Origin of the sequence: Pseudomonas spelaei, from assembly GCF_009724245.1 — a bacterium.
Lineage (GTDB): Bacteria > Pseudomonadota > Gammaproteobacteria > Pseudomonadales > Pseudomonadaceae > Aquipseudomonas > Aquipseudomonas spelaei.
In genome coordinates this window covers 57672-228763 of the sequence record NZ_WNNK01000009.1, presented here as the reverse complement: position 1 = coordinate 228763, position 171092 = coordinate 57672, and the positions used below count along the sequence as shown (strand labels likewise).

Annotated in this window: 166 protein-coding genes, 2 tRNA genes, 1 other RNA gene, 1 pseudogene and 1 riboswitch (1 of these 171 only partly in view); of the genes and pseudogenes, 94 read left to right on the top strand and 76 right to left on the bottom strand. The window is 59.1% G+C overall.

Features of this window, described 5'->3' with window-relative positions:
- The 14 genes from GNF76_RS13275 to GNF76_RS13210 form a co-directional block, all read right to left on the bottom strand.
- The coding region (locus GNF76_RS13275) for a hypothetical protein (protein ID WP_218585290.1) at positions 1–383 on the bottom strand (383 nt) is incomplete at its 3' end.
- Complete coding sequence (locus GNF76_RS13270; RefSeq protein WP_155583593.1) at positions 380–1684, bottom strand: STY4528 family pathogenicity island replication protein; 1305 nt, start codon at positions 1682–1684, stop codon at positions 380–382. The genes GNF76_RS13275 and GNF76_RS13270, both read right to left, overlap by 4 nt.
- The gene (locus GNF76_RS13265) at positions 1681–2376 is read right to left on the bottom strand and encodes a DUF2857 domain-containing protein (RefSeq protein ID WP_155583592.1); all 696 of its coding nucleotides are present in this window, start codon (positions 2374–2376) and stop codon (positions 1681–1683) included. Before GNF76_RS13265 ends, GNF76_RS13270 begins: the two co-directional genes overlap by 4 nt.
- Positions 2354–4135 carry a ParB family protein gene (locus GNF76_RS13260; protein ID WP_155583591.1) on the bottom strand — a complete coding sequence of 594 codons (1782 nt, stop codon included), beginning with the start codon at positions 4133–4135 and terminating at the stop codon, positions 2354–2356. Before GNF76_RS13260 ends, GNF76_RS13265 begins: the two co-directional genes overlap by 23 nt.
- A complete protein-coding gene (locus tag GNF76_RS13255) occupies positions 4132–4371 on the bottom strand; it encodes an Arc family DNA-binding protein (RefSeq protein WP_155583590.1) in 240 nt (79 codons plus the stop codon). The genes GNF76_RS13260 and GNF76_RS13255 overlap by 4 nt, the downstream gene beginning before the upstream one ends.
- A 227-nt stretch (positions 4372–4598) precedes the next feature.
- Positions 4599–5177 carry a hypothetical protein gene (locus GNF76_RS13250; protein ID WP_155583589.1) on the bottom strand — a complete coding sequence of 193 codons (579 nt, stop codon included), beginning with the start codon at positions 5175–5177 and terminating at the stop codon, positions 4599–4601.
- On the bottom strand, positions 5174–5536 hold the full coding sequence (locus tag GNF76_RS13245) for a hypothetical protein (protein ID WP_155583588.1): 363 nt from the start codon (positions 5534–5536) through the stop codon (positions 5174–5176). Before GNF76_RS13245 ends, GNF76_RS13250 begins: the two co-directional genes overlap by 4 nt.
- On the bottom strand, positions 5533–5985 hold the full coding sequence (locus GNF76_RS13240) for a hypothetical protein (protein WP_155583587.1): 453 nt from the start codon (positions 5983–5985) through the stop codon (positions 5533–5535). Before GNF76_RS13240 ends, GNF76_RS13245 begins: the two co-directional genes overlap by 4 nt.
- Entirely contained in the window at positions 5982–7331 is a 1350-nt protein-coding gene (gene dnaB / locus GNF76_RS13235; protein WP_155583586.1) for a replicative DNA helicase, read from the bottom strand. The genes GNF76_RS13240 and dnaB overlap by 4 nt, the downstream gene beginning before the upstream one ends.
- Positions 7328–7546, bottom strand: a complete 219-nt coding sequence (locus GNF76_RS13230) for a hypothetical protein (RefSeq protein ID WP_155583585.1) — start codon at positions 7544–7546, stop codon at positions 7328–7330. The genes dnaB and GNF76_RS13230 overlap by 4 nt, the downstream gene beginning before the upstream one ends.
- The gene (locus GNF76_RS13225) at positions 7530–8249 is read right to left on the bottom strand and encodes an HNH endonuclease signature motif containing protein (RefSeq protein WP_155583584.1); all 720 of its coding nucleotides are present in this window, start codon (positions 8247–8249) and stop codon (positions 7530–7532) included. Before GNF76_RS13225 ends, GNF76_RS13230 begins: the two co-directional genes overlap by 17 nt.
- 3 nt (positions 8250–8252) lie before the next feature.
- Positions 8253–8945: a DUF2786 domain-containing protein gene (locus GNF76_RS13220; RefSeq protein ID WP_155583583.1), complete on the bottom strand. Its 693-nt coding sequence runs from the start codon at positions 8943–8945 to the stop codon at positions 8253–8255.
- Positions 8945–9688 (bottom strand): hypothetical protein, encoded by a 744-nt coding sequence (locus GNF76_RS13215; RefSeq protein WP_155583582.1) that lies wholly within the window; start codon positions 9686–9688, stop codon positions 8945–8947. Before GNF76_RS13215 ends, GNF76_RS13220 begins: the two co-directional genes overlap by 1 nt.
- A gap of 1 nt (position 9689) precedes the next feature.
- A complete protein-coding gene (locus tag GNF76_RS13210) occupies positions 9690–10550 on the bottom strand; it encodes a ParA family protein (protein ID WP_155583581.1) in 861 nt (286 codons plus the stop codon).
- A 239-nt stretch (positions 10551–10789) separates the two neighbouring features.
- Between GNF76_RS13210 and GNF76_RS13205 the strand changes: the two genes are divergently transcribed.
- Positions 10790–10866, top strand: a tRNA-Pro gene (locus GNF76_RS13205).
- Between the two features lie 114 nt (positions 10867–10980).
- Here the strand turns inward: GNF76_RS13205 and GNF76_RS13200 are convergent.
- The 3 genes from GNF76_RS13200 to GNF76_RS13190 all read right to left on the bottom strand — a co-directional run bounded on the left by GNF76_RS13200 (position 10981) and on the right by GNF76_RS13190 (position 13322).
- A complete protein-coding gene (locus GNF76_RS13200; RefSeq protein ID WP_155583580.1) occupies positions 10981–12279 on the bottom strand; it encodes an NAD(P)/FAD-dependent oxidoreductase in 1299 nt (432 codons plus the stop codon).
- 60 nt (positions 12280–12339) lie between these two features.
- Positions 12340–12513, bottom strand: coding sequence for a DUF3094 family protein (locus tag GNF76_RS13195; protein ID WP_155583579.1), 174 nt, complete (start codon positions 12511–12513; stop codon positions 12340–12342).
- A 179-nt stretch (positions 12514–12692) separates the two neighbouring features.
- Positions 12693–13322, bottom strand: a complete 630-nt coding sequence (locus GNF76_RS13190; protein ID WP_154744567.1) for a DUF1780 domain-containing protein — start codon at positions 13320–13322, stop codon at positions 12693–12695.
- Between the two features lie 125 nt (positions 13323–13447).
- Between GNF76_RS13190 and GNF76_RS13185 the strand changes: the two genes are divergently transcribed.
- The 3 genes from GNF76_RS13185 to GNF76_RS13175 all read left to right on the top strand — a co-directional run bounded on the left by GNF76_RS13185 (position 13448) and on the right by GNF76_RS13175 (position 14881).
- Positions 13448–13915 carry an FAD/FMN-containing dehydrogenase gene (locus GNF76_RS13185; protein ID WP_178123316.1) on the top strand — a complete coding sequence of 156 codons (468 nt, stop codon included), beginning with the start codon at positions 13448–13450 and terminating at the stop codon, positions 13913–13915.
- A complete protein-coding gene (locus tag GNF76_RS13180; RefSeq protein WP_178123315.1) occupies positions 13912–14601 on the top strand; it encodes an energy-coupling factor ABC transporter permease in 690 nt (229 codons plus the stop codon). Before GNF76_RS13185 ends, GNF76_RS13180 begins: the two co-directional genes overlap by 4 nt.
- Before the next feature lie 64 nt (positions 14602–14665).
- The gene (locus tag GNF76_RS13175) at positions 14666–14881 is read left to right on the top strand and encodes a hypothetical protein (RefSeq protein WP_155583578.1); all 216 of its coding nucleotides are present in this window, start codon (positions 14666–14668) and stop codon (positions 14879–14881) included.
- Here GNF76_RS13175 and yacG read toward each other — a convergent pair.
- From yacG to GNF76_RS13155, 4 genes are read right to left on the bottom strand one after another with little or no spacing between them, the layout of a single operon-like run.
- Positions 14878–15078 carry a DNA gyrase inhibitor YacG gene (yacG, locus tag GNF76_RS13170; protein WP_155583577.1) on the bottom strand — a complete coding sequence of 67 codons (201 nt, stop codon included), beginning with the start codon at positions 15076–15078 and terminating at the stop codon, positions 14878–14880. The two genes, GNF76_RS13175 and yacG, sit on opposite strands and share 4 nt — an antisense overlap.
- On the bottom strand, positions 15075–15698 hold the full coding sequence (gene coaE / locus GNF76_RS13165; protein WP_155583576.1) for a dephospho-CoA kinase: 624 nt from the start codon (positions 15696–15698) through the stop codon (positions 15075–15077). Before coaE ends, yacG begins: the two co-directional genes overlap by 4 nt.
- Positions 15695–16573, bottom strand: a complete 879-nt coding sequence (locus tag GNF76_RS13160) for a prepilin peptidase (protein WP_155583575.1) — start codon at positions 16571–16573, stop codon at positions 15695–15697. The genes coaE and GNF76_RS13160 overlap by 4 nt, the downstream gene beginning before the upstream one ends.
- Positions 16570–17778 carry a type II secretion system F family protein gene (locus GNF76_RS13155; protein ID WP_155583574.1) on the bottom strand — a complete coding sequence of 403 codons (1209 nt, stop codon included), beginning with the start codon at positions 17776–17778 and terminating at the stop codon, positions 16570–16572. The genes GNF76_RS13160 and GNF76_RS13155 overlap by 4 nt, the downstream gene beginning before the upstream one ends.
- 262 nt (positions 17779–18040) lie before the next feature.
- Here GNF76_RS13155 and GNF76_RS13150 point away from each other — a divergent pair, with 262 nt between their 5' ends.
- The 4 genes from GNF76_RS13150 to GNF76_RS13135 all read left to right on the top strand — a co-directional run bounded on the left by GNF76_RS13150 (position 18041) and on the right by GNF76_RS13135 (position 20526).
- Entirely contained in the window at positions 18041–18454 is a 414-nt protein-coding gene (locus tag GNF76_RS13150) for a pilin (RefSeq protein ID WP_178123324.1), read from the top strand.
- A 99-nt stretch (positions 18455–18553) separates the two neighbouring features.
- Positions 18554–19972 carry an O-antigen ligase family protein gene (locus tag GNF76_RS13145; protein ID WP_155583572.1) on the top strand — a complete coding sequence of 473 codons (1419 nt, stop codon included), beginning with the start codon at positions 18554–18556 and terminating at the stop codon, positions 19970–19972.
- A gap of 39 nt (positions 19973–20011) precedes the next feature.
- Positions 20012–20084: transfer RNA gene (locus GNF76_RS13140), tRNA-Thr, on the top strand.
- A gap of 136 nt (positions 20085–20220) precedes the next feature.
- Complete coding sequence (locus tag GNF76_RS13135; RefSeq protein WP_155583571.1) at positions 20221–20526, top strand: DUF6388 family protein; 306 nt, start codon at positions 20221–20223, stop codon at positions 20524–20526.
- A 44-nt stretch (positions 20527–20570) separates the two neighbouring features.
- On the opposite strand, the gene nadC is transcribed toward GNF76_RS13135, so the two are convergent.
- The gene (gene nadC, locus GNF76_RS13130; protein WP_155583570.1) at positions 20571–21419 is read right to left on the bottom strand and encodes a carboxylating nicotinate-nucleotide diphosphorylase; all 849 of its coding nucleotides are present in this window, start codon (positions 21417–21419) and stop codon (positions 20571–20573) included.
- 282 nt (positions 21420–21701) lie between these two features.
- Here nadC and GNF76_RS13125 point away from each other — a divergent pair, with 282 nt between their 5' ends.
- From GNF76_RS13125 to GNF76_RS13105, 6 genes and pseudogenes are all read left to right on the top strand, one after another.
- Positions 21702–23882, top strand: coding sequence for a DUF1631 domain-containing protein (locus GNF76_RS13125; protein WP_155583569.1), 2181 nt, complete (start codon positions 21702–21704; stop codon positions 23880–23882).
- A gap of 61 nt (positions 23883–23943) precedes the next feature.
- On the top strand, positions 23944–24507 hold the full coding sequence (gene ampD, locus GNF76_RS13120; protein ID WP_155583568.1) for a 1,6-anhydro-N-acetylmuramyl-L-alanine amidase AmpD: 564 nt from the start codon (positions 23944–23946) through the stop codon (positions 24505–24507).
- The gene (gene ampE / locus GNF76_RS13115; RefSeq protein WP_155583567.1) at positions 24504–25340 is read left to right on the top strand and encodes a regulatory signaling modulator protein AmpE; all 837 of its coding nucleotides are present in this window, start codon (positions 24504–24506) and stop codon (positions 25338–25340) included. The genes ampD and ampE overlap by 4 nt, the downstream gene beginning before the upstream one ends.
- Positions 25246–26661, top strand: a pseudogene (locus GNF76_RS29945) (HAMP domain-containing protein); the annotation flags it as partial. The gene ampE and the pseudogene GNF76_RS29945, both read left to right, overlap by 95 nt.
- Before the next feature lie 144 nt (positions 26662–26805).
- On the top strand, positions 26806–27519 hold the full coding sequence (locus GNF76_RS29940) for a methyl-accepting chemotaxis protein (protein WP_379652630.1): 714 nt from the start codon (positions 26806–26808) through the stop codon (positions 27517–27519).
- A 127-nt stretch (positions 27520–27646) separates the two neighbouring features.
- Complete coding sequence (locus GNF76_RS13105; protein WP_155583566.1) at positions 27647–28087, top strand: hypothetical protein; 441 nt, start codon at positions 27647–27649, stop codon at positions 28085–28087.
- Here GNF76_RS13105 and GNF76_RS13100 read toward each other — a convergent pair.
- Positions 28034–28810 (bottom strand): TatD family hydrolase, encoded by a 777-nt coding sequence (locus tag GNF76_RS13100; protein ID WP_178123313.1) that lies wholly within the window; start codon positions 28808–28810, stop codon positions 28034–28036. The two genes, GNF76_RS13105 and GNF76_RS13100, sit on opposite strands and share 54 nt — an antisense overlap.
- 2 nt (positions 28811–28812) lie before the next feature.
- Positions 28813–29808 (bottom strand): catabolite repressor/activator, encoded by a 996-nt coding sequence (cra, locus tag GNF76_RS13095; RefSeq protein WP_155583564.1) that lies wholly within the window; start codon positions 29806–29808, stop codon positions 28813–28815.
- A 293-nt stretch (positions 29809–30101) separates the two neighbouring features.
- On the opposite strand from cra, the gene ptsP reads away from it, so the two are divergent.
- From ptsP to GNF76_RS13060, 7 genes are all read left to right on the top strand, one after another.
- Positions 30102–32960 (top strand): phosphoenolpyruvate--protein phosphotransferase, encoded by a 2859-nt coding sequence (gene ptsP, locus GNF76_RS13090; protein ID WP_155583563.1) that lies wholly within the window; start codon positions 30102–30104, stop codon positions 32958–32960.
- A complete protein-coding gene (gene pfkB / locus GNF76_RS13085) occupies positions 32961–33902 on the top strand; it encodes a 1-phosphofructokinase (protein ID WP_155583562.1) in 942 nt (313 codons plus the stop codon). It abuts the gene before it with no gap.
- 11 nt (positions 33903–33913) lie between these two features.
- The gene (locus GNF76_RS13080; protein WP_155583561.1) at positions 33914–35632 is read left to right on the top strand and encodes a PTS fructose-like transporter subunit IIB; all 1719 of its coding nucleotides are present in this window, start codon (positions 33914–33916) and stop codon (positions 35630–35632) included.
- A gap of 188 nt (positions 35633–35820) precedes the next feature.
- On the top strand, positions 35821–37362 hold the full coding sequence (locus GNF76_RS13075) for an alkaline phosphatase D family protein (RefSeq protein WP_155583560.1): 1542 nt from the start codon (positions 35821–35823) through the stop codon (positions 37360–37362).
- A 339-nt stretch (positions 37363–37701) separates the two neighbouring features.
- Positions 37702–38220: a sigma-70 family RNA polymerase sigma factor gene (locus tag GNF76_RS13070; RefSeq protein ID WP_155583606.1), complete on the top strand. Its 519-nt coding sequence runs from the start codon at positions 37702–37704 to the stop codon at positions 38218–38220.
- Positions 38217–39179, top strand: a complete 963-nt coding sequence (locus GNF76_RS13065) for a FecR domain-containing protein (protein WP_178123312.1) — start codon at positions 38217–38219, stop codon at positions 39177–39179. The genes GNF76_RS13070 and GNF76_RS13065 overlap by 4 nt, the downstream gene beginning before the upstream one ends.
- 81 nt (positions 39180–39260) lie before the next feature.
- A complete protein-coding gene (locus tag GNF76_RS13060) occupies positions 39261–41675 on the top strand; it encodes a TonB-dependent siderophore receptor (protein ID WP_155583558.1) in 2415 nt (804 codons plus the stop codon).
- Between the two features lie 142 nt (positions 41676–41817).
- Here the strand turns inward: GNF76_RS13060 and GNF76_RS13055 are convergent, their stop codons facing one another.
- Both GNF76_RS13055 and GNF76_RS13050 read right to left on the bottom strand, forming a co-directional pair.
- Positions 41818–44343 (bottom strand): PepSY domain-containing protein, encoded by a 2526-nt coding sequence (locus GNF76_RS13055; protein WP_178123311.1) that lies wholly within the window; start codon positions 44341–44343, stop codon positions 41818–41820.
- Positions 44344–44590: 247 nt separating this feature from the next.
- Entirely contained in the window at positions 44591–46876 is a 2286-nt protein-coding gene (locus GNF76_RS13050) for a TonB-dependent receptor (RefSeq protein WP_155583557.1), read from the bottom strand.
- A 217-nt stretch (positions 46877–47093) separates the two neighbouring features.
- Between GNF76_RS13050 and GNF76_RS13045 the strand changes: the two genes are divergently transcribed.
- From GNF76_RS13045 to GNF76_RS13035, 3 genes are all read left to right on the top strand, one after another.
- Entirely contained in the window at positions 47094–47774 is a 681-nt protein-coding gene (locus tag GNF76_RS13045; protein ID WP_155583556.1) for a Fe2+-dependent dioxygenase, read from the top strand.
- A gap of 2 nt (positions 47775–47776) precedes the next feature.
- Positions 47777–48553, top strand: a complete 777-nt coding sequence (locus GNF76_RS13040) for a tetratricopeptide repeat protein (protein WP_155583555.1) — start codon at positions 47777–47779, stop codon at positions 48551–48553.
- 174 nt (positions 48554–48727) lie between these two features.
- The gene (locus GNF76_RS13035) at positions 48728–50179 is read left to right on the top strand and encodes a M10 family metallopeptidase C-terminal domain-containing protein (protein WP_155583554.1); all 1452 of its coding nucleotides are present in this window, start codon (positions 48728–48730) and stop codon (positions 50177–50179) included.
- 59 nt (positions 50180–50238) lie between these two features.
- On the opposite strand, the gene GNF76_RS13030 is transcribed toward GNF76_RS13035, so the two are convergent.
- From GNF76_RS13030 to GNF76_RS13010, 5 genes are all read right to left on the bottom strand, one after another.
- Positions 50239–51402 carry a type III PLP-dependent enzyme gene (locus GNF76_RS13030; protein ID WP_155583553.1) on the bottom strand — a complete coding sequence of 388 codons (1164 nt, stop codon included), beginning with the start codon at positions 51400–51402 and terminating at the stop codon, positions 50239–50241.
- A gap of 447 nt (positions 51403–51849) precedes the next feature.
- Entirely contained in the window at positions 51850–53007 is a 1158-nt protein-coding gene (locus GNF76_RS13025) for an osmoprotectant ABC transporter ATP-binding protein OsmV (protein ID WP_155583552.1), read from the bottom strand.
- Positions 53004–53657, bottom strand: a complete 654-nt coding sequence (locus tag GNF76_RS13020; RefSeq protein ID WP_155583551.1) for an ABC transporter permease — start codon at positions 53655–53657, stop codon at positions 53004–53006. Before GNF76_RS13020 ends, GNF76_RS13025 begins: the two co-directional genes overlap by 4 nt.
- 9 nt (positions 53658–53666) lie before the next feature.
- Positions 53667–54560 carry a glycine betaine ABC transporter substrate-binding protein gene (locus GNF76_RS13015; RefSeq protein ID WP_155583550.1) on the bottom strand — a complete coding sequence of 298 codons (894 nt, stop codon included), beginning with the start codon at positions 54558–54560 and terminating at the stop codon, positions 53667–53669.
- 20 nt (positions 54561–54580) lie between these two features.
- Positions 54581–55297, bottom strand: coding sequence for an ABC transporter permease (locus GNF76_RS13010; protein ID WP_003215977.1), 717 nt, complete (start codon positions 55295–55297; stop codon positions 54581–54583).
- A gap of 329 nt (positions 55298–55626) precedes the next feature.
- Here GNF76_RS13010 and GNF76_RS13005 point away from each other — a divergent pair, with 329 nt between their 5' ends.
- Complete coding sequence (locus GNF76_RS13005) at positions 55627–57210, top strand: peptide chain release factor 3 (RefSeq protein ID WP_155583549.1); 1584 nt, start codon at positions 55627–55629, stop codon at positions 57208–57210.
- Positions 57211–57279: 69 nt separating this feature from the next.
- On the opposite strand, the gene GNF76_RS13000 is transcribed toward GNF76_RS13005, so the two are convergent.
- Entirely contained in the window at positions 57280–57621 is a 342-nt protein-coding gene (locus tag GNF76_RS13000; RefSeq protein ID WP_155583548.1) for a hypothetical protein, read from the bottom strand.
- Positions 57622–57997: 376 nt separating this feature from the next.
- Here GNF76_RS13000 and GNF76_RS12995 point away from each other — a divergent pair, with 376 nt between their 5' ends.
- Entirely contained in the window at positions 57998–58270 is a 273-nt protein-coding gene (locus GNF76_RS12995) for a hypothetical protein (protein ID WP_155583547.1), read from the top strand.
- Positions 58271–58380: 110 nt separating this feature from the next.
- Here GNF76_RS12995 and GNF76_RS12990 read toward each other — a convergent pair whose 3' ends face one another.
- From GNF76_RS12990 to GNF76_RS12945, 10 genes are all read right to left on the bottom strand, one after another.
- Positions 58381–59352: a peptide ABC transporter ATP-binding protein gene (locus tag GNF76_RS12990; protein ID WP_155583546.1), complete on the bottom strand. Its 972-nt coding sequence runs from the start codon at positions 59350–59352 to the stop codon at positions 58381–58383.
- Positions 59352–60320, bottom strand: a complete 969-nt coding sequence (locus tag GNF76_RS12985; RefSeq protein ID WP_155583545.1) for an ABC transporter ATP-binding protein — start codon at positions 60318–60320, stop codon at positions 59352–59354. The genes GNF76_RS12990 and GNF76_RS12985 overlap by 1 nt, the downstream gene beginning before the upstream one ends.
- Positions 60321–60330: 10 nt before the next feature.
- Positions 60331–61242 carry an ABC transporter permease subunit gene (locus tag GNF76_RS12980; protein ID WP_155583544.1) on the bottom strand — a complete coding sequence of 304 codons (912 nt, stop codon included), beginning with the start codon at positions 61240–61242 and terminating at the stop codon, positions 60331–60333.
- Between the two features lie 10 nt (positions 61243–61252).
- Positions 61253–62263 (bottom strand): ABC transporter permease subunit, encoded by a 1011-nt coding sequence (locus GNF76_RS12975; protein WP_155583543.1) that lies wholly within the window; start codon positions 62261–62263, stop codon positions 61253–61255.
- A gap of 74 nt (positions 62264–62337) precedes the next feature.
- Positions 62338–63933, bottom strand: a complete 1596-nt coding sequence (locus GNF76_RS12970) for an ABC transporter substrate-binding protein (protein ID WP_155583542.1) — start codon at positions 63931–63933, stop codon at positions 62338–62340.
- 79 nt (positions 63934–64012) lie between these two features.
- Positions 64013–65407, bottom strand: coding sequence for an OprD family porin (locus GNF76_RS12965; RefSeq protein WP_155583541.1), 1395 nt, complete (start codon positions 65405–65407; stop codon positions 64013–64015).
- Between the two features lie 170 nt (positions 65408–65577).
- Positions 65578–67182 (bottom strand): ABC transporter substrate-binding protein, encoded by a 1605-nt coding sequence (locus GNF76_RS12960; RefSeq protein ID WP_155583540.1) that lies wholly within the window; start codon positions 67180–67182, stop codon positions 65578–65580.
- 305 nt (positions 67183–67487) lie between these two features.
- Positions 67488–69116 carry an ABC transporter substrate-binding protein gene (locus GNF76_RS12955; RefSeq protein WP_155583539.1) on the bottom strand — a complete coding sequence of 543 codons (1629 nt, stop codon included), beginning with the start codon at positions 69114–69116 and terminating at the stop codon, positions 67488–67490.
- Between the two features lie 257 nt (positions 69117–69373).
- Positions 69374–70975: an ABC transporter substrate-binding protein gene (locus tag GNF76_RS12950; protein WP_155583538.1), complete on the bottom strand. Its 1602-nt coding sequence runs from the start codon at positions 70973–70975 to the stop codon at positions 69374–69376.
- Between the two features lie 87 nt (positions 70976–71062).
- Positions 71063–71776 carry an SIMPL domain-containing protein gene (locus GNF76_RS12945; RefSeq protein WP_155583537.1) on the bottom strand — a complete coding sequence of 238 codons (714 nt, stop codon included), beginning with the start codon at positions 71774–71776 and terminating at the stop codon, positions 71063–71065.
- A 204-nt stretch (positions 71777–71980) separates the two neighbouring features.
- Between GNF76_RS12945 and GNF76_RS12940 the strand changes: the two genes are divergently transcribed.
- From GNF76_RS12940 to GNF76_RS12930, 3 genes are all read left to right on the top strand, one after another.
- Positions 71981–73243, top strand: a complete 1263-nt coding sequence (locus GNF76_RS12940) for an ATP-binding protein (protein WP_155583536.1) — start codon at positions 71981–71983, stop codon at positions 73241–73243.
- Positions 73236–73796 (top strand): response regulator transcription factor, encoded by a 561-nt coding sequence (locus tag GNF76_RS12935; RefSeq protein ID WP_029291924.1) that lies wholly within the window; start codon positions 73236–73238, stop codon positions 73794–73796. The genes GNF76_RS12940 and GNF76_RS12935 overlap by 8 nt, the downstream gene beginning before the upstream one ends.
- A gap of 96 nt (positions 73797–73892) precedes the next feature.
- Complete coding sequence (locus GNF76_RS12930) at positions 73893–75617, top strand: ABC transporter ATP-binding protein/permease (RefSeq protein ID WP_155583535.1); 1725 nt, start codon at positions 73893–73895, stop codon at positions 75615–75617.
- A 195-nt stretch (positions 75618–75812) separates the two neighbouring features.
- Here the strand turns inward: GNF76_RS12930 and GNF76_RS12925 are convergent, their stop codons facing one another.
- On the bottom strand, positions 75813–76250 hold the full coding sequence (locus GNF76_RS12925; protein ID WP_178123310.1) for a Z-ring associated ZapG family protein: 438 nt from the start codon (positions 76248–76250) through the stop codon (positions 75813–75815).
- 147 nt (positions 76251–76397) lie between these two features.
- On the opposite strand from GNF76_RS12925, the gene GNF76_RS12920 reads away from it, so the two are divergent.
- The 3 genes from GNF76_RS12920 (at position 76398) to zapE (ending at position 79580) form a co-directional block, all read left to right on the top strand.
- On the top strand, positions 76398–77027 hold the full coding sequence (locus GNF76_RS12920; RefSeq protein ID WP_155583602.1) for an alpha/beta hydrolase: 630 nt from the start codon (positions 76398–76400) through the stop codon (positions 77025–77027).
- Positions 77028–77051: 24 nt separating this feature from the next.
- On the top strand, positions 77052–78407 hold the full coding sequence (locus tag GNF76_RS12915; protein WP_155583534.1) for a tryptophan--tRNA ligase: 1356 nt from the start codon (positions 77052–77054) through the stop codon (positions 78405–78407).
- A gap of 78 nt (positions 78408–78485) precedes the next feature.
- Positions 78486–79580 (top strand): cell division protein ZapE, encoded by a 1095-nt coding sequence (gene zapE, locus GNF76_RS12910; RefSeq protein ID WP_155583533.1) that lies wholly within the window; start codon positions 78486–78488, stop codon positions 79578–79580.
- A gap of 181 nt (positions 79581–79761) precedes the next feature.
- On the opposite strand, the gene GNF76_RS12905 is transcribed toward zapE, so the two are convergent.
- Positions 79762–80682: a GlxA family transcriptional regulator gene (locus GNF76_RS12905; RefSeq protein ID WP_178123323.1), complete on the bottom strand. Its 921-nt coding sequence runs from the start codon at positions 80680–80682 to the stop codon at positions 79762–79764.
- Positions 80683–80902: 220 nt separating this feature from the next.
- On the opposite strand from GNF76_RS12905, the gene GNF76_RS12900 reads away from it, so the two are divergent.
- On the top strand, positions 80903–82039 hold the full coding sequence (locus GNF76_RS12900; RefSeq protein ID WP_155583531.1) for an acyl-CoA dehydrogenase family protein: 1137 nt from the start codon (positions 80903–80905) through the stop codon (positions 82037–82039).
- Between the two features lie 114 nt (positions 82040–82153).
- Here the strand turns inward: GNF76_RS12900 and GNF76_RS12895 are convergent, their stop codons facing one another.
- Entirely contained in the window at positions 82154–83194 is a 1041-nt protein-coding gene (locus GNF76_RS12895) for an NADP(H)-dependent aldo-keto reductase (protein ID WP_155583530.1), read from the bottom strand.
- 248 nt (positions 83195–83442) lie between these two features.
- Between GNF76_RS12895 and rplM the strand changes: the two genes are divergently transcribed.
- From rplM to GNF76_RS12855, 8 genes are all read left to right on the top strand, one after another.
- The gene (gene rplM / locus GNF76_RS12890; RefSeq protein ID WP_155583529.1) at positions 83443–83871 is read left to right on the top strand and encodes a 50S ribosomal protein L13; all 429 of its coding nucleotides are present in this window, start codon (positions 83443–83445) and stop codon (positions 83869–83871) included.
- Between the two features lie 14 nt (positions 83872–83885).
- Positions 83886–84278 (top strand): 30S ribosomal protein S9, encoded by a 393-nt coding sequence (rpsI, locus tag GNF76_RS12885; protein WP_003216038.1) that lies wholly within the window; start codon positions 83886–83888, stop codon positions 84276–84278.
- A gap of 268 nt (positions 84279–84546) precedes the next feature.
- The gene (gene petA / locus GNF76_RS12880) at positions 84547–85143 is read left to right on the top strand and encodes a ubiquinol-cytochrome c reductase iron-sulfur subunit (protein ID WP_155583528.1); all 597 of its coding nucleotides are present in this window, start codon (positions 84547–84549) and stop codon (positions 85141–85143) included.
- The gene (locus GNF76_RS12875) at positions 85143–86354 is read left to right on the top strand and encodes a cytochrome b (protein ID WP_155583527.1); all 1212 of its coding nucleotides are present in this window, start codon (positions 85143–85145) and stop codon (positions 86352–86354) included. Before petA ends, GNF76_RS12875 begins: the two co-directional genes overlap by 1 nt.
- Complete coding sequence (locus tag GNF76_RS12870; RefSeq protein WP_155583526.1) at positions 86354–87133, top strand: cytochrome c1; 780 nt, start codon at positions 86354–86356, stop codon at positions 87131–87133. Before GNF76_RS12875 ends, GNF76_RS12870 begins: the two co-directional genes overlap by 1 nt.
- A gap of 150 nt (positions 87134–87283) precedes the next feature.
- On the top strand, positions 87284–87901 hold the full coding sequence (locus GNF76_RS12865) for a glutathione S-transferase N-terminal domain-containing protein (RefSeq protein WP_155583525.1): 618 nt from the start codon (positions 87284–87286) through the stop codon (positions 87899–87901).
- A gap of 17 nt (positions 87902–87918) precedes the next feature.
- Positions 87919–88338 (top strand): ClpXP protease specificity-enhancing factor, encoded by a 420-nt coding sequence (locus GNF76_RS12860; RefSeq protein WP_155583524.1) that lies wholly within the window; start codon positions 87919–87921, stop codon positions 88336–88338.
- 171 nt (positions 88339–88509) lie between these two features.
- Positions 88510–89259 carry a FadR/GntR family transcriptional regulator gene (locus GNF76_RS12855; protein ID WP_155583523.1) on the top strand — a complete coding sequence of 250 codons (750 nt, stop codon included), beginning with the start codon at positions 88510–88512 and terminating at the stop codon, positions 89257–89259.
- 110 nt (positions 89260–89369) lie between these two features.
- On the opposite strand, the gene GNF76_RS12850 is transcribed toward GNF76_RS12855, so the two are convergent.
- Complete coding sequence (locus tag GNF76_RS12850) at positions 89370–90521, bottom strand: phospholipase (RefSeq protein ID WP_155583522.1); 1152 nt, start codon at positions 90519–90521, stop codon at positions 89370–89372.
- 247 nt (positions 90522–90768) lie between these two features.
- On the opposite strand from GNF76_RS12850, the gene kdgD reads away from it, so the two are divergent.
- The 5 genes from kdgD to GNF76_RS12825 all read left to right on the top strand — a co-directional run bounded on the left by kdgD (position 90769) and on the right by GNF76_RS12825 (position 97436).
- On the top strand, positions 90769–91680 hold the full coding sequence (gene kdgD, locus GNF76_RS12845) for a 5-dehydro-4-deoxyglucarate dehydratase (RefSeq protein ID WP_155583521.1): 912 nt from the start codon (positions 90769–90771) through the stop codon (positions 91678–91680).
- Positions 91681–91734: 54 nt separating this feature from the next.
- Positions 91735–93180 (top strand): aldehyde dehydrogenase family protein, encoded by a 1446-nt coding sequence (locus tag GNF76_RS12840; protein WP_178123309.1) that lies wholly within the window; start codon positions 91735–91737, stop codon positions 93178–93180.
- A 195-nt stretch (positions 93181–93375) separates the two neighbouring features.
- Positions 93376–94740, top strand: coding sequence for an MFS transporter (locus GNF76_RS12835; RefSeq protein WP_155583520.1), 1365 nt, complete (start codon positions 93376–93378; stop codon positions 94738–94740).
- Positions 94741–94753: 13 nt separating this feature from the next.
- Positions 94754–96307, top strand: a complete 1554-nt coding sequence (gene garD, locus GNF76_RS12830; RefSeq protein WP_155583519.1) for a galactarate dehydratase — start codon at positions 94754–94756, stop codon at positions 96305–96307.
- A gap of 187 nt (positions 96308–96494) precedes the next feature.
- The gene (locus tag GNF76_RS12825; RefSeq protein WP_155583518.1) at positions 96495–97436 is read left to right on the top strand and encodes an AEC family transporter; all 942 of its coding nucleotides are present in this window, start codon (positions 96495–96497) and stop codon (positions 97434–97436) included.
- On the opposite strand, the gene GNF76_RS12820 is transcribed toward GNF76_RS12825, so the two are convergent.
- The 6 genes from GNF76_RS12820 to gatC all read right to left on the bottom strand — a co-directional run bounded on the left by GNF76_RS12820 (position 97433) and on the right by gatC (position 102656).
- Positions 97433–97813, bottom strand: a complete 381-nt coding sequence (locus GNF76_RS12820; RefSeq protein WP_155583517.1) for a carboxymuconolactone decarboxylase family protein — start codon at positions 97811–97813, stop codon at positions 97433–97435. The two genes, GNF76_RS12825 and GNF76_RS12820, sit on opposite strands and share 4 nt — an antisense overlap.
- Positions 97810–98856, bottom strand: coding sequence for a calcium/sodium antiporter (locus tag GNF76_RS12815; RefSeq protein WP_178123322.1), 1047 nt, complete (start codon positions 98854–98856; stop codon positions 97810–97812). The genes GNF76_RS12820 and GNF76_RS12815 overlap by 4 nt, the downstream gene beginning before the upstream one ends.
- Before the next feature lie 60 nt (positions 98857–98916).
- Positions 98917–99288: a septal ring lytic transglycosylase RlpA family protein gene (locus GNF76_RS12810; RefSeq protein WP_155583515.1), complete on the bottom strand. Its 372-nt coding sequence runs from the start codon at positions 99286–99288 to the stop codon at positions 98917–98919.
- A 156-nt stretch (positions 99289–99444) separates the two neighbouring features.
- A complete protein-coding gene (gene gatB / locus GNF76_RS12805; protein WP_155583514.1) occupies positions 99445–100890 on the bottom strand; it encodes an Asp-tRNA(Asn)/Glu-tRNA(Gln) amidotransferase subunit GatB in 1446 nt (481 codons plus the stop codon).
- Between the two features lie 10 nt (positions 100891–100900).
- Positions 100901–102352 carry an Asp-tRNA(Asn)/Glu-tRNA(Gln) amidotransferase subunit GatA gene (gatA, locus tag GNF76_RS12800; protein WP_155583513.1) on the bottom strand — a complete coding sequence of 484 codons (1452 nt, stop codon included), beginning with the start codon at positions 102350–102352 and terminating at the stop codon, positions 100901–100903.
- A 16-nt stretch (positions 102353–102368) separates the two neighbouring features.
- Positions 102369–102656, bottom strand: a complete 288-nt coding sequence (gatC, locus tag GNF76_RS12795; protein ID WP_032860102.1) for an Asp-tRNA(Asn)/Glu-tRNA(Gln) amidotransferase subunit GatC — start codon at positions 102654–102656, stop codon at positions 102369–102371.
- A 210-nt stretch (positions 102657–102866) separates the two neighbouring features.
- On the opposite strand from gatC, the gene mreB reads away from it, so the two are divergent.
- The 8 genes from mreB (at position 102867) to tldD (ending at position 114127) form a co-directional block, all read left to right on the top strand.
- A complete protein-coding gene (mreB, locus tag GNF76_RS12790) occupies positions 102867–103904 on the top strand; it encodes a rod shape-determining protein MreB (RefSeq protein ID WP_002555108.1) in 1038 nt (345 codons plus the stop codon).
- Between the two features lie 140 nt (positions 103905–104044).
- Complete coding sequence (gene mreC, locus GNF76_RS12785) at positions 104045–105166, top strand: rod shape-determining protein MreC (protein WP_178123321.1); 1122 nt, start codon at positions 104045–104047, stop codon at positions 105164–105166.
- Positions 105166–105654: a rod shape-determining protein MreD gene (gene mreD / locus GNF76_RS12780; protein ID WP_155583511.1), complete on the top strand. Its 489-nt coding sequence runs from the start codon at positions 105166–105168 to the stop codon at positions 105652–105654. Before mreC ends, mreD begins: the two co-directional genes overlap by 1 nt.
- Before the next feature lie 51 nt (positions 105655–105705).
- Positions 105706–106302 carry a Maf family protein gene (locus GNF76_RS12775; protein WP_155583510.1) on the top strand — a complete coding sequence of 199 codons (597 nt, stop codon included), beginning with the start codon at positions 105706–105708 and terminating at the stop codon, positions 106300–106302.
- A gap of 70 nt (positions 106303–106372) precedes the next feature.
- Positions 106373–107830 carry a ribonuclease G gene (gene rng, locus GNF76_RS12770; RefSeq protein WP_155583509.1) on the top strand — a complete coding sequence of 486 codons (1458 nt, stop codon included), beginning with the start codon at positions 106373–106375 and terminating at the stop codon, positions 107828–107830.
- A 75-nt stretch (positions 107831–107905) separates the two neighbouring features.
- Entirely contained in the window at positions 107906–111721 is a 3816-nt protein-coding gene (locus GNF76_RS12765; RefSeq protein ID WP_155583508.1) for a YhdP family protein, read from the top strand.
- A gap of 98 nt (positions 111722–111819) precedes the next feature.
- Positions 111820–112668: a carbon-nitrogen hydrolase family protein gene (locus GNF76_RS12760; protein WP_155583507.1), complete on the top strand. Its 849-nt coding sequence runs from the start codon at positions 111820–111822 to the stop codon at positions 112666–112668.
- A gap of 16 nt (positions 112669–112684) precedes the next feature.
- On the top strand, positions 112685–114127 hold the full coding sequence (gene tldD, locus GNF76_RS12755; protein WP_155583506.1) for a metalloprotease TldD: 1443 nt from the start codon (positions 112685–112687) through the stop codon (positions 114125–114127).
- A 45-nt stretch (positions 114128–114172) separates the two neighbouring features.
- Here tldD and yjgA read toward each other — a convergent pair whose 3' ends face one another.
- Positions 114173–114694: a ribosome biogenesis factor YjgA gene (gene yjgA / locus GNF76_RS12750; RefSeq protein ID WP_155583505.1), complete on the bottom strand. Its 522-nt coding sequence runs from the start codon at positions 114692–114694 to the stop codon at positions 114173–114175.
- Between the two features lie 108 nt (positions 114695–114802).
- Here yjgA and pmbA point away from each other — a divergent pair, with 108 nt between their 5' ends.
- The 6 genes from pmbA (at position 114803) to GNF76_RS12720 (ending at position 120079) form a co-directional block, all read left to right on the top strand.
- A complete protein-coding gene (gene pmbA, locus GNF76_RS12745; protein ID WP_155583504.1) occupies positions 114803–116149 on the top strand; it encodes a metalloprotease PmbA in 1347 nt (448 codons plus the stop codon).
- Between the two features lie 155 nt (positions 116150–116304).
- Positions 116305–116700, top strand: a complete 396-nt coding sequence (locus tag GNF76_RS12740; RefSeq protein WP_155583503.1) for a FagA protein — start codon at positions 116305–116307, stop codon at positions 116698–116700.
- A complete protein-coding gene (locus GNF76_RS12735) occupies positions 116693–118069 on the top strand; it encodes a class II fumarate hydratase (RefSeq protein ID WP_155583502.1) in 1377 nt (458 codons plus the stop codon). Before GNF76_RS12740 ends, GNF76_RS12735 begins: the two co-directional genes overlap by 8 nt.
- A 27-nt stretch (positions 118070–118096) precedes the next feature.
- Positions 118097–118540, top strand: a complete 444-nt coding sequence (locus GNF76_RS12730; protein WP_155583501.1) for a hypothetical protein — start codon at positions 118097–118099, stop codon at positions 118538–118540.
- Position 118541: 1 nt separating this feature from the next.
- Entirely contained in the window at positions 118542–119153 is a 612-nt protein-coding gene (locus GNF76_RS12725; RefSeq protein ID WP_155583500.1) for a superoxide dismutase, read from the top strand.
- Between the two features lie 32 nt (positions 119154–119185).
- On the top strand, positions 119186–120079 hold the full coding sequence (locus tag GNF76_RS12720; protein WP_155583499.1) for a ZIP family metal transporter: 894 nt from the start codon (positions 119186–119188) through the stop codon (positions 120077–120079).
- A 55-nt stretch (positions 120080–120134) separates the two neighbouring features.
- On the opposite strand, the gene GNF76_RS12715 is transcribed toward GNF76_RS12720, so the two are convergent.
- From GNF76_RS12715 to GNF76_RS12670, 10 genes are all read right to left on the bottom strand, one after another.
- Positions 120135–120407 carry an HPr family phosphocarrier protein gene (locus GNF76_RS12715; protein ID WP_155583498.1) on the bottom strand — a complete coding sequence of 91 codons (273 nt, stop codon included), beginning with the start codon at positions 120405–120407 and terminating at the stop codon, positions 120135–120137.
- A gap of 16 nt (positions 120408–120423) precedes the next feature.
- Positions 120424–121281 carry an RNase adapter RapZ gene (gene rapZ / locus GNF76_RS12710; RefSeq protein WP_155583497.1) on the bottom strand — a complete coding sequence of 286 codons (858 nt, stop codon included), beginning with the start codon at positions 121279–121281 and terminating at the stop codon, positions 120424–120426.
- Positions 121282–121283: 2 nt separating this feature from the next.
- Positions 121284–121748 (bottom strand): PTS IIA-like nitrogen regulatory protein PtsN, encoded by a 465-nt coding sequence (gene ptsN / locus GNF76_RS12705; protein ID WP_155583496.1) that lies wholly within the window; start codon positions 121746–121748, stop codon positions 121284–121286.
- A gap of 10 nt (positions 121749–121758) precedes the next feature.
- Positions 121759–122064 (bottom strand): ribosome hibernation-promoting factor, HPF/YfiA family, encoded by a 306-nt coding sequence (hpf, locus tag GNF76_RS12700; protein WP_078740744.1) that lies wholly within the window; start codon positions 122062–122064, stop codon positions 121759–121761.
- A 73-nt stretch (positions 122065–122137) separates the two neighbouring features.
- Positions 122138–123631 (bottom strand): RNA polymerase factor sigma-54, encoded by a 1494-nt coding sequence (locus tag GNF76_RS12695; RefSeq protein ID WP_155583495.1) that lies wholly within the window; start codon positions 123629–123631, stop codon positions 122138–122140.
- 198 nt (positions 123632–123829) lie between these two features.
- Positions 123830–124555, bottom strand: coding sequence for an LPS export ABC transporter ATP-binding protein (lptB, locus tag GNF76_RS12690; protein WP_154744722.1), 726 nt, complete (start codon positions 124553–124555; stop codon positions 123830–123832).
- The gene (lptA, locus tag GNF76_RS12685) at positions 124555–125088 is read right to left on the bottom strand and encodes a lipopolysaccharide transport periplasmic protein LptA (RefSeq protein WP_155583494.1); all 534 of its coding nucleotides are present in this window, start codon (positions 125086–125088) and stop codon (positions 124555–124557) included. Before lptA ends, lptB begins: the two co-directional genes overlap by 1 nt.
- Positions 125075–125647 (bottom strand): LPS export ABC transporter periplasmic protein LptC, encoded by a 573-nt coding sequence (gene lptC / locus GNF76_RS12680; RefSeq protein WP_155583493.1) that lies wholly within the window; start codon positions 125645–125647, stop codon positions 125075–125077. The genes lptA and lptC overlap by 14 nt, the downstream gene beginning before the upstream one ends.
- A gap of 8 nt (positions 125648–125655) precedes the next feature.
- A complete protein-coding gene (locus tag GNF76_RS12675; protein ID WP_155583492.1) occupies positions 125656–126180 on the bottom strand; it encodes a KdsC family phosphatase in 525 nt (174 codons plus the stop codon).
- Positions 126181–127155 carry a KpsF/GutQ family sugar-phosphate isomerase gene (locus GNF76_RS12670; protein WP_155583491.1) on the bottom strand — a complete coding sequence of 325 codons (975 nt, stop codon included), beginning with the start codon at positions 127153–127155 and terminating at the stop codon, positions 126181–126183.
- Positions 127156–127444: 289 nt separating this feature from the next.
- On the opposite strand from GNF76_RS12670, the gene GNF76_RS12665 reads away from it, so the two are divergent.
- From GNF76_RS12665 to hisC, 10 genes are all read left to right on the top strand, one after another.
- The gene (locus GNF76_RS12665; RefSeq protein ID WP_003216128.1) at positions 127445–128254 is read left to right on the top strand and encodes an ATP-binding cassette domain-containing protein; all 810 of its coding nucleotides are present in this window, start codon (positions 127445–127447) and stop codon (positions 128252–128254) included.
- Positions 128254–129051: a lipid asymmetry maintenance ABC transporter permease subunit MlaE gene (mlaE, locus tag GNF76_RS12660; RefSeq protein WP_155583490.1), complete on the top strand. Its 798-nt coding sequence runs from the start codon at positions 128254–128256 to the stop codon at positions 129049–129051. Before GNF76_RS12665 ends, mlaE begins: the two co-directional genes overlap by 1 nt.
- The gene (gene mlaD / locus GNF76_RS12655) at positions 129051–129518 is read left to right on the top strand and encodes an outer membrane lipid asymmetry maintenance protein MlaD (protein ID WP_003216133.1); all 468 of its coding nucleotides are present in this window, start codon (positions 129051–129053) and stop codon (positions 129516–129518) included. The genes mlaE and mlaD overlap by 1 nt, the downstream gene beginning before the upstream one ends.
- A gap of 11 nt (positions 129519–129529) precedes the next feature.
- Positions 129530–130183 carry an MlaC/ttg2D family ABC transporter substrate-binding protein gene (locus GNF76_RS12650; protein WP_155583489.1) on the top strand — a complete coding sequence of 218 codons (654 nt, stop codon included), beginning with the start codon at positions 129530–129532 and terminating at the stop codon, positions 130181–130183.
- Positions 130180–130485: an STAS domain-containing protein gene (locus GNF76_RS12645; RefSeq protein WP_155583488.1), complete on the top strand. Its 306-nt coding sequence runs from the start codon at positions 130180–130182 to the stop codon at positions 130483–130485. Before GNF76_RS12650 ends, GNF76_RS12645 begins: the two co-directional genes overlap by 4 nt.
- A gap of 114 nt (positions 130486–130599) precedes the next feature.
- Positions 130600–130839, top strand: coding sequence for a BolA family protein (locus tag GNF76_RS12640; protein ID WP_008434291.1), 240 nt, complete (start codon positions 130600–130602; stop codon positions 130837–130839).
- Positions 130840–130862: 23 nt separating this feature from the next.
- Positions 130863–132128: a UDP-N-acetylglucosamine 1-carboxyvinyltransferase gene (murA, locus tag GNF76_RS12635; RefSeq protein ID WP_155583487.1), complete on the top strand. Its 1266-nt coding sequence runs from the start codon at positions 130863–130865 to the stop codon at positions 132126–132128.
- A 128-nt stretch (positions 132129–132256) separates the two neighbouring features.
- The gene (gene hisG, locus GNF76_RS12630) at positions 132257–132892 is read left to right on the top strand and encodes an ATP phosphoribosyltransferase (RefSeq protein WP_003188599.1); all 636 of its coding nucleotides are present in this window, start codon (positions 132257–132259) and stop codon (positions 132890–132892) included.
- A gap of 126 nt (positions 132893–133018) precedes the next feature.
- Positions 133019–134344: a histidinol dehydrogenase gene (gene hisD / locus GNF76_RS12625; protein ID WP_155583486.1), complete on the top strand. Its 1326-nt coding sequence runs from the start codon at positions 133019–133021 to the stop codon at positions 134342–134344.
- Between the two features lie 3 nt (positions 134345–134347).
- Positions 134348–135400 carry a histidinol-phosphate transaminase gene (hisC, locus tag GNF76_RS12620; protein WP_155583485.1) on the top strand — a complete coding sequence of 351 codons (1053 nt, stop codon included), beginning with the start codon at positions 134348–134350 and terminating at the stop codon, positions 135398–135400.
- Positions 135401–135528: 128 nt separating this feature from the next.
- Here hisC and GNF76_RS12615 read toward each other — a convergent pair whose 3' ends face one another.
- Positions 135529–136803, bottom strand: coding sequence for a uracil-xanthine permease family protein (locus GNF76_RS12615; protein ID WP_155583484.1), 1275 nt, complete (start codon positions 136801–136803; stop codon positions 135529–135531).
- Between the two features lie 2 nt (positions 136804–136805).
- Positions 136806–137444 (bottom strand): uracil phosphoribosyltransferase, encoded by a 639-nt coding sequence (gene upp / locus GNF76_RS12610; protein ID WP_155583483.1) that lies wholly within the window; start codon positions 137442–137444, stop codon positions 136806–136808.
- 164 nt (positions 137445–137608) lie between these two features.
- Here upp and GNF76_RS12605 point away from each other — a divergent pair, with 164 nt between their 5' ends.
- The 4 genes from GNF76_RS12605 to GNF76_RS12590 are packed head-to-tail and all read left to right on the top strand — an operon-like array spanning position 137609 to position 139499.
- Positions 137609–138166: a hypoxanthine-guanine phosphoribosyltransferase gene (locus GNF76_RS12605; protein WP_155583482.1), complete on the top strand. Its 558-nt coding sequence runs from the start codon at positions 137609–137611 to the stop codon at positions 138164–138166.
- A gap of 3 nt (positions 138167–138169) precedes the next feature.
- Positions 138170–138637: a WbuC family cupin fold metalloprotein gene (locus GNF76_RS12600; RefSeq protein WP_155583481.1), complete on the top strand. Its 468-nt coding sequence runs from the start codon at positions 138170–138172 to the stop codon at positions 138635–138637.
- Positions 138638–138672: 35 nt separating this feature from the next.
- Entirely contained in the window at positions 138673–139158 is a 486-nt protein-coding gene (locus GNF76_RS12595; protein ID WP_155583480.1) for a hypothetical protein, read from the top strand.
- A gap of 53 nt (positions 139159–139211) precedes the next feature.
- Positions 139212–139499: a PA4642 family protein gene (locus GNF76_RS12590; protein WP_155583479.1), complete on the top strand. Its 288-nt coding sequence runs from the start codon at positions 139212–139214 to the stop codon at positions 139497–139499.
- Between the two features lie 67 nt (positions 139500–139566).
- On the opposite strand, the gene mqo is transcribed toward GNF76_RS12590, so the two are convergent.
- Both mqo and GNF76_RS12580 read right to left on the bottom strand, forming a co-directional pair.
- Complete coding sequence (gene mqo, locus GNF76_RS12585) at positions 139567–141075, bottom strand: malate dehydrogenase (quinone) (RefSeq protein ID WP_155583478.1); 1509 nt, start codon at positions 141073–141075, stop codon at positions 139567–139569.
- A 731-nt stretch (positions 141076–141806) separates the two neighbouring features.
- Entirely contained in the window at positions 141807–142040 is a 234-nt protein-coding gene (locus GNF76_RS12580) for a hypothetical protein (protein ID WP_155583477.1), read from the bottom strand.
- Between the two features lie 182 nt (positions 142041–142222).
- On the opposite strand from GNF76_RS12580, the gene GNF76_RS12575 reads away from it, so the two are divergent.
- On the top strand, positions 142223–142810 hold the full coding sequence (locus tag GNF76_RS12575; RefSeq protein ID WP_155583476.1) for a YajG family lipoprotein: 588 nt from the start codon (positions 142223–142225) through the stop codon (positions 142808–142810).
- Between the two features lie 57 nt (positions 142811–142867).
- On the opposite strand, the gene GNF76_RS12570 is transcribed toward GNF76_RS12575, so the two are convergent.
- Positions 142868–143077 (bottom strand): hypothetical protein, encoded by a 210-nt coding sequence (locus GNF76_RS12570; RefSeq protein ID WP_155583475.1) that lies wholly within the window; start codon positions 143075–143077, stop codon positions 142868–142870.
- A gap of 184 nt (positions 143078–143261) precedes the next feature.
- On the opposite strand from GNF76_RS12570, the gene GNF76_RS12565 reads away from it, so the two are divergent.
- On the top strand, positions 143262–143546 hold the full coding sequence (locus tag GNF76_RS12565; RefSeq protein WP_155583474.1) for a hypothetical protein: 285 nt from the start codon (positions 143262–143264) through the stop codon (positions 143544–143546).
- A 99-nt stretch (positions 143547–143645) separates the two neighbouring features.
- Here GNF76_RS12565 and GNF76_RS12560 read toward each other — a convergent pair whose 3' ends face one another.
- Entirely contained in the window at positions 143646–144812 is a 1167-nt protein-coding gene (locus GNF76_RS12560) for a 1-acyl-sn-glycerol-3-phosphate acyltransferase (RefSeq protein WP_155583473.1), read from the bottom strand.
- Positions 144813–144953: 141 nt separating this feature from the next.
- Here GNF76_RS12560 and GNF76_RS12555 point away from each other — a divergent pair, with 141 nt between their 5' ends.
- From GNF76_RS12555 to GNF76_RS12540, 4 genes are all read left to right on the top strand, one after another.
- Entirely contained in the window at positions 144954–145133 is a 180-nt protein-coding gene (locus GNF76_RS12555) for a CPXCG motif-containing cysteine-rich protein (protein ID WP_155583472.1), read from the top strand.
- Between the two features lie 11 nt (positions 145134–145144).
- Positions 145145–145405, top strand: a complete 261-nt coding sequence (locus GNF76_RS12550; RefSeq protein WP_155583471.1) for a putative signal transducing protein — start codon at positions 145145–145147, stop codon at positions 145403–145405.
- A gap of 36 nt (positions 145406–145441) precedes the next feature.
- Positions 145442–146062, top strand: a complete 621-nt coding sequence (locus GNF76_RS12545) for an SOS response-associated peptidase (RefSeq protein ID WP_155583470.1) — start codon at positions 145442–145444, stop codon at positions 146060–146062.
- 114 nt (positions 146063–146176) lie between these two features.
- Positions 146177–146995, top strand: coding sequence for a M48 family metallopeptidase (locus GNF76_RS12540; RefSeq protein WP_155583469.1), 819 nt, complete (start codon positions 146177–146179; stop codon positions 146993–146995).
- A gap of 131 nt (positions 146996–147126) precedes the next feature.
- Here the strand turns inward: GNF76_RS12540 and GNF76_RS12535 are convergent, their stop codons facing one another.
- The 3 genes from GNF76_RS12535 to GNF76_RS12525 form a co-directional block, all read right to left on the bottom strand.
- Positions 147127–147711, bottom strand: coding sequence for a TMEM165/GDT1 family protein (locus GNF76_RS12535; protein ID WP_155583468.1), 585 nt, complete (start codon positions 147709–147711; stop codon positions 147127–147129).
- An 87-nt stretch (positions 147712–147798) separates the two neighbouring features.
- A riboswitch (yybP-ykoY riboswitch) is annotated at positions 147799–147920 on the bottom strand.
- Between the two features lie 50 nt (positions 147921–147970).
- A complete protein-coding gene (locus tag GNF76_RS12530; protein WP_155583467.1) occupies positions 147971–148969 on the bottom strand; it encodes a methyltransferase in 999 nt (332 codons plus the stop codon).
- Positions 148970–148999: 30 nt separating this feature from the next.
- The gene (locus GNF76_RS12525; RefSeq protein WP_155583466.1) at positions 149000–149965 is read right to left on the bottom strand and encodes a 2-hydroxyacid dehydrogenase; all 966 of its coding nucleotides are present in this window, start codon (positions 149963–149965) and stop codon (positions 149000–149002) included.
- Positions 149966–150206: 241 nt separating this feature from the next.
- Here GNF76_RS12525 and GNF76_RS12520 point away from each other — a divergent pair, with 241 nt between their 5' ends.
- From GNF76_RS12520 to GNF76_RS12495, 6 genes are all read left to right on the top strand, one after another.
- Positions 150207–151889, top strand: coding sequence for a fatty acid--CoA ligase (locus tag GNF76_RS12520; protein ID WP_155583465.1), 1683 nt, complete (start codon positions 150207–150209; stop codon positions 151887–151889).
- Between the two features lie 332 nt (positions 151890–152221).
- Positions 152222–154081, top strand: coding sequence for a DUF1302 domain-containing protein (locus tag GNF76_RS12515; protein ID WP_155583464.1), 1860 nt, complete (start codon positions 152222–152224; stop codon positions 154079–154081).
- A gap of 27 nt (positions 154082–154108) precedes the next feature.
- On the top strand, positions 154109–155476 hold the full coding sequence (locus GNF76_RS12510) for a DUF1329 domain-containing protein (protein ID WP_155583463.1): 1368 nt from the start codon (positions 154109–154111) through the stop codon (positions 155474–155476).
- A 305-nt stretch (positions 155477–155781) separates the two neighbouring features.
- Positions 155782–158508, top strand: a complete 2727-nt coding sequence (locus GNF76_RS12505) for a winged helix-turn-helix domain-containing protein (RefSeq protein ID WP_155583462.1) — start codon at positions 155782–155784, stop codon at positions 158506–158508.
- A 45-nt stretch (positions 158509–158553) separates the two neighbouring features.
- The gene (locus GNF76_RS12500) at positions 158554–159195 is read left to right on the top strand and encodes an MBL fold metallo-hydrolase (RefSeq protein WP_155583461.1); all 642 of its coding nucleotides are present in this window, start codon (positions 158554–158556) and stop codon (positions 159193–159195) included.
- 250 nt (positions 159196–159445) lie between these two features.
- Positions 159446–160213, top strand: coding sequence for a YiaD family glycine zipper/OmpA-like lipoprotein (locus GNF76_RS12495; RefSeq protein WP_155583460.1), 768 nt, complete (start codon positions 159446–159448; stop codon positions 160211–160213).
- Between the two features lie 67 nt (positions 160214–160280).
- Here GNF76_RS12495 and GNF76_RS12490 read toward each other — a convergent pair whose 3' ends face one another.
- The 4 genes from GNF76_RS12490 to GNF76_RS12475 all read right to left on the bottom strand — a co-directional run bounded on the left by GNF76_RS12490 (position 160281) and on the right by GNF76_RS12475 (position 163727).
- Complete coding sequence (locus tag GNF76_RS12490) at positions 160281–160862, bottom strand: BON domain-containing protein (RefSeq protein ID WP_155583459.1); 582 nt, start codon at positions 160860–160862, stop codon at positions 160281–160283.
- Entirely contained in the window at positions 160859–161452 is a 594-nt protein-coding gene (locus GNF76_RS12485) for a phosphoheptose isomerase (RefSeq protein ID WP_007904374.1), read from the bottom strand. Before GNF76_RS12485 ends, GNF76_RS12490 begins: the two co-directional genes overlap by 4 nt.
- A 92-nt stretch (positions 161453–161544) precedes the next feature.
- Positions 161545–161916: a YraN family protein gene (locus tag GNF76_RS12480; RefSeq protein ID WP_155583458.1), complete on the bottom strand. Its 372-nt coding sequence runs from the start codon at positions 161914–161916 to the stop codon at positions 161545–161547.
- Positions 161916–163727 carry a penicillin-binding protein activator gene (locus GNF76_RS12475; RefSeq protein WP_155583457.1) on the bottom strand — a complete coding sequence of 604 codons (1812 nt, stop codon included), beginning with the start codon at positions 163725–163727 and terminating at the stop codon, positions 161916–161918. The genes GNF76_RS12480 and GNF76_RS12475 overlap by 1 nt, the downstream gene beginning before the upstream one ends.
- A gap of 177 nt (positions 163728–163904) precedes the next feature.
- Here GNF76_RS12475 and rsmI point away from each other — a divergent pair, with 177 nt between their 5' ends.
- From rsmI to GNF76_RS12435, 8 genes are all read left to right on the top strand, one after another.
- Positions 163905–164810: a 16S rRNA (cytidine(1402)-2'-O)-methyltransferase gene (gene rsmI / locus GNF76_RS12470; RefSeq protein ID WP_178123308.1), complete on the top strand. Its 906-nt coding sequence runs from the start codon at positions 163905–163907 to the stop codon at positions 164808–164810.
- 95 nt (positions 164811–164905) lie between these two features.
- Positions 164906–165259, top strand: an RNA gene (gene rnpB, locus GNF76_RS12465) — RNase P RNA component class A.
- Between the two features lie 354 nt (positions 165260–165613).
- Positions 165614–166069, top strand: a complete 456-nt coding sequence (mraZ, locus tag GNF76_RS12460) for a division/cell wall cluster transcriptional repressor MraZ (RefSeq protein ID WP_003171868.1) — start codon at positions 165614–165616, stop codon at positions 166067–166069.
- Positions 166066–167013 (top strand): 16S rRNA (cytosine(1402)-N(4))-methyltransferase RsmH, encoded by a 948-nt coding sequence (gene rsmH, locus GNF76_RS12455; protein WP_379652628.1) that lies wholly within the window; start codon positions 166066–166068, stop codon positions 167011–167013. The genes mraZ and rsmH overlap by 4 nt, the downstream gene beginning before the upstream one ends.
- On the top strand, positions 167010–167303 hold the full coding sequence (ftsL, locus tag GNF76_RS12450; RefSeq protein WP_178123307.1) for a cell division protein FtsL: 294 nt from the start codon (positions 167010–167012) through the stop codon (positions 167301–167303). Before rsmH ends, ftsL begins: the two co-directional genes overlap by 4 nt.
- Positions 167303–169045 (top strand): peptidoglycan D,D-transpeptidase FtsI family protein, encoded by a 1743-nt coding sequence (locus GNF76_RS12445; protein ID WP_178123319.1) that lies wholly within the window; start codon positions 167303–167305, stop codon positions 169043–169045. Before ftsL ends, GNF76_RS12445 begins: the two co-directional genes overlap by 1 nt.
- Entirely contained in the window at positions 169045–170508 is a 1464-nt protein-coding gene (locus GNF76_RS12440; protein ID WP_155583454.1) for a UDP-N-acetylmuramoyl-L-alanyl-D-glutamate--2,6-diaminopimelate ligase, read from the top strand. The genes GNF76_RS12445 and GNF76_RS12440 overlap by 1 nt, the downstream gene beginning before the upstream one ends.
- Positions 170501–171092, top strand: partial view of a UDP-N-acetylmuramoyl-tripeptide--D-alanyl-D-alanine ligase gene (locus GNF76_RS12435; protein WP_155583453.1) — the 5' portion only. It continues 779 nt past the right edge of the window; only the first 592 of its 1371 coding nucleotides appear in the window; the start codon lies at positions 170501–170503; the stop codon falls past the right edge of the window. Before GNF76_RS12440 ends, GNF76_RS12435 begins: the two co-directional genes overlap by 8 nt.

Here is a 171092-nt window from a genome sequence, read left to right as displayed (position 1 = left end):
CCACTTGGCTGACGGCCAATACCGATATCAGCCCCTGCCGGGGTGATGTGGGCCACATCACTTGCGATGTTGCTGGCAATACCGATTTCGGACCCTGCCGGGGTGGTGTGGGCCACACCACTTGGCTGACGGCCAATACCGATATCAGCCCCTGCCGGGGTGTTGCGGGCCGCAACACTTGCACCGTTGCTGGCAATACCGATATCGGACCCTGCCGGGGTGTTGCGGGCCGCAACACTTGCACCGTTGCTGCCAATACCGATATCGGATCCTGTCAGGGTGGTGTGGGCCGCACCACTTGGCTGACGGCCAGCACCGATATCGGCCCCTGCCTGGGTGATTCGGGCCGAATCACTTGCACCGTTGTTGCCGGAAGGCATCATGGTTGTGCACCTCTGCTGGGGTTCAACAGGTGCAACATTCCACTGAGTGTTTGCTTGGCGGTTTGTATCGACTCAGGGCTACGTACGACAGACGCCGCCTGCGTCGGTGGACCTGTATTGGCTGGCGGATCAACAGCGCCTTGGGGCCCCGGGCTCGATTTGACCTTGCCGTCAGGGTTCCACTCGCTGTTGAAATCACCACGCACCGCCATGTTGACCAGTGTCATCAGATAACCCAGTGGGTTTCGGATTCCTCCCGAGTCACAGCGATGCATCCATTGTGTGATGAGTGCTGGTTTCAGCTCCACCGGCACTTTTTGCAAGGCCACGACCGCGTTCTGTTTTTGTTCAGCGGGAAGGCGATGCAGGGCATCGAGTAGTCCGGCGGTGATATCGGTTGAAGGGGCGGGCGGTACCTGTACAGAGCTTTTACAAACATCGTTGTGTGTATTTGTATACGTACTATATGAGTTCGGATGCCGAACTAAGGCCGTACTCAGTGTATTCCGGCTGAGTTCGGTATCCGAACTCAGCTCAAAAGTGATTCGCTCGCCTTCATTTTCACGGAGTTCGGCATCCGAACTCAGTGACGACGGCGCTATATTTTGCTGAGTTCGGATGCCGAACTCAGGCACTGTTAGAGCGATAGGTGCCTGTGATTGCGTCCAAGACTGGCTATTCAGACGGCTTTCGATGATGTCCAAACGGCTGGGTAAGCGCTGGCCAACATCGGGATCTGCTGCGAATTCTTTCCAGGCAATTTCCGCGACCTCGCGGATCACCTTCGTCTGATGCTCCATAGACTGAGCAAGTAGCTGCAAATAATCCTTGTCAAACTCCATGGCCTCGGCCGGTGTCACCGGTTCATCATGGAGTAGGTAGACGTTGCCTTGAACTTGACCGCTGAGGTCATTGCGCACCCGTCGGCCCAAGCTAAGCCATCGGGTCAAGCGAAGGGTGACTAAGGCTTTTGATACGGTTTCGCGCGAAGCTAGCCTGCCGGGTTGCATACCCAAATATGGCCGCAGTTGGTCATAGGTGGGGAACGCCGTAAGGCCGTCGTCATTGATCAACAGACGAAATACCTGCCAGGTGTTTCTCTCAAGCGGGGTCAACCTGTCATCCAGCAGCAAACGGCGAGGAACTGTTTCGTGCGGGTTGCCGCTAAAAATGATGCCGGAGTAGGACGATGATCCTGCGGTTTCAATCGGTGCTGACTCTTTTTTCAGGCGTAAGTAATCCTCAAGGTGGCCCGAAGCCGAGTCCAGAAGCGTCGACAATGGCAGCCGAGACAACTTCATAGGCTGGGTTCACCTTTCGCCGGTATCACCGCAGGTGGAATCACTCGCTGTGGCGTTGCAGACACCAACTGCAGCCTTTTGGGCAGTCCGGTAGCTGGGTAGAGCCCTTCTTTGATCCACGACTGCACTCGGTGCCAGATGATTGCCAAACTGAGGTTTTCGCAGTTTTCATCCAGTTTGGTATCTTGTGGGGCATTGAGTTCTTCGGCCACCAACATGGCGATGTCCAGCAACGCTAAACTGTCTTCAAGCTCAACTTGATGCTCCTGCATCAAATGAGTCCAGCGATACCAAAGGTGAGCGTCCATCTCTTCACTGAACTCTCTCCACCGGCCGCGGCGTGCCGTAACTCCCATCATCAGGCGTTGGGTGGCTACGTCCTGGGGAGACAACCCGAAGAACTGTTGCAGCATCTGAGTGGTTGCGCCCAGTCGCAGGGCGCGTTCGATCATGCGCACCTCTTCGTCGGAACGTTGCGCACCGATTAACAGTTTTTTCACCATGTCCCCATCGATGGTGACCCTGCACCAGGACACAGGGGTATTGAGCAACAAGCTCAACACAGAGGGCTGTTGGAGCTGAGCGAGTATCTCTGGCTCCAGACCCATCTCAATGCAGCGCCGTAGCTGGCCGTTGCGTATGTGATGCAAAACTTGAGCCAAAATGGCTTCATTGATAGGTGTCTTGGACATCGCTACTCCCCCTTGCGATTGACTTGATTTCCAAGTCAATCAAGCGTCTCGCGAGACGAATAACTCGAAACAGTTTCACCAGAGCCCCGTCGCTGAGGCGGCTCTCATTCTCCGCCACCTGATCTTGTGTGTGAGGCTGACCCAGCAGGATCGGGCCTAGCCCAGCTGCAAACTCGAAGTCGGCTAAGGCGTCAACTCGAAGCTCCGGCTTCTGTTGAATCATCTTCACCGCGATGGCCATTGAGCCGCTCAGTGATTGGAGCAACGTCAAGGTGTGTTGGGCTGTGGCAGTGACGTCCACTTCAACGTCTGGATGCCGGTAGCTAAAACCCACGCCACCGTCGATATCGAGGAATTCGCCGGGGGCTTTCACGGAGCTGGCTATTTCGCGTGCCAACTGAGCAATGTGCTGACGCAAGGTGACGGCGTTATCGATCTCACGCTCGATGTACCAAAGGTCCGAAATGGGGTTGAGACCACCGGCTTGAATGGGGATGGCCACCAACGCATTCGCTGCAAAGTCGGGCAAGACTTCACCCTCCAGCGCTGCGAGCTCCCGTTTCATCTTGTCGACTCTGGGGGAGGTTTTAACCGGGCTCGCAATATGCGCATCGATACGCGCTTGTCGCTCCTGCGGGCTCATTTGATCGTGCGGGGGAGGGGCCAACTGTTGCTGGGCCGCAGACTGGGAAGGAGGCGCAGTAGAGGCTGGTTCTACTACTGGATGCGTGCCACCTATACCAGACGCAGTAGGTTGTGGCGGAGGGCTCTGATTGGCCTGAATACCACCGTCTGCCGTATGAGGTTGGGGCAGTCTTTCAAATTGCACACCCGGGTACTGAGGCATCTCAAGTACCGGTGTTGAGCGGCGCAGTTGATCTTGGTTCTGGGTAATCTCCAGCAGTATCTTCTCGTAACCGAGATTCAACGGCTTTTTGAGTTGGTCAATCAGTTCGTCCTGGAAGCGCGGGAACAGAAACTCTTCCGCGTCCCCCTCAAACTGGGACAGCACATCCTGAAAAACAGTGTCGAAGTCTAGGGGCTGCTCCTGCTCTTGGTAATTACGCTCCCAGCATTGAAGCGCACTTTTTCTTAGCCCCAACAGTTTTACGACTCGATCAAATCCAAGTCCAGAATACAGCAAGGCGGGAATCGCCGGCAGAAGGTAACGGATGGTGTCTTGCATCCGGCTGATATGTGGCTGAGAAACTGGATATCCGTCAGAGGCCAGCCGTCTCGCAAGCTCACGTTGAGAGATTGGTTCTCCAGCCTCTGTTTCATACAGCGCCCTAGCCTTGTCGACGCCCATAGCGCGTTCGATGAACAGGAGCTGGCCCTGCAAGTCGTTTTCGGCCAAGTGCCCGGTGAGCGAGATGATTTCGCCCCGCACCGTGTCCCACGGGCGGAACAGGCAATGAAACCTGAAGAATTTTTCGTCCCCGGTTTCACGGTACAACTCGTTGAGAATGGCCAGGCGCGTATTACCGCCATTGCGGATTCGGTACTTCTCCTCACTTGGTTTACGTGTGACGGGAGGAGGCGTATCAAGTCCTCGATGCCGTATCGAATCTTTGATGTCGTCATACTTTGGGTTGCGGGTTGTTCGTGGGTTTTCGTCATATGGCAGCGTTTCATCCAACGTCAACAACATGGGGGTGTCGACGATGGGATCACTCATGCGTGCTGCTGCCGGCAAATTCGAATCAAATGCCGGCACCACCAACTTGTCTTTCATGGTCTGGACCAAAGACTGCTTCATGCGCGGGCTCCCTGATTTTCATAGGGCGGGGCGGGGACCAGAAGCAACTGGTCGATGATTTTCAATGCGCGCTCGAGCGCAGTTTCAAGTTCGGCGGTGTTCTCCAAGCGATGGATGATTTCCGAATTCATTGAGCGTGCGTTTTCGCGCGCCTGCATAGCGATACGCCCGCGCATCCCATCGGGAAGACGCAGGACAAATTTTTCTTCGATTTGGTGTTTTGGTTGATTGCTCATCACGCGTTTCCTATGAGGGCTGTTTGTTGAGTAGGCTGGCTCGGCGCAAGCGGGCAATAGCGTTGCGTTCAGCGCGGTAATCACTGGCCGTGCAGGATGTAAATATGGGTGCGTAACCCTGTTTGCTGAACTTGATGTGCCCGCCGGCCGTTCGCGTTACAGTCCAACCTTCGGACTGAGCAAATGCAGATAGCTGCTGAAGCCTGTCTTGGGCTCCTCGTAGGAACTTACTCATCGCTGTCCACCTTCTGAAACAGCCAGGCTTCGAGTTCAGTAAGGTCTGTGGGCAGCGAGCCGGTTTTCACCGCGTGTATGACTTTTCGAACAAGCTCCACAAGTTGTTGATCCAGCGCGACGCGCCTGCAGAGCTCGTGGTCATGAGAGGCACGCAGCATGTGCAGCTCTTCTCGCATCAGATCTTGAAGTTTGTCTGTGCGGTTTTCTTCAGTGAGGGGGCTTGGGGTAATACCCACCGGCTCACCAGGCATTAGTGAAAGACGGTCAATTCGTTCAATTTCAGCCAACGCCAGGGCTGCACCGATAACCAATTGCCGGCGACGGGGATGCTCGGCTTTATGTACTGCCCAGCTGTTTTTGGCGGCTAGGATTTGTGCAGGAGTCAGGAAGTCAGCGGCGGCCTGTGCAATCTCGCCGTGGATGTGTTGGTCTTCGAGCGGGACAGCGTAGCCTTTAGGACCAATTTGCTGATTGCGCTCTTGCAGAACCGCTGATAGGGCTCGGGTCATGCGCAGGGAAAGAAAATCCTGGCCCGCGCCGCAGTTGAAGCAGTCATGATCAATGCTCACTTATCACCTCCCAGGGCATTACCTATTGCGAGGGCAATAATTTCGGGGTTGGAGCCTGGATACTTTTCACCGATGTCAGTCAAAAACTGCCGGGCCGTATCGCGACCGACCGGTAGGCGAAACACCACGGTGCAGTGTTGGGTTTTGGAGGACGCGTTAAGCAATGGTCGTACGGACGCTTTCAACGAGCGATCCAGCAAATAGCGCGGTATCCATACTGACCAGAAGTAACTTAGTAAAAGTGCGCTGGGGCACAGCAGCGTGACCGTGATCTGTGATGCCTTGATGATCATTGGAGTCGTATTAGCTGGAGATGAACGCGCCAAAGCGCTTTTGAGCCAATCATATGAAACGATCATGGCACTTGCTCCTCAGCGTCTTGGGTCGTTAGATCAGATGCCTGCTCTGGCACTGGAGGGCTACCAGGGGCCTCTGCGGTATTTGATGAGGGCGCTGCATGCCCGAGAGCCGGGAAGGGGACCGTTAAGCACTCATTGAGCCAAGCCCCGAGTGCCGCTCGATTGGCGTGCTCATGACTGAAACCCTGCGCAATCTGCTGCTCATAGCATTGTTTTCTAGCTGCTTCAGCAATGGGTAGGTGAGCGTCTGTCGCTTTACCGTAGGCGATGACAAAGTCGATCACCGCACGCGAATACAGCGTTTTTGAAACACCAGGACTCAAGAGCCGCTGCAACAAAGCAGAGTGGTCTGTGGAGCAAATTAGGTCGCGTATCCTGATTTGTTCGGCGCTCAACGGTGTTCCGGTGTCGGTACTCAAGGCAGCAGAGAGTGCAGGATGCTTTTTCATAGGTGAACCCCTTGCCAGCCGGTGTTGGCACTGAGGTTTGCAAAGCGGGTTTGGTGCGGGATGAACGCCGTGCGAACGGTTCCGGTCGGACCGTTACGGGCCTTGCCGATGATGATTTCGGCGATGCCCTTGTACTCGGTCTGCGGGTGATACACCTCGTCCCGGTAGACGAACATGATGAGGTCTGCGTCCTGCTCAATGGCGCCGCTATCACGCAAGTCGGCGTTGATCGGGCGTTTATTTGGACGACGCTCCAGCTCTCGATTGAGCTGGGAAAGCGCTACCACAGGGCAGTTCATTTCCTTGGCCAGGGCTTTGAGGGCCTGAGAAATAGCGCCGATTTCATTGGCCTTATTTTCATGACCCGGGCAGCGCATAAGCTGTAGGTAATCAATCAGGATTAGGCATGGGTGGCCGAAGCGGCGAGCTGCGCGGCGGGATTTGGCCCTGATTGCAGCAGGCGTAAGATTGGACGAGTCGTCGATGACCAACCGCTCGCCGTAGCTGTTGATACGCGAAACAGCGGCGGTCAGTTTCGGCCAGTCATCGTCATCGAGCTTGCCCTTCAATAGCTTCCCAAGATCGATATGGCCAAGGATGGCCATCAATCGATAGATCAGCGCTTTAGCTGGCATCTCCATGCTGAAGACCTGAACCGTTCGATCAAGCTTTGTCTGCAGGGCTTTATCCACAAAGTTCAAGGCTAGGGAGGTCTTGCCCATAGACGGACGTGCGCCGAGGATGATCAGATCTGCCTCTTGAAAACCCGAGGTCAGATCGTCCAGATCATCAAGGCCTGATGGCACGCCCGTCACGGTTATGTTGCCGTTAAAATGCTCGTCGATTTGTTCGACGACCATCGTCAGGCACTGGTTGATGTCGACGAATTCAGATGCACTCTTGCCTTCGCCAAGCGCGAACAGTTGTTGTTCAATCGACTCCTGAACATCGGTTGCATTCGCCAGTGGATCCGTGGCTTCGCGAGAGCATTGGTAACCCAGGGACATAAGCTGCCGGAGCTGAGAGCGATTACGCACGATGGACGCGTAATGCTCTATGTTGGCTACAGACGGCGTATTCTTGGCCAGCTCGCCCAGATAGCCCAGTCCACCTGCTTCGTCTGGATCCTCCAGCGCGTTGAAGACGATGACGATATCGAATGGAATGGACTTTTCAGCAAGCCCGGCAATTGCCCGAAACAGCAAGCGGTGGTCATGCCGAAAAAAGTCGGATGCATCCAGTTTGTCCGCAATGAGATCCCAGGTGTTGTTGTCGAGCAGTAGTCCACCTAAAACACCTTGTTCAGCCTCGACGGAGTAGGGCGGTGAGAGGTCCAGGTGATTCATTTCACGGTCTCCTGGCCTATCTGCAGAAAGCCACTGCCGTTACGTGCGTCTAGTGCTTTGACCATATCCACTTCGACCTTGGCCGAATTGATCATCACCTGCGCAACATCAGCGACGGCTTTAGCGCGCTCGATGTCCATCGGCCTTTCTGGGTCGAGCAACCCCTCAATCACGACGAACAAGTGATTGCGCAGATCTTCAATTTTGTTTCTCATGTTCAGCCTCCCGAATGGTGCGCTTAAGCCTGCTAACCGTACGAATGGCGCTTTTCAGCTCTTCTGGATACCGGTGAATGGTGTTGCGACGCATGCGTTCCGCCCGTGTAATCAACTCCAGGTTGTCCAGGGAAATGTGGGCTTTGTTACCGTCCTTGAAACACACGCACATGTTGATAGGGACCGGCCCGTGGTGCTGTTCCCAAAGCAGGACATGCACGGCTTTCCAGTCCACCGGTGGATACCCGGTGTCGGTCATCTTTTGTTGCTGATAACCATCAGGGGTTGTGCGCAGGCTGCCGATGGGGAGCCAATTTCCCGGCTTATTGCCTGCCTTGAACTGTGTGTGTGCCATACGACCAGAGGAAGGAAGCCCCTTGAGGCCCTTGTTCCATGGGGTCAAGCCCTTGGAAAAGCGGTATTCAGCACCCAGCTTGCCGTCGAGCCGGCCACCGAGAGTGCTGCAAAGAAACTCAGCGCTTTTGCTCACGCCCATTCGTTTGGCTTTGGCATAGACCTGATAGACGCTCAGCCCCATTTCATCGGCCAGTAGCTGGGTCGGTTCGTCGGGATAGCGGGCAATGAGCATGCACTCTTCTGCCTCACTCCAAATGTGGTGTTTGTGAGCCGAGCCAAGCCCAAGTTGGGCACGCGCATGTTCCAACGCTGCTTTGGCCAAGGGGGATAGAGAATGAGTTCTCATTGACTACCCCCCTTGGCCTAAGGCTTCTTGTGGCTGTTGAGCAACACCTCGATGCAGTTTGGCGTTTTGGCCCTGTTGCCAGCCTGCGTGCAGGGAGCGGGTGTCATGACCTTTGGCTTCTATGGGCTCGATAGTGGCTTGCTTGAGTTTTGGGTGATGCCATTCAAGGTAAGCCTGGATTTCCTGTTCGGTGGTTTGGTCGACGCCCCCTGCAAATTGGGTCACTTTTTCAGCGACCGCACTGAGCCAGCCCTCGGCAAACAATTGGCCGCGATGGCGTTTTGTTTTCAGCTGGCAGCGCTTTTGCTGAGCAACATGAACGCGACGAGCCGCGACCAATTGGTGATGCAGGGTTGAATAGGTATGAGCCGCCAACGCGGGAGCAATTCCTTTCCCAAGGAACTTGAAAGACCAGCCTAATAGCGGATTGAAGTAGGCCAAGTGGCTGCAATCGAAGGCCTGTGAGCAAATCCAAGCCAAGGTGTGCAACCAACCCTGCGGCGCACGCCGGGTATTGGTACCGACGCTGGTTTCTTCAATGGCGTGAGCTGCCACTTCGATGTGTTCAAGGTTGTACTGCTTCATCAAGTGGCGAGCCTGGCGAAGCGCAGTTTCCACTTCGTTTGGTGTCGCACCTTGCGATTTGGCCAGCGCCATGAGTTTGGCGACTTTGCTGAGAACTTTTTGTTTATCCATCACCGGCCACTCCCCAGTTCCGAGGGGGCGAGGGCTTGCGACCAGAGGCGCAGTGTTTCTTCCTCGTCAGCGCAGAGGTAAACCGAGGACTGGCAGTTGGCTACTTTTTGCTCCACTGCATAGAGTCTCTCAAGAATGCTTGAGCCATCGTCGTAGCTGATCTCATGTTCCATGGTCAGCAAAAATTCATTGCGCAATGAATAGGCTGTGCTTTTCCAGAACGCTTGTGGACTGGGCCATCCAATGAGTTTTCGGATGTACGAGGGGGAGAGGTATTCCCGAAGCCTGACGTTGAACCCTTGAGGGGAGTAACCGTTATTGAGGACGCCTGCACGATTGAACGTCAGTAGTGTTTTGAGGACGTCCAGTAGCTGAGCCAGTGTCTCGCACGGCAGAGGGTATGTTTCAGCGACGACACGCTTAGCTTCGGCGTATCGAGCCTGCTGACGGCGTTTAGCGTGCTCCTCAGTACGGCTGCGCTTTTCCTTTGCATGTTTGATATTGGTGTTGACTGACTCAATGAGCTTGGCGGCATCTTGCAAAAGCTGGCGCTGCTCCAGGTTCAATTGGGCACCGATTCGGCCAGGCAATGTGTTACCGCCGGTCAAATACCGGATTTCCCGTACGGCGCCGCTTAGCTTGGCCTGCACAGTGCGCAACTGTTGAGCGCTGTAATATTTGCCAACATCCAGAATGACATTGGCGGTGATGCTGCTGGCATCGGTAATGGAGGGATGCGCCATGTCAACGACCCTCCTTCACAAGCGACGCGACAACGCTTTCGGTCAAACCTTCGAAACGATCTCTCCATTCAGGGAAGAGCTCAATGGCCAATTGGCGGATAATGGCGAGCGCTGCGGGGGATTTTCGGTTGGATGGTTGCCGGTATTCCAGGCGATGGGCGGGTACGCCGAGGGACGCGGCGTTACGAAACACCACCGCTGCCGGTATGGTGCAGTTCAGAACGCTAATTTCGCGGTTGTCCTGAAAGATTTCCCGCACTGACTGCTCGATCATTTGGGCGTCGACGGTGAGATCGAGGTTGTTGATAACGATCTGTACGGGGGGGATTTTCATGCCCAGGCGCCCGTAGGCGCGCAGGCCATCCAACATCTGCATGGTCCCACGGCTAAATTCGCGTGCGGCGAGCATGTTGGGGAGCAAAGGGGATATGACCAGGTCAGAGGCGAGGACGACCATTTCCAACATGGCCGAGCGGGCACCTTGAGTGTCGATCAGTATCAGGTCGAAGTGATCTTCGAACGCCGGCATCAGGTTGGCCAGACGCAGCCGTCCGTCGGGTGCTTGCAGGAGCAGACTGTTCAGTTGGTTATTGATGTCGTTGGAGATAACCAGCGACAGGTTAGGAATGGTGGTGCTGGATATGATTCTGACGGATTCGGTGATGTTGAATGCGAGCAGGTCGTAGATGCCGCCTTGAGCTTCATCGACCAATTGGTAATACGAGGAGAGGGACGGTTGGGCGGGATCCAGGTCGATCAGGAGGGTTCGCAGGCCGGCATCAGCGCAGAACGCGCCAAGATTGGCCTCTACAGTGGTTTTACCTACGCCGCCTTTGGTCGATACGACCGCAGTAATTTTCATGGTTTTGAGCCTCTAATGTAAATTCATTAGAGGCTGCATAGAAAATGGAGTAGATTTTGAGGCGTTCGGCCCTTGGTTCAGAAACCTTAAAATCAGTTGGCTTTTAACCAATTGGTCGTAGGTTCGAATCCCACACGACCCACCATTTTTGAGACCAGTTAACGCTGGAATCGAATCTTAAGATCAGAGGCCAAAAGTCCTGATCGAAGAAGGCGACTGAAAGGTCGCCTTTTTTTTACCGGGGTATAGCGCAGTCCGGTAGCGCGCCTGCTTTGGGAGCAGGATGTCAGGAGTTCGAATCCCCTTACCCCGACCATATTGAAAATCCTCGTATCGTAAGATACGAGGATTTTTTTTGCCTGCAAAAATCTTGAGCCGTCCACAAAACAACTGTGGGAGCTGGCAAGCCAGCTCCCACATGAATCAGTTGTCAGTGCAATTTGAGTCTAGGCTCTGTCCCGCGCCCGATCTTGCTTCCGAGCATCAACATCATTGTGCGGAAGAAACCATACAGCGCCATCTGGTGCATGCGATACAGCGACACATAGAACATTCGCGCGAGCCAACCTTCCAGCATCACGCTGCCTGTCAGGTTGCCCATCAAGTTACCTACCGCCGAAAAGCGTGACAGCGAAATCAATGAGCCGTAATCGGTGTACTTGTAGGTCGGCAGTTCCTTGCCTTCGATCCGCAGCTTCAACGACTTGGCCAGTAGCGACGCTTGCTGGTGAGCCGCCTGGGCCCGTGGCGGTACGTTGCGGTCAGTGCCCGCTTGCGGGCAGGCCGCGCAGTCACCAAAGGCGAAGATGTTTTCGTCGCGGGTGGTTTGCAGTGTTGGCAGTACCTGCAACTGGTTGATGCGGTTGGTTTCCAGGCCGTCGATGTCCTTGAGAAAGCCTGGCGCGCGAATCCCGGCCGCCCATACCTTCAGGCTGGCTGGAATGACCTGGCCGCTGCGGGTGATCAGCGCGTCAGCTGTCACTTGGCTGACCGCCGAGTTGGTCAGCACGGTCACCCCGAGTATTTCCAGGGTTTTATGCACAGGTCCACCAATACGCTCCGGCAGGGCGGGCAGCACACGTGGGCCGGCTTCGATCAAGGTGATGTGCATGTTTTCCGGTTTGATCCGGTCCAGGCCATAGGCCGCCAGTTCATGAGCGGCGTTATGCAGCTCGGCGGCGAGTTCGACGCCAGTGGCACCAGCGCCAACGATGGCGACGCTGATCTGTTCCACCGCATCCGTCTGCCCGGCATGGGCGCGCAGATAGTGGTTGAGCAGTTGCTGATGGAAGCGTTCGGCTTGTTTACGGGTGTCGAGGAACAGGCAGTGTTGCGCCGCACCCTCGGTGCCAAAGTCATTGGTGGTGCTGCCGACAGCGATGACCAGACTGTCATAGCCCAGCACGCGTGCGGGAACCAGCTCTCGGCCCTCCTCATCGAGGGTCGCGGCCAACTGGATCTTCTTCTGTTCACGGTCGAGCCCGCTCATGCGCCCCAGTTGGAACTCGAAGTGGTTCCATTTCGCCTGGGCGACATAATTGAGTTCGTCCTCTGAAGAGTTCAGCGAACCGGCGGCGACTTCGTGAAGCAACGGTTTCCAGATATGGGTCAGGTTGGCGTCCACCAGCGTGATGCTGGCGGTGCCGCGCTTGCCCAGAGTCTTACCCAGGCGGGTAGCCAACTCCAGGCCGCCGGCGCCGCCGCCGACGATAATAATACGATGGGTCATGGGGATATCTCGCAAGGCTAAAAGAAATCAGTGCAGTTACCCGAGCGAGCGCAAGGCAGCTCATAGCGTCAGGTAACTCAAAAGTCGGCTCAGCAGGCCCATCCCGATCACGGCCACCAGTACCACACCAAGGAGCAACCACGGCCGGAAAGGCCTGCGCTCAACTCGATTCTGGGACAGTTGCAGGTACTCTTCGACATGTTTTTGGTCGTCGGGGTTCAGGCGGCTGGTCATAAAGGCCTCGTCAGGTAGACGTTGCGAAAGGAGTGAACGTTACAGTTGCGCGTTCTGCGGCATTGCCAGAAGCATAGTCGCTGAACCGCACAGCCTTCAGTCACAGGCCGTCGACAGGCAAATATTGATTGCTCTTTGTATCACCCGATCCGGGATTTCGCCATGCCGGCGGTCGACCTTTAGAGGCTGATGCCGACATCAAAGACAATGCTGCGCCCCAGGTTGTTGCGCAGAAAGTCTGGAGCGTCAGGGTGGGCGAACAGCACCCTGGCAAAGGTCGGGCCCACCAGCGACAGCGAGCGCCATCCCTGGCGCAGGTATTCGGTGGGCGGTGGGAAGTGACTATTGAGGTCCAGTACTTCACGCTTGAGGCTGGCGAAAGCAATGATGTCCAACTCGCCAAGGTCCATCCCGCGTTCTTTGTAGTTGTGGGCTTTCTTGCGCAGGGTCGGCGCCAGACGCAGAAGGAACTCATGGGCGGGAATGCGCTTGGGCTTGGCTTCGCGTCGCACTAATTGGCTCAGGGAAAAGGCGCTACGGCGGCGCAGCAGCTCGTCGCGCCATTCGTCATTCAAGCGTCGGCCTTCATCCAGCACGAAAAAAACCTCGAAGCTGGCGTCGCGAAACAACACGTCCGGAGGCTCTTGCCCGGCGGCGTGAAATTCTTCGGCGCGATAGGGCACATTCAAGCCTTGCAGCAGGCGCTGGCAGACCCAACGCTCACGCTCCCATTTGCGGGCATTGGACAGGAACGCGTTGGCTTGTTCGGCCGCTATGGTGAGCAGGCGCAAATAATCAGAGTCATCCATGGTTCCAGCTTAGCGCCCAAATGATGACCGCAGGAAGTCCTGGTGTGGTTGTGGGTCACTGGAGTCGCCGGGAGGTCGGTGTAGACTGGCCATTCGACAAGTACCCCTGGCACGAGGAGTGTGTGGTGAAGTTCTTTGCAGTGCTGTTTTTGAGCCTTTTACCCCTGTGGGCCCAGGCGATCGAGGTGGGTGAGCCGGTGGCTCCCTGGACCTTGCTGGATCAATTCGATCAGGCCTACACCCTGGACGGTCAGGCGAAAATCTTGCTGGTTGCACGCAGCATGGATGCCGCCAAGCGGGTGGACGTTGCGCTACAAGGCCAGCCCAAAGGCTATCTGGAAGCGCGGCATGCGGTATTTGTCGCCGATATCCAGCGCATGCCCCGGCTGGTCGCCAAGCTATTCGCCGTACCGGCCATGCAGGCTTACAACTACCGAGTGATGCTCGACCGTGATGCCCGGATCGCCCCGCGTTATTCAGCACCTGTGGATAACGTTCTATGGCTGCAACTGGACAACGGTAAGCTGGTAGCTCGTCATGAATATGACTCTGTGACGCAACTGCGCCAAGCCCTGGAGCAGGTGCAGCCGTGATCAGCGCGGCGGTGCTGGCGCCGGAAACCCTCAGCATCGGCTGGCTGCTCTACGCCCCGGTGGCGATGTGGGCAATCTTGCGTTCGCCCTGGGTTGAGCTGTTTGCTGACCGACGGCGTCAGCATTTGCTGTTTGGTACGGTGTTCGCGCTGTTCATGTTGTGGTTGGTGCGCCGGGATTTCGATACGGGTGTGTCCTATCACTTTATCGGCATGACCGCCGTGACCCTCCTGCTCGACTGGCCTCTGGCAATTGTCGGGGGGCTGGTTGCTCAACTTGGTCTGGTGTTGCTAGGTCGTCAGGACTTGGCGGCGGTGGGTGTCAACGGCATGCTTCTGGTCCTGCTGCCGGTGCTGATCACTGAAGTCTGCGCACTGCTGGTGGAGCGGGCACAACCGCGTAACCCCTTCGTGTATATCTTCTGCTCAGGTTTTTTTGCGGCGGCACTGTCGGCATTCCTGTGCCTGCTGGCGGGACTGGGGTTGCTGTGGTTCGACGGCCGTTTCGTGATGCCGGAGTGGCTGGAGGATTTCGTTGGATACTTGTGGCTGATCATCTTTCCCGAAGCCTTCATCAACGGCATGGTCATCAGTGCGCTGGTGGTGTTTTGCCCGGAGTGGCTGGAAACGTTCAACCGCACCCGCTACCTTTCGGCGCCCTGGAAGGACGACGATTCGCGGCCTTGATTCAGGTCAAGTCCCGCACGGCCAAGGGGGCCCATGCTCTGGGAAATCTCCAGGAGCACAGGTCATGAGTGTGTACGAATGGGCAAGGCAGGAAATGCGCAGAAGTCAGGAGGCGGCGCAGGAAATCGGCTTTGATCCGGGCCTGAGCCTGCGCGCCCTGCTCAGTGCGGTGGTGCAGCAGAGCAAGGGCGTGCGCAGTGTTGAAGACTTGGCCGACGAGTTGCAATTTCTCGCGGAGAACCTCGACGACCAGCAGGACTACGGTTTTATGCGCCCTTAATGCTTTGGTTGAAACTCTTCGGAGAACAGCTCGTCCTCGGCGTCCGGACTGACCGGGATCTTGTGTTCTTCCGACGCCCAGGCGCCCAGATCGATCAATTTGCAACGGTCCGAACAGAATGGCCGGTTGGGATTGGTTGCGCTCCATTCCACGGGTGCGCCGCAGGTTGGGCATTCAACGGTCAAAGGTTGGCTCATGATCGGCCTCCACACAAAGTAAGGTAAAAGTGGTGCAGTCGCTCGACCTCGCCGTGCAACCAGGTGAGGTCTTGGTCATTGACCAGCACATCGTCGGCCTGGCGCAAGCGATCTTCTCGGGTGGCCTGGGCCTTGAGGATTGCCTGCACCTGCTCTTCACTGATGCCGTCGCGCTGCAGGGTACGCTGAATCTGCAGCGACTGAGGCACGTCGATCACCAGGATGCGCTGGGTCATGGTGTATTGGCCGGACTCGATCAGCAACGGTGACACGAGGATCGCGTAGGGCGATTGAGCCCGGGCCAGGTGACTGCGGATTTCCTCGGCGATCAACGGGTGCAGCAGAGCCTCGAGCCAGCGGCGCTCCTCGGGGACTTCGAAGATCAGTTTGCGCAACGCGGCGCGGTCCAGCTGGCCATCGGGCAACAGCACTCCGGCACCGAAATGCTCGGCAATACTTGCCAATGCCGGGCGGCCCGGTTCAACCACCCAGCGAGCCGCGTGGTCGGCGTCCACCAGGTCGACGCCAAGGTCGATAAAGTGTTGGGCCGCTGCACTTTTGCCACTGCCGATGCCGCCGGTGAGGCCAAGAATCCAGGGTGTTGAGACACAAGTCATCATTTGAAACCGACAGACTGCAAATAGAAGTCGGTTATTTGACCACCCCAGAGCAATGCAATCCAGCCGGCAATCGCCAGATAGGGTCCAAAAGGCATGGGCATCGACGTCTGGGCGTTACGCACACGCAAAAGCACCAGCCCCGATATCGCTCCCACCAATGAGGACAGCAACAGGGTCATTGGCAGAATTTGCCAGCCGCCCCAGGCGCCGAGCATCGCCAGCAGCTTGAAGTCGCCGTATCCCATGCCGTCCTTGCCGGTAATCAGCTTGAACAGCCAGAACACCGACCACAAGCTCAAATAGCCCGCGACCGCGCCCCAGAACGCATCCGCCGGTGTGACGAACAGGCCAAACTGATTGAGGATCAGCCCCAGCCAGAGCAAGGGCAGAACCAGTACATCCGGCAACAACTGGTGATCGACATCGATCAGGCTCATCGCCAACAGGCCCCAACTCAATAACATGACCCAGCCGGCCTGCCAGCCAAAGCCGAAATGCCAGGCGACGTATGCGCTGAGCAGTCCGCACGCCAGCTCGGTAAGTGGGTAGCGCAGGCTGATGGGCTCATGGCAATGGGAGCAGCGTCCCTTGAGCAGCAGGTAACTGAGCAGTGGGATGTTTTCCCATGGTCGAATCGGCTGCGCGCAGTGAGGGCAGCAAGAGTGAGGCAGCAGCAGGTTGTAGGTCGGGCCTTTCGGCTCCGCAGGGAGTCCGAGGATGTCATGGGCCTGGGCGCGCCATTCCCTCGCCAGTATTTTTGGCAGGCGCCATATCAGGACATTGAGAAAACTGCCGACAATCAGGCCAAGCAGTAGCGCCCCCCATACGAACAGCCATGGCTGATTGAGCAACACTTCGCTCAATGACAGGCTCAAAACGCTGCACCGAGCTGGAAGATCGGCAGGTACATGGCGACCACCAGTGCCCCGACAATGCCCCCAAGTATCACCATGATCAGTGGCTCCATCAGGCTGGTGAGGTTATCGACCTGATTGTCGACGTCCGCTTCATAGTGGCTGGCGACCTTTTCCAGCATGCTGTCCAGGGTGCCCGACTCTTCGCCAATTGCGGTCATCTGAATGGCCATGCCCGGAAAGAGGCCGCTGAAGGCCATGGTTTGATTCAGTTGCATGCCTGTTGATATGTCCTGACGCATACGATTGATCGCCTGTTTGAAAAGCCCATTGCCGGCAGCACCGGCCACCGAATCCAGCGCCTGAACCAACGGCACCCCAGCTGCGAAAGTGGTCGAGAGCGTGCGGGCATAGCGGGCGACAGCCGACTTTTTCAGGAGTGTGCCTGCCAGCGGGATTTTCAACAAACCCGTATCGATCTGATGACGAAAACCCGGTGAGCGTCGGTAAGCCTCGCGCAGCCCTAGAGCAAAGGCGCCCAGACCTATGACCAACGCCCACCACGCTTGCTGTATGAAGGCCGACAGGGCGATGACCATCAAGGTAAATCCTGGAAGTTCTGCATCGACCCCGGCAAATAATCCCTGGAACTGCGGCACAACGTGAATCAGCAGGATTGCGCTGACGATGGCGGCAACCATCAGCACCGCCAGTGGATAGGTCATGGCTTTCTTGATCCTGGTTTTGAGCCGTTCACTCTTTTCAAGGTGAATGGCCACGCGCTCCAACAGCGTTTCGAGTGCGCCGGCCTGTTCGCCTGCTGCGATCAGGTGGCAGTACAAGTCGTCGAAGTAGTGCGGTTGTTTCTGTAGGGCTGCGGCCAGGCTGCTGCCTGCCGCGATCTCCTGCTTCAAGCTCTGTACCAGTGCTTGCATGTGTCGGTTGTCAAAGCCCTCAGTGATGATGTCGAACGCTTGCAGCAAGGGGATTCCAGCCTTCAGGAGGGTCGCCAGCTGGCGGGTGAACAAGGCGATATCGCCCGGCTTGACTGGTCGGCGCAAGCTCGACAAGGTGCGGGACTTTTTCCATACCCGACCAGGGGTTATCCCCTGCTGGCGCAACTGGACCTTGATCAGCGCCGGTGTGTGCCCGCGTGTTTCTCCGGACACCTTGCGACCTTTGCGGTTGGTGCCTTCCCAGGCATAGATCACTGAAGCGGCGGTCATCCCATGGCCTCATCGTGGGCTGCAACACTCAAGAGCATATTGTTCATTTCGCAGTACCGTACACGGCCAGTTGAAGATTTAGAGCTTAGTCAGGGGAAGGCGTCGGAAAGGACAGAGACGAACGAAAAAATGTCAGATTGTGCGACTTGTACAGGATTGAGCCAGTCGGGGTGAGTACACTGGCGCGGTTGCTGAGGACAGGGCGCAGGACGCGCCTTGCTGTGGGGGGCTGAGCCCCGTCTTATTCTGGAGAGTGAGCGTGATACGTCAGAAAGGCTTTACCTTGATTGAATTGTTGATCGTCGTGGCGATCATCGGCATTTTGGCCACTATCGGCCTGCCCATCTATACCAAGCACCAGGCCAAAGCCAAGTTTACGGCAGGGCTGGCAGAAGTTTCCGCGTTGAAGGCCGGGTTTGAAGACACGCTCAACCAGGGCACTGTGCCAACCGTCGCCTTGATCGGCGGGACCAGCCCGACCGCCAACTGCAAGATCGATGCGACCGGCGATGTCGCTACAGGCGCGGGTACGATTACCTGTGAAATCCTCGACGCCCCTGCGCCGGTGTTGGGCAAGACCATTACTCTGACCCGCAGTGCTACCAGCGGCTGGAGCTGCGCGACCAACGCTGAAGAACAGTACGTCGCGAAAGGTTGTGCTGCTGGCGGGGCATGAGCAGGTTCTTCCGGGGGCGGGTTCGCCCCAGGTTTGCTTAACTGAGCTGCATCCGGTCAAGCTCTATACCTATGACCCACACGGAAGTTGAAGTCACCTATGGCGTTATCTGTACAGCAGCGAGGACGCATATTCCTGGTGGTGGCAGTCTGTCTGTTGGCATTGGGGATTTGTGCACCTTTCAGCAACCACGACTGGCAGCGTACGGTCCAGATTGCCGTGGGTGTGTGTGCGGTGATCTATGGGCTATCGGTTTCATCGGGTGTGTGCACCACGCCGCTTGTCGACAGGCCAACCACCATAGGGTTGGCAGTGATTATCCTGTGGGGCCTGCTCTCTTCGTCGCTGGCCCATCAGCCCGTATGGGCGTTGACCGAGCTGGCGCTGTTCATCACCTGTGGTGCCATTGCGTTTGCCTTTGCCTTGCTCAGGCGTAACGGCGGCGAGTCCGTGGATCAGGCCTTGATCCTGTGCGTGATACTGCTGTGCCTGATCAAAAGTATTCAGTATCTGCACGCCGGCGTGCTTGCCTTTACCAGCGGTGAGTCGGTATTGAACACTGACCTGCTGCTGTCAGGCTTCTCCAACAAGCGCTTCTACGGTCAGTTCCAGACATTCACTTTGCCCCTGTTGGCGCTTCCACTCCTGCTTCCCACGAGCAAGCGCACAGTGCGTGGGTTGGTATTCGCCTTGCTGTGTGTCTGGTGGCTGATTGCAATCGCTGGTGGGACGCGCGGCACATGGCTCGGCATGGGCGTCGCCGGTTTGTTTCTGGTTTTCCTGGGACCATCAGGTCGTCGCTGGCTGGGCTGGCAACTGGCGGCACTGCTCTGCGGCCTGGTGTTGTATTGGCTGTTGTTCATGGTGTTGGCAGGGTACCTGGGGCTTGAGTTGGCCCAGGCAGCCAGTGATCGCTTGACCACCTCTCTTTCAGGGCGTGGGCTGATCTGGTGGCAGGCCTGGGACATGATTCGTGAGCGGCCTTGGCTGGGCTTTGGGCCAATGCATTTTGCTGATATCGCCAACGATATCGCAGCCCATCCACACCAGGCGATTTTGCAATGGGCCTGTGAATGGGGCGTCCCGTCGGCCTTGTGTGTAGTGGTACTGGCGACGCGGGCGGGTTGGGCAACCTTGGGCGTGCTGCGTGAACGTGTCCTGTCCATGGCGGCTGTCGACTTGCTGCGCCTGTGCCTGTTCGCCGCACTGGTGGGGGCAATGACCCAGGCCATGGTGGATGGTGTAATCGTGATGCCTAACTCGCAATTATGGTTGGCGCTGGTGGTGGGTTGGCTGATGGCCCTGCATGTGTGGAAGGCCCCCTCAAGCGCCTCGCGACCATTGCTGCGTTGGGCGTGGACGGCGACGAGCATCCTGGCGGTCGGTGTGTTGATATTTGTGGCTATTCGCGACGTACCTCACCTCGGCGAGCGTCAGCGTCACTATGTCGGTAGCAGCAAAGTATTCCTGCAGCCACGCTTCTGGACCCAGGGGGTCATTGCCCTTGAAAAGCAGTGAGTTGCCGGACGCCCAAGGCAGTGCTAGCTTTAGCCCACCGCCCGTGTAGCTCAGCCGGTAGAGCAGCGCACTCGTAACGCGAAGGTCGCAGGTTCGATTCCTGTCTCGGGCACAAAGGCAACACAGTTTTCAGATGATCCCAGAATGGTTCTGAAGGCCAGACGAACCGGTATTCATGCCTGTTCTTTTGTATCTGCGCGACCTTGATGACCCAGATGCATCCCCATTCCCAGATCAAAGAGAACGACATGACCAAACAAGAAATGACCCAGGAAGCTCGGCACGAAGCGGCCCTCAAAAAGTATGTCTCGGAGTCGCCGGAACTCCTGGACGAGATCAAGGACCTCAGCGCCGACGATCAAAGGGACCAGATCCAGTGGGCATTTGAGGATGAGGCTGACTCTCAGGGGCTCCAGCCGTGGGAACTGACCCTCAAGTACACATCCACCCCAGAGGAGTACGAGGTAGCACGCCTGGCCTTGCACAAAGAGGCCGCCGAGGTGCTTGGCGTCGACTGGAACGAGTACTGCGGGATGAATAACCTCGCGATTTGACCGGGCAACTGCAGGAGCGAGCGTACTCGCTCCTGCACCCTCCCTCAGATACTGAGGCGCATCGACAAATCCACCGCTTTCACATCCTTGGTCATCGCCCCGATGGAGATGTAGTCCACCCCGGTTTCGGCGATAGGCAGCAGGGTACTTTCGTTAATTCCACCGCTGGCTTCCAGCTTGGCTTTGCCGCCATTCAGGCGCACGGCTTCGCGCATGTCATCCAGGCTCAACTCATCGAGCATGATGATATCGGCCCCTGCCGCGAGTGCTTCGCGCAACTCCTCCAGACTTTCCACTTCGATCTCCACCGGCTTTCCCGGGGCGATCTTGTGGGCGGCGGTAATGGCTTGGGCAATGCCGCCGCAGGCCGCGATATGGTTTTCCTTGATCAGGAAGGCGTCATACAAACCGATGCGATGGTTATGGCAACCGCCGCAGGTCACTGCGTACTTTTGTGCGAGCCGCAGGCCCGGCAGGGTCTTGCGGGTATCCAGCAGCTTGGCTTGGGTGCTGGCGACAAAGTCCGCCAGGTATTGGGCCCGGGTCGCAACGCCTGACAGCAACTGCAGAAAGTTCAACGCGCAGCGTTCGCCACTCAACAGTGAGCGCGCTGGGCCTTCGAGATGAAACAGCACCTGATTGGGGCTCACGCGCTCACCGTCGCGCACCTGCCAGTGCACGGCGACCCGAGGGTCCAGTTGACGAAACACCGCATCTACCCAAGCCGTACCACTGATCACAGCGGCATCGCGGGTAATGATGGTGGCTTTGGCCAGCCGTTCGGCAGGGATCAGTTGTGCAGTGATGTCGCCGCTGCCGATGTCTTCCAGCAACGCGCGACGTACGTTGGCTTCGATTTCGGCGGTCAGGTCGGCGAGACGTAGATTCGGCATATCGGGCTCCACTAACAAAGTGCCTCGATTATAGGGGCAGGGCGCGCCGCAACCCAAGGCGCGAAGCGCTGCCAATGCAGGATCGAGTGTCCTTTTACAAAGCCGCTACAGAGTTTGCTGGCGCAATTGCCCCTATTTGCAAGATAATCTCGCGCCTTGCAATTGGCGTCATAGCTTTGACGTCTCGGTGATGCCCCGATAATCGTCGCTCCCATGAATGTTTCGCCCAGGGCTGCTCCGATTTTTCACAAAACCGAACATCGCTGTTTCAGGAGAGCCAGGATGCACAATGACGGGAAGGTGGTGCCGATCAATAAGGCACAGGCGATGCCGTCGCCGCTCGCCCGCCTGCCAGTGATTCTGCTTCAGGTCCGGGACAAGGCGGCCCAACAGCTCAAGCAGGGGTTGCAGGAGCTGTTCGACAATGCCGACGACACCTTGTTTGAAATGGCCGACAAAGCCCGTAACAGTGTCGACCACAACATCTTCTTCGAAGCCATGCGTGACTTGCGCCTCAAGCGCAAGAACTTCGAGCGTGGCTTTATAGAGCAGTTATTTGAGGCCTTCGCCAACGTCGGCCAGATGGGATGTGGTGAGCAGCAGTTGCTACCGGTGGTTTCCTACGAGGCATTGCCTGGCGCGTCCAGTGACGAGCTGGAAAAAGGCGTGGCCCTGGAAGCCATGCTTGGCAAGGTGCAGCATCGAGATGGTTTGGCCCTGGGGCAACTGACTGCACGCTTGGGCGAGTTGCTCGGCAAGCGCCTGGATGACCGGGAAAACCCTCTCGGCCCGGCGATGCTCTGTGAGTTCTTCCTGCAGGCCGGCCGCAGCCTGGGGATGGAGATCCGGGTCAAGCTGATCATCCTCAAACTGTTTGAGAAGTACGTCCTCAGTGACGCCGACCAGTTGTATGGCGAAGCCAATCAACTGCTGATTGCCACCGGCGTCTTGCCCGAGCTCAAGGCTGTTCCGTCCCGGCGTCCTGATGCGCGAGACGTTCGGGCCCGCCCGCCAGCAGACACCGGGCACCCTGCTGATTATCAAGCTGACGAAGGCTCACTGGTTGCCTTTGCCGCCTTGCAAAAGCTGCTGTTCGCCGTGCGTGGCAGTGTTTGTCCCACCCTTGAAGCCAGCGCCCAGACCCAACCGATTTCTACCCGTGACTTGTTGCGCCTGCTCTCCCACTTGCAGCAATACGTTCCAGAGCCCGAGGTCGAGGACGATTTCGACCTGCGCAACCAACTTGAACAACTGCTGACCCGAGTCAGCGTCAAGAGTGGCAGGTCGCGGGTGGTCGACGACGCCGACGAGGACGTGATCAACCTGATCGCCATGTTATTTGAGTTCATCCTTGACGATCGTTCCTTGCCGGATTCCCTCAAGGCGTTGATCGCCCGCTTGCAGATCCCCATGCTGAAAGTGGCGGTGCTGGACAAGAGTTTCTTCAGCCGTGGTAGTCATCCAGCGCGACGCCTGCTCAATGAAATTGCTTCGGCCGCCATGGGCTGGGGCAAGTGTGATGATTACCAGCGCGATAGCCTGTACCTGCGCATTGAACAGGTCGTGCAGCGCCTACTGAACGACTTTGTCGACGATCCGGCGATTTTCTCCCAACTGCTGGCGGAGTTCAGCGTTTTTACCAACGACGAGCGGCGCCGCTGCGAGTTGCTTGAGCAGCGCACCCGCGACGCGGAAGAAGGGCGAGCGCGGACCGAAATTGCCCGTCAGCGCGTGGCTGACACGCTCAATCTGAGGTTATTGGGCAAAGTCCTGCCCGAAGTGGTCGTGCAGTTTCTGCAGCAAGCCTGGAGCCAGGTGCTGTTGCTGGCCTGTCTCAAGCACGGCGAGCAATCAGCGCAATGGCAGAGCCGTTTGCAGACCATGGACGATTTGATCTGGAGCGTCGGCCTGAGCGAGGGCACCGAAGCCGGGAGGCATTTGCTGGAACAGTTGCCTGGCTTGCTCAAGGCTTTGCGCGAGGGGTTGAGCGATGCTGCCTTTGATCCATTTATCACCCGTGAGTTTTTCATCCAGCTGCAAGCCCTGCATGTTCAGCCGTTCCAGGGTAATGCAGGTGGCCGGCCGTCGCTGTCGAAGGTCGGTGCCTTGATCGAGGTGCGTGAGGCGTTCGTACTCAGTCCTGCTGCCCCCACCGAGAGTGTGAGCTTGCCAGACGATGATCCGGACGTGCTCAAGGTCCTTCAACTGCGGGTCGGTTGCTGGGTTGAGTTCCAGGAAGATGAAGAAAATACCCTGCGTTGCAAGCTGACGGCGATCATCCCGCCGGCCAATAGTTATATTTTCGTCAACCGTACGGGCCTCAAGGTGCTGGAGAAAACTGGCAGCGAGCTGGCGCTGGAGTTCAAGCGCGGCGGGGTTCGGACCCTGGATGATGCACTGCTGTTCGACCGGGCGCTGGCGTCTGTGATTGGTAACCTGCGCCAACTCAATCACGCCAAGTGATCGCAACCAACGGGCTGAACGCGGCATACTGGGGCATCTCAGCCTCGCTCAAGGAACCGGTATGCAGTTGGACCCCGCCAGTGGTTGGTGCCAGGGCATTCGTCATTGCCCATCGCCTAACTTCAATGAGCGCCCCGGCGGCGAGATTTCTCTGTTGGTGGTGCATAACATCAGTCTGCCCCCAGCGCAGTTCGCCACCGGCAAGGTGCAGGAGTTCTTCCAGAATCGCCTGGACGTCACGGAACATCCCTACTTTGAAGGTATTGCCAACCTACGGGTCTCTGCGCATTTCCTGATTGAGCGTGATGGCGTTGTGACGCAATTTGTTTCCTGCCTGGATCGGGCCTGGCACGCAGGGGTATCGAGTTTCGAAGGGCGTGAGGTCTGCAATGATTTTTCCTTGGGAATCGAACTGGAAGGCACGGATGACTTGCCCTTTACTGATGCCCAGTATCAGTCCTTGACCGAGCTGACCCGTCAGTTGTTGGCCGCTTATAAGGACATTACTCGCCAGCGCATTTGTGGCCACAGTGACATCGCCCCGGGACGCAAGACGGATCCCGGACCGGCTTTTGATTGGGTGCGCTTTCGCGACGCCTTGCAGGATGGAGGACAGGCACAATGAGTTTTCTGGTGTTGGTGTTGGCGGTATGGGTCGAGAAGTTTTCGGCCTTGCGCCATCGAGTGCAGCGTGACGGCGCCTGGTTGCGTGAGCTGGCCAAGCTCGAGTCCAGTGAACGAATGGGCAAGCAGCCCTGGTTGATCCTGGTGTTGTTGGTGCTGTTGCCCGTCGCGCTGTTGGGGCTGTTGTTACTCGTACTGGAACCTGTGGCCTATGGCTTGCTGGCGTTGCCGGTGCATCTGCTGGTGGTGATTTATGCCCTGGGGCGTGGCGATCTATTGGCCGGACTCGGCCCGTTTCGTGATGCCTGGCGTCGTGGCGACCTGCAAGCCGCCGAGCATGTGGCCGAACGCGACCTGAACATCGGTGCCGACAGCGGCGAACAACTGCTGGAGCGGGTCCAGGGCCACTTGTTGTGGCAGGCCTATCAAAGCTTCTTCGCGGTGATTTTCTGGTATTTCCTGCTGGGCCCCGTGGCCGCGCTGGCTTACCGCCTGCTGGCGCTGGCCAGTGAGCATGGCAAGAACCCGTTGGTGGTGGAGCGTGCGACGCAACTGCGCCATGCCTTCGATTGGTTGCCGGTGCGCTTGCTGGCAGCGAGTTTTGCCTTGGTGGGCAACTTTGTCGGGGTCAGCCGCGTGATGCTCCACGAACTGCTCAGTTGGGACATCAGCGCTGCACAACTGGTGGAAAAGGTTGGCCTGGTGGCCGGTGAAATCCCGCCGCCGGTGGTGGGGGCCGATGGCATCAACAGCCTGGATCGTATCTGGGAACTGCTGCTGCGGGCTGCCGTGCTGTGGTACGCCGGGTTTGCCATCTGGACCGTCCTGCCTTGATGAAATAACGGTAGGAGCCCGGCTTCTACCGTTAACCTTAAGTTACAAAACTCCTTTTCGAATTGAGCTATACAGACAGAGCGCCAAATACTGGCTATCTGCCTTACCTCCTGCGCTCAATAAAAATAAAAGAAAAGGGAGTCCACCTGTGAAGAGCTTGCTCTATCCCGCTATTGCGTTGATGAATCGTCTGAGTTTCGGCATGAAGTTCAGCTTGATCAGCGTGCTGTTTCTCCTGCCGATGCTAGTGACCAACTACTACCTGGTGCGCGATTCCTGGCGTGAATTCCAGGGCACGCAAACCGAGCTGCAAAGCCTGGATCTGTTGGACAGCAGCTTGATCCTGCGGCGTGATCTGGAAACCCTGAACAACCAGGTACAGATCAATGCGACCTTGGGGCAATCGGGTAAGGCCGGTGATCTTGAAGGCAAGATCAGCGCCCTGGAGCAGAGTTTGCTGGAGCGTCTGCAAGGTTTTCAGGCAATGGTCACCGACCCGGAACAGGTCGAGGTGTTTGAAGGTAAGCGCGACGAAATGATCGCCGCCTTCAAGGCGCAACAAAACGAATCCTCGCTGCTCAGCAAAAGTGCGCTGATCGGTAAGCTGCTCAATAAGGCTCAAATACTCAGCCAGATCATCGCCAGCCAATCGGGTTTGAGCCGCGACCCGCAAAGTGATCTGCGTCAGTTGAGCGAGTTGATCACCAGCAGCACCCCGCAAGTCACCCAGGCCTTGGGCGAAGGCCGGGCGATGGGCGCTTATTCCCTTGGCCAGGGTTTTCTCAATTCCGCTTCCAGCACTCGGTTTGATGAATTGCTACAGCAGTTGGAAAAACTACAGGCTGAATATGGCCTGAAATTGCAGGACGCGTTGGGCTCCAGCAAGGCCGCCCATGCCGCGCTGGATACCCTGACTGATGCCAGCAAGGCCAGCCTCAAGCAGGGCAGCGAGTTGTTCGAAGAACACGTGGTGATGGCCGAAACCCTGGACGCGCCGTGGCAGGGTTTTTACGACGAGGTCAGTGGCCTGATGGCCAAGACCTATCAGTTGGATGAGGCAACGTTGACCTTCCTTGAGCAGCAGTTGCAGCAGCGTCTGTCGCAGAATCGCACGCACATGGTGGTACTGGTCACGGCCCTGGCCACCGTATTTTTGCTGATCTTCTATTTGTATGGAGGTTTCTACGCCTCCACCCGTACCACTCTGCGGCGCCTGGGCGCGATGATGGACAAGGTCGCGGCCGGTGATATGACTGTCAGTATCAAGGCCCACAGCCGTGACGAATTGGGCGACCTGGGCCAGGTCTTCAACGGCACGGTGGCGAAAATTCATGACCTGATCGAGCGAGTAGGGCGCACCGTCAGTGAGGTAGAGCGCCAGGCTGGCCAAGTGGAGTCGGTCTCGGCCCGCAGCCATCAGGCGGTATCGGACCAACGCGGCCAGATCGAACAGGTGGCCACGGCCATGAACCAGATGTCAGCCACCGCCCAGGAAGTGGCGCGCAGCGCAGCCGCTGCCGTCAGCAGCGCCCACAGCGTTAATGATGAAACCGTCAGCGGCCGTGGCCTGGTGCAATCCCAACAGGGCAGCATTGCGTTGCTGGCGTCGGAAATTGATCAGTCGGTACGGGTGATTAACCAATTGGCCCTCGACAGCCAGTCCATCAGCCGCGTCTTGGAAGTGATCAAGAGCATCGCTGAACAAACCAACCTACTGGCGCTCAATGCGGCCATCGAGGCGGCCCGGGCGGGCGAGCAGGGCCGCGGATTTGCCGTAGTCGCCGACGAAGTGCGCACCCTGGCCCGACGCACGCAGCATTCCACCGAAGAAATCGAGCAGATGATCGCCAAGCTGCACAGCGGTGTTGGCGCGGCGGTGAAAGCCATGGGTAGCAGCCATCAAATGGCGAATGGCACGGTCGGGCAGTCGGAAAAGGTCCAGCAGGCCTTGGAAAATATCCTCGGAGCTGTGGGCATGATCGTCGATCAGAACCAGCAAATTGCGGCAGCCGTGGAGCAGCAGACTGCCGTGGCCCATGACATCGACCAGAACATTGTGGCGATCAATCGTGCAGGAGAGCATGCCGCGCAGGGTGCGCATCAGACTGAAGAGGCCAGTCGGCAATTGTCACAGCAGGTTGTTGAGTTGAAGCAACTGATCGGCGCGTTTCGGGTGTAGGGAAAAGCTGTAGGGTTGATTCCCAAGGTGTGTGGCGTATGTCCTGTTTCGTCCGTTGACCTTTTTTCTCCGGCAGAATGGGTGAGAATTTGTTTCACCATATTCACTGCGTCTCGGAGGCTCAACCATGACGGCGGTAATCGTCGGTGTCAGAGGGCATTGCGCCCACTGCGACATTACTTTTGAACTCAAGCCCTGGCAGCTTAACGCCATTGCCATCAATGAGCCTTTTGATTGCCAGTATTGCCACAAGGTCTTGCAACTGTGTTGCCCCAAACAGCTCAAGCAGTTCAAGTCTCTGGATAACCTGGCGCTGTTGCGGCCGAGCATGATTGTGTTGACCTGCGCGGCCCTGCTGGTGGCGTTGGTGGCGGAATGGATAGGCCTGATCAGTGTGATCGGGCAACTCAATGTGTCGCTGGTGGCGGTGCTGATTTACTTCCTGACGTTGCGTTATGCCCGCCACCGTCAACACATGACATTGACGCTGCAGGCGATCAATCCGGTCAGGGATTTACCAGTTGAACAGCTCACACCCGTTGCGCGTGCTCGCCTCGGCCAGGGCTGATGGGCTGATGCCCATTCGTTCGGCCAGCGCGATGCAAATCTGCGGTAGATGTTCGGGGCTGTTGCGCTGACCGGGGTACATGACGGGCGCCATGTCCGGTGAGTCGGTTTCCAGCACCACCGAGTCCAGTGGCAGTTGGGCTATCACCTTGTGCATGCGCAGGGCCTGAGGCCAGGTGGCTGCGCCCCCCAAACCCAGTTTGAAACCAAGCTTGATGTATTCACGGGCTTCTTCCTGGCTGCCGGCAAAGGCGTGGATGATGCCGCCTCGTGGCAGGCGAATACGCTTGAGGGTTGCGATGACGGCGGCATGGCTGCGTCGAACGTGCAGCAGCGCCGGTAACTGGAAGTCCACCGCCAGTTTCAGTTGGGCTTCAAACAAGGCTTGTTGACGTTCACGGTCCAGATGTTCGAGGAAGTAATCCAGGCCAATCTCACCCACCGCACACAGCTGTCGATGCCCTTTTAAGCGGGTCAGCCAGTCCCCCAGTTCAGTGAGGTCGGCCGGTCGATGGTCATCGAGATACACCGGATGCAGCCCGAAGGCCGCGTACAAATCCGCGTCTTGCTGCACCAGATCCCACAGGCGCTGCCAGTTCTGCTGATAAACCCCCAGCACCACCATTCGCCGTACGCCCAACTGGCGACTGTGGTTCAGGACTTCATTGCGATCGGCATCGAAGTCCGCAAAGTCCAGGTGAGTGTGGCTGTCGATCAGCTCCACGCTCAGGCCTCGTGAATCCGCTGCTTGAACGTGCGGCTGATAGCATGCACGCCCGGCTGGTACTGCTCTTCTTCAATGGCCGCCAATGCCAGGCGCAGCGCCGTCTCGGCGATCAACGAGTGCTGCTGGGCCATGGCGTTGACCGGCAACGGCAGGAAGTCCAGCAACTGGGTATCGCCGAAGGTCCCCAGGCGCAGCGGCCGGGACTTGAGCGGGAAGTCGTGCAGCGCGTCGAAGACGCCTTGCAGCAGTACGTAGGAGGTGGTCACCAGCGCGTCAGGTAAATGCCCAAGGCGTTGCAGCAATTCTTCCATCAACTGTCGGCCACAGTCGCGACTGAAGGCCTCGCCGTGTTCGATCAGCACCTCACCGGTGAAACCGTTCAGGGCTTCCTTGAAGCCTGCAGCACGCTCCTGGCTGATGCTCAGTTCTGGCCGGGCGCCGATCAGCACAATCTGCCGGGGCACGGGTTGCAGCAAGCTGCTGGTCAATTGTTGGCATGCCTGGTGGTCGTCGCTGACCACCGAGCAGAACTGGGTAGGCGCCATCACCCGGTCGATGGCAATCACCGGCAGGCCCTTGGCTTGCAGCTCGCGGTAGCTGTCGTCGCTGGCCGGCAGGCAACTAGCGACGAACAACGCATCGCAGCGCCGGGCGCGGAACAGCTTCAGCAACTGGCGCTCGCTGTCGGCGTCGTCGTCGGAGCTGGCGATCAGCAATTGATAGCCACGCGCCCGTGCGCCTTGTTCCAAAAGCTTGGCGATCCGTGCGTAACTGGGGTTTTCCAGATCCGGAAGAATAAAGCCCAGGGTACGGGTGTGCCGGCTGCGCAGCCCGGCGGCCTGGGGGTTTGGCGTAAAGCCATGTTCTTCAACCACCGCACGCACCCGTTCGACGGTTGCGCTGCTGATGCGTTGCTGTTCGGCCTTGCCATTGATGACATAGCTGGCGGTGGTGACTGACACACCGGCTATGCGCGCGATATCACTGAGTTTCAAACCGGGATTTCCTTGTTTTTTGGAGCTTGCCCCGACATTTTGTCCAATCGTAACCGATTCCAGCAGACGACCATTGTCTCAGCTCAAGCGCCGAGTGGCGCTTCAAGCATGCTTAATTAACGCGTAACCTGCCATAAATTCTAGATTAAACGTTTCAGCAAGCGTATTTTTACGATTATCGCGACGGGGTTGATCCTGCCAACTGACCACCCAGTCAATTTTTTCGAACGCATTTGCACTGATTTATTCAAAATAATACCTAGTGCGCCCGGCGCACTCACTAGGAGAACGGCATGCTTGAGCTCACCATAGAGCAGATATCCATGGGCCAGACGGCTGTGGATAAGTCTGCTGCCTTGCACCTGCTCGCAGACAAACTGGTGGCCGACGGCCTGGTCGCCGATGGCTACCTCAGTGGTTTGCAAGCCCGTGAAGCCCAAGGCTCGACCTTTCTTGGCCAAGGCATCGCCATCCCCCACGGTACCCCCGAAACCCGCGACCAGGTGTTCGCCACCGGCGTGCGGCTGCTGCAATTCCCTGGCGGCGTGGATTGGGGTGATGGCCAGATCGTTTACCTGGCGATCGGCATTGCCGCCAAATCCGACGAACACCTGCGTCTGCTGCAACTGCTGACCCGTGCCCTTGGTGAAACCGACCTGGGCCAGGCGTTGTGTCGTGCCAGTTCCGCCGAAGCCCTGTTGAAGTTGCTGCAAGGCGCGCCGCAAGAACTGGCGCTGGATGCACAGATGATTGGCTTGGGTGTGTCCGCCGATGATTTTGAAGAGCTGGTGTGGCGCGGCGCCCGGCTGTTGCGCCAGGCCGATTGCGTGAGCAATGGCTTTGCCGCCGTGCTGCAACAGGTTGATGCACTGCCGCTGGGCGATGGCCTGTGGTGGCTGCACAGCGAGCAAACGGTCAAGCGTCCTGGCTTGGCCTTCGTCACCCCGGACAAGCCCATGCGTTACCTGGGCCAGCCCCTGAGCGGCCTGTTCTGCCTGGCCAGCCTCGGCGAAGCTCATCAAGCCTTGCTCGAACGCCTGTGTGCCTTGCTGATAGAGGGCCGTGGCCAGGAACTGGGCCGTGCCACCAGCAGCCGTGCAGTGCTGGAAGTGCTTGGCGGTGAACTGCCGGCCGACTGGCCAAGCGTACGCATCGCCCTGGCCAACGCTCACGGTCTGCACGCACGGCCAGCGAAGGTCCTCGCGCAACTGGCGAAGCGTTTTGACGGTGAAATCCGCGTTCGCATCGTTGATGGCGACGTCAGCGCAGTGTCGGTGAAAAGCCTGAGCAAGCTGCTGAGCCTCGGCGCACGCCGTGGCCAGGTGCTGGAGTTTGTCGCTGAACCGGGCATTGCCGGTGATGCGTTGCCGGCCCTGTTGACTGCAGTGGAAGAAGGGCTCGGAGAAGAAGTCGAGCCGCTGCCTGTAGGTAACGCCGTACACCCAACCGTCGACATCGAACCGCAGATCAGCGCGCCGTTATCCGGCAGCCTGATCCAGGCCATCGCCGCTGCGCCTGGTATTGCTATTGGTCCGGCGCATATTCAGGTGCTGCAACCCTTCGAGTACCCGCTGCGTGGTGAAACGACCGCTATTGAACGCCAGCGCCTGCATGCTGCGCTGACGGATGTGCGCCAGGATATCCAGGGCCTGATCGAGCGCAGTAAATCCAAGGCCATTCGCGAAATCTTCATCACCCATCAGGAAATGCTCGACGACCCGGAGCTCACCGACGAAGTCGACACCCGACTCAAGCAGGGCGAAAGTGCCGAAGCCGCCTGGATGAGCGTGATCGAAGCTGCCGCCAAACAGCAGGAATCACTGCAGGACGCCTTGCTCGCCGAGCGCGCCGCCGATCTGCGTGACATTGGCCGCCGAGTCCTGGCGCAATTGTGCGGTGTCGAAACCGCGCAAGAACCGGACGAACCCTACATCCTGGTGATGGACGAAGTCGGCCCATCGGACGTCGCGCGCCTGGACCCTGTACGAGTCGCCGGCATCCTCACCGCCCGTGGCGGCGCCACAGCTCACAGCGCCATCGTCGCCCGTGCCTTGGGCATTCCCGCATTGGTGGGCGCAGGCCCTGCGGTTTTGCTGCTGGCCTCGGGCACACCGCTGCTGCTGGATGGCCAGCGCGGTCGCCTGCATGTGGACGCCGACGCGGCCACCTTGCAACGCGCCACTCAGGAGCGCGATACCCGCGAACAACGCCTGCAAGCTGCTGCCGCCCAGCGCCACGAGCCAGCCTTGACGCGCGACGGCCATGCCGTGGAAGTGTTCGCCAATATCGGTGAAAGCGCCGGTGTTGCCAGCGCGGTGGAGCAGGGCGCCGAAGGCATTGGTTTGCTGCGCACCGAACTGATTTTCATGGCCCATAAACAGGCGCCGGACGAAGCCACCCAGGAAGCCGAATACCGCCGTGTGCTCGACGGCCTCGGCGGGCGTCCGCTGGTGGTGCGGACCCTGGATGTCGGTGGCGACAAACCGCTGCCATATTGGCCGATTGCCAAGGAAGAAAATCCCTTCCTCGGCGTGCGCGGTATTCGCCTGACCCTGCAACGTCCACAGATCATGGAAGCGCAACTGCGCGCACTGCTGCGCTCGGCGGATAACCGGCCGCTGCGGATCATGTTCCCCATGGTCGGCAGCGTCGATGAGTGGCGTCAGGCCCGGGACATGACCGAGCGCCTGCGCCTGGAAATCCCGGTGGCTGACTTACAGTTGGGCATCATGATCGAAGTCCCGTCGGCTGCCTTGCTGGCGCCAGTGCTGGCCAAGGAAGTGGACTTTTTCAGCGTCGGTACCAACGACCTGACCCAGTACACCCTGGCCATCGACCGTGGCCATCCGACGCTCTCGGCCCAGGCCGATGGCCTGCACCCGGCGGTGCTGCAACTGATCGATATCACCGTGCGTGCGGCCCATGCCCATGGCAAATGGGTCGGTGTGTGTGGAGAGTTGGCGGCAGACCCGTTGGCCGTTCCGGTGCTGGTTGGCCTGGGTGTGGATGAGCTGAGCGTCTCGGCCCGCAGCATCCCCGAGGTCAAGGCGCGGGTGCGTGAATTTACCTTGAACCAGGCCCAAGGCCTGGCGCAGCAAGCGCTGGCGATGGGCACTCCCGCGCAAGTGCGTGCCCTTGTGGAGGCCGTGTAAATGGCAAGGATTTTAAGCCTGACGCTGAACCCGGCGTTAGACCTGACAGTGCCATTGACGCGCCTGGAACCAGGCGCAGTCAATCGCAGTGGAGCCATGCTCACCCACGCGGCCGGCAAGGGCGTCAATGTCGCCCAAGTGCTGGCGGACCTGGGCCATCAGGTGACCGTGAGCGGCTTTCTCGGCGAAGACAATCCACAAGCGTTCGACGCGTTGATCGCTCGCCGTGGTTTTGTCGATGCCTTCATCCGCGTCCCCGGAGAAACCCGCAGCAATATCAAGATCGCCGAGCAGGACGGTCGTGTCACTGACATCAACGGACCCGGCCCGGTGGTCAGTGAGCAGGCGCAACAGGCATTGCTCGATCAGTTGACGCGGATTGCTCCTGGGCATGACGCGGTGGTGGTCGCCGGTAGTCTGCCCCGTGGCGTCAGCCCGCAGTGGTTACAAGGCCTGCTGGAGCAACTGAAAAGCCTGGGCTTGAAAGTCGCGCTGGATACCAGTGGCGAGGCCTTGCGTGCCGGGCTCAGGGCAGGCCCTTGGTTGATCAAACCCAATACTGAAGAACTGGCTGAAGCTCTGGATTGCCCGGCGGACTCGGTCGCGCAACAGGCCCTGGCCGCCGTACGGTTGCATGCCCAAGGTGTCGAACACGTGGTGATTTCCCACGGTGCCGACGGCGTTAACTGGTTCAGTCCGGGTACGGCGCTGCACGCTACGCCGCCCAAGGTCACGGTTGCCAGCACCGTAGGGGCAGGGGACTCACTGCTGGCGGGAATGCTCCACGGTTTGCTCAGTTTCGATGTGCCAGAAACCACCTTGCGCCGGGCCACGGCCATTGCCGCAATGGCCGTGACGCAGATCGGTTTTGGTATCAGCGATGACGCGCAGTTGGCGCGTCTCGAAAGCGGCGTCCACGTGCGCACGCTGACAGAACAATAAGAGGGTTTGTCATGAAGTTAGCCATTGTTACTGCCTGCCCCAACGGCATGGTCACCAGTGTGCTGTGCGCCCGCTTATTGGACGCCGCTGCCCAGCGCCAGGGGTGGAGCACCAGTGTCGAAGTGGTCGACACGCAGCACCCGGAGCGTCAATTGTCGGCGGCGACGATTGAGGCGGCTGAGTGGGTGTTGCTGGTCAGCAGCACACCCGTGGATAAGCAGCGGTTTGTCGGTAAGCGCGTGTTCCAGAGTACGCCGGCGCAAGCGTTGCAAGATGTCGAGGCCGTGTTGCGCAGGGGGGCCGAAGAGGCCCAGGTGTATGTCGCGAGCGAGGCTGTGGTCGCACCCAAAAGCGCGCCGCGTATTGTCGCGATCACCGCATGCCCAACCGGCGTTGCCCACACCTTCATGGCTGCCGAAGCCTTGCAACAAACGGCCAAGCGCTTGGGTTATGACTTGCAGGTGGAAACCCAGGGCTCGGTGGGCGCTCGTACCCCGCTGAGTCCGGAAGCGATTCGTGACGCCGACGTGGTACTGCTGGCAGCGGATATCGAAGTCGCCACCGAGCGTTTCGCCGGTAAGAAAATCTACCGCTGCGGCACTGGCATTGCCCTCAAACAATCGGAAGCCACCCTCAATAAAGCACTGGCCGAAGGTAAGCAGGAAAGCGCCGCCAGCGGTGCAGCAGCCAAGACCGAGAAGACCGGGGTCTACAAACATCTGCTGACCGGTGTGTCATTCATGCTGCCGATGGTGGTGGCTGGCGGTTTGTTGATCGCGTTGTCCTTCGTCTTTGGTATCCATGCGTTTGAAGAAAAAGGCACGTTGGCCGCAGCCCTGAAAACCGTCGGTGACCAGGCGTTCATGCTGATGGTGCCGCTGCTGGCGGGTTACATTGCCTACTCCATCGCTGACCGTCCCGGCCTTGCGCCGGGGATGATCGGCGGCCTGCTGGCGAGTACTCTGGGTGCAGGGTTTATCGGCGGGATCCTGGCGGGTTTCCTCGCCGGTTACTGCGTAAAGTTGATCAGCCGCGCGGTACGTTTGCCGCAAAGCCTTGAAGCCCTCAAACCGATCCTGATCATCCCGTTGCTGGCGAGCCTGTTCACCGGCCTGGTGATGATCTACCTGGTAGGTCCGCCGGTGGCGCATATGCTCACCGGGCTGACGGACTTCCTCAGCAATATGGGCACAGCTAACGCGGTGCTGCTGGGTATCCTGCTGGGCGGGATGATGTGCGTCGACCTGGGTGGGCCGATCAACAAGGCGGCCTATGCGTTTTCCGTCGGGTTGCTGGCGGCGCAGAGCGGCGCACCGATGGCAGCGACCATGGCCGCCGGCATGGTGCCGCCGATTGGCATGGGCATCGCCACGCTCCTGGCGCGACGCAAGTTTGCCCAGACCGAGCGCGAAGCGGGCAAGGCGGCGTTGATCCTCGGTATGTGCTTTATCTCCGAAGGGGCGATCCCGTTTGCGGCCAAGGACCCATTGCGGGTGATTCCGGCGAGCATCGCCGGTGGTGCATTGACGGGTGCGCTGTCGATGTATTTCGGCTGCAAGCTGATGGCGCCCCATGGCGGGTTGTTTGTGATGCTGATCCCGAATGCGATCAACCATGCGCTGTTGTATTTGCTGGCGATTATCGCCGGGAGTGTGTTGACGGCGGTGGTGTATGCGTTGATCAAGCGTCCCGAGGTGGTCGAGCTGACAGTCGCCCCCGCTAAGACCTGACACGGTCAATGTAGGAGCTGTCGAGCCCCTGCGAGGCTGCGATGGGATCACCTCGGTATACCAGACAGACCGAGGTGCTCGCCTCGCTGCCTCGCTAAAGCTCGAGAGCTCCCACCGTCGATCTGTCACATCCCTTTCATCCTGGCGTGCTTAAGTTTCTCTTTTGATCCAGCAAAGGGGAACCCTCCATGAGCCACTTTGACCTCGGCCGTCGCCGTGTGATGCAAGTCGTCGGGGCCGGTCTGTTGTTGCCTGGCCTTGCGCCGGCGGTGATTGCGTCGGTCAAGGACCGGCCGCAACTCACCGATGGTGTGCAGTCCGGCGACTTGCTGGGCGACCGGGCGATGATCTGGAGCCGCAGTGACCGTCCCGCGCGGATGGTGGTGGAGTGGGACACCCGCAGCGTGTTCAGCAACCCGCGCCGATTCGTCTCGCCCCTGGCTGACGGGCGTACCGATTTTACCGCCCGCGTCGAGCTGACCGGGCTGCCCGCCGACCAGGCGATTTTCTACCGCGTGCAGTTTGAAGACGCCCAGACCGGCGTCGCCAGCGAGCCGTGGTTCGGCCACTTGCGCAGCGTGCCGCAACAGCGCCGGGACATCCGTTTTGTGTGGAGCGGCGACACCGTCGGGCAAGGCTTTGGCATCAACCCGGACATCGGCGGCATGCGCATCTACGAAGCCATGCGCCTGCGCCTGCCGGACTTCTTTATCCACAGTGGCGACACCATCTACGCTGACGGCCCGGTACCGGCGCAGTTGCCCACCGAAGGCGGGCGTATCTGGCGCAACATCACCACTGAAGCCAAAAGCAAAGTCGCTGAAACCCTGGATGAATATCGCGGCAACTATCGCTACAACCTGATGGACGAAAACATCCGCCGCTTCAACGCCGAAGTGCCGCAGATCTGGCAGTGGGACGACCACGAGGTGATCAACAACTGGTCGCCGAGCAAGCAACTGGATGACCGTTACCAGACCAAAGACATCAACACCCTGGTCGGTCGCGCGCGCCAAGCCTGGCTCGAATATGCACCAATGCGCCTGCAGAGTGCCGATCAGGGTGGGCGCATCTATCGCAAGCTCAGCTACGGGCCGCTGCTGGATGTGTTCGTGCTCGACATGCGCAGCTATCGCGGGCCCAACGATGACAACCTGGGCGCAGAAAAACCCTTTCTAGGGCGTGAGCAGTTGGACTGGCTCAAGCGCGAACTCAAGGCCTCCAAGGCCCAGTGGAAAGTCATTGCTGCCGACATGCCCATCGGCCTCGGCGTGCCCGACGGTGAAGTCAGCCCAGGCGTGCCGCGCTGGGAAGCCATCGCCAACGGCGACCCGGGGCCGGCCCAGGGCCGTGAGTTGGAAATCGCTGAACTGCTGGCGTTCCTGCGGGCGCAAAACGTGCGCAACCATGTGTGGCTGACCGCCGATGTGCACTACTGTGCGGCCCATCACTATCACCCTGATCGGGCGGCGTTTCAGGATTTTGAGCCGTTCTGGGAGTTTGTTGCGGGGCCGCTGAATGCGGGGAGTTTTGGGCCCAATGTGCTGGACAAGACCTTCGGGCCGCAGGTGGTGTTCGAGAAGGCACCGCCGGCGCAGAACACGTCGCCGTTTGCCGGGTTTCAATTTTTTGGGGAAGTGCAGATTGATGGGCAGACGGCGGAGCTGACGGTCATTTTGCGGGACCTGGATGGGGTGTCGGTGTTTGAGCAGAAACTGCAACCGGTGTGAGGGACATGCCTTTCAAGGCCTTTGAAAAACAGTCTTACGGCTAACACCGAACCTGTGGCTGCTTTCTGTAGCCGCTGCCGAGGTACGAGGCTGCGATGGGCTGAGTAGCGGCCCCAAGGCGGCGGTCCTGCGGCCCGCATCGCAGCCTCGTACCTCGGCAGCGGCTACAGGGACAGTACTTGCTCTTGATGGACCTGTTTTTTCAAAGACCTTGAAGGGGCTGGCCCTAAAGCCCACCTCCTGCCACGCGTAGTGACACCCGTTACCAAATGAAATATATTCGCATTCATGCAGGTTCACCCCCTTCAGGATGCCGCAGTGCCAGCCCATCACCCCCTCATGCAGCCCGATTCGCCGCGCAATCGCCTGGTCGGTCTGCTCTATAGTGACCACCACGGCTGGCTGCACAACTGGCTACGCAAAAAACTCGGATGCTCCCAACGTGCGGCGGATCTCGCGCAGGACACCTTCATTCGCCTGCTGACCCTGGCCGAACCCGAGCGCCTGCAAGAGCCGCGCGCCTTCCTCACCACCACGGCGATTCGCCTGCTGATCGATGGCGAACGCCGACGCAAGCTGGAACGCGCCTACCTCGCGGTGCTGGCCCATGAAAGCGCCGACGCGGCGGCTATCAGCCCTGAAGAACTGCATCAAATGCTTGAACTGCTGGAGTCGGTCGCCCGCCTGCTGGACGGCCTGGCGGAAAAACCCCGGCAAGCCTTTCTGCTCAACCGCCTGGACGGTTGGACCCACGCGGAAATCGCCGAGTACCTCGGCGTTTCGAAAAGCATGATCAAACAGTACATCGCCCAGGTCATGGTGCATTGCTACACGCTGCTGTACGTACCAACGCCGTGAACCGATCCGAACCCACGCCCGAGCAAGTCGCCGCCGCCGCCCAATGGTTGTCGGTGCTGCATTCCGGTGAGGCCGATGAAAGCCAGCGTCAGGCCTGTGCGGTTTGGCGTGATGCCGATCCGGGGCACGCGCTCGCGTTGTCGCGGCTGGAGATTCTCTGGGGACGTTTCGACGGCTTGCCCGCTTCCCATTCGCGCAAAATCCTGGAACGTGCCTTCGCCGCCCAGCGCAAGCCGGCTCTGCGGCGAGCCGGTACGGCGTTGGTCTTGCTGGTTGCGGCAACCGTGGCCTGGCAGGGCGTACGCCAGGCGCCTGTGTGGCTGGCGGACCAGCGTACTGGCGTGGGCGAACGTCGCTCAATGATGTTGGAAGACCACAGCCAATTGCAGCTCAACAGCGATTCAGCGGTGGATATTGAGTTTGACGGCCAGCGCCGGCTGATCGACCTGCGGCGCGGAGAGCTGTGGGTCGAAGTGGCCAAAGACCCGAAACGTCCTTTTGTCGTGCGTACCGAACAAGGCACAGTCACAGCGCTGGGGACGCGCTTTTTGGTACGGCGCGAAGACGGCCAGACCCGCGTGACTGTGCTTGAATCAGCCATCGCTGCCCAGCCATCCAAAAAGTCGAGCCCGCCAGCGCGGGTGGCCGCCGGACAGCAAGCGCTGCTGTACGCCGATCACGTTGATGGCCTTACCACCATAGGCATCGCTGACCCTGCCAGTTGGACCCGTGGCGTGCTCAAAGTCGATGACCGCCCGCTGCTGGAAGTGCTCGATGAGCTGGCACGCTATCGCCGTGGTGTTCTGCATTACGACCGCCAGGCATTGGCCGGGTTGCGGGTGTCGGGCTCGTTCCCGCTGGACAACAGCGACGCCGCCCTTGCTGCGTTGCAGACCAGCCTGCCGATTCGCCTGCAACGCTTTACCGACTGGCTCGTAGTGATCAAGTCCGACAAATAAATTCAGCGCGCACTGTCCCTTTGCCCATCTCGCCCGTCATGGCCTGAGAAACCTAAATAAAACTTCCAGGAATCGCCCCCCATGACCCGCCCTGTTGTCCGGCTGCATCCCCTTGCGGCTGCACTGTTTCCGATTTTCCTTGCTGGCAGCGTGTTGCCGGCGGCTGCCGATCAATCGGCGTCGCAGCAAAGTCGCGTGCAAAGTTTCCGCATCCCAGCCGGTGAATTGGGCGTCGCCCTCAGCACCCTGGCCGAGCAGGCCGGTGTGGCCCAGGCGTTCGACCCGGCGCTGACTCGTGGCAAGCAGACGACAGGCCTGAGCGGTAGCTACAGCCTGGAGATCGCCCTCGCACGTTTGTTGGCCGGCAGCGGTCTGGAAGCCGTGCAGGTCGGCGCCACCTATCGTTTACAGGCGGTGCCGCAAGGGGATGGCAAGCTGCAGCTGGACAGCCTGTCGATCACGGCGCCCGAGGTTGATCAAACGCTGCTGGGCGAAGTCGACGGCTATGTCGCCCAGCGCAGCATCAGCGCCACCAAGACCGGCACACCGATCCACGAAACCCCGCAATCGATCTCGGTGATCACCCGCGAGCGCATGGATGCCCAGGGCGTGCAATCGGTGAACGAGGCGCTGCGCTACACGCCGGGGGTTTCCAGCTACGGCGCCAACAATCGCTCCGACTGGTACACGGTGATTCGCGGGTTCACCCCGACCACTTACCTGGACAGCCTGCAACTGCCAACCACCACCAACCTCGCCAGTTGGATGGTGGACCCGTACATGTTGGAGCGGGTCGAAGTGCTGCGCGGCCCGGCCGGTGTGCTGTATGGCCAGGGCGACCCTGGTGGTGTGATCAATCAGGTGTCCAAGCGCCCGAGCGCGATTGCCGCCAACGAAGTGCAGGTGCAATACGGCACCGATGCGCGCAAGCAGGTCAGCTTCGACAGCACCGGACCGCTGGATGAGCAGGGTGTGTGGTCGTACCGCATGATCGGTGTGCTGCGTGACCAGAACATCAAGGACACGCCGTGGCAGGACAAGCGTCAGTCCCTGGCACCGTCCCTGACGTTCCAGCCGGACGAGGACACGCGCCTGACCGTGTTGGCGTCCTGGCTTTACGATGACAGTAATGGCGGCGATGGTTTTTACCCCGCTGCGGGGACCATCAACTTCAACCCCAACGGCCACATCCGCCGCGATGTATTCCCTGCCGACAAGGCGTTCCAGAAGTACGAGAAAAAGCAGTTTTCGCTGGGCTATGAATTCTCCAAACGCCTGAACGATACCTGGCAAGTCCGTCAGAACCTGCGTTACTCACGGCTGGATCTGGACGACAACATGATCTACGGCACCGGCTTTGAACCGGGCTCGCTGACCACCATTTCCCGGACGGCCGAGATCGATGACTTCACCTACAAACGCTGGACTGTCGACAACCAGGCCCAGGCTGATTTCACCGCCGGCGGTATCGATCAAACGCTCTTGATCGGCCTGGATTACCAGCACCAGAACAGCAGCGAACGGGATGTTTATACGGCGGCGCCGTCACTGAATCTCTACAACCCGGTGTTTGTGCCGTTCGATCCATCAGTGTTCAACGACCCGCAGAAAAGCTCGCGCTACCGGCCTGATTCGACCCTGAACCAGACGGGCTTGTACCTGCAGGACCAACTCAAGCTGGATGATCACTGGCGCCTGACCTTGAGCGGTCGCTATGACTGGGCCCGTTCTGAAACCAACGAGCAGGTGGCCGGCACCCACGTCGAGCAAAAGGACGAGGCCCTCAGCGGTCGGGTGGGCGTGGTGTACCTGGCGGATAACGGTCTGGCGCCTTACGCCAGTTATTCGACGGGGTTCACACCGAACTCAGGCATCGATGCCAACGGCAAACCCTTCGATCCCACCGAAGCCGAGCAGTACGAAGTCGGGATCAAGTTCAGTCCCAAGGACAGCAATGCCTCGGTGACGGCAGCGGTGTTTCAGATCACCCAAAGCAATGTGACGACACCGAGTCCACTGAACCCCAATTTCAGTGTGCAAACCGGCGAGATCCGTTCCCGTGGCTTTGAGCTCGAAGGTACTGCCAGCCTGAGCCGTGAACTGGACCTGATCGCCAGCTACACCTATCAGGATGTGAAGATCACCAAGGCCAACGATGTCAGCCAGGGCAAGACCCCGACCTTCATTCCGATCCCGCGCAACATGGCTTCGCTGTGGGCGGACTACACCTTGCGGGACGGCTTGTTGAAGGACTTCGGCGTGGGAGCGGGTGTGCGCTATGTCGGCGCCAATCCGGGTGGTGCGGACAACTCGCTGGAGGTACCGTCGTACACCGTGTTCGATGCCTCGGCGCACTACCAGACAGGGCCGTGGAAGTTGGCGCTCAATGTCACCAACCTGACTAACGATCAGTACATCTCCGGCTGCTATGACGCCACGCGCTGCCTGTTTGGCAACCCGCGTACGGCAGTGGCCTCCGCCACCTATCGCTGGTAATCCCGGTCAGTGTGGGAGCTGCCGAGCTTTAGCGAGGCTGCGATAGCGGTGGGTCAGGCAACATCTGTGTTGGCTGGTCTGACGCCATCGCAGCCTCGCTAAAGCTCGACAGCTCCCACATTTGATCCACGGTGGTATGGGATCAGTAAACATCCCGGCGATAACGGCCTTGCTCGATCAGGCGTTCAACGGCCTCACTGCCCAAGACCTCCACCAACACCTGATCCACGCCTGCCGCCATGCCCTGCAAACTGCCACAGACATAAATCGCCGCACCGTTGGCCAGCCATTTACGCAGCACATCGGCGGATTCGCGCAGGCGATCCTGAACGTAGATCTTTTCCTCTTGATCCCGGCTGAATGCCAGGTCCAGCAGGGCCAGATCACCGCTGGCCAGCCAGCCTTGCAACTCGTCCTGGCAGTGGTAGTCGTGGGCGATATTGCGTTCACCGAACAGCAGCCAGTTACGTTGCTGGCCGTCGACAATCCGCGCCTTGAGCAGGCTGCGCAGCCCGGCGAGGCCGGTGCCGTTGCCCAGCAGAATCAGCGGCACCGGCTCGCTCGGCAAATGGAAACCGCTGTTGCGCCGCAGGCGCAGGCTGATGCCTGAGCCGATGCTCGCGTGTTCGGTCAACCAGCCGGAGGCCAGGCCGAGGCTGCCGTCGGGGTGGCGTTCCTGGCGCACGATCAGTTCCAGCACGCCGTCACTGGCAATCGAGGCGATGGAGTATTCGCGCATGGCCAACGGCACCAGCGCATCCACCAACGCCTGGGCGTGCAGGCCCACCAGATGGGTGCGATTGTCTGGAAGTTGGCGGCCGGCCAACGCTTGATCAAGGGTTTGGGCCAGGCCGTCGACGTGTACGCCGTCGCTGCCGGCTATGCCGAGGCCAGCAAGGAAGTGTTCGATGGCCCAAGGGCCATTGCGCGGCAGTACTTCGACCAGATCGCCGGCCAGCCAGGTCCGTGGACCCGGTGGCGTCAGCCCCAGCAAGTAGACGCCAGAACCGCTGCTGTCCGGGTTGAGCAGGGCGCGCTGGCTCAAGGTCCAGTTTTCGTAGCTGGGGCTGGCCCATGCGGCGGTCGGTGCGTGGCCGGTGAGTTGGCCCAGTTGTTGTTGCCAGTGCAGCAAGGCGTCGCTGTCGCCGCTGTCGACTTCAACCGGGGCGAACAACGGGTTGCCACCCTGGTTGGTCAGCCAGAAATGCAGGCGTCGGGCAAAGCCGCAGAAGTGCTGATATTGCCGATCGCCCAGGGCCAGCACCGAGTAGTTCAAGCCGTTGAGGGACAAGTCTCGACCCAATACGCTGCGCTCGAAACCGCGAGCGCTGTCCGGTGCCTCGCCGTCGCCGAAGGTACTGACTACGAACAGTGCATTTTCTGACTGGCGCAAGTCGTCTTCGCTGACGGTGCCCAGGGATTGCACCTTTACCGGCAAGCCGGCGGCCTGCAATTGTCCTGCGGTCTGCCAGGCCAGTTGTTCGGCAAAACCGCTCTGGCTGGCAAAGCCGATCAGCCAGGCTGGCGCATCGCTGGGGTTTTCACTCAGGCCTTTACGGGCGTCTCGGACCTGGCGTTTTTTGCGGCGACGGTCCAGGTACAGCAGCCAGCCGGTGATAAAGAACAGCGGCATGCACAGGGCGGTGATGGTCAGGATAATGCGTCCCACCAGGCCGAAATAACTGCCGACGTGCAGCGCGTAAATGCTGGTCAGCAACTGTGCCTTGAGGCTTTTGCTCGCGTATTGATCATGGCGTTTGACCTCGCCCGTGGCCGGATCCAGGCTGATCTGGTTCAGTGCCCGGTCATGGGGAGAATCCTGCAACAGATAGAACACGGTGGCCGGTTGGCCTGCGACCGCTGGCATGCGGATGTTGTAGGCGCTTAACTTCGGTCCGGCATTGCTGTAGATGCTGCTCCACATCGCCTCGTAATTGGCAATTGGCGCCGGGCCTTCAGGGGGCGGACCGCGCTTGCGCATCCGCTCGTTTTGCGGAGCGTCCGAGAGCAATTTATTGAGGCCCTGGCTGTACCACTCGTAGGACCAGGACAGGCCGGTCAACGCCGCCAACAGGTAGAACAGCAGGCACCAGGTGCCGAATACCGAGTGCAGGTCCCAGTTGAAACTGCGGCCCTTTTTGCGCCAGTCCAGGGTCAGCCAGGCACGCCAGCTCGCCACTTGGCGCGGCCAACGCAGGTACAGGCCGGACAGGCAGAAGAACACCAGGATCAGCGTACAGGCCCCGGTGATTTGCCGGCCGGTGTCACCCATGGCCAGGAAGCGGTGCAGTTGCAGCATGAGGCCGAAGAAATCCTGGCCGACGGCGTCGCCCATATAGTCGCCGGTGTACGGGTCGAAGTAGCGCATCTGGCCGCGACGCTCACCGGGTGGCGGGGTGAAGAACACCCGGGCGGCGTTGCCGCTTTCGCTCTCTACCCAAAGCATCGAGACGACCTTGCCTTCAGTGGCTTCCAGTTTGCGCACCAACTCGGCGGGCGGCAGCACCCCGGCCGGGCGCTTTTCGACGGTGAGCACTGTTGGGTTGAGTGCCCGAAGGATTTCATCCTGGAACGAGACCGTGGCGCCGGTGATCCCCATCAAGGCCAACACCAGCCCGGCCGTAATGCCGAAGAACCAATGCAACTGGAACAGGGTTTTCTTCAACACGTCGGACTGCCTCGTTCATCTGAATATATTCGTCACGGCGCGCATTATGCCGTGGGTTGTCGAGAAACATTCTGTTTTACACACAAAAACCCCACGCATCCGATGCGTGGGGTTTTACCGGCTATCGCCGCCGTTGTAGCCGCTGCCGAGGCACGAGGCTGCGATGCGTGTCCGCAGGACCGCCTTTCGGGGTCTGCTACGCAGCCCATCGCAGCCTCGTGCCTCGGCAGCGGCTACAGCGGTTACATCAGAAGTGGAAGCTGGTGGTCAACAGCGCCGTACGACCGGCCGCCTGGTTGGCGAAGTGCGCCGCGTAGGCTTTGTCGTAGTAGGTCTTGTCGGTCAGGTTCTGCACGTTCAATTGCAGGTCGACGTTCTTGGTCAGCTTGTAGCTGGCCATGGCGTCGTAGCGGGTGTAGGACGGTACGTAAACGGTATTGCCCGCGTCGCCGTAGACTTCGTCGACATAGAACGCGCCGCCGCCGATGGTCAGCTTCGGGGTCACGTCGTAGGTGGTCCAGAGGCTGAAGGTGTTCTTCGGCGTGTTGGGCATTTCGTTGCCTTTGTTGGAGCCGGCACTGACCACACCGTTACGACCGTTGAGGCCTGCGTCTACCAGTTCGCTTTTCAGGTAGCTGTAGCCGGCGAACATCTGCCATTTGTCGGTGATCTTGCCGCTGGCCGACAGTTCCAGACCATCAACGCGGGACTCACCGGCGTTTTGGTAGGTCATGGAATCCACCAGGATTCGGGTGTTTTTCTTCTCGGTACGGAATACGGCAGCCGTCAGGGACAGGCGATCGTGGAACACGTCCCACTTGGTACCCAGCTCGTAGTTGACGGTTTCTTCTGGTTTCAGGTCGCTGGTGGAGGCGCCAGCAGACAGGGGATTACCATCGGCGCCTTCGCCTACAAGGCCACCGGCTGGAGAGGCCGAGGTGGCGTAAGACGCGTACACGCTACCGTTTTCCATCGGCTTCCAGACCAGGCCGGCCTGCCAGTTGAAGAACTGGCTGTCGTCCTTGATCTTGCTTCTTCCGGCCGCCGCGTTGGTGTTGGCCACGGTGTCGAAGGTGTCGTAGCGCAGGCCAACGTTCAGCAGCCATTTCGGATCGAGTTCGATGGTGTCGAACACGTACGCGGCGCGGCTGGTGGCCTTGGTGTTGGTGCCGTAGTAGTTGCGTACGGCACTGCCGGTCCAGTTGTCGTCCGGAGTCGGGTTGCTCAGTGAGGTACAGCTGCCGCCCAGGCTACCCTTGCTCGGATTACAGGTCGGGTTGGCGTTGGGTGTGACGGTATAACCGCTGGCGCGGGTTTCTTCGCCAGTGAATTCCAGGCCAGTGGAGTAGGAGTTCTTGAAGCCCAGCGCCTGGAACGTACCAAACAGGTCAGTCTGGTTGGTCGTGGTTTCAGTTGTGGTCACGCGGGTGTTGGCGCGACGCCAAACGGTACCGAACTGGTTGACGTTGTGCTGGCTGTCGTCCGGCTGGGTGAGGATGTAGTCCTGACCTGTGTTGCCATGACGCAGGGTGTTTTTCAGCGTCATGTTGTCGTTCAGGTCGTGCTCGATGGCGAACGTGGCGATATCGGCGCGGGTCTTGCGGAAATCGCGGTCTTTCAGGCCGTAGAAGTTGTTGCTGTTGCCGCCATCGGTAGGCTTGTCATGCACGTGGACAGCCTTTGGACCGCTGTTGCTGTAACCATACGGAATCCCCGAATCCGGCAGATCGTTACTTTCCATATGGTAGTAGCTGAAGTTGACGCGGGTCGGTGTGCCCAGGCCAAAGGTCAGCGACGGGGCGACGCCCCAGCGGTCGTAGTTGATGGTGTCGCGACCGGCCACGTTCTGTTCGTGGCTCATCAGGTTCAGGCGGAACGCGGCGTTGTCGAGGAACTGACGGTTGACGTCGAGCACATAGCGACGGGTCTGGTCGGAGCCGTAGGTGAAGCCGCCATTGGTGAAGTCTCGCGCCTGTGGCGTCTTGCTCACCAGGTTGAGGCTGCCACCGGCCGAGCCGCGGCCGCCGAAGGAAGAGTTCGGGCCTTTGCTGACCTCGATGGACTCAATGTCGAAAATTTCCCGGCTCTGGCCGCCGGTGTCGCGCACGCCGTCGAGGTAGGTATCGCCCTGGGCATCAAAGCCGCGAATGAACGGACGGTCGCCCTGCGGGTTGCCACCTTCACCGGCGCCAAAGGTAATCCCCGGTACAGTGCGCAAGGCATCCTGCAACGAGGTGGCGGCGGTGTCCTTGAGGACTTGCTGTGGCACCACGGTGACCGAACGCGGGGTATCCACCAGCGGCGCCGTGTACTTTTGCGAAGAGGCTTTTTCTACCTGATAGGACGTCGCGTCCTGTTCTTGCCCGGTGATACTGGTCGCACCCAGGGAAATGCTGTTGCGCTCGCTTTTTTGTTCGGTGTCTTCGGCCGCTTGAGCCAGGTGGGCTGCTGAGCTGGCGCTGATGGCAACGCCGATGGCCGAGGCCAGCAAGCGAGGTGAATTGACCGGTGTTTTTATAGAAGTGCGCGACATGACGTGTCCTTTCCCCAAGGATGTGAAGCCGCGGAATATAGTGTTAACAAGTATTTCTATCAATTGCGATACATTACTATTCGCATTGAATTTACATTCTTTACACTTTTTGCTTACGGTTTTTACGATCTCGCTCGTCTATGGGGTCGTGGTGGGGTTGTGCATGGCCAATAAGAATCACTACCATTGGCATCCCTCTGCCCCCAGGTATTGCCCCATGTTGCTGCACATTCCCGGCCTGTTCTCTCGCGAGGAAGTGCTGCGCATCCGCGAAGCCCTGGAGCAAGCCGATTGGGCCGACGGAAAAATCACCGCTGGGCATCAGTCGGCCAAGGCCAAGCACAATCTGCAATTGCCGGAAGGCCACCCGCTGGCGCAGGAAATCGGTGCGGCGATGCTCGACCGCCTGTGGAAAAATCTGTTGTTTATGTCCGCGGCGTTACCGCACAAAGTCTTTCCGCCTCTGCTCAATTGCTACACCGCGGGCGGCAGTTTCGACTTTCATATCGACAACGCCGTGCGTCAGCCCAAGGGCAGCCACGAACGAGTGCGCACCGACCTTTCATCCACGCTGTTTTTCAGCGACCCGGATGACTATGACGGCGGCGAACTGGAAATCCAGGACACTTTCGGCCTGCAGCGGGTCAAGTTGCCGGCCGGGGACATGGTGTTGTACCCAGGTTCCAGCTTGCACAAGGTCAACGCCGTGACCCGTGGTACCCGCTACGCCTCGTTTTTCTGGACCCAGAGCCTGGTGCGCGAAGACAGCCAGCGCACCCTGCTGTTTGAAATGGATGGCGCGATCCAGCAACTGACCACGGATGTGCCGGACCACCCGGCGCTGATCCAGCTCACCGGCACCTACCACAACTTGTTGCGCCGCTGGGTCGAGGTCTGACCATGGGCTTTCATCTGCGCCGTGAAGAAGTGCTGGACGGTGAGCAACTGCGCGCGATGCTCGACGAATCCCCGGTGCGCGCCGCCCAGGCAATCCTGATCGCCGCGAAAGAGGGCGTGACCGATGCCCAGGCGCTGCTCGGGCAGATCCTGCTGGAAGGTCGCGGGATTGAGCGCGACGAGGCACTGGCATTGCGCTGGTTTCAGATTGCGGCCCAAGGCGGGCACCTGATGGCGCGCAATATGGCGGGTCGGTGTTTTGAGCATGGCTGGGGTTGCGACGCCAACGCGGGTGCGGCTGCTCGGGAATATCGTCTGGCAGCAGACGCCGGGTTGGACTGGGGTTTGTACAACTACGCGAACCTGCTGGCGACCGGTCGGGGTGTGGCCTGCGATCAGCCCCAAGCGCTGAGGTGCTACCGAGAGGCGGCAGAGTTGGGGCACGCCAAGTCGATGAACCTGCTGGGGCGTTATCTGGAAGAGGGCCAATTCTGCCCACAGGATTTAAACGCAGCGGTTGAGTGGTATCGGCGGTCAGCCGTCGGCGGGGATTTTCGCGGGCAGTTCAGCTATGCGGCGGTATTGGCGGGCCAAGGCCAGACCGAGGCTGCCCTGGAATGGCTGCGCAAGGCGCTGGTGGGCGGGAATCTGAAGTTTTTGCGGGTGGCCCACATAGCGCTGTTGCGATCTGAGCAGCAGCAGGTTCGCGATTTGGCCGAAGACTACCGGTTACGTGCCGCACAGTTGGCTGAAGAGTCGACTCCAGTCGGTTTTTCTTAGACGAACCGCAATCAGTTGCCTACCTATGGCGTTGCCTATTCTCTTCGGTGTTTAGGAGTGCTTGACCTTTTTCTCTGAAGTATTTGTGGCAAATATCTGGGGCTTGTCGCAAAGCCGCAGAGGGATGCTTTGCGCCAAGTATCCAACGTCCATGTGTGCAAGGAGCAAATTGTCATGAATGTCAGAAGCCCAGGTTGTGGTTTGAGTTCAGCCAACCAACAGATTCAAGAGGCGCTAAGCAGCAATCGTCGAGGAGGTGATCCGAAACCGGGTGAGCCTCCTTCTTTGACCAGCAACCAGGTTGCAGATCGGATCAACAGCGCCGGCCATTACTGGCGTGACAGCAATGCTAACGGTGTCACTGAGCTTACCTTCGAGTTCCCCAGGACGGCCCCAAGCGACTTTGAGCAAATGAAGGCAACGGAGGGCGTTCCCAGGATCAACACGTTCTTTGAATTCAGTTCGGCCAGCAAGGCCCAGGCCAGGATCAGTCAGCAAGCCTGGGCGGACGTGGCCAATCTGAAGTTTACCGAGAAGCCTGCCGGCGGTGAGGGGCATCTGACCTACGCCAGCTACGATACCGGTGCAGAAGAGGAGCCGGTATTGGGTTTTGCGTTCAAGCCTGACCCGCAGGACCCCGAGTTCCAGGGATCAATCTGGTTGAGGAAAATGGAGGTGGCTGACGAGAAAACCAATCCATCCGGGCTTAACACGCAAACACGCACGACACTGGTGCATGAACTGGGTCATGCACTGGGACTGGATCATCCCACGGACTTTTCTGAAGAGCAGGAGTATCAGGAGCACTGGGTGAGTCATAGCCTCATGACTTACAACTATCCGCTTTTCTCCGAGAATGAGAGCGAGTATGTGCATCCCGGCGCGCCGATGATTGACGATATCCAGGCTGTACAAAAACGCTATGGTGCCAACTATGAGACACGCAAGGACGATACTACCTACGGCTTCAACTCGAATACCAACCGCGACCACTACAGCCTGGCGTCGGCGACAGACAAACCCTTGTTCTCTGTCTGGGACGGCGGAGGCCGGGACACCCTGGACTTCTCTGGTTTCAACCAGGCGCAGACCATCAACCTCAACGCGGGCTCGTTTTCCTCGGTGGGCGGATTGAAGGGCAATGTGAGCATCGCCCATGGCGTGACGATTGAGGAAGCCAATGGCGGCTCCGGCCCGGACCTGCTGATCGGCAACGCGGCCTCCAATATATTGCGAGGCGGTTCGGGCAAGGACATCCTTTACGGTGGCGCTGGCGGCGATGATCTATGGGGGGGCGCCGATGCTGACACCTTCGTCTTTGATATAAATGCCAGCGGCCAGCCGAACTGGGTGATGGATTTTGTCAGTGGCCAGGACAAACTCGATCTTTCGGCGCTGCGCCAACAAATCGGTCGACTCAACTTTGTACGCGAACTCAGGCTCGACAAAAGCAAACCTCAGGATCCACAGTATCCGACCTACATCACCAGGGCTGGAGATGCGCGCGTGAGTTTTGACCCGCAGTTTCAGCGTACGCTCATTGACGTTGACACCCGCGGAGATGGCAAGCTGGACTTGCAGATCAATATCTTTGGGAAAGTCCGTCGCAGCGATGTCATTTGTTGAAAGCTCGTCGACAAAAAAGCCCATGACGCGTCATGGGCTTTTGCTTGTTGCGGCCTGCGTTACAGGTAGAACGACTTCAACGGTGGGAAGCCGTTGAATTCAACAGCACTGTAGCTGGTGGTGTAGGCACCGGTGGACAACCAGTACAAGCGATCACCAATCGCCAGGTTCAGCGGCAGCCCGTACTTGTAGTTCTCATACATGATATCGGCGCTGTCGCAGGTTGGGCCGGCGATGACCACTTCTTCCATCTCGCCTTTTTTCTCGGTCCAGATCGGGAACTTGATGGCTTCGTCCATGGTTTCGATCAGGCCGGAGAATTTGCCCACATCCGTGTACACCCAACGCTCGACGGCGGTCCGCGATTTACGTGCGACCAATACCACTTCACTGACCAGGATCCCGGCGTTGGCGATCAACGAACGGCCCGGCTCCAGGATGATCTCCGGCAGGTCATCACCGAAGTCTTCCTTGAGGAAACGGATGATTTCCTCGGCGTAGGTTTCCAGGCTGTTGGTGCGGGTGATGTAGTTGGCCGGGAAGCCGCCGCCCATGTTGATCAGCTTCAGATGGATGCCGTCTTCTTCCTTAAGGCGCTCGAAGATCACTTTGACCTTGGCAATCGCCGCGTCCCACACGCTGATATCACGCTGTTGCGAGCCCACGTGGAACGAGATGCCGTACGGCACCAGGCCGAGGTCGCGGGCGAGGATCAGCAGGTCCATGGCCATGTCGGTCTGGCAGCCGAATTTACGCGACAGAGGCCAGTCAGCTGTGGTCGAGCCTTCGGTGAGGATCCGCACATAGACTTTCGAGCCCGGCGCAGCCTTGGCGATGTTGCGCAGGTCGGCTTCGGAGTCGGTGGAGAACAGGCGCACGCCCTTCTCGTAGAAGTAGCGGATGTCCTTGGATTTCTTGATGGTGTTGCCGTAGCTGATACGGTCGGCGCTGACGCCACGGTCCATCACCTTGTCCAGCTCGTAGATCGAGGCGATGTCGAAGCTCGAGCCTTTGTCTTTCAGCAGGTCGATGATTTCGACGGCCGGGTTGGCCTTGACCGCGTAATACACCTTGGCGAATTCGAAACCGGCGCGCAGGTCATCGTAGGCCTGGCTGATCATCGCGGTGTCGATCACCACGAACGGGGTTTCTTGCGTGTCGGCGAACGCCTTCATTTTCTGGAAGGTTTCGCGCGCGTAATAGTCTTCGACCTGGATCGACATGCTGGGAACTCCTACTGGCAAACTAGATTGATCAATGGGTGCAAATGAACGTCCTCCGTATCCCCACTTTGGTTCGCCTACTTCCCAAGGCATGTCGCCGAAAGCAAAAAGGCCATGGGATCAACCGCTTCCCTTGGCCTTGCTGTCTCGTCGTCAGTACTTGAGCCGGATGGATCGTTTCCAGCATGGACGTTCGGCGCGAACTTTAGGACGTGAGGGGCTATAGATCAACTAAAAATGTCGCGTTTTTGCACGCGTTCGTCGTGTGGTGCCGTGCAGCTACTTATGTAACCGACGGGGATGACGGATTGATGTTCCCCGAGTGGGGCAATTCAGGAGGATTTGCGGTGCCTTCATCGCGGGCAAGCCCGGCTCCCACAGGAGAATGCATTTCAATAGATGAATGCAATTCAATGTGGGAGCTGGCTTGCCTGCGATAGCGTTCTATCAGGCCAACGCAGTCTCGGCGGGTGACACAATACTGGTCTTGCCACCACGCGACTTGCCGGAACTCAGGTACTCGGCAATCGACTCCTGCGTCACTTCCCCCAGGAACACCCGCTCCGCATCCATCACCGGCAGCCACGAGCGGTTGAATTCGTACATCCGCGACAACAGGATGCGCAAATGTTCGTCATACGCCGCCGTGGCGTTGAATTCCCGCAGGTATTGCCCGCAGGTCCCGGTCTGACGGTGCAGGTCGCGACGTCGCACATAACCCAGCGCCTTGTTCTCGGCGCAGGTGACCACCACGTAGCGACGGTCATGTTCGTCCATCAGTTCCAGGGCATCTGCCACGGGGGTTTCCGGGCTGACGGACGGTGCGTTGTCCGCCGCATCTTCGGCCTTCACCAATAGCAGGCGCTTGAGGGTGCTGTCCTGGCCAACAAAGTTGCTGACGAACTCGTCGGCAGGGTGCGCCAGCAAGGTGTCCGGGTGGTCGATCTGCAACAGTTTGCCGGCGCGGAAGATAGCGATCTTGTCACCCAGCTTGATGGCTTCGTCGATGTCGTGGCTGACCATGATCACGGTCTTGTTCAGCGCACGCTGCATCTCGAAGAACTCGTTCTGGATCATCTCGCGGTTGATCGGGTCGACCGCGCCGAATGGCTCATCCATCAACAGCAATGGTGCATCCGCCGCCAGGGCGCGGATCACGCCGATTCGCTGTTGTTGGCCACCCGACAACTCACGTGGATAACGGTGCAGATACTGCTTGGGTTCGAGCTTGATCATGCTCATCAATTCGCGGGCGCGGTCGTGGCATCGCTGTTTGTCCCAGCCCAGCAGCTTGGGCACGACCACGATGTTTTCCTCGATGGTCATGTTGGGGAACAGGCCGATCTGCTGGATCACGTAGCCGATGTTGCGGCGCAGGGTCACTTCGTCGAGGTCGGTGGTGTCTTCGCCGTTGATCAGGATCTTGCCCGAGGTGGGTTTGATCAGGCGGTTGATCATCTTCAGCGTGGTGCTTTTACCGCAGCCCGATGGGCCGAGGAATACACAAATTTCGCCTTCGTTGACGGTCAGGCTCACGGAATCAACGGCGGTGATGGTCTTGCCGTTGCTTTGAAAGGTCTTGGTCAGGTTTTGAAGTTCGATCATTTGAGCAGTCCTTTTGGAGTCAGCGTGCGTTGCAGCCATTGCAGAAGCAGGTCGGCGAAGATGGCCAGGAGACTGACCAGCACGGCGCCGACGATCAGCATCGACATGTCGCTGCGGCTGATGGAAGCCAGAATAAGTACACCCAGGCCACCGGCGCCGATGGTGGCGGCGATGGTCATGACGCCAATGTTCATCACCACGGCGGTGCGCACACCGGCGAGGATCACCGGCACGGCGATGGGCAGCTCGACCATGCGCAGGCGCTGGCCGAAGGTCATGCCGATACCTCGGGCGGCTTCGCGAATACCCGGTTCTACGCCGGTCAGGGCCAGGTAGGTGTTACGCATGATGGGCAACAGGGAGTAGAGGAACACCGCGGTGATCGCCGGCATCGGTCCCAGGCCCTGGCCGAACTTGGAATAGAACGGCAGCAGCAGGCCGAACAGAGCGATGGACGGTACGGTGAGCAGCACCGTGGCGCTGGCTTGCAGTGGGCCGGCGAGTGTCGGGAAGCGGGTCATCAACACGCCCAGCGGCACGCCAACAACGATGGCCAGGATGACTGCGATACCGACCAGGGTGATGTGCTGCCAGGTCAGGTGCAGGACTTGTGCCCAATCAAGATGGGAAAAGGCGTTCAGGAATTCCATGTCTTCTCCTTAGTTGAGTGGGTGTTGGCGCAGGAAGTCTGCGGCAACGGCGGATGGGCTTTCATGGTCGACATCGACCCGCGCGTTGAGTTGGCGCATGGTTTCGTCGTCGAACAACGCGGCCAGCGGCGCAAGCTCTGCGGCCAGTTGCGGATGGGCGTCGAGATAAACCTGGCGCACCACCGGTGCTGCGGTGTAGTCCGGGAAGTAGTGCTTGTCGTCTTCCAGCAGTTTCAACTTGAAGGCGTTGAGGCGACCGTCGGTGGTGTAGACCAAGCCGGCAAATACCTGGCCATTACGCAGAGCGGTGTAGACCAGGCCTGCGTCCATCTGCCGGGTGTTTTTGCGGGTCAGGTTCATGCCGTACAGCTTGACCATGCCCGCCATACCGTCGGAACGGTTGGCGAACTCGGTGTCCAGGGCCACCAGGCGGTTTTCCTTAGTGTCCTCGGCCAGGGCCTTGGTCAGGTCGCTGATGGTGTTGATCTGTGGGTATTCCTTGGCCACGTTCTCCGGCAGGGACAGGGCGTAGGTGTTGCTGAACTTCGACGGCGACAGCCAGACCAGGCCTTTCTTCGCGTCGAGTTCCTTGACCCGTGCGTAGGACTGTTCGCTGTCGAGCTTCTCGTCGACATGGTTGTAGGCCACCAGCGATACGCCGGTGTATTCCCAGATCAGGTCCAGTTGCCCGCTCTCCTGGGCACTGCGCGCCAGGTTGCTGCCCAGGCCGCCGGTCACTCGGGTGTCGTAGCCCTTGGTGCGTAGGTACTGGGAGGTGATTTCGGCGAGCAGGGTTTGTTCGGTGAACACCCGGGCGCCGATGCGGATGACCGGTTTTTCAGCGGCTTGCGCAATGCCTGCGAACAGCAGGATGCAACTCAATATCACAGTCAGTTTTTTCATGTTGGTTCCTTTGCCAAGCCTTAAGACGGACGCAACCCGCGTTCCAGCCAGAGGCGGCTGGCCATGGTCACCAGACCGTCGAGCAGCAAGGCCAGCAGCGCGGTACACGCGGCGCCGAGCAGCAGTTGCGGCTGATTGTTCAGGGCGATGCCAGGGAAGATCAGGCTGCCCAGGCTGTTGGCGCCGATCAGGAACGCCAGGGGCGCGGTACCGACGTTGATCGCCAGGGCCACGCGCACACCACCGATGATGATCGGCACGGCGTTGGGCAATTCCACGCGAAACAACACCTGGCGCGGGGTCATGCCGATGCCGACGGCGGCTTCTTTCAGGGAACCCTGGACGTTTTTCAGGCCTTCATAGGTGTTGCGTACGATGGGCAGCAAGGAGGCGAGGAACAGCGCGAAGATCGCAGGGCCGCTGCCGATGCCGAGGACGCCGAGGGCGATGGCCAGGACGGCCAGGGGAGGGACGGTGTTGCCGATGTTGAAGATCTGCATGAAGCGTTCTGCGCGCCCGACCATGTTGGGTCGGCTGAGCAGGATACCGGCGGGAATGCCCACAATCAGGGCGGCAAGCATGGAGACAAGAACAAGAATCAGGTGAGCTTGCAGGTAAAACAACAAATCGTCGCGGTACAGTTCGATCGTGTTGATGCCAATCCAGTGGACCAGCAGGGCCAGGAGCGCGACGACAACCGCACCTCCTATCAGCCCTTTGCCATAGCGAATAGCCACAGGCGGACTCCTTTATTTCAGTCGGCGAGCACATTCCCGAGCGGCAATGCCATTCCTGGCTGTCGGCAAATGTGGTCGCGAAAAGCAGCTCGCCAATGCCGGCAAAACGGCATGAGGTCGAGCCATGAGCGCAGCCTCGTCAGGCTAACTTGCTGATTTTTCAGCCCCTGGTACGAATGCTGTAACAGGGGAGTGGACGTCTCTACCTTTTAAAAGGTTCCACACTTGGGAGCATTTAGCCACCCCCAACCGGGTGAACGGTGGTCCGCCACCCCGGGTTTACGCTATACTCGCCGCCCTTTTTTGACTCACCTGCCAGGCGATTTCCCATGACCCACCAGGCCGCCGAAGTCGCGAAACGCCGCACTTTCGCCATTATTTCCCACCCCGATGCCGGTAAAACCACCATCACCGAAAAGCTGTTGCTGATGGGCAAGGCGATCGCAGTGGCCGGCACGGTGAAATCCCGTAAATCCGACCGTCATGCCACCTCCGACTGGATGGAGATGGAGAAGCAACGGGGTATTTCCATTACCACGTCGGTCATGCAGTTCCCGTATCGCGAACACATGATCAACCTGCTCGACACCCCGGGCCACGAAGACTTCTCCGAAGATACCTACCGCACCCTGACTGCGGTCGACTCGGCACTGATGGTGCTCGACGGCGGCAAGGGTGTTGAGCCACGGACCATCGCGCTGATGGACGTCTGCCGTTTGCGGGACACGCCGATTGTCAGCTTCATCAACAAGCTCGACCGCGACATCCGTGACCCGATCGAATTGCTCGACGAGATCGAAGCCGTCCTGAAGATCAAGGCCGCGCCGATCACCTGGCCGATTGGTTGCTACCGCGACTTCAAGGGCGTGTACCACCTGGCCGACGACTACATCATTGTCTACACCGCCGGCCATGGTCACGAACGCACCGATGTGAAAATCATCGAGAAGCTCGATTCCGACGAAGCCCGCGCCCACCTGGGTGACGAGTACGACCGTTTTGTCGACCAGCTGGAACTGGTGCAGGGCGCCTGCCACGAGTTCAACCAGCAGGAATTCCTCGACGGCCAACTGACGCCGGTGTTCTTCGGCACCGCCTTGGGCAACTTCGGTGTCGACCACGTGCTTGACGCGGTCGTGAACTGGGCGCCGAAACCACTGGCCCGTGTCGCCAACGAACGCACCGTAGAGCCGGTAGAGGAGAAATTCGCAGGCTTCGTGTTCAAGATCCAGGCGAACATGGACCCCAAACACCGCGACCGTATCGCCTTCATGCGTATCTGCTCCGGCAAATACGAAAAAGGCATGAAGATGCGCCACGTGCGTACCGGCAAGGACGTGCGTATCGGCGATGCCCTGACGTTCTTCTCCTCCGAGCGTGAGCAACTGGAAGAGGCGTTTGCCGGTGACATCATCGGTTTGCACAACCACGGCACCATCCAGATCGGTGACACCTTCACCGAAGGCGAAGTGCTGGGCTTCACCGGTATCCCGCACTTCGCACCGGAACTGTTCCGCCGCGTACGCCTGCGTGACCCGCTCAAGTCCAAGCAACTGCGCCAAGGCTTGCAGCAACTGGCGGAAGAGGGCGCGACCCAGGTGTTCTTCCCTGAGCGCAGCAACGACATCATCCTCGGCGCTGTCGGTGTACTGCAGTTCGATGTGGTCGCCAGCCGCTTGAAAGAGGAATACAAGGTCGAGTGCTCCTACGAGCCGATCACCGTGTATTCGGCCCGCTGGATCGATTGCAGTGATAAGAAGAAGTTGGAAGAGTTCTCCAACAAGGCCGTGGAAAACCTTGCGATCGATGGCGGCGGTCACCTGACCTACCTGGCCCCGACCCGGGTCAACCTGGCGCTGATGGAAGAGCGCTGGCCGGATGTGAAGTTCCGCGCGACCCGTGAGCATCACTAAGGTCTGGCGGTAATAGAAAGGGCGAAGCTGTAATGGCTTCGCCCTTTTTTGTGGCTGATAACTATTGTATTAAAGGCTGTTCGGCCCTACCCGAAGTTGCTTTAACGAAAGTTCTGCTCCCACGCGCACGGCTTCAACTTGCGCAACAATGGCATCTTTGACGATGGCTTCGCCCAAGTCAGTCAGCTCCTGGTTCTTGATATGAATCACGCTCAAGTGCAACAAGTGCAGGGCTACGTCCATGGCGCTTTGAAATGTCAGCAACGTGTTGTTTGGCCCCAGCTCGCGGACCACGGCTTCCCAGCGGCGATCTGACTCGGCCTGCAGGGATTTAAACTCTTCCATCGACACGTCGCCATCTTCATAAATGTCCGACAGTAACGTTTCCAGGGATTTGGAAATGGCTCTCATAGATAACACTAACCTGTAAGTACTAGTTGAAGAGGGCGGACTTTAGTCTTCAAACTTTGAATTGTGCAATTGCCGAAACACGCTTGTTACAAGTTCCAGATAATGTCTACATGGGGTGAACGTTAATGTGGTTTTCTGTGTAAGAGCGCTCGGTTTTTATAGCAGGTGTCATGAGGGACAGCAGCAGGGCGAGTTTTGATATTGGAATAATAGTTATTCCAAACAGCTCTATAAGCGAAGTGCTAATTCCTCCGGCAACGGTGATCGAGATGGCGAAAACCCCATAACGCTACTAGCTTGAGAAAGGGCGACAGTCGGCGTAAGCCGAAGACACAGGTCGTGCGGGATTCACCAACTGACTGGACGGAAATCGACCATGAGTATCTTTCAACGTTTGGTGCTGTTGATCAAAGTGCTGGTGATGTTATCGCTGGGCATGTCGGCAGCGTGGGCTAATACGGCCGTGCAACGTCATGACTCGGGGTTTGTGGCGGCGCAGGGGGGGCAGGGCAGTGTTCTGCAACTGGCCAAGAGCGAGTCTGAAGGCGGTGATGAAGGCCAGGGCGGCTCCAAGGACGATGATGACGGCACCACCGGCGGACCCGATAACAACGATGACCCGGATGATGGCGGTGACAGCGATACATAAGTAGTACAGGTAAAAAAGCCCCTCCCGCCAGGCTGATGCGCAACCTGATGGGAGGGGCTGTAGAACTCAAGCAATGCTCCGGGCTTATCCCCGGAGTATTTTTTTGCGTGTCAGCCGACAAACTGCTCCGCAAAGTGGCAAGCCACCTGACGGTTATCGAGTGGCCGCAAGGCCGGCTCTTCGGTGCTGCACAGTTCGGTGGCGTACGGGCAGCGCTTGTGGAACGCGCAGCCAGGCGGCGGGTTCAGCGGGTTGGGCAACTCGCCGACGATCTTGATCTTCGGCTTGTTCGGGTCCGGGTGAATGGTCGGGGTAGCCGACAGCAACGCCTGGGTGTACGGGTGCAGGGGGCGCGCGTAGATGTCCTCTTTCGGGCCGACTTCCACTGGGCGACCGAGGTACATCACCATCACGTCATCGGCAACGTGTTGCACCACCGCCAGGTTGTGGGAGATGAACACGTAGGCGGTGTTGAATTCCTGCTGCAGGTCCATGAACAGGTTGAGCACCTGGGCCTGGATCGACACGTCCAGTGCCGAGGTCGGTTCATCCGCCACCAGCACTTTGGGTTGCAGCATCATCGCCCGGGCCAAGGCGATCCGCTGGCGCTGGCCACCGGAGAACATGTGGGGGTAGCGTTGATAATGCTCAGGGCGCAGGCCCACTTGCTTCATCATCGCCTGCACTTTCTCGCGGCGTTCGGCGGCGGACAGGTTGGTATTGATCAACAGCGGCTCGCCCAGTTGATCACCGACCTTTTGCCGTGGGTTCAACGAGGCATAAGGGCTTTGGAACACCATCTGCACGTCTTTACGCAGTTGCTTGCGCTGGGCCTTGTCGGCACCGGTGACTTCCTGGCCGGCGATTTTCAGCGAGCCGGAGGACGGTTCTTCAATCAGCGTCAGGGCACGGGCCAGGGTGGACTTGCCGCAACCCGACTCGCCTACCACGGCGAGGGTCTTGCCGGCTTCCAGCTCGAACGACACACCATTAAGTGCGCGCACGGTGGCATGGCCCTTGAACAGGCCACGGGACACTTCGTAGTGACGGGTCAGGTCGCGGGCGGTAAGAACGACGGCCATTACGCCACCTCCTGGTTCAAGGGGTAGAAGCAGCGCGCAAGGCTGTGGGCTTTAGGGTCCAGGCCCGGGCGGGTCTGGCGGCAGCTGTCCTGGACATACGGGCAGCGTGGCGACAGCAGGCAACCCTGTGGACGGTCATAACGACCGGGGACGATGCCCGGCAAGGTCGACAGACGGGCCGCGCCCATGCTGTGTTCCGGAATCGCCGCCAGCAATGCTTCGCTGTACGGATGCCCCGGAACGTCGAACAGGCCAGGCACCTGGCCAACTTCCACGGCTTGGCCGGCGTACATCACACACACACGCTGGGCCGTTTCCGCCACGACCGCCAGGTCGTGGGTGATCAGCACCAGGCCCATGTTCTGTTCTTTCTGCAGGGCCAGCAGCAACTCCATGATCTGCGCCTGAATCGTCACGTCCAACGCAGTGGTCGGTTCATCGGCGATCAGCAGTTTCGGCTCGCCGGCAATCGCCATGGCAATTGCCACACGCTGGCTCATACCACCGGACAACTGGTGGGGGTAGGCGTCCATCCGGCTGGCAGCGCCTGGGATTTCTACTTTTTCCAGCAGTTCGATCGCACGCTTGCGCGCTTGCTTGCTGGACATCTTCAGGTGCAGACGCAGCACTTCTTCGATCTGGAAACCCACGGTGTAGCTGGGGTTCAGCGCGGTCATCGGGTCCTGGAACACCATCGCCAGGTCTTTACCGACGATCTGCCGACGCTGGCGGTTGCTCAGCTTGAGCATGTCCTTGCCGTCGAAGTTCAGGGCGTCGGCGGTGACGATGCCGGGGTGTTCGATCAGGCCCATCAGCGCCATCATGGTCACGGATTTACCCGAGCCAGACTCGCCAACGATTGCCAGTACTTCGCCTTTGTCGACGGAAATGTCGAGGCCATCGACCACCGGCACGGCGGTCTTGTCGCCGAAGCGGACATTGAGATTCTTGATTTCTAGCAGTGACATGGGAATCTCCTCAGGCGGCGTTCTTGAGTTTCGGGTCCAGCGCATCGCGCAGACCGTCGCCCATCAGGTTGATTGCCAGCACGCTGAGCAAAATGGTCAAGCCAGGCAGACTCACCACCCACCAGGCGCGTTCGATGTAGTCGCGAGCCGAAGCCAGCATGGTGCCCCACTCAGGGGTTGGCGGTTGTACGCCAAGACCGAGGAAGCCCAGGGCTGCGGCATCGAGAATCGCCGAGGAGAAGCTCAAGGTTGCCTGCACGATCAACGGTGCCATGCAGTTAGGCAGCACGGTGACGAACATCAGGCGGGGCAGGCCGGCGCCGGCGAGGCGGGCGGCAGTCACGTAGTCGCGGTTCAGTTCGCCCATCACCGCAGCGCGGGTCAAGCGGACATAGGACGGCAGGGACACGATGGCGATGGCGATCACGGTGTTGATCAGGCCAGGGCCGAGGATGGCGACAATCGCCACCGCCAGCAGCAGCGATGGCAGGGCCAGCATGATATCCATCAAACGCATGATGGTCGGGCCGAGCAGGCGCGGGAAGAAACCGGCGAACAGGCCCAGCAGAATCCCCGGGATCAGCGACATGACGACCGAAGACAAGCCGATCAGCAACGACAGGCGCGAACCCTGAATCAGGCGCGACAGCAAGTCACGGCCCAGTTCGTCGGTGCCCAGCAGGAATTGCATCTGCCCACCTTCCAGCCAGGCTGGCGGGGTCAGCAGGAAGTCACGGTACTGTTCGCTCGGGTTATGCGGTGCTACCCACGGGGCAAACAGTGCGCAAAATATCACCAGCAACATGAACAACAGGCCGGCAACCGCGCCCTTGTTCTTGGAAAAGGCTTGCCAGAATTCTTTGTACGGGGACGGATAAAGCAGGCTTTGATCGACTGCTACCGAAGTAGTTGGAGTGGTCATGGTCATGATCTCAGCGCTGGTGACGGATGCGTGGGTTGGCGAAGCCGTAGAGGATATCCACCACGAAGTTCACCAGAATCACCAGGCAGGCGATTAACAGGATGCCGTTTTGCACCACGGGATAGTCCCGTGCGCCAATGGCTTCGATCAGCCATTTGCCGATGCCGGGCCAGGAGAAGATGGTTTCAGTCAGGACCGCACCGGCCAGCAGGGTGCCGACTTGCAGGCCGACCACCGTCAGTACCGGGATCAGCGCGTTGCGCAGGCCGTGGACGAACACCACGCGTGCCGGCGACAGGCCTTTGGCCTTGGCGGTACGAATGTAGTCTTCACGCAGCACTTCGAGCATCGAGGAGCGGGTCATCCGCGCGATCACCGCCAGCGGAATGGTGCCGAGTACGATGGCCGGCAGGATCAGGTGGTGCAGGGCGTCGAAGAACGCGTCGGGTTCATTGGCCAGCAGGGTGTCGATCAGCATGAAGCCGGTACGCGGCTCGATGTCGTAGAGCAGGTCGATACGTCCGGACACCGGGGTCCAGCCCAGGCTCACGGAGAAGAACATGATCAGGATCAGGCCCCACCAGAAGATCGGCATCGAATATCCCGCGAGGGAGATGCCCATCACCCCATGGTCGAACAGGGATCCTCGCTTCAAGGCGGCGATCACCCCGGCCAACAGGCCCAGGACGCCAGCGAACAACAGGGCGGCCATGGACAGTTCCAGGGTCGCAGGGAAAAGGGCGGTGAATTCAGTCCACACGCTGGTACGGGTACGCAGGGATTCGCCAAGGTCGCCGTGGGCAAGCTTGCCGACGTAGTCAAAGTATTGTGCATACAAGGGTTTATTCAGACCAAGGCGTTCCATTGCCTGAGCGTGCATTTCGGGGTCGACTCGTCGTTCGCCCATCATGACTTCCACGGGATCGCCAGGGATCATGCGAATCAACGCGAACGTCAGCAAGGTGATGCCGAAAAACGTGGGGATCAATAACCCCAATCGGCGGGCAATAAAACTAAACATCTTGTTGTGTACCTCAATCAGCCGGTTAGGCAGGTCCGGCACCGTCCAGGTCGACGGTGCCGGGCGTCTCTTATCTACTTCACCTGGGTGGTGGCGAAGTTATTTGTCGTCAGAGGGCTTTGGGTATAACCCTCGACGTTCTTGCGCATGGCCGTGAACATTTTCGGGTAAGCCATGGGAATCCATGGTTGGTCTTTTTCGAAAACGTCCTGGGCTTGTTCATAGAGCACAGCCCGTGCCGCTGGTTCAGTGCCAGCGCGGGCCTTGTCGATCAAGTCTTGAAACTCTTTGTTACACCAGCGGGCGTAGTTTTCGCCGTTTTTCGCTGCGTCGCAACTCAGGTTTGGTGTGAGGAAGTTATCCGGGTCCCCGTTATCCCCCGCCCAGCCGGCAGAAACCATGTCATGTTCGCCATTCTTGGCGCGCTTGAGCATTTCGCCCCATTCCATGACCTTGATGTTCACTTTGAGGCCGATCTGGGCCAGGTCCGACTGCATGCGCTGTGCGCCGAGCATCGGGTTGGGGTTGGTCGGGCCGCCGCCGTTGCGGGTGAACAGGGTGAACTCGGTGCCTTCGGGCACGCCGGCTTCCTTGAGCAGCGCGCGGGCTTTGTCCAGGTCGCGGGGTGGGTTCTTCAGCTTGTCGTTGAAGCCCAGCAGTGTCGGCGGATACGGTCCGGTGCCGACCATGGCGTTACCTTTGCCATACAGGGCGTCGGTGTAGCCTGCCTTGTCGAACGCAATGTTGATGGCGTGACGCACACGGGCGTCGCTCATGTACTTGCGAGTGGTGTTCAAGGCCGTGTAACTGGTGGTCATGGCCGCCAGCTCATCGACTTTCAGGTTTGGATCTTTCTTGATGCTCGGGATGTCATCCGGTTTTGGATACAGCGCGATCTGGCACTCGTTGGCCTTGAGTTTTTGCAGGCGCACGTTGTTGTCGACGGTGATCGCCAGGATCAGCGGATCCGCCGGAGGCTTGCCACGGAAATAGTCCGGGTTGGCCTTGAAACGTACCTGGGCGTCCTTGGCATAGCGGGTGAAGATGAACGGACCGGTGCCGATGGGTTTGCTGTTCAGATCGCCGGTCTTGTCGGCTTTGAGCAACTGATCTGCGTATTCAGCGGAGAAGATCGAAGAGAACGCCATGGCAATATCGGCCAGGAACGGTGCTTCACGACGGGTCAGGGTGAAGACCACGGTCTTGTCGTCGGTTTTCTCGACGCTCTGGAGCAGTTCCTTGAAGCCCATACTTTCAAAGTACGGGAAGCCCACGCTGGACTTGTTGTGCCACGGGTGTTTCGGGTCCAACTGACGCTGGAAACTCCAGAGCACGTCGTCGGCATTCATGTTGCGCGTGGGTTTGAAGTAGTCGGTGGTGTGGAACTTGATGTCTTGGCGCAGGTGGAAGGTGTACTTCAGTCCGTCTTCGCTGATATCCCAGGATTCTGCGAGTGCCGGGACCACTTCGGTGGTTCCAGGCTTGAAGTCCACCAGGCGGTTGAAAATGGTTTCTGCCACGGCGTCAGCGGTGACTGCGGTCGTGTATTGGACCATGTCGAAACCTTCCGGGCTCGCCTCGGTGCAGACCACCAGCGGTTTGGCCGAAACGCCAATCGCCACGCTCAACAGCGCAGCGGCAATGGCAGCTTGTAACGGGAGCATTTTCATTGAGAGCCCTCTGCAATCGATTGAACCAGACAAGCGTGTACGGGGGCTCGTCCTGAGCCCGCCGTACACCTGGCGCTAATTAAAGGATGTTGAACGGGATGGTGGTGACCAGACGGAACTCACGGATGTTGCCGTCAGCCTGGTTGGCAGTGGCACGGTGAGTGACGTAGGTCGCACGAATGGCAGTGGCCTTGAGCGGGCCGCTCTGCACGGCGTAGGAGGTACCGATACCGTATTCCTGGTGCTTCTCGCCGTCCTGGGCCTGAATGCCGTTGTAGGCGAAGCCTGCTCTGCCGCCGTCGCCGGTGTAGTGAGTGCCGTCGATGCCCCAGCCGCGAGCCGAGTAGATGTTGAACTTCAGGCCTGGCACGCCGTATTCAGCCATGTTGAGGCCGTAGGCGATCTGGAAGGACTTCTCGTTCGGACCGTTAAAGTCGGACGTCAGGGAGTTGGCCAGGTAGATACCGTTGGTTTCGTGCAGGTAGTCGAAGTACTCGTTACCGTTCACAGCCTGGTAGGAGAAGGTCAGGCTGTGAGCCTGGTGGGTCAGGCCCAGCGACAACGAGTAGGTATCGTTGTCGATCGTGCCCATCAACTTTTTGCCGGTATCGACGGTTTTGTAGTAGTTCAGGCCAGTGGTCAGTGCCAGTGTCTGGCTGTCACCCAACTCGTGGGTTGCACCGAAGTAGTACTGGTTCCAGAAGTCTTCCACGTTAGCGGCGAACAGGCTGGTTTTCAGGCTTTTGAACGGCTGGTAGTTCACACCGAGGGTGTTGACCTTGTCGGTTTCAGCGCCATTGCCGTATTCGGTACGGAATTTCGACAGGCTTTGCTCGGTCCGTGGGGAGACGCGGTCAAACACGCCGCCCTGGAATGACAGGTTGCTGAACTCTTCGCTGTTGAAGCTCACACCTTCAAAGCTCGAAGGCAGCGCACGGTTGCCGATGGTGTCGACGATGCCGCTGCTGAAGTTCTGGCGACCGGCGGTCAAGGTGGTGTTCGATACACGGAACTTGACGTTGGCCAGGCCCAATTTGCTCCACTGGTCCACGGCGTCGCCGTTGGAGTCAGCCAGGGTACGGTTGGAACCGCCCTTGATATCGCGCTTGCTGCGGTCCAGGACCACGGCGTTGTAGGCCGCGACTTCGGTAGCGACCCCTACGGTGCCTTGGGTAAAGCCCGAGCTGTAGTTGAGGATCGTGCCTTGTACCCAGTTGGTACGGTACGCATCGGTACGGGCTTCGCCGTGTTTTTGGTAGGTGAATTTGCCACCCCGGAACTTCTGCTCGTTGGAGAACCAGTTACGGGTGGTACCGCCCAGGCTTTGTCCATCGATAAAGCCTTTGGCCTCGCTTTGGGCGCTGGAGCCGGCCAGAGTGGTAGGAACGAAGTCCTGACTTGCAGGGTCAGCATAGGCGTTAGCCGTGATGCTGCTGATGGCCAAGGCCAGTAGCGCGGTGCTGCTCAGTTTCATGGGTGAAGCTCCTTTGGTTCTCTTTTTTAATGCCGGTCTTTTTAGGTGAACCGGCTATTGGGTGTGTAACTCGCTCAAGCCTTTGCAAACGGTGCCGTAGGAAGATTCCTGAATTGAGGCTGCACGTTTGCCACAGAGCGAACTTCGCCCTGTGCAATCCGGTTATTTTCTTATGGGTTGATGCTGACGCCCGAGAACACGTTGCGGCCGAAGGGGCTCACTTTGAAACCTTCGACTTTGGCGCTTAACGGCTGGTTGACCGTCGAGTGGGCGACTGGTGTGATCGGCACCTGTGCTTTAAGCAGTTGCTGTGCCTGTTTGTACAGAACCGTCCTTTGTTCGCGGTCGGTGACGACCTTGGCTTGCTTGATCAGCTTGTCGTACGCCGGGTCACACCACATGGAGTAGTTGTTCCCGCCGATGGCGTCGCAGCTGTACAGGGTGCCCAGCCAGTTGTCCGGGTCACCGTTGTCGCCGGTCCAGCCGATCAGGCTGATGTCGTGCTCGCCATTTTTGGTGCGCTTGATGTACTCGCCCCATTCGTAGCTGACGATCTTGACCTTGAGGCCGATCTTGGCCCAATCGCTTTGCAGCATTTCAGCCATCAGCTTGGCATTGGGGTTGTACGGCCGTTGCACCGGCATCGCCCACAGGGTGATTTCGGTGCCTTCCTTGACGCCGGCGGCCTTGAGCAATTGCTTGGCCTTTTCCGGGTTGTAGGCGGCGTCCTTGATGGTGTCGTCGTAGGACCACTGGGTCGGCGGCATAGCGTTGACCGCCAGTTGCCCCGCGCCCTGGTAAACCGCATTGAGAATGCTCTGCTTGTTCACCGCCATGTCCAGGGCCTGGCGCACTTCGAGCTGGTCGAACGGCTTGTGCCGCACGTTATAAGCGATGTAGCCAAGGTTGAAGCCCGGCTTGGTCAGCAGTTGCAATTTCGGGTCGGCCTTGAGGGCTTCGACGTCGGCAGGCCGCGGATGCAAGGTGATCTGGCATTCGTTGGCCTTGAGCTTCTGCACCCGCACCGAGGCGTCGGTGTTGATGGCAAAGATCAGTTGATCAAGCTTGACCCGGTCCGGTGCCCAGTAGTGTTTGTTGGCGGTGTAGCGAATCTGCGAGTCTTTCTGGTAACGCTGGAACACGAACGGCCCAGTGCCGATCGGCTTTTGGTTGATCTCGCTCGGCTTGCCGATCTTGAGCAAGTGCTCGGCGTATTCGGCCGACAGGATCGAGGCGAAGCTCATGGCGATGTTCTGGATAAACGCGGCGTCTACCGTGTTTAAGGTCATCACCACGGTGTACGGGTCGGTTTTCTCGACCTTGGCGATGTTCTTGTTCAGGCTCATCCCGGTGAAGTATGGAAACTCAGTGGGGTAGGCCTTGCGGAAGGGATGATCGGGGTCAAGCATGCGGTTGAAGGTGAACAGCACGTCGTCGGCGTCAAAGTCGCGCGTCGGTTTGAAGTCCTTGTTGCTGTGGAATTTCACCCCTTCGCGCAGGTGGAAGGTATACGTCAGACCGTCCGGCGAAATATCCCATGAGGTTGCAAGGCCGGGGACGACCGTGGTGGCGCCTTTCTCGAACTCAGCCAGACGGTTGTAGAGCGGCTCGGCGACATCGTTGTCCGTGGCGGTGGTGTATTGCGCGGTGTCGAAACCAGCGGGGCTGCCTTCGGAGCAAAACACCAGGCTTTTCTTGTCAGCCGCTTGGCTCAGTGACGCACTGACTAACAGGCCGGTGCCCAAAATCGCGGATAGAACGGTGGTATGGCGCATGACAGTCCCCAATCCTTGTTTGTTGTTGTCGTCAGTGAACAATCGCCAGGCCGCTCAGGGCATGGAAACAACACTGACCCCACATTCAGCAAGTGCCCTACAGGTGCGGTGCCTCTGCCGTGCACGACGTTAAGAGTCGGGAGCCGGGCAGTAAATGCAACGAATCTGACAGACCTTGTAGGTAACGGACGAGTGATTCGCAGGTTGTTGCCGTAGGGTGGCAACAGGTGCGGATGTAGTCTGATTCCTATGGTCTTGGCGGATGCAATAACGGCGACGTTTTTACACGTCGCCGCCAGGGATCCTTACTTGCCGCTTACGCTCACGCCGTAGAAGGAGTTCAAGCCAAATGGGCTGATCTTGAAGTCCTGCACGTTGTTGCGCATGGGTTGATACACCGTCGAGTGCGCGATAGGTGTCATCGGGACTGCATCTTTGAGGATATGTTGCGCCTGCTTGTACAGCTCGGTGCGTTTGGCTACGTCGGAAGTCGCCTTGGCTTCTTTGACGATGCCGTCGAATTTCTTGTCGCACCACTTGGAGAAGTTGTTGCCGGCCAGGGAATCGCAGCCGAACAGCACGTTCAGCCAGTTGTCCGGGTCACCATTGTCGCCGCTCCAGCCAATGATCATGGCCTGGTTCTCGCCGCCTTTGGAACGCTTGATGTACTCGCCCCACTCGTAGCTGACGATGTTGACCTTCAGGCCGATCTGCTTCCAGTCGTTCTGCAGCATCTCAGCCATCAGCTTGGCGTTCGGGTTGTACGGACGCTGAACCGGCATCGCCCACAGGGTGATTTCGGTGCCTTCCTTGACGCCTGCTTCCTTGAGCAATGCCTTGGCTTTGGTCAGGTCGTGCGGGGCATCCTTGATGGTGGTGTCATAGGACCATTGGGTTGGCGGCATGGCGTTGACGGCCAGTTGGCCTGCACCCTGATAAACCGAGTCGATGATCTGCTGCTTGTTCACCGACATGTCCAGGGCCTCGCGTACTCGCAGGTCGGACAGTGGGTTAGGCGCAGTTTGGCCTTTGAGCACCGGCATCACGTTGTAGGCGATGTAGCCCAGGTTGAAACCGGCCTGGTGCGGCAGTTTCAGGTCCTTGTCGTCGCCCAGGGCCTTGAGGTCGGCCGGACGTGGGAACAGGGTGACCTGGCATTCATTCTTCTTGAGCTTCTGGATACGTACCGACGGGTCGGTGGTGATGGCGAAGATCAGGTTGTCGATCTTCACGTCTTCAGGCTTCCAGTAATCCTTGTTGCCGGTGTAACGGATGTTGGAGTCTTTCTGGTAGCTCTTGAACACGAACGGACCAGTGCCGATCGGCTTCTGGTTGATGTCCTGTGCCTTGCCTTCCTTCAACAGTTGGGCTGCGTATTCAGCTGACTGGACGGAAGCGAAGCTCATGGCCAGGTTCTGGATGAAAGCAGCGTCCACGGTGCCAAGGGTGAACTTGACGGTGTGGTCATCGACTTTCTCGATGTTCTTGATGTTGGTGTCCATCCCCATGTCCGTGAAGTACGGGAATTCGGTGGGGTAGGCTTTGCGGAATGGATCGTCTTTATTGATCATCCGGTTGAAGGTGAACAGTACGTCGTCAGCCGTGAACTCACGAGTTGGCTTGAAGTACGGGGTGGTGTGGAACTTGACGCCTTCACGAAGGTGGAAGGTATACGTCAGGCCATCCGGGGAAACGTCCCAGCTGGTGGCCAGCCCAGGAATCACGGCGGTGCCGCCGCGCTCGAACTGGGTCAGGCGGTTGAACATGGTTTCGGCCGAAGCATCGAAGTCTGTTCCGGTGGTGTACTGGCCTGGGTCGAAACCGGCCGGGCTCCCTTCGGAGCAGAACACCAGATTAGTCGCCGCTTGGGCGAAGGGTGCAGCAGCCATTAAACCGGCGCTGACTAATAACGGAATGACTGCGTGTTTAAGCATGTTGGCCTCATGATTTGTTGTCATTTTTGGTAGTGAGGGCGACCTCGTGAGTCGACCTGCGGATACTTATGCAGGGCCCATACCCAATGCAAGATGTTGAGAGGCTGCAAGCGCTAAACAGTGGTACGGACGTACAGGAATGTCGCATTGATGTAAGTTTTGACATAAATCGACATTTTCGAGGTTTTTTTCGGTGCATCAGGCGCACCAAAAATGACCAACCGGAGCGTCTGGCGCACCCGGTTGGCGCAGGGCTGTTACTTATGGAGACTCACGCCATAGAAGGGTGTCAGCCCAAATGGACTGATCTTGAAGTCCTGGACTTCCTTTCGAAGTGGCTGGAAAACCGTCGAGTTCGCAATAGGTGTTATAGGTACTTGTTCTTTAAGTATTTTTTGTGCCTGTTGATACCACTTGATGCGTTGCTCACGGTCACTGCTGACCTTGGCTTGCTGCACCAGTTTGTCGTACTCGGGGTTACACCATTTTGCGTAGTTGCTGCCCTTGACCGCAGCACAACTGTAGAGCACACCCAGCCAGTTATCCGGGTCGCCGTTGTCGCCGGTCCAGCCGTAGATCATCACGTCGTGCTCGCCGTTTTTCGCCCGTTTGATGTACTCACCCCATTCGTAGCTCACGATATTGGCGGTTATCCCGACTTTCGCCCAATCCTGCTGAATCATTTGCGCCGACATCCGCGCATTGGGATTGGATGCCCGTTGTACCGTCATGGCCCAAAGGTTGATGGTGGTACCTGGTGCAACCCCTGCTTCTTTTAGTAGCGCCCGAGCCTTGGCCGGATCGTACGGTGCGTCTTTGATGCTTGGGTCATAAGACCACTGGGCTGGCGGCAATGCGTTTTGCGCCAATTGTCCGGCGCTCTGGTACACCGCCTTGATAATGGCCGGTTTGTCGATGGCCATGTCGAGGGCCTGGCGTACCTTGAGTTGATCCAGGGGTTTGTGGGTCACGTTGTAGGCGAGGAAGCCCAGGTTGAAACCGGCTTGCTTGAGCACCCGCAGGTTCGGGTCTTGCTCCATCACTTCGATGTCCGAAGGGCGTGGGTAGCCGCTGACCTGGCATTCACCGCTCTTGAGCTTTTGCAGGCGCACCGCTGCGTCCGGAGTAATGGAGAACACCAGGTTGTCGAGTTTCACATCCTCGGGCTTCCAGTACTGTTTATTGGCGCTGTAGCGGATCTGCGAATCCTTCTGGTAGCGCTTGAACACGAACGGCCCGGTGCCGACGGGCTTCTGGTTGATGTCGGCGGCCTTGCCTTCCTTGAGCAACTGCGCGGCGTATTCGGCGGACTGCACCGAGGCAAAACTCATGGCCAGGTTTTGCACGAACGAGGCATCGACGTTATTCAGGCTGAACCGCACGGTGTGGTCGTCGATTTTGTCGACGCTCTTGATGGTGGTGTTCAGGCCCATGTCGGTGAAGTACGGCGACTCGGAGGGGTAGGCCTTGCGAAACGGGCTGTCGGCATCCAGCAGGCGCTGGAAGGTGAACAGCACATCGTCGGCGTTGAAGTCACGGGTGGGGGTGAAGTAGTCGGTGGTGTGGAACTTGACGCCCTCTCGCAGGTGGAAGGTATACGTCAGGCCGTCCTTCGACACATCCCAGCTCGTTGCAAGGCCGGGTTCGACTTCCGTGCCGCCGCGCTTGAACTGGGTCAGGCGGTTGAACACGGTTTCGGCGGAGGCATCGAAATCAGTGCCGCTGGTGTACTGGCTGGGGTCGAAGCCGGCAGGACTGGCTTCGGAGCAGTAGACCAGGGTACTGGCCGCCTGGGCCAGCGGCATAAAGGCCAGCAGGCTGGCGGCGAGGAACAGCGGTTTAAAGGTGATTCTTTCCATGGAAACCCCTGAAGTGGCAGGTGAAGGCTGCCCAAACGAAAACGGCGGTCACCGAGGTTACCGCCGTTGGGGTCTGTCAGGTAAGGGTTACTGCATCTGGACTTCGATCACGCCATCGGCCGTCATATTAACCTGGCTGGTACCTGCCTCGACTTCAGGCGTGGGTGCCGAGTCCATCGCCGCCGCCTTCATCATCATGCCGCCACGAGCATAAGGCTGTGGATAACCGTTGGTGTTGAAGTTCAGGTTGACGATCTTGTAGCCCTTGCCTCCCAACGCATCGGTAGCCAGTTGGGCACGGGCCTTGAACGCGGTGACGGCTTCCTTGAGCAGGGCATCTTCGCTGGCCTTGCGGGTCGGGTTGGCGATGGCGAAGTCCATGCTGTCCATTTTCAGGTTGGTCAGCATTTCACCGGTGAGCTTGGACAGGGCGGCGAAGTCCGAGCTTTCCATGCGTATCTCGGCACGTTCACGCCAGCCGGTGATTTTCTGGTTCTTGTTGTCGTAGATCGGGTAGCTGTTGCGGCTGCCCTGACGCAAGGTCACACCTTTGACTTCGCGAGCCTGGGCCAGCGCCTTGTTCATGGTCGTGGTGATTTCAGCGGCGAGCTTGGCTGGGTCGCTGTTCTGGGATTCGGTGTAAAGGGTGACGATCATCTGGTCACGGGCGACTTCCTGGCTGACTTCGGCGCGCAGGGAGATTTGGTTGTAGTGCAGCTCAGCGGCGGCCAGGGCCGGCAGGCTGGCAAGAGTGCCGACACCGAGGGTGATAACGGCTGCGCTGCGAATGAAACGTGACATAGAAGCTCCTTGGGATAATCGTAATCGGTATGACTGTAGACGGGATGGTCTGGTTCGGCGGGTTACACATTCTCTACAAATAGCCGGAGTGCCGACGAGCGGTCGTGCGTGGTGCCTGCGTCAAAGAGCCACACACGCCGTGCCAGCGTCGTTGCTTCGTTTATACTCGGTGCGATCCGCCTGGAGCGCTCATCAGGAGAGCTCATGCTCGCCCCCGTACAACTGACTTCCGCCACTCGCCAGAACCTGTGGCGATTGACCTTCATCCGTACTCTGGTCCTGGCCGCACAGGCCGGCTCCGTAGGGCTGGCCTATTGGCTCGACCTGCTGCCGCTGCCTTGGCTGCAACTGGCCGTGACCCTCGGGTTTTCCACGGTGCTGTGTGCCTTTACCGCCATCCGCCTGCGCACTACATGGCCGGTGACCGAGCTGGAATATGCCCTGCAACTGGCCTGCGACCTGTTTATCCACAGTGTGTTGCTGTATTTCTCCGGCGGTTCCACTAATCCTTTCGTTTCTTATTATTTAGTGCCGCTGACCATCGCTGCCGTGACGTTGCCTTGGCGTTATTCGGTGATTCTGTCCGGCATCGCCCTGACCCTGTACACCCTGCTGCTGGCTCAGTTCTATCCGCTGAAAACCTTCCCCATCGCTCGGGAAAACCTGCAGATCTATGGCATGTGGCTGAGCTTTGCGCTGTCCGCCGCCGTGATCACGTTCTTTGCTGCGCGCATGGCTGAAGAGCTGCGCCGTCAGGAAGAGTTGCGGGCGATCCGCCGTGAAGAAGGCCTGCGGGACCAGCAACTGTTGGCCGTTGCCACCCAGGCGGCCGGCGCGGCTCATGAGTTGGGCACGCCGTTGGCCACCATGAGCGTGCTGCTCAAGGAAATGCGCCAAGACCATCATCATCCAGACTTGCAGGACGACTTGAGCGTGCTGCAGGATCAAGTCCAGGCGTGCAAGCAAACCTTGCAGCAGTTGGTACGCGCCGCCGAAGCCAACCGCCGCCTGGCGATAGAGATGCAAGACGTCACCCAGTGGCTGGACGAAGCCCTGAACCGCTGGCACCTGATGCGCCCCGAAGCCAGTTACCGCTTCCATTTGCTGGGGCAGGGCACAGTACCGCGCATGGCGCCACCGCCGGATTTGACCCAGGCGCTGCTGAACTTGCTGAACAACGCCGCCGATGCTTGCCCGGAAGGGCTGGAAGTGCAGTTGGACTGGGACCAGGAAAACCTCACCATCAGCATTCGCGACCACGGCGCCGGTGTGCCGCTGGCCATTGCCGAACAGATCGGCAAACCATTTTTTACCACCAAGGGCAAAGGTTTTGGCCTGGGCCTGTTTTTGAGCAAGGCCAGCGTGACACGCGCTGGCGGCTCAGTGAAACTCTACAGTCATGAGGAAGGTGGCACGCTCACCGAGCTGCGCCTGCCCCGTGTCGCACGAGGAGACATCGATGAGTGACGAGATCCAAGTCGAAGGCGAAGAACTGCCGCACCTGCTGCTGGTAGATGATGACGCCACCTTTACCCGCGTCATGGCGCGGGCCATGAGCCGTCGCGGTTTTCGCGTCAGCACGGCGGGCTCCGCCGAAGAAGGCTTGACCATCGCCCAGGCCGATCTGCCGGACTACGCGGCACTGGACCTGAAGATGGACGGCGACTCAGGCCTGGTGCTGTTGCCCAAGCTGTTGGAGCTGGACCCGGAAATGCGCGTGCTGATCCTTACCGGGTATTCCAGCATCGCCACCGCCGTCGAGGCCATCAAGCGGGGTGCCTGCAACTACCTGTGCAAGCCGGCGGATGCCGACGATGTACTGGCCGCGTTGCTCTCCGAGCACGCCGACCTCGACACTCTGGTGCCGGAAAACCCGATGTCTGTCGACCGCCTGCAGTGGGAGCACATCCAACGGGTGCTGACCGAGCACGAAGGCAATATCTCCGCCACCGCCCGCGCCCTGGGCATGCACCGCCGGACCTTGCAGCGCAAGCTGCAAAAGCGTCCGGTTCGGCGCTGAACCCGCGCTGAACAAATATCAGCGCCGCTCTCGACCGCACGAGCCGATCCTCTATGATCGGCTTGTGTGTGTTCTTTTCCCTATCGAGCCTTATCCATGAATCAGAACGCTGAATATTCCGCGGTCAACGATGCTGTGCGCGGGCAGTTTTTCCGCCGAGTCTGGCAAATGGTCACGCCGTATTGGCGCAGTGAAGAGAAGGGCAAGGCCTGGTTGTTGCTGATCGCGGTGATCGGTTTATCGCTGTTCAGCGTGGCCATTTCCGTGTGGATCAACCACTGGTACAAGGATTTCTACAACGCTCTGGAGAAGAAGGACACCGCCGCCTTCTGGCAATTGATCGGCTATTTCGGCGCGATTGCCGCCGTGGCGATCCTGGGTGCGGTGTATCGCCTGTACCTGACTCAGATGCTGACGATTCGCTGGCGGGCCTGGCTTACCGAAAAGCACTTCGCCCGCTGGCTTGCCGACAAGAACTACTACCAGTTGGAACAGGGCGGTTACACCGATAACCCGGACCAGCGGATTTCCGAAGACCTTAACAGTTTTACTACCAGTACCCTGGGCCTCGGCTTGGGGCTGCTGCGCAACGTCGTCAGCCTGGTGTCGTTCTCCATCATTCTGTGGGGCGTTTCCGGCAGCATCGAAGTATTCGGCATCACGATTCCGGGCTACATGTTCTGGTGTGCCTTGGTGTATGCCGGTGTCGGCAGCTGGTTGACTCACTTGATCGGCCGCCGGTTGATCGGGCTGAACAACCAACAACAACGCTTCGAAGCTGACTTGCGTTTCTCCATGGTACGGGTGCGAGAGAACGCCGAGAGCATTGCTCTGTATAACGGTGAACCCAACGAGAATCAGCGTCTGAGCACACGGTTCGGCAAGGTCTGGCTCAACTTCTGGGACATCATGAAAGTGTCCAAGCGCCTGACCTTCTTTACCGCCGGTTACGGCCAGATTGCAATTATCTTCCCGTTCATCGTCGCGGCGCCGCGCTATTTCACCGGCAAGATCGAGCTGGGCGAGCTGATGCAAATCAACTCGGCGTTCGGCAATGTGCAGGAGAACTTCAGCTGGTTTATCAGTGCTTACTCCGAGCTGGCTTCGTGGCGCGCTACCAGTGATCGTCTGCTGAGCTTCCACCAGGCCATGAGCGACAACGAAGCACGCACACCGGCGATCGAGGTGCAGAACCTAGGTGCCGAGTTGGCATTGACAGGACTCGGGCTGGACCTGGCCGATGGCCGTCACTTGCTGAGCAATGCCGACATGGTGGTAGAGCCGGGCCAGCGGGTGATGTTGAGTGGCCGTTCGGGCAGTGGCAAAAGTACGTTGCTGCGAGCGATGGGGCACCTTTGGCCCAACGGTCATGGTGCGATTCGCCTGCCGGCGGCACGTTATCTGTTCTTGCCGCAGAAGCCGTATCTGCCGATTGGTGCCTTGAAGGCGGTGCTGAGTTATCCACAGGAGGACTCGGTCTATAGCGCTGAACGTTATGCACAGGTCCTGGAAACCTGCCGCTTGCCGCATCTGGTCAGCCGTCTGGAGGAGGCCAATCACTGGCAACGCATGCTCTCGCCGGGTGAGCAGCAACGTTTGGCCTTTGCCCGTGCGCTGTTATTCGCGCCGCAATGGCTGTACATGGACGAGGCGACTTCGGCCATGGACGAGGAGGATGAGGCGACGTTGTACCAGGCGCTGATTGATGAACTGCCGGGCTTGAGCATCGTCAGCGTTGGTCACCGCAGCAGCCTCAAGCGCTTCCATGGGCGGCATGTGCGGATCGAGCAGGGGCAGTTGCAGGAACAACCGGTGTCCTGAGACCGGACACGGTCAGTGTGGGAGCTGGCTTGCCTGCGATAGCGGTATGTCAGGCAGCAGAGATGTAATCTGATATGCCGCTATCGCGGGCAAGCCCGGCTCCCACATGTTTGTGCTATTTGGCAGACGGTACACCCAACAAAAAGCCCGGCTGATCATCGATCAGCCGGGCTTTTTATGTCGCTTGAAAGCCTATTACTTCTTCAAGCCGTAATGCTCATCCAGCATGCCTGGCGCGTTCGGCGTTTTTGGCGCGTAGTCCCTAGGTGGTTCCTGATGTTCCCGTGGAGGGGTCAGGCGTTCCCGTGGAGCTTGCGGCACATCGGAATGCAGCGCGGCCAGCAGACGCTGACGGGTGATGTCGTCCAGGGCCAGACGGTTGGCGCCCTCGGCGAGGTGATCCTGTACTTCCTGATAGCTCTGAGTGAGTTTTTTCACCAGGGTCGCGGTGCTGTTGAAGTGGGTAACAACCTCGTTCTGATAACTGTCAAAACGTTCCTGAATGTCATCCAACTGACGCTGCGTGCGGTTAGGCGCCGCATTCGGCAGCAGGCGAGCAACCAGGAATCCAATGGCGACACCGGCAACCAAGGCGAGAGTCGGCAACAACCAAACTAAGAGCGAGTGTTCCACGAGTCCTTCCTCTATAAACGGCTTTGCTTTACGTTAACGGCTCGGACCTGCGCTGTATACCGCGATTAAGCTCGCAATGATGCCATGCACAGACTTTTAGCTAGACGAGTCGACCCCTTGAGAGGTCACGGAGTTCCTTCCTTGCTGATGCGTGAAACCCCTGTTTTGATCGATGGCCCGGTAGGCCAACTGGAAGCCCTGTATCTGGATCACCCCGAGCCACGTGGCCTGGCGCTGATCTGTCACCCTAACCCGGTGCAGGGTGGAACCATGCTCAATAAAGTGATTTCGACCCTGCAACGCACCGCCCGCGATGCGGGTTTGATCACGTTGCGTTTTAATTATCGTGGCGTTGGCGCCAGCGCCGGAACTCACGACATGTCGACCGGTGAAGTGGATGACGCCGAAGCGGCGGCCACCTGGCTGCGTGAAAAACATCCCGACCTGCCCATTACCCTGCTGGGGTTTTCCTTCGGCGGGTATGTTGCAGCAAGTCTCGGCGGTCGCCTGGAGGCCAAGGGTGAAAAGCTTGCGCACCTGTTCATGGTGGCGGCTGCGGTCATGCGCTTGCGTGATCAAGACGTGCTGCCGCAGAACTGCCCACTGACCCTGATCCAGCCGGAAACCGACGAAGTGGTTGATCCCCAGACCGTCTACGACTGGTCTGCGGCCTTGAATCGCCCCCATGAGCTGCTGAAAGTGGCAGAATGCGGACACTTTTTTCATGGCAAGCTGACCGATCTCAAGGATCTGGTGCTGCCGCGCCTTTCGAATTGATAGCAGTCTGATAAGCGATTACCCATGACGACTCGTACCCGTATCCTCACCGGCATTACCACCACCGGCACGCCGCACCTGGGCAACTACGCGGGCGCCATCCGCCCGGCGATCCTTGCCAGCCAGGACTCCAATGCCGACTCCTTCTACTTCCTGGCCGACTACCACGCCCTGATCAAATGCGATGACCCGCAGCGCATCCAGCGCTCGCGTATGGAAATCGCTGCGACCTGGCTGGCCGGCGGCCTGGACGTGAACCGGGTGACCTTCTACCGCCAGTCCGACATCCCGGAAATTCCCGAGCTGACCTGGCTGCTGACCTGTGTGGCGGCCAAGGGCCTGCTCAACCGTGCGCATGCCTACAAGGCCTCGGTAGACAAGAACCTGGAAAACGCTGAAGACCCGGATGCAGGCATCACCATGGGCCTGTACAGCTACCCGGTGCTGATGGCGGCGGACATCCTGATGTTCAACGCCCACAAGGTGCCCGTCGGTCGCGACCAGATCCAGCACGTGGAAATGGCCCGGGATATCGGCCAGCGCTTCAATCACCTGTTCGGCAACGGTAAAGAATTCTTCACCATGCCTGAAGCGCTGATCGAAGAAAGCGTCGCTACCTTGCCGGGCCTGGATGGCCGCAAGATGTCGAAGAGCTACGACAACACCATTCCGTTGTTCACCAGCGCCAAAGACATGAAAGACGCCATCTCGCGGATCGTCACCGACTCCCGTGCGCCAGGCGAAGCCAAGGATCCGGATAACTCCCACCTGTTCACCTTGTTCCAGGCGTTTGCCTCGAAGGCTCAGGAAGAAGAATTCCGTGGCGAACTGCTGCAAGGCCTGGGCTGGGGTGAGGCGAAGAACCGTCTGTTCCAATTGTTGGACGGTCAACTGGGCGAAGCCCGTGAGCGTTACCACCAGTTGATGTCGCGTCCTTCGGACATGGAAGACCTGCTGTTGATCGGTGCCAAGAAAGCCCGTGCCGTGGCTGCTCCGTTCCTCAGTGAGTTGCGTGAAGCAGTTGGCCTGCGTTCGTTCGTCAACCAGACCACGGTTGCCGCCAGTACCAAGAAGAAAGCCGCGAAAGCTGCACGCTTCGTCAGTTTCCGTGAAGACGACGGCAGCTTCCGCTTCCGCCTGTTGGCCGCCGAAGGTGAGCAACTGCTGCTGTCGCGCAATTTTGCCGATGGTAAAACCGCGGGCGCCGTGACCAAGCAACTGCAGTCGGGTCAGGACCTGGACGTACGCAGCGAAGCGTTGAGCTTCAGCGTTTGGCTGGAAGGTGCGGCCGTGGCCGACAGTCCGGCCTTCACCGACAGCGCATCGCGCGATGCTGCCATCGACGCCTTGCGCGTGGCGTTGACACCAATCGAGGATTAACCCGACCAAGGGTTGATTGCCATTCTTCAGGGCCGTCGTTACAGTGGCGGCCCGTTTTTGTTGCCTTGCTAACGAATTATGACGCCCCTAGAACGATATCAAGCTGATCTGAAGCGCCCCGAATTCTTCCATGACGCCGCCCAGGAAACTGCGGTGCGTCATTTGCAGCGCCTGTACGACGATCTGGTCCAGGCCTCGCAGAACAAGCCAGGGATGTTCAGCAAACTGTTTGGCAAGAAAGACCAAGCGCCGGTCAAGGGCCTGTATTTCTGGGGCGGCGTGGGCCGGGGCAAGACATACCTGGTGGACACGTTCTTTGAAGCGCTGCCGTTCAAGGAAAAGGTCCGCACTCACTTCCACCGCTTTATGAAGCGTGTGCATGAAGAGATGAAGACCCTTCCTGGCGAGAAAAACCCGCTGACCATCATCGCCAAGCGTTTCTCCGATGAGGCGCGGGTGATCTGTTTCGATGAATTTTTCGTCTCCGACATCACCGACGCCATGATCCTCGGCACGCTGATGGAAGAACTGTTCAAGAACGGCGTGACCCTGGTCGCCACCTCGAACATCGTGCCAGACGGCCTGTACAAGGACGGCCTGCAACGCGCGCGCTTCCTGCCGGCTATCGCCTTGATCAAGCAGAACACCGACATCGTTAACGTCGACAGCGGCGTCGACTACCGCCTGCGCCACCTCGAACAAGCGGAATTGTTCCACTTCCCGCTCGACGAAGCCGCCCAGGAAAGCCTGCGCAAAAGCTTCCGTGCCCTGACGCCGGAATGCACCCAGGCCGTGGAAAACGATAAGTTGATTATTGAAAACCGCGAAATCATCGCCCTGCGCACCTGCGACGACGTCGCCTGGTTCGACTTTCGTGAACTGTGCGACGGCCCTCGCAGCCAGAACGACTACATCGAACTGGGCAAGATCTTCCACGCCGTTATCTTGAGCGGCGTCGAGCAAATGACTGTCACCACCGACGACATCGCCCGACGCTTTATCAACATGGTCGATGAATTCTACGACCGTAACGTCAAGTTGATTATCTCGGCCGAAGTTGAACTCAAGGACCTCTATACCGGCGGTCGCTTGAACTTCGAGTTCCAGCGGACCTTGAGCCGCTTGCTGGAAATGCAATCCCACGAGTTCCTGTCGCGGGCGCACAAGCCTTAAGTGGTGTGATCGAAATGAAAAAGGCCTGCAGCGATGCAGGCCTTTTTTATGGTTTGGAATGGGGGCAAGTGTGGGAGCTGGCTTGCCTGCGATGACGGCCTGTCAGTTGACACTTGTATGGCTGACCCACCGTTATCGCAGGCAAGCCAGCTCCCACATGTGAAGGTGCGTTTGGCCTTGGCTAGGCGGCTTGCTGGAATTGCTGCCGGTACTGGTTCGGTGACAACTCCGTGTGCTGCCTGAACAGCCGCGCAAAGAAGCTCGCATCGTCATAGCCCACCTCATAACTGATGGTCTTGATGCTTTTGCGGCTGCCCGACAGCAAACCCTTGGCGGTTTCGATCCGTAGGCGCTGCAAGTAGTGCAGGGGCTTGTCGCCGGTGGCGGTCTGGAAGCGGCGCATGAAGTTGCGGATGCTCATGCCGTGTTCCCGGGCAACGTCTTCGAAGCGGAATTTGTCGGCGAAGTGTTCTTCGAGCCAGTGCTGGATCTGCAGGATGATCACGTCTTGATGCAGTTTCTGGCCGCCGAAGCCGATGCGACCGGGGGCGTAGCTGCGTTGCACTTCATAAAGAATGTCGCGGGCCACGGCTTGGGCGATGTTGGCGCCGCAAAAGCGCTCGATCAAATAGATGTAGAGGTCGCAGGCCGAGGTGGTACCACCGGCGCAATACAGGTTGTCGGCGTCGGTCAGGTGTTTGTCCTGATTGAGTTGCACCTTGGGGAACCGTTCGCTGAACGCGTTGAAGAAGCGCCAATAGGTGGTTGCCTCCTTGCCATCGAGCAGGCCCGCCTCAGCGAGCCAGAATACCCCGGTGGCTTCGCCGCACAGCACGGCACCACGGGCGTGTTGCTCCCGTAGCCAGGGCAGGATTTGCGGATAGCGGCCGCACAGGGAGTCGAAATCGTCCCAGAAGGCTGGCAGGACAATGATGTCGGCGTTTTCCAGACCACCGTCCACCGGCATGATTACATCACTGAAGCTGCGCACCGATTGCCCATCGGGGCTGACCAGGCGGGTTTCAAAGGCGGGAGTAAGGCCCTGGCCCAGCTGTTTGCCGTAGCGCAGGCTGGCGAGATGGAAGAAATCCTTGGCTTGCATGAGGGTGGAAGCAAACACCCGATCAATGGCCAAAATGCTGACGCGCCGCAAGGGCGTGGAGATTTGGTTAGACATAATTTCATTTGTTCTTATAGGGGAAAGTGGTCACCAGACGGCTGGATCGTCTTATTTTTTGTCGCATGTGTCCAGTGTCCTGTGACGTCTCGGGGGCTTAGGCTCTGTGATCTTGTTCTCGTCTGATAATCCTCACAGGTGACCCATGATCCCCAGAACCTTGTTCAGCTCGGAGCACGAACTCTTCCGTCAGAGTGTGCGCACCTTCCTAGAAAAAGAAGCTGCGCCGTTCCACGGGCAATGGGAAAAGCAGGGGCATATCGATCGCAACCTGTGGAACAAGGCGGGGGAGGCGGGGATGCTCTGTTCTCACCTGCCGGAAGAATATGGCGGCCTGGGGGCGGATTTTCTCTATAGCGCGGTGGTGATCGAGGAGGTCAGTCGGCTGGGGTTGACCGGGATCGGTTTTTCCCTGCATTCGGACATTGTGGCGCCGTACATCCTGCATTACGGCAGCGAAGCGCTGAAGCAAAAGTACCTGCCCAAGCTGATCTCCGGGGAGATGGTCACGGCCATCGCGATGACCGAGCCGGGCGCCGGCTCCGACCTGCAGGGGGTCAAGACCACCGCAGTGCTGGACGGCGATGAATACGTGATCAACGGCTCGAAGACGTTTATTACCAACGGATTTCTCGCGGACCTGGTCATCGTTGTGGCCAAGACCGATCCGAAGGCTGGCGCGAAGGGCACCAGCCTGTTTCTGGTGGAAGCGGATACACCGGGCTTCGACAAGGGCAAGCGTCTGGAAAAGGTCGGCATGAAGGCCCAGGACACCTCGGAGCTGTTCTTCCAGGATGTGCGGGTGCCTAAGGAAAACCTGCTGGGGCAGGCGGGGATGGGCTTTGCCTATTTGATGCAGGAGTTGCCTCAAGAACGGTTGACCGTGGCAATTGGCGCCTTGTCCTCAGCAGAGGCGGCGCTGCAATGGACGTTGGAATACACCCGCGAGCGCAAGGCGTTTGGCAAGCCGATTGCTGACTTTCAGAACACTCGCTTCAAGTTGGCGGAGATTGCCACTGAAACGCAGATTGGCCGCGTATTTGTCGATAAATGCATGGAGTTGCACCTGGAGGGCAAGCTCGACGTGCCCACGGCGGCGATGGCCAAGTATTGGGCGACGGATTTGCAGTGCAAGGTACTCGACGAATGCGTGCAGTTGCACGGCGGCTACGGCTACATGTGGGAATACCCGATTGCCCGGGCCTGGGCGGATGCGCGAGTGCAGCGGATTTATGCAGGGACCAATGAAATCATGAAGGAGATTATTGCGCGGGCGCTTTGAGTCCTTGATGTTGCTGATGGCGCCATCGCGGGCAAGCCCGGCTCCCACATTTTGGTTTGTGAATACAGTCAAATGTGGGAGCTGGCTTGCCTGCGATAGCGGTCTAGAGATCAATCAAGGCGCAGGATTCGGATGATCCTTCTGAATCGCCTCAATCCCCGCCAGCACTTCATCTGACAGTTTCAGGTCGGCGCTGGCGATATTGCTGTCCAACTGCTCCAGCGTCGTGGCACCAATGATGTTGCTGGTCACGAACGGCTGTTGCGTTACAAAGGCCAGCGCCATCTGCGCCGGGTCCAGGCCGTGTTCACGGGCCAAGGCCACGTAACGGCTGCATGCTGCTTCCGATTGCGCGTTGAAGTAGCGGCTGAAGCGGCTATAGAGGCTCAGGCGCCCTTTGGGTGGGCGTGCGCCACCTTCGTATTTGCCACTCAACATGCCGAACGCCAGCGGCGAATAGGCCAGCAGCCCACACTGTTCGCGAATCGCGATTTCCGCCAAACCCACTTCAAAGCTGCGGTTGAGCAGGTTGTAGGGGTTCTGGATCGACACCGCGCGGGTCCAGCCACGGGCTTCGGCCAGGGCCAGGAACTTCATGGTGCCCCATGGGGTTTCGTTGGACAGGCCAATATGACGAATCTTGCCGGCCTTGACCTGCTCGTCCAGCGCTTCGAGCGTTTCCTCCAGCGGCGTCAGGTTTTCTTCGGCCTTGTGTTTGTAGGCCAATTGTCCGAAGAAGTTGGTGCTGCGCTCCGGCCAATGCAGTTGGTAGAGGTCGATCCAGTCGGTCTGCAGGCGCTTGAGGCTGGCGTCCAGGGCGTCGACGATGTGCTTGCGGTTGTGCTTGAGGTGGCCATCACGGATGTAGTCGATGGTGTTGCCGGGGCCGGCGATCTTGCTGGCGAGGATCCAGTCGGCACGGTCGCCGCGGCTTTTGAAGTAGTTACCGATATAACGCTCGGTGGTGGCGTAGGTATCGGCCTTGGGTGGTACCGGGTACATTTCCGCCGTGTCGAGGAAGTTGATCCCCGCGGCCTTGGCCCGTTCGATCTGTGCGAAGGCCTCTGTCTCGCTGTTCTGCTCGCCCCAGGTCATGGTCCCCAAGGCTATCGCGCTCACGTTCAGATCGGTTCGGCCCAGCTGTCGATAATCCATCGGGTGCTCCTTCAGGGAAAACAATCATAAAAGCAGGTTGAATTTTTTTTGGCAATCTGCATAATTGCCCACCTCTTTCTGCAGTGGAAGTGATGCGCCGCCTGCCGAAGAATCTTGCCGTTGAACGGACGCGCTGACCCGAGCCCCCGATAGCGTCTGTATCCGGCTGCCTTTGACTTGTCAAAGTACGCACTATTCAGTAAGATCCGCCGTCTAATTTACAGGGCGGCCCCTGAGGCTATTAAAGAATGACAACTTTTACTGCAAAACCGGAAACAGTTCAGCGCGACTGGTTTGTCGTCGATGCCGCTGGTCAGACCCTGGGTCGTCTGGCCACTGAAGTCGCCAGCCGTCTGCGTGGCAAGCACAAGCCTGAATACACCCCTCACGTTGATACCGGTGACTACATCGTGATCATCAACGCTGAGCAGGTACGTGTTACCGGCAACAAAGCGCAAGACAAAATGTACTACCGTCACTCCGGTTTCCCAGGCGGTATCAAGTCTTCGAACTTCGAAGGCCTGATTTCCAAGAAGCCTGAAGCCCCGATCGAAATCGCGGTCAAAGGTATGCTGCCTAAGGGCCCACTGGGTCGCGATATGTTTCGCAAGCTGAAAGTCTATGCGGGCGCTGCTCACCCTCATGCTGCTCAGCAGCCCCAAGAACTGAAGTTTTAACGGAATAGTTCATTATGTCGGCGACTCAAAATTACGGCACTGGCCGTCGCAAAACCGCAACCGCACGCGTTTTCCTGCGTCCGGGCACTGGTAACATCTCGATCAACAACCGCACTCTGGAAAACTTCTTCGGTCGCGAAACTGCCCGTATGGTAGTTCGTCAGCCGCTGGAATTGACCGAGACCGTTGAAAAGTTCGACATCTACGTCACCGTTATCGGTGGCGGTGTAAGTGGTCAAGCTGGCGCAATCCGCCACGGTATCACTCGCGCTCTGATGCAGTACGACGAAACCCTGCGTGGCGCTCTGCGCAAAGCTGGCTTCGTTACTCGCGATGCTCGTGAAGTTGAACGTAAGAAAGTCGGTCTGCGTAAAGCGCGTAAGCGTCCGCAGTACTCGAAGCGTTAATTCGCTTTTACGTTCCAGAAAACGCCCAGCCTCCTCACGGAGCTGGGCGTTTTTTATTGCCTGCGATTTATAGGCAACTTTTTTACTGTGACAACTTGCCACATCCGTAGACCCCCTATACTCAAAGGCTTGGAGCTGGGGCCGGGGGTAATTACCTTGTCAGAGGTGGGGCTTTTCATTACCATTCGGCAAAATTTTTATAAGTTCAGATTTAACACTTAGTAGACGCCTGATTTAACAGGCCACAAAGCTGATGGGAGAGGACTGAATGAGCAATGACGGCGTGAATGCAGGCCGGCGTCGCTTCTTGGTAGCAGCCACATCCGTGGTGGGTGCTGCAGGAGCGGTGGGGGCTGCGGTCCCGTTCGTGGGGTCATGGTTTCCCAGTGCCAAGGCGAAAGCCGCAGGTGCACCGGTGAAGGTGAATGTCAGCAAGATCGATCCAGGCCAGCAGATGATTGCTGAGTGGCGCGGTCAGCCAGTGTTCATCGTTCGTCGTACCGAGGAAATCCTGGGAAATCTGAAGAAGATCGAAGGCCAGCTGTCTGACCCCGACTCGAAGAATTCCGACCAACCCGCTTACGTCGATAAGGAAATTCGCTCGATCAAGCCAGAGATTCTGCTGCTGATCGGTATCTGCACCCATTTGGGTTGCTCTCCCACCTTCCGCCCGGAAGTGGCGCCAGCGGACTTGGGCAAGGACTGGGTCGGCGGCTACTTCTGCCCATGCCACGGTTCCCACTACGACCTGGCCGGCCGCGTCTACAAGTCACAACCCGCGCCTTTGAACCTGCCAGTTCCGCCACATCACTACGAGACTGACAGTGTCATTGTCATTGGCGTCGACGAGGGGGAGAAAGTCTGATGAGCAAGTTCATGGATTGGGTTGATGCGCGCTTCCCTGCCACCAAGATGTGGGAAGACCATCTCAGCAAGTATTACGCCCCGAAGAACTTCAACTTCTTCTACTTCTTTGGCTCCCTGGCACTGCTGGTGCTGGTCAACCAGATCGTTACCGGTGTCTGGCTGACCATGAGCTACACCCCTTCGGCGGAAGAGGCCTTCGCCTCCGTCGAATACATCATGCGCGACGTCGAATACGGTTCGATCCTGCGTCTGTTGCACTCCACCGGCGCTTCGGCGTTCTTTATCGTGGTCTATCTGCACATGTTCCGTGGCTTGCTCTACGGCTCGTACCAGAAGCCTCGTGAGCTGGTGTGGGTGTTCGGCATGCTGATCTACCTGGCGCTGATGGCAGAGGCCTTCATGGGCTACCTGCTGCCGTGGGGCCAGATGTCCTACTGGGGCGCCCAGGTGATTATCTCGCTGTTCGGTGCGATTCCGGTTATCGGCAATGACCTGACCCAGTGGATCCGCGGTGACTACCTGATTTCCGGTATCACCCTGAACCGCTTCTTCGCCTTGCACGTGGTGGCCTTGCCGATCGTGATTCTCGGCCTGGTGGTGTTGCACGTCCTGGCGCTGCACGAAGTTGGCTCCAACAACCCGGACGGCGTGGACATCAAGAAGCACAAGGACGAGAACGGCGTACCGCTGGACGGCATTGCCTTCCACCCGTACTACACCGTGAAAGATATCGTCGGCGTGGTGGTGTTCCTGTTCATCTTCTGCTCGATCGTGTTCTTTTTCCCGGAGATGGGTGGTTATTTCCTCGAGAAGCCGAACTTCGAACAGGCGAACGCCTTCAAGACCCCGGAACACATTGCCCCGGTCTGGTACTTCACCCCGTTCTACGCCATTTTGCGGGCGATTCCCGACAAGCTCATGGGTGTTATCGCCATGGGCGCAGCCATCGCCGTGCTGTTCGTCCTGCCATGGCTTGACCGTAGCCCGGTCAAATCCATGCGCTACAAGGGCTGGATGAGCAAGATCTGGTTGTGGGTGTTCTGCATTTCGTTCGTGACCCTGGGCGTACTGGGCGTATTGGCGCCGACCCCTGAGCGTACGTTGCTGTCGCAGGTCTGCACCTTCCTGTACTTCGCCTACTTCATTCTGATGCCGTTCTACACCAGGCTCGAGAAGACCAAACCGGTTCCGGAAAGGGTGACTGGCTGATGAAAAAATTATTCGTTGCATTGATTCTTGCGGCCCTGCCGATACTGTCCTTCGCGGCCGAGCATGGCCCGGACCTGGAAAAAGTTGATATCGACGTATCTGACAAGGCTGCGATGCAAGATGGCGCACGTACGTTCGCCAACTACTGCATGGGCTGCCACAGCGCCAAGTTCCAGCGTTACGAGCGGGTTGCCGATGACTTGGGCATTCCCCATGACGTGATGCTCAAGAACCTGGTGTTCACCGGCGCGAAGATCGGCGACCACATGAACATCGGCATGCAACCTGCTGATGCCAAGACCTGGTTCGGGGCGGCACCGCCTGACCTGACCCTGGTGGCGCGCGTTCGTGGTACCGACTGGCTCTACGGCTACCTGAGATCCTTCTACGAAGACCCGTCGCGCCCGTACGGCGTGAACAACAAGGTGTTCCCGAATGTCGGTATGCCTAACGTTCTGGTCGGCCTGCAGGGTCGCCAAGTGGTAGGATGCAAGCAGGTTCAGGTCGTTGAAGATGGCAAGAAGCAATATGACCCGTTGACCGGTACGCCGCTGACTCATGAAGCGTGCGATCAACTGACCATAATGCCGAAAACCGGTGCGCTGAACGAAGAGCAGTTCGATGAGAAGGTCAAGAACCTGGTGACCTTCCTGGCCTATTCGGCCAACCCAGTGAAGCTGCAGCATCAGCGCATTGGTACCTATGTGTTGCTGTACCTGGCCTTCTTCTTCGTGTTCGCTTATCTGCTGAAACGCGAATACTGGAAGGACGTGCATTGATCCAACCGTAAGCAATTGCTGTTAATCTTGCGCGCCCAGCGGCATCTCTGAACAGGTAACGGTCTGGTTGAACCAGGCGTTACGGAGATGCTCTCTGGGCGCGCTCGTTTTTGAGCGTTTCAATAATTTCAACAAGCGAGGAGGACCGCCATGGGCGTGACCAATCGGTTGGCCTGTTACTCCGACCCCGCCGACCACTATTCCCACCGAGTACGCATCGTGCTCGCAGAGAAGGGTGTCAGCGCAGAGATCATCAGTGTGGAGGCCGGTCGTCACCCGCCGAAACTGATCGAAGTGAACCCTTACGGCAGCTTGCCCACCCTGGTCGATCGTGACTTGGCGTTGTGGGAGTCAACCGTGGTGATGGAATATCTGGATGAGCGTTACCCGCATCCGCCTTTGTTGCCGGTGTATCCGGTGGCACGTGCCAACAGCCGTCTGCTGATCCATCGGATTCAGCGTGACTGGTGTGGCCTGGTCGATTTGATCCTGGATTCGCGCAGCAAAGAAGCGGCTCGCGTTCAGGCGCGCAAGGAATTGCGTGAGAGCCTGACGGGTGTTTCGCCGTTATTTGCCGACAAACCTTTTTTCCTCAGCGAGGAACAAAGTCTGGTGGATTGCTGCCTATTACCCATACTCTGGCGCTTGCCGATTCTGGGCATTGAACTGCCGCGGCCTGCCAAGCCGCTGCTTGATTACATGGAGCGCCAGTTTGCGCGTGAGGCTTTCCAGGCGAGTCTGTCTGGTGTCGAACGCGATATGCGCTAAGGCTTAAGGAGCCGCTGATGAACTCCAGTCGACCTTACCTGGTCCGCGCGCTCTATGAGTGGATTGTGGACAACGATTGCACCCCGCACATGCTGGTCAATTCCGAGTTTCCTGCCGTGCAGGTACCGCAAGGTTTTGCCAGTGACGGACAGATCGTCCTGAACGTTTCACCCAGTGCCGTGAGACACCTGCACATGGACAATGAAGCGGTCAGTTTCGAAGGGCGTTTCGGCGGTGTGCCGCATACGCTGTACGTGCCCATCGGCGCCATCCTGGGGATTTATGCCCGGGAGAACGGCCAGGGCATGGTGTTTGATCTGGAGTCTCCTCTTGAGGACGACGATACGATCGAGCTCGAAGATGACAACGATGTGCCGCCGCCTGATTCCGAGCCGCCGCGTCCCAGCGGTCGTCCGAGTCTGAAAGTGGTGAAGTGACAAGGCACAAGCCTTCGGGCAAGTGTTGAAAAATGCCTCGGCTTTGCCGGGGTATTTTTTTGCGCACAGTAAAAGCCTGCAGGTTGCAGATGAAAGTGCTGACAGAACGGTGATCGTACAACCGGCTTGGGCTATGATGCCCCTTTAGTTCGCCGAGATAGATGATTCATCATGGAAAACTCCAGCGCCGCTCCTCGTCTTCCCCGCAAGCGTCGCAGCCTTGCCCAGGAATTGGTCACGGTGCTGTCCGAGCAGATCCGCGACGGCCAGCTCAAGCGTGGTGATAAATTGCCGACCGAGTCGGCGATCATGGATGCCCATGGTGTCAGCCGCACTGTAGTGCGTGAGGCTATCTCGCGGTTGCAGGCGGCAGGGCAGGTGGAAACCCGTCACGGCATCGGCACCTTTGTGTTGGATACGCCAAGCCCCAGCGGTTTTCGGATCGACCCGGCCACGGTGGTGACATTGCGTGATGTGCTGGCGATTCTGGAGCTGCGCATCAGCCTTGAAGTGGAGTCCGCCGGCCTGGCAGCCCAGCGGCGCAGTGACGAGCAGTTGGCGGCCATGCGCGCCGCCCTGGATGCGTTGAACGAAAGCGCTGCCCACGCCGGTGATGCGGTAGCGTCGGACTTTCAGTTTCACCTGCAGATTGCCTTGTCCACCGGCAACCGATACTTCACCGACATCATGACCCACCTGGGCACCAGCATTATCCCGCGCACTCGCCTGAACTCCGCGCGTTTGGCCCATGATGACCAACAACACTACATGAGCCGCCTGAGCCGCGAACACGAAGAAATCTACGACGCGATTGCCCGTCAGGATTCGGATGCGGCACGGGCGGCAATGCGGTTGCACCTGACCAACAGTCGTGAGCGGTTGCGTCATGCCCATGAAGAGGCACAGGCGCAGCGCGGCTGAATGTCATTGTGTAGGCGCTGTCGAGCTTTAGCGAGGCTGCGAATGCATCGCTGCGGTGTAGCTGAAACTGCACGGTGTCCGCATCGTATGGGTTCGACAGCTCCTACCGCTTAATCAGGCTGATTCGGCTTGTAGTCCTTGAGCAACAGATACGTGCTCCAGCCCCACCAGTCGTTGGTCCAGTGCTTGTCGTTGAGGTTATTGACGTCCTGGCGGCGCAGCACCTTGTCGCCTTCAGCCTTGAACAGCGGCGAGAAGTTATTGTTCGGGTTGTTCGCCGCATTCAAATCCGGCACATACAGCGGTGCCTTGAAGTTGGCCGGGGAGGGCGCGATACCGCTGATAAACGTCTCGAAGATCTCGTCCGCCGAAGCCTGCACCGCGCGTTTAACCTGGGCCCGATTGGCCGCGTCATTGGTGTCGAAATAGCGTTTATCACCGTAGGCGTGCCACTGATCACCCAAGGCATTGCGTACGTTGAGTCCGAACTTACTGTCTTCGTCATGCATAAAACGGCTGATCAGCGACCCCAGCTCGCCCGGTGTCACCACCGCGGCCAGTTGCTTGCGCGGCACGCGCAGATGGCCGGCGGAAAACAGGTCGGTCAAAAAGTGGTCCGCAAAGCTGTTCATGGCATAAGCCAGTTCCAACGCCTGGTCGGTACCACTTTGATGCGCCACGACGGCTTGTTGCAGTGCCGCCGTATGGCCTGCCAAATAAGCTGACAACGCCCATTCGCCGAAATGGTCAGCGTTGTCCGCCGCCAGTTTCAGGTAGCGCCCCAGCGGAACCATCGCCGACACGGCACTGCCGCCACCGGTAATCCGGTTCCACTCTTCGGACAAGGTATCGCCGAGCGCATCGTAAGCCTCGTGGGGCTGCTTGCCGTCCTTGATCGCCTGGTTGACCGCATTGATCTCCTTTTGCATGACCGCCAGGATCTTGCCGGCTTCCTCTCGCGCAGCCGGCAGGACTGCCAGCGAGTTGAACGCCGCAGTAAACCGTTGCACACGGTCGGTTGCCGATGCGCCATCGCTGATGGCCTGGCCAGGGATACCGTAGAAATCACCGCCCAGGGAAATGATCTGGCCATACCGTAGGGCGAGACCATTGGGCAGGTGCAACTCAACCTCTCGACCGGGGATCGCCGGTGCGTCCTTGGCGAAACGCAGCAGGGTGTCGTCGCCGATGGCGGTGTGTTCGCCACCTTCAAAACGGAGGGAGGGGTTTTTCGAGCGTGTTACCGATTCAAGTACTGACATGTTAGCTCCTTGCTATGTCGTAGGACTCTTCCTTAATAACTGTATGTATATACAGTTATTTGGATAATAGAGGAATAAATTCCTACGTCAAGAAGCCCGTTTTAGACGCCGCCAAAACCCTGGCTGCCCGTGGACCTGATGAATTGCTGTTGACGAATACTTTTATAGTTGTACGATGACGTACGACATCAACAAATAACCATCAGCAATCTCTCAACAGATAGTCTTTGCCCAGGGTGTTCGAATAATGAATCCACAAGAACTGAAGTCCATCCTCTCCTCCGGTCTGCTGTCTTTCCCTGTGACCGATTTCAACGCCCAAGGTGATTTCCATCAGGCGGGTTACATCAAGCGCCTGGAATGGCTGGCCCCTTATGGCGCCACTGCCTTATTTGCCGCCGGCGGCACCGGTGAGTTCTTCTCCCTGGCGGCCAGTGAATATTCCCAGGTGGTGAAAACCGCCGTAGATACCTGCGCCACCAGCGTGCCAATCCTCGCCGGTGTCGGCGGTTCGACCCGCCAGGCCATTGAGTACGCCCAGGAAGCCGAGCGCCTTGGCGCCAAGGGCCTGTTGCTGCTGCCGCACTACCTGACCGAAGCTAGCCAGGACGGCGTCGCCGCCCACGTTGAAGCCGTGTGCAAATCGGTAAAAATCGGCGTGGTGGTCTACAACCGCAACGTTTGCCGCCTGACCGCGCCGCTGTTGGAGCGCCTGGCCGAGCGTTGCCCAAACCTGATCGGTTACAAGGACGGCTTGGGTGACATCGAGTTGATGGTGTCGATCCGCCGTCGCCTTGGTGACCGTTTCAGCTACCTGGGTGGCTTGCCGACTGCAGAGGTTTACGCCGCTGCCTACAAGGCTTTGGGCGTACCGGTGTACTCCTCGGCGGTGTTCAACTTCATCCCGAAAACCGCGATGGATTTTTATCACGCCATTGCCCGTGAGGATCACGCCACCGTCGGCAAGATCATCGATGACTTCTTCCTGCCGTACCTGGACATCCGTAATCGCAAGGCCGGTTACGCGGTGAGCATCGTCAAGGCCGGGGCGAAAATTGTCGGGTACGACGCCGGTCCCGTGCGCACGCCGTTGACCGATCTGCTGCCGGAAGAATACGAAGCCCTGGCCGCGCTGATCGACAAGCAAGGCGCGCAATAACCCATCACCAAAGCCGCTGAGCAATCAGCGGCTTTTTGCGTCAGGAGAAGATTCGTGTCTCAAGCCAAACGTTTTGACAACTACATCGGCGGCCAATGGGTCGCTGGCGCCGACTATTCGGCCAATATCAACCCGTCTGAGTTGTCTGATGTCATTGGCGATTACGCCAAGGCTGACCTCGCTCAAGTCCACGCCGCCATTGACGCCGCCCGCGCTGCGTTCCCGGCCTGGTCGACCTCGGGTATCCAGGCGCGTCATGACGCCCTGGACAAAGTCGGCAGTGAAATCCTCGCCCGCCGCGAAGAGCTTGGCACCTTGCTGGCCCGGGAGGAGGGCAAGACCCTGCCCGAAGCCATCGGCGAAGTGACCCGCGCCGGTAATATCTTCAAGTTCTTCGCCGGTGAATGCCTGCGTCTGTCCGGCGACTACCTGCCGTCGGTTCGTCCAGGCGTCAATGTTGAAGTCACCCGTGAAGCCCTCGGTGTGGTTGGCCTGATCACCCCGTGGAACTTCCCGATTGCCATCCCTGCCTGGAAGATTGCCCCGGCGTTGGCCTATGGCAACTGCGTCGTGCTCAAACCCGCCGAGTTGGTTCCGGGTTGTGCCTGGGCCCTGGCGGAAATTATCTCCCGCGCCGGCTTCCCGGCCGGTGTGTTCAATCTGGTGATGGGCAGCGGTCGTACCGTTGGCGATGCCATGGTTAATAGCCCGAAAGTTGATGGCATCAGCTTTACCGGTTCGGTTGGCGTCGGACGGCAAATCGCTGTCAGCTGTGTGTCGCGCCAGGCCAAAGTGCAGTTGGAAATGGGCGGCAAGAACCCGCAGATCATTCTGGATGACGCCGACCTCAAACAGGCTGTAGAGCTGTCGGTACAGAGCGCGTTCTATTCCACAGGCCAGCGTTGCACTGCTTCCAGCCGTTTGATTGTCACCGCCGGAATTCACGACCAGTTCGTTGCCGCCATGGCTGAACGGATGAAGTCGATCAAGGTCGGCCACGCCCTGAAAACCGGCACCGACATCGGCCCGGTGGTGTCCCAGGCGCAATTGGATCAGGACCTGAAATACATAGACATTGGCCAAAGCGAAGGTGCGCGGCTGGTGAGCGGTGGCGGCTTGGTGACCTGCGATACCGAAGGTTACTACTTGGCCCCGACGCTGTTTGCCGACAGCGAAGCCGCCATGCGCATCAGCCGAGAAGAGATCTTTGGCCCGGTGGCCAACGTGGTTCGCGTGGCGGATTACGAGGCGGCGCTGGCGATGGCCAATGACACCGAGTTCGGTCTGTCGGCGGGCATTGCCACCACGTCGTTGAAGTACGCCAACCACTTCAAGCGTCACTCCCAGGCCGGGATGGTGATGGTTAACCTGCCGACCGCCGGTGTGGATTACCACGTTCCGTTCGGTGGCCGTAAAGGTTCATCCTACGGTTCGCGTGAGCAGGGTCGCTATGCGCAAGAGTTCTACACAGTGGTGAAAACCAGCTACATCGGTTCGTAACAGCAGCACCTTTGTAGAGGCTGGCTGATAGGGGCGGCTTTATGTGGGAGCTGGCTTGCCTGCGATTGCATCACCAAGGTGTTCCTGACACGCCGAGGTGCCCGCATCGCGGGCAAGCCCGACTCCCGCATAAAGCGGCTCTCACAAAACAACGAAATTACCCGCAAAAAAAATAATTAGTGGGAGTACATCTACATGCAAGCGACCAAGCCGACCCATGTCCGCTATTTGATCCTGCTCATGCTGTTCCTGGTGACCACGATCAACTACGCCGACCGGGCCACCATCGCCATCGCCGGCTCCAGCCTGCAAAAAGACCTCGGCATCGACGCGGTCACCCTCGGTTATATCTTCTCCGCATTCGGTTGGGCCTACGTGGCCGGGCAAATTCCCGGCGGCTGGCTGCTGGACCGTTTTGGTTCGAAAAAAATCTATGCACTGAGCATCTTCACCTGGTCACTGTTCACGGTGTTGCAGGGTTATGTCGGTGAGTTTGGCCTTTCAACCGCCATTGTCGCGCTGTTCATGCTGCGCTTCCTGGTGGGCCTGGCCGAAGCGCCATCCTTTCCCGGCAATGCGCGGATCGTCGCCGCCTGGTTTCCGACCGCCGAGCGCGGCACAGCGTCGGCGATCTTCAACTCGGCGCAGTACTTCGCGACGGTGCTGTTCGCGCCGTTGATGGGCTGGATCGTCTACACCTTTGGCTGGCAGCACGTGTTTATCGTCATGGGCGGCATCGGCATTGTGTTCTCGCTGATCTGGCTGAAAGTTATCCACAGCCCGCGCCAGCACCCGATGATCAATGACGCCGAGCTCCAGCACATCGCTGACAACGGCGGCATGGTCGATATGGATCAGGACAAGGGCAAAGGTAAGGCAGTTGATGGACCGAAGTGGGATTACATCCGCCAGTTGCTGACCAACCGCATGATGCTCGGCGTGTACCTGGGCCAGTACTGCATCAACGGTATTACCTATTTCTTCCTGACCTGGTTCCCGGTGTACCTGGTGCAGGAGCGCGGCATGACGATCCTCAAGGCGGGGTTCATTGCGTCGTTGCCGGCCATCTGCGGCTTTATCGGTGGCGTCTTGGGCGGGGTGATTTCCGACTACCTGCTGCGCAAAGGCCATTCGCTGACCTTCGCCCGCAAGGCGCCGATCATTGGCGGGCTGCTGATTTCCAGCAGCATCGTGGCGTGCAACTACGTCGACATCGAATGGATGGTGGTGGGATTCATGGCGCTGGCCTTCTTTGGCAAAGGCGTTGGCGCACTCGGTTGGGCGGTGGTGTCCGACACCTCGCCGAAACAAATCGCCGGGTTGAGCGGCGGCTTGTTCAACATGTTCGGCAACATCGCCTCGATCACCACACCGATTGTGATCGGCTACATCATCAGCACCACCGGCTCGTTCAAGTGGGCGCTGGTCTTCGTCGGTGCGAATGCCTTGGTGGCGGTGTTCAGTTACCTGGTGATTGTCGGCCCGATCAAGCGCGTGGTGCTCAAGGAGCCACCGGCCAAAGGCCCCGAGCTGACTAAACTTTCCCAAGCGCATTCCTGAAGGGGCCCGCGTCATGCACTTGATTGAACATGCCGACTCACCGCGCTCTATCCGTTTGCACGAGCGGGATAACGTGGTGATTGTGGTCAATGACCAGGGCGTACCGGCCGGAACCGAATTCCCGGATGGCCTGGTGACGGTGGATTTCATCCCCCAGAGCCACAAGGTCACGCTGGAAGATATTCCCGAAGGCGGGCAGATCATTCGTTATGGGCAAACCATTGGTTATGCCTTGCAGCCGATTCCCCGGGGCAGTTGGGTCAAGGAAGATCAACTGCGCATGCCTACCGCGCCGCCCCTGGATAGCTTGCCGCTGTCCACTGAGGTGCCAGAAGTTCAGACGCCGTTGGAGGGCTTCACCTTCGAGGGCTATCGCAATGCTGACGGCACCGTCGGCACGCGCAACATTCTGGGTATCACCACCACCGTGCAGTGTGTGACCGGGGTGCTGGACCATGCGCTCCAGCGCATCAAGAACGAGTTGTTGCCCAAGTACCCGAACGTCGACGACGTGGTGGCGCTGACCCACAGCTACGGCTGCGGCGTGGCGATTACCGCCACTGACGCTTACATTCCGATCCGCACGGTGCGCAACCTGGCGCGTAATCCGAATCTGGGGGGCGAGGCGCTGGTCATCAGCCTGGGCTGCGAGAAGTTGCAGGCCGGGCAGGTGATGCATGACAACGACAGCTCCGTGGACCTGAGTGAGCCCTGGCTGTATCGCCTTCAGGATGCCAGCCACGGGTTTACCGAGATGATCGAACAGATCATGGGCCTGGCAGAAACCCGACTGAAGAAGCTCGACCTGCGGCGGCGCGAAACGGTGCCAGCGTCGGAGCTGATCCTGGGCATGCAATGCGGTGGCAGCGATGCGTTTTCCGGTATCACCGCCAACCCGGCGTTGGGCTATGCGTCAGACCTGTTGTTGCGGGCGGGTGCGACGGTGATGTTTTCCGAGGTGACTGAAGTCCGTGATGCCATCTACCTGCTGACTGCTCGCGCGCAGAGCAAGGAAGTCGCTCAGGAGCTGGTACGGGAAATGGACTGGTACGACCGCTACCTGGCCAAGGGTGAGGCGGACCGCAGCGCCAACACCACGCCGGGGAACAAGAAGGGCGGGTTGTCGAACATTGTCGAGAAGTCCCTGGGCTCCATCGTCAAGTCGGGTAGCAGCGCAATCAATGGCGTACTCGGTCCGGGTGAGCGGTTCAAGCACAAGGGCCTGATCTTCTGCGCGACGCCCGCCAGTGATTTTGTCTGCGGCACCTTGCAACTGGCGGCCGGGATGAACCTGCATGTGTTCACCACCGGGCGCGGTACGCCCTATGGGTTGGCGATGGCGCCGGTGGTGAAAGTCTCGACACGGACCGAACTGGCCCAGCGCTGGCCGGATCTGATCGATATCGATGCGGGGCGGATCGCTACGGGGCGGGCGACGATCGAAGAACTGGGCTGGGAGTTGTTCCACTTCTATCTGGACGTGGCCAGCGGCAAGAAGCAGACCTGGGCTGAGCGGCACAAACTGCACAATGACATCACGTTGTTCAACCCGGCGCCGATTACCTGAGACCGATTACTCAGTGTGGGAGCTGGCTTGCCTGCGATAGCGGTGGGCCGGTTAACCACGGCGTTTGCTGCGCCGACGCCATCGCAGGCAAGCCAGCTCCCACTTTTGATTTGTGGACTCCAGACGAAGCTGCCTATGCTGGCTTATCATTGTCACCTACCGACGCTCACCCAAGGCTCTTCCCGGCATGCTGGCAATCTTCCTCGCGACCCTGAACATCACCGCGCCAGTGTTTGCCATGCTGTTTCTCGGTGTGCTGCTCAAGCGCATCAACTGGATCAACGACAACTTCATTCATGTCGCGTCGGCCCTGGTGTTCAACGTCACCATGCCGGCATTGCTGTTCCTCGGGATTCTCCATGCGGACTTGCACTCGGCGCTCAAGCCCGGGTTGTTGATCTACTTCGCCGTCGCCACGCTGCTGAGCTTCGCCCTGGCCTGGGGCTGGGCGATCTGGCGCTGCCCACGGGAAGACCGTGGCATCTATGCCCAGGGCGCATTTCGCGGTAATAACGGGGTGATCGGCCTGGCACTGGCGGCCAGCATGTATGGCGATTACGGGATTTCCCTCGGGGCGATCCTCGCGGCGCTGGTGATCCTGTTCTACAACACGCTGTCGACCATTGTGCTGGCGGTGTACAGCCCGGTGATCAAGTCCGACCCATGGAGCATCTTCAAAAGTGTGATCAGCAACCCGCTGATTATCAGCGTGATCGCGGCGACGCCTTTCGCTTACTTCCAGATCGGCTTGCCCAACTGGCTGCAAGCTTCGGGGCAGTACCTGGCGGACATGACCTTGCCGCTGGCCTTGATTTGCATTGGTGGAACCTTGTCATTGGCCGCCTTGCGCAAGAGCGGCGATATGGCCTTGAGCGCCAGCCTGGTGAAGATGATCGGCCTGCCGGTACTGGCTACCCTCGGTGCGTGGTTGTGTGGGTTCCGTGGGCCTGAGCTGGGGATTCTGTTTCTGTACTTTGGGGCTCCGACAGCAGCAGCCAGTTTCGTCATGGCCCGGGCAGCGCAAGGCAATCATGAGTTGGCGGCGGCGATCATCGTGATCACTACGCTGATGGCCGCGGTGACCACGAATATCGGGATCTTTGTGTTGCAGGCGGGCGGCTGGATCTAGGCTTCTTTCTGGTAGCTGTCGATGACTTCCTGGGCGGCGCGGAATGCATCAATCGCCGCCGGCACGCCGGCATACACCGCGCAATGCAACAGCGCTTCGCGAATCTCCTCCACTGTGCAGCCATTGTTCAATGCGCCGCGCACATGCCCTTTGAGCTCCTGCGGGCACTTGAGCGCAGTCAAGGCTGCGAGGGTGATCAGGCTGCGGGTTTTCAGCGGCAAGCCGTCACGATTCCAAACGCTGCCCCAGGCATGCTCATTGACGAAATCCTGCAGCGGCTGGGTGAATTCGGTGGCATTACCCAGGGCGCGATCGACGAACACATCGCCCATGACCTGGCGACGCATTTCAACCCCGGGCTTCTTTTGATCGGTCATTGCGATTCCCTCTTGTGTTGGCGGCGCCAGGCTCGCAGCGAGGTGAACAACAGGAAAGCCACCAGTGCTGGCAGGACGTAATACAGCATCAGTTGTTCCAGCCTGTTGGCCAGGGGCATACCGGTGGTGAACGAAATCACATGCAGCCCGTAGGCCAGGTACAGTCCCAGCAACAGCAAGCCTTCGGCCCGGGTAATCCGGTAACCGGAATAGAACACCGGCAGGCACAGGACTGCGACACCGAGCATCACCGGCAGGTCGAAGTCCAGGGCGTTGGGCGATACCGACAGCGGCGACGGCGCCACCAGGGCGGTAAAACCCAGCACGCCCAGCAGATTGAACAGGTTGCTGCCGATCACGTTGCCCACGGCAATCTCGCGTTCTCCACGCAGGGCGGCGATCAGCGAGGTCGCCAGGCAAGGCAATGAGGTGCTGACACCGACAATGGTCAGGCCGATGACGCGTTCGGACAGGCCCAGATCACTGGCGACTTCTACCGCCGCCCCCAGCAACAGGTGCCCGGCAAACACCAGCAACAGCAGGCCGGCAATCATGCAGAGTACGCTGCTCAGCCATGGCGCCTGCACCACCGTGTCACGGGTGCGAGGGCGACGGGAATGGCGCGTCTGGTAGAGCAGCAAGCCAAGATAAGCCACCAGTGCGGTCAGCAAGAGCAGGCCATCCACAGGGGTCAGTATTTCGTTGGCGGAGAGCGCAAACACCAGCAGGCTGGCGAGGATCATCACCGGGATATCCAGGCGCACCAGTTGGCGTGAGACCCGCAACGGAATGATCAACGCTGACAGGCCGAGGGTGACGAGGATATTGAAGATACTGCTACCGATCACGCTGCCCACGGCGATGTCGGTGTTGTCCGCCAGGGTGGCTTGCAAGCTGACGGCCATCTGCGGCGCGCTGCTGCCGAAGGCGACGATGCTCAAGCCGATGATCAGCGGCCGCACCTTGAGGCTGGCAGCCAGGCGGACGGCGGCGCGCACCAGCACTTCGGCACCGAGAATCAGCAACACCAGGCCACTGATCAGTTCGATCAGGCTGAAGGGCGATAGGGCGGTTAATCCGAAAATGGTCAGGGCTCCCGTCGGTCAGTTGCTCAGGGCTTGCACACGAACGCGCGCGGTCCCGCTGCGCAGCATACCCAATTGCTCGGCGGCCTTGCGCGAAAGATCGATCAGGCGCCCACGGGTGTGAGGGCCACGGTCATTGATACGGACCACGACGCTTTTGTCGTTATTGAGGTTGGTGACTTTGACCCGCGTGCCAAAGGGCAGGCGGCGGTGAGCGGCGGTCAGGCCGTTCTGATTGAAGGCTTCACCGCTGGCGGTACGTTTGCCGTGGTGCTTGGCGCCGTAGTAGGACGCGGTGCCGGTTTCGTCGTAGCCGTTGGGGTCAATGAGCCCGCTGGCGCAGCCGGTGAGCAGGGAAAACAGGGCCAGGAGGCCGAGTAGACGCTTCATTAAAGGTGTCCCCGAAATTAATGCGCGAGCCCACTCCTGCGGGAGCCGGGCTTGCCCGCGATGCAAGTGCCTCGGTCTTTCAGATGCACCGAGGTGATGCTATCGCAGGCAAGCCAGCTCCCACACAAGCAGGTTCCTACAGAGAGGCAACCGCTATCAGCCCTCGAGTTTGCTTTTCAGCAATTCGTTGACCTGTTGCGGGTTGGCTTTGCCCTTGGAGGCCTTCATCGCCTGACCGACAAAGAAGCCGAACATCTTGCCGCGCTTGGCTTCATCCGCCGCGCGGTATTGTTCGACCTGTTCGGCATTGGCTGCGAGCATCTCGTCGAGCACCGCCGAAATGGCGCCGCTGTCAGTGACTTGCTTGAGGCCGCGCTTCTCGATGATCTCGTCGCTGCTGCCTTCGCCTGCGGCCATGGCTTCAAACACGGTCTTGGCGATCTTGCCGGAGATGGTGTTGTCCTTGATCCGCAGCAACATGCCGCCCAACTGCTCGGCCGACACCGGTGCCTCGTCGATTTCCAGGCCCTGTTTGTTCAGCAGGCTGCCCAGCTCGACCATCACCCAGTTGGCCGCCAGTTTGGCGTCGCCGGCGATGCTCACGACTTTTTCGAAGTAGTCGGCTTGCTCGCGGCTCGAGGCCAAAACGCTGGCATCGTAGACCGACAGGCCGAACTGCTCCTGGAAACGCTCGCGTTTTTGCGGCGGCAATTCCGGCAGGGTAGCGCGTACATCATTGAGGAACGAATCCTCGATGACCACCGGCAACAGGTCCGGGTCGGGGAAGTAACGGTAGTCGTTGGCTTCCTCTTTGCTGCGCATGGCGCGGGTTTCGTCTTTGTTCGGGTCGTACAGGCGCGTCTGCTGGATCACCTTGCCACCGTCTTCGATCAGCTCGATCTGGCGACGCACTTCGGTGTTGATCGCCTTCTCGATGAAACGGAACGAGTTGACGTTCTTGATCTCGCAGCGGGTGCCGTACTCGGCCTGGCCTTTTGGCCGCACCGACACGTTGCAGTCGCAACGCAGGGAGCCTTCGGCCATGTTGCCGTCGCAGATGCCCAGGTAACGCACCAGCGCGTGGATCGTCTTGACGTAAGCCACCGCTTCCTTGGCGCTGCGCATGTCCGGCTCGGACACGATTTCCAGCAACGGGGTGCCGGCGCGGTTCAGGTCGATGCCGGTGGCACCGTTGAATTCTTCATGCAGGCTCTTGCCGGCATCTTCTTCCAGGTGCGCACGGGTTACGCCGACTCGTTTGATGGTGCCGTCTTCCAGCGGGATGTCCAGGTAGCCCTTGCCGACGATTGGCAATTCCATCTGGCTGATCTGGTAGCCCTTGGGCAAATCCGGGTAGAAGTAGTTCTTGCGGGCGAACACGTTGTGTTGGCCGATCTCGGCGTCAATTGCCAGGCCGAACATCACCGCCATGCGCACCGCTTCCTGGTTCAGCACCGGCAATACGCCGGGCATGCCCAGGTCTACCAGGCTGGCCTGGGTGTTCGGTTCGGAGCCGAAGGTGGTGGCGCTGCCGGAGAAAATCTTCGATTGGGTGGCGAGCTGGGTATGAATCTCCAGCCCGATCACAACTTCCCATTGCATAGTGTTCTCCTCAGAAGCCGGTAGGGGTGCGAGTGTGCCAGTCAGTGTTCAACTGGTACTGGTGCGCCACATTGAGCAGGCGGCCTTCCTGGAAATACGGAGCGAGCAGTTGCACGCCCACCGGCAGGCCATCGACGAAACCTGCGGGCATGGACAAGCCCGGCAAGCCCGCGAGGTTGGCGGTGATGGTGTACAGGTCTTCCAGGTACTCGGCGATCGGGTCGCCGGTCTTGGCGCCAATCTTCCAGGCCGGGTTCGGCGTGGTTGGGCCGAGGATCACGTCGACTTCATTAAAGGCGGCCATGAAGTCGTTCTTGATCAGGCGACGGATCTTTTGCGCCTTGAGGTAGTACGCGTCGTAGTAACCGGCTGACAGGGCGTAGGCGCCGACCATGATGCGGCGTTGCACTTCCACGCCGAAGCCTTCGCCACGGGAACGCTTATAAAGGTCGGTCAGGTCTTTCGGGTCTTCGCAACGGTAGCCGAAGCGCACGCCGTCGAACCGCGACAGGTTGGAGGACGCTTCTGCCGGGGCGATCACGTAGTAGGCCGGAATCGCGTGCTGGTTGTTCGGCAGGCTGATTTCCTTGATCACCGCGCCGAGCTTTTCCAGCTCCTTGACGCTGTTGTGCACCAGTTCAGCAATTCGCGGGTCGAGGCCGGCGCTGAAATACTCTTTTGGCACGCCAATGCGCAGGCCTTTGAGTGAGGTATTGAGGCTGGCGCTGTAGTCTGGCACTGGCTCATCAATGCTGGTGGAATCCTGCGAGTCGAAGCCTGCCATGCCTTGTAACAATATTGCGCAGTCTTCAGCCGTACGCGCCAAAGGGCCGCCCTGATCGAGACTGGAAGCGTAGGCAATCATGCCCCAACGGGAAACACGACCGTACGTCGGTTTCAGACCGGTGAGGTTGGTGAAGGCGGCCGGTTGGCGGATCGAGCCGCCGGTGTCGGTTGCGGTGGCGGCTGGCAGGAAGCGTGCGGCCACGGCAGCGGCCGAACCACCGGACGAACCACCTGGCACGTGCGCAAGGTTCCACGGGTTTTTCACCGCGCCGTAGTAGCTCGACTCGTTGGCCGAACCCATGGCGAACTCGTCCATGTTGGTCTTGCCCAGGGTCACGGCGCCAGCAGCGGCCAGCTTGGCGACCACGGTGGCGTCGTAAGGCGCCTTGAAGTTGTCGAGCATCTTCGAGCCGCAACTGGTGCGAATGCCCTGGGTGCAGAACAGGTCTTTGTGGGCAATCGGCGCACCCAACAGGGCGCCGTTCTCACCGTTGGCGCGACGGGCGTCGGCGGCCTTGGCCTGGCTCAGGGCCAGCTCTTCGGTGAGGCTGATGAAGCTGTTGACCTTGGGGTCCAGCGCGGCGATACGCGCCAGCAGGGTCTTGGTCAGTTCTTCGGAAGAAAACTTTTTATCGGCGAGACCGCGGGCGATCTCGGCCAGAGTCAATTGATGCATTGCAGGCTCTTTCCCTTTAGTCGATGACTTTCGGAACCAGGTACAGGCCGTTTTCGACCGCTGGTGCGATGGACTGGTAGGCCTCGCGATGATTGCGTTCGGTCACGACGTCTGCGCGCAGGCGCTGGCTGGCTTCCAGTGGGTGAGCCAGGGGCTCGATACCGTCGGTATTCACGGCCTGCATTTGGTCGACCAGCCCGAGAATGCTGTTCAGGGCTGCGGTGGTCTGTGGAAGATCGGCTTCATTGAGGCCAAGGCAGGCCAAATGAGCGATTTTTTCCACGTCGGAGCGTTCAAGCGCCATGGGATTCTCCAGTGGAAAACAGAACGGAAGCTATCCGTGTGTTAGATTGTCGGAACACTACCGCATTTCTACGGTCATAAGGCCGCGATTGTGGGGGTTGGTGCACAGAAAGTCGGTCAATTTAACATATTGGCGCCTTGCCCAAAATCCCTGTCGTTGTTAGAGTTTGCCGCACTTTTTTACCCACGCGTTGCCTAGGGTCCCTTTCCCATGTTCAAGAAACTGCGTGGCATGTTTTCCAGCGATCTTTCCATCGACCTGGGCACTGCCAACACCCTTATTTACGTGCGCGAGCGCGGTATCGTCCTGAATGAGCCATCGGTTGTGGCTATTCGGACCCATGGTAATCAGAAAAGTGTCGTTGCCGTTGGCACCGAGGCCAAACGTATGCTTGGCCGAACGCCGGGCAACATTGCTGCCATTCGTCCGATGAAGGATGGCGTGATTGCCGACTTCAGCGTCTGCGAGAAGATGCTGCAGTACTTTATCAACAAGGTTCACGAAAACAGCTTTCTGCAGCCCAGCCCTCGTGTGCTGATCTGTGTTCCGTGCAAGTCCACCCAGGTGGAGCGTCGTGCCATCCGTGAATCGGCCCTTGGTGCCGGTGCCCGTGAAGTGTTCCTGATCGAAGAGCCGATGGCTGCTGCGATCGGTGCCGGCCTGCCGGTTGAAGAGGCGCGCGGTTCGATGGTGGTGGATATCGGTGGCGGTACCACTGAAATCGCCCTGATCTCCCTGAACGGTGTGGTGTATGCCGAATCCGTGCGTGTGGGCGGCGACCGCTTCGACGAAGCGATCATCACTTATGTGCGTCGTAACTACGGCAGCTTGATCGGCGAATCTACCGCCGAGCGCATCAAGCAGGAAATCGGCACCGCTTACCCGGGCGGCGAAGTTCGCGAAGTCGATGTTCGCGGTCGCAACCTGGCCGAAGGCGTTCCACGTGCGTTCACCCTGAACTCCAACGAAGTGCTGGAAGCTCTGCAAGAGTCCCTGGCCACCATCGTTCAGGCTGTGAAGAGCGCCCTGGAGCAATCGCCACCGGAGCTGGCTTCCGATATCGCCGAGCGTGGCCTGGTACTGACCGGTGGTGGCGCCTTGCTGCGTGACCTCGACAAGTTGCTGGCCCAGGAAACCGGTCTGCCGGTAATCGTCGCCGAAGACCCGCTGACCTGCGTTGCCCGTGGCGGTGGTCGTGCACTGGAAATGATGGATAAACACACCATGGACCTGCTTTCCAGCGAATAAGATGTTGCTGGTTCGCCCATGTTTCGCTCGCAGGCAGCACTTTGCAGTGCTGCCTGTTGGCGTTTATCTTCTTCAATCTGCATCCAGGCCGGTTTGATGCCGTATGAATAAAGAAAACATTTGCCTGGGAGGAGCGGCTTATTAAACCGCTTTTCGCCAAAGGCCCCTCATTGGGCGTGCGCCTGTTGGTGCTGGTCGTGCTATCGGTCGCGCTGATGGTGGTCGATGCCCGCTTCACACTGCTCAAGCCAGTGCGTAGCCAGATGTCGCTGGTGCTGATGCAGTCCTACTGGATCACTGACCTGCCGCAACGGCTATGGCAAGGTGTGGCCAGCCAGTTTGGCAGCCGTACCGAGCTGGTCGCCGAAAACGAAAAACTCAAGACCGAAAACCTGCTGTTGCAGGGGCGTATGCAAAAGCTGGCGGCCCTGACCGAGCAGAACGTTCGGCTACGCGAGTTGCTCAATTCTTCCGCGTTGGTCAACGAGAAGGTCGAAGTGGCCGAGTTGATCGGCATGGACCCGAACCCCTTCACGCATCGCATCATCATCAACAAGGGTGAGCGCGACGGTGTGGTCCTTGGCCAGCCGGTGCTCGATGCCCGTGGCCTGATGGGCCAAGTGGTGGAGTTGATGCCGTATACCTCCCGCGTCCTGTTGCTCACCGACACCACCCACAGCATTCCGGTGCAGGTCAACCGTAATGGTTTGCGGGCGATTGCCAGCGGCACCGGTAACCCTGAACGCCTGGAACTGCGTCATGTAGCGGACACCGCTGATATCAAGGAAGGCGACCTGTTGGTCAGCTCCGGCCTGGGTCAGCGCTTCCCGGCAGGTTACCCAGTGGCGACGGTCAAGGAGGTGATTCACGATTCCGGCCAGCCATTCGCCATTGTCCGTGCCGTGCCGACCGCCGCCTTGAACCGCAGTCGTTATCTGCTGCTAGTGTTCAGCGACAACCGCACCCCGGAAGAACGCGCTAACGAAGCCGCCCAGGCCCAGGAAGCGGAAGACAAGCAAAACGGCACCACACCGATTATTCCGGCAACCGTGCCGAAACCGGCTCCAGCCGCTGCACCCGCTGCGGTACCGGCAGCGCCTGCCGCACCTGCCGCACCGGTTGCCACACCTGCCAAGCCTGTTGCCCACAGTGCGCGCCCCGTCAAGCCTGCAACTCCGGCTGCCGCCAAGCCACCTGTGGCTCCTGCCGCCACCAAACCACCGGCGGCGGCGCCGGCAACCACTCGGCAGAGGGAGGAATAATGGCCGGTACTCATTCGCGTAATGGCTGGATCGTCTGGCTGACCTTCGCCATCGGCTTGCTGCTCAGCGTTTCGCCGTTGCCGCAGTTCATGGAAATCCTGCGCCCGCTGTGGCTGGCGTTGTTGCTGGCATTCTGGTCCCTGACGCTGCCTCACAAGGTCGGTATGGTCACGGCCATGTGTCTGGGGTTGGCCGAAGATGTGTTGTACGGCACCTTGCTCGGTCAGAACGCCTTGATCCTGACGTTGATTACCTTTCTGGTACTGTCGCTGCAGCAGCGTTTACGCATGTTCCCGATGTGGCAACAGTGCCTGGTGATCCTGGTGATATTCGGCCTGGCCCAGTTGGTACAGCTGTGGCTCAGCGCCTTGACCGGTAATCGCCAGCCGACGTTGGCGCTGGTTCTGCCGGCGCTGGTCAGTGCGTTGCTGTGGCCCTGGATCAGTTTTGGCCTGCGTGGGTTGCGTCGCCGCTACAAAATCAACTGAATGGATCTCGAGGCTCTGCCTGGTTATCAAACCCCACAGGGAGAGTCTGGAATGAACTCGCTTTATCTGGCCTCCGGATCCCCCCGGCGGCGTGAGCTCCTGACCCAGATCGGTGTGCCTTTCACCGTGGTCAGCGCAGCTATTGATGAAACTCCCCTGGCCGATGAATCAGCGGTGTCCTACGTCGAACGCCTTGCCCGTGGCAAGGCAGCGGCTGGCCGTGCAGCGTTGGCTGATACGTTGGGCGCCTGTGTATTGGGCGCCGATACCGCAGTGATCCTCGACGGTCAGATCCTCGGCAAGCCGCTGGACCAGGCCGACGCCCTGGCCATGTTGCTGGCTCTTTCTGATCGTGAACACGAAGTCCTTACTGCCATCTCCCTGCTTGACGGCCAGCATTGCGAAACGCGGCTGGTGAGCAGTCGCGTACGGTTTCGCAAGATATCGGCAGACGAAGCCACCACTTACTGGCACAGCGGCGAACCCCAAGACAAGGCGGGCGGCTATGCTATCCAAGGGCTGGGCGCGGTGTTTGTGGCCGGGCTCAATGGCAGCTACTCCGCCGTTGTAGGACTGCCTGTGTGCGAAACCGCGGAACTGCTGGGCCAATTCGGCATACCCTGTTGGCAAAACCTTACCGTGCGCTAAACGCCGTATTTGCGCGCCAAGCCTTAAGCGATCGGTCACTATTGTGAAAACGCCTGAACGAGACCCAGCCATGAGTGAAGAGATTCTGATCAATATCACGCCGATGGAATCACGCGTGGCGGTGGTAGAAAACGGTGTTTTGCAAGAAGTGCATGTGGAGCGCACCCAGAAGCGCGGGATCGTCGGCAATATCTATAAAGGCAAGGTGGTGCGGGTGTTGCCGGGCATGCAGGCGGCGTTTGTCGACATCGGCCTGGACCGCGCCGCGTTTATCCATGCCTCGGAAATCTCCCTGCGCGAGGGCCCTGCCGTCGAAAGCATCAGTGCTCTGGTGCATGAAGGGCAAAGCCTGGTGGTGCAAGTCACCAAGGACCCGATTGGTTCCAAGGGCGCGCGACTGACGACCCAGCTGTCGATTCCTTCCCGCTATCTGGTGTACATGCCGCGTACGGCTCACGTCGGTATTTCCCTGAAGATCGAAGATGAAGCCGAACGTGAGCGCCTGAAAAAGGTGGTCAGCGATTGCGTGGCCCAGGAAGGCATCAAGGAAGCGGGCGGCTTTATTTTGCGCACCGCCGCCGAAGGTGCCGGGGCGGATGAAATCCTCATGGATATCCGCTACCTGCGCCGCTTGTGGGATCAGATCGACGCGCAGATCAAAACCATTGGTGCACCGAGCGTCATTTATGAAGACCTGGGCCTGGCCTTGCGCACGCTGCGCGACCTGGTCAGCCCAAAAATCGAGAAAATTCGCATCGACTCGCGGGAAACCTTCCAGCGCACCACGCAATTTGTTGCCGAGCTGATGCCGGAAATTGCCGATCGCCTGGAACATTACCCTGGAGAGCGTCCGATCTTCGACCTGTATGGCGTCGAAGACGAAATCCAGAAGGCCCTGGAGCGCAAAGTGCCGCTCAAGTCTGGCGGCTACCTGGTGGTGGACCCGGCGGAAGCCATGAGCACCATCGACGTCAACACGGGGGCCTTTGTCGGCCATCGCAACCTCGAAGAAACCATCTTCAAGACCAACCTCGAAGCCGCCACGGCGATTGCTCGCCAACTGCGCCTGCGCAACCTGGGCGGGATCATCATCATCGACTTCATCGACATGGAAGATGAAGAGCACCAGCGCCAGGTGTTGCGTACCCTCGAGAAACAACTGGAGCGGGATCACGCGAAGACCAACATTATCGGGATCACTGAGTTGGGCCTGGTGCAGATGACCCGCAAGCGCACCCGCGAGAGTCTCGAGCAAGTGTTGTGCGAACCCTGCAGCAGTTGCCAGGGACGCGGAAAACTGAAAACCCCGGAAACGGTGTGCTACGAGATTTTCCGGGAAATTCTCCGAGAGGCACGCGCCTATCAGGCTGAGGGCTACAGGGTGCTGGCCAATCAGAAAGTGGTCGACCGACTGCTGGATGAAGAGTCAGGCAATGTGGCAGAGCTGGAAGGGTTCATTGGTCGCACGATTCGCTTCCAGGTTGAAACCATGTATTCGCAGGAACAATACGACGTGGTGCTGCTCTGATTCGCGTATGTTTTTTTCAACGAGACCGGCAGACCTTGATCTGCCGTCCGATTACCGTCTTGAGGGTCGCCTGACATGGAGCGTCTGATACGCTTTTTTGCCGCATTGACCCGCTGGGGCCTTGGCCTGTGCGCCTTGCTGCTGGTTCTGGCAGCGGTCTACGTCAGCCTGGGCCGTGAGTTGACGCCGTTGGTGGCGCAATACCGGGGTGAAATCGAAGCCAAGGCACGGGCCGCGGTGGATATGCCCTTGAGCATTGGCAGCCTGGAAGGGCGCTGGAGTGGCTTGGCGCCGGTGTTGCTGGCTCACGATGTGATGGTCGGAGAAGGCAGCAGTGCACTGCGCCTGGACCAGGTGCAAGTGGTGCCGGATGTCTGGGCCAGCCTGCTGGCGTGGGAAGTGCGTATTGCGCACTTGGAAGTCAGTGGCCTGCAGGTCAGCGTCAAAGAGGACAAGGACGGCCATTGGGCGCTGCAAGGCCTGCCGGTGCAGGATGACCAACCGCTGGATCCGCAGCAGTTGTTCACACGCATGCAAATGGTGTCGGAGCTGTCGCTGCTTGATAGCCAGGTGACCTTGCAACCGTTCGGCCAGGAGCCAGTCACACTCACCTATGTTGGTGTGAACCTGCAAGTGGGTGCCTCCCGTCAACGCCTCGACGCACGGTTGACCCTGCCGGATGGCCAGCCCCTGGCGCTGAACCTGCGCACCCGGATCAGGGCTGACCAATTGAAGTACGCAGAGGTCCAGGCTTACCTGAGCCTGCCACAAAGTGACTGGGCCCGCTGGATCCCGGCAAAACTGACCCAGCAATGGAAGCTCAGTGAATTCAAGGCCGGTGGCGAGTTCTGGCTGAACTGGGGCCAAGGCACCGTGCAAAGCGCTGTCGTGCGCCTCAACGCTCCGCAATTGCGCCTCAGCTATGCCGACCGCAAACCGGCGCACATCGAGAACCTGGCACTGACGGCTTATGTACAGCGCAGTGACAGCGACCTCAAGGTGCTCTTCGACTCCCTGGCGATGAACCTGGGGGAGACTCGCTGGGAGTCACGCCTGCAATTGCAGCAGACGTTGGCCACGGGCAATGCGCAGGAAGTCTGGAATCTGCAGGCTGATCATCTGGACCTGACCCCCATCACGCCTTTGCTCAATGCCCTGGCACCTCTGCCGGAAGGCGTAGCCAAGGCGGTCGAGCATCTGAAAGCGACCGGGACCTTGCGCAATGTACTGGCGGATTATCGTCCCCAGGACACCACCGACCAGAAAGTGAGCTTTACCGCCAACCTCGATCGGATCGGCTTCGATGCCTATTTCGGTGCGCCGGCGGCCCGCAATGTCACCGGCAGCATCAGCGGTGATTTGGGGCATGGCGAACTGCGCATGGACAGCAAGGATTTTTCGCTGCATCTGTTCCCGATCTTCGCCAAGCCCTGGCAGTACATCCAGGCCAACGCCCGGCTGACCTGGAAGCTGGATAAAGAAGGTTTCACCCTGATCGCGCCGTATATCAAGGTGCTGGGAGAAGAGGGCAAGGTCGCTGCCGACTTCCTCATTCGCCTGCATTTTGACCATAGCCAGGAAGACTACATGGACCTGCGGGTCGGTATGGTCGACGGCGACGGGCGTTTTACTTCCAAATACCTGCCGGCGGTCCTGAGCCCGGCGTTGGACGAATGGCTGCGTACGGCGGTTCTCAAGGGGGCTGTGGATCAAGGTTTCTTCCAGTATCAGGGCTCGCTGAACCACGATGCAGCGACGGCTGCGCGCAATATCAGCCTGTTTTTCAAGGTGCATGACGCCGAGTTGGCGTTCCAGCCTGGTTGGCCTCATGTCAGCAAGGTCGCAGGTGAAGTGTTTGTCGAAGAGACCGGTGTACGCATCCTGGCCAGCAAGGGGCAGTTACTCGACACCAAGGTCAAGGACATCTACGTCAACATTCCCCACGCTCCCAGCGGGCAGGACAGTCACCTGTTGCTGACCGGTGGTTTTGCCGGCGGCTTGGGGGATGGTCTGAAAATTCTCCAGGAAGCGCCGATTGGTACGGCATCGACCTTTGCCGGCTGGAAAGGCGAGGGCGATTTGCAGGGGAATCTGGACCTGGATGTTCCGCTGGCCAAGAACACCGAGCCAAAGATCGTAGTGGACTTCAAGACGGACAAGGCACGGCTGCAGTTGGCCGAGCCTGCGCTGGACCTGAGTCAACTCAAGGGTGACTTCCGCTTCGACAGCGCCAAGGGCCTCAGCGGCCAGAATATTAGTGCCCAGGCGTTTGACCGGCCGATCACCGCGCAGATCTTTGCCGATGGCAAGCCTGGCAATCTCAGTACCCGGGTCACAGCCAAGGGGCAGGTGGCGGTCAAGAAACTGACCGACTGGCTCAAGGTCAGCCAGCCATTGCCGGTCTCAGGCGATATCCCTTACCAGTTGCAATTGAACCTGGACGGCGCTGACAGTCAGTTGATGGTCAGCTCCAACCTCAAGGGCACGCTGGTCGATCTGCCAGCACCCTTCGGTATGCCCGCCAGCCAGGGGCGCGACACGGTGTTCCGCATGACCTTGCAAGGCAAGGAGCGGCGCTACTGGTTTGATTATGGCGAGTTAGCGAACTTTACCTTTGCTGCGCCGGCGGACAATTTTGCTGACGGTCGCGGTGAACTGTTTCTGGGTGACGGTGATGCGCTGTTGCCAGGCGCTAAAGGCCTGCGCATTCGTGGCGTGTTGTCGGAGCTGGATATCGACCCTTGGAAAAAGCTGGCGGATCGTTATGCCGGCAATGACCCGGGCGGCAGTGCCAAGCAACTGTTGAGCGGTGCGAACTTCAAGGTCGGCAAGCTGACCGGTTTTGGCACTCAGTTCGATCAGGTCACGTTGCTGTTGGATCGCAAGCCGGCTGCCTGGGCTTTGCAACTCGACAGCCTGCAAGCCAAAGGCACTGTAGGGTTGCCGGATGCCAAAGGCGCACCGATTGCGGTCAACTTGCAGTACGTGAAGTTGCCGGCGGTCGACCCCTCGGTGCAGGCCGATGAAAATGCGCCAGACCCGCTGGCGGATGTAGATCCCAAGCAGATCCCGGCACTGGATATCGCCATTGACCAACTGTTCCAGGGGCCAGATTTGATTGGTGCCTGGTCGCTGAAGGTTCGGCCGACCGCCAAGGGCATGGCTTTCAATAACCTCGACCTGGGTCTCAAGGGCATGCAACTCAAAGGCGCCGGTGGCTGGGAAGGTGCGCCGGGCGTCAGCAGCAGCTGGTACAAAGGGCGCCTGGATGGCAAGAACATCGCTGATGTGCTCAAGGGCTGGGGTTTTGCCCCGACCGTGACCAGCGAGGATTTCCATCTGGATGTGGACGGGCGCTGGCCGGGTTCGCCGGCCTGGGTCGGGCCCAAGCGCTTCTCCGGCAGCCTGGACGCCAGTTTCCGCAAAGGTCAGTTCGTTGAAGTAGAAGGTGGAGCTCAGGCCCTGCGGGTGTTTGGTCTGCTGAACTTCAACTCCATTGGTCGACGTTTGCGCCTGGACTTTTCCGACTTGCTCGGCAAGGGTTTGAGTTATGACCGGGTCAAGGGTTTGCTGGCGGCCAGTAACGGCGTGTTTGTCACTCGTGAGCCGATCACCATGACTGGTCCATCCACCAACCTGGAGATTAACGGCACCCTGGACCTGGTGGCTGACCGGGTCGATGCCAAGCTGCTGGTGACCTTGCCGGTGACCAACAACCTGCCGATCGCGGCGTTGATCGTTGGGGCGCCGGCCATTGGTGGTGCATTGTTTTTGATCGACAAGCTGATTGGTGACCGGGTTTCTCGTTTTGCCAGCGTGCAATACAAGGTTCAAGGCCCTTGGAAGGACCCGAAAATCAGCTTCGACAAACCATTTGAAAAGCCACAATAACGTCCGGTAGCCGCTGCCGAGGCACGAGGCTGCGATGCGGTCCGCAGGGCCGCCTTTACAGTGTCATGATCCATCCGTCTCGAATGCAGGAGCCCGTCATGTCCATCTCAGTCATTCAAATGGTCAGCCAAAGCGACGTGCTGGCCAATCTCGCCCAGGCACGTCGTCTGCTTGAGCAGGCGGCTGCCGGCGGTGCTCGGCTGGCGGTCCTGCCGGAGAACTTCGCTGCCATGGGTCGTCGTGACGTCGCCGAGATCGGCCGTGCCGAGGCCTTGGGTGAAGGCCCAATCTTGCCCTGGTTGAAACAGACCGCCCGCGACCTCACCTTATGGATAGTGGCCGGCACTTTGCCGCTACCGCCCGAAGGACAGCCGACGGCCAAGTCCAATGCCTGCTCGTTGCTGATCAATGAACACGGTGAGATCGTCGCCCGTTACGACAAGCTGCATTTGTTTGATGTCGATGTGGCCGACACCCGAGGTCGTTATCGAGAATCCGATGACTATGCTTACGGTAGTCAGGTGGTGGTAGCGGATACCCCCGTGGGCCGTCTGGGGCTGACGGTTTGTTACGACTTGCGTTTCCCGGAGCTGTACAGCGAGTTACGGGCTGCCGGGGCTGAACTGATTACCGCACCTTCGGCGTTTACGGCGGTGACCGGGGCTGCACATTGGGACGTGTTGATTCGTGCCAGGGCCATCGAAACCCAGTGTTACCTGCTGGCAGCCGCTCAAGGCGGCGTGCATCCGGGGCCACGGGAAACCTTCGGCCATGCAGCGATTGTCGACCCCTGGGGGCGAGTGCTGACACAACAGGATCAAGGCGAAGCGGTGTTGCTGGCCGAACGCGATAGCAGTGAACAGGCGTCGATACGGGCGCGCATGCCGGTGGTGAACCATCGGCGCTTTTTCTCGCAGGGCGCGCAGCGACCTGCTTCAGAACGATGAATTTAAGGCCAAACCTATGAGCGAGTTGTTGTCCTCAGTCAGTGAACACCTCCTGGCGCCCGGTGGCGTGACCATCGAAAGCTTGCAAACCGTGCTGGGCGATCTGGCCGGGCCGGGTATCGACGCCGCCGATTTGTATTTCCAGGGGCAGATCTCCGAGTCCTGGGCGCTGGAAGACGGCATCGTCAAGGAAGGCAGTTTCAACCTGGACCAAGGGGTGGGTGTGCGAGCGCAATCCGGTGAAAAAACCGGTTTTGCCTACAGCAATGCCATCACCCTCGAAGCGCTGGGTTTGGCCGCCCGCGCGGCTCGTTCGATCTCCCGTGCCGGGCAAAACGGTACGGTGCAGGCGTTCAGCACCCAGGATGTGGCTCAGTTGTATGCGCCGGATAACCCACTGGAAGTGATCAGCCGGGCCGAAAAGGTCGAGCTGCTCAAGCGTGTGGATGCGGCAACTCGTGCTTTGGACCCGCGTATCCAGCAAGTCACCGTGAGCATGGCCGGCGTCTGGGAGCGAATCCTGGTGGCCTCCACCGACGGCGGTCTGGCCGCAGACGTACGGCCATTGGTGCGTTTTAACGTCAGTGTGATCGTTGAGCAAAACGGTCGTCGTGAGCGTGGTGGCCATGGCGGTGGCGGACGTACGGATTACCGTTATTTCCTGACCGAAGACCGCGCCATGGGGTATGCCCGTGAAGCGCTGCGCCAGGCGCTGGTTAACCTGGAAGCGATTCCGGCCCCGGCGGGTACCTTGCCGGTCGTGCTGGGCTCGGGCTGGTCCGGAGTTCTGCTGCATGAAGCGGTAGGTCACGGTCTTGAAGGCGACTTCAACCGTAAGGGCAGTTCGGCCTACAGCGGTCGCATGGGTGAAATGGTTGCCTCCAAACTCTGCACCATCGTCGATGACGGCACCCTGGCCGGGCGTCGTGGCTCGTTGAGCGTCGATGACGAAGGCACGCCGACCGAATGCACCACGCTGATCGAAAACGGTGTGCTCAAGGGTTACATGCAAGACAAGCTCAACGCCCGCCTGATGGGCGTAGCCCGTACGGGTAACGGTCGCCGTGAGTCCTACGCGCACCTGCCGATGCCGCGCATGACCAACACTTACATGTTGGGTGGCGAAAGCGATCCCGCCGAAATCATCGCTTCGGTGAAACGCGGTATCTACTGCGCCAACCTCGGTGGCGGGCAGGTGGACATCACCAGCGGCAAGTTCGTGTTCTCCACCAGCGAGGCGTATTTGATCGAAGACGGCAAGATTACCGCGCCGGTCAAAGGGGCAACACTGATCGGTAACGGCCCGGAAGCCATGAGCAAGGTGTCGATGGTCGGTAACGACCTGGCGTTGGACAGCGGTGTGGGGACGTGCGGGAAGGATGGGCAGTCGGTGCCGGTGGGTGTTGGTCAGCCGACCTTGAAAATTGACGCGATCACCGTGGGTGGCACGGGGTCATAAGCACGGGAGCTTCGGGTGGCGAAGGTCGCCACCCGGGGAAGAGGATCAGCGCAGGCCGCGTTGAGTCTCGTCCAGCTCACGGATGTACTTGAAGATTTTACGGCTGGTGGCCGGTGGCTTGTTCTGCGCCAGTTCGTGCTGGGCCTGACGGATCAGGGAGCGCAGTTGCTGGCGGTCGGCATCCGGGTAGTCCAGGACGAACTTTTCCAGGACGGCGTCGTCGCCCGCGATCAAGCGGTCACGCCAGCGTTCCAGATTGTGAAAACGTTCGTTGTACTGGCGAGTGGAGGCATCCATTTGGTCGAGCAAAGTCAGAATGGCGTCAGTGTCCTGGTCGCGCATCAGCTTGCCGATAAACATGATGTGCCGTTTACGCGCGATATTCGCGGTGTGCTTGGGCGCATCGGCCAAGGCCCGGCGCATGGCGTCGGTCAAGGGCAGTTTTGCCAGCAAGTCAGGCTTGAGCGTTGTAAGGCGCTCGCCAAGGTCAACCAGAGCATGCAGCTCGCGTTTGACCTGGGTTTTGCTTTTCTCCCCATCGAGGGAGTCGTCGTAAGAATCAACCATGGTGGCAGTCCGCAAAGAAACGCCGCCATGATAACCAGTCGGGGGCCGCTTGTCCGGCCCGGTCGCTCGAAGGCCTTAACCGAAAGCAGAATTTGAGTGGAGAAAACCATGAGTGCAGCCCAAAGCGTCGGTCCGCAAGCGTTACCGGCACTGCAGGAACAAGTCGAGCAGATCCTTGCCGAGGCCAAGCGCCAGGGGGCCAGTGCCTGTGAAGTGGCGGTGTCCCTGGAGCAAGGGTTGTCGACGTCGGTGCGTCAGCGGGAAGTGGAAACCGTTGAATTCAACCGCGACCAAGGGTTTGGCATCACCTTGTACGTCGGCCAGCGCAAAGGTTCGGCAAGCACGTCCGCCAGTGGCCCGGAAGCGATTCGCGAGACCGTTGCTGCGGCGCTGGCCATTGCCAAGCACACCTCTGAAGACGAAAGTTCGGGGCTGGCTGATAAAGCCTTGATGGCCAAGGACTTGAAGGACTTTGATCTGTTTCATGCCTGGGATATCACCCCGGAGCAGGCCATCGAACAGGCGCTGACCTGTGAAGCGGCAGCGTTTGATGCTGACAGCCGGATCAAGAATGCCGATGGCACCACCTTGAGTACCCATCAGGGTTGCCGCGTGTATGGCAACAGTCATGGTTTCATTGGGGGTTATGCTTCCACTCGCCATAGCTTGAGCTGCGTGATGATTGCCGAGGCCGATGGCCAGATGCAGCGCGATTACTGGTATGACGTGAACCGCCAGGGCGAATTGCTGGCTGATCCGGTCAGCATTGGCCAGCGTGCCGCGCAACGAGCGGCGAGCCGCCTTGGCGCGCGCCCGGTGCCAACCTGCGAAGTGCCGGTGCTGTTTTCGGCGGAGCTGGCCGGTGGATTGTTCGGCAGTTTTCTGGGGGCGATTTCCGGCGGTAACCTGTACCGCAAATCCTCGTTCCTGGAAGGGTCGATCGGTCAGAAGCTGTTCCCTGAGTGGCTGACCATTGATGAGCGGCCGCATCTGATGCGTGCCATGGGCAGTTCGGCATTCGACGGCGATGGCTTGGCGACCTATGCCAAGCCGTTTGTCGAGAGTGGTGAGTTGGTGTCTTATGTGTTGGGCACCTACGCAGGGCGCAAACTCGGCCTGCCGAGCACTGCCAACTCCGGTGGCGTGCATAACCTGTTCGTGACCCATGGTGATGAAGACCAGGCAGCGCTGTTGCGGCGTATGGGGCGTGGTTTGCTGGTTACCGAATTAATGGGGCATGGCCTGAACATGGTCACGGGTGATTACTCTCGTGGTGCGGCGGGTTTCTGGGTCGAAAATGGCGAAATTCAGTTCGCCGTCCAGGAAGTGACCATCGCCGGCAATATGCGCGACATGTTCAAGCAGATTGTTGCGGTGGGTAATGACCTGGAGCTTCGCAGCAATATCCGCACGGGTTCGGTGCTGATCGAGAGGATGACGGTCGCCGGTAGCTAACGCTCCGACGGTTTGAAAAGGCGCGCCACCCATTGGGTGGCGCGCCTTTTTTGTGCCTGGAGATCACGTTGCGCGGCAGACGATTGGTGGGATGCTATTGTTTTGATTCTCAATATCATTTAATAATAAGTATCATTACCGAATGAGTGTGGATCATGAGTTCTGTCCTGCATGAGGATCCCTACCTGGAAAGCTGGCGCTGGATGAGTCGTCAGATTCGCTGCGGCCTCGATCCTGATGAGCCTCGTCTGATCGAACATTACCTGAATGAAGGCCGGTATCTGGCGTGCTGCACGGCGACTCACCCCTGGACCATCGCCGAAACCTCGTTCCGCCTGCTGATCGACACCGCAAGCGATACCGCCTTGCCTTGGCACTGGCGCTCCGTGTGCCTCGATCAAGCCTGGCGTCCCCTGCGCGACCTGGAAAATTTGTCCCACTGTGCCTGCCGCCTCAAACGTTGGCAGACCTTTGCCTGGCAACTGGCGACCTGTGAGTTGCTGCCTTCCATTTCCTTTTCTGACCTGGTGCAAGGATCCTCCGATGAGTAACTCCCGTATCGAACGCGACAGCATGGGCGAGCTGCAAGTACCGGCCGAAGCCTTGTATGGCGCGCAAACCCAGCGTGCGGTGAATAATTTTCCCATCAGCCACCAACGCATGCCGGCGCCATTCATTCGTGCCCTGATTCTCGCCAAGGCGGCCGCCGCCAAGGCCAACGTCGAGCTGAAACAACTGAGCGAAGCCCAAGGCAAAGCCATCGTCGATGCCGCTCAGGGTTTGCTGGAAGGCGACTTCATGCAGCACTTCCCGGTGGATATCTTCCAGACCGGTTCCGGCACCAGCTCCAACATGAACGCCAACGAAGTCATCGCGACGCTCGCCAGCCGTCTGTTGGGCGAACCGGTCAATCCCAATGACCATGTCAACTGCGGGCAAAGCAGCAACGACATCATCCCGACCACGATCCACGTCAGTGCGGCGTTGGTGCTGCATGAGCAAACACTGCCGGCACTGCTGCATCTGGTGCAGGTGATCGAACGCAAAGCGCAGGAGGTTCATCCGTTCATCAAGACGGGTCGTACTCACCTGATGGACGCCATGCCCGTACGCATGAGCCAAGTGCTCAATGGCTGGGCGCAGCAACTCAGGGCCAATATCGGCCACCTGCAAGACTTGCTGCCGAGCCTGCAAGCCCTGGCCCAGGGTGGCACGGCGGTAGGCACCGGGATCAACGCGCATCCGGAGTTCGCTGCGCGTTTCAGCCAGCAGCTCAGCCGTTTGACCGAGGTGAAGTTCACCCCTGGCAAAAACCTGTTCGCGCTGATTGGTTCTCAGGACACCGCTGTCGCTGTTTCCGGTCAACTGAAAGCCACCGCCGTGTCCTTGATGAAGATCGCCAACGACCTGCGATGGATGAACTCTGGCCCGTTGGCCGGCCTCGGTGAAATCGAGCTGGAAGGCCTGCAACCCGGCTCTTCGATCATGCCGGGCAAGGTCAATCCGGTGATTCCGGAGGCCACGGCGATGGTCGCGGCGCAAGTGATTGGCAATGACACGGTGATCACCATCGCCGGTCAATCCGGCAACTTCGAACTGAACGTCATGCTGCCGATCATTGCCCAGAACCTGCTCAGTAGCCTGGAGTTGCTGGCCAATTCCAGCCGCCTGCTGGCGGACAAGGCAATCGCCAGCTTCAAGGTCAACGAAGCCAAGCTCAAGGAGGCGCTGTCGCGCAACCCGATCCTGGTCACCGCACTCAACCCGATCATTGGTTATCAAAAGGCCGCTGAAATCGCCAAGAAGGCCTATCAGCAAGGCCGGCCGGTGATCGATGTTGCGCTTGAACACACTGACTTGTCCCGCAGCCAACTGGAAATCCTCCTGGATCCGGAAAAGCTCACGGCGGGCGGCGTGTAATCACCGACCCTGCTTTGGAGGCTCACCATGGAGCACTGGAAACGCACGATCGAAAGGGCTAATCGCTGCTTTATGCGAGGCGAGTTGGTGGATGCTCGCGAGCACTACCTGCAGGCCCTGGCCTTGGCCCAAGTGTTGTTTGAGCGCTGGGCGGATGCCGATGAAGCAGTGGCGGCTTGCGTCATCTCCCATCACAACCTCGCAGACCTGCACCTGCGCCTGAATCAGCCGGAAGAAAGCGCGGAATACCTCTGCGCCATTCACCAGCGCCTGTTGCAGACCATGCAGGACACCCGCCTGAACCCGCTACTGCGGGAGGCGGCTCTGCGTCAGAGCAGCAAAACCTACGTTGAACTGTTGAATTTCATCAGCGATCACGGCGAATACCCCCGTACCTATCGCTTGTTGGGCAGCCACGCGGCGCAACCGGATGCGTCGACCCGCAACAGTCCTCACTATGGAGCACATTGATATGACCTACACCTTGCCTGCCTTGCCCTACGCCTATGACGCCCTGGAACCGCATATCGATGCGCAAACCATGGAGATTCACTACACCAAGCACCATCAGACCTACATCAATAACCTGAACGCGGCTGTTGAAGGCACCGAGTGGGCGGGGTGGCCGGTGGAGAAGCTGGTGTCCAGCGTCCAGCAACTGCCGGAGAAACTGCGGGCCGCGGTGATCAACCAAGGCGGAGGCCATGCCAACCACTCGTTGTTCTGGGCCGTCATGTCGCCTAAAGGCGGAGGCAAACCGGATGGTGCGCTGGGCAAGGCTATTGATGAACAGTTGGGCGGTTTCGACAGTTTCAAGGAAGCGTTCACTAAAGCCGCATTGACCCGTTTTGGCAGTGGCTGGGCCTGGTTGAGTGTGACTCCGCAAAAGACCCTGGTGGTGGAAAGCAGCGGCAATCAGGACAGCCCGCTAATGGGCGGCAATACACCGATTCTCGGTCTGGACGTTTGGGAACATGCCTATTACCTGCTGTACCAGAACCGTCGTCCGGAATACATCAACGCGTTTTACAGCGTCATCAATTGGCCAGAAGTCGCCGAGCGCTACCACGCTGCGCTCGCCTGACACCCTCTCTATAACAAGATCTAAGGCCGACTATGGGCACTGAAACACTGGCGATCAGCAGCGTGCGGATGTTTCGTTATGCATTTGGCTCGCTGTTGCTGTTGGCAGGAACTGCATTGCTGGTAGCCCAAGGGCTGGCCTGGCTGGACCTGGAGCCGCGCATCTTGCGTGCCCTGCAAGGTGGGGCCATCTGTGCCCTCGGTACGGCCTTGGGCGCGGTCCCTGTGCTGGTTATTCGCCGGATGCCCTTGGCGGTGAGTGATACGTTGCTCGGTTTTGGTGCTGGGGTGATGTTGGCGGCGACAGCGTTTTCGCTGATCGTGCCCGGTATCGCTGCAGCCGAAAGTCTTGGCTTATCGTCTTGGTCGGCCAGCGGGCTGATCAGTTTCGGCATCATGCTGGGGGCGTTCGGGCTGTTTCTGGTGGATCGAAAAGTCTCTGGTGCCAGTCCGGAAATGCTGGTGGGTACGCCGGAGCACCCGGTTATCCCGCCGCGTATCTGGTTGTTTGTGTTTGCCATCATTGCCCATAACATTCCCGAAGGCATGGCAGTTGGCGTGTCGGCGGGTGGCGGCATGCCTGACGCAGATAGCCTGGCCATGGGCATCGCGCTGCAGGATGTGCCGGAAGGGTTGGTGATTGCGTTGGTACTGGCGGGTGCGGGGATGTCGCGGGTCAAGGCGTTCCTGATCGGCGCCGCGTCTGGATTGGTCGAACCGGTGTTCGCCGTATTGTGCGCCTGGCTGGTAAGTCTGGCCGAGTTACTGTTGCCCTTGGGGTTGGCACTGGCGGCCGGTGCAATGCTGTTGGTCGTGACTCACGAAGTGATACCCGAGTCGCGGCGCAATGGTCACGACAAGCTGGCCAGCCTGGGGTTGTGTGTCGGGTTTTGCTTGATGATGGTGATGGATACGGCGCTGGGGTAGGGCGCTTCTATTGATCGTTCCCGTCGGTGGGAACGATCAGAGGTCAAGAGAGGGCTTATTCACCCTCGTCAAAGTAGTTGTTGATCAGCTTTACCAGAGCCGCCATCGCTTCATTCTCTTGCTCGCCTTCCGTTTTCAAGTGGATCTTGGTGCCCTTGCCCGCAGCCAGCATCATCATGGCCATGATGCTTTTGCCATCAACCATGGATTCCGGGGTGCGCCCGGCTCGGATCTGACAGGGAAACTGCCCCGCAACGCCGACAAACTTGGCTGAGGCCCGGGCATGCAAACCCAGCTTGTTGATGATTTCAATTTCCAGAGCGGGCATCGCGGGGGTGTTCCTTTCAGCTAAGGTCGCGGTGGCGAACCTGGACGTTCTTGAGGGTTTGCTGCAACACCTGGCCCAGGCGTTCTGTCAGGTAGACAGAGCGATGGTGCCCACCGGTGCAGCCAATGGCGATGGTGACATAGGCTCGATTGCTGGCAGCAAAACGTGGCAGCCATTTGAGCAGGTAGCTGGAGATGTCCTGGAACATTTCCTCGACATCCGGTTGTGCCGCCAGATACTCGGCCACCGGTTGGTCCAGGCCCGACTGGTCGCGCAGTTCCGGCTTCCAGTACGGGTTGGGCAGGCAACGCACATCAAATACCAGGTCGGCGTCCACCGGCATGCCGCGTTTGAAGCCGAACGACTCCACCAGGAACGCTGTGCCGGGCTCCGGCTGGTTCAACAGGCGCAGCTTGATGGCATCGCGCAGTTGATACAGGTTCAGGTTCGTGGTGTTGATCTTCAGGTCGGCCAAATCAATGATCGGGCCCAGCAGCTTGGTCTCGTCCTCGATGGCTTCGGCCAGCGAACGGTGTGGACTGCTTAGTGGGTGGCGTCGACGGGTTTCGGAGAAACGCTTTAACAAGGTTTCTTCGTCGGCATCCAGGTACAACACATCGCAATGAATATGCTTGCTACGCACTTCTTCGAGCAGTTCCGGGAAGCGCGTGAGGTGGCTGGGCAGGTTGCGGGCGTCGATGGACACGGCCACCAGCGGTTGCGCCAGTTCAGTGTGGATCAGGGCGCGCTCCGCCAGCTCGGGCAGTAAACCGGCGGGCAAGTTATCGATGCAATAGAAGCCGTTGTCCTCAAGAACATTGAGGGCAGTACTTTTACCTGAGCCGGAGCGTCCGCTGACGATGATCAAACGCATGATTACCGCCCGTTCTGTTCATCCAGGACAACCTGATACAGCGCCTCATTGCTGTTGGCGCTGCGCAGTTTGTCGCGTACTTCTTTGCGGTCGAGCATGCTGGCGATCTGCTTGAGCAGTTCCAGGTGCGCATCGGTGGCGGCATCCGGTACCAGCAGGACAAACAGCAGGTCGACCGGCGCGCCATCAATGGCGTCGAAATCAATAGGGGCGTCCAGGTGCAGCAGTGCACTTACCGGCGACTCGCAGCCCTTAAGGCGGCAATGGGGAATCGCGATGCCGTTGCCAAAGCCGGTCGAGCCGAGCTTTTCACGGGCGATCAGAGCCTCGTACACAGCTTGCGTATCCAATTCGGGCACTTCGCGGCCGATCAGGTTGGCAATTTGTTCGAGGGCGCGCTTTTTACTGCCGCCCGGCACGTTCACGAGGGAACGGCCGGGGGTCAGGATGGTTTCAAGTCGGATCATGGGGGGAGAGTTAGCGACCTGTACCTTGCATCAGGTGCAGGTTCTTTTCCTTATGCTTTTTAAGTTGGCGGTCAAGCTTGTCAGTCAAGGCATCGATTGATGCATACATGTCTTCATGCTCGGCATTGGCGACCACTTCGCCACCGGGTATCTGAAGGGTTGCTTCGATTTTCTGCTGAAGCTTATCGACCTTCATGATGACCTGCACATTGGTGATCTTGTCGAAATGACCCTCAAGTCGCTTCAGCTTCTGCTCGACGTATTCGCGCAATGGAGGGGTGACTTCTACATGGTGTCCACTGATGTTGACTTGCATACAGCTTCTCCTTCGTTGCCAGTGCATAAAGCGGCAGGCAAATGCCTGCCACTGGAACGCTATGGCCCGCCCGTCACATCAAACGCTTGCGCTCGCTGGAAGGCGCGATCCCTAGGGACTCGCGGTACTTGGCGACGGTTCGACGGGCGACCTGAATGCCTTGTGCCTCCAGTAAACCAGCGATCTTGCTGTCACTCAACGGCTTTTTCTGATTTTCCGCAGCAACCAGTTTTTTGATGATCGCGCGGATTGCCGTGGACGAGCATTCGCCGCCTTCGGAGGTACTGACGTGGCTGGAGAAAAAGTATTTCAGCTCATAAATACCCCGTGGGGTATGCATGAATTTTTGCGTGGTGACCCGGGAAATCGTCGACTCGTGCATGCCGACCGCCTCGGCAATGTCATGCAGCACCAGCGGTTTCATTGCTTCGTCGCCATACTCCAGGAAGCCGCGCTGATGCTCGACGATCTGGGTGGCTACTTTCATCAGGGTTTCGTTACGGCTCTGCAGGCTCTTGATGAACCAGCGAGCTTCCTGCAGCTGGTTGCGCATGAAGGTGTTGTCGGCGCTGGTGTCGGCGCGACGAACGAAGCCGGCATATTGTGGATTGACCCGCAGGCGTGGCACTGACTCCTGGTTCAGTTCCACCAGCCAGCGTTCGTTATCTTTGCGCACGATCACGTCGGGGACGACATATTCGGCTTCACTGGACTCGATTTGCGAACCGGGGCGCGGGTTTAGGCTCTGAACCAGTTCGATGATCTGGCGCAGATCGTCTTCCTTGAGCTTCATCCGGCGCATCAGTTGGCTGTAGTCGCGGCTGCCCAGCAAGTCGATGAAGTCGGTGACCAGGCGTTGTGCTTCTGTCAGCCACGGCGTCTTGACCGGCAGTTGCCGCAGTTGCAGTTGCAGGCACTCACTGAGGTTGCGGGCGCCGATGCCGGCGGGTTCAAACTGCTGGATGCGGTGCAGGACGGCTTCAATTTCGTCCAGCTCGATGTCCAGTTCCGGATCGAAGGCTTCGAGGATCTCCTCGAGTGTTTCGTCCAGATAGCCCTGATTGTTGATGCAGTCGATCAGGGTGACGGCGATCAGTCGATCGGTGTCGGACATCGGGGCCAGGTTCAGTTGCCACAGCAGGTGACTTTGCAGGCTTTCGCCGGCAGACGTGCGGGTGGTGAAGTCCCACTCGTCATCGTCGTTGCTGGGCAGGCTGCTGGCACTGGTCTGATACACGTCTTCCCAGGCGGTGTCGACCGGCAGTTCATTGGGAATCCGTTCGTTCCACTCGCCTTCCTCGAGGTTATCTACCGTCGGGGCGGTTTCCTGGTAGGAGGGTTCCTGGGTGTCAGTATTGGGTTTTTGCTCGACGTTATCGGCCAGCGGGTCGGCGTTATCGAAGTCTTCGCCTTCTTCCTGGCGTTCGAGCATCGGATTGGACTCCAGGGCCTCCTGGATTTCCTGTTGCAGGTCCAGGGTCGACAATTGGAGCAGGCGGATGGCCTGTTGCAGCTGAGGTGTCATCGTCAGCTGCTGGCCCATTCTCAGGACTAGCGATGGTTTCATGGCAGGGGCTTAACACCTTATTCGCCGGCGCAGTGCGCCATCCACGACAGGGCGCGTGAGCGCCAAACATAAGCAAATTATATGCCTGATATCGGGGGCTTTGCCTAGAGCGCGGTAACAATAAAAATTCTAAGGTTTTTATTGCTGTTCACGCTCCTTGGCGAAGGGCCAGACACCACGCTGCTTGCAGGATGATGCTTACAGGCGGAACTCGTGGCCCAGATAAACTTCCTTGACCAGTTCATTGGCCAGGATGGTGGCGGAATCACCTTCGGCGATCAGTTGCCCATCGTTGACGATATAGGCTGTTTCGCAGATATCGAGGGTTTCGCGGACGTTGTGGTCGGTGATCAATACACCGATACCCTTGGCCTTGAGGTGATGGATGATCTGTTTGATATCGCCGACCGAGATCGGGTCGACACCCGCGAAGGGTTCATCCAGCAGGATGAACTTCGGTGCAGTAGCCAGGGCGCGGGCGATTTCTACGCGACGACGCTCGCCGCCGGAGAGGCTCATGCCGAGGTTGTCGCGAATGTGGTTGATGTGGAACTCCTGCAACAGGCTTTCCAGCTCTTTCTTGCGCCCGGCGCGGTCGAGTTCCTTGCGGGTCTCGAGGATTGCCATGATGTTGTCGGATACCGACAGTTTGCGGAAGATCGATGCTTCCTGAGGAAGATAGCCGATACCGGCCCGTGCACGACCGTGCATGGGCTGGTGGCTGACGTCCAGGTCGTCGATCAGTACGCGACCCTGATCGGCCTGTACCAGGCCGACGATCATGTAGAAACAGGTGGTCTTGCCGGCACCGTTGGGGCCGAGCAAGCCGACGATCTGGCCGCTGTCGATCGACAGGCTGACGTCGCGCACGACCTGACGGCTTTTATAGGCCTTGGCCAGATGCTGGGCTTTCAGGGTTGCCATTACGGAGTCTTCTTCTCTTTCGGCTGGATAACCATGTCGATACGTGGACGCTTCTGGGTGACCGTGGCGCCATTGGCGCGACCGGCTTGGGCAATCTGCTTCACCGTGTCGTAGACGATTTTCTCGCCTTCGGTGGTGTTGCCGTCGTTGATGACCTTGGCCCTGTCGATCAGCACGATGCGGTTTTGCTGAGCATGATACTGAATAGTCACGCCATAGCCCTGGACGGGTTTCGGGTCGCCAACTTTTTGCAGTTGCTCGAAGTACGCCAGGTTGCCAACCGAGGTCACGACATCGATATCGCCAGCCTTGGTGCGGGTGAGCGTGACGGTGTTGCCTTTAACGATCATCGAACCTTGAGTGATGATCACGTCACCTTTGTAGGTCGCAACACCTTGCTTGTCATCCAGCTGAGCATCGTCAGCCTGAATGTGGATCGGCTGCTGGCTATCGTTCGGCAGAGCCCAGGCGCTCACGCTTCCCAGTGCTGCGCCCAGGCCGAGCAAAATAGGGAGGGTTTTAACGAGCCTCATACTGTCCTCTTACGTTCGATAGCAGGTGTATCCTGCTTTCTTTCAAATACGCTTTCATTCCCTTGCCAGTCGATACACCGCCAGCGCCGTCGATTCTAACGTCTTGCTCGGTCTGCGCATATTGCTTCTGTGGGAATACGGTCATGCGACTGCTGGTAATGATGGTGTCGCGGTTCTGTGCGTCGGTACGAGCGATGCGAACCGAGTCGATCAGCTCGACCTCAGTGCCGTCGGGGTTGACTTCGCCCCGTTCGCTGGTGACGTGCCAAGGGAACTCTGCGCCGCGATACAGTTGCATGTCCGGTTTGGTCAGCATCGTGATCTGCGAGGCCTTCATGTGATCGACCTTTTCCGAGGTCATCTCATACTGAACCTTGCCATCGGGCAGGAACTGGATGCTGTAGGCATTGGTGGCGTAATAGTCGATAGCGCTCTGGTCGACTTGCGCAACAGGCTGGTCGAGGAAGCGCTCCGGGCTGATATTCCAGTAGCCAACCGCTGCGAACAACGCGGCGATGACAGTGAATAACAGGAAATTGCGAATCTTTTTACTCAGCATACAAAGCTCTATAGGTAGGCGGCGTGGGCCGCTTCAAGGCTGCCCTGGGCGCGCAGGATCAACTCGCAGAACTCGCGGGCGGCGCCTTCACCGCCACGGGCTGTCGTAACGCCATGGGCGTGCTCGCGGACAAAGGCCGCGGCATTGGCCACCGCCATGCCCAAGCCGACCCGACGAATCACCGGCAAGTCAGGTAAGTCATCACCCAGGTAGGCAACCTGCTCATAGCTTAGGTTGAGTTGGCCAAGAAGCTCGTCCAGAACCACCAGTTTATCCTCGCGGCCCTGATAGAGGTGAGGAATCCCCAGGTTTTGTGCGCGACGTTCCACAACAGGGGTCTTGCGACCGCTGATAATGGCTGTTTGCACGCCCGTCGCCATCAACATCTTGATGCCTTGGCCGTCGAGGGTGTTGAACGTCTTGAATTCGCTGCCGTCTTCGAGGAAATACAGGCGGCCATCGGTCAGCACGCCGTCGACGTCGAAAATCGCCAGCTTGATGTGCTTGCCACGTTGCAACAGGTCGGTGGTCATTTACATCACTCCCGCACGCAGCAAGTCGTGCATGTTCAGGGCACCAATCGGGTGATCATTGCTATCGACCACCACCAGGGCGCCGATCTTGTGGTCTTCCATGATCTTCAGTGCTTCGGCGGCGAGCATCTCGGCGCGGGCGGTCTTGCCATGAGGAGTCATGACATCGTCGATGGTGGCGGTGTGGATATCAATGGTGCGGTCCAGGGTGCGGCGCAGGTCGCCGTCGGTGAAAACCCCGGCCAGGCGACCATCGGCCTCCAGGATGACCGTCATGCCCAGCCCCTTGCGCGTCATTTCCATCAGCGCGTCCTTGAGCAGCGTGCCGCGCTGGACCTGTGGTAATTCGTCGCCGGTGTGCATGACGTTTTCCACTTTCAACAGTAACCGGCGGCCCAGTGCGCCTCCCGGATGGGAGAACGCGAAATCTTCGGCGGTAAAACCGCGGGCTTCCAGCAGGGCTACCGCCAGTGCATCGCCCATGACCAGGGCGGCGGTGGTCGAGGAAGTCGGGGCCAGGTTCAGTGGGCAGGCTTCATGGGCCACATGCACATTCAAATTCACTTCTGCGGCCTTGGCCAGGGTTGAATCCGGGTTGCCGGTGAGGCTGATCAGCTTGATGCCCAGGCGCTTGATCAAGGGCAGCAGGGTGACGATTTCGTTGGTGGTACCGGAGTTGGAGAGTGCCAGGATGATGTCATCCCGGGTAATCATGCCCATGTCGCCATGGCTGGCCTCGGCCGGGTGCACGAAAAACGCAGTGGTCCCCGTGCTCGCCAAGGTGGCGGCAATCTTGTTGCCAACATGGCCGGATTTGCCCATGCCAACCACGACAACGCGGCCTTTGCTGGCCAGAATCATTTCGCATGCGCGTACGAAATCTGCGTCGATATGGGCCAGTAAGCCTTCTACGGCTTCAAGCTCGAGGCGGATGGTGCGTTGTGCGGATTGAATAAGGTCGCTGGATTGGCTCATGTCTGAAATCGTATAGCCTGACGAAAAGTCGGCGATTATAGCGGTTATGATCAATTCCCTCACGCAAGTTCGTCAGCCTTTAGTTCAGGCGGCGTTGCGGGAACCCTCTTCATTACAATTTTTTACCTGTCCTGATTCTGAACAAGCTCTGTTCCGGCCTTGGGCGCGCTGTATCGACAGTGATATAGTTCGCCGCCAGTTCGGTCCGCGCAGCCTTTGTTGTTATTTGCCGTAAGCATTTATCCAAAACAAGGTGTCTGAGCGAAAGGCTGCATCCCAAGGAGTTTAGATGAGTGCCGATAACGCCTACGCGGTCGAGCTGAAGGGTCTTTCCTTCAAGCGCGGTACGCGCAGCATCTTCAATAATGTGGATATTCGCATTCCCCGCGGCAAGGTCACGGGCATCATGGGGCCTTCCGGTTGCGGCAAGACCACGTTGCTGCGCCTGATGGGCATGCAATTGCGTCCAAGTGCCGGCGAAGTCTGGGTCAATGGCCAGAACCTGCCGACGCTGTCGCGCAGTGATCTGTTCGATGCTCGCAAGCACATGGGTGTGCTGTTCCAGAGCGGCGCGCTGTTCACCGACCTGGATGTGTTCGAGAACGTGGCGTTTCCGCTGCGGGTACACACTCAGCTGTCCGATGAAATGATTCGTGACATTGTGTTGCTGAAACTGCAGGCCGTAGGGCTGCGCGGTGCCATCGACCTGATGCCCGACGAATTGTCCGGCGGCATGAAGCGTCGAGTGGCCCTGGCTCGGGCCATTGCCCTGGATCCGCAGATTCTCATGTACGACGAACCTTTCGTCGGCCAGGACCCGATTGCCATGGGGGTGCTGGTGCGCTTGATCCGCCTGCTCAATGATGCCCTGGGCATCACCAGTATCGTGGTCTCTCACGACCTGGCCGAAACCGCGAGCATTGCCGACTACCTCTATGTGGTGGGCGATGGCCAGGTATTGGGTCAGGGCACGCCTGAAGAGCTGATGAACGCGGATAACCCGCGGATTCGCCAATTCATGACCGGCGATCCCGATGGCCCGGTGCCTTTTCATTTTCCGGCAGCGGACTACCGCTCAGATCTTCTGGGGAAGCGCTGATGCGCAAGACATCTTTAATCGAGAAGGTTCGCCTTTTCGGCCGTTCGGGCATCGACATTGTCGAAGTGCTCGGCCGTTCGACGATTTTCCTGTTTCACGCCTTGCTTGGCCGCGGCGGCATCGGTGGCGGTTTTGGCCTGCTGCTCAAGCAACTGCACTCGGTGGGCGTGATGTCCCTGGTGATCATTGTGGTCTCCGGGGTGTTCATCGGCATGGTGCTGGCGTTGCAGGGCTTCAATATCCTCTCCAGCTATGGTTCCGAGCAGGCGGTAGGGCAGATGGTCGCCCTGACGTTGTTACGTGAGCTGGGGCCGGTGGTCACCGCGTTGCTGTTTGCCGGACGTGCCGGTTCGGCGCTGACGGCGGAAATCGGCAATATGAAGTCCACCGAGCAGTTGTCCAGCCTGGAAATGATCGGCGTGGACCCGCTCAAATACATTGTTGCCCCGCGCCTGTGGGCCGGTTTCATCTCTCTGCCATTGCTGGCGATGATTTTCAGCGTGGTCGGGATTTGGGGTGGTTCGTGGGTGGCGGTGGACTGGCTGGGGGTCTACGACGGCTCCTACTGGGCCAACATGCAAAACAGTGTGACCTTCACCGGTGACGTGCTCAACGGCATCATCAAGAGCATTGTCTTTGCCTTTGTAGTGACCTGGATCGCCGTATTCCAAGGCTACGACTGTGAGCCCACCTCAGAAGGGATCAGTCGCGCCACCACCAAGACCGTTGTGTACGCCTCGTTGGCAGTACTGGGCCTTGACTTCATTTTGACCGCCTTGATGTTTGGAGATTTCTGATGCAAAACCGCACTGTGGAAATCGGTGTCGGCCTTTTCTTGCTGGCTGGCATCCTGGCTTTACTGTTGCTCGCCCTGCGAGTCAGCGGCCTCTCGGCCAGCCCTACGGCCGACACGTATAAACTTTACGCCTACTTCGACAATATCGCCGGTTTGACTGTCAGAGCTAAAGTGACCATGGCGGGTGTAACCATCGGCAAGGTCACGGCTATCGATCTGGATCGCGACAGCTTCACCGGCCGGGTGACCATGCAAGTGGACAAGAAGGTAGATAATCTGCCGACTGATTCCACGGCGTCTATTCTCACGGCGGGTTTGCTGGGCGAGAAGTACATCGGTATCAGCGTGGGCGGGGAATCAGCCTTGCTCAAGGATGGCTCGACCATCCATGACACTCAGTCGTCGCTGGTGCTGGAGGACCTGATCGGAAAGTTCCTGCTCAATACCGTTAATAAAGACGCCAAATGAGGAATGTGTTCATGATCTCTACCTTGCGACGTGGCCTGCTGGTACTGCTTGCAGCGCTGCCGTTGATGGCAAATGCGGTTGCTGCAGGTTCTGCGCATGATCTGGTGCAGGACACGACCAACAAGATGTTGGCCGATTTGAAGGCTAACAAGGAAAAGTACAAGCAGGACCCGAGCGACTTTTATCAAGCGCTGAACACTATTGTCGGCCCGGTGGTGGATGCCGAAGGTATCTCCAAAAGCATCATGACCGTCAAGTACTCGCGCAAGGCTACCCCGGCGCAGATGCAAACGTTCCAGGAAAACTTCAAGAGGGGCCTGTTCCAGTTCTACGGCAATGCCCTGCTCGAGTACAACAACCAGGGTATTACTGTCGCCCCGGCCGGGGATGAGTCCGGTGATCGCACCAGTGTCAACATGAGCGTCAAGGGCAACAATGGCGCGGTGTACCCTGTGCAGTACACGCTGGAGAAGGTCAACGGCGAGTGGAAACTGCGTAACGTGATCATCAACGGCATCAACATCGGCAAGCTGTTCCGTGATCAGTTTGCGGACGCGATGCAGCGCAATGGCAATGACCTGGACAAAACCATCAATGGTTGGGCCGGTGAAGTCGCCAAGGCCAAGGCACAGTCCGAAGACGCTGCACAGAAGCCTGCCCAATGAGTGAGTCGGCTATCCGTCTCGGCGAGGCCGGTGAATTGTTGCTCAGTGGCGTGCTGGACTACAGCACCGGGCCAGCCCTGCGCAAGCAGGGCCAGGCGCTGATCAATGCCAGTACCGCGCCCGCGCTGGTGCTGGATTGCTCGGCGGTGGTGAAGTCCAGCAGTGTCGGCCTGTCGTTGCTGCTGTGTTTCATGCGTGATGCGCAGGCTGTCAAAAAGCCGGTGAGCGTCCGTGCATTGCCCGAAGACATGCGTGAAATCGCTCAGGTTTCCGGTTTGACCGAGCTGTTGGCGCATCCTTAATACACATTATTAAAGAAGCCCCCCGTCAGAGTCCTGCTATGCGGGGTTCGCAGGCGCGGGGCTTTTTTGTATGATGTGCGACCCGCGCGCACTGGGCGCCGATAGAGGTTGAGCATGCAGGCCCTAGAAGTTAAGAGCTTCCTTGAAGGAAAGCTGCCGGAAACGAACGTAGAAGTTGAAGGCGAAGGCTGCAACTTCCAGCTGAACGTGATTAGCGATGAACTGGCGGCATTGAGCCCGGTCAAGCGTCAACAGCAGATCTATGCTCATTTGAACCCGTGGATCACCGATGGCAGCATCCATGCGGTCACTATGAAATTTTTCAGCCGCGCGGCCTGGGCCGAGCGCACCTGAGCCCCCAAGGCGTCGAGATTCTTATGGATAAATTGATTATTACCGGCGGTGCCCGCCTTGATGGCGAGATCCGCATTTCCGGTGCGAAAAACTCCGCCTTGCCGATCCTGGCAGCGACCCTGCTGTGCGATGGTCCGGTGACCGTGGCCAACCTGCCGCACCTGCACGACATCACCACCATGATCGAATTGTTCGGTCGCATGGGTATTGAGCCGGTGATCGACGAGAAACTCAGCGTCGAGATCGACCCGCGCACCATCAAGACCCTGATCGCTCCGTACGAACTGGTGAAAACCATGCGTGCCTCGATCCTGGTGCTGGGTCCGATGGTTGCCCGTTTCGGCGAAGCCGAAGTGGCGTTGCCTGGCGGTTGCGCCATCGGCTCGCGTCCGGTGGACCTGCACATCCGTGGCCTGGAAGCCATGGGCGCAACCATCGACGTCGAAGGTGGCTACATCAAGGCCAAGGCGCCGGAAGGCGGCCTGCGTGGTGCCAACTTCTTCTTTGATACCGTCAGCGTGACCGGTACCGAGAACATCATGATGGCGGCTGCACTGGCCAACGGTCGTAGCGTCCTGCAAAACGCCGCGCGCGAGCCGGAAGTGGTCGACCTGGCGAACTTCCTGATCGCCATGGGTGCCAACATCACTGGCGCGGGTACCGACACCATCACCATCGAAGGTGTGAAGCGTCTGCACTCGGCGACCTACAAGGTGATGCCGGACCGCATCGAGACCGGTACCTACCTGGTCGCCGCTGCCGTGACCGGCGGTCGCGTCAAGGTCAAGGACACTGATCCGACCATCCTTGAAGCCGTCCTGGAAAAACTCAAGGAATCCGGCGCTGAAATCACTACCGGTGAAGATTGGATCGAGCTGAACATGCACGGCAAGCGGCCAAAAGCCGTTAATGTGCGTACCGCTCCGTACCCGGCGTTTCCGACCGACATGCAAGCGCAGTTCATTTCCCTGAACGCGATTGCCGAAGGCACCGGTGCCGTGATTGAGACCATCTTTGAAAACCGTTTCATGCACGTGTATGAGTTGCACCGCATGGGCGCGAAGATCCAGGTTGAAGGCAACACCGCCATCGTCACCGGTATCGAAAAGCTCAAGGGTGCGCCAGTGATGGCCACTGACTTGCGAGCTTCGGCGAGCCTGGTGATCTCGGCACTGTGCGCCGATGGCGACACTCTGATCGATCGCATCTACCACATAGACCGTGGCTACGAGTGCATCGAAGAGAAACTGCAGATGCTCGGCGCGAAAATTCGCCGCGTACCGGGCTAGTTCTCGACATGGGCACAAGGACGTGCCCAACGATTTGGTTTCAAGTCGAGGTCCGTGAAGGCCTTGATCTGTGTCCGGCGCCGATTGCGACCGGGCAGCAATAGCCTGATGAAGGACTGACGTTTCCCATGTTGACCATCGCACTGTCCAAGGGCCGCATCCTTGACGACACCTTGCCGCTTCTGGCTGAAGCGGGCATCGTGCCGACCGAGAATCCGGACAAGAGCCGCAAGCTGATCATCCCCACGACCCAGGACGACGTACGCCTGTTGATCGTGCGCGCCACCGACGTGCCGACCTATGTCGAGCATGGCGCGGCGGACCTCGGCGTCGCGGGTAAGGACGTGCTGATGGAGTACGGTGGCCAAGGCCTGTATGAGCCGCTGGACCTGCGTATCGCCCTGTGCAAACTGATGACCGCCGGCCGTGTCGGTGACGTCGAGCCTAAGGGCCGCCTGCGCGTGGCCACCAAGTTCGTCAACGTTGCCAAGCGTTACTACGCCGAGCAGGGTCGTCAGGTCGACATCATCAAGCTCTACGGTTCGATGGAGCTGGCGCCGTTGATCGGCCTGGCCGACAAGATCATCGACGTGGTCGACACCGGCAACACCCTGCGCGCCAATGGCCTGGAACCCCAGGATTTCATTGCCGACATCAGCTCCCGGCTGATCGTCAACAAAGCTTCGATGAAAATGCAGCACGCCCGTATCCAGGCGTTGATCGACACCCTGCGCAAGGCAGTGGAGTCTCGACACCGCGGTTGACTCACCCGCGCGGCCTTAGGTCGCGCCCGTCTATCCGCCTCATAGCCAGAATTCTCAGGTGCCCAAGCGGAACGACTGCTAGTTTAGGGCGCCTGAGTTTTTGCCAATTCTATTGAGGCCCTCGCTATGACCACGTCCACTGCAATTGCCCGACTCAACGCTGCCGATCCTGATTTCGCTCATCATCTGGATCATCTGCTGAGCTGGGAAAGTGTGTCCGACGATTCGGTCAACCAGCGGGTGCTCGACATTATCAAGGCCGTGCGCGAGCGCGGTGACGCGGCGCTGGTGGATTTCACCCGGCAATTCGATGGCCTGGACGTTGCCTCCATGGCTGACCTGATCCTGCCTCGCGAACGCCTGGAACTGGCGCTGACCCGCATCACCGCTCCCCAGCGCGAAGCGTTGGAGGTCGCGGCAACGCGAGTGCGCAGCTACCACGAAAAGCAAAAGCAGGACTCCTGGAGCTACACCGAAGCCGACGGCACGGTGCTGGGCCAGAAGGTGACGCCGCTGGACCGTGCCGGTCTTTACGTACCGGGCGGTAAAGCGTCCTACCCGTCCTCGGTGCTGATGAACGCGATTCCGGCCAAAGTGGCTGGCGTGACCGAAGTAGTCATGGTGGTACCCACCCCGCGCGGCGAGATCAACGAGCTGGTACTGGCGGCTGCCTGCATCGCCGGTGTCGATCGGGTGTTCACCATCGGCGGTGCCCAAGCCGTGGCTGCTCTGGCCTACGGCACTGAAAGCGTGCCTAAAGTCGACAAGGTAGTCGGCCCCGGCAACATCTACGTCGCCACCGCCAAGCGCCATGTATTTGGCCAGGTCGGCATCGACATGATTGCCGGCCCTTCGGAAATCCTCGTGGTATGCGATGGCCAGACCGATCCGGACTGGATCGCCATGGACCTGTTTTCCCAGGCCGAACACGACGAAGACGCTCAAGCGATCCTGGTCAGTCCCGACGCCGAGTTCCTCGACAAGGTTGCCGCCAGCATCGCCAAGTTGATGCCGACCATGGAGCGTGCCGAGATCATCGAGAAATCGATCAATGGTCGTGGTGCACTGATCCAGGTCTGCGACATGGAGCAGGCCATCGAAGTGGCCAACCGCATTGCGCCGGAGCACCTGGAGCTGTCCGTGGCCGATCCACAAGCCTGGCTGCCGCTGATTCGTCACGCAGGCGCGATCTTTATGGGCCGCCACACCAGCGAAGCCCTGGGCGACTACTGCGCCGGTCCCAACCACGTGTTGCCGACCTCCGGTACCGCACGCTTTTCGTCGCCGCTGGGGGTTTACGACTTTCAGAAGCGTTCGTCGATCATCTTCTGCTCGCCACAAGGCGCCTCGCAGCTGGGCAAGACCGCTTCGGTGCTGGCGCGCGGCGAATCGCTGACTGCCCACGCCCGTAGCGCGGAATACCGCATTCTTGACGACAAGCAGGGGAACTGAGACATGAGCAAATTCTGGAGCCCGTTCGTCAAGAACCTGGTGCCCTACGTGCCTGGCGAACAACCGAAACTGGCCAAGCTGGTCAAGCTCAACACCAACGAAAATCCTTATGGTCCGTCGCCCAAGGCGCTGGCGGCCATGCAAGGCGAGTTGAACGACAACCTGCGTTTGTACCCGGATCCCAATGGCGATCTGCTCAAGCAAGCCGTGGCGCAGTATTACGGTGTGCAAACGGCACAGGTGTTCCTCGGTAATGGGTCTGACGAAGTGCTGGCCCATATCTTCCACGGGTTGTTCCAGCACGATCAGCCGCTGCTGTTCCCGGATATCAGCTACAGCTTTTACCCGGTCTACTGCGGCCTCTACGGCATCGCCTTCGACGCGGTACCGCTGGATGAGCATTTCCAGGTTCGTGCCTCGGACTACGCCAAGCCCAACGGTGGGATCATCTTCCCCAACCCGAACGCACCCACCGGTTGCGTGATGGCGCTGGACGCGGTGGAGCAGATCCTCAAGGCCAGCCCGGACTCAGTGGTGGTGGTCGATGAAGCCTATATCGACTTCGGTGGCGAAACCGCCATCAGCCTGGTGGACCGTTACCCGAACCTGCTGGTGACTCAGACCCTGTCCAAGTCGCGCTCCCTGGCGGGGCTGCGGGTGGGCCTGGCGGTGGGGCATCCGGACCTGATCGAAGCGCTGGAGCGGATCAAGAACAGCTTTAACTCCTACCCGCTGGATCGCCTGGCGATTGTGGGGGCGGCAGCGGCGTTCGAGGATCGAGAGTACTTCGAGAAGACGTGCGCATTGGTGATCGACAGCCGTGAAAAGGTCGTCGGGCAGTTGCAGGCCAAGGGTTTTGAGGTGTTGCCGTCAGCGGCCAACTTCATCTTTGCCCGTCACCCGCAGCATGATGCGGCGGCGCTGGCGGCGAAGGTGCGAGAGCAAGGGGTGATCGTGCGGCACTTCAAGCAGGAGCGGATTGCCCAGTTCCTGCGTATCAGCATTGGTACGCCTGAGCAGAATCAGGCGTTGATCGACGCGTTGGGCGAGCTGTAAGGCTTCAGTTCTTTATTGGCTGGGCCGGCCTCATCGCGGGCAAGCCCGGCTCCCACAGGGAAATGCATTCCAAATGTGGGAGTCGGGCTTGCCCGCGATGAGGTCATCAGCAACACAAAGCTGTTGGCCTAGAGCAACGGCTCATCCGGCTTCTTGTGCTTCCAGCCGTCATTGCCCGGCAGCAGCAGATTCAACGCAATCGCTACCACCGCACACAGGGCGATGCCCTTCAGGCCGAAGTCGTCCGGCCCCGTCCCGGTGCCGACCAGCACACCACCAATCCCGAACACCAGGGTCACCGACACAATCACCAGATTGCGTGCCTCCCCCAGGTCGATCTTGTGACGGATCAGCGTGTTCATCCCCACTGCGGCAATCGAACCGAACAGCAGGCATAGAATCCCGCCCATTACCGGTACCGGGATGCTTTGCAGCAGTGCGCCGAACTTGCCGATAAACGCGAGCGTGATGGCAAACACTGCCGCCCAGGTCATGATCTTCGGGTTGTAGTTCTTGGTCAGCATCACGGCGCCAGTCACTTCGGCGTAGGTGGTGTTGGGTGGGCCGCCGAACATGCCCGCAGCGGTGGTGGCGATACCGTCACCCAGCAGCGTGCGATGCAGGCCGGGCTTTTTCAGGTAGTCGCGACCGGTCACGCTGCCGACGGCAATCACGCCACCGATGTGTTCGATGGCCGGCGCCAGGGCCACCGGGACGATAAACAGAATCGCCTGCCAGTTGAACTCCGGTGCGGTGAAGTGGGGCAGGGCGAACCACGGTGCCGCCGCAATCTTTGCCGTGTCGACCACGCCAAAGTAGAACGACATGGCAAAACCCACCAGCACGCCCGAGATGATTGGCACCAGACGGAAAATACCTTTGCCGAACACCGCCACGATCAACGTGGTCAAAAGCGCCGGCATCGAGATCAGCATGGCCGTCTGGTAGTGGATCAACTCGGAGCCATCACCGGCTTTACCCATCGCCATGTTGGCGGCAATGGGCGCCATGGCCAGGCCGATGGAGATAATCACCGGGCCGATGACCACCGGCGGCAGCAGACGGTCGATGAAACCGGTGCCCTTGACCTTAACCGCCAGGCCCAGAAAGGTATAAACGAAGCCGGCTGCCATCACGCCGCCCATGGTCGCAGCGAGGCCGAACTGGCCTTTGGCGAGAATGATCGGGGTGATAAAGGCAAAGCTCGAGGCCAGGAAAACCGGCACCTGACGCCCGGTGACTATCTGGAACAACAGCGTGCCCAGGCCTGCGGTAAACAGTGCGACGTTCGGATCCAGACCTGTGATCAGCGGCATCAACACCAACGCGCCAAATGCCACGAAGAGCATCTGTGCGCCAGACAGGATCTGGCGCCAAAGCGGGTCGTTGAATTCATCCTGCATGGTCACGCGTCCTTCTGCTTGGTGCCGAAGATCTTGTCACCGGCATCGCCCAGGCCGGGGATGATGTAGCCGTGTTCGTTCAGGCGCTCATCGATGGAGGCGGTGTAGATCAATACGTCCGGGTGAGCTTTCTCGACGGCGGCGATACCTTCGGGTGCGGCTACCAGCACCATGGCGCGAATGTCCTTGCAGCCGGCTTTCTTCAGCAGGTCGATGGTCGCGACCATGGAACTGCCGGTGGCGAGCATCGGGTCGATGATCATGGCCAGGCGCTCATTGATTTCCGGGACCAGTTTTTCCAGGTAGGTGTGGGCCTGCAGGGTTTCTTCATTGCGGGCTACACCCACGGCGCTGACCTTGGCGCCCGGGATCAGGCTCAGCACGCCTTCGAGCATGCCGATGCCGGCGCGCAGGATTGGCACCACGGTAATTTTCTTGCCGGCGATTTTCTCGACCTGGACAGGTCCGGCCCAGCCCGGGATCTCATAGGTTTCCAGGGGCAAGTCTTTTGTGGCTTCGTAGGTCAGCAACGCTCCGACTTCCTGAGCAAGCTCACGGAAGTTCTTCGTGCTAATGTCGGCGCGGCGCATAAGGCCGAGCTTGTGTCGGATCAGCGGATGGCGGATCTCACGGATGGGCATGGGGAAAGGCTCCGGCGGCGGGCAAAAAAACCGGCCTAGATTAATCTATCCGACGGTGTTGTCCTATAGACATCTAGTACGTTAGTCCATTAAGGCTTGATCGTTGCGTCCCAGAAGCGTACCTTCGCCCGCTTTTCTTGCCACAAGCACCCTTGGAGAGCGCCATGTCCGCTGATCTCGAGCATATCCGTCAAATCATGCGAGAGGCTGACTGCCTGTACACCGAATCGCAAGTCGAAGAGGCCATCGCCAAGGTCGGCGCTCACATCACTCGCGAAATGGCCGACACCAACCCGGTGGTCTTTTGTGTGATGAACGGTGGCCTGATTTTCGCCGGAAAATTGCTGACTCATCTGCAATTCCCTTTGGAAGCGTCCTACCTGCACGCCACCCGCTATCGCAACGAAACCAGCGGCGGCGACCTGTTCTGGAAGGCCAAGCCGGAAGTGTCGTTCATCGACCGCGACGTGCTGATCATCGACGACATCCTCGATGAAGGTCATACCCTGGGGGCGATCATCGACTTCTGCAAACACGCGGGCGCCCGTAAAGTGCACACCGCCGTGTTGATCGACAAGGACCATGACCGCAAAGCCCGTCCGGACCTGAAGGCCGACTATGTTGGCTTGCCGTGCATCGATCGCTACATCTTCGGTTATGGCATGGACTACAAGGGTTACTGGCGCAACGCCAACGGCATTTATGCCGTCAAGGGGATGTAGTCAATGGCCAGCTTTCTTGATCAGTCGCTGTTTGCCGAGTTGGCCGAGAAAGCGGCCAACAGCCCGCGTGGCCGGCATCACCATAACTTCCATCAGATGGAAGAACCGTGCCATCGCATGGCGGTGGGCCTGCAAACCTCGACTTATGTGCCGCCGCATCGCCACCTGAGTGCCGACAAGGCGGAAACCTTGTTGGTGCTCAAGGGCTGCCTGGGTCTGTTGATTTTCAGTGAGACCGGTGAAGTACTGGCCAAGCGCGTGATGCAGGCCGGTGGTGAATGCCAGGGTGTCGATTTGCCGCCGGGGGTGTTCCACGGCCTGGTGGTGCTGGAGCCAAATACCGTGATGTTCGAATGCAAGGCGGGGCCTTATCGGCCAGTCGGCGAGGGCGAACTGGCGAGTTGGGCGCCTCGAGAAGGTGATGCCGAAGTGGCTGAGTATCAGCGCTGGATGCTTGCCCAGTTCGATTGAGCTAGAGTGCTGGGCCATCTTCCACGGACCTGCTCATGAGCCTGTTGATACGCACTTGCGCCGCCTTGGTGCTGACCCTCAGTTTGTCTGTGGCGGCGGCACCCGCGCCGCTGCACAGCCAATTCCTGCCGCCTGATGAGCTGGCCCTGCGGGCCGAAAGCCCCGAACAGCAGCAATTGCTGCAAGTCACCGAGTATTCGGTGGTGGTGGGCAATCAGCGTCAATCCAGCCAGCAGCCGATTCCAGTGACTTCGTCGCTGATGATTCGCCTCAAGGGCAAGGCCCTGAACAAAGGCGCAACTATCGGACAGGTGATCCTCAGCTTTGATGCCGAAAGCAAAAGTCTGAAAAAACCGGTGTTCGACGACAAAAGCAAAACCCTGACTCTGTCTTACCCCGTGACGCAGTACCGAGTGATCGTCGATCTGTTGCGCAACGACACGGTGTATGTGCAGTACTTGAGCTATGCCAATGGCCATATCTGGGCGGATTTACACACCGGGGCGGTGCGTTCGAAGTAGCAGCGGAGTTAAACTGCCCGCCCCGTGTAAATGTCTGCAGGCTGGAGTCGGTAATGCGTAAAGATAAGAAACAGGTGATTGGTGATGAAATCGGTGATGAGCAGATCAAGCTGTTCCTGGATTTCGAGCCGGTAGACGCCACGTCGCCGTCCCTGCACAAACTGATCAAGGCCTATCGTGGCCTGCGCATCGACGACTTCGAGCGCTTTCTGGGGTTCTTCAAGGAAGCCGGTCTGGACCTGGACGGCAAGGATGAGCATGGCCTGACCTTCGTTGAAGTGATCAAGGACCAGCGCAACGCCGCCGAGTACATCGAGCTGATCGAAAAAGCCCGCGGCTGATTTCCTCTGACAAAAAAACGCCCCGCTTTCTTTTGGAGAGCGGGGCGTTTTTCATGGCAAGGAGGCCTCAAGCGTAGCTTTCGGTCTCGTTGCTTTGCTCAACCAGTTCCAGGCTGATGTTGTTCTGCGTATTGATCTTGCGATACAGCGCCGCATCGGTCTCCAGGATCTTTTCCCGGGCCGGGAAAATTTCCTGCAGTTTGGCGGCCCACTCGCCAGCAGCCTTGGCCGGGAAACAGCGTTCGATCAGTTCCAGCATGATCGAGACGGTCACCGAAGCGCCAGGGGAGGCGCCCAGCAGTGCCGCCAGCGAACCGTCCTTGGCGGCCACCAGTTCGGTACCGAATTGCAGCACGCCGCCTTTCTTCGGGTCTTTCTTGATGATCTGCACCCGTTGGCCGGCCACTTCCAGGCGCCAGTCTTCGGCTTTCGCCTCAGGGTAGAAGCGACGCAGGGATTCCAGGCGCTGCTCCATGGACTGCATGACTTCGCTGACCAGGTACTTGGTCAGGTCCATGTTGTCTCGGGCCACGGCCAGCATTGGGCCGATGTTGCCGGCGCGAACCGACATCGGCAGGTCGAGGAACGAGCCATGCTTGAGGAACTTGGTGGTGAAACCGGCGTATGGCCCGAACAGCAGGGACTTGTTGCCGTCGACCACGCGGGTATCGAGGTGTGGCACGGACATCGGTGGCGAACCCACTGCGGCCTGGCTGTAGACCTTGGCCTGGTGGTGCTTGACCACTTCCGGGTTGTCGCAACGCAACCACTGGCCACTGACCGGGAAGCCGCCGAAGCCTTTGCTTTCTTCGATGCCCGAGGCTTGCAGCAGCGGCAGCGCCGCGCCACCGGCGCCGAGGAACACGAATTTGGCGTCGACATCACGGGAGTTGCCGCTGTTGACGTCCTTGATGCTCACGGTCCAGCCGGCGCCGTTGCGCTTGAGGCCGGTGACGCGCTTGCTGTACTTGACCTGGGCATCCGCCGAACTGGTCAGGTGCGACAGCAACTGGTTGGTCAGGGCGCCAAAGTTGACGTCGGTGCCATTCATCACGCGGGTGGCGGCGTTTTTTTCGTCCAGCGGGCGGCCGGGCATCATCAGCGGCATCCACTCGGCCATCTCGCTACGGTCTTCGGTGTAGTGCATGTCCGCGAAGGCGTGGTGCTGGCTGAGGGTTTCAAAGCGCTTCTTGAGGAACGACACGCCTTTTTCGCCCTGCACGAAGCTCAGGTGCGGCACCGGACTGATAAAGGATCTGGACGAGCCAAAGGTGCCTTTCTTGGTCAGGTACGCCCAGAACTGCTTCGACACCTCGAACTGGGTGTTGATGTGCACGGCCTTCTTGATGTCGATGGAACCATCGGCAGCTTCAGGCGTGTAGTTCAGCTCACACAGCCCGGCGTGGCCGGTACCGGCGTTGTTCCACGGGTTGGAACTTTCCGCGGCACCCGAATCCATCAGCTCAACGACTTCCAGCTTGAGGCCGGGGTCGAGCTCTTTGAGCAGTACGGCAAGGGTGGCACTCATGATGCCCGCACCTACCAGTACTACGTCGACTGCTTCGTTATGCGCCATTAACGCGTCTCCAAAATCTGCAGCACCAAATTGACGGCATGGCTGCCAGGAGTGACGGGGCGGTTCACGTGATGCCCCAGGTTACCCATGGCCAGGATCGCCATGTCCGATTCTTCGCAATTTTTTTGCAACTTCAGCGGACGCTGCCGACCGGGCCTGATCTGCGTATGAACGCATTTAAGGGCTCCTGTGGCAATTCGACTTATGGTCAAGTACGTCCGATTGTGCAACCAAATCCGTAGCGGACAGGCTTCAAGCTCCGGTTCTTGAGGAGTACTCGGTCCTGTGTGGTTGGGCAGTGCCAGACGCTGATGGTGCTTGTACAAACGCAAAACTATTCATTTGCTCGCCACACTCTTGTGAAGTTGTGAAAACCCGTTTTTTCACGCTCTTTTGAAGACGTGAACCTCAAAAAAGGGCTGCCCCAGCCTGGCACCTGGCCCGAAACCACTGCCGACACGCGGCATAACGGGCAAACAACTCAAGTGGCCGAGCGCATGGCAGCTCTGGCAGATTCGGTAAAGGCGGTGGTTTTGCAGACAAAACAGCAAGCTCGCCAGCTTCACTCGATCTGTGTGGGCGGCTCTCTGTGGGCGGTGCGGGGGAGCTAATACCAGAGCATTAGCGATGCTGCGAGGCCCGATCAGGAGACGTCCTTATAATCGGGGGGAGATTGTAGCGAAGAAATGCGCGCAAATGGTCCTGTTTAATGACTTTTATTAAGCATCTGGTCAGGAGGCCAACGCTTGCCGGGCATGTGCGTGCGAAACCCGTGGGCTGATCCGGGCATTGGCGGGCAATGGACGGTGCATCCAGCTCAGGCGAATCTCCTCGACTTCCACCCAGCCCTCGCCGACGGGCGGCAGGCTGCACTGTTTGAACGCCAGGCAGCAGCCTTGTGCGTCAAGCCGCGCATAGTAGCGATGAGTGGGGTGGGACATGAACAGTGATTTGAGAAGGCGCATGGCTGTGTACCTGATCCGTTACATGCTCGAAGATTGCCAGTCTGGCATGACACTGGAGTGACGATTCTATGCAAAATTGTAATTTTGCTGTCAGTTCAGCCATTGTTCAGGATCTCTGGTGAGTGACGCCCACGCGCCGTTATACTGGCGCCCTGTTTGCATCTAGTCCTGGAGAAATGAGTATGTTGCAACGCCTGTTGTTCGGTTTGATCACTGTGACCAGTTTGACCCTGGTTGGCTGCGCCCACAGCCCGCAACAACTCAGCCCGCAACCGAAGATCACCACCCCGTTGGCAGCCGTCGGCCATGGCCAGCCGGTGTCGGTGCGTGTGGTTGATGGCCGTCCGTCGCCGACCCTCGGTACCCGTGGTGGCCTGTACCCGGAAACCAGCGCTATCACGGTGACCGGTGCCGACGTGCTGCCCAAGCTGCAAGCCCAGGCCGAAGCGGCTGTGCGCCTGCTGGGGTTCACTCCGAGCAGTAATTCCCCGGGTGCCCCGCAGTTAACTGTGACCCTGGCCGAATTGAAGTATCAGTCGCCCAAAGAAGGCTTGTACGTGACTGAAGCCACCATCGGCGCAACCTTCAAGTCCGATGTGTCTGCTGGTACCCGTCGCTACAGCGGCCGCTACGCGGCGTCCCTGGATCAGCGCTTCGGCATGGCGCCGAACCAGGAAACCAACACCAAGTTGGTCGGTGATGTCCTGAGTGACGCCCTGACTCGCCTGTTCAAGGATCCGAGCATCAGCCAACTCCTCAGTTCGCAATAAACGCGGATAAAAAAACCGGGTTCAGTAATGAGCCCGGTTTTTTTGTGCCTGCAGTCTTCATGCGGCCGATTCGACATAAAAGTCCAGCACACTCACTCCAGTCAGTAAATCCAGTTCCGGAAGGTCGGCGTGCTGGTGTCCGCCGAGGGCGCAATACACCAGCCAATGGCGATCCTGGACATTGAACGCCAGGCCACCGACGAGCGCTTCTTGCTCCTCGCTTTGGGTCATCAGGTACAGGCGGTCCTGGTTTTGTGCGTGCAGCATGACAAGCTCCCGGGCTTTGGAAGGGCAACAGAGTGGCTTGTTAAGGTGACGTTCAGGTGACGGCGTAAATTACTGGCTACATTAGCCGTTAATGGGGGAGGGAGCAGTTACGTAAGCGCAGGCAGCGCATATCGGGCAGGTTTGTAACCTGTTTGATACCAAGGCCACTGTTACACCGAGGTTCATGATGTCGTTGCCACTTTCCGTGCTCGGCGTTAACGCTGCAACACTACTCAACGCATTCGCATTGCTGGCCGCTTGCCCCGGCGCCTGGCTGCTGTCCATCACGCGCCTGCGTGAACAACGGGCCCTGGCTCATTTGGCCGCACTTAGCGAAGAGCGCGCAGTTGATCAGCCAATGCTTTTCCTGGACATACGAACCCTGCGTGCCCAGCGCCTTGCTTACCGACTGGGGTTTGCCTGCCTCGGGTTGGCGCTGATAGCGTCCTGGTTCAGTACCCGCCTGTAAGAACACCACTGATCAAATGTGGGAACGTGCTTGCTCGCGAATGCGGCTACAACCGCCTTCGCGAGCAAGTCGCACCGCCGCTCCCGCATGAGTGAGTCGTTACAGTGCAATTCCTGCCTTGACCCGATACTGGTTCTTTACCGGTGTCGCATATTGCTGCACCAGATATGGCCGATGTTCCGCCGGGCAGGCATTCAGCCGCCGCTCCCATTCTGCTTTTGCCTTGGCCAACTCGTCGGCCGGGAACAGCTCGGCTGCGGTGGGCACCTGCAGTTGCGGGTCGGCGTCGCTCCACTGGGCATACGCCAGATAGTGCACGGGAAACAGGCGATACCCACCAAGAATCTGCCGGTCCATCTCAATGGCTAACAGCTTGGTATCTTCAAAGCGCTCGGTGATCGGCAGTGCGAAGTTGATGTGGACCCGGCCCTTGTAGCCGGTGATGCCCAGGGCAATGCTCACATCGTCTTCGCCGGGTGCCTTGCTGTAGGTGCCGGTAGTCGCGCGGATGTACAGCTCACGGGCCTTGGCTGCATCGCACGGATCGTATTCGTAGCTGATGGACACCGGCGTCAGGTTCAACGACTGGATGACTTCGGCAAACGCCTCGTCCTTGCGACTCATGTGGAACATCTTGAGGATCGCCGATTCAGTGCGATCATCCCCATCCTTGGCGCGACCTTCAGCCTGGGCGATCCAGATCGACTGGCTATCGTTGCGAATCGAATGGTTGATGTAGGCCGAGAGCAACTGATACGCCGCCATCTTCTCGCGCCGCCCGGTGATGGAGCGATGCACGATAAAACTTTTGTTCAAGCGCATCAGGTCGCTGACGAAGGGCTTTTGCAGCAGGTTGTCGCCAATGGCAATGCGCGGCGTCGGCAGGCCGGCGTGGTAAACCGCATAGTTGACGAAGGCTGGGTCCATCACGATGTCGCGATGGTTGGCCAGGAACAGGTAGGCCATGCCGGACTTGAGTTGTTCGACGCCGGTATAGGTCACGCCGTCGGTGGCCCGGTCAATGGTATGGTCGACGTAGAACTCGACTTTGTCTTGCAAGGTGGCCACGGTGGTGACGCCGGCAAACTCACGGCGCAGGCGGTGACTGATCAGGGGCTTGAGCAGCCAGCCAAAAGCGCCGGCAAAGCGCGGGAAGCGAAAGTGGGTCAGGATGTCCAGAAAGGCCTTGTCACTGAACAGCCTGGCCAGCACTGCCGGGACTTCGCTGTCGTTGTAAGGTCGGATGGTATCGAATTCGCCCATCATGCTCTCTTGTTAGAAACGGCTAGGGTAAGTAAAGGTTTGGATCGATAAGTGACAGGGCGCAGTCTGAGCAAATGGCATCAAACGAAAATAGCCCTGCAAATAGACCGGCGATTATACGCACAAGTCACTTGGGAGACCGCGATGGAAGAGGAGTCGTACGAATGTCCTTATTGTGGAGAGCTGGTCACGGCGTTACTGGATCTGTCCGGAGGCGATCAGCAATATATAGAAGACTGCCCGGTGTGCTGCCGGCCCATTATTTTCGACCTGCAGGTTCATGATGGCGAATGGATGCTCAACGTGCGCAGTGAGAACGAATAAAAGGTACGCCCATGCAGCGAATCTACGAGCCGGAAAATCTGATGGAAGGCGAACTGCTCCAGCACATGCTCGCCAGTGAGGGAGTCAAGGCGCACCTGGTAGGTCGCGACTTACTCGGTGGCGTGGGGGAGTTGCCGGTGTTTGGCTTGCTGGCGTTGTCGGTCGAGGACGAACACGCTGACTACGCCCGTGAGCTGATCACTGCCTACAACGGTGCGTTGCCCGTGCCTGGAGAGGAACCCGACAGCTTCCCCGACGTGCTGGTCTGTTAGGCTGTCAGCCAGTTTCTCCAAGAGTCGTGTTGCCCCATGTGTGGACGTTATGCCCTGTTTCGCTGGAACCCCTCATTTGCTGCCTTGCCGGGCTTTCCGGCGGATCAGCAGGCTCAGTGGAACATTTCTCCTAATGATTCGGTGCTGATTCAGCGCGCCACCGACGGCCAGCGCACCCTGGCGCGAGCGCGTTGGGGTCTCACGCCGCCATGGCTCACCGATTTGTCCCGTACCCCAGCCCATGCCCGGGCGGAGACCCTGGCCGAGCAGCCGATGTTTCGCGAAGCATTCCGTCAACGGCGCTGCCTGTTGCCAGCCAATGGTTTCTACGAATGGCGTGGCACCCAGCGCAAGCGGCCGTACTGGCTGACACCGGGGGAGGGTTCGACGCTGTTCTTTGCTGCGATCTGGGAGGCTTACCCGGTGCAGGAGCAGGTGTGGCTGAGTACGGCGGTGGTGACTCAGGCCGCGCAGAGTCAGCGGCGGCCCTTGATTCTCGATGCGGCCGGGCAAGAGGCGTGGCTGGATCCCGAGACGCCACTGCATACCTTGCAGGCGCTATTGGCCAGTGAGCCTGGCGCGTTGCGCGAGCGGGTGCTGGCCAACATGGTGAATGATCCGAAGCTCAACGGGCCGGAGTGTTTGACGCCGGGCTAAACCTCGAGCCGAGTTGTGGGATGTGTCCTAAATTTACGAGTTAAACGTCTGGTGTATCTAGCGCCGATACAATTGACCGCCTACGATACGCGCCATGTTTTCAGGGAGCGTGTCATGAAGAAATCATTAGCGGTATGTGCATTGGGCGCAGCGGTGCTGCTGGCCGGTTGTCAGTCGGTCAACACCACCAGCGGCGGTGCCGTGGGCGTTGAGCGCAAGCAATACATGTTCAGCATGTTGTCGAGCCAGGAAGTCGACCAAATGTACGCGCAGTCCTACCAGCAAACGTTGGGGGACGCCAGCGGCAAGGGCCTGGTGGACAAGACCAGCGCCAACGCCAAGCGCGTGCAGGCGATAGCCAATCGGCTGATTGCCCAGGCTCCGACCTTCCGTCCGGACGCGGCCCAGTGGAAGTGGGAAGTGAACCTGATCAAAAGCGATGAGATGAACGCCAACTGTGGGCCCGGCGGCAAGATCTTTGTCTACAGTGCGTTGATTGATAACCTCAAACTGACGGACGACGAACTGGCCGCGGTGATGGGTCATGAAATTGCCCACGCCTTGCGTGAGCATGGCCGCGAAGCCATGTCCAAAGCCTACGGTATCCAGATGGCCAAGCAGGGCGCCGGTGCGTTGTTCGGCCTGGGCCAGGACAGCATGGCGCTGGCCGATACCGTGGCCAACTACGGCATGACCTTGCCCAACAGCCGCAGCAATGAAAACGAAGCAGACCTGATCGGCCTGGAGTTGTCAGCGCGGGCCGGTTACAACCCGAACGCGGCGATCACCCTGTGGAACAAAATGGCCAAGGCCTCCGAAGGGGCGCCACCTGAGTTCATGAGCACCCACCCGGCCTCCGAGAGCCGGATCGCCTCGTTGCAGGCGGCGATTCCGAAGGTGATGCCGTTGTATCAGCAGGCCAGGAAGTCCTGAGTTTACTCCGGTAACCCTGGACAGCCAGGCCTGTGTGGGAGCTGGCTTGCCTGCGATAGCATCGACTCGGTATGGCTGACAGACCGAGGCGTCTACATCGCGGGCAAGCCCGGCTCCCACATGTGATCGGCCTAGATCCAGCCGCTGCTCTGCATGGCCTTGTAGACGGCAACGATTGCCAGAATGAAAAACGCCGTGGCCGCCAACCGACGAATCAACGTCAACGGCAATTTATCCGCTGCAAAATTCCCCGCCAGTACCACCGGCACGTTGGCAATCAGCATGCCCAGCGTCGTACCGATAATCACCAGCCACAGCTCCGGGTATTGCGCCGCCAGCATGACGGTGGCGATCTGCGTCTTGTCACCGATCTCCGCAAGGAAGAACGCAATCAGCGTGGTCAGGAACGGCCCGAACTTGCGAGTGGTACTGGCTTCGTCATCGTCGAGCTTGTCCGGCACCAGGGTCCACAGGGCCGTGGCGCAAAAGCTCGCGGCGAGAATCCAGTGCAGCATCGCATCTGAGAAGAAGCTGCCAAACCAGGCGCCTACGGCACCGGCGGCCGCATGGTTGGCCAGGGTCGCAGCAATGATGCCGGCAATGATCGGCCAGGGTTTGCGAAAGCGTGCAGCGAGAACGAGGGCGAGCAGTTGCGTCTTGTCGCCAATTTCGGCCAAGGCAACGATTGCGGTGGGGACGAGCAGAGAATCCAGCATCAGGTAAGTTCCAGGGGCGGGTCGACACGGCTATGACACGTACAGCCTTCCCGCCCCGGGTAAGGTGTTCGTGTCATAGGTCTTGTCAAACCCCGGTCCGTCTGTGCGGACTCCTGGGTCGCATACGCCATGGTCTGTTGACCAAGTATGTTGACGTATGCCGGACGAGCATGGCGCTCGTGGGAGACTACTCCCCTAGGACGGAGCGGATTCTGCCTAGGCAAAATCCATTCGGCAAGCCTTCTTTTTCAAAAAGCCATCAAGGGCGTTTGGCACGGTAAATACGGAAACCCTGGCCTTCAGCCTTGATTGCGCACACGCCCAAGTGCTCTTCGATCAGCGGTTGATACTTCAGGAAGCTGTTGGCTACAAGTCGTAGTTCGCCACCTTTTGCCAGATGTTTTGCCGCTTTTCGCAGCAAGTTCTCCGTGGCGTGATAATCGGTATGCACCCCGACATGGAACGGCGGATTACTCAAAATCGTGTTCAAACCCATCGGTGCGGCGTCTATGCCATCACCGGTCAATACCTCGGCTTCCAGCCCATTGGCAGCCAGCGTCAAGCGACTGCTGGCGGCTGCGAAGGCGTCCACGTCCAGCAAGGTGACCGTGTTGTGGGGGTAACGCCGTTTGACTGCCGCGCCCAGCACGCCAGCACCGCAGCCGAAGTCCAGTAAATGCCCGCTGGGCAATTTATCCAGATGCTCCAGCAGCAGTTCGGTGCCGCGATCAAGACGGCCGTGGCTGAATACGCCTGGCAGGCTCACGACCTTGAGTGGCCCGTCGGCCAGTGGCACTTCGAAAACCTCGGCCAGGCTTTCCAGCTCTACAGCTTGCGAGGCGTTCACCACGGTGACTTGCCACAGCTGGCAGTGCCGTGCGTTGTCAAGCTTGCGCGGTTTACCAAAGGGGATCAGTTGTTTGGCGGCGCTTTCGATGCCACCCTTTTTCTCCCCTACCAGATACAGCTCTTTACCGGGCAGGCGTGCGGCCACGGCATTGAGCAGGTAGTCGGCCAGGTCCTTGGACTTGGGCAGGAACACGACGGCCGAGTCGAACGAACGCTCGGGCACGTTCACGCCAAAATGGCTGCGCTCGGCGAAACGCGCGTCCAGTGCCGCCTGGTCGCCGGCATGCCAGCACCAGCCATGGGCATTGGGCAGACGGCCCAGCAGGTCGTCGGCGGGCAGGCCGACCAGCAGCAAGTCACCTTGAAAAAGTTCGGCCTGACGAAGCAGTACTTCACTGCGCGGATCCATGGTCTGCTCCTTGAAAAGGGGCGCAGTTTATCAACTGACGACGCGCTGTGGGGCGCCGCTGAAAAAGCCCCGGGCGTTTTCCGTCAGTTGGCCGACGATCCGCTGCCGGGCTTCGCGGCTGGCCCAGGCGATATGAGGTGTGACGATCAGGCGCGGGATGTCGGCGGCCAGTAATGGGTTGCCGGCGGTCGGTGGTTCAACGCTCAACACATCGGTGGCCGCGCCGCCCAAATGACCGCTGCGCAAGGCGTCGGCCAGGGCCTGTTCGTCGATCAGGCCGCCACGGGCAGTGTTGACCACAAACGCTCCAGGCTTGAGTAGCGCCAGCTCGCGGGCACCGATGAAGTGGTGTGTGTGTTCGTTGAGCGGACAGTGCAGGGTCAGCGCGTCAATCTGCGGCAGCAGTTCATTCAACGGCACTCGATCGGCGCGGGCCGGGCGTCCTGGTATCGCCCCCAGCACAACGCGCATGCCAAAGGCTTCGGCCAGGCGTGCCACCGCGCCGCCCAATTCGCCATGCCCCAGCAGGCCGAGGGTTTTGCCTTCCAGTTCGACGATGGGGTAGTCCAGCAGGCAGAACTGCTTGGCCTGCTGCCAACGTCCGGTATCAACATCCCGTTGATAGTCCTTCAAGCGCGTCGCCAGATTGAGCAGCAGCATGAGGGTGTGCTGGGCCACCGACGGTGTGCCGTAACCCTGGCAATTGCTCACGGTAATGCCCTGGGCGCGGGCGGCAGCCAGGTCGACGTTGTTGGTGCCGGTGGCGGCGATCAGGATCAGCTTCAACTCGGGGCAGGCCGCCAGGGTTTCGGCGTTGAGCAGGATCTTGTTACTGATCGCTACTTGAGCGCCTTGCAGGCGTTCGACCACGTTTTGCGGGGTGGTTTGCTCCCACAACTGCAAGTCGCTGAAATGCTCCCGCAACCCGCTCAGGTCGAGGTCTCCCAGGTCCAGGGAAGGGTGATCGAGGAAGACGGCGCGGCGATTGTTCGTCATCAACTGTACCTTTTGCGACAGGGTTCGAAGGCGTAATCTGCCGAGCCTATCAGATGAAATAATCAGTAGAGTGTGATCGGTGTAAAGCTGGCGTTCACCAGCATGAAATAACCTGGATGCTGGCGCAAAGCTAGCATCCGTCGGGGGCTGCAAATCATTCCTTTGGCTGATTTGGCTGGCGCGCAAGGGCTCTAAAGTGCAAATCTTTCAGCCAGACCGTGCAGACAGATAAGGGATTAGTATGTTGCAGACTCGTGTTATCCCGCCCGCCGAAGGCGCCTACCAGTACCCGTTGTTGATCAAACGCCTGTTGATGTCCGGTACCCGCTATGAGAAGACCCGGGAAATCGTCTACCGCGACAAACTGCGTTACACCTATCCCACCCTGATCGAGCGCGTTGCCCGCTTGGCCAACGTGCTGACGGCTGCCGGGGTCAAGGCCGGTGACACCGTCGCGGTCATGGACTGGGACAGTCACCGTTACCTGGAATGCATGTTCGCCATCCCGATGATCGGCGCGGTGATCCACACCATCAATGTGCGCCTGTCGCCGGAACAGATTCTCTACACCATGAACCACGCCGAGGACCGCTTCGTGCTGGTCAACAGTGAGTTTGTGGGGCTGTATCAAGCCATCGCCGGGCACCTGACCACCGTCGACAAAACCCTGTTGTTGACCGACGCAGAGGAAAAAACTGCCGAGCTGCCGAACCTGGTAGGCGAGTACGAAAGTCTGCTGGCAGCGGCCAGTCCCAAATATGACTTCCAGGATTTTAATGAACACTCGGTGGCCACCACCTTCTACACCACCGGCACCACCGGCAATCCCAAGGGCGTGTACTTCACCCATCGCCAGTTGGTACTGCACACCATCGGCGTGGCGACCATCATGGGCAGTGTCGACAGCGTGCGACTGCTGGGCACCAATGACGTCTACATGCCCATCACGCCGATGTTCCATGTGCACGCCTGGGGCCTCCCGTATGTCGCCACGATGCTTGGCCTGAAACAGGTCTACCCCGGCCGTTACGATCCCGAGTACCTGGTGGAGTTGTGGCGCAAGGAGAACGTCACGTTCTCTCACTGCGTGCCGACCATCCTGCAAATGGTGCTCAACGCCAAGGCCGGCCAGGGTGTGGATTTTGGCGGCTGGAAAATTGTCATTGGCGGCAGCGCCCTCAACCGGTCGCTGTATGAGGCGTCCAAGGCACGAGGCATTCAACTGACCGCTGCCTACGGCATGTCCGAGACCGGCCCGTTGGTATCCTGTGCCCACCTCAACGAAGAGTTGATGGCCGGCAGCGAAGACGAACGCACCACTTACCGCATCAAGGCCGGTGTGCCCGGGCCGTTGGTGGAAGCGGCGATCATCGACGCTGACGGTAATTTCCTGCCCGCCGACGGTGAATCCCAGGGCGAACTGGTGCTGCGCGCGCCGTGGCTCAGCGAAGGTTATTTCAACGAGCCGCAAAAGGGCGCCGAGCTGTGGGCCGGTGGCTGGATGCACACCGGTGATGTGGCAACGCTCGATGCCTTTGGCGTGATCGACATTCGCGACCGCATCAAGGACGTGATCAAGACGGGCGGCGAGTGGATCTCCTCCCTGGCCCTCGAAGACTTGATCAGCCGGCATCCGGCGGTACGCGAAGTAGCGGTGGTGGGGGTTGCTGATCCGCAGTGGGGCGAGCGCCCGTTTGCCTTGCTGGTGGTGCGTGATGGCCATGTGATAGGGGCCAGGGAACTCAAAGAGCACCTCAAGCCGTTTGTCGAGCTGGGCCATCTGAGCAAGTGGGCGATTCCGAGCCAGATTGCCATTGTTACGGAAATTCCCAAGACCAGTGTCGGAAAACTCGACAAAAAACGTATCCGTGTCGACATCATTGAATGGCAGGCCAACAGCAGCACCTTCCTTTCTACCCTCTGAGGCATTTCGCCGTGCCTTCACGGGCACGGCGGCGCTCTAACACAAGCCTTCAGCTTGTTTATTCGAATTTTTCAGCCATCCTTGCCGCGTCGGCGTGCGCGGGCATGGCGAAACGACTGTGGCAGACGGGTTGGTGATGCAAATCACACTTTAGAGGGATCAAGCGGTACCCCCTGCTGGCTATAGTCCATCCCAGAGCTTTCACGGATGCGGTGCGGCGGACCTGCGCAGGTTCGGTTGTCGCCCGGCTTTGGAATCGTTGTATTCCCGCCGTTACAAGCGCCCAGGAAAAAGCTCACTGCCATAACAATAATGCACATGGAGTAGCGTCGATGACCTCAGTAAACCAGTTCTGGCGCCGGGCGAAACTGCCCCTGGCCGTCGGTCTTGCTTCTACGCTCGCCGGGCCGGCATTCGGCGTCAGTTTTAACATTGGTGAAATCGAAGGCAGCTTCGATTCGTCCCTGTCGCTGGGAGCCAGCTGGTCCACTCAGAATCCCAACAAGGACCTGATCGGTGCCAACAACGGCGGCAAAGGGTTGTCGCAGACTTCCGATGACGGCCACTTGAACTTCAAGGCCGGGCAGACCTTTTCAAAGATCTTCAAGGGCATTCACGATCTTGAACTGAAGTACGGCGATACCGGCGTGTTTGTGCGTGGCAAGTACTGGTACGACTTCAAGTTGCAAGACGAAGACCTGGACTTCAAGAACGTCAGCAACAGCAACCGCAAAGAGGGCGCCAAGTCCTCCGGCGGGCAGATTCTCGATGCCTTCGTTTATCACAACTACTCCATTGCCGATCAGCCGGGTAACGTGCGGTTCGGTAAGCAAGTGGTGAGCTGGGGTGAAAGTACCTTCATTGGTGGCGGCATCAACTCCATCAACCCGATCGACGTGTCCGCGTTCCGTCGTCCGGGGGCTGAAATCAAGGAAGGCTTGATTCCGGTCAACATGTTCTATGTGTCGCAGACTCTGACCGATAACTTGTCGGCAGAAGCGTTTTACCAGTTGGAGTGGGACCAGACCGTGGTGGATAACTGCGGTACGTTCTTCTCCCAACCTGATGTTATTGCCGATGGTTGCAGCAACAACCTGCGGGTCCTGAACAAACGCTCGACCATTCCCGGTGCTGCAATGCCGACCCTCAACGCCCTGGGTGTGGACGTGAACAACGAAGGGGTTCTGGTGCGTCGTGGCCCGGACCGCGATGCGCGGGACAGCGGCCAGTTCGGCGTGGCCATGCACTACAACTTCGAACCGCTGGATACCGAATTCGGCGCGTACTTCATGAACTACCACAGCCGTGCACCGATCTTCAGTGCCCAAGGCGCACCTAACTCGGCTTACACCCGGCCTCTGGGGCCTTTGGCTGCACTGCGGCCGTTGATCGTGGCGGGCAGCTCCAACTACTTCGTCGAGTATCCGGAAGATATTCGCCTCTACGGCTTGAGCTTCTCCACCACGCTGCCTACCGGCACCGCCTGGAGTGGCGAGTTGAGCTATCGGCCAAACGCGCCGGTACAGCTGAGCACCACCGACATCCTCTATGCGGGCGTCACGCCGATTCCGGGGTATGGCAACGCCTCGGTGTTGAAAGGCTCTCCAGGCCAGGATCTGCATGGCTACAACCGCAAGGAAATCACCCAGTTCCAGACGACGTTCACGCATTTCTTTGATCAGGTCATGGGTGCGAGCCGCCTGACCACGGTCGGTGAAATTGGGATTACCCACGTCGGCGGGCTGGAAAGCAAAAACGAGGCGCGTTATGGCCGTGACCCGGTCTTCGGCCCTGGCACGCTGCCGGGTGGGTTCTGTGCCGCTCTCAACAATTCGACAGGCACGGGTGCCGGTCTGCCCAACGCTGCTGGCCTGAACACCAACTGCAACAACGACGGTTACACCACCGCAACCTCCTGGGGCTATCGCGCCAGGGCGATCTGGGAATACCCGGATGTGTTTGCCGGCGTCAACCTCAAGCCTAACGTGGCGTGGTCCCATGACGTGAAGGGTTACTCGCCAGGCCCTGGCGGCAACTTCGAAGAAGGCCGCAAGGCGGTCAGCCTGGGTGTGGATGCCGAATACCAGAACACCTACACCGCCAGCCTGAACTACACCAACTTCTTTGGTGGCAAATTCAGCACAGTGGATGACCGCGATTTCGTAGCCCTTAGTGTCGGCGTGAACTTCTAAGCACATGCATTTCAGGAAGACCAGAATATGAAAATAACTAAAAGTCTGTTGCACGTGGGTGTGCTTGGACTGTCGATCATGGCCTCCAGCGTTGTTATGGCGGCCGTGTCGGCGGATGAAGCGTCAAAGCTGGGCACGACCCTGACCCCGATGGGCGCGGAAATGGCCGGTAACGCGGCTGGCACCATCCCTAAATGGTCACCGCTGCCAACCAATGCCGGTGCCGTGGATGCGCGGGGTTTCCTGGCTAACCCTTATGCCAGTGAGCAGCCACAGTTCATCATCACCGCGCAGAACGTCGAGCAGTACAAAGACAAGTTGGCCCCGGGGCAGTACGCGATGTTCAAGCGCTACCCGGACACCTTCAAGATGCCGGTCTATCCGACCCATCGCGGCGCCACCGTGCCGGCTGAAGTATTTGCCGCCATCAAGAGAAACGCCACCAGCACCAACCTGGTGTCCGGCGGCAACGGTCTGGAAAACTTCGAAACCGCTATTCCATTCCCGATTCCGAAAAGTGGTGTCGAAGTCATCTGGAACCACATCACCCGTTATCGCGGTGGCAGCGTGACCCGTCTGGTGACCCAGGCCACGCCGCAAACCAACGGCTCGTTCAGCCTGGTGTATTTCCGCGATCAGTTCGTGTTCCGCGACAAGATGAAGGACTACGATCCGAAAAACCCGGGCAACATCCTGTTCTACTTCAAGCAGCAAGTGACCGCGCCGGCACGTCTGGCCGGTGGTGTGCTGCTGGTGCATGAAACCCTGGACCAGGTGAAGGAACCGCGTTCGGCGTGGGTCTACAACGCCGGCCAGCGTCGTGTCCGCCGGGCGCCGCAAGTGTCCTATGACGGTCCGGGTACTGCTGCCGATGGTTTGCGTACCTCCGACAACCTCGACATGTACAACGGCGCACCGGATCGTTACGACTGGAAACTGGAAGGCAAGAAAGAAATCTACATTGCCGAGAACAGCTACAAGCTCGACGATCCGAAGCTCAAGTACGTCGAGATCATCAAGGCTGGCCATATCAACCAGGACCTGGCTCGCTACGAGCTGCGTCGGGTCTGGCATGTGGTCGCGACCTTGAAGGAAGGCCAGCGTCACATCTACGCCAAGCGTGACTTCTACATCGATGAAGACACCTGGCAAGCAGCGGTCATTGACCACTACGACGGTCGCGGCCAACTGTGGCGCGTGGCGGAAGCGCATGCCGAGAACTACTACGACAAGCAAGTGCCATGGTACGCCCTGGAAACCCTCTACGACTTGCAGTCCGGCCGCTACTTGGCGCTGGGCATGAAGAATGAAGAGAAGCAGGCCTATGACTTCGGTTTCACCGCCACCACCAGCGACTTTACCCCGGCCGCCTTGCGTCAGGATGGGGTTCGCTAACCTGCTGTAACAGAGGCCGCATCCTCGGGTGTGGGAACTGGCTTGTCGGGTCGCCGCATCGCTGCGATAGCATCACCTCGGTGTATCTGACACACCGAGGTGCCTGTATCGCGGGCAAGCCCGGCTCCCACATTTTATTTGTGGTTTTTGAAATGCTGAGCCCAGCCGAGTAATGGAAACGCCCTGTTAATTTTTGTTGTAGTCTTTTTCAGACAATTGTTGCAAAGATCTACAAAGCTGCCGCTTTTACCGCTAGTCTGCGGACATCTGCAATGCCGACAACAGCCTTCTACAAGAGCCCGGCGATGACTGATCTGTCCCGAATCCAAGGGCCTGCCAGTGCGGTGATCCCCACCCTGGAAGGTCGCTTCTATCGACCCCCGTTGCCTGACGGCCATGTGTTGCGACCACGCCTGTGCGAACGCCTGAGCGATGGGTTGGGCGGGCGTTTGTTGCTGGTCAGTGCGCCGGCGGGCTTCGGCAAGAGCTCGTTAGCGGTGGAGTTCTGCCAAGGCCTGCCGGCCCATTGGCAAAGTTTGTGGTTGGGTTTGAGCCCCAGGGATAACGATCCTGGGCGTTTTCTCGAGCGCCTGCTTGATGGCCTGCAGCAATATTTCCCTCAGTTGGGTGCCCAGTCATTGGGCCTCCTGAAAATGCGTCAGCGGCATCAGCCGTTCGCCTTTGAAGAGTGGCTTGACGGGCTGCTTGATGAATTGACGGTGCACCTGTCCACCCGCGCGCCCTTGCTGCTGGTGCTGGATGACTACCATCTGGCCCAGGGCCCGGTACTCGACCGATGCCTGCAGTTTTTCCTCAATCACCTGCCTGATGGGCTACTGGTAATGGTGACCAGCCGCCAGCGCCCCGACTGGCATCTGGCACGGTTACGACTGTCCCGGCACTTGCTGGAACTGCATGAGCAGGACCTGCGCCTGACCAACGATGAATCCCTGGCGTTGCTCGATCGCCACAGCAGTTCATTGCGCGGCGAAGCCCTGGATAACCTTATCCGCCGCAGCGAAGGCTGGGTTGCCGGCCTGCGTTTCTGGTTGTTGGCCGCCTCTGAAGCCGGCAACGACGGCGCCTTGCCTCAGGGGGTGCACGGTGGAGAGGGGCTGATCCGTGATTACCTGCTCGAAGAGGTGATCGATTGCCTGCCTGCGGAGGTGCAGTCATTCCTCTACGACACCGCGCCTCAGGAGCGCTTTTGCAGCGAACTGTGCGACGCCGTGCGTGAGGCTCACGACAGCGCGGAGATCTTGCGTTACCTGCAAGCTCACCAAGTTTTTCTGGTGCCGCTGGACGAGCAGGGCCGCTGGTTTCGCTATCACCATTTGTTTTCCGACTTGCTGCGTACCCGGCGCGCTGCCAGTGCGATGCTGCCCATTGCCAGTCTGCATCTGCGGGCTTGTCGTTGGTTCAATGCACAGGGGCTGATCGATGAGGCGGTGGAGCAGGCGTTGCGTGCAGGCCATTTGGATGTGGCGGCGAACCTGGTGCAAAACCTTTCGGAAGAGCAACTGTTGGCCGAGCAAAACGTCGGCATGCTCCTGCGCTGGAAGATGGATTTGCCCGACAGCCTATTGATCAGTACGCCGCGCTTGATCGTGCTCTACAGCTGGGCTCTGGGCTTGGCCTGCCAGCTGGATGCGGCGGAAGAGTTATCCAGTCACCTCAGCCGTTTCCTTCCGGCCCCGTCGGCTACCGCCCAGAAGTCGATGCTGGCCCAGTGGCTGGCCCTTAGCGGGATTATTGCCCGCGGGCGCGGCAACCGTGAGTTGACCCAGCTGTATTGCACCGAGGCCTTGGAGAGCCTGCCGCAGAAACGTTATGGGCAACGGCTGATGTGCTTGTCCACACTGTCCAATCTGGCCATTGTTGATGCCGACCTGTGGCGTGCCCGTGGTTTGAACCGCGATTCGCTGGAGTTGGCGCAAAGGGTCGGCAATCCGCTGTTCGAGGCCCTGGCCCATTACGACCGTGCGCGGGTGTTGCAGGCGCGGGGTGAAATCCTGCGTTCCCTGGACGAAGTCCGTCAGGGTTTGCAGCGTTTGCACGGGTTGGCGCCTCAACGGTTGTACGCGGTGCGTGCCCGCCTGGCGTTGTATGAAGGCTACTTGCTGCTGGTGCGCTGTCAGCCAGAGGCCGGTATTGCCCGCTTGCGCGCCGGTTTGAGCGAGGCCCGTGCCTGTCGGGATATTAGCGTCTTGATCGGTCATTGCGTGATCGCTAACTTTGAAGGCCGCCGCGGGGATTTCCCTCTGGCGTTTGCCGAATTGGCTGAAGCCGAACGATTGATGCACATCTGGGACGTGCCACCGATTTACTACCTGGCGATGATTACCCTGATCAAATGCGAACTGTGGTTGGCTCAGGGGCGTACCGACCTGGCCGACGCCTGGCTGACGCGACTGGGGCAAACCTATAACGGTGAACAGGCGGCGGCTGCGCCGGAGTTTCACCCACACCTGCCGCAACATATCGAACTGCAACAGGCCGCGCTGGATGCCATTCGTCATCAACCTTTTGCCGCGCTGCAACGACTCGAGGCGCTGGCGCGACAGGCCCACAACAATGGGCGGCAGATGATCGGCCTGATGGCATTGACCCAGCAGACGCAGCTGTTGCTGGAGGGTGGCCAGGAACCTCAGGCACGCCAGGCATTTGCCCAGGCACTTGAAGCCGCTGCGGGTGGGGCGTTGCAGCCGTTTGAACGCCTACTGGAACGTTATCCCGACTGGACGCGGGAACAGCTGGGTCGCGACGCCGGCCTACTGAACCAAAACCTGCTGGCACTCTTGCCGGCCATGGCGTGTGTCGAGACTGCGCCTACCCATGAAGCCTTGAGCGTGCGGGAACTGGCGGTGCTGCATCTGATTGCCCAGGGCTGCTCGAACCAGGAAATCAGCAACCAGTTGTTTATCTCGCTGCACACGGTCAAGACTCACGCCAGCCATATCAACGGCAAGCTTGGGGTGGAACGTCGCACCCAGGCGGTAGCCCGGGCGCAGGAGATGGGATTGTTGGGGTAGGCTTCGGGCATAATTGGCATCATCACAGAATACCGAGCCAGCCCGATGTCCCAGCCTCCCGTCCTGATTCGCGAAACCTTCCCTGTCGGCCCTTTGCAGTGCAACTGCACCATCATTGGTGACCCCATCAGCAAGAAAGCCATTGTGGTCGATCCAGGCGGCAATCATGAGCTGATCCTGGCGCGGCTGGATGCGCTGGGCTTGAAAGTGGTGAGCATCATTCACACCCATGCCCATCTCGATCACTTCCTGGCTTCCGGCCAGTTAAAGGAAAAGACCGGCGCCACGTTGCACTTGCACAAGGAGGATCAATTTCTCTGGGACAACCTGGAAATGCAGTGCCAGATGTTCCGTGTGCCGTACACACCGGTGCCGTCGCCGGATCGCTGGTTGGAGGATGAGGAAGAACTCGCCTGTGGCTGCGGGGTGGCCTTGCACACACCGGGACACACACCGGGGTCGATGAGTTTCTGGTTTGCCGACGCCAAATTGCTGATTGCCGGAGACACGTTGTTCCGCCGTGGGGTGGGGCGTACCGATTTATGGGGTGGGGACCAGGCGACCATTGTGCGTTCGATCAAGCAGCGGCTGTACACGCTGGATGAGGGCGCGACGGTGGTGACCGGCCACGGTCCGGATACGCGGTTAGGAGATGAGATGCGTGAGAACCCCTTCGTCAGGGCTTGAGGAGCAGGTGGGTATTTTTCCTGACACCAAGTGACGACCATCTGGCGATATTTATAGCAAAAATGACAATTCCCATTCAGGAGGCGTCTGCTAGGGTTTCACCATGTTCATCTGTTGTAACGCTGTTGAATCAGTTTTATGTGGGCCTGGTCGGGGACGGAATTTTTACCGTTTGTCGTGTTCCAACGTCGGCACAGGTCCATTGCCAATGTCCTCTGCATCACAGAATGCAAAAGTAGGAGCTTCCTTCATGTTCACTTCGCGTCGTTTGCTTGTTGTTGCTACGGCTGTTGCCTTGTTGTCCGGCTGTGCCTCGCCCAATCCTTATGATGGTAGCCAAGGGCAGGCAGATGGCGGCTCGCAAGGCATGAGCAAAACTGCCAAATACGGCGGCCTCGGCGCGCTGGCGGGGGCCTTGGCCGGTGCGGCCATTGACCATAACAACCGTGGTAAGGGCGCATTGATTGGCGCTGCTGTCGCCGGTATTGGTGCGGCAGGCTACGGCTACTACGCTGACAAGCAGGAAGCCGAGTTGCGGGCCAAGATGGCCAACACCGGCGTCGAGGTACAGCGTCAGGGCGATACGATCAAGTTGATCATGCCGGGCAATATCACCTTCGCCACGGATTCTGCCGCGATCGCCAGCAGCTTCTACACGCCACTGAACAACCTGGCGGGCTCCCTCAAGCAGTTCAACCAGAACACCATCCAGATCGTCGGTTATACCGACAGCACCGGCAGTCGCCAGCACAACATGGACCTGTCCCAGCGTCGTGCGCAGAGCGTTGCCACTTACCTGACTTCCCAGGGCGTCAGCCCGACCAACCTGAGTGCCCGCGGCGCCGGTCCGGATAACCCGATTGCCAGCAACGCTGACGTCAATGGTCGTGCCCAGAACCGTCGCGTAGAGGTCAATCTCGGCCCGATCCCTGGCCAGCAGTATCAGCAGCAAGGGCAGCAACAAGCGCCTCAGCAGAACAACGAGTTCCAAGGCAACCCGTACCAGCAGTACCAGTAAACACACGCCATAACGAAAAAGGGCGCCATGCATTGCATGGCGCCCTTTTTCGTTATGGCCGGCTACATCAGTCGATGTATTCGAACACTTTCACGATCTTCTGCACCCCGGACACACCCTGTACCAGGTTGGCCGCGCGGGTAGCTTCCGCCTGGGTCAGCAGGCCCATCATATAGACGATACCGTTATCGGTGACGACCTTGATCCGTGAGCTGGGAACAGCGCTGTCGGTCAGCATCTGCGTCTTGATCTTGGTGGTCAGCAAGGCATCGTTGCTGATTGCCAGCAGTGTGATGGGGTCCATTACCTGCAATTCGTTGTGGACTTTCTTGACCCGTTGAACGGTCGAGGCGGCCTGTTCAGCCTGGGCCTTCAGGTCGGCGCGCGGAGTTTGCCCGGCGAGCAGCACAACACCGTTAAAGCTGACGACCACGATGCGCGAGGCACCATTGCCCAGGTCCGGAGCGGCCTTGGAAACGTTGACGGAAACCTTGGTTTCGATCAGCGAGTCATCGATTTTGCTGCCGAAAGTACGGGTGCCTTTATCGTCCTGGATAGGCGTGTCGCGGCTCGCTTCGATCACCGAGCTGCAGCCGCTGATGCCGAGGCACAGCGTGAGGGCCAATAGGCTGAGGCGGTTAACGGTCATTCTTCACTCCCGAACAGTTGGCTGTCGATCAGATCGCACAGGCAGTGGATCGCCAGCAGGTGGACTTCCTGAATACGTGCGGTGACATTGGCCGGGACGCGAATCTCCACATCTTCGGGCAAGAGCAGCGAGGCCATGCCGCCGCCATCGCGTCCGGTCAATGCTACGACAATCATTTCCCGATCATGTGCGGCCTGGATCGCTTGAATAATGTTCGCCGAGTTGCCGCTGGTGGAAATCGCCAGCAGTACGTCACCCGGTTGACCAAGGGCGCGAATCTGTTTGGAGAAGATTTCGTTGTAGCTGTAGTCGTTGGCGATCGAAGTGATCGTTGACGAATCGGTGGTCAGGGCGATGGCCGGCAGGCTCGGGCGCTCACGCTCGAAGCGGTTGAGCAGCTCGGAGGAGAAGTGCTGGGCGTCACCGGCCGAACCGCCGTTGCCGCACGAAAGCATTTTGCCTTCGTTGAGCAGGGCGTTGACCATGACTTGGCTGGCTTGCTCGATGTGCGGTGCAAGTACGTCCATCGCCTGTTGCTTGGTATCAATGCTGGCCTGGAAAAGCTGGCGAATTCGGGATTGCATGTCCATCTGTGTGACCTTAAGTAGCGCGGCTGTTTGGCACAGGAATGTGCAGCCCGCAAAGCAAAGAGCAAAAGTGTGCGGTGAAGATGTCTGGCGAATCAGCTGTCAAAGGCATCTTTCAGCCAATTCAGATCAACTGTTCCAGACGGTGTGCTTTCCATGGCAACGACATCGAAACGGCAGGGGGAATCGGCCCAGCGACGATCGCTTTGCAGGAAAAACTGCGCGGCGAGTATCAGCTTTTGACGCTTGCGCCCGTCGATACTGGCGAGCGCGCCACCCCATTGTGCGTGTTTTCTGTAGCGGACTTCGACAAATACTACTGTATCGCCGTCAAGCATGACCAGATCAAGCTCGCCGCGTTTACATAACCAGTTCTGCGCCAAGAGGCGCAGACCTTGTTGTTGCAAGTGCTGGAGTGCTTGAAGTTCGGCATCCTTGCCGCTTTGTGCGCTTGACCGCTGGGGCATCAGCGCGGGGTATCAGGCAGGCGCTGGACCTGGCCACTGACAAACTGGGCCCATGGCAACTGGCGGTCGACCCGTTGGCTTGGGCTGATGCCCAGGCTGCCGGAGAGTCCGTCGATACGCGTGTCCGGCAGGGCCTTGAGTTGCCCCAGGCGCGGCGCCAGGCGGTAGGCATCAACGCCCATCGCGTACAGGCGACCCAGGCTGCCATTGGCTTGTGGCCACTGTGCAGCAACCTGGTTGCGCAGTGGATCAGTGGTGTTGAGCAGCCATGGTGTTTCGCAGAACAGAATGTTGTTCATGTCCAGGTACTGGTTCTTGTCGCCACTGGCGCTGAACACATGGGACGTCGCATACACCGGTACATCACCGGCGTATTGGAAGTTCAGCGTCGGCTTGATCTGCTGAGCCAGTTGCGGCGGTACAGCGAGGAAGATGAACTCAATGTCCTGGCGACGCGAAGGCTGCGCGGCGACATCCGTTCCCACGGTGCTTTGCAGGCTCTTGGCGCGACCTTCGCTCTGGCGTAGATGGAATAGATCGGCGATCTGTTGGGCCAGGGCTACCGGCTGGTCAACGTATTCAACGCCGACCACGGTGCCGCCATTGGCTTCCCAATCCTGGCGGAAGGCCTTGAATACACGCTCGCCCCATTCGCCTTTCGGCACCATGGCAGCTGCGCGGTGCAGGCCGTCGGCGCGCGCACGGCGCGACACCTCCCGCGCCTCGTCCTCGGCCGCGAGGCCGAACTGGAACAGTTGGGCCGGGCTCTGATCGGTCTCGCTGTAGTTCAGGGCCAGGGTGGTGATTGGCAATTGTGGGCGAGCGCTGAGTTGCTTGACCAGCGGCTTCTCCAGGGGACCGACCACCAGTTGCACACCGGCGGCTTGAGCCTTGGCGTAGAAGTCGTCAATAGAGGTCAGGCGCGAGCTGTCATAAAACTCGACCACTGGCGGTTTCTGCCCGGCTTGTTCAGCCTGGTAGTGAGCAGCCATGAAGCCTTCACGCAAGGCTTTGGCGACGTTGGCCAACGGGCCTTCCTGGGGCAGCAGCAGTGCGATCTTGTTCAAAGGCTGGCTGGCCAGCTCCTTGAGCTTGGTCAGGGGCACTGGCAGTTGCGAGGCGGCAGGGTGACCAGGGTTTTGCGCGCGCCAGGTGTCGATGGCAGCTTGCTGTTGTTCCAAGGTACCTGCGCTCTTGACCGCCAGGGCCAAGGTGATCCAGCCGTCGAGCGCCGGGTTGCCGGTAGCTTGCAGCTGTTCGGCAGGCAGTGCAGCAATCAACGCCCAGATGGCTTCATGGTTGCTGTTATAGGCGTCGCCGCTGAGCAGTGGGGCCATGGCGACGCGTTCGCGAGCAGCGGCCAGGGTCTGGCCGTCGGCCTCATAGGCACGGGCATGCACGGTGCCGGTACGGACCTGCTGTTCGGGCGGCAGCTCCTTCAGGCTTTGCAGGCTTGGATGATTCAGCGCCGCCAAGGCTGCCTTGGGCTGGTTGCGGGTCATCGCCAGTTCGGCCGCCAGGGTGCTGGCGAAAACCTGTGCCGCTGGCTTGAGGGTGTCCAGCGGGACTTGCGCAAGGATTTGCGCCGAACGTCCTGGATTTTTCTGATGGTAAGCCAGGTCTGCTGCGCTCAGGCGCAGCAAGGCAGCTTTTTCCGGCGTTTTAGCCGTGGTGGCCTGTTCGAGCAGTTGCTCGATACTGGCATCTGGAGTCCGTGGGAGGTCGCCAAGGCTGGACGAGGGCGAGCTGGCACAAGCCGCCAAAAGGGCAGCGAGGCAGAGGGCGGAGAGCAGCCGCAGGCAAGCGATCATGTAAGTGTTCCTGATACCGATCAAATTAGCGTGGAATTGTACCCAAGCACTGGCCGGGGCGCGATGTTGCTGGCGTAAAACCGTCTATTTAGGTCGTGCAAATGTTGCAATACCTGATAGATGACTGAAAAAGGTCTCAGCCCCAATGTCCTGTCTTCGAGGCGTCTACACGCTACAATGCGGCTTTTGCCAATCACCGAGGTGTGCGCTTTGACTGCTCCAGGTCCTTTGAATTCCACTGCAGGCTCGCTTTTTGTCGTGGCGACGCCCATTGGCAACCTGGACGATATCAGCGCGAGGGCGTTGAAGGTGTTGCGTGAGGCTAAATTGATCGCGGCTGAAGACACTCGGCACTCCCTGCGTTTATTGCAGCACTTTGGCATCACCACGCCATTGGCGGCTTGTCACGAGCACAACGAGCGTGAGGAGGGTAGCCGCTTTATTACGCGGTTACTCGCTGGCGACGATGTGGCACTGATCTCCGACGCCGGCACGCCACTGATTTCCGATCCTGGCTATCATTTGGTCCGTCAGGCGCGGGCCGCTGGTATCAATGTAGTGCCTGTTCCGGGGGCGTGCGCGCTGATTGCAGCGTTATCCGCTGCCGGCTTGCCGTCAGACCGCTTTATCTTCGAAGGCTTTCTGCCGGCCAAGGCTGTCGGGCGCCGTGCGCGCCTTGAGTTATTGAAAGAAGAGCCGCGCACGCTGATTTTCTACGAGGCGCCGCACCGTATCCTGGAGTGTTTGCAAGATATGGAGCTGGTATTTGGTGGTGAGCGCCTGGCGTTGCTGGCGCGCGAGCTGACTAAAACCTTCGAAACCCTCAAGGGCCTGCCGCTGGAAGAGCTACGGGCCTTCGTCGAAGGTGACAGCAATCAGCAGCGCGGCGAGTGCGTAGTGTTGGTGGCGGGCTGGTCGGCACCGGAGAGTGAGGATGCCGTGGGCAGCGAAGCCATGCGCGTCCTCGATTTGCTGCTCAAGGAAATGCCCCTCAAGCGGGCGGCTGCCTTGGCGGCGGAAATTACCGGTGTGCGTAAGAATGTGTTGTATCAGGCCGCACTGGATAAACAAAAGAGTGAATAGTTCCGCGCTTTAACCTGCGTCACGTCGGAACATGATGGCATTGTTGGCTTTTAAAGCTTGTCCTGAAAGCCACGTGCCGTTAATCTTCGCGGCGGAGAGTCGATTGGACAGTCGCTGCCCTCTATGAAAATTAGAGGGGGGAGGAAAGTCCGGGCTCCATAGGGCGAAGTGCCAGGTAATGCCTGGGGGGCGTGAGCCTACGGAAAGTGCCACAGAAAATAACCGCCTAAGCACTTCGGTGCCGGTAAGGGTGAAAAGGTGCGGTAAGAGCGCACCGCACGACTGGCAACAGTTCGTGGCTAGGTAAACCCCACTTGGAGCAAGACCAAATAGGGTTCCAAGGCGTGGCCCGCGCTGGAACCGGGTAGGTTGCTAAAGATGTCCAGTGATGGCCATCGTAGACGAATGACTGTTCAAGACAGAACCCGGCTTATAGATCGACTCTCCACCTTTTTCCTTCTGTCCGAATCTCGAGCAGAAACCAGGTAGTAACGCAAGAATCCCTCCCTGCCGAATCATTGGCAGATGTGTCTTCGTAATACCAAAAAAATCTTACTCTTAATAAATTACTTTAACTTTCAGCCCTAGCTCTTTGAGCTGGCTGTAGTTATTGAGTCAAAAATATCGCAAAACTGTCGTTTCTCCTCTGTTTACCTTCCTAAATCTCCGTTCTGTAAGGCTTTTCCTTTAATCCGCGCCTTGACGGTGTGGTGGGCGCATTCCTATAGTGTGCGCAAGTGGCGGAAAGTGGCATAAAGTGGGTTTTTTGAACGTAAAACGCTAAAATTTGGAGAAACGCACCTGTGTTTCGCGGAGCTAACGCTATCAGTCTCGATGCAAAAGGCCGTCTCGCCATGCCGAGCCGGTATCGTGACGAGCTGATTTCGCGAAGTTCCGGGCAGTTAATCATCACGATTGACGCCGTTGATCCTTGTTTATGTGTTTACCCGCTCGATGAATGGGAACTGATTGAAACCAAGTTGCGAGCCTTGCCTTCGTTGCGTGAAGAAAACCGTCGTTTGCAGCGTTTGCTGATTGGTAATGCCGTCGACCTCGAGCTCGATGGCAGTGGTCGTTTCCTGGTTCCGCCGCGTCTGCGCGAATACGCCAAGTTGGATAAGCGCGCGATGCTGGTAGGCCAACTGAACAAGTTCCAATTGTGGGACGAAGATGCCTGGGATGCTGTTTCTGCAGCGGACCTGGCTGCTATTCAACAACCGGGCGCCATGCCTGATGAACTGCGTGATTTGATCCTGTGACTATTGATAGCGGCTTTAACCACATCACCGTACTGCTTGACGAAGCCGTCGAGGCTCTCGCCGTACGCCCTGATGGCTGCTATTTGGATGGCACGTTCGGGCGCGGTGGGCACAGCCGGTTGATCCTCAGCCAACTCGGTTCCGACGGTAAACTCCTCGGGTTCGACAAAGACCCTCAAGCGATTGCCACCGGGCAAGCGCTGGCGGCCGAAGACGGCCGCTTTGTCGTTGTGCAGCGCAGCTTTGCCGAGCTGGGTGCTGAAGTCGCCGAGCGCGGTATGGCAGGCAAGGTGGCCGGGGTCTTGCTGGACCTGGGCGTGTCTTCGCCACAGCTGGACGATCCGGAGCGTGGCTTCAGTTTCATGAACGATGGCCCACTCGATATGCGCATGGACCCGAGCCGCGGCATCAGTGCCGCGCAGTTCATCGCCACCGCTCCCCATGAAGAAATTACCCGTGTATTCAAGGAATACGGCGAAGAGCGTTTCGCTGGCCGCATGGCGCGTGCCGTGGTCGAACGCCGGGAAATCCAGCCGTTCGAACGTACATCCGACCTGGCTGAAGTGCTGAAAGTCGCCAACCCGGCGTGGGAAAAGGGCAAGAACCCAGCTACCCGCGCATTCCAGGGCCTGCGTATTCACGTCAACAACGAATTGGGCGATCTGGAGGCTGGCCTCGAAGCCGCCCTGGAAGCGTTGGAAGTGGGCGGTCGCCTGGTAGTGATCAGCTTCCACTCCCTGGAAGACCGTATCGTCAAATTGTTCATGCGTCGTCTGGTCAAGGGTGAGTCCGACAATTTGCCGCGCAACCTGCCGGTACGTTTCGAAGCCTTTGTGCCAAAAATCAAAATCCATGGCAAAGCGCAGTTCGCCTCCGAGGCAGAGCTCAAGGCCAACCCGCGTGCCCGTAGTGCTGTCATGCGTGTTGCGGAGAAGTTGCGGTGAGTAAGCTCTTCGCCAAGCCCCTTCCGGGCGGTAGCTTCTTCATGATGCTGCTGTTTATCGGCGTTCTGGTGTCCGCGATTGGGGTGTCCTATAGCGCCCACTGGAACCGCCAGTTGCTCAATACCCTGTACGGGGAGCTGAGTGTGCGTGACAAGGCGCAGGCAGAGTGGGGCCGGTTGATCCTGGAGCAAAGCACCTGGACAGCCCACAGCCGTATCGAAATCCTGGCCACTGAACAGCTTAAAATGCACATTCCGGGCGCGGCCGAAGTCCGCATGGTGGCGCCATGATGAAACTCGAAGGGGCACTCTACCCATGGCGTTTCCGTGTGGTGCTGGGCTTGTTGGCACTGATGGTTGGCGCGATTGCCTGGCGGATTATTGACCTGCAAGTGGTCGACCGTGACTTCCTGATCGGCCAGGGCGATGCCCGCAGCCTGCGTCATATTCCGATTCCTGCGCACCGCGGCCTGATCACCGACCGCAACGGCGAGCCCCTGGCCGTCAGTACGCCGGTGACCACCCTGTGGGCCAACGCCAAGGAATTGCAGACCGCCAAGGACAAATGGCCGGAGCTTGCTGCCGCCTTGGGCCAGGATCCCAAAGCCCTGAGTGAACGTCTGGAAGCCCAGGCCAATAAAGAATTCATCTATCTGGTTCGCGGCCTGACCCCCGAGCAAGGCCAGATCGTGCTCGACCTTAAAGTCCCCGGTGTCTACGGCATCGAGGAGTTTCGGCGTTTCTATCCTGCAGGCGAAACCACTGCTCATATGGTGGGGTTCACCGACATCGACGATCACGGTCGCGAAGGTGTGGAACTGGCCTACGACGAGTGGCTGGCCGGTGTCCCAGGCAAACGGCAGGTCATCAAGGATCGGCGCGGCAGATTGATCAAGGATGTCCAGGTCACCAAAAACGCCAAGGCCGGCAAGCCCTTGGCGTTGTCGATTGACCTGCGCCTGCAATACCTGGCCAACCGCGAGCTGCGCAACGCGATCATCGAGAACGGCGCTAAAGCCGGCAGCCTGGTGATCATGGACGTGAAGACCGGTGAGATTCTTGCCATGGTCAACCAGCCAACCTACAACCCCAACAACCGCCGCAACTTGCAGCCGGCGATGATGCGCAACCGCGCCATGATCGACGTGTTCGAGCCGGGCTCGACCATGAAAGCTGTCTCCATGAGTGCAGCCCTGGAAACGGGGCGCTGGAAGCCCAGCGACAAGGTCGAGGTCTACCCGGGCACTCTGCAGTTGGGCAAGTACACCATTCGTGACGTATCCCGCAGCGAAGGCCCGGTGCTGGATTTGACCGGCATCCTGATCAACTCCAGTAACGTCGGCATGAGTAAGGTCGCCTTCGATATTGGCGGCGAAACCATTTACCGCCTGGCACAGAAAATCGGCCTGGGCCAACCCACCGGCCTGGACTTCCCGGGCGAGCGTGTTGGCAATCTGCCGAACTACCGCGATTGGAAAAAAGCCGAGACGGCGACCCTGTCCTACGGCTACGGCCTGTCGGTGACCGCGATCCAGTTGGTCCATGCATTTTCGGTGCTGGCCAACAACGGCAAGATGGTTCCGCTGAGTCTGATTCATGTTGACGAACCGCCGAAGGCCACCCAAGTCATTCCGGAAAACGTCGCCAAGACCATGCAGGGCATGTTGCAACAAGTGATTGAAGCGCCACGTGGTGTATTCCGTGCCCAGGTGCCGGCGTATCACGTGGCAGGCAAGTCTGGTACTGCACGTAAAACCGCCGTGGGTACTAAAGGCTACGCCGAGAACTCCTACCGTTCATTGTTCGCCGGCTTCGGCCCCATGAGTGATCCGCGCTACGCCATCGTCGTGGTCATTGACGAGCCGAGCAAGGCTGGCTACTTCGGTGGTCTGGTTTCGGCGCCGGTGTTCAGTAAAGTGATGTCGGGGACCTTGCGCCTGATGAACATCACGCCGGACAATCTGCCGCCTACCCAACAAGCGAACGCCGGACCGCCGGCCGCTGCTGTAAAAGCCAATGGAGGGCGCGGCTGATGTCTCTTAGCCTGAACAAGATTTTTGCCCACGCTGGCCGCGATCTGCTGATTCGCGAGTTGACCCTGGACAGCCGCAATGTGCGTGCCGGTGACCTGTTCCTGGCGGTGCCGGGCGGCAAGTTCGATGGTCGTGCCCATATCGCTGACGCTCTGCAACGTGGGGCGGCAGCCGTCGCCTATGAAGTCGAAGGCGCCACCGTACTGCCGATCACCGATGTACCGTTGATTCCGGTCAAGGGCTTGGCGGCGCAGCTGTCGGATATCGCCGGGCGCTTTTATGGTGACCCGAGCCGTACCCTGAACCTGATTGGCGTTACCGGTACCAACGGCAAGACCAGCGTGACCCAATTGGTCGCGCAGGCCCTTGACCTGCTGGGCCAGCACTGCGGCATCGTCGGTACCCTGGGCACTGGTTTCTACGGCGCGCTGCAAAGCGGCCTGCACACCACGCCCAACCCGATCGCCGTGCAGGCAACCCTGGCCGACCTGAAAAAGGCCGGTGCCAAGGCGGTTGCCATGGAGGTTTCCTCCCACGGTCTTGATCAAGGTCGCGTGACCGCCCTGGCATTCGACGTGGCGGTGATGACCAACCTGTCTCGCGATCACCTGGATTACCACGGCACCATGGAGGCCTACGCTGCCGCCAAGGCCAAGCTGTTTGCCTGGAATGACCTGAGCTGCCGGGTGGTGAACCTGGATGACGAATTCGGTCGGCAATTGGCTGCCCAGGAAAGCGAAGCGCGACTGATCAGCTACAGCCTGGAAGACGCCAGCGCGTACTTGTATTGCCGTAACGCCCAGTTTGATGATGAAGGCGTGCGCGCCACGCTGGTTACGCCTCAGGGCGAACACCACTTGCGCAGCACCTTGCTCGGTCGCTTCAACCTGAGCAACGTTCTCGCCGCCATCGGCGCGTTGCTCGGTCTGGATTACGCCCTGGACGAAATCCTCCGGGTCCTGCCAAAGCTTGAAGGCCCGGCCGGGCGGATGCAGCGCCTCGGTGGTGGCACACAGCCGTTGGTGGTGGTTGATTACGCCCACACTCCGGATGCCCTGGAAAAAGTCCTGCTGGCCCTGCGTCCTCACGCCAAAGGCAAGTTGCTGTGCCTGTTCGGCTGTGGCGGTGACCGCGACCGCGGCAAACGCCCCCTGATGGCAGAAATTGTCGAGCGCTTGGCGGACGGCGTGCTCGTGACTGACGATAACCCTCGTAGCGAAGCGCCGAGCCAGATTTTCGATGACATCCGCGCAGGTTTTGTCGACGCTTCGAAGGTGACCTTTGTTGCCGGTCGTGGCGCCGCCATTGCTCAACTGATCGCCAGCGCCAGTGCTGACGACGTGGTGGTATTGGCTGGTAAAGGTCACGAGGACTATCAGGAAATCAACGGCGAGCGCCATGACTTCTCCGATCTGGTCGAGGCTGATCACGCCTTGACCGCGTGGGAGGTGGCCCATGCTTAAGGCCCTGAAATTCAGCGAACTGACCGAAGCTTTGTCGGCACGCCTGTTGTCGAGCGATTGCAGCTTCAACGGCGTCAGCATCGACAGCCGGGCCATCAAGCCAGGGCAATTGTTCGTCGCGCTGGCCGGTCCGCGCTTCGACGGTCATGACTATCTCAATGATGTCGCCGCCAAAGGCGCGGTCGGTGCCTTGGTCCAGCGCGAAGTCGCGGATTCGGCATTGCCGCAATTGCTGGTGGCCGATACCCGTCTGGCCCTCGGCCAGTTGGGTGCCCTGAACCGTGCTGCCTACAGCAAGCCTGTTGCTGCGGTGACCGGTTCCAGCGGCAAAACCACGGTCAAGGAACTGCTTGCCGGTATCTTGCGCACGCGCGGGCCGGTGCTGGCTACCCGTGGCAACCTGAACAACGATTTCGGCGTCCCGCTGACCCTGCTGGAGCTGGCGCTTGAACACACGGCTGCCGTGATCGAACTGGGTGCGTCGCGTATCGGTGAAATTGCCTACACCGTGGCCATGACCAAACCCCACGTTACCGTGATCACCAACGCTGGCACCGCCCACGTTGGTGAGTTCGGCGGCCCGG

Excerpts from the sequence above, each read along its gene's own strand:
- GNF76_RS13070 (WP_155583606.1), top strand. The coding sequence starts at position 37,702 with ATGCAGCCCGATTCGCCGCGCAATCGCCTGGTCGGTCTGCTCTATAGT.
- GNF76_RS12495 (WP_155583460.1), top strand. The coding sequence starts at position 159,446 with ATGTTCACTTCGCGTCGTTTGCTTGTTGTTGCTACGGCTGTTGCCTTG.
- GNF76_RS13135 (WP_155583571.1), top strand. The coding sequence starts at position 20,221 with ATGACCAAACAAGAAATGACCCAGGAAGCTCGGCACGAAGCGGCCCTC.
- GNF76_RS13230 (WP_155583585.1), bottom strand. The coding sequence starts at position 7,546 with ATGAGAAACAAAATTGAAGATCTGCGCAATCACTTGTTCGTCGTGATT.
- GNF76_RS13220 (WP_155583583.1), bottom strand. The coding sequence starts at position 8,945 with ATGGATAAACAAAAAGTTCTCAGCAAAGTCGCCAAACTCATGGCGCTG.
- mlaE (WP_155583490.1), top strand. The coding sequence starts at position 128,254 with ATGCGCAAGACATCTTTAATCGAGAAGGTTCGCCTTTTCGGCCGTTCG.
- lptC (WP_155583493.1), bottom strand. The coding sequence starts at position 125,647 with ATGCTGAGTAAAAAGATTCGCAATTTCCTGTTATTCACTGTCATCGCC.
- GNF76_RS12515 (WP_155583464.1), top strand. The coding sequence starts at position 152,222 with ATGACCTCAGTAAACCAGTTCTGGCGCCGGGCGAAACTGCCCCTGGCC.
- GNF76_RS12895 (WP_155583530.1), bottom strand. The coding sequence starts at position 83,194 with ATGGATTATCGACAGCTGGGCCGAACCGATCTGAACGTGAGCGCGATA.
- GNF76_RS12440 (WP_155583454.1), top strand. The coding sequence starts at position 169,045 with ATGTCTCTTAGCCTGAACAAGATTTTTGCCCACGCTGGCCGCGATCTG.
- garD (WP_155583519.1), top strand. The coding sequence starts at position 94,754 with ATGCACTTGATTGAACATGCCGACTCACCGCGCTCTATCCGTTTGCAC.
- GNF76_RS12490 (WP_155583459.1), bottom strand. The coding sequence starts at position 160,862 with ATGACCGTTAACCGCCTCAGCCTATTGGCCCTCACGCTGTGCCTCGGC.
- GNF76_RS13260 (WP_155583591.1), bottom strand. The coding sequence starts at position 4,135 with ATGAAGCAGTCTTTGGTCCAGACCATGAAAGACAAGTTGGTGGTGCCG.
- GNF76_RS12760 (WP_155583507.1), top strand. The coding sequence starts at position 111,820 with ATGTCCATCTCAGTCATTCAAATGGTCAGCCAAAGCGACGTGCTGGCC.
- GNF76_RS12540 (WP_155583469.1), top strand. The coding sequence starts at position 146,177 with ATGAAGAAATCATTAGCGGTATGTGCATTGGGCGCAGCGGTGCTGCTG.
- GNF76_RS12715 (WP_155583498.1), bottom strand. The coding sequence starts at position 120,407 with ATGCCCGCTCTGGAAATTGAAATCATCAACAAGCTGGGTTTGCATGCC.
- GNF76_RS12980 (WP_155583544.1), bottom strand. The coding sequence starts at position 61,242 with ATGACCACTCCAACTACTTCGGTAGCAGTCGATCAAAGCCTGCTTTAT.
- GNF76_RS13015 (WP_155583550.1), bottom strand. The coding sequence starts at position 54,560 with ATGAAAAAACTGACTGTGATATTGAGTTGCATCCTGCTGTTCGCAGGC.
- GNF76_RS13215 (WP_155583582.1), bottom strand. The coding sequence starts at position 9,688 with ATGGCGCATCCCTCCATTACCGATGCCAGCAGCATCACCGCCAATGTC.
- GNF76_RS12510 (WP_155583463.1), top strand. The coding sequence starts at position 154,109 with ATGAAAATAACTAAAAGTCTGTTGCACGTGGGTGTGCTTGGACTGTCG.
- ptsN (WP_155583496.1), bottom strand. The coding sequence starts at position 121,748 with ATGATCCGACTTGAAACCATCCTGACCCCCGGCCGTTCCCTCGTGAAC.
- GNF76_RS12945 (WP_155583537.1), bottom strand. The coding sequence starts at position 71,776 with ATGTCACGTTTCATTCGCAGCGCAGCCGTTATCACCCTCGGTGTCGGC.
- GNF76_RS12735 (WP_155583502.1), top strand. The coding sequence starts at position 116,693 with ATGAGTAACTCCCGTATCGAACGCGACAGCATGGGCGAGCTGCAAGTA.
- lptB (WP_154744722.1), bottom strand. The coding sequence starts at position 124,555 with ATGGCAACCCTGAAAGCCCAGCATCTGGCCAAGGCCTATAAAAGCCGT.
- GNF76_RS12965 (WP_155583541.1), bottom strand. The coding sequence starts at position 65,407 with ATGAAACTGAGCAGCACCGCGCTACTGGCCTTGGCCATCAGCAGCATC.
- GNF76_RS12545 (WP_155583470.1), top strand. The coding sequence starts at position 145,442 with ATGTGTGGACGTTATGCCCTGTTTCGCTGGAACCCCTCATTTGCTGCC.
- hisG (WP_003188599.1), top strand. The coding sequence starts at position 132,257 with ATGTTGACCATCGCACTGTCCAAGGGCCGCATCCTTGACGACACCTTG.
- GNF76_RS12730 (WP_155583501.1), top strand. The coding sequence starts at position 118,097 with ATGGAGCACTGGAAACGCACGATCGAAAGGGCTAATCGCTGCTTTATG.
- GNF76_RS12930 (WP_155583535.1), top strand. The coding sequence starts at position 73,893 with ATGAATCAGAACGCTGAATATTCCGCGGTCAACGATGCTGTGCGCGGG.
- hisD (WP_155583486.1), top strand. The coding sequence starts at position 133,019 with ATGACCACGTCCACTGCAATTGCCCGACTCAACGCTGCCGATCCTGAT.
- GNF76_RS12920 (WP_155583602.1), top strand. The coding sequence starts at position 76,398 with ATGCGTGAAACCCCTGTTTTGATCGATGGCCCGGTAGGCCAACTGGAA.
- GNF76_RS12905 (WP_178123323.1), bottom strand. The coding sequence starts at position 80,682 with ATGCAAGCCAAGGATTTCTTCCATCTCGCCAGCCTGCGCTACGGCAAA.
- pmbA (WP_155583504.1), top strand. The coding sequence starts at position 114,803 with ATGAGTGCAGCCCAAAGCGTCGGTCCGCAAGCGTTACCGGCACTGCAG.
- GNF76_RS12445 (WP_178123319.1), top strand. The coding sequence starts at position 167,303 with ATGAAACTCGAAGGGGCACTCTACCCATGGCGTTTCCGTGTGGTGCTG.
- GNF76_RS13210 (WP_155583581.1), bottom strand. The coding sequence starts at position 10,550 with ATGAAAATTACTGCGGTCGTATCGACCAAAGGCGGCGTAGGTAAAACC.
- GNF76_RS12475 (WP_155583457.1), bottom strand. The coding sequence starts at position 163,727 with ATGATCGCTTGCCTGCGGCTGCTCTCCGCCCTCTGCCTCGCTGCCCTT.
- GNF76_RS12820 (WP_155583517.1), bottom strand. The coding sequence starts at position 97,813 with ATGACCGATCAAAAGAAGCCCGGGGTTGAAATGCGTCGCCAGGTCATG.
- gatC (WP_032860102.1), bottom strand. The coding sequence starts at position 102,656 with ATGGCGCTTGAACGCTCCGACGTGGAAAAAATCGCTCATTTGGCCTGC.
- upp (WP_155583483.1), bottom strand. The coding sequence starts at position 137,444 with ATGCCCATCCGTGAGATCCGCCATCCGCTGATCCGACACAAGCTCGGC.
- GNF76_RS12670 (WP_155583491.1), bottom strand. The coding sequence starts at position 127,155 with ATGAGCCAATCCAGCGACCTTATTCAATCCGCACAACGCACCATCCGC.
- GNF76_RS12665 (WP_003216128.1), top strand. The coding sequence starts at position 127,445 with ATGAGTGCCGATAACGCCTACGCGGTCGAGCTGAAGGGTCTTTCCTTC.
- GNF76_RS12940 (WP_155583536.1), top strand. The coding sequence starts at position 71,981 with ATGCTCGCCCCCGTACAACTGACTTCCGCCACTCGCCAGAACCTGTGG.
- GNF76_RS12590 (WP_155583479.1), top strand. The coding sequence starts at position 139,212 with ATGCGTAAAGATAAGAAACAGGTGATTGGTGATGAAATCGGTGATGAG.
- GNF76_RS12595 (WP_155583480.1), top strand. The coding sequence starts at position 138,673 with ATGAGCCTGTTGATACGCACTTGCGCCGCCTTGGTGCTGACCCTCAGT.
- GNF76_RS12725 (WP_155583500.1), top strand. The coding sequence starts at position 118,542 with ATGACCTACACCTTGCCTGCCTTGCCCTACGCCTATGACGCCCTGGAA.
- GNF76_RS12480 (WP_155583458.1), bottom strand. The coding sequence starts at position 161,916 with ATGCCCCAGCGGTCAAGCGCACAAAGCGGCAAGGATGCCGAACTTCAA.
- GNF76_RS13200 (WP_155583580.1), bottom strand. The coding sequence starts at position 12,279 with ATGACCCATCGTATTATTATCGTCGGCGGCGGCGCCGGCGGCCTGGAG.
- GNF76_RS12535 (WP_155583468.1), bottom strand. The coding sequence starts at position 147,711 with ATGCTGGATTCTCTGCTCGTCCCCACCGCAATCGTTGCCTTGGCCGAA.
- GNF76_RS13240 (WP_155583587.1), bottom strand. The coding sequence starts at position 5,985 with ATGAAAAAGCATCCTGCACTCTCTGCTGCCTTGAGTACCGACACCGGA.
- GNF76_RS12505 (WP_155583462.1), top strand. The coding sequence starts at position 155,782 with ATGACTGATCTGTCCCGAATCCAAGGGCCTGCCAGTGCGGTGATCCCC.
- GNF76_RS12875 (WP_155583527.1), top strand. The coding sequence starts at position 85,143 with ATGAGCAAGTTCATGGATTGGGTTGATGCGCGCTTCCCTGCCACCAAG.
- GNF76_RS12855 (WP_155583523.1), top strand. The coding sequence starts at position 88,510 with ATGGAAAACTCCAGCGCCGCTCCTCGTCTTCCCCGCAAGCGTCGCAGC.
- GNF76_RS29940 (WP_379652630.1), top strand. The coding sequence starts at position 26,806 with ATGAACCAGATGTCAGCCACCGCCCAGGAAGTGGCGCGCAGCGCAGCC.
- zapE (WP_155583533.1), top strand. The coding sequence starts at position 78,486 with ATGACGCCCCTAGAACGATATCAAGCTGATCTGAAGCGCCCCGAATTC.
- GNF76_RS12645 (WP_155583488.1), top strand. The coding sequence starts at position 130,180 with ATGAGTGAGTCGGCTATCCGTCTCGGCGAGGCCGGTGAATTGTTGCTC.
- ptsP (WP_155583563.1), top strand. The coding sequence starts at position 30,102 with ATGCTTGAGCTCACCATAGAGCAGATATCCATGGGCCAGACGGCTGTG.
- GNF76_RS13145 (WP_155583572.1), top strand. The coding sequence starts at position 18,554 with ATGGCGTTATCTGTACAGCAGCGAGGACGCATATTCCTGGTGGTGGCA.
- GNF76_RS13245 (WP_155583588.1), bottom strand. The coding sequence starts at position 5,536 with ATGATCGTTTCATATGATTGGCTCAAAAGCGCTTTGGCGCGTTCATCT.
- GNF76_RS13060 (WP_155583558.1), top strand. The coding sequence starts at position 39,261 with ATGACCCGCCCTGTTGTCCGGCTGCATCCCCTTGCGGCTGCACTGTTT.
- GNF76_RS12915 (WP_155583534.1), top strand. The coding sequence starts at position 77,052 with ATGACGACTCGTACCCGTATCCTCACCGGCATTACCACCACCGGCACG.
- GNF76_RS13045 (WP_155583556.1), top strand. The coding sequence starts at position 47,094 with ATGTTGCTGCACATTCCCGGCCTGTTCTCTCGCGAGGAAGTGCTGCGC.
- GNF76_RS12810 (WP_155583515.1), bottom strand. The coding sequence starts at position 99,288 with ATGAAGCGTCTACTCGGCCTCCTGGCCCTGTTTTCCCTGCTCACCGGC.
- GNF76_RS12850 (WP_155583522.1), bottom strand. The coding sequence starts at position 90,521 with ATGTCAGTACTTGAATCGGTAACACGCTCGAAAAACCCCTCCCTCCGT.
- dnaB (WP_155583586.1), bottom strand. The coding sequence starts at position 7,331 with ATGAATCACCTGGACCTCTCACCGCCCTACTCCGTCGAGGCTGAACAA.
- GNF76_RS12555 (WP_155583472.1), top strand. The coding sequence starts at position 144,954 with ATGGAAGAGGAGTCGTACGAATGTCCTTATTGTGGAGAGCTGGTCACG.
- GNF76_RS12995 (WP_155583547.1), top strand. The coding sequence starts at position 57,998 with ATGAGTATCTTTCAACGTTTGGTGCTGTTGATCAAAGTGCTGGTGATG.
- GNF76_RS12650 (WP_155583489.1), top strand. The coding sequence starts at position 129,530 with ATGATCTCTACCTTGCGACGTGGCCTGCTGGTACTGCTTGCAGCGCTG.
- GNF76_RS12720 (WP_155583499.1), top strand. The coding sequence starts at position 119,186 with ATGGGCACTGAAACACTGGCGATCAGCAGCGTGCGGATGTTTCGTTAT.
- rsmI (WP_178123308.1), top strand. The coding sequence starts at position 163,905 with ATGCGGCTTTTGCCAATCACCGAGGTGTGCGCTTTGACTGCTCCAGGT.
- ampE (WP_155583567.1), top strand. The coding sequence starts at position 24,504 with ATGAGTTTTCTGGTGTTGGTGTTGGCGGTATGGGTCGAGAAGTTTTCG.
- GNF76_RS13175 (WP_155583578.1), top strand. The coding sequence starts at position 14,666 with ATGAGTGTGTACGAATGGGCAAGGCAGGAAATGCGCAGAAGTCAGGAG.
- GNF76_RS12605 (WP_155583482.1), top strand. The coding sequence starts at position 137,609 with ATGTCCGCTGATCTCGAGCATATCCGTCAAATCATGCGAGAGGCTGAC.
- tldD (WP_155583506.1), top strand. The coding sequence starts at position 112,685 with ATGAGCGAGTTGTTGTCCTCAGTCAGTGAACACCTCCTGGCGCCCGGT.
- GNF76_RS13000 (WP_155583548.1), bottom strand. The coding sequence starts at position 57,621 with ATGAGAGCCATTTCCAAATCCCTGGAAACGTTACTGTCGGACATTTAT.
- yacG (WP_155583577.1), bottom strand. The coding sequence starts at position 15,078 with ATGAGCCAACCTTTGACCGTTGAATGCCCAACCTGCGGCGCACCCGTG.
- GNF76_RS12675 (WP_155583492.1), bottom strand. The coding sequence starts at position 126,180 with ATGACCACCGACCTGTTGCAACGTGGCAAGCACATCAAGCTGGCGATT.
- GNF76_RS12900 (WP_155583531.1), top strand. The coding sequence starts at position 80,903 with ATGATCCCCAGAACCTTGTTCAGCTCGGAGCACGAACTCTTCCGTCAG.
- pfkB (WP_155583562.1), top strand. The coding sequence starts at position 32,961 with ATGGCAAGGATTTTAAGCCTGACGCTGAACCCGGCGTTAGACCTGACA.
- GNF76_RS12560 (WP_155583473.1), bottom strand. The coding sequence starts at position 144,812 with ATGATGGGCGAATTCGATACCATCCGACCTTACAACGACAGCGAAGTC.
- GNF76_RS12960 (WP_155583540.1), bottom strand. The coding sequence starts at position 67,182 with ATGCGCCATACCACCGTTCTATCCGCGATTTTGGGCACCGGCCTGTTA.
- kdgD (WP_155583521.1), top strand. The coding sequence starts at position 90,769 with ATGAATCCACAAGAACTGAAGTCCATCCTCTCCTCCGGTCTGCTGTCT.
- GNF76_RS12615 (WP_155583484.1), bottom strand. The coding sequence starts at position 136,803 with ATGCAGGATGAATTCAACGACCCGCTTTGGCGCCAGATCCTGTCTGGC.
- GNF76_RS12825 (WP_155583518.1), top strand. The coding sequence starts at position 96,495 with ATGCTGGCAATCTTCCTCGCGACCCTGAACATCACCGCGCCAGTGTTT.
- GNF76_RS12580 (WP_155583477.1), bottom strand. The coding sequence starts at position 142,040 with ATGCGCCTTCTCAAATCACTGTTCATGTCCCACCCCACTCATCGCTAC.
- GNF76_RS13035 (WP_155583554.1), top strand. The coding sequence starts at position 48,728 with ATGAATGTCAGAAGCCCAGGTTGTGGTTTGAGTTCAGCCAACCAACAG.
- GNF76_RS12565 (WP_155583474.1), top strand. The coding sequence starts at position 143,262 with ATGATGTCGTTGCCACTTTCCGTGCTCGGCGTTAACGCTGCAACACTA.
- GNF76_RS13125 (WP_155583569.1), top strand. The coding sequence starts at position 21,702 with ATGCACAATGACGGGAAGGTGGTGCCGATCAATAAGGCACAGGCGATG.
- GNF76_RS12985 (WP_155583545.1), bottom strand. The coding sequence starts at position 60,320 with ATGTCACTGCTAGAAATCAAGAATCTCAATGTCCGCTTCGGCGACAAG.
- gatB (WP_155583514.1), bottom strand. The coding sequence starts at position 100,890 with ATGCAATGGGAAGTTGTGATCGGGCTGGAGATTCATACCCAGCTCGCC.
- GNF76_RS12500 (WP_155583461.1), top strand. The coding sequence starts at position 158,554 with ATGTCCCAGCCTCCCGTCCTGATTCGCGAAACCTTCCCTGTCGGCCCT.
- GNF76_RS13040 (WP_155583555.1), top strand. The coding sequence starts at position 47,777 with ATGGGCTTTCATCTGCGCCGTGAAGAAGTGCTGGACGGTGAGCAACTG.
- GNF76_RS12975 (WP_155583543.1), bottom strand. The coding sequence starts at position 62,263 with ATGTTTAGTTTTATTGCCCGCCGATTGGGGTTATTGATCCCCACGTTT.
- GNF76_RS12575 (WP_155583476.1), top strand. The coding sequence starts at position 142,223 with ATGTTGCAACGCCTGTTGTTCGGTTTGATCACTGTGACCAGTTTGACC.
- GNF76_RS12935 (WP_029291924.1), top strand. The coding sequence starts at position 73,236 with ATGAGTGACGAGATCCAAGTCGAAGGCGAAGAACTGCCGCACCTGCTG.
- GNF76_RS13270 (WP_155583593.1), bottom strand. The coding sequence starts at position 1,684 with ATGAAGTTGTCTCGGCTGCCATTGTCGACGCTTCTGGACTCGGCTTCG.
- GNF76_RS13155 (WP_155583574.1), bottom strand. The coding sequence starts at position 17,778 with ATGACCGCCGCTTCAGTGATCTATGCCTGGGAAGGCACCAACCGCAAA.
- GNF76_RS12695 (WP_155583495.1), bottom strand. The coding sequence starts at position 123,631 with ATGAAACCATCGCTAGTCCTGAGAATGGGCCAGCAGCTGACGATGACA.
- GNF76_RS13050 (WP_155583557.1), bottom strand. The coding sequence starts at position 46,876 with ATGTCGCGCACTTCTATAAAAACACCGGTCAATTCACCTCGCTTGCTG.
- yjgA (WP_155583505.1), bottom strand. The coding sequence starts at position 114,694 with ATGGTTGATTCTTACGACGACTCCCTCGATGGGGAGAAAAGCAAAACC.
- mlaD (WP_003216133.1), top strand. The coding sequence starts at position 129,051 with ATGCAAAACCGCACTGTGGAAATCGGTGTCGGCCTTTTCTTGCTGGCT.
- ampD (WP_155583568.1), top strand. The coding sequence starts at position 23,944 with ATGCAGTTGGACCCCGCCAGTGGTTGGTGCCAGGGCATTCGTCATTGC.
- mqo (WP_155583478.1), bottom strand. The coding sequence starts at position 141,075 with ATGGCGCATAACGAAGCAGTCGACGTAGTACTGGTAGGTGCGGGCATC.
- rapZ (WP_155583497.1), bottom strand. The coding sequence starts at position 121,281 with ATGCGTTTGATCATCGTCAGCGGACGCTCCGGCTCAGGTAAAAGTACT.
- hpf (WP_078740744.1), bottom strand. The coding sequence starts at position 122,064 with ATGCAAGTCAACATCAGTGGACACCATGTAGAAGTCACCCCTCCATTG.
- GNF76_RS12870 (WP_155583526.1), top strand. The coding sequence starts at position 86,354 with ATGAAAAAATTATTCGTTGCATTGATTCTTGCGGCCCTGCCGATACTG.
- GNF76_RS13105 (WP_155583566.1), top strand. The coding sequence starts at position 27,647 with ATGACGGCGGTAATCGTCGGTGTCAGAGGGCATTGCGCCCACTGCGAC.
- rplM (WP_155583529.1), top strand. The coding sequence starts at position 83,443 with ATGACAACTTTTACTGCAAAACCGGAAACAGTTCAGCGCGACTGGTTT.
- GNF76_RS12955 (WP_155583539.1), bottom strand. The coding sequence starts at position 69,116 with ATGCTTAAACACGCAGTCATTCCGTTATTAGTCAGCGCCGGTTTAATG.
- GNF76_RS12640 (WP_008434291.1), top strand. The coding sequence starts at position 130,600 with ATGCAGGCCCTAGAAGTTAAGAGCTTCCTTGAAGGAAAGCTGCCGGAA.
- GNF76_RS12530 (WP_155583467.1), bottom strand. The coding sequence starts at position 148,969 with ATGGATCCGCGCAGTGAAGTACTGCTTCGTCAGGCCGAACTTTTTCAA.
- GNF76_RS12570 (WP_155583475.1), bottom strand. The coding sequence starts at position 143,077 with ATGCTGCACGCACAAAACCAGGACCGCCTGTACCTGATGACCCAAAGC.
- GNF76_RS12740 (WP_155583503.1), top strand. The coding sequence starts at position 116,305 with ATGAGTTCTGTCCTGCATGAGGATCCCTACCTGGAAAGCTGGCGCTGG.
- GNF76_RS13025 (WP_155583552.1), bottom strand. The coding sequence starts at position 53,007 with ATGATCGAACTTCAAAACCTGACCAAGACCTTTCAAAGCAACGGCAAG.
- hisC (WP_155583485.1), top strand. The coding sequence starts at position 134,348 with ATGAGCAAATTCTGGAGCCCGTTCGTCAAGAACCTGGTGCCCTACGTG.
- GNF76_RS12865 (WP_155583525.1), top strand. The coding sequence starts at position 87,284 with ATGGGCGTGACCAATCGGTTGGCCTGTTACTCCGACCCCGCCGACCAC.
- GNF76_RS12775 (WP_155583510.1), top strand. The coding sequence starts at position 105,706 with ATGAACTCGCTTTATCTGGCCTCCGGATCCCCCCGGCGGCGTGAGCTC.
- lptA (WP_155583494.1), bottom strand. The coding sequence starts at position 125,088 with ATGAGGCTCGTTAAAACCCTCCCTATTTTGCTCGGCCTGGGCGCAGCA.
- GNF76_RS13195 (WP_155583579.1), bottom strand. The coding sequence starts at position 12,513 with ATGACCAGCCGCCTGAACCCCGACGACCAAAAACATGTCGAAGAGTAC.
- GNF76_RS13005 (WP_155583549.1), top strand. The coding sequence starts at position 55,627 with ATGACCCACCAGGCCGCCGAAGTCGCGAAACGCCGCACTTTCGCCATT.
- GNF76_RS13080 (WP_155583561.1), top strand. The coding sequence starts at position 33,914 with ATGAAGTTAGCCATTGTTACTGCCTGCCCCAACGGCATGGTCACCAGT.
- petA (WP_155583528.1), top strand. The coding sequence starts at position 84,547 with ATGAGCAATGACGGCGTGAATGCAGGCCGGCGTCGCTTCTTGGTAGCA.
- mreD (WP_155583511.1), top strand. The coding sequence starts at position 105,166 with ATGGCCGGTACTCATTCGCGTAATGGCTGGATCGTCTGGCTGACCTTC.
- GNF76_RS13225 (WP_155583584.1), bottom strand. The coding sequence starts at position 8,249 with ATGAGAACTCATTCTCTATCCCCCTTGGCCAAAGCAGCGTTGGAACAT.
- GNF76_RS12970 (WP_155583542.1), bottom strand. The coding sequence starts at position 63,933 with ATGAAAATGCTCCCGTTACAAGCTGCCATTGCCGCTGCGCTGTTGAGC.
- GNF76_RS13190 (WP_154744567.1), bottom strand. The coding sequence starts at position 13,322 with ATGGATGACTCTGATTATTTGCGCCTGCTCACCATAGCGGCCGAACAA.
- GNF76_RS12485 (WP_007904374.1), bottom strand. The coding sequence starts at position 161,452 with ATGGACATGCAATCCCGAATTCGCCAGCTTTTCCAGGCCAGCATTGAT.
- GNF76_RS12765 (WP_155583508.1), top strand. The coding sequence starts at position 107,906 with ATGGAGCGTCTGATACGCTTTTTTGCCGCATTGACCCGCTGGGGCCTT.
- mreB (WP_002555108.1), top strand. The coding sequence starts at position 102,867 with ATGTTCAAGAAACTGCGTGGCATGTTTTCCAGCGATCTTTCCATCGAC.
- GNF76_RS12950 (WP_155583538.1), bottom strand. The coding sequence starts at position 70,975 with ATGGAAAGAATCACCTTTAAACCGCTGTTCCTCGCCGCCAGCCTGCTG.
- rpsI (WP_003216038.1), top strand. The coding sequence starts at position 83,886 with ATGTCGGCGACTCAAAATTACGGCACTGGCCGTCGCAAAACCGCAACC.
- GNF76_RS12990 (WP_155583546.1), bottom strand. The coding sequence starts at position 59,352 with ATGGCCGTCGTTCTTACCGCCCGCGACCTGACCCGTCACTACGAAGTG.
- GNF76_RS13255 (WP_155583590.1), bottom strand. The coding sequence starts at position 4,371 with ATGAGCAATCAACCAAAACACCAAATCGAAGAAAAATTTGTCCTGCGT.
- GNF76_RS12520 (WP_155583465.1), top strand. The coding sequence starts at position 150,207 with ATGTTGCAGACTCGTGTTATCCCGCCCGCCGAAGGCGCCTACCAGTAC.
- GNF76_RS13020 (WP_155583551.1), bottom strand. The coding sequence starts at position 53,657 with ATGGAATTCCTGAACGCCTTTTCCCATCTTGATTGGGCACAAGTCCTG.
- GNF76_RS12550 (WP_155583471.1), top strand. The coding sequence starts at position 145,145 with ATGCAGCGAATCTACGAGCCGGAAAATCTGATGGAAGGCGAACTGCTC.
- GNF76_RS13075 (WP_155583560.1), top strand. The coding sequence starts at position 35,821 with ATGAGCCACTTTGACCTCGGCCGTCGCCGTGTGATGCAAGTCGTCGGG.
- GNF76_RS12835 (WP_155583520.1), top strand. The coding sequence starts at position 93,376 with ATGCAAGCGACCAAGCCGACCCATGTCCGCTATTTGATCCTGCTCATG.
- GNF76_RS13265 (WP_155583592.1), bottom strand. The coding sequence starts at position 2,376 with ATGTCCAAGACACCTATCAATGAAGCCATTTTGGCTCAAGTTTTGCAT.
- GNF76_RS12525 (WP_155583466.1), bottom strand. The coding sequence starts at position 149,965 with ATGACGAACAATCGCCGCGCCGTCTTCCTCGATCACCCTTCCCTGGAC.
- rng (WP_155583509.1), top strand. The coding sequence starts at position 106,373 with ATGAGTGAAGAGATTCTGATCAATATCACGCCGATGGAATCACGCGTG.
- coaE (WP_155583576.1), bottom strand. The coding sequence starts at position 15,698 with ATGATGACTTGTGTCTCAACACCCTGGATTCTTGGCCTCACCGGCGGC.
- gatA (WP_155583513.1), bottom strand. The coding sequence starts at position 102,352 with ATGCATCAATTGACTCTGGCCGAGATCGCCCGCGGTCTCGCCGATAAA.
- GNF76_RS12860 (WP_155583524.1), top strand. The coding sequence starts at position 87,919 with ATGAACTCCAGTCGACCTTACCTGGTCCGCGCGCTCTATGAGTGGATT.
- murA (WP_155583487.1), top strand. The coding sequence starts at position 130,863 with ATGGATAAATTGATTATTACCGGCGGTGCCCGCCTTGATGGCGAGATC.
- GNF76_RS12600 (WP_155583481.1), top strand. The coding sequence starts at position 138,170 with ATGGCCAGCTTTCTTGATCAGTCGCTGTTTGCCGAGTTGGCCGAGAAA.
- nadC (WP_155583570.1), bottom strand. The coding sequence starts at position 21,419 with ATGCCGAATCTACGTCTCGCCGACCTGACCGCCGAAATCGAAGCCAAC.
- GNF76_RS13030 (WP_155583553.1), bottom strand. The coding sequence starts at position 51,402 with ATGTCGATCCAGGTCGAAGACTATTACGCGCGCGAAACCTTCCAGAAA.